Source organism: Fodinibius salinus (genome assembly GCF_008124865.1).
Lineage (GTDB): Bacteria > Bacteroidota > Rhodothermia > Balneolales > Balneolaceae > Fodinibius > Fodinibius salinus.
On sequence record NZ_VNHY01000001.1, the window covers coordinates 519,043 to 749,728 of the forward strand.

225 protein-coding genes and 1 tRNA gene (2 of these 226 running past the window's edge) are annotated in these 230,686 nt (G+C 41.5%); 103 read left to right on the forward strand and 123 right to left on the reverse strand.

Annotated elements, in window-relative coordinates; genetic code table 11:
• Positions 1–124, reverse strand: partial view of a TonB-dependent receptor family protein gene (locus tag LX73_RS02295; RefSeq protein ID WP_148897850.1) — the start only. Its footprint begins 1,916 nt before the window's first position; 124 of the gene's 2,040 nt are visible here — the first part of the coding sequence; it begins with the start codon at positions 122–124; its stop codon lies off the left edge, out of view.
• A 176-nt stretch (positions 125–300) separates the two neighbouring features.
• Here LX73_RS02295 and LX73_RS02300 point away from each other — a divergent pair, with 176 nt between their 5' ends.
• Entirely contained in the window at positions 301–615 is a 315-nt protein-coding gene (locus LX73_RS02300; protein ID WP_148897851.1) for a DUF2752 domain-containing protein, read from the forward strand.
• Positions 616–619: 4 nt separating this feature from the next.
• Positions 620–964 carry a TM2 domain-containing protein gene (locus LX73_RS02305; RefSeq protein ID WP_148897852.1) on the forward strand — a complete coding sequence of 115 codons (345 nt, stop codon included), beginning with the start codon at positions 620–622 and terminating at the stop codon, positions 962–964.
• A 14-nt stretch (positions 965–978) separates the two neighbouring features.
• Here the strand turns inward: LX73_RS02305 and LX73_RS02310 are convergent, their stop codons facing one another.
• From LX73_RS02310 to LX73_RS02330, 5 genes are all read right to left on the reverse strand, one after another.
• Positions 979–1,824 (reverse strand): DUF5777 family beta-barrel protein, encoded by an 846-nt coding sequence (locus LX73_RS02310; RefSeq protein ID WP_148897853.1) that lies wholly within the window; start codon positions 1,822–1,824, stop codon positions 979–981.
• A 6-nt stretch (positions 1,825–1,830) separates the two neighbouring features.
• On the reverse strand, positions 1,831–2,394 hold the full coding sequence (locus LX73_RS02315; protein WP_148897854.1) for a YceI family protein: 564 nt from the start codon (positions 2,392–2,394) through the stop codon (positions 1,831–1,833).
• A 26-nt stretch (positions 2,395–2,420) separates the two neighbouring features.
• The gene (locus tag LX73_RS02320; RefSeq protein WP_148897855.1) at positions 2,421–2,900 is read right to left on the reverse strand and encodes a hypothetical protein; all 480 of its coding nucleotides are present in this window, start codon (positions 2,898–2,900) and stop codon (positions 2,421–2,423) included.
• An 80-nt stretch (positions 2,901–2,980) separates the two neighbouring features.
• Entirely contained in the window at positions 2,981–4,255 is a 1,275-nt protein-coding gene (locus LX73_RS02325; protein WP_148897856.1) for an outer membrane beta-barrel protein, read from the reverse strand.
• A gap of 9 nt (positions 4,256–4,264) precedes the next feature.
• Positions 4,265–4,789 (reverse strand): RNA polymerase sigma factor, encoded by a 525-nt coding sequence (locus tag LX73_RS02330; RefSeq protein ID WP_148897857.1) that lies wholly within the window; start codon positions 4,787–4,789, stop codon positions 4,265–4,267.
• Positions 4,790–4,994: 205 nt separating this feature from the next.
• On the opposite strand from LX73_RS02330, the gene LX73_RS02335 reads away from it, so the two are divergent.
• From LX73_RS02335 to mltG, 3 genes are all read left to right on the forward strand, one after another.
• Positions 4,995–6,398 (forward strand): BamA/TamA family outer membrane protein, encoded by a 1,404-nt coding sequence (locus LX73_RS02335; protein WP_148897858.1) that lies wholly within the window; start codon positions 4,995–4,997, stop codon positions 6,396–6,398.
• A 259-nt stretch (positions 6,399–6,657) separates the two neighbouring features.
• Positions 6,658–7,377, forward strand: a complete 720-nt coding sequence (locus tag LX73_RS02340) for a Bax inhibitor-1/YccA family protein (protein ID WP_148897859.1) — start codon at positions 6,658–6,660, stop codon at positions 7,375–7,377.
• A 14-nt stretch (positions 7,378–7,391) separates the two neighbouring features.
• A complete protein-coding gene (mltG, locus tag LX73_RS02345; RefSeq protein ID WP_148897860.1) occupies positions 7,392–8,450 on the forward strand; it encodes an endolytic transglycosylase MltG in 1,059 nt (352 codons plus the stop codon).
• Positions 8,451–8,454: 4 nt separating this feature from the next.
• Here mltG and LX73_RS02350 read toward each other — a convergent pair whose 3' ends face one another.
• The 9 genes from LX73_RS02350 to LX73_RS02390 all read right to left on the reverse strand — a co-directional run bounded on the left by LX73_RS02350 (position 8,455) and on the right by LX73_RS02390 (position 19,278).
• The gene (locus LX73_RS02350) at positions 8,455–10,218 is read right to left on the reverse strand and encodes an ABC transporter substrate-binding protein (protein WP_148897861.1); all 1,764 of its coding nucleotides are present in this window, start codon (positions 10,216–10,218) and stop codon (positions 8,455–8,457) included.
• 69 nt (positions 10,219–10,287) lie between these two features.
• Entirely contained in the window at positions 10,288–11,838 is a 1,551-nt protein-coding gene (guaA, locus tag LX73_RS02355; protein WP_148897862.1) for a glutamine-hydrolyzing GMP synthase, read from the reverse strand.
• Between the two features lie 56 nt (positions 11,839–11,894).
• On the reverse strand, positions 11,895–12,275 hold the full coding sequence (gene gcvH / locus LX73_RS02360; RefSeq protein ID WP_148897863.1) for a glycine cleavage system protein GcvH: 381 nt from the start codon (positions 12,273–12,275) through the stop codon (positions 11,895–11,897).
• Between the two features lie 15 nt (positions 12,276–12,290).
• The gene (accC, locus tag LX73_RS02365; RefSeq protein ID WP_148897864.1) at positions 12,291–13,634 is read right to left on the reverse strand and encodes an acetyl-CoA carboxylase biotin carboxylase subunit; all 1,344 of its coding nucleotides are present in this window, start codon (positions 13,632–13,634) and stop codon (positions 12,291–12,293) included.
• 14 nt (positions 13,635–13,648) lie between these two features.
• Complete coding sequence (gene accB, locus LX73_RS02370; RefSeq protein ID WP_148897865.1) at positions 13,649–14,149, reverse strand: acetyl-CoA carboxylase biotin carboxyl carrier protein; 501 nt, start codon at positions 14,147–14,149, stop codon at positions 13,649–13,651.
• A 9-nt stretch (positions 14,150–14,158) separates the two neighbouring features.
• Positions 14,159–14,734: an elongation factor P gene (efp, locus tag LX73_RS02375; RefSeq protein ID WP_148897866.1), complete on the reverse strand. Its 576-nt coding sequence runs from the start codon at positions 14,732–14,734 to the stop codon at positions 14,159–14,161.
• A gap of 68 nt (positions 14,735–14,802) precedes the next feature.
• Positions 14,803–16,179: a sodium-dependent transporter gene (locus LX73_RS02380; protein ID WP_148897867.1), complete on the reverse strand. Its 1,377-nt coding sequence runs from the start codon at positions 16,177–16,179 to the stop codon at positions 14,803–14,805.
• Between the two features lie 376 nt (positions 16,180–16,555).
• Entirely contained in the window at positions 16,556–18,583 is a 2,028-nt protein-coding gene (gene metG, locus LX73_RS02385) for a methionine--tRNA ligase (protein WP_148897868.1), read from the reverse strand.
• A 215-nt stretch (positions 18,584–18,798) separates the two neighbouring features.
• On the reverse strand, positions 18,799–19,278 hold the full coding sequence (locus tag LX73_RS02390) for a hypothetical protein (protein WP_148897869.1): 480 nt from the start codon (positions 19,276–19,278) through the stop codon (positions 18,799–18,801).
• 322 nt (positions 19,279–19,600) lie between these two features.
• Between LX73_RS02390 and LX73_RS02395 the strand changes: the two genes are divergently transcribed.
• Entirely contained in the window at positions 19,601–20,182 is a 582-nt protein-coding gene (locus LX73_RS02395) for a DUF6940 family protein (protein ID WP_148897870.1), read from the forward strand.
• Between the two features lie 110 nt (positions 20,183–20,292).
• Here LX73_RS02395 and LX73_RS02400 read toward each other — a convergent pair whose 3' ends face one another.
• Together LX73_RS02400 and LX73_RS02405 are read right to left on the reverse strand one after the other, a co-directional pair.
• Complete coding sequence (locus tag LX73_RS02400) at positions 20,293–21,141, reverse strand: LEA/WHy family protein (RefSeq protein ID WP_170245556.1); 849 nt, start codon at positions 21,139–21,141, stop codon at positions 20,293–20,295.
• Between the two features lie 101 nt (positions 21,142–21,242).
• A complete protein-coding gene (locus tag LX73_RS02405) occupies positions 21,243–21,770 on the reverse strand; it encodes an RNA methyltransferase (protein WP_148897872.1) in 528 nt (175 codons plus the stop codon).
• Positions 21,771–22,034: 264 nt separating this feature from the next.
• On the opposite strand from LX73_RS02405, the gene greA reads away from it, so the two are divergent.
• The 8 genes from greA (at position 22,035) to pta (ending at position 30,208) form a co-directional block, all read left to right on the forward strand.
• Positions 22,035–22,505: a transcription elongation factor GreA gene (gene greA / locus LX73_RS02410; protein WP_148897873.1), complete on the forward strand. Its 471-nt coding sequence runs from the start codon at positions 22,035–22,037 to the stop codon at positions 22,503–22,505.
• A gap of 4 nt (positions 22,506–22,509) precedes the next feature.
• Positions 22,510–23,862 carry a UDP-glucose dehydrogenase family protein gene (locus LX73_RS02415; protein ID WP_148897874.1) on the forward strand — a complete coding sequence of 451 codons (1,353 nt, stop codon included), beginning with the start codon at positions 22,510–22,512 and terminating at the stop codon, positions 23,860–23,862.
• A 94-nt stretch (positions 23,863–23,956) separates the two neighbouring features.
• Positions 23,957–24,910: a UDP-glucuronic acid decarboxylase family protein gene (locus LX73_RS02420; RefSeq protein ID WP_148897875.1), complete on the forward strand. Its 954-nt coding sequence runs from the start codon at positions 23,957–23,959 to the stop codon at positions 24,908–24,910.
• Complete coding sequence (locus LX73_RS02425) at positions 24,910–25,359, forward strand: NUDIX domain-containing protein (RefSeq protein WP_148897876.1); 450 nt, start codon at positions 24,910–24,912, stop codon at positions 25,357–25,359. Before LX73_RS02420 ends, LX73_RS02425 begins: the two co-directional genes overlap by 1 nt.
• Positions 25,341–26,585, forward strand: a complete 1,245-nt coding sequence (locus LX73_RS02430) for a BamA/TamA family outer membrane protein (protein ID WP_148897877.1) — start codon at positions 25,341–25,343, stop codon at positions 26,583–26,585. The genes LX73_RS02425 and LX73_RS02430 overlap by 19 nt, the downstream gene beginning before the upstream one ends.
• A 4-nt stretch (positions 26,586–26,589) precedes the next feature.
• Positions 26,590–28,341 (forward strand): caspase family protein, encoded by a 1,752-nt coding sequence (locus tag LX73_RS02435; protein ID WP_148897878.1) that lies wholly within the window; start codon positions 26,590–26,592, stop codon positions 28,339–28,341.
• Positions 28,342–28,344: 3 nt separating this feature from the next.
• Positions 28,345–29,205: an EamA family transporter gene (locus LX73_RS02440; protein WP_148897879.1), complete on the forward strand. Its 861-nt coding sequence runs from the start codon at positions 28,345–28,347 to the stop codon at positions 29,203–29,205.
• Between the two features lie 13 nt (positions 29,206–29,218).
• Positions 29,219–30,208, forward strand: a complete 990-nt coding sequence (gene pta / locus LX73_RS02445; protein ID WP_148897880.1) for a phosphate acetyltransferase — start codon at positions 29,219–29,221, stop codon at positions 30,206–30,208.
• A gap of 38 nt (positions 30,209–30,246) precedes the next feature.
• Here the strand turns inward: pta and LX73_RS12895 are convergent, their stop codons facing one another.
• Complete coding sequence (locus LX73_RS12895; RefSeq protein WP_170245557.1) at positions 30,247–30,405, reverse strand: hypothetical protein; 159 nt, start codon at positions 30,403–30,405, stop codon at positions 30,247–30,249.
• A gap of 424 nt (positions 30,406–30,829) precedes the next feature.
• Here LX73_RS12895 and sufB point away from each other — a divergent pair, with 424 nt between their 5' ends.
• The 13 genes from sufB to LX73_RS02510 all read left to right on the forward strand — a co-directional run bounded on the left by sufB (position 30,830) and on the right by LX73_RS02510 (position 43,098).
• Positions 30,830–32,278 carry a Fe-S cluster assembly protein SufB gene (gene sufB / locus LX73_RS02450; RefSeq protein ID WP_148897881.1) on the forward strand — a complete coding sequence of 483 codons (1,449 nt, stop codon included), beginning with the start codon at positions 30,830–30,832 and terminating at the stop codon, positions 32,276–32,278.
• A gap of 51 nt (positions 32,279–32,329) precedes the next feature.
• Positions 32,330–33,097 carry a Fe-S cluster assembly ATPase SufC gene (gene sufC / locus LX73_RS02455; protein WP_211359342.1) on the forward strand — a complete coding sequence of 256 codons (768 nt, stop codon included), beginning with the start codon at positions 32,330–32,332 and terminating at the stop codon, positions 33,095–33,097.
• A 31-nt stretch (positions 33,098–33,128) separates the two neighbouring features.
• Positions 33,129–34,463, forward strand: coding sequence for a Fe-S cluster assembly protein SufD (sufD, locus tag LX73_RS02460; RefSeq protein ID WP_170245558.1), 1,335 nt, complete (start codon positions 33,129–33,131; stop codon positions 34,461–34,463).
• Between the two features lie 4 nt (positions 34,464–34,467).
• Positions 34,468–35,718 carry a cysteine desulfurase gene (locus LX73_RS02465; RefSeq protein WP_148897884.1) on the forward strand — a complete coding sequence of 417 codons (1,251 nt, stop codon included), beginning with the start codon at positions 34,468–34,470 and terminating at the stop codon, positions 35,716–35,718.
• Positions 35,719–35,945: 227 nt separating this feature from the next.
• Positions 35,946–36,497, forward strand: coding sequence for a NifU family protein (locus LX73_RS02470; RefSeq protein ID WP_148897885.1), 552 nt, complete (start codon positions 35,946–35,948; stop codon positions 36,495–36,497).
• Between the two features lie 15 nt (positions 36,498–36,512).
• Positions 36,513–36,851, forward strand: coding sequence for a HesB/IscA family protein (locus LX73_RS02475; RefSeq protein ID WP_148897886.1), 339 nt, complete (start codon positions 36,513–36,515; stop codon positions 36,849–36,851).
• Between the two features lie 3 nt (positions 36,852–36,854).
• On the forward strand, positions 36,855–37,379 hold the full coding sequence (locus tag LX73_RS02480; protein ID WP_148897887.1) for a DUF2480 family protein: 525 nt from the start codon (positions 36,855–36,857) through the stop codon (positions 37,377–37,379).
• A 274-nt stretch (positions 37,380–37,653) separates the two neighbouring features.
• A complete protein-coding gene (locus LX73_RS02485; protein ID WP_148897888.1) occupies positions 37,654–38,394 on the forward strand; it encodes an SDR family NAD(P)-dependent oxidoreductase in 741 nt (246 codons plus the stop codon).
• Positions 38,395–38,507: 113 nt separating this feature from the next.
• Positions 38,508–39,539, forward strand: a complete 1,032-nt coding sequence (gene fni, locus LX73_RS02490) for a type 2 isopentenyl-diphosphate Delta-isomerase (RefSeq protein ID WP_148897889.1) — start codon at positions 38,508–38,510, stop codon at positions 39,537–39,539.
• A gap of 54 nt (positions 39,540–39,593) precedes the next feature.
• A complete protein-coding gene (locus tag LX73_RS02495; RefSeq protein WP_148897890.1) occupies positions 39,594–40,589 on the forward strand; it encodes a polyprenyl synthetase family protein in 996 nt (331 codons plus the stop codon).
• A gap of 12 nt (positions 40,590–40,601) precedes the next feature.
• Complete coding sequence (locus LX73_RS02500; protein ID WP_148897891.1) at positions 40,602–41,474, forward strand: outer membrane protein assembly factor BamD; 873 nt, start codon at positions 40,602–40,604, stop codon at positions 41,472–41,474.
• Entirely contained in the window at positions 41,474–42,073 is a 600-nt protein-coding gene (gene nadD / locus LX73_RS02505) for a nicotinate (nicotinamide) nucleotide adenylyltransferase (protein ID WP_148897892.1), read from the forward strand. Before LX73_RS02500 ends, nadD begins: the two co-directional genes overlap by 1 nt.
• A gap of 2 nt (positions 42,074–42,075) precedes the next feature.
• Positions 42,076–43,098, forward strand: coding sequence for a S66 peptidase family protein (locus tag LX73_RS02510; protein ID WP_148897893.1), 1,023 nt, complete (start codon positions 42,076–42,078; stop codon positions 43,096–43,098).
• Here the strand turns inward: LX73_RS02510 and LX73_RS02515 are convergent.
• The 6 genes from LX73_RS02515 to LX73_RS02540 are packed head-to-tail and all read right to left on the reverse strand — an operon-like array spanning position 43,095 to position 50,504.
• Positions 43,095–45,218: a hypothetical protein gene (locus tag LX73_RS02515; RefSeq protein ID WP_170245559.1), complete on the reverse strand. Its 2,124-nt coding sequence runs from the start codon at positions 45,216–45,218 to the stop codon at positions 43,095–43,097. The genes LX73_RS02510 and LX73_RS02515 overlap by 4 nt on opposite strands.
• Before the next feature lie 12 nt (positions 45,219–45,230).
• The gene (locus tag LX73_RS02520; protein WP_148897895.1) at positions 45,231–46,223 is read right to left on the reverse strand and encodes an AAA family ATPase; all 993 of its coding nucleotides are present in this window, start codon (positions 46,221–46,223) and stop codon (positions 45,231–45,233) included.
• 9 nt (positions 46,224–46,232) lie between these two features.
• Positions 46,233–47,612 carry a peptidylprolyl isomerase gene (locus LX73_RS02525; protein WP_148897896.1) on the reverse strand — a complete coding sequence of 460 codons (1,380 nt, stop codon included), beginning with the start codon at positions 47,610–47,612 and terminating at the stop codon, positions 46,233–46,235.
• Positions 47,605–48,528 carry a peptidyl-prolyl cis-trans isomerase gene (locus LX73_RS02530; RefSeq protein WP_148897897.1) on the reverse strand — a complete coding sequence of 308 codons (924 nt, stop codon included), beginning with the start codon at positions 48,526–48,528 and terminating at the stop codon, positions 47,605–47,607. The genes LX73_RS02525 and LX73_RS02530 overlap by 8 nt, the downstream gene beginning before the upstream one ends.
• 7 nt (positions 48,529–48,535) lie before the next feature.
• A complete protein-coding gene (locus LX73_RS02535) occupies positions 48,536–49,867 on the reverse strand; it encodes a NupC/NupG family nucleoside CNT transporter (RefSeq protein WP_148897898.1) in 1,332 nt (443 codons plus the stop codon).
• Entirely contained in the window at positions 49,860–50,504 is a 645-nt protein-coding gene (locus tag LX73_RS02540) for a thymidine kinase (RefSeq protein ID WP_148897899.1), read from the reverse strand. The genes LX73_RS02535 and LX73_RS02540 overlap by 8 nt, the downstream gene beginning before the upstream one ends.
• Before the next feature lie 589 nt (positions 50,505–51,093).
• On the opposite strand from LX73_RS02540, the gene der reads away from it, so the two are divergent.
• The 6 genes from der to LX73_RS02575 all read left to right on the forward strand — a co-directional run bounded on the left by der (position 51,094) and on the right by LX73_RS02575 (position 56,139).
• Entirely contained in the window at positions 51,094–52,401 is a 1,308-nt protein-coding gene (der, locus tag LX73_RS02550) for a ribosome biogenesis GTPase Der (protein ID WP_148897901.1), read from the forward strand.
• 87 nt (positions 52,402–52,488) lie between these two features.
• The gene (locus LX73_RS02555; protein WP_148897902.1) at positions 52,489–53,187 is read left to right on the forward strand and encodes a NuoI/complex I 23 kDa subunit family protein; all 699 of its coding nucleotides are present in this window, start codon (positions 52,489–52,491) and stop codon (positions 53,185–53,187) included.
• Between the two features lie 6 nt (positions 53,188–53,193).
• Entirely contained in the window at positions 53,194–53,760 is a 567-nt protein-coding gene (locus LX73_RS02560) for a hypothetical protein (protein ID WP_148897903.1), read from the forward strand.
• A gap of 8 nt (positions 53,761–53,768) precedes the next feature.
• Positions 53,769–54,416 carry a hypothetical protein gene (locus LX73_RS02565; protein WP_148897904.1) on the forward strand — a complete coding sequence of 216 codons (648 nt, stop codon included), beginning with the start codon at positions 53,769–53,771 and terminating at the stop codon, positions 54,414–54,416.
• A 3-nt stretch (positions 54,417–54,419) separates the two neighbouring features.
• On the forward strand, positions 54,420–54,890 hold the full coding sequence (locus LX73_RS02570) for a redoxin domain-containing protein (RefSeq protein ID WP_148897905.1): 471 nt from the start codon (positions 54,420–54,422) through the stop codon (positions 54,888–54,890).
• Positions 54,891–55,683: 793 nt separating this feature from the next.
• Positions 55,684–56,139, forward strand: coding sequence for a fasciclin domain-containing protein (locus LX73_RS02575; RefSeq protein ID WP_148897906.1), 456 nt, complete (start codon positions 55,684–55,686; stop codon positions 56,137–56,139).
• Position 56,140: 1 nt separating this feature from the next.
• On the opposite strand, the gene LX73_RS02580 is transcribed toward LX73_RS02575, so the two are convergent.
• The 10 genes from LX73_RS02580 to LX73_RS02625 all read right to left on the reverse strand — a co-directional run bounded on the left by LX73_RS02580 (position 56,141) and on the right by LX73_RS02625 (position 63,659).
• Complete coding sequence (locus tag LX73_RS02580; RefSeq protein ID WP_342782419.1) at positions 56,141–56,632, reverse strand: diacylglycerol/lipid kinase family protein; 492 nt, start codon at positions 56,630–56,632, stop codon at positions 56,141–56,143.
• 7 nt (positions 56,633–56,639) lie between these two features.
• Positions 56,640–57,008 (reverse strand): diacylglycerol/lipid kinase family protein, encoded by a 369-nt coding sequence (locus LX73_RS02585; RefSeq protein WP_148897908.1) that lies wholly within the window; start codon positions 57,006–57,008, stop codon positions 56,640–56,642.
• A complete protein-coding gene (locus LX73_RS02590) occupies positions 57,005–57,859 on the reverse strand; it encodes a M28 family peptidase (protein ID WP_148897909.1) in 855 nt (284 codons plus the stop codon). Before LX73_RS02590 ends, LX73_RS02585 begins: the two co-directional genes overlap by 4 nt.
• Before the next feature lie 3 nt (positions 57,860–57,862).
• The gene (locus LX73_RS02595; protein WP_148897910.1) at positions 57,863–58,216 is read right to left on the reverse strand and encodes a DUF952 domain-containing protein; all 354 of its coding nucleotides are present in this window, start codon (positions 58,214–58,216) and stop codon (positions 57,863–57,865) included.
• A 73-nt stretch (positions 58,217–58,289) separates the two neighbouring features.
• Positions 58,290–59,234, reverse strand: a complete 945-nt coding sequence (locus LX73_RS02600) for a succinylglutamate desuccinylase/aspartoacylase family protein (RefSeq protein WP_148897911.1) — start codon at positions 59,232–59,234, stop codon at positions 58,290–58,292.
• Positions 59,227–60,150, reverse strand: coding sequence for a 30S ribosomal protein S6--L-glutamate ligase (gene rimK / locus LX73_RS02605; RefSeq protein WP_148897912.1), 924 nt, complete (start codon positions 60,148–60,150; stop codon positions 59,227–59,229). The genes LX73_RS02600 and rimK overlap by 8 nt, the downstream gene beginning before the upstream one ends.
• Positions 60,151–60,158: 8 nt before the next feature.
• A complete protein-coding gene (locus LX73_RS02610; RefSeq protein WP_148897913.1) occupies positions 60,159–60,608 on the reverse strand; it encodes an ATP-dependent zinc protease family protein in 450 nt (149 codons plus the stop codon).
• A 424-nt stretch (positions 60,609–61,032) separates the two neighbouring features.
• The gene (locus LX73_RS02615; RefSeq protein ID WP_148897914.1) at positions 61,033–62,277 is read right to left on the reverse strand and encodes a hypothetical protein; all 1,245 of its coding nucleotides are present in this window, start codon (positions 62,275–62,277) and stop codon (positions 61,033–61,035) included.
• Positions 62,278–62,279: 2 nt separating this feature from the next.
• Positions 62,280–62,774 carry a hypothetical protein gene (locus LX73_RS02620; protein ID WP_211359343.1) on the reverse strand — a complete coding sequence of 165 codons (495 nt, stop codon included), beginning with the start codon at positions 62,772–62,774 and terminating at the stop codon, positions 62,280–62,282.
• Positions 62,775–63,113: 339 nt separating this feature from the next.
• Positions 63,114–63,659, reverse strand: a complete 546-nt coding sequence (locus LX73_RS02625) for an adenine phosphoribosyltransferase (RefSeq protein WP_148897915.1) — start codon at positions 63,657–63,659, stop codon at positions 63,114–63,116.
• A gap of 68 nt (positions 63,660–63,727) precedes the next feature.
• Between LX73_RS02625 and tadA the strand changes: the two genes are divergently transcribed.
• Positions 63,728–64,198: a tRNA adenosine(34) deaminase TadA gene (tadA, locus tag LX73_RS02630; RefSeq protein ID WP_148897916.1), complete on the forward strand. Its 471-nt coding sequence runs from the start codon at positions 63,728–63,730 to the stop codon at positions 64,196–64,198.
• 33 nt (positions 64,199–64,231) lie between these two features.
• Here the strand turns inward: tadA and LX73_RS02635 are convergent, their stop codons facing one another.
• Entirely contained in the window at positions 64,232–64,543 is a 312-nt protein-coding gene (locus tag LX73_RS02635; RefSeq protein WP_148897917.1) for a site-specific integrase, read from the reverse strand.
• A gap of 328 nt (positions 64,544–64,871) precedes the next feature.
• Positions 64,872–65,804, reverse strand: coding sequence for an integron integrase (locus tag LX73_RS02640; RefSeq protein ID WP_246138145.1), 933 nt, complete (start codon positions 65,802–65,804; stop codon positions 64,872–64,874).
• 273 nt (positions 65,805–66,077) lie between these two features.
• Here LX73_RS02640 and LX73_RS02645 point away from each other — a divergent pair, with 273 nt between their 5' ends.
• The 10 genes from LX73_RS02645 to LX73_RS02690 all read left to right on the forward strand — a co-directional run bounded on the left by LX73_RS02645 (position 66,078) and on the right by LX73_RS02690 (position 74,212).
• Positions 66,078–66,896: an HNH endonuclease gene (locus LX73_RS02645; protein ID WP_148897919.1), complete on the forward strand. Its 819-nt coding sequence runs from the start codon at positions 66,078–66,080 to the stop codon at positions 66,894–66,896.
• Between the two features lie 143 nt (positions 66,897–67,039).
• On the forward strand, positions 67,040–67,627 hold the full coding sequence (locus LX73_RS02650) for a hypothetical protein (protein WP_148897920.1): 588 nt from the start codon (positions 67,040–67,042) through the stop codon (positions 67,625–67,627).
• 150 nt (positions 67,628–67,777) lie between these two features.
• Positions 67,778–67,996 (forward strand): membrane protein insertion efficiency factor YidD, encoded by a 219-nt coding sequence (yidD, locus tag LX73_RS13250; RefSeq protein WP_425461084.1) that lies wholly within the window; start codon positions 67,778–67,780, stop codon positions 67,994–67,996.
• 15 nt (positions 67,997–68,011) lie between these two features.
• The gene (locus LX73_RS02660) at positions 68,012–68,206 is read left to right on the forward strand and encodes a DUF4177 domain-containing protein (protein WP_148897922.1); all 195 of its coding nucleotides are present in this window, start codon (positions 68,012–68,014) and stop codon (positions 68,204–68,206) included.
• 630 nt (positions 68,207–68,836) lie between these two features.
• Positions 68,837–69,277, forward strand: a complete 441-nt coding sequence (locus LX73_RS02665) for an MgtC/SapB family protein (protein ID WP_148897923.1) — start codon at positions 68,837–68,839, stop codon at positions 69,275–69,277.
• A gap of 363 nt (positions 69,278–69,640) precedes the next feature.
• Positions 69,641–70,063 carry a hypothetical protein gene (locus LX73_RS02670; protein ID WP_148897924.1) on the forward strand — a complete coding sequence of 141 codons (423 nt, stop codon included), beginning with the start codon at positions 69,641–69,643 and terminating at the stop codon, positions 70,061–70,063.
• A 239-nt stretch (positions 70,064–70,302) separates the two neighbouring features.
• On the forward strand, positions 70,303–71,202 hold the full coding sequence (gene deoC / locus LX73_RS02675; protein WP_211359344.1) for a deoxyribose-phosphate aldolase: 900 nt from the start codon (positions 70,303–70,305) through the stop codon (positions 71,200–71,202).
• Between the two features lie 18 nt (positions 71,203–71,220).
• Positions 71,221–72,744: an aldehyde dehydrogenase family protein gene (locus tag LX73_RS02680; RefSeq protein ID WP_148897926.1), complete on the forward strand. Its 1,524-nt coding sequence runs from the start codon at positions 71,221–71,223 to the stop codon at positions 72,742–72,744.
• Positions 72,745–72,768: 24 nt separating this feature from the next.
• On the forward strand, positions 72,769–73,635 hold the full coding sequence (locus LX73_RS02685) for an aldehyde dehydrogenase family protein (RefSeq protein WP_148897927.1): 867 nt from the start codon (positions 72,769–72,771) through the stop codon (positions 73,633–73,635).
• A complete protein-coding gene (locus LX73_RS02690) occupies positions 73,625–74,212 on the forward strand; it encodes an SPOR domain-containing protein (protein WP_148897928.1) in 588 nt (195 codons plus the stop codon). Before LX73_RS02685 ends, LX73_RS02690 begins: the two co-directional genes overlap by 11 nt.
• Positions 74,213–74,283: 71 nt before the next feature.
• Here the strand turns inward: LX73_RS02690 and ychF are convergent, their stop codons facing one another.
• From ychF to nusB, 3 genes are read right to left on the reverse strand one after another with little or no spacing between them, the layout of a single operon-like run.
• Positions 74,284–75,378 carry a redox-regulated ATPase YchF gene (gene ychF, locus LX73_RS02695; RefSeq protein ID WP_148897929.1) on the reverse strand — a complete coding sequence of 365 codons (1,095 nt, stop codon included), beginning with the start codon at positions 75,376–75,378 and terminating at the stop codon, positions 74,284–74,286.
• 36 nt (positions 75,379–75,414) lie between these two features.
• Positions 75,415–76,083 (reverse strand): metallophosphoesterase family protein, encoded by a 669-nt coding sequence (locus LX73_RS02700; RefSeq protein ID WP_211359345.1) that lies wholly within the window; start codon positions 76,081–76,083, stop codon positions 75,415–75,417.
• A gap of 18 nt (positions 76,084–76,101) precedes the next feature.
• A complete protein-coding gene (gene nusB / locus LX73_RS02705; RefSeq protein ID WP_148897930.1) occupies positions 76,102–76,566 on the reverse strand; it encodes a transcription antitermination factor NusB in 465 nt (154 codons plus the stop codon).
• A gap of 188 nt (positions 76,567–76,754) precedes the next feature.
• Here nusB and LX73_RS02710 point away from each other — a divergent pair.
• Positions 76,755–76,829: transfer RNA gene (locus LX73_RS02710), tRNA-Val, on the forward strand.
• Between the two features lie 28 nt (positions 76,830–76,857).
• Here LX73_RS02710 and LX73_RS02715 read toward each other — a convergent pair.
• From LX73_RS02715 to LX73_RS02740, 6 genes are all read right to left on the reverse strand, one after another.
• On the reverse strand, positions 76,858–77,895 hold the full coding sequence (locus LX73_RS02715; RefSeq protein ID WP_148897931.1) for a hypothetical protein: 1,038 nt from the start codon (positions 77,893–77,895) through the stop codon (positions 76,858–76,860).
• 96 nt (positions 77,896–77,991) lie between these two features.
• Positions 77,992–78,693, reverse strand: a complete 702-nt coding sequence (gene phoU, locus LX73_RS02720) for a phosphate signaling complex protein PhoU (RefSeq protein WP_148897932.1) — start codon at positions 78,691–78,693, stop codon at positions 77,992–77,994.
• Positions 78,694–78,727: 34 nt separating this feature from the next.
• Positions 78,728–79,552 carry a phosphate ABC transporter ATP-binding protein PstB gene (pstB, locus tag LX73_RS02725; RefSeq protein WP_148897933.1) on the reverse strand — a complete coding sequence of 275 codons (825 nt, stop codon included), beginning with the start codon at positions 79,550–79,552 and terminating at the stop codon, positions 78,728–78,730.
• A gap of 31 nt (positions 79,553–79,583) precedes the next feature.
• Positions 79,584–80,441: a phosphate ABC transporter permease PstA gene (gene pstA / locus LX73_RS02730; RefSeq protein ID WP_148897934.1), complete on the reverse strand. Its 858-nt coding sequence runs from the start codon at positions 80,439–80,441 to the stop codon at positions 79,584–79,586.
• Entirely contained in the window at positions 80,434–81,309 is an 876-nt protein-coding gene (gene pstC / locus LX73_RS02735) for a phosphate ABC transporter permease subunit PstC (RefSeq protein ID WP_148897935.1), read from the reverse strand. The genes pstA and pstC overlap by 8 nt, the downstream gene beginning before the upstream one ends.
• A 55-nt stretch (positions 81,310–81,364) precedes the next feature.
• On the reverse strand, positions 81,365–82,318 hold the full coding sequence (locus LX73_RS02740) for a PstS family phosphate ABC transporter substrate-binding protein (protein ID WP_148897936.1): 954 nt from the start codon (positions 82,316–82,318) through the stop codon (positions 81,365–81,367).
• 301 nt (positions 82,319–82,619) lie between these two features.
• Here LX73_RS02740 and LX73_RS02745 point away from each other — a divergent pair, with 301 nt between their 5' ends.
• A complete protein-coding gene (locus LX73_RS02745; protein WP_148897937.1) occupies positions 82,620–83,360 on the forward strand; it encodes an NYN domain-containing protein in 741 nt (246 codons plus the stop codon).
• Between the two features lie 46 nt (positions 83,361–83,406).
• Here the strand turns inward: LX73_RS02745 and LX73_RS02750 are convergent, their stop codons facing one another.
• The 3 genes from LX73_RS02750 to LX73_RS02760 are packed head-to-tail and all read right to left on the reverse strand — an operon-like array spanning position 83,407 to position 87,570.
• Positions 83,407–84,291 (reverse strand): cell division protein FtsX, encoded by an 885-nt coding sequence (locus LX73_RS02750; RefSeq protein ID WP_148897938.1) that lies wholly within the window; start codon positions 84,289–84,291, stop codon positions 83,407–83,409.
• A 13-nt stretch (positions 84,292–84,304) separates the two neighbouring features.
• A complete protein-coding gene (locus LX73_RS02755; RefSeq protein WP_148897939.1) occupies positions 84,305–86,287 on the reverse strand; it encodes a putative porin in 1,983 nt (660 codons plus the stop codon).
• Positions 86,284–87,570 carry a competence/damage-inducible protein A gene (locus tag LX73_RS02760; protein ID WP_148897940.1) on the reverse strand — a complete coding sequence of 429 codons (1,287 nt, stop codon included), beginning with the start codon at positions 87,568–87,570 and terminating at the stop codon, positions 86,284–86,286. Before LX73_RS02760 ends, LX73_RS02755 begins: the two co-directional genes overlap by 4 nt.
• A 126-nt stretch (positions 87,571–87,696) precedes the next feature.
• Between LX73_RS02760 and LX73_RS02765 the strand changes: the two genes are divergently transcribed.
• The 4 genes from LX73_RS02765 to miaB all read left to right on the forward strand — a co-directional run bounded on the left by LX73_RS02765 (position 87,697) and on the right by miaB (position 90,889).
• On the forward strand, positions 87,697–88,293 hold the full coding sequence (locus tag LX73_RS02765) for a CDP-alcohol phosphatidyltransferase family protein (RefSeq protein WP_246138146.1): 597 nt from the start codon (positions 87,697–87,699) through the stop codon (positions 88,291–88,293).
• On the forward strand, positions 88,280–88,753 hold the full coding sequence (locus LX73_RS02770; RefSeq protein ID WP_148897941.1) for a phosphatidylglycerophosphatase A family protein: 474 nt from the start codon (positions 88,280–88,282) through the stop codon (positions 88,751–88,753). The genes LX73_RS02765 and LX73_RS02770 overlap by 14 nt, the downstream gene beginning before the upstream one ends.
• Before the next feature lie 52 nt (positions 88,754–88,805).
• Positions 88,806–89,447: an orotate phosphoribosyltransferase gene (gene pyrE / locus LX73_RS02775; RefSeq protein ID WP_148897942.1), complete on the forward strand. Its 642-nt coding sequence runs from the start codon at positions 88,806–88,808 to the stop codon at positions 89,445–89,447.
• Between the two features lie 77 nt (positions 89,448–89,524).
• Positions 89,525–90,889: a tRNA (N6-isopentenyl adenosine(37)-C2)-methylthiotransferase MiaB gene (gene miaB / locus LX73_RS02780; protein WP_281289650.1), complete on the forward strand. Its 1,365-nt coding sequence runs from the start codon at positions 89,525–89,527 to the stop codon at positions 90,887–90,889.
• A gap of 94 nt (positions 90,890–90,983) precedes the next feature.
• On the opposite strand, the gene LX73_RS02785 is transcribed toward miaB, so the two are convergent.
• The 6 genes from LX73_RS02785 to LX73_RS02810 all read right to left on the reverse strand — a co-directional run bounded on the left by LX73_RS02785 (position 90,984) and on the right by LX73_RS02810 (position 95,438).
• Positions 90,984–91,814 carry a DUF4382 domain-containing protein gene (locus tag LX73_RS02785; protein WP_148897944.1) on the reverse strand — a complete coding sequence of 277 codons (831 nt, stop codon included), beginning with the start codon at positions 91,812–91,814 and terminating at the stop codon, positions 90,984–90,986.
• A gap of 170 nt (positions 91,815–91,984) precedes the next feature.
• Positions 91,985–92,920 (reverse strand): hypothetical protein, encoded by a 936-nt coding sequence (locus tag LX73_RS02790; RefSeq protein WP_211359346.1) that lies wholly within the window; start codon positions 92,918–92,920, stop codon positions 91,985–91,987.
• Entirely contained in the window at positions 92,913–93,137 is a 225-nt protein-coding gene (locus LX73_RS02795) for a glycogen-binding domain-containing protein (RefSeq protein WP_148897946.1), read from the reverse strand. The genes LX73_RS02790 and LX73_RS02795 overlap by 8 nt, the downstream gene beginning before the upstream one ends.
• A complete protein-coding gene (locus LX73_RS02800) occupies positions 93,125–94,165 on the reverse strand; it encodes a hypothetical protein (protein ID WP_148897947.1) in 1,041 nt (346 codons plus the stop codon). Before LX73_RS02800 ends, LX73_RS02795 begins: the two co-directional genes overlap by 13 nt.
• Positions 94,162–94,872 carry an early set domain-containing protein gene (locus LX73_RS02805; protein WP_148897948.1) on the reverse strand — a complete coding sequence of 237 codons (711 nt, stop codon included), beginning with the start codon at positions 94,870–94,872 and terminating at the stop codon, positions 94,162–94,164. Before LX73_RS02805 ends, LX73_RS02800 begins: the two co-directional genes overlap by 4 nt.
• A 5-nt stretch (positions 94,873–94,877) precedes the next feature.
• Positions 94,878–95,438: an RNA polymerase sigma factor gene (locus LX73_RS02810; RefSeq protein WP_148897949.1), complete on the reverse strand. Its 561-nt coding sequence runs from the start codon at positions 95,436–95,438 to the stop codon at positions 94,878–94,880.
• A 264-nt stretch (positions 95,439–95,702) separates the two neighbouring features.
• Between LX73_RS02810 and LX73_RS02815 the strand changes: the two genes are divergently transcribed.
• The 3 genes from LX73_RS02815 to LX73_RS02825 all read left to right on the forward strand — a co-directional run bounded on the left by LX73_RS02815 (position 95,703) and on the right by LX73_RS02825 (position 98,201).
• Positions 95,703–96,983, forward strand: a complete 1,281-nt coding sequence (locus LX73_RS02815; protein WP_148897950.1) for a sigma-54 interaction domain-containing protein — start codon at positions 95,703–95,705, stop codon at positions 96,981–96,983.
• Between the two features lies 1 nt (position 96,984).
• The gene (locus LX73_RS02820; RefSeq protein ID WP_246138147.1) at positions 96,985–97,488 is read left to right on the forward strand and encodes an LptE family protein; all 504 of its coding nucleotides are present in this window, start codon (positions 96,985–96,987) and stop codon (positions 97,486–97,488) included.
• A gap of 77 nt (positions 97,489–97,565) precedes the next feature.
• The gene (locus tag LX73_RS02825) at positions 97,566–98,201 is read left to right on the forward strand and encodes a tetratricopeptide repeat protein (protein ID WP_148897952.1); all 636 of its coding nucleotides are present in this window, start codon (positions 97,566–97,568) and stop codon (positions 98,199–98,201) included.
• 33 nt (positions 98,202–98,234) lie between these two features.
• Here the strand turns inward: LX73_RS02825 and LX73_RS02830 are convergent, their stop codons facing one another.
• The 13 genes from LX73_RS02830 to LX73_RS02890 all read right to left on the reverse strand — a co-directional run bounded on the left by LX73_RS02830 (position 98,235) and on the right by LX73_RS02890 (position 111,822).
• Entirely contained in the window at positions 98,235–98,870 is a 636-nt protein-coding gene (locus LX73_RS02830; RefSeq protein ID WP_148897953.1) for an MBL fold metallo-hydrolase, read from the reverse strand.
• Between the two features lie 247 nt (positions 98,871–99,117).
• Positions 99,118–99,330, reverse strand: a complete 213-nt coding sequence (gene rpmE / locus LX73_RS02835; protein ID WP_148897954.1) for a 50S ribosomal protein L31 — start codon at positions 99,328–99,330, stop codon at positions 99,118–99,120.
• A 74-nt stretch (positions 99,331–99,404) separates the two neighbouring features.
• The gene (locus LX73_RS02840; protein ID WP_148897955.1) at positions 99,405–100,904 is read right to left on the reverse strand and encodes a MoxR family ATPase; all 1,500 of its coding nucleotides are present in this window, start codon (positions 100,902–100,904) and stop codon (positions 99,405–99,407) included.
• 105 nt (positions 100,905–101,009) lie between these two features.
• The gene (gene pabB, locus LX73_RS02845; RefSeq protein ID WP_246138148.1) at positions 101,010–102,287 is read right to left on the reverse strand and encodes an aminodeoxychorismate synthase component I; all 1,278 of its coding nucleotides are present in this window, start codon (positions 102,285–102,287) and stop codon (positions 101,010–101,012) included.
• Between the two features lie 2 nt (positions 102,288–102,289).
• Entirely contained in the window at positions 102,290–103,165 is an 876-nt protein-coding gene (locus LX73_RS02850; RefSeq protein WP_148897957.1) for an aminotransferase class IV, read from the reverse strand.
• Positions 103,155–103,697, reverse strand: coding sequence for a TlpA family protein disulfide reductase (locus tag LX73_RS02855; protein WP_148897958.1), 543 nt, complete (start codon positions 103,695–103,697; stop codon positions 103,155–103,157). The genes LX73_RS02850 and LX73_RS02855 overlap by 11 nt, the downstream gene beginning before the upstream one ends.
• A 12-nt stretch (positions 103,698–103,709) precedes the next feature.
• Complete coding sequence (pfkA, locus tag LX73_RS02860) at positions 103,710–104,702, reverse strand: 6-phosphofructokinase (protein ID WP_246138149.1); 993 nt, start codon at positions 104,700–104,702, stop codon at positions 103,710–103,712.
• 71 nt (positions 104,703–104,773) lie between these two features.
• The gene (locus tag LX73_RS02865) at positions 104,774–105,565 is read right to left on the reverse strand and encodes a tetratricopeptide repeat protein (protein ID WP_148897959.1); all 792 of its coding nucleotides are present in this window, start codon (positions 105,563–105,565) and stop codon (positions 104,774–104,776) included.
• A gap of 11 nt (positions 105,566–105,576) precedes the next feature.
• Positions 105,577–106,230, reverse strand: a complete 654-nt coding sequence (locus LX73_RS02870; protein ID WP_148897960.1) for a hypothetical protein — start codon at positions 106,228–106,230, stop codon at positions 105,577–105,579.
• 2 nt (positions 106,231–106,232) lie between these two features.
• The gene (ispG, locus tag LX73_RS02875; RefSeq protein ID WP_148897961.1) at positions 106,233–107,489 is read right to left on the reverse strand and encodes a flavodoxin-dependent (E)-4-hydroxy-3-methylbut-2-enyl-diphosphate synthase; all 1,257 of its coding nucleotides are present in this window, start codon (positions 107,487–107,489) and stop codon (positions 106,233–106,235) included.
• Between the two features lie 8 nt (positions 107,490–107,497).
• Positions 107,498–108,364 (reverse strand): rhomboid family intramembrane serine protease, encoded by an 867-nt coding sequence (locus LX73_RS02880; protein ID WP_148897962.1) that lies wholly within the window; start codon positions 108,362–108,364, stop codon positions 107,498–107,500.
• A gap of 98 nt (positions 108,365–108,462) precedes the next feature.
• Positions 108,463–109,092, reverse strand: coding sequence for a rhomboid family intramembrane serine protease (locus LX73_RS02885; protein WP_246138150.1), 630 nt, complete (start codon positions 109,090–109,092; stop codon positions 108,463–108,465).
• A 546-nt stretch (positions 109,093–109,638) separates the two neighbouring features.
• Positions 109,639–111,822: a glutamine synthetase III family protein gene (locus LX73_RS02890; protein WP_148897963.1), complete on the reverse strand. Its 2,184-nt coding sequence runs from the start codon at positions 111,820–111,822 to the stop codon at positions 109,639–109,641.
• 283 nt (positions 111,823–112,105) lie between these two features.
• Here LX73_RS02890 and LX73_RS02895 point away from each other — a divergent pair, with 283 nt between their 5' ends.
• Genes LX73_RS02895 through LX73_RS02905 form a run of 3 tightly spaced genes read left to right on the forward strand, consistent with a single transcriptional unit; the run spans position 112,106 to position 115,579 of the window.
• On the forward strand, positions 112,106–113,002 hold the full coding sequence (locus tag LX73_RS02895; protein ID WP_148897964.1) for a 1,4-dihydroxy-2-naphthoate polyprenyltransferase: 897 nt from the start codon (positions 112,106–112,108) through the stop codon (positions 113,000–113,002).
• Positions 113,003–114,088 (forward strand): o-succinylbenzoate synthase, encoded by a 1,086-nt coding sequence (gene menC / locus LX73_RS02900; RefSeq protein ID WP_148897965.1) that lies wholly within the window; start codon positions 113,003–113,005, stop codon positions 114,086–114,088.
• Positions 114,089–114,103: 15 nt separating this feature from the next.
• Positions 114,104–115,579, forward strand: a complete 1,476-nt coding sequence (locus LX73_RS02905) for an AMP-binding protein (protein WP_148897966.1) — start codon at positions 114,104–114,106, stop codon at positions 115,577–115,579.
• A 21-nt stretch (positions 115,580–115,600) separates the two neighbouring features.
• Here the strand turns inward: LX73_RS02905 and purD are convergent, their stop codons facing one another.
• The 4 genes from purD to gatB all read right to left on the reverse strand — a co-directional run bounded on the left by purD (position 115,601) and on the right by gatB (position 120,591).
• A complete protein-coding gene (gene purD, locus LX73_RS02910; protein WP_148897967.1) occupies positions 115,601–116,881 on the reverse strand; it encodes a phosphoribosylamine--glycine ligase in 1,281 nt (426 codons plus the stop codon).
• Positions 116,882–116,962: 81 nt separating this feature from the next.
• Complete coding sequence (tpiA, locus tag LX73_RS02915) at positions 116,963–117,736, reverse strand: triose-phosphate isomerase (RefSeq protein ID WP_148897968.1); 774 nt, start codon at positions 117,734–117,736, stop codon at positions 116,963–116,965.
• On the reverse strand, positions 117,733–119,109 hold the full coding sequence (locus LX73_RS02920) for a TlpA family protein disulfide reductase (protein ID WP_148897969.1): 1,377 nt from the start codon (positions 119,107–119,109) through the stop codon (positions 117,733–117,735). The genes tpiA and LX73_RS02920 overlap by 4 nt, the downstream gene beginning before the upstream one ends.
• 36 nt (positions 119,110–119,145) lie before the next feature.
• Positions 119,146–120,591 carry an Asp-tRNA(Asn)/Glu-tRNA(Gln) amidotransferase subunit GatB gene (gene gatB, locus LX73_RS02925; protein ID WP_148897970.1) on the reverse strand — a complete coding sequence of 482 codons (1,446 nt, stop codon included), beginning with the start codon at positions 120,589–120,591 and terminating at the stop codon, positions 119,146–119,148.
• 220 nt (positions 120,592–120,811) lie between these two features.
• Here gatB and LX73_RS02930 point away from each other — a divergent pair, with 220 nt between their 5' ends.
• Entirely contained in the window at positions 120,812–121,354 is a 543-nt protein-coding gene (locus tag LX73_RS02930) for a hypothetical protein (RefSeq protein WP_148897971.1), read from the forward strand.
• Positions 121,355–121,478: 124 nt separating this feature from the next.
• On the opposite strand, the gene LX73_RS02935 is transcribed toward LX73_RS02930, so the two are convergent.
• The 3 genes from LX73_RS02935 to LX73_RS02945 all read right to left on the reverse strand — a co-directional run bounded on the left by LX73_RS02935 (position 121,479) and on the right by LX73_RS02945 (position 124,807).
• On the reverse strand, positions 121,479–122,534 hold the full coding sequence (locus tag LX73_RS02935; RefSeq protein ID WP_148897972.1) for an agmatine deiminase family protein: 1,056 nt from the start codon (positions 122,532–122,534) through the stop codon (positions 121,479–121,481).
• Positions 122,527–123,393, reverse strand: coding sequence for a carbon-nitrogen hydrolase (locus tag LX73_RS02940; RefSeq protein ID WP_148897973.1), 867 nt, complete (start codon positions 123,391–123,393; stop codon positions 122,527–122,529). Before LX73_RS02940 ends, LX73_RS02935 begins: the two co-directional genes overlap by 8 nt.
• A gap of 268 nt (positions 123,394–123,661) precedes the next feature.
• Positions 123,662–124,807, reverse strand: a complete 1,146-nt coding sequence (locus LX73_RS02945) for a TolB family protein (RefSeq protein ID WP_148897974.1) — start codon at positions 124,805–124,807, stop codon at positions 123,662–123,664.
• Between the two features lie 266 nt (positions 124,808–125,073).
• Between LX73_RS02945 and LX73_RS02950 the strand changes: the two genes are divergently transcribed.
• The 4 genes from LX73_RS02950 to pckA all read left to right on the forward strand — a co-directional run bounded on the left by LX73_RS02950 (position 125,074) and on the right by pckA (position 132,866).
• Positions 125,074–125,649, forward strand: coding sequence for an ECF-type sigma factor (locus LX73_RS02950; RefSeq protein ID WP_148897975.1), 576 nt, complete (start codon positions 125,074–125,076; stop codon positions 125,647–125,649).
• Positions 125,650–125,747: 98 nt separating this feature from the next.
• Positions 125,748–128,348 (forward strand): serine/threonine-protein kinase, encoded by a 2,601-nt coding sequence (locus tag LX73_RS02955; RefSeq protein WP_148897976.1) that lies wholly within the window; start codon positions 125,748–125,750, stop codon positions 128,346–128,348.
• Between the two features lie 26 nt (positions 128,349–128,374).
• A complete protein-coding gene (locus LX73_RS02960; protein WP_148897977.1) occupies positions 128,375–130,900 on the forward strand; it encodes a serine/threonine-protein kinase in 2,526 nt (841 codons plus the stop codon).
• 367 nt (positions 130,901–131,267) lie between these two features.
• Complete coding sequence (gene pckA, locus LX73_RS02965) at positions 131,268–132,866, forward strand: phosphoenolpyruvate carboxykinase (ATP) (RefSeq protein WP_148897978.1); 1,599 nt, start codon at positions 131,268–131,270, stop codon at positions 132,864–132,866.
• A gap of 62 nt (positions 132,867–132,928) precedes the next feature.
• On the opposite strand, the gene prfA is transcribed toward pckA, so the two are convergent.
• Positions 132,929–134,002: a peptide chain release factor 1 gene (prfA, locus tag LX73_RS02970; RefSeq protein ID WP_342782420.1), complete on the reverse strand. Its 1,074-nt coding sequence runs from the start codon at positions 134,000–134,002 to the stop codon at positions 132,929–132,931.
• Positions 134,003–134,206: 204 nt separating this feature from the next.
• On the opposite strand from prfA, the gene purK reads away from it, so the two are divergent.
• The 6 genes from purK (at position 134,207) to LX73_RS03000 (ending at position 139,806) form a co-directional block, all read left to right on the forward strand.
• Positions 134,207–135,373 carry a 5-(carboxyamino)imidazole ribonucleotide synthase gene (purK, locus tag LX73_RS02975; RefSeq protein WP_246138151.1) on the forward strand — a complete coding sequence of 389 codons (1,167 nt, stop codon included), beginning with the start codon at positions 134,207–134,209 and terminating at the stop codon, positions 135,371–135,373.
• A gap of 79 nt (positions 135,374–135,452) precedes the next feature.
• Entirely contained in the window at positions 135,453–135,947 is a 495-nt protein-coding gene (gene purE / locus LX73_RS02980; RefSeq protein ID WP_148897980.1) for a 5-(carboxyamino)imidazole ribonucleotide mutase, read from the forward strand.
• 17 nt (positions 135,948–135,964) lie between these two features.
• A complete protein-coding gene (locus LX73_RS02985) occupies positions 135,965–136,426 on the forward strand; it encodes a hypothetical protein (protein WP_148897981.1) in 462 nt (153 codons plus the stop codon).
• A gap of 512 nt (positions 136,427–136,938) precedes the next feature.
• A complete protein-coding gene (locus LX73_RS02990) occupies positions 136,939–137,322 on the forward strand; it encodes a TfoX/Sxy family protein (protein ID WP_170245562.1) in 384 nt (127 codons plus the stop codon).
• 78 nt (positions 137,323–137,400) lie between these two features.
• The gene (locus tag LX73_RS02995) at positions 137,401–138,633 is read left to right on the forward strand and encodes a dipeptidase (RefSeq protein WP_148897983.1); all 1,233 of its coding nucleotides are present in this window, start codon (positions 137,401–137,403) and stop codon (positions 138,631–138,633) included.
• 84 nt (positions 138,634–138,717) lie between these two features.
• A complete protein-coding gene (locus tag LX73_RS03000) occupies positions 138,718–139,806 on the forward strand; it encodes an alanine racemase (protein WP_148897984.1) in 1,089 nt (362 codons plus the stop codon).
• A 35-nt stretch (positions 139,807–139,841) separates the two neighbouring features.
• Here the strand turns inward: LX73_RS03000 and LX73_RS03005 are convergent, their stop codons facing one another.
• The 7 genes from LX73_RS03005 to LX73_RS03035 all read right to left on the reverse strand — a co-directional run bounded on the left by LX73_RS03005 (position 139,842) and on the right by LX73_RS03035 (position 149,897).
• The gene (locus tag LX73_RS03005) at positions 139,842–141,899 is read right to left on the reverse strand and encodes an SPOR domain-containing protein (RefSeq protein ID WP_170245564.1); all 2,058 of its coding nucleotides are present in this window, start codon (positions 141,897–141,899) and stop codon (positions 139,842–139,844) included.
• Position 141,900: 1 nt separating this feature from the next.
• A complete protein-coding gene (gene pilO, locus LX73_RS03010) occupies positions 141,901–142,776 on the reverse strand; it encodes a type 4a pilus biogenesis protein PilO (RefSeq protein WP_148897986.1) in 876 nt (291 codons plus the stop codon).
• Between the two features lie 22 nt (positions 142,777–142,798).
• Positions 142,799–144,487: a hypothetical protein gene (locus LX73_RS03015; protein WP_148897987.1), complete on the reverse strand. Its 1,689-nt coding sequence runs from the start codon at positions 144,485–144,487 to the stop codon at positions 142,799–142,801.
• Between the two features lie 18 nt (positions 144,488–144,505).
• On the reverse strand, positions 144,506–145,759 hold the full coding sequence (locus LX73_RS03020) for a type IV pilus twitching motility protein PilT (RefSeq protein ID WP_148897988.1): 1,254 nt from the start codon (positions 145,757–145,759) through the stop codon (positions 144,506–144,508).
• Positions 145,760–145,976: 217 nt separating this feature from the next.
• Complete coding sequence (locus tag LX73_RS03025) at positions 145,977–146,474, reverse strand: Crp/Fnr family transcriptional regulator (RefSeq protein WP_148897989.1); 498 nt, start codon at positions 146,472–146,474, stop codon at positions 145,977–145,979.
• 86 nt (positions 146,475–146,560) lie between these two features.
• Positions 146,561–148,339 carry a GspE/PulE family protein gene (locus tag LX73_RS03030; RefSeq protein ID WP_148897990.1) on the reverse strand — a complete coding sequence of 593 codons (1,779 nt, stop codon included), beginning with the start codon at positions 148,337–148,339 and terminating at the stop codon, positions 146,561–146,563.
• Between the two features lie 217 nt (positions 148,340–148,556).
• Entirely contained in the window at positions 148,557–149,897 is a 1,341-nt protein-coding gene (locus LX73_RS03035) for a type II secretion system F family protein (RefSeq protein ID WP_148897991.1), read from the reverse strand.
• A gap of 282 nt (positions 149,898–150,179) precedes the next feature.
• Here LX73_RS03035 and LX73_RS03040 point away from each other — a divergent pair, with 282 nt between their 5' ends.
• Together LX73_RS03040 and LX73_RS03045 are read left to right on the forward strand one after the other, a co-directional pair.
• Positions 150,180–150,698: a hypothetical protein gene (locus LX73_RS03040; RefSeq protein WP_211359347.1), complete on the forward strand. Its 519-nt coding sequence runs from the start codon at positions 150,180–150,182 to the stop codon at positions 150,696–150,698.
• A complete protein-coding gene (locus LX73_RS03045; protein WP_148897993.1) occupies positions 150,698–151,600 on the forward strand; it encodes a hypothetical protein in 903 nt (300 codons plus the stop codon). The genes LX73_RS03040 and LX73_RS03045 overlap by 1 nt, the downstream gene beginning before the upstream one ends.
• A 314-nt stretch (positions 151,601–151,914) precedes the next feature.
• Here the strand turns inward: LX73_RS03045 and LX73_RS03050 are convergent, their stop codons facing one another.
• Both LX73_RS03050 and LX73_RS03055 read right to left on the reverse strand, forming a co-directional pair.
• Entirely contained in the window at positions 151,915–153,429 is a 1,515-nt protein-coding gene (locus LX73_RS03050) for an O-antigen ligase family protein (RefSeq protein ID WP_148897994.1), read from the reverse strand.
• 85 nt (positions 153,430–153,514) lie between these two features.
• A complete protein-coding gene (locus LX73_RS03055) occupies positions 153,515–153,934 on the reverse strand; it encodes a hypothetical protein (protein ID WP_246138152.1) in 420 nt (139 codons plus the stop codon).
• Between the two features lie 955 nt (positions 153,935–154,889).
• On the opposite strand from LX73_RS03055, the gene LX73_RS03060 reads away from it, so the two are divergent.
• The 5 genes from LX73_RS03060 (at position 154,890) to LX73_RS12905 (ending at position 159,075) form a co-directional block, all read left to right on the forward strand.
• Positions 154,890–156,320: a carboxypeptidase regulatory-like domain-containing protein gene (locus LX73_RS03060; RefSeq protein WP_170245565.1), complete on the forward strand. Its 1,431-nt coding sequence runs from the start codon at positions 154,890–154,892 to the stop codon at positions 156,318–156,320.
• 394 nt (positions 156,321–156,714) lie between these two features.
• Positions 156,715–157,644: an acyl-CoA desaturase gene (locus LX73_RS03065; protein WP_148897997.1), complete on the forward strand. Its 930-nt coding sequence runs from the start codon at positions 156,715–156,717 to the stop codon at positions 157,642–157,644.
• A 96-nt stretch (positions 157,645–157,740) separates the two neighbouring features.
• On the forward strand, positions 157,741–158,340 hold the full coding sequence (locus LX73_RS03070; protein WP_148897998.1) for a hypothetical protein: 600 nt from the start codon (positions 157,741–157,743) through the stop codon (positions 158,338–158,340).
• Positions 158,341–158,505: 165 nt separating this feature from the next.
• Positions 158,506–158,730, forward strand: a complete 225-nt coding sequence (locus tag LX73_RS03075; RefSeq protein WP_148897999.1) for a translation initiation factor — start codon at positions 158,506–158,508, stop codon at positions 158,728–158,730.
• Between the two features lie 168 nt (positions 158,731–158,898).
• A complete protein-coding gene (locus LX73_RS12905; protein WP_170245566.1) occupies positions 158,899–159,075 on the forward strand; it encodes a hypothetical protein in 177 nt (58 codons plus the stop codon).
• A gap of 57 nt (positions 159,076–159,132) precedes the next feature.
• Here the strand turns inward: LX73_RS12905 and LX73_RS03080 are convergent, their stop codons facing one another.
• From LX73_RS03080 to nei, 3 genes are all read right to left on the reverse strand, one after another.
• The gene (locus LX73_RS03080) at positions 159,133–159,627 is read right to left on the reverse strand and encodes a putative metallopeptidase (protein WP_148898000.1); all 495 of its coding nucleotides are present in this window, start codon (positions 159,625–159,627) and stop codon (positions 159,133–159,135) included.
• Between the two features lie 263 nt (positions 159,628–159,890).
• Complete coding sequence (locus LX73_RS03085) at positions 159,891–160,340, reverse strand: DinB family protein (RefSeq protein WP_148898001.1); 450 nt, start codon at positions 160,338–160,340, stop codon at positions 159,891–159,893.
• A gap of 92 nt (positions 160,341–160,432) precedes the next feature.
• Complete coding sequence (gene nei, locus LX73_RS03090; protein ID WP_148898002.1) at positions 160,433–161,257, reverse strand: endonuclease VIII; 825 nt, start codon at positions 161,255–161,257, stop codon at positions 160,433–160,435.
• A 336-nt stretch (positions 161,258–161,593) separates the two neighbouring features.
• Here nei and LX73_RS03095 point away from each other — a divergent pair, with 336 nt between their 5' ends.
• Entirely contained in the window at positions 161,594–161,995 is a 402-nt protein-coding gene (locus tag LX73_RS03095; RefSeq protein WP_148898003.1) for a hypothetical protein, read from the forward strand.
• Positions 161,992–163,209 (forward strand): hypothetical protein, encoded by a 1,218-nt coding sequence (locus tag LX73_RS03100; RefSeq protein ID WP_148898004.1) that lies wholly within the window; start codon positions 161,992–161,994, stop codon positions 163,207–163,209. The genes LX73_RS03095 and LX73_RS03100 overlap by 4 nt, the downstream gene beginning before the upstream one ends.
• Before the next feature lie 97 nt (positions 163,210–163,306).
• Here the strand turns inward: LX73_RS03100 and LX73_RS03105 are convergent, their stop codons facing one another.
• A complete protein-coding gene (locus LX73_RS03105; RefSeq protein WP_148898005.1) occupies positions 163,307–164,068 on the reverse strand; it encodes a lysophospholipid acyltransferase family protein in 762 nt (253 codons plus the stop codon).
• A gap of 1 nt (position 164,069) precedes the next feature.
• Positions 164,070–165,620: a DEAD/DEAH box helicase gene (locus LX73_RS03110; protein WP_246138153.1), complete on the reverse strand. Its 1,551-nt coding sequence runs from the start codon at positions 165,618–165,620 to the stop codon at positions 164,070–164,072.
• Between the two features lie 172 nt (positions 165,621–165,792).
• On the opposite strand from LX73_RS03110, the gene bamJ reads away from it, so the two are divergent.
• On the forward strand, positions 165,793–166,533 hold the full coding sequence (gene bamJ / locus LX73_RS03115; RefSeq protein WP_148898006.1) for a BamJ family beta-barrel-assembly machinery protein: 741 nt from the start codon (positions 165,793–165,795) through the stop codon (positions 166,531–166,533).
• A 192-nt stretch (positions 166,534–166,725) separates the two neighbouring features.
• Here the strand turns inward: bamJ and LX73_RS03120 are convergent, their stop codons facing one another.
• The 4 genes from LX73_RS03120 to recC all read right to left on the reverse strand — a co-directional run bounded on the left by LX73_RS03120 (position 166,726) and on the right by recC (position 176,385).
• Positions 166,726–167,421, reverse strand: a complete 696-nt coding sequence (locus tag LX73_RS03120; RefSeq protein ID WP_148898007.1) for an inorganic pyrophosphatase — start codon at positions 167,419–167,421, stop codon at positions 166,726–166,728.
• Positions 167,422–167,704: 283 nt separating this feature from the next.
• Positions 167,705–169,570: an exodeoxyribonuclease V subunit alpha gene (gene recD / locus LX73_RS03125; protein ID WP_148898008.1), complete on the reverse strand. Its 1,866-nt coding sequence runs from the start codon at positions 169,568–169,570 to the stop codon at positions 167,705–167,707.
• Complete coding sequence (gene recB, locus LX73_RS03130) at positions 169,536–173,174, reverse strand: exodeoxyribonuclease V subunit beta (RefSeq protein WP_148898009.1); 3,639 nt, start codon at positions 173,172–173,174, stop codon at positions 169,536–169,538. Before recB ends, recD begins: the two co-directional genes overlap by 35 nt.
• A 1-nt stretch (position 173,175) precedes the next feature.
• Complete coding sequence (recC, locus tag LX73_RS03135) at positions 173,176–176,385, reverse strand: exodeoxyribonuclease V subunit gamma (protein WP_148898010.1); 3,210 nt, start codon at positions 176,383–176,385, stop codon at positions 173,176–173,178.
• A gap of 401 nt (positions 176,386–176,786) precedes the next feature.
• Between recC and LX73_RS03140 the strand changes: the two genes are divergently transcribed.
• The 8 genes from LX73_RS03140 (at position 176,787) to LX73_RS03175 (ending at position 182,758) form a co-directional block, all read left to right on the forward strand.
• Positions 176,787–177,191: a hypothetical protein gene (locus LX73_RS03140; RefSeq protein ID WP_148898011.1), complete on the forward strand. Its 405-nt coding sequence runs from the start codon at positions 176,787–176,789 to the stop codon at positions 177,189–177,191.
• Positions 177,192–177,369: 178 nt separating this feature from the next.
• Entirely contained in the window at positions 177,370–178,017 is a 648-nt protein-coding gene (locus LX73_RS03145; RefSeq protein WP_148898012.1) for a hypothetical protein, read from the forward strand.
• Between the two features lie 228 nt (positions 178,018–178,245).
• Complete coding sequence (locus LX73_RS03150; RefSeq protein ID WP_170245567.1) at positions 178,246–178,629, forward strand: ester cyclase; 384 nt, start codon at positions 178,246–178,248, stop codon at positions 178,627–178,629.
• A gap of 195 nt (positions 178,630–178,824) precedes the next feature.
• Positions 178,825–179,256 (forward strand): hypothetical protein, encoded by a 432-nt coding sequence (locus LX73_RS03155; protein ID WP_148898014.1) that lies wholly within the window; start codon positions 178,825–178,827, stop codon positions 179,254–179,256.
• Between the two features lie 134 nt (positions 179,257–179,390).
• Complete coding sequence (locus LX73_RS03160; protein ID WP_148898015.1) at positions 179,391–180,287, forward strand: peptidoglycan DD-metalloendopeptidase family protein; 897 nt, start codon at positions 179,391–179,393, stop codon at positions 180,285–180,287.
• A 429-nt stretch (positions 180,288–180,716) separates the two neighbouring features.
• The gene (locus LX73_RS03165; RefSeq protein WP_148898016.1) at positions 180,717–180,911 is read left to right on the forward strand and encodes a hypothetical protein; all 195 of its coding nucleotides are present in this window, start codon (positions 180,717–180,719) and stop codon (positions 180,909–180,911) included.
• A gap of 14 nt (positions 180,912–180,925) precedes the next feature.
• Positions 180,926–181,141 carry a hypothetical protein gene (locus tag LX73_RS03170; protein ID WP_148898017.1) on the forward strand — a complete coding sequence of 72 codons (216 nt, stop codon included), beginning with the start codon at positions 180,926–180,928 and terminating at the stop codon, positions 181,139–181,141.
• Positions 181,142–182,110: 969 nt separating this feature from the next.
• Positions 182,111–182,758 carry a hypothetical protein gene (locus tag LX73_RS03175; protein ID WP_148898018.1) on the forward strand — a complete coding sequence of 216 codons (648 nt, stop codon included), beginning with the start codon at positions 182,111–182,113 and terminating at the stop codon, positions 182,756–182,758.
• Between the two features lie 110 nt (positions 182,759–182,868).
• Here LX73_RS03175 and LX73_RS12910 read toward each other — a convergent pair whose 3' ends face one another.
• The 3 genes from LX73_RS12910 to LX73_RS03185 form a co-directional block, all read right to left on the reverse strand.
• Positions 182,869–183,042, reverse strand: a complete 174-nt coding sequence (locus LX73_RS12910) for a hypothetical protein (RefSeq protein ID WP_170245568.1) — start codon at positions 183,040–183,042, stop codon at positions 182,869–182,871.
• Between the two features lie 206 nt (positions 183,043–183,248).
• The gene (locus LX73_RS03180; RefSeq protein ID WP_148898019.1) at positions 183,249–184,313 is read right to left on the reverse strand and encodes a flavin monoamine oxidase family protein; all 1,065 of its coding nucleotides are present in this window, start codon (positions 184,311–184,313) and stop codon (positions 183,249–183,251) included.
• 337 nt (positions 184,314–184,650) lie between these two features.
• Positions 184,651–185,934, reverse strand: coding sequence for an APC family permease (locus LX73_RS03185; RefSeq protein ID WP_148898020.1), 1,284 nt, complete (start codon positions 185,932–185,934; stop codon positions 184,651–184,653).
• 201 nt (positions 185,935–186,135) lie between these two features.
• On the opposite strand from LX73_RS03185, the gene LX73_RS03190 reads away from it, so the two are divergent.
• Together LX73_RS03190 and LX73_RS03195 are read left to right on the forward strand one after the other, a co-directional pair.
• Positions 186,136–186,423 (forward strand): sll1863 family stress response protein, encoded by a 288-nt coding sequence (locus LX73_RS03190; protein WP_148898021.1) that lies wholly within the window; start codon positions 186,136–186,138, stop codon positions 186,421–186,423.
• A gap of 84 nt (positions 186,424–186,507) precedes the next feature.
• Entirely contained in the window at positions 186,508–187,533 is a 1,026-nt protein-coding gene (locus tag LX73_RS03195) for a porin (RefSeq protein ID WP_148898022.1), read from the forward strand.
• A gap of 230 nt (positions 187,534–187,763) precedes the next feature.
• Here the strand turns inward: LX73_RS03195 and LX73_RS03200 are convergent, their stop codons facing one another.
• Together LX73_RS03200 and LX73_RS03205 are read right to left on the reverse strand one after the other, a co-directional pair.
• On the reverse strand, positions 187,764–189,188 hold the full coding sequence (locus tag LX73_RS03200; RefSeq protein WP_211359348.1) for a M56 family metallopeptidase: 1,425 nt from the start codon (positions 189,186–189,188) through the stop codon (positions 187,764–187,766).
• Positions 189,189–189,199: 11 nt separating this feature from the next.
• Positions 189,200–189,571 carry a BlaI/MecI/CopY family transcriptional regulator gene (locus LX73_RS03205; protein ID WP_148898024.1) on the reverse strand — a complete coding sequence of 124 codons (372 nt, stop codon included), beginning with the start codon at positions 189,569–189,571 and terminating at the stop codon, positions 189,200–189,202.
• 520 nt (positions 189,572–190,091) lie between these two features.
• Here LX73_RS03205 and LX73_RS03210 point away from each other — a divergent pair.
• Together LX73_RS03210 and LX73_RS03215 are read left to right on the forward strand one after the other, a co-directional pair.
• Complete coding sequence (locus LX73_RS03210; RefSeq protein WP_281289661.1) at positions 190,092–190,577, forward strand: Crp/Fnr family transcriptional regulator; 486 nt, start codon at positions 190,092–190,094, stop codon at positions 190,575–190,577.
• Between the two features lie 81 nt (positions 190,578–190,658).
• Positions 190,659–191,216, forward strand: a complete 558-nt coding sequence (locus LX73_RS03215; RefSeq protein ID WP_148898026.1) for an NADPH-dependent FMN reductase — start codon at positions 190,659–190,661, stop codon at positions 191,214–191,216.
• 561 nt (positions 191,217–191,777) lie between these two features.
• Here LX73_RS03215 and LX73_RS03220 read toward each other — a convergent pair.
• Positions 191,778–194,117 (reverse strand): PAS domain S-box protein, encoded by a 2,340-nt coding sequence (locus LX73_RS03220; protein WP_148898027.1) that lies wholly within the window; start codon positions 194,115–194,117, stop codon positions 191,778–191,780.
• A gap of 361 nt (positions 194,118–194,478) precedes the next feature.
• Between LX73_RS03220 and LX73_RS03225 the strand changes: the two genes are divergently transcribed.
• The 4 genes from LX73_RS03225 to LX73_RS03245 all read left to right on the forward strand — a co-directional run bounded on the left by LX73_RS03225 (position 194,479) and on the right by LX73_RS03245 (position 197,534).
• A complete protein-coding gene (locus LX73_RS03225) occupies positions 194,479–195,261 on the forward strand; it encodes a hypothetical protein (RefSeq protein ID WP_148898028.1) in 783 nt (260 codons plus the stop codon).
• Between the two features lie 178 nt (positions 195,262–195,439).
• Positions 195,440–195,949, forward strand: coding sequence for a DinB family protein (locus LX73_RS03230; protein ID WP_148898029.1), 510 nt, complete (start codon positions 195,440–195,442; stop codon positions 195,947–195,949).
• 18 nt (positions 195,950–195,967) lie between these two features.
• The gene (locus tag LX73_RS03235) at positions 195,968–196,354 is read left to right on the forward strand and encodes a hypothetical protein (protein WP_148898030.1); all 387 of its coding nucleotides are present in this window, start codon (positions 195,968–195,970) and stop codon (positions 196,352–196,354) included.
• A gap of 727 nt (positions 196,355–197,081) precedes the next feature.
• Entirely contained in the window at positions 197,082–197,534 is a 453-nt protein-coding gene (locus LX73_RS03245; RefSeq protein WP_148898031.1) for an MBOAT family O-acyltransferase, read from the forward strand.
• Positions 197,535–197,556: 22 nt separating this feature from the next.
• Here the strand turns inward: LX73_RS03245 and LX73_RS03250 are convergent, their stop codons facing one another.
• The 4 genes from LX73_RS03250 to speD form a co-directional block, all read right to left on the reverse strand.
• Entirely contained in the window at positions 197,557–198,357 is an 801-nt protein-coding gene (locus tag LX73_RS03250; protein ID WP_148898032.1) for a DUF1499 domain-containing protein, read from the reverse strand.
• 114 nt (positions 198,358–198,471) lie between these two features.
• Complete coding sequence (gene speE / locus LX73_RS03255; RefSeq protein WP_148898033.1) at positions 198,472–199,320, reverse strand: polyamine aminopropyltransferase; 849 nt, start codon at positions 199,318–199,320, stop codon at positions 198,472–198,474.
• A 76-nt stretch (positions 199,321–199,396) separates the two neighbouring features.
• Entirely contained in the window at positions 199,397–199,891 is a 495-nt protein-coding gene (locus LX73_RS03260; RefSeq protein ID WP_211359349.1) for a pyruvoyl-dependent arginine decarboxylase, read from the reverse strand.
• 7 nt (positions 199,892–199,898) lie between these two features.
• Complete coding sequence (gene speD / locus LX73_RS03265; RefSeq protein WP_148898034.1) at positions 199,899–200,309, reverse strand: adenosylmethionine decarboxylase; 411 nt, start codon at positions 200,307–200,309, stop codon at positions 199,899–199,901.
• A 197-nt stretch (positions 200,310–200,506) separates the two neighbouring features.
• Here speD and LX73_RS03270 point away from each other — a divergent pair, with 197 nt between their 5' ends.
• Together LX73_RS03270 and LX73_RS03275 are read left to right on the forward strand one after the other, a co-directional pair.
• Positions 200,507–202,489, forward strand: a complete 1,983-nt coding sequence (locus LX73_RS03270) for an alpha-ketoacid dehydrogenase subunit alpha/beta (protein ID WP_148898035.1) — start codon at positions 200,507–200,509, stop codon at positions 202,487–202,489.
• Positions 202,490–202,558: 69 nt separating this feature from the next.
• A complete protein-coding gene (locus LX73_RS03275) occupies positions 202,559–203,977 on the forward strand; it encodes an NAD-dependent malic enzyme (protein ID WP_148898036.1) in 1,419 nt (472 codons plus the stop codon).
• Positions 203,978–204,028: 51 nt separating this feature from the next.
• Here the strand turns inward: LX73_RS03275 and LX73_RS03280 are convergent, their stop codons facing one another.
• The 9 genes from LX73_RS03280 to LX73_RS03320 form a co-directional block, all read right to left on the reverse strand.
• Positions 204,029–204,751 carry an SDR family NAD(P)-dependent oxidoreductase gene (locus tag LX73_RS03280; protein ID WP_148898037.1) on the reverse strand — a complete coding sequence of 241 codons (723 nt, stop codon included), beginning with the start codon at positions 204,749–204,751 and terminating at the stop codon, positions 204,029–204,031.
• A gap of 134 nt (positions 204,752–204,885) precedes the next feature.
• A complete protein-coding gene (locus LX73_RS03285; RefSeq protein WP_425461085.1) occupies positions 204,886–205,533 on the reverse strand; it encodes a 7-carboxy-7-deazaguanine synthase QueE in 648 nt (215 codons plus the stop codon).
• Between the two features lies 1 nt (position 205,534).
• Positions 205,535–205,924, reverse strand: a complete 390-nt coding sequence (locus LX73_RS03290) for a 6-pyruvoyl trahydropterin synthase family protein (RefSeq protein WP_148898039.1) — start codon at positions 205,922–205,924, stop codon at positions 205,535–205,537.
• 100 nt (positions 205,925–206,024) lie between these two features.
• Positions 206,025–206,651 carry a redoxin domain-containing protein gene (locus LX73_RS03295; RefSeq protein ID WP_148898040.1) on the reverse strand — a complete coding sequence of 209 codons (627 nt, stop codon included), beginning with the start codon at positions 206,649–206,651 and terminating at the stop codon, positions 206,025–206,027.
• Positions 206,652–206,659: 8 nt separating this feature from the next.
• A complete protein-coding gene (locus tag LX73_RS03300) occupies positions 206,660–207,178 on the reverse strand; it encodes a TlpA family protein disulfide reductase (protein WP_148898041.1) in 519 nt (172 codons plus the stop codon).
• A 7-nt stretch (positions 207,179–207,185) separates the two neighbouring features.
• A complete protein-coding gene (locus LX73_RS03305) occupies positions 207,186–207,503 on the reverse strand; it encodes an MGMT family protein (protein WP_148898042.1) in 318 nt (105 codons plus the stop codon).
• Entirely contained in the window at positions 207,496–208,371 is an 876-nt protein-coding gene (locus tag LX73_RS03310; protein WP_148898043.1) for a Rossmann-like and DUF2520 domain-containing protein, read from the reverse strand. Before LX73_RS03310 ends, LX73_RS03305 begins: the two co-directional genes overlap by 8 nt.
• Positions 208,372–208,386: 15 nt before the next feature.
• The gene (amrB, locus tag LX73_RS03315) at positions 208,387–209,148 is read right to left on the reverse strand and encodes an AmmeMemoRadiSam system protein B (protein ID WP_148898044.1); all 762 of its coding nucleotides are present in this window, start codon (positions 209,146–209,148) and stop codon (positions 208,387–208,389) included.
• Positions 209,149–209,171: 23 nt separating this feature from the next.
• The gene (locus LX73_RS03320) at positions 209,172–209,804 is read right to left on the reverse strand and encodes a 4'-phosphopantetheinyl transferase family protein (protein WP_148898045.1); all 633 of its coding nucleotides are present in this window, start codon (positions 209,802–209,804) and stop codon (positions 209,172–209,174) included.
• Positions 209,805–209,968: 164 nt separating this feature from the next.
• On the opposite strand from LX73_RS03320, the gene lysS reads away from it, so the two are divergent.
• Positions 209,969–211,501 carry a lysine--tRNA ligase gene (gene lysS, locus LX73_RS03325; RefSeq protein WP_148898046.1) on the forward strand — a complete coding sequence of 511 codons (1,533 nt, stop codon included), beginning with the start codon at positions 209,969–209,971 and terminating at the stop codon, positions 211,499–211,501.
• 96 nt (positions 211,502–211,597) lie between these two features.
• Positions 211,598–212,824 carry an ABC transporter permease gene (locus LX73_RS03330; protein ID WP_148898047.1) on the forward strand — a complete coding sequence of 409 codons (1,227 nt, stop codon included), beginning with the start codon at positions 211,598–211,600 and terminating at the stop codon, positions 212,822–212,824.
• Positions 212,825–212,913: 89 nt separating this feature from the next.
• On the opposite strand, the gene LX73_RS03335 is transcribed toward LX73_RS03330, so the two are convergent.
• The 3 genes from LX73_RS03335 to LX73_RS03345 form a co-directional block, all read right to left on the reverse strand.
• On the reverse strand, positions 212,914–214,047 hold the full coding sequence (locus LX73_RS03335) for a tRNA-queuosine alpha-mannosyltransferase domain-containing protein (RefSeq protein WP_148898048.1): 1,134 nt from the start codon (positions 214,045–214,047) through the stop codon (positions 212,914–212,916).
• Positions 214,048–214,274: 227 nt separating this feature from the next.
• Positions 214,275–216,131 (reverse strand): DNA mismatch repair endonuclease MutL, encoded by a 1,857-nt coding sequence (gene mutL, locus LX73_RS03340; RefSeq protein WP_148898049.1) that lies wholly within the window; start codon positions 216,129–216,131, stop codon positions 214,275–214,277.
• A 90-nt stretch (positions 216,132–216,221) separates the two neighbouring features.
• Complete coding sequence (locus LX73_RS03345; protein ID WP_246138155.1) at positions 216,222–216,422, reverse strand: hypothetical protein; 201 nt, start codon at positions 216,420–216,422, stop codon at positions 216,222–216,224.
• 209 nt (positions 216,423–216,631) lie between these two features.
• Here LX73_RS03345 and icd point away from each other — a divergent pair, with 209 nt between their 5' ends.
• Positions 216,632–217,879 carry an NADP-dependent isocitrate dehydrogenase gene (gene icd / locus LX73_RS03350; protein ID WP_148898050.1) on the forward strand — a complete coding sequence of 416 codons (1,248 nt, stop codon included), beginning with the start codon at positions 216,632–216,634 and terminating at the stop codon, positions 217,877–217,879.
• Positions 217,880–218,036: 157 nt separating this feature from the next.
• Here the strand turns inward: icd and LX73_RS03355 are convergent, their stop codons facing one another.
• The 6 genes from LX73_RS03355 to uvrC all read right to left on the reverse strand — a co-directional run bounded on the left by LX73_RS03355 (position 218,037) and on the right by uvrC (position 224,448).
• Positions 218,037–218,519, reverse strand: coding sequence for a hypothetical protein (locus LX73_RS03355; protein ID WP_211359350.1), 483 nt, complete (start codon positions 218,517–218,519; stop codon positions 218,037–218,039).
• A gap of 85 nt (positions 218,520–218,604) precedes the next feature.
• The gene (locus tag LX73_RS03360) at positions 218,605–220,131 is read right to left on the reverse strand and encodes a trypsin-like peptidase domain-containing protein (protein WP_148898052.1); all 1,527 of its coding nucleotides are present in this window, start codon (positions 220,129–220,131) and stop codon (positions 218,605–218,607) included.
• A gap of 2 nt (positions 220,132–220,133) precedes the next feature.
• Positions 220,134–220,871, reverse strand: coding sequence for a DNA repair protein RecO (gene recO, locus LX73_RS03365; protein WP_148898053.1), 738 nt, complete (start codon positions 220,869–220,871; stop codon positions 220,134–220,136).
• Positions 220,872–220,940: 69 nt separating this feature from the next.
• Positions 220,941–221,582 (reverse strand): hypothetical protein, encoded by a 642-nt coding sequence (locus tag LX73_RS03370; protein WP_148898054.1) that lies wholly within the window; start codon positions 221,580–221,582, stop codon positions 220,941–220,943.
• Positions 221,569–222,213 (reverse strand): RNA polymerase sigma factor, encoded by a 645-nt coding sequence (locus LX73_RS03375; RefSeq protein WP_148898055.1) that lies wholly within the window; start codon positions 222,211–222,213, stop codon positions 221,569–221,571. The genes LX73_RS03370 and LX73_RS03375 overlap by 14 nt, the downstream gene beginning before the upstream one ends.
• Before the next feature lie 366 nt (positions 222,214–222,579).
• The gene (gene uvrC, locus LX73_RS03380; RefSeq protein WP_148898056.1) at positions 222,580–224,448 is read right to left on the reverse strand and encodes an excinuclease ABC subunit UvrC; all 1,869 of its coding nucleotides are present in this window, start codon (positions 224,446–224,448) and stop codon (positions 222,580–222,582) included.
• Between the two features lie 170 nt (positions 224,449–224,618).
• Between uvrC and LX73_RS03385 the strand changes: the two genes are divergently transcribed.
• The 5 genes from LX73_RS03385 to LX73_RS03405 all read left to right on the forward strand — a co-directional run bounded on the left by LX73_RS03385 (position 224,619) and on the right by LX73_RS03405 (position 228,985).
• Complete coding sequence (locus LX73_RS03385; RefSeq protein ID WP_148898057.1) at positions 224,619–224,879, forward strand: hypothetical protein; 261 nt, start codon at positions 224,619–224,621, stop codon at positions 224,877–224,879.
• Positions 224,879–226,351, forward strand: a complete 1,473-nt coding sequence (locus LX73_RS03390) for a sodium:solute symporter family protein (RefSeq protein ID WP_148898058.1) — start codon at positions 224,879–224,881, stop codon at positions 226,349–226,351. Before LX73_RS03385 ends, LX73_RS03390 begins: the two co-directional genes overlap by 1 nt.
• Entirely contained in the window at positions 226,351–227,040 is a 690-nt protein-coding gene (locus LX73_RS03395; RefSeq protein WP_148898059.1) for an RluA family pseudouridine synthase, read from the forward strand. The genes LX73_RS03390 and LX73_RS03395 overlap by 1 nt, the downstream gene beginning before the upstream one ends.
• 29 nt (positions 227,041–227,069) lie before the next feature.
• The gene (locus tag LX73_RS03400; RefSeq protein WP_148898060.1) at positions 227,070–227,954 is read left to right on the forward strand and encodes a class I SAM-dependent methyltransferase; all 885 of its coding nucleotides are present in this window, start codon (positions 227,070–227,072) and stop codon (positions 227,952–227,954) included.
• 125 nt (positions 227,955–228,079) lie between these two features.
• Entirely contained in the window at positions 228,080–228,985 is a 906-nt protein-coding gene (locus LX73_RS03405) for a hypothetical protein (RefSeq protein WP_148898061.1), read from the forward strand.
• Position 228,986: 1 nt separating this feature from the next.
• Here the strand turns inward: LX73_RS03405 and LX73_RS03410 are convergent, their stop codons facing one another.
• Complete coding sequence (locus LX73_RS03410; protein ID WP_148898062.1) at positions 228,987–229,577, reverse strand: hypothetical protein; 591 nt, start codon at positions 229,575–229,577, stop codon at positions 228,987–228,989.
• 211 nt (positions 229,578–229,788) lie between these two features.
• Positions 229,789–230,686, reverse strand: partial view of a DNA recombination protein RmuC gene (locus LX73_RS03415; protein ID WP_148898063.1) — the 3' portion only. It continues 485 nt past the right edge of the window; the window shows 898 of its 1,383 coding nt (coding positions 486–1,383); its start codon lies off the right edge, out of view; its stop codon occupies positions 229,789–229,791.

Sequence of the window (230,686 nt, forward strand, 5' to 3'; positions counted from 1 at the left end):
GGGCTGTAACCTTTATGGGGTCCAGTTCAATTTCCAGGCTATCCTGACCACTGCAGATGTTCGTAATACAAAATATTGTTACGACTAAGAAGAATAGGTTATATCTAAAAGTTTTATAACTCAACAGTCCGGGGTTTTTATATTAAAATTAGTGTTAGCTACTATGGTGTGGTTCATTTTATGGACAAGTTTTTTAACATCAACAGCTATTGGCAAATTCCACCTTGCATCCCATAAATTATTTTTTCTTATTATTTTTTTGATTGCAACAATCAGTGGTTGGAATCGTATCAAACATATATGTTGAGCAAAAAAATACATTATCTTTTTAAAAATTATTTCGAAATTGCTGCTTTTTCAATGGGCCTGCTGTTATTAGTTCTGATGGATCCAGAAGCGGCAAATGGCCCCAGTCTTTGTCTTTTTGACCAGCTTGGAATAAAATTTTGTCCCGGTGATGGATTAGGACATGCTATTGCTTTTATTTTTGAAGGTGAATTCTATAAGTCATTTAATTCTAATGCTTTAGGTGGCCCAGCTATAGTTATTTTAGTTGGACGAATTGGTTATTTATTACATCAAAAGTTAATTGCTAATAAAACAATAAAGATATAGTACTATGGCCCAAATGATAGATTATCTACCTGAGTTAGAGGGAGACGAAGCAGCTTATATATCAAAGCTGATGGAATCAATGGATGAAGATAAAGCGCAAAAATTTACTCGGGTATATCGTGCCCGCCGTAAAGAGCCACAGATTGTTTTATTAACGACACTGGTAGGATTTGTGGCTGTTGCCGGTGTACATCGTTTTCTTCTTGGACAAATTGGAATGGGTATTCTCTATCTGTTTACCGGCGGATTATGTTTTATTGGTACTATCGTAGATTTAATCAACTACAAGAGTTTGGCCTTTGAATATAACCGCGATGTAGCACAAGAGGCTGTAACGTTAATAAAATAGCGCGTTTCAAAGGGTTACCAAAGGTCGAAGATACGGTTCACATTAAAGCCAAATCGAAAATCACCGGCCCAAAATTGTTCGCTATTACTGGCAAGTACGTATTGTTCTAAGTGCCATTCGGTAGAGGTGAAAAAGAGCTGGAATACATGTCCACCGGTTTCAATATTAAGTCCAAGCGTAAATGCATTTTGGGTTCCATTATTTTTGTTACCAATTACTGGAAAATACTCTACTATGAGGGAGTAGCGGTTAGATAGCCGGATTTCAGATCCCAGGCCCACTGAAAATAGGTTGTTATGTCCGCCTTGAGGAGCTCGGCTAAAGTAGCCATAGATAGGGGAGAGTTGCAGGCTTATGGAATCGTTTACCTTTCGGGCAAATATCGCGGAGACCATAGTGCTGATGTCATCTTCAATAGGCCGGTTATTTTCTTGTGTTATAACACCTAAATCCCCCTTCAGGGAAAGACTCAGAGGCATCGACCCGTCCGTTTTTTGTTGCAAAAGTGCCAGTTTGCTTCGCAGATCTACGACATTGAATTGCGATGATCGACCAATACCTACGGACCAGCGGTCTGTTAGACCAACGTCCATTCCCAATCGTACGTTTTGGACATTGTCAAAACCGAAAAAGTTACGAACGGTATTGCGGGTAGCAATACCGAAACTGTGCATAATGGTTACATTTAGATTTCCGGCTGCCAGCTGTCGTGTTGTGCCTTGGGCCATAAGGCCGGGTGTACTAAAGGTAGTTACCGGCTCAACAATGGTGGCTTTTTCTCGTTCCATTTGAGCTTGAACACAAAGGCTGGAAAGAGTGAAAAGAAGTATGAGAGATCCAATTTTAACAATTTTCTTCATGGTAGTTTAGTTTTCTTTTGGCAACAGTGCGTTTATTGAAATATTAATTTCTTCACTTACTCTATAAAAAAGGATACCCGGAGGACGAATATTGTAATCTTTCATATTAATTATCCATGAAGCCTTAACAGTTAATCCCTCGGCTGATTTTTGGAAAGTACCATCAATAGAAACTTTTTTAGATACGTTATGAAGAGTAAATTTCCCTTTTACTGTTACTTGTTGTTGGCTTGTAGTATCGGGATTAAAGTCGGAGATTAACTTGCCATAAAATTCGGCAAAAGGATATTTTTTAGCATTTAGTGTTTCAAGCATATCGTTATCGCGCTTGTCTATGCCGGTATCAAGGGTGTGAAGATCCAGATAAAAATCAACGGTAGAATCAGCTAGACTAATGCGTCCTACTAATTTATTTGAAGTACCTGTAAAAGAGTGGAGGGGTACTGAGGATTCAAATTCAACATGTCCTGATTCGGTTTTAAAGGACTGCGCCTCCGAAGCAATTGGGAGAAACAGAATTCCTATTGCTATTAAAAATATTAAAGTAATATGGCGATGCTTTATACTCATAGTATCGACTGGTATTTCAGTTATGTCTAGTTATTTTTCGCACCATTATCAATCCACGTTCGTATTTGATCAATGCGTTCATCCGACAAAAAATTACCACCTTGAGGCATTCGGGGTGGAATGTCGGGATTAGGCTCAATTTTGTCCACGAGTGGACTCCCTTCGGCATTGCCGGGTTGAATGATATCTTTTCCATACTCTGTTCCCCGGCTTTCTATCACATTTTGATAAGTGTCCAGCCGAACATTGTTCGTTCGCTGGTTTATGTGACAATTGCTGCCGCTACAGCTTTGCTGAAAAATTTGCTGTACATTAGTAAAAGTAGGTTCAGTTCCAATGGGATTTTCGTTTCCACCGCCATTTCCACTGCTGTCAGATCCTGTACTGCTACTACTGCAGGAGCCTAAGACTAATCCCAAAGCACAAATAAAAACAGGGAACCAGCTGGTTAATCGTAGAAATTTATTGTTAGTTGAAGCCAACGACCTTCTTGTTTCGATACTCATATCATCTGGTATTTAGATTGACATTAAAATATTCGGATGGAAATCATCAGCAGTTATTTGTTTCATGGGAATCGTTTCAGCTAATAAAAATGGTAATTAAGTGATATAAGACTACCAACAGAGTAGAGATTAACATTGGCACGGCCTACTTCTTTCAGCGGAATGTTAAGAAATGGCTCAGCACGCAGGCTAAAATTACGACTTATATCCAGCTCATATCCTACCGATAAACTGGCGTTGCTAAAAAGATGGGCAGTTCCCGTATTCCCTTGCCATTGCTGGGAATATCCTGTTTGGTTGGACTGGTAAGTAAACTGGTATTTTTCGTTAAGCATAATGTAGGATGAAATCCCTGCGCTGGCAAAAAGCCTGGAATCATCAAAATTCATAAAGCGATAGGTGACTTTCAGGGGAATGTCAATGAGAATACATTGAGCCGTGGTTTGGGAAGCCCGAATATTTGAACTGCCATAATTCTGAGAACCAAAGGAGTATTGCCGGCTATTAGTTTTATACCGTACGTTAGATCGTATAGCACCGATAGAGATAGCGAACTTTTTATTGATATTATAACTGGCTGTGATACCAAATTTAGAACCTAAACCGTGAAAGTTAGATGTTGATCCCACTGTGCTGAGATCAGGTCCGAGGACTAGGCTTATTGATGCTTTTGGAATTTCTGATTGTGCTGAAACGGCTTGTGTGCTAGTAAAATGATTGCCAGCTGCATTTGAAGCCAAAAGCACGGTTTCCGAAGAAGAACTAACAGGGGATATGGTTGCTTGATTTACCGAATGTAAGGTGTCTAATTTTGCCAGATCACAATTTTTGCACTTGAATTGTGACACTGTTAAGCGGTCGGTCGAGGTTTGGAAAAGGCCCGAAGAATTAGCAATGGCTGATTCTTCGGATTTTGTTTTAGATGAGTTTTCTGGTTTGTCAGCTGTTGTCAGATTTTGAGAACTATTGCTTGGTTGATCGTTTTCTAATTCTAGTTGTGGAGTGTCGTTGTCGGAAGTGGTGGTATTTGAATTTTCTTTTTTATCAGAAGTAGGGCCGTCATCAATAGGTAACTCTGTGGGCGATTCAGTAATTTCTTCCGATTGATCGAGCTGTTCATTGAGCGAATTATTCTGTTTGTAATTCTGATAAGTGAAGTAGCCCAAGGTTGAAAACACAATTAGAGCTACAGCGGCAGCAAGCCAGCGTTTTTTGCGCGCAGCTCTTTTACGATCGGCAGCATCAAGACGGTCAGCCAGGGCATTCCAGTCTTCTTCTCGGTAAGAGATGTTGTAGTCCCCAGCTTTTTGTTGAAAAAGCTGTTTTAGAGGGTCATTGTAGTTTTCTTCAGACATAATAGTGGACTAGGTCATATTTTTTTCTAGTATCGCCTGCAGATTTTGTTTTGCTTTGGAAAGGTTTGATTTTGAAGTTCCCTCAGCAATGTCGAGCATATCAGCAATTTCTTTGTGCTTGAATCCTTCAATTACATGTAGGTTAAAAACCGTACGATAAGCAGGCGATAAATGTTGAATCATCTCGATAATTTCATCATAGGCGATGCCGCTCAGCACTTGTTCGTCTTTACGGAGACCATTTTCTGAAAGATCAAGTACTTCCATTTCGCGGTGTTTTTTTGTTTTGTGGTAATGATTAATTGCTGTATTAATCACAATTCTGCGCAGCCAAGGTTTAAAAGGCTGGTTGGTGTCATATTCTTTGATGTTGGAAAACACTTTCATAAAGGCATCATTTAGGATTTCTGCTGCCTCATCACGTGATTCGGCATACCGCAGCGTAATGCTCATGCCATAAGCATAGAACATCTGATAAAGCTTTTTCTGACTTTTACGCTGTCGATTGCAACAGCCCTTAATAATTTCCTCCATCAAAAGGCGTATTTATAGTATCAATAAAAAAATTGATTGTCTGTCGCCAACCTTTATTTACCAATACAGTATTTTAGGGTGCAGGGTTGCCTATAAATTACTATTAATTTGATATAACAGAATATAAACTGATAGGGTGTAACCCTTGTTCATTTATTTGCGTATAGCGTATTGTAACTAAATCAAATAATATCACTATGAAAAAATGGTAAGATTTATAGCACTTCTCTGTTTTTGGATTGGATGTTATGGCTTGGCAGCTGCACAAACAGATGCGGATTCGACAAATCAGGATCCTTTTAAAAATGATCCGTTTTTTTCTAAAACCGTTTCATCTTTTTGGGATTCCGATTCTACCGCTTATGCCAATGATGACAGGTTTTTAGATTATGAACCTCGGGTGTTCTTTAATCATCTTAATGAAAATGGATTGGATGACAAGGGATTCTTTAATGCAGGTCCATACGGATCGTCAGCTTTATATTCAGTGTATCCGAATTTGCCGATGTTCCACTTTAACCGCGTAAACTCGCTGTTCTTGGGATACCGCAAAGACCGTATGCAGTGGTACAACTCGAATAGTTGGCTTGGTATTCCGTCGGTACAAATGCATGGACTCATTGGCTATTCGGTGGGGCAAAAAGAGTGGCAGTATAGTTTGGGACTAGAAAAGCTGTTTGGGCGTAAAAAGCATATTATGATCGGCGGCGAATATCACAACGCGACAGCTACCGATGATGAATGGCGGGTAGGGCTTAATGAAACGACTCTAACTGCTTTTAGTGCCGGCTATGACTACCTTGACTACTATAAGCAAACAGGATGGGGCGGTTATTTGGTAGTACGCACCGATCGCTATTTGGAAGGTGGCATTGCTTTTAGTGATGATCAATATAAGAGTTTGCAACGTCAGACAGACTGGGCGCTATTCGGTGCTGGTAACCGCTACCGGATAAATCCTGCAGTAGCAAAAAGTACAACTGGGTCCATTGATACGGTAAATATAGCCTCGCTGACGTTTTCGGGAACGTTTAATCCAAAGGAATTACTGTTAGGTAATAATTTTTCACTTTCTGCCCATGGTCTGGCAGAATTTAGTAATTCCAAACTGGGTGTTTCAGATTTTAATTATGCCAAATATACTGGTCAGTTTACTTCACATATCAATTTTAATCGGGGTACCATCTTCAAATATCGACTTCGGTATTCATCCATAACAGGTGATGCCCCACATTTAAAACGTCTTTATTTGGGAGGGATAGGTACACTCAGAGCACTGCCGTATAAATCAATGGGCGATGGTAATCAAATGTTGCTGAGCAATGTGGAACTACTATTTGGTAAACCAACGCCGAATCGTTCAAAATGGATTGATTTTGATGATCTGTATCTGAGCTTATTCCTCGATTCCGGCTGGGTTAATTACGAAAGTGGCTTGACCAATGCTGCAAATCCTTTTGCGGAGCTTCACAATTTTACAATTGCTGATTTAAGACACAATGCCGGAATCGGGGCAGGAACCAACTTTATTCGGTGCGAAGTGGCGTGGGATTTGAATCAACCCGATCGCGCGCCAGTTCTATGGTTTCGGTTTAATCCTACCTTCTGAAATGATCTCTGGTTCTTATTAGTCTAAAAGAGTCTGAGCCTATATTACTCATAAGAAAAGCTCTCAACCGGTCAAGGTTGAGAGCTTTTTAGGGCATTTGGAGCTAAGATAAGCATCCAAATTGTTGCTCTTCCACTTATTACTACGTCTTAAAAGCTGCAATGTTACACTAAATTAAGAGAAATTTTTTTGCCTGAATGTTGTTAATCCTATTGCTAAGACGGTATATTGATCTGCAAATTTCAATTGAACGAATATTATGGTTTCAGGAAATCCAACACTGACAGAAGAAACATTTAAACAAGGGACAACTACCGGGTCTGCTGAACAGAGAATGACCGTAGCCGGTACAATTAACAAGACAGTAGCTCTCTTTTTAATTTTGTTGTTGGGAGCTTCTATAAGCTGGTATGCTCCTTCCCAATTGTTGATGATAGGTGGGGCGATTGGTGGTTTTATAGTGGCTATGATTACTATCTTTAAAAAAGAATGGTCGCCCTTTACTGCTCCACTGTATGCCGGTCTCGAAGGATTATTCTTGGGAGCAGTATCTGTAACTTATGCCCAGGCATACGGAGGTATTGTTTTTAACGCAGTGTTGCTAACGTTGGGAGTATTTGCTGCAATGCTAACAGCCTATCGTTCAGGGCTTATTGAAGTCACAAAGCGTTTTCGTATGGGGGTCGTTGCAGCGACAGGCGGTATTGCATTAGTTTATTTTGCCAGCTTCATCCTGAGTTTTTTTGGCGTTAATGTGAGTTTAATCCATGGCAATGGATTTATGGGCATTGGCTTTAGCCTGATTATTGTTGGAGTAGCAGCCCTTAACTTAGTGTTGGATTTTGACATGATCGAGCAGGGCGCTGAGGCTAATGCCCCCAAATACTTTGAGTGGTACACCTCTTTTGGACTTATGATTACCCTTGTTTGGCTGTATCTGGAGCTATTGCGCCTGCTGGCCAAATTACAACGTCGATAACTGAATAACTTATTGTGAGTAGCCAATCTAATTCCCTTTTTACAAGTAATGAGCTTATTTTCGGGATACTTCTTTTTTTTCTGTCGGCTTTCTTGATTGCCGAATTGCGCTGGTCGCGACTACAAAATAGCTATGCCATACATACTGATTCGCCGGTACATTTATATTTGGATTCTCAAACAGATTTCAAAACACTGAGCCAGACGCTGGCCGATTCGGGACTGATCAATGATCAGGGCGAACTAAGATGGGCAGCTGATTTAATGGGGTGGAAGACGTTTCAGAAAGGACATTATTTAGTAGATCGCGGGTTTACGTATCAGGAATTTTTATCAAAGTTGGGCAGAGGTATTCAGGATCCGGTATCAGTGACCGTTTTACCCGGAAAATCGATGGGACAAATTATTGATAAGCTGGCAGAAGCACTCCAACCTGATTCGCTGGCATTTCATCATACATTTACTGATAGTGTTGTTTTAGCCAGGCATAACTTAAATGAGAAGGAGCTGATTGGACGATTATATCCCAATACATATTCGCTTTTTTGGACCTCTTCACCCGAAAAGGTATTGCAACGCATTCTGCGGGAATTTAACAAAGCAGTAGTCACCCAGCATGAGCAGCAAATAGACAGTCTCAATTATTCGCTTAATGAGATACTCACGCTAGCATCTATCGTAGAGTGGGAAGCCAAATCAGAGGAGGAAAAGGCAACCATCAGTGGACTTTACTGGAATAGGCTGGAGCGGGGCATGCGCCTGCAGGCAGACCCAACGGTTAACTATGCGCTGGGAGAACGACGCCGACTACTGTATGAGGATTATCAGATTGAACATCCCTATAATACCTATGTGATTCGGGGGTTGCCGCCGGGACCCATTACAAATCCCAGCTTAAACGCAATAAAGGCAACGATCTACCCGAAAGAACATGATTATCTCTATATGGTTGCTAGTCCTGATGGTACGCATGATTTTTCGGAGACATTCGAGGAGCACAAGCAAAAAAGTGAACGCTGGCGACGCTGGTTGCGCAAGCAGTACCGGATAAAAGAACAACAAAATTCGCAATAACTAGCTAGTCTTTCATAACCGGCTGAATGCCATCCCTTGTAATCACAAACACCTTAACCTCTTTATTTACATGGGAACCATCAAAAGAAATATTGTTTGCCAGTCCCTTATGCACGGGTTGATTTTGCAATGCATCTTTTAGCTGGGCAGGGTTACCTATTCGATTCAGTGTTTTTAAAACGAATGTAGCCGTATCATAACCAATCATCGCAAACCGGTTGGGGTCGGTATCAAACCGTTTAGTAAAGGTTTCTTGAAATTGCTTAACCTTAGGGCTTTTACTATTTACATAATAGCTTTCACTAAAATAAACTTTCCTGTTGCCAAGTTGTTCTTCAGGAATATTCATATTTCCCCATGCTGGGGAGCCCAATACAGGTAATTTGCTATTCATCGCTTGGAGATCGGCCAGCAGCAGTTCACCCAATGAGGAAGCTGCCTGACCCGTGAAAGGAGCATAAACACCATCCAGCTGGTGATATTGTGCACTGTCAATCTTTGCAGTGTCGGTGGTGAAATACTTGGTGTATTCCGTCAGTTCAAAGCCTTTTGATGCTAAATCTTCAACAAAAAAGTGAACAACGCGTGCTCCGCGGCGTTCTGCTTCATCTCGAAATGCATAGGAAGAAGCTTCGCCCCGCGAATTTCGTTCAGCCAGAACGGCCAGTGTATCCATATCTAGCTCCTCCACCGCATATTTTGCCATCCGTTTACCATGAGATACAAAAGTGGAGTTAGCCTGATATACATAGGGGTTACTGATACTCAGTGAATCTGAATTGGCAAGAGGCGGGAGCATAGGAATTTGATACTGTTCAGCTAACTCTGCCATTCGTTTAGCCGGTTCCGAAAAAAGGGGACCGAGCACAGCATCAACATTATATTTCCATGCCATATTGGTCATTTTGTGGGCAGCCGTATCTTTATGGGCTGCTGTATTTTGATACCGTATAAAAGCTTTTTTATCAGGATGTCGCTGGTTGAATTTTTCGGCAGCAAGGACAAATCCATAGTAAAGCCCCTGTGCTACCTGATATTCACGGGCGTCACTTTTGTAGGAGGGCAGGGCCGCGCCGATATTGTAGGTGATGCCGTCCGGGGTAGAGTTAATGCGATTACTAAATGTTTGTTCTACAGCATAGCTTACCGAGTCAGACAAAATCTTTTGCAAATCGCGCATAGCTTTGCTGGAAGTGTCGATTTTTATGTCCTCAAGTTGATCATAAAGTATCTTTGCAACAGGATAATCAACCTTGCCGATTGCACTAGCGGCCAAATCGTATTTAATCTGTGGGGATTCTACCTGTTGAAAGGCGTTCTTTCGCTGGTTCATCGTTAGAAATGATAGAATATCCTCATAAAATTGCAGTGCATCGGTTACCAGCTGTGTTTTACGCCGCTCATTATTAAATTTTTGCAGTCGGCTAAGTGCAGTTCCATAATTTCCTAGCTGAAAATCTGCGAGCGCCAGCTGGTATTGTGCTTCCAGATATAGTTCCTTTTTGGTGTCTTTAGTAAGCTGATTTAAATACGTTTTGGACGTCAGATATTTGCCCATTCCAAAATAGGATTTGCCCGCAAAGAGCATCCCTTTGTCCGTATTTAGATTACTAAAGATAGGGGCTGATTGCTCGTATTCCCCTTTTTGGTATAGTGACAATCCTTCTTCAAAAGATTGTGCCTGTACAGTGGATACTCCTAAAGAAAGCGAAAAGACGAGCAGTGTTATGACTTTTACTGTCAAAAAAGAGAATATAGAACGTTTCATAGAGCCAATAATGAATTACGAAAAGAGAGTTCAGTTATATTAACTAAAGATACCGCCAATTGTTCTGTATTATTCCCACTCAATAGTCGAAGGCGGTTTGGAACTTACATCATAAACTACGCGGTTTATGCCCGGCACCTCATTGATAATCCGGTTTGATACGTAACTCAAAAAGGGATGAGGCAGATGCGCCCAGTCGGCTGTCATACCATCTACGCTGGTGACTGCCCGTAGTGCTGCCGTGTACTCATAGGTACGCTCATCGCCCATAACACCTACACTTTGTACAGGGAGTAAGGCTACGAGTGCTTGCCAAACTTCATCATAGAGGTCTTGTTTGCGAAGCTCACTGATGAAGATATCATCGGCCTCACGTGCCATTTCCAATTTTTCTTCAGTAATATCAGAAATAACACGAATGCCTAAACCAGGACCGGGAAAGGGATGTCGGTTAATAAAATTATCAGGAATACCGAGTTCGCGTCCCACATTGCGGACTTCATCCTTGAAAAGTTCGCGAACTGGTTCAATAAGATCCAAGTTCATCTCTTCTGGAAGTCCTCCTACATTGTGATGTGATTTGATGGTAGCAGAAGGACCTTTAAAGGAGACGCTTTCGATGACATCGGGATAGAGCGTACCTTGCGCGAGATATTTAAAAGATTGATCGTGAGCAATGGCGTCGTCAAAAACATCAATAAACGTATTGCCAATAATGTTTCTTTTTTCTTCCGGATCAAAGACACCCGCTAGGTTTTTTAGAAACTTATCACTGGCATCAATACCTTTTACGGGCAGGTGAAGCTTATCTTCATAGACATTGAGTACCTTTTGGAATTCATTTTTACGCAGTAATCCGTTATCTACAAAAATACACTGTAGTTGGTCGCCAATAGCTTTGTGGATGAGCGTTGCAACTACAGTAGAATCTACGCCGCCACTGAGTCCACAAAGTACCCGATCACTGCCCACTTTTTGACGAATTTCCTGCACGGTGGATTCAATAAAGGATTGGGCGGTCCAGCTGCCTTCAAGCTCACATATATCAGATATAAAGTTTGTCAAGATCTGTTTCCCGTTAACAGTATGTACCACTTCGGGATGAAACTGTACGCCGTAGATATCTTTATCGGTGTGCCGAACAGCTGCCACCCGGGCATTGTCGGTATGGCCAATTACTTTATAGTTATCGGAAAGTTCTTTGATATGATCTGCATGACTCATCCATACGACAGATTCTTGCGGAAGATTTTTGAAAAGTCCGCTGTCATCATCAATGATAAGCTCAGAGCGGCCAAACTCGCGGCGGTCAGCTTTTTCTACACTGCCCGGAATTTCATCATGTGCCAAAAGTTGTAGTCCATAGCAGATTCCTAAGATTGGAACCTCCCAATCAAATATAGATCTGTTGAGGGCAGGGGCGTCTTCGTCATTTACGCTGCTGGGACCGCCTGAGAGGATAATGCCTTTTGGTGGATGGTCGGCAATATTTTGCAGGTTCGTATTACATGGATGGATTTCGCAATATACATTTTGTTCCCGAATGCGGCGAGCAATAAGTTGAGTGTATTGCGAACCGTAATCGAGAATCAAAACCCAGTTATCCGGTCGGTGTTGCATGAGAATAGTAGATTCTAAAAGAAAAAGGCACCCGTTTTGGATGCCCGACTGTTGGTTTAAGCTATGATTTCTTCGTATTCGTCCGAAGACATTAAATCGTCAAGTTGAGAGGCATCATCAATCGAAATTTTGGCCATCCAACCATCCCCATAGGGATCATCATTGACAAGCTCCGGCTCCATCTCTAGCTCTTCATTGATCGCTACAATTTCGCCGGAAATGGGTGCATATAGGTCAGAAACCGTTTTTACTGCTTCTACCGTACCAAACACCTCATCCTGATCAAATTCAAAACCTTCGGGTTCTATTTCTACAAACACGATATCGCCAAGCTCACCCTGGGCGAAATCGGTAACACCCACTGTAGCTGTGCCATCTTCATTATCTCTGATCCATTCGTGTTCTTTGGTATATTTTAAGTCAGTAGGATTACTCATAACTGATAGACAGTGTTATTCGGGATTAAAATTGAACTTTTCTAGATATTTGGTATTAAAGGTTCCGTTCTGAAAGTTTTCATCTTCCATTAGTTGTATATGGTAAGGAATAGTAGTAGTAACACCCTCGACGATAAACTCCTCAAGCGAACGTTTCATTCGCTTTATAGCCTCTTCACGAGTAGGAGCACTGACAATCAGCTTACCAATCATGGAGTCGTAATGCGGAGGAATGCGGTATCCTGAGTAAGCATGGGTGTCAATCCGAACACTGTGCCCACCGGGAAGATTAAACACCTTTATTTCGCCTGCAGATGGACGAAAATTATGGGCAGGATCTTCAGCGTTAATACGGCATTCTATGGCATGACCGCGCATCTTAAACTCTTTCTCTTCCAGCTTTTGGCCGTCAGCCACTTTAATTTGTTCAGCTACCAGATCATAATCAGTAATTTCTTCTGTAACCGGGTGCTCTACTTGTATGCGGGTATTCATTTCCATAAAGTAGAAGTTCTTGTCTTTATCGACGAGAAATTCTACGGTGCCGGCCCCTTCATAATCAACAGATTCAGCAGCATCTATAGCTGCTTGCCCCATTTCTTCACGTAGTTCTGGTGTCATAAGGGGAGAGGGGGATTCTTCCAGAATTTTTTGATGGCGACGTTGCAGTGAGCAATCACGCTCACCAAGGTGAATAACATTGCCGTGCTGATCTCCCAGAACCTGGATTTCCACATGATGGGGATCCTCTACAAATTTCTCGATATATACATCGGGATCATCAAAGGCTGTCTCTGCCTCCGTTTTGCACATGCTAAATGATTTCTGCAGATTTTCTTCTTCTTCGACGATACGCATTCCGCGTCCGCCGCCGCCCGAGGAAGCTTTAACAATTACGGGATATCCAATATCATCACAGATTTCCCGTGCTTCTTCATAGCTTTCAACAACACCATCACTGCCTGGTACCACAGGAACACCACTATCAATCATGGTTTCTTTGGCCATGGTTTTATTTCCCATCCGAGCAATACTATCGGCCGAGGGGCCAATAAATTTAATATCATGCTCGGAGCAGATACGCGAAAATTCGGCTTTTTCCGACAAAAATCCGTAGCCGGGATGTATAGCCTCCGCATTAGTAACCTCTGCAGCAGCTAACAAGTTAGGGATTTTGAGATAACTGTCTTTGCTTGGTGCAGGGCCAATACAGACAGCTTCGTCGGCAAATTTTACGTGGAGACTATTTTCGTCGGCCGTAGAGTATACGGCTACCGTATTAATCCCCATTTCTTTGCATGTACGAATGATTCGAAGAGCAATTTCGCCACGGTTGGCGATAAGAATTTTGTTAAACATGGATATCTGGTGATTTACCCGATGATAAATAGGGGTTGATCGTATTCAACCGGTTCAGCGTTATCAACAAGAATCTTTTTAATTTCTCCGGAATACTCCGACTCAATTTCATTCATAATCTTCATAGCCTCAACAATGCAGACTGTTTCTCCACTTTCAACATTGTCGCCAACTTGTACGAAGGCATCATCATCAGGCGACGGTGCCCGGTAGAAGGTACCTACAATAGGTGATTTAATGACGTCACCGGATACATCACCGCCGTCATCAGAATCATCAGATTCCGAACCGGAGTCCTGCTGCTGTTGTTGTGGAGCAGCTGCCGGTTGCGGCTGAGCCTGCTGCGGCTGTTGGGCTGGCATCTGATACTGCATAGGGACAGCCGGAGCCGAAGACTCTTTAATATCGGGTTTCTTTTTTACTTTAATTTTGAATTCTCCTTCTTCAATGGACACTTCATTGACTTCACTTTCGGCAATGAGATCCAGAAGATTTTCAATGACATCTAAATCCATGATATAAAATTAATTTGATGTTACGCGTTCGATATATTCTGAAGTACGGGTATCTACCTTAATTTCTTCGCCCTTGTCGATAAAAAGGGGCACTTGAATGGTGGCTCCCGATTCAAGGGTTGCGGGCTTATCGCCGCCTTGAGCGGTATCACCTTTAATACCGGGACGAGTGTCAGCCACTTTAGCTACTAACTGATCAGGTGGATGAGCGTACAGTACCTTGTCATTATCTACGTCAATAACAACGGTGCAAACTTGCCCTTCAGCAATAAATTCGGCTTTGTTGATACGCTCTTCTTCCACTGGAAATTGCTCATAGGTTTCCTGGTGCATAAAGTAGTACAAATTCCCCTCACGGTATAAAAACTGATAGGGTTGGTGTTCTACGCGGACTTCAATGACATCTTCGCCCGAGCGAAATTTCTTCTCAATATTTTTTTCGTTCACTACGCCTTTAAGTTTGGTACGTAAAAAGGCACCACCCTTACCGGGTTTTACGTGTTGGTAATCAACAATAGAGTAGAGGTCGTTTTCTACTTCTATCACCATCCCGGTTCGGAAATTCGAGGTCGAAACTTTTCCCATATCTAGTTCTAATTATTCTTCAAATTCAGTGAGACAAAAATACCATGTCGGATGAAGGATAACAAGCACTAAAATAGTTGTTCAATGTACGATATAAACCCTATTGCTTCTAACAGGTTATATAAAATTGCGAGAGGTGCTAGAAATTTAATGAAAATTGGCCATACTGCTTTAAAGATTGAGCTGTCCAGACCTGGATAACCATGTTCAAGTTCTTCAAGGGCATTTTTAACGGTCCATACATACCCAAGAAAATAACAAATAAGGAACCCCCCGAGTGGAAGCCCAACTTTACTAAAAATAAAGTCTATTGATCCTATTAATGAGATATCAAATGAGATAATAAGTGAAATAATCAATATGCCAGCTCCAATTGTTATAGCAGCTTTTTTACGCTTAACGTTGTATTCATCAATAACATAAGAGGTAGGTACTTCAAGTAACGAAATGGTAGAGGTTAAAGCCGCCATAGAAAGCAACAAGAAAAAGCTAACACCGAAGATAATACCAGCCGTAGTGTTTAAACTATGGAAGAGTGCAGGTAGTACTTGGAAAATAAGGTCAGAACTGGCTAATAGTTCTCCGGACTCACTGAAAATGTTGACGCCAAAGGATTCGGCCATATACATTGCCGGCATAATTAGTAGTCCGGCTAAGAATGCAATACCGACGTCGGCTAGGGTAACAAAAGCAGCTGCTTCAGGGACATTCTCTTTTTTACTTAGGTAGGACCCATAGGTGATAAGAGCTCCCATTCCCAAAGAAAGGGAAAAGAAAGCTTGTCCCATAGCACTAAAGATCAGGGGCGCAGAAATTTGAGAAAAATCGGGTTTTAGGTATTCTGCAAAGCCGGTAGCAGCTCCCGGTTGAAAAGCAACGTATCCTATCATAATCATCAAAATGCCGATAAGTACAGGCATCATAAATTTGGTTGCACGTTCAATACCATCACTTACACCGCCCAGAATGATAGATACCGTGGCACCCATAAATATGGTTGAAAAGATCCCATTTTTGACGCCATTTGAAACCTCAGCAAAATAAGTGGCCCAGCTATCTAGACCTGCAAAAAAGAATATCTCTTCAAAAACATAGCTGAAGGTCCAGCCGGCAACAACGGTATAGAAAGAGAGGATCATGACCCCACAGAGTACTCCCCAGAAACCAATAAGCGGATAAAATTTGTTGGAGCTTAATGCTTTGAAGGCCCCAACAGGATTGCGTTCTGTCTTACGCCCTATACTCAATTCTGCAACCATAACGGGAAACCCGATTGCAAAGCAGCAAATAAGATAGATAAGCAGAAAAGCTCCTCCACCATTAGAGGCTACCTCAGTTGGAAATCGCCAGATATTTCCAAGTCCAACAGCAGAGCCTGCAGCTGCCAGTACGAAGCCTATTCTCGAATTCCAATTACCCCGATCTGTCGTATCTGTTTGAGCCAATGTTGTTCACCGTTTTTTTGATTTTGTGTATTACACTGTCTTCAAATAATTTTGCCTTAAAATGTAATGCAAGAAGATGACTTACAAATCAAATTTTTGAAAAATCGATAATAGATAAATTATGGATTAACATCTATGGTCTTTTTTTGTTTGGGCTAAAAAAGGCCAAACAAATAACCCCAAGAATTGTGAAAGCGAAAAACTCCTGCTGAGACGTGTATCCTTGTAATTTTTTGTACTCTCAGGATTTCATTATGGGTTGAACCGATATAGAGTACCTACCCAACCTCAGTGGAATTGTGTGCCCTGAATTTTTAAATCCTACAACGGGATGTATGTAAAGGACATAGATCAATCATGTTGACTAAAAAGAATATTATGTTATAGGACTGCCGGGAGCAGCATCGGTTCCAACAAACTTTAGGGTACCATCGGATTCTTCGCCCATCAGAATCATGCCGTTACTTTCGACGCCCATTAGCTTTTTAGGCGCCAGATTTGCCACCACACATACCTTTTGGCCTACGATTTCCTCAGGATTAAAATCATTGGATATGCCCGAAACAATGGTGCGTTCTTCGAAACCAAGATCCACTTTAAGTTTAAGTAACTTATCTGCTTTTTCGATGGCTGAAGCTTCAATGATTTCACCCGCCCGAAGGTCCATTTTCATAAAATCATCGAATTCCATGTTCTCTTTCAATGGTTGATAGTCTATTTCTTTTTCGTTTTCTCTGGTTCGCTTCTTTAGCTTTTCAAGCTGCCTTTCTACTTCTTCATCCTCAATTTTTTCAAAAAGGATCGTCCCTTTGGTAATGGGGGCACCGCTGGAAAGAATAGGACCCGAGATATGAGCCCATCGCAATTTTTTATCAATATTCAGCTCATCGCGCAGTTCTGCCATCTTATTCGGAAGAATAGGATCGAACAGTACGCTGAGTGCTGCTGTAATCTGCAGGCAAACATGTAGTGTATTAGCACAAGTTTCGCGGTCGTCCTTCCGGGTATGCCACGGTTCCATCTCCGTAAAATACTTATTCCCGATGCGTGCCAAGTTCATCGTCTCAGTAATAGCTTTACGCATATTAAAAGACTCATAGGCATCGCTGATCTTCTGTTTTTGCAGCTCAATTTTGGCCAGCGTCTTGCGGTCCTTTTTGGTGGGACTATTCAACTGGGGTACCTTGCTGTCAAAATAGTTTTCGGTGAAAGAGGTGGTGCGATAGACAAAATTACCGAGGATATCTGCCAGTTCACTGTTTACCTTACTCTGAAAATCCTCCCACGAAAAGTCTGAATCTTTAGTTTCGGGCAGGATAGTACCCAGCACATACCGCAACAGGTCGGGATCAAAATCTTTGAGATACTCTTCCAGCCAGACAGCCCAGCCACGAGAAGTAGAAAGCTTCTTGCCCTCTAGATTTAGAAATTCATTGGCTGGCACATTCTTAGGCAGAGTATAATTACCGTGAGCCATCAGCGTAGCAGGAAACATAATGCAGTGAAAGACGATATTGTCTTTACCTATAAAATGTATAAGGTCGGTCTCTTCGTCCTGCCAGTATGCTTTCCACCGCTCGGGGTCGCCTTGTTCTTCAGCCCATTCTTTGGTAGCGGAGATATATCCTATGGGAGCATCAAACCAAACATACATTACTTTTCCGTCAGCATCGTCGAGAGGGACGGGTACGCCCCAGCTGAGGTCGCGCGTAACAGCACGGTCAGCCAGTCCGTCGTCGAGCCAGCTTTTAACTTGTCCTTTTACGTTCGGCTTCCAGTTTCTTCGGCTATCTAGCCATTGTTCCAAATCTTCCTGAAAATCGCCCAGCGGCAGGTACCAGTGAGTAGTTTCTCTGGTCTCGGGCGTATCGCCAGTGATGGCACTTTTGGGATCGATCAGATCGGTAGGGGAAAGTGACTTCCCGCAACTTTCACACTGGTCGCCATAGGCTTCATCATACTCACAATTAGGACAAGTGCCTTGTACATAACGGTCGGGCAAAAACATCTCAGCTTCGGGATCGTAGAGCTGTTCCTCGGTTTTCTGCACGAAGACATCATTTTCATAAAGTTTCATAAAAAACTCTTGTGATGTCTTGTGATGAACTTCCGAACTCGTACGTCCGTAGTAATCAAAATGAATGCCGAAGTCTTGGAATATCTGCTTGTTACGGTTGTGAAACTTATCTACAATATTCTGTGGAGAGATCCCTTCCTTTTCGGCGGCAATAGTAATGGGAACGCCGTGTTCATCTGATCCACAAATATGGATGATATCTTCGTCAGTCAGTCGTTTGTAACGGACATAAAGATCAGCGGGCAAATAGGCGCCTGCTAAATGGCCTAAGTGAATGGGGCCGTTGGCGTAAGGTAGTGCAGAAGTAACAAGCGTGCGGTTGGACATGTTTTACTTTTAGTGGAAATTTTGGATAAGAGTAAAAATAAGAGTATAAAGCTTAAAATCACAATTCAGTTGGAAAATAGGCAAGTTTGGTGAGTAGTTGACAGGGCAGGTGCTGAAATGCTAAATGTAAAATTTATGAGGCAAATAAGACTTACTCCAATGACCAGCAGTTAACCTATCACGGTTATTCTTTAGACAGTCATCACTGTTGTTCGTTATTCTTCTTCGTTGGCACGCTGCTTCGCCTTGCGTTTTTTGTAGTTAACCCATCGCACTCCAAAACGTTTTATATTAACTTCGTCACGAAACTTCTTAGCCTTCTCCATAACCTTCTCGTACTTTTCTTCATAACCTTCAGAGTCGGGTTTGCCAACATGAAACGTCTTGATTTTCTGGTTGCCTTCTTTGTCTTTATAACTGATACCCAATGATACCCTTCCATTGTTGGTTGTTCTATGGATACCGAGTTCGCCGGTAACACTGTTTTTATATTGGATTTTTTCGTCGGGATTTCGTGCCGTTTGTTTCCAATCGGCCAACCACTCATCACGAAATTCAATAGCAGCTTGTTTAGCCTCTTCCCAGCTGTCATAGTTACGGCGGCGGAACCGCTTGCTCACCTTGCGATGGTCGCGCTGGATACGTACCCAATAGCCGCGAAGGTTTTCATCATCAACTTTTGTGATATTCTTCATTTACATGTCCTTTAACTGTTAAACCTAAAGCTTTTCTCTCTTGTTTCTTCCAAAATAATAAAATTTATTATTTGATGTAATGTTAAAGTAATATCAGGCACATAGTTATTAGCACCCTCTGTGATCACAATTTTATGACTCGTAAAAGAGTTAGGTTGAGATCAAGAGAATACCAGAAACTAGTTTTCCTTGGTCTAAGTTACAGGCTTAAACAAAAGTTATACCGGCCGAATTCGTGGAAGTGCGGGAAAAGTAACCGAATTGAAAGTATTAACTTAAATTGGAACGGATTATTTTTGAAATGAAAGCGCTATAATTGATAATGTTTAAATTCCAGGATAAAATACTAGCTGAGGATAGATCCATAAAATATCATATAAACTATAAAGATAAGAGGGTTAGTTTTAGGCAATTTATAGATTTACTGCAAAGTGATAATGATTTTCGATCTTTCTTTATCGAATTGTTGTCCAATGTGCCGTTTGATGCCTACCACTGGGAGACACCACCGGTAACCAAGGCTACTACCGAACAGCCGTTTCAATTCGTAGTCACTAATAGTCCCGGCATAGACTTAGCGCCGGATGTAGGGCCTTTTGCACAGTACTTTGGTGAGGATGATCAGGTATCAATATTTGATAATCTTGGAGGTGATGCTAAGCTGATAGCTCCTGCTCCGACCCATCCAGAGAAAAACTATTCACATATTGGTGTTTTTACCGAACAAGCACCTCTGGAACAGCAGAAAACGTTGTGGCAGCGAGTAGGGCAGGTAACTGAAGCAGAGTTATCCGATCAGCCGATTTGGCTAAATACCGCGGGTGGGGGTGTGGCATGGTTGCATGTACGATTCGATTCTGCACCTAAATACTACCGGCATCGTCCTTATCGATATTTTAATTGAGGTTTTTATAAGACATTGATTTGCTCGAGAAGAAATTAACCATTCATTTTTTTGTTACCCAAAAACGAATCCGAAAGTACACTAGGATTCCTCTCGGGCAGCTTTTCCGATTATCTGCTAATTGGAATTTGGCCGGACTTATTGATCCCCAAATTTGAGTTACCCAGAAGTGAGTGGAGAGCCTTAAATTTTAGATTACCGTCCAATTTGTAATTCAGTGATTGATCCCCGGAGATAACACGGTAAGCCGACCTCCCAATTTGCCCGATATCCAATGAAATGGGGATATTAAGTTCGGTAATCCCATTTTGTCGAATTTGAGTATTTGCAAGCGCATCTCCTGAAGCCCATTGGCTGCCGTTGACTGCAAAATCATATTGTAGGACATCCACATTCATCCCAAAACCATTGGGATTATCAATTTGTAGTTTTAGACCAATATCGGCGCCGCTGAGACTTAGGCTGTTAACAGCTATATTCTCTACACTTAATTTGGGAAGTTTTAGCATCGGAATAGACCCTTGCTTTCCGACCGGGATCTCTGTTCGCCCCAGTGTCGGCATATCGAATGCCAAGTGACTTATAAAGCGGTATGATGATTCATCCTTTTGTGCTAGTCCCTTAATAGAACGATATAGTTCATTGAAGTTTACTGTTATCGGCACCTCAAACATGCTTACTCCGGAAGCTTCAATATTTATTCCTTCTTGCTGATCTCCCTGAATAAAGGAATTGCCGTTGATATCCAGATTGTAATCATAGCCTACCATTTGTAAAGAAACAGGATTGGGGTTATCAATCTTAATATTATAGGTAAGCTCAATTTCATTAAAATTGAAGCCGGTAACACGGACGTCATCAACAGACAACCGAGGTTTTTGGACATCGGCTAGTTCTTCAAGAGTTTGGCAGCTTGACAGGAAGAGAATAATAGCGATTAGAATAGCAGATTTTTTCATATTCATAATAATCAAGAGGAGTAAGAGATATATATTAGATCCAAATAGTATTGTGCAAAGTTTGCAAAGGATATAAAAAGATCTATCCACATTGGCCAATATTACCAGTATTTTTCCAAGAAAGCGTATAACGCTACACCTACTGTTACCGATACATTCAGCGAGTGTTTGTGTCCATACTGCGGTATTTCTATAAAATCATCAATATGGGAGAGCAGTTCTTCATCTACACCAGTGACTTCATTGCCAAAGACAAGACATATTTTTTGATCATTGGGCAGTTGATAATCAGGAAGAAGTATGCTTTCGGTGGTTTGTTCGAGTGCCAAAAGTTTATATCCTTCATTTTTGAGTGCGCCAACTTTTGAGGCAAGGTCCTTGATATATGTCCATTCCATATGTTTTTCAGCTCCGATAGCCGTCTTCGAAATTTCCGGTCGGGGTGGAGTAGGACTAAAACCGGACAGTAAAATACTATCAATGCCGAAAGCATCAGCACTGCGAAAAGCAGCGCCTACATTATGCATGCTGCGGACGTTATGCAGCCAAATTTTGGCTGAATCCATAGCTCCCGGTGTATCGCGTTCAAGATTTTGTTCAAGGATTTCTTTCGTGCTTAGTTTTTCCATAATGAGCTTTTTATAATTCAAAAATTCATTCAGTTGCCCTGAACGAGGTCGGTAAACTTATGGCGGTATGGGTTTAGTTCTATACTATACGCTTAACTCAATGTATATTTACAGAATAAGGGCCATAAAGTACCAAATTTAGATTTGGTATAAGAGTGTTAATCATGGTATTTTATTAGGCATGAAAATGAATTAAATGTCAGCTGTTAGCTGGCATTTACTTTTTGTGGATGGAAATATATTTCGAATAAAACCCTGATCGTCGTGGAAAAGAATTATTTATCCCGTGAAGGATTTGAAGAATTGGAGGAGGAGCTTGAAGATCTCAAGGGCCGCGGACGCCGAGAAATCGCTGAAGAGATTGCTGAGGCTCGTGCCAAGGGAGATTTAAGTGAAAATGCCGAATATGATGCGGCGAAAGAGGCGCAAGGCATGCTAGAAAAACGTATTGCTGAGCTTGAAAATGCCTTGGCCAACGCTCGTATTCTTGATGAGGAAGATGTCAATACAGACAAAGCCTACCTGCTTTCTACAATTACGATTTATAATCATAATGTAGATAAAGAGGTTAAATATACCCTTGTGTCTAAAGATGAAGCGGACTTTAAAGAAAATAAGATTTCGGTTGAATCGCCTATTGGTCAGGCTATTTTAGGCCAGGAAATAGGGGACGTAGTAGACGTTGAAGTACCAGCCGGAGAACTGAAGTTAGAAATCAAAAAAATTGAACGATAACTAAATGGATATAGCGGTTATAGGCACCGGATATGTGGGGCTGGTCAGTGGCACTTGCTTCGCCGATTCCGGCAATGATGTAACGTGTGTTGATATTGATGAAGACAAGGTGGCCCAGTTGCGCGACGGGCAGATCCCCATTTACGAGCCGGGCCTGGAGCCGATCTTCGCCCGCAGCATCCGCGAGGGACGGCTCCGCTTTACCACGGAGATCCAGCAGGCGGTAGGAGAGGCCGATATCGTGTTCTTGTGCTTGCCGACCCCGCCCGGCGGCGACGGGCAGGCCGACCTCTCGGCGGTCATGAGCGTGGCCGGACAGATAGGTCCGCTCCTCGAGGGGTATACTGTGGTTGTCAACAAGTCGACCGTGCCGGTCGGCACCGGCGACCGCCTCGAAGAGGCCATTGCCGAGAAAGCGAGCAGCGACCGCTTTGCTGTGGTCTCCAACCCCGAGTTCCTCCGCGAGGGGGCGGCCGTGGAAGACTTTATGAAGCCCGAACGCGTCGTTGTTGGCACCGACAGCGACCGGGCGGCCGAGACCATGACTACCCTGTACGAGCCGTTTGTACGCTCGGGGAATCCCATTATTACCATGGATCGCCGCAGCGCCGAGCTGACCAAATATGCTGCCAATGCGATGCTGGCCACCAAGATTACCTTTATGAACGAAATCGCCAACATCTGCGAGCGGGTGGGCGGCAACGTAGACAACATCCGCCGGGGGATCGGTACCGACTCCCGCATCGGCAAGCGCTTTTTGTTTGCCGGCATCGGCTACGGAGGCAGCTGTTTCCCCAAGGACGTCCAGGCGATCCACCATACAGCCGGCGAGCATGGCTACGATTTTAAGATTGTGGATGCGGTGATGAGCGTGAACAACAGCCAGAAGACCTCCATTGTCCGCAAAATGGAGCGGTACTACGGCACCGATGACTTCAGCGGCAAGACCTTTGGGATGTGGGGGTTGAGCTTCAAGCCCGAGACCGATGACATCCGCGAGGCTCCGGCGCTGTATATTGCCGAAGAGCTGGTAGGCCGAGGGGCCAAGCTCCTAGCCTATGATCCGGAAGCTATTGGTACCTTTAAGGAAGCGACCAGCCAGGTTGTCCTCGACAATACCACCTTTGTCCACAACCAGCAGGAAGCCCTGGACGACATAGATGCGCTCGTGATTTGTACCGAGTGGAACGAGTTTCGCCGGCCGACCGTCGACCGCTTCCAAGACCATATGAAGCAGCCGGTGATCTTTGACGGACGCAACCTGTATAACCTGGAACGAGCGGCCAAGGCAGGGATTACGTATATCAGTGTGGGACGTCCTGCGGTTGGAGTTGATGAAGAGCTTATTGAGAAATAGAATACTTGCTAATAGGAGTATAGATCTGACACCAGAACGTTCAACAGTAACGATTAATTTTTACAGTTTCTGTATTCTGAGTTTATAAATCTACATGAGCAAAAAGAAAAAACGTGTTCTCATCACTGGTGGCGCCGGATTTCTGGGTTCACATCTTTGTGATCGATATTTATCCGAAGGTTATGAAGTAATCTGCATGGATAACCTTTCCACCGGCAGTGCCGATAATATTGCGCATTTAACAGGTAACGATCATTTTAGTTTTGTCAAACATGATGTGACGAATTACATCCACGTAGGTGGTGATCTTGATCTGATTTTGCACTTTGCGTCTCCCGCATCGCCGATAGATTACCTGGAAATGCCCATCCAGACCTTAAAGGTGGGATCACTCGGTACTCACAAGGCACTGGGTTTAGCAAAAGCTAAAGACGCTCGCTTTCTGCTGGCCTCTACCAGCGAAGTGTATGGTGATCCCAAGACCCACCCACAGGCCGAAGACTACTGGGGGAATGTGAACCCCATCGGTCATCGCGGGGTCTATGACGAAGCCAAACGATTTGCCGAAGCCATGGCCATGGCTTATCACCGGTATCATGGTGTAGAAACGCGTATTGTACGAATTTTTAATACTTATGGTTCTCGGATGCGCATCCACGACGGACGCGCGCTGCCTACTTTCATGAGGCAGGCCCTGCGCGGGAATCCGTTGACCGTCTATGGAGACGGCTCGCAGACGCGTTCTTTTATGTATGTGGATGATCTGGTAGAAGGCGTTTGGCGATTATCCCAGAGTGACTATACCGAGCCGGTCAATATTGGTAACCCCCAAGAAATTAGTATCCTGGAATTTGCCAAAGAAATTATCGATCTGACTGGCTCTGACAGCAAAATAACTTTTGAAGAACTACCCAAAGACGATCCACAAGTACGTCAGCCGGATATCAGCCAGGCAAAAAAGGTACTGGAGTGGGAGCCCAAGTACGATAGAAGGGAAGGACTGTCAAAGACTTTTGATTACTTTAAGAAGAAATCGCTGCCTGAGTAATGAGTCGCCTTGTAGATGTGTATCCGTATAGCATAGAAAAAGATCAGATTCAGTTTTTGGTATTGAAGCGATCAGCCGATGTTCGCTATGCCGGACAATGGCGTATGGTTGGCGGTAAGGTAAAAGAAAATGAAGAAGCGACAGATGCTGCTATCCGTGAATTAAAGGAAGAGACGGGATTAAGTCCTGATATTTTTTGGACAATTCCCTCGATAAATCAGTTTTATGACCAACAGTCTGATACTATTCACCATATTCCCGCTTTTGGGGCGCAGGTTAATCACAGTGAACAACTTAGCCTGAATCACGAGCACCGCGAATGGCAATGGGTTTTGGAAGATGACGTTGAAGACTATATTAAATGGCCGGAACAACGCAGGTTGATGAATCTACTTGCGAACATTGTTACAGATAATGAAATACTGGACGCGTGGATAAACAAACAGTAGAAAGGTTTAAGCGACATACTATTATTTTTGCGGCTTTATTCGTTGCAGTACTGGCATGTAGTCTTAAGAAGGCACATGCCCAAGAAAAATCATACGAATTACTGCCTGCTCCTGATGTATGGTTCAATAGCACGGATGGAATTCGGATAGGTGGGCGTCTCCGTGGGCAGCAGGCCGGTACTTTTGGTGATGGTCCGCATCGGCTGAATATGGGGCTGTGGCTTGGGACGAAGATACCTGACCATCCCGTTTCGTACTATCTTTCTTACACCGAACCTATTGCCAAACTTTCTGATTATGGAAGCGAAGCAAGTATCAGGCTGGAAACGTCTTATCGCACAGGATTTCAACAGCACGGACTTTCTTTTAACAAGCGCTGGCAAAATGGTTTTAATGAAAAGAATTATAAAGAATTGTCTGTCGGTACTCGTGCAGAAGAACGATTTGATAACGAGTATCTACTTTATCCACAGCTTTGGCAGAATGATTGGTTGTATTTAGCTTCAATAGGTTACTTATCAACAAATGTAAATACGCTGGGGCGGCATCGCTTTTCGCTAAACCTGGATGTAAATATGGCGGGTAATTATGATCAGTTTGTGAGGGGAGAGGCTTCATACCAGCAGCAGGTTTCGCTTTCTTCAGCTTTTACGCTTACCGGCCGTATATATACCGGCATAGCATCGAATACGACCGCACCGCAGTACTTATTTTCTCGTTCTTTGAAATCTGCTCATAAGTGGATGAACAGTGGTTTGACCCGCGCAAGAGGTACTATTCCTCCGTCTTGGATAAGAGCAGGTAATATCCAGATTACCGGTGGACCAAACTTGCGGGGATATGTAAGCTCTGATATCAATGTACTGAACAACTCGGCAGCTCCGTTGATTACTTCCTTTTCTGCATTGAATTTGCAGTTGAAGTATCCCAACCCCATTGGTAATGCTATTGATTCCATTCCAGTAGTAGGTGGAGTGATGGATTTAGACTCTTATTTATTTTATGATGGCGGAACTTCACTCGGTATTACCGATGTCGAAGAGTCCAGACTGCTTTCTGATGCTGGATTGGGATTCACATTTTCCATCAATATTCCCGATTATCTCGGTAAGCCCCGCGGCATTAACATCCGATATGATCTGCCGTTGTGGGTTTCTAATCCTGGGAATGAAAATTCCTTTAAGTTTCGGCAGGTCATTGGCATTAGTACTGTAATTGAGCTGTAAATCAGTGAGGAAATTTTCCTACATATTGTTACTGGCGTTTTTTGCGGGTGGATTATGGAGCTGTACCAGCGGCCGTTGGATGGTCAAAGATCGTTCTGCTGTTGACACCACCGAGTACAAAGTGTTGGAGCAGAATCGATTTTTACAGCAGGCTGATTCTGTAAATCCCCAAAGCCCTACGTTGCAGCTTAATTTAATGTCTCGCACCAAATATCAGTATTCTCAACGGCTGCTGGCCGAGCGTCAAATTCAAGATTATAAGCTTCAGCCCGGTTTTATGGCCTTGGGATTAACAGGAGCCGCCTTGTCTTTTTATGGCGCCAACTCTTCGGCTTTCAGCAGTGGTAGATCAAGAGGCTATTCACTAACACTGAATGCTGTGGGGGTACTGTTGACGACAGCAAGTTTTCTAAACTTTAAGGCTGTTGGTGAGCCTCGACCTACCGGTGAAGAACGATACCTGCGCAATGTGGGCAACAGTATTCGCGTAGATACTGTACATATTCAATCAAAACCCAATGATAAGCCGTCTGTGACTATTCAATATGGTGATTTGACCATTTCAGAACAGCAGTTGACCATTAATAACGGCCAGCTAACTGTTCCACTGGCTGAACCGATTAATGAACTTAACCTAGAAGGGTCTGATCCCGGAACGGTCGGAGTATCTGTTGCTTTTGAAGATTCTACTTATTCTTATGAGTTCCCAATATCTGATGTACTGCAGCCGTACGCTAATGTCACTGCTCGGTTTTCGCCGCTAAGAAATACCTCCGATGATACGGCTGATAATATTGTGGCAGATTTGGTTGAGGGCAGTAAGCTGCAAATTAACAATACCAGTTTTGAAAATTGGTACCAGGTTTTATACGGTATTGCAGAGCATTATGTTGCCAAAGATGATGCCGAAATTGTTTGGCGTCCTTCCGATTTTAAGCAAGAAGAGCAGATCAAAACCGTTTCTCGTATTGCTTTCGGTGACGTAGATGTAGAGAGTAATATATCCATTTTAAGGGGAAATCATCCTAATGCCATTGGATTGATAATTACTAACGAAAATTATGCATCTGGTAACGAGCGAATGTATGCTCACCGTGATGGCCGCCTAATCAAAACCTATTTAAACAATGCTATTGGTTATTCCGAAGAGCAGATTTATGAACTCCAAGATTTCAGCAATCCTTCTGAAGTCAGCCATATTCTCTCTGAAATTCGTTTAGCTGCCAATGAAGAATCAGAACTGACGGTATATTTGAGTGGTTATGGTCAGATTTCTGAAGGCAAGAATTCTACTGTCAGCATGCTGGGAGTTAGCACAGATACCTCCAGTGTACAGTCTGCTGTCTCTTTCAGGCAAATCTTAGAACAAATAAATACCATAACTTCCGGACAGATACTCATTATTTCTGACCTTGATTTTAGTTCTTCCAGTCAATTAAAGAATTATAGTGCTGCCGAAAGGAATCGGCTGTTATCAGCTTCATCAGAAGTATTGTTGGATGCTAATCCCCAGTCAGCCGTACTTTTTTCTTCGCGTCTTAATCAGCCTTCGGCACTATATCAATCCGTTCAGGAAGACAAGAAACACCACATTTTCCCCTACTTCTTTACCAAAGCATTACAGCAGCGAAACACTACGTTGACAGATATCTACCAGTATTTGCAGCGAAATGTATCTTATACAACGCGTAAATTGCATGATCGTCCTCAAGATCCTCTGTTGTTGGGCAATACAACCATAGATTTACAGAATTAACAGATGGCATACCTCTTTATCATCCTCAGTTCTGTATGTTCGCTGACAATTGCACATTTGCTTAAGCTAACGGAAGTGAAAGAACTGCGAACGCTTAATACGTTAACGGTTAACTATATAGTTGCGGCTGTTTTTGCGCTGGTTGTAGATTTAAACGGTAGTGGAACGACAAATTTGGGTTCGCAAACCACCGTCTTGCTTATATTTTGTGGCTTAGTAGGCGCCTTTTTTATTAGCAACTTTGTTGTTTATGGTAAATCGGTGCACACTAACGGAGTGGGGATCACCATTGCTTCTATGCGTATGTCATTGCTCATTCCCGTGCTTATATCCGTCTTTTTCTACGTCGAATACCTAGACGGTGTAAGGCTGGCAGGTGTTGTGCTAGTCTTTGGAGCTATGGCACTGTTAGTCCCCAAAAAGAACAACAAGCTTAAAGTGGGGAGTATTAATGCCTCTTGGCTGCTGCTTATCATTTTTGTGCTGTCAGGTTTTGCGGATGCATCCCTGAAAATTTATCAAGAAGAGTTCAGCACTAACCTTAACGAACTTACTTTTATGGGGATGATTTTTGTAGGTGCATTTATCATCGGGCTCCTTATTTGCATATTTCGAGAAGGGCCAATTATTCGAAAAAAAGAAGCTATGCTGGGAGCCGTCATCGGAATTCCCAATTTATACTCTTCAATTTTCTTAATTTATGCGCTTGATGGCATAAGTGGATCTGTTGCCTATCCCATTGTGAACATTTTGAACGTACTTGGTGGTACATTCTTGGGATTGCTGGTCTGGAATGATAAAGTTTCATACAAACAATGGGCCGGTATCGCAGCCGCAATTATTGCAATCTTACTGTTGATATAGTGAAATTGATATAATGGAATCCATAATTGAAGATATTCGAAATCGTGCATCAGAGAAAGGAAAGACAATTGTGTTCCCGGAAACCGATGACCCGCGCATATTGCAGGCTGCATGTCATTTGGTAACCCAAGATATCTGTGATGTTATACTCATAGGTGATGAAAAAGAGGTTAATAAAAAAGCGAAGGAAGAAAAGGTTAAACTTCCGGCGGCAATACAATATCATTCCACCGCTGAGGTGACTGAAGAAATGGTAACACATTTGTACAACCGCAGAAAACATAAAGAAATATCTCGATATGAGGCAGAACAAAAACTGTCGCAAGATTCACTGTATTTTGGCGCCGCACTCGTAGCAGTAGGTGTTGCGGATGGTTGTGTAGCGGGATCGCTGGCTACCACGGGAGAGGTAATTCGAGCAGCTATCCATAATATAGGACTTAGAGAGGGAACAGATATTGTCTCGAGTACATTTTTGATGGCACTGAAAGATGGACAAGTGCTTACCTATGCAGATTGTGGCGTCGTTCCTTATCCAGATGAAAAGGAACTAGCTGATATTGCTATTGAGTCAGCTCGAACTCACCGATTGCTAATGCAGGAGGAGGCAACGGTAGCTATGCTCTCATTTTCGACCAAGGGTAGTGCGAAACATGAGAAAACGCAACTAGTGACTAATGCTTTGGAAAAGGTGCAAAAAAAAGCTCCCGAATTACAGATTGACGGGGAATTGCAGTTTGATGCAGCTTTTGTACCCGAAGTGGCAAAACGCAAAGCACCGGAATCCAATGTGGCAGGCAAAGCTAATACCTTTATTTTTCCCAACTTGGATGCGGGCAATATTGCCTATAAAATTACCGAACGTCTGGCTGGAGCATCAGCTACCGGACCAATACTGCAGGGCTTAGCCCATCCAATGATGGATCTTTCCCGCGGGTGTAGCTGGCAGGATATTGTGAATGCCAGCTGCGTAGCAATATTATTTGCAGGTCAAACATCTTGAGCCATATCGGCTTGTCCGGCCGTTATCCTAGCATTGCCTTAGCCAACTATTGCTCCATAAGTCAGATGCAAAATTAGGGTCATAATTACATACTTAGATCCAGATTCTAGATAAAAGGGAGCATCAGCAGCAAGTTGACCGGCATATCCCAATCCAAAGAATCCCCAACCAATAATGGGACTCAATACAATCATCATAAAACCCTACAGGCCAAGCGCCAGGTAAATCCCATGCTTCACCGAAACATTATTATCCAAGAAATAGATTGGTACTACAGACCCAAAAGCACCGTATCCAAAATCAATCAGTAATGGTAAAGGACTAATATTGAGGCCAAAATAATCAAAAACTATTTGTTAGATAGTCTCATTCTATTGGTTTTGTATGCATAATTCTGGCATTTTATAACTGAAAATAGAGGGGTGAACTAATAGTTTAATTTCATCGAATTAAGTTTAACTTGCTAGTAAGTTTGCTTATATTTTGTGCTCAGAAACAAAGCGGGCAGATCGACCAATTTAGAATTAGTCTGCTTTAAGCTATTTTGCAGAACGTATCTAGCAGAACTGATGTTGACTAAGCTAATTATTAAACACCACAAAATACGGTATAGATATAGTTATGAGTGAAACTGAAGCGCTTGAATCCATGGTAGGTGGTGAGTATAAGTATGGTTTTACCACTGATGTGGAATATGAAGATTTTCCTACTGGAATTAATGAGGATATTATCCGGGAAATATCTCGTCGCAAAGACGAGCCGGAGTGGGTACTGGAGTTCCGGCTTGAAGCTTTTGAAAAATGGAAGCAGATGGAAGAACCTGACTGGCCCAATGTTGAGTACGAAAAGCCCAATTTTGATGAAATCCAGTATTACTCTTCGCCTAAGAAAGAGAACGGAGAAAAGCCGGAAAGCCTGGATGATGTAGATCCACAAATTCTGGAAACGTATGAAAAACTGGGTATTCCACTGCAGGAGCAAAAACAGCTGCAGGGTGTTGCCGTTGATGCTGTTTTTGACAGTGAGTCTATTTTTACCACTTTTAAAGAAAAGCTAGCCGATGCGGGCGTTATTTTCTGTTCTATTTCTGAAGCTATTCAGGATCATCCTGAACTGGTGAAAGAGTATATGGGATCAGTCGTTCCCAAAGGTGATAACTTTTATGCAGCTCTGAATTCTGCAGTCTTTTCTGACGGATCGTTTGTTTACGTTCCGGAAGATACGGTATGTCCGATGGATCTTTCTACATACTTTCGTATCAACAATATGCAGTCGGGGCAGTTTGAGCGCACGCTCATTATCTGCGAAGATAACAGCCACGTAAGCTATTTGGAAGGCTGTACCGCACCGATGTATCAAGAAAATCAGTTGCATGCTGCTGTTGTTGAGCTTGTTGCTCTTGAAGATGCAGAAATTAAATATTCTACGATTCAGAACTGGTATTCCGGAGATGAACAAGGCCAGGGCGGTATCTTTAATTTCGTTACAAAGCGTGGACACTGCCGCGGTGATAACTCTAAAATATCTTGGACACAAGTAGAAACTGGTTCCGCTATTACCTGGAAATACCCCAGCGTGATAATGCAAGGAGATGGTTCTATAGGAGAGTTTTTCTCTGTGGCTGTAACGAATAATCGTCAACAGGCTGATACCGGTACTAAGATGATTCACGTGGGTGAAGACACAAAGAGTACCATTATTTCGAAAGGTATTTCGGCCGGTGAATCTGACAACAGTTATCGCGGGCAGGTAAAAATTAGTCCACGTGCCGAAAATGCGCAAAACTATTCGGTTTGTGATTCCATGCTTATCGGACAAACCTGTGGTGCGCACACCTTCCCCTATATCGAATCAGCCAATCCGACGGCCAAGGTAGAGCACGAGGCTTCTACTAGTCGAGTTGGCGAAGATCAGATCTTTTATCTGCAACAGCGCGGCATGGATGAAGATGACGCAATTTCGCTCATCGTTAATGGTTTTTGCAAGGAGGTATTGCAGGAGCTGCCGATGGAATTTGCTGTGGAGGCTGATAAACTGCTGGGCATTAAGCTTGAAGGCAGTGTCGGTTAATCATTCATTACATCATAAAATCTAAAAATAATATTAGAGGAATTTAGTAACGTGTTAGAAGTCAAAGATTTACATGTATGTGTGGAAGAGGATCCATCTGAAAAAATCCTCAAAGGCGTTAACTTGACAATTAATAAAGGTGAGATCCATGCGATCATGGGTCCCAACGGAAGCGGTAAGAGTACGCTCTCTAAAGTTGTTGCCGGTCATGAAGCTTATGAAGTGACACAAGGTGACATTCTTTTTGAAGGAGAGAGCATCTTGGAGCTTGACCCTGAAGAACGTGCTCACTTGGGCGTTTTTCTTGCTTTTCAGTATCCTGTTGAGGTTCCGGGTGTAACCAACAAAACGTTGTTGCGCCAGGCATATAATACTATTGCCCAAGAACAGGGCAGAGAAGAGCTGGATCCACTGCAGTTTGAAGATTATGCGAAGGAAAAGCTCGAACTGATTGACATGAAGCCTGAATTTCTGGAGCGTAGTATCAATGCTGGTTTTAGCGGTGGTGAGAAGAAGCGCAACGAAATTTTCCAAATGGCCGTACTCAATCCTAAGCTTTCATTCTTGGATGAAACTGACTCAGGACTCGATATTGATGCTTTAAAAACAGTAGCCAACGGTATCAATCAAATTGCTGATGAGGATAAAGCCATATGTATGGTTACACACTATCAGCGTATTTTAGATTATATCACACCTGATCACGTTCATGTGATGATTGATGGAAAGATTGCAAAATCCGGTGACAAAGAGCTGGCTGTGAAGCTCGAGGAGCAAGGATACGACTGGTTGATTGATACAGCAGCTGCATCTGTATAAAACAGTAAATTCAAAAATTTTATAGCAAATTGTGAAGCAACAAAAAGAGCGCACTTTTTTAAAAGATTTACTAAACTTTCAAGGTTCACTTAACGGGCAATCTAAACTTCTTGATAAGGTTCGCCTAAAAGGGGCAGAAGGGGTGCGAAACACCTCTTTTCCAACTAAAAAGCTAGAAGACTGGAAATTTATTAGTCTTCGGGATCTTTATCGGGATTCTTATGAGCTGGCTTCTAATTTAGAAGTAGAGGCTTCTGATATTAGCGAACACTATCTTCCAGAAAGTGAAGGGTCTCGACTTGTTTTTGTTAATGGGTCTTTTTCTGCAGAACATTCTTCTACGGATGCACTGCCGGATGAAGTCGTTATCGGAAATATTGCTCAGCTGGCTGCTGATGATAATGACCTTATTAAAGACCATCTGAATAAATATGTCGAGAATAATTTCGAGAATGATGTCTTTAGTTCATTCAATAGTGCATTTCTGAAGGATGGGGCTTTCATCTACGTGCCCGAAGATGTCACCGTTGAAGCACCAGTTCACCTTCTGTATGTACAGACTGATGCGGACGAAAACTATTTTACAACTTCTCGTAGCGTAGTTGTAGCTGATAAAAATTCCGAAATTACTATCGTTGAGGATCACATTGGTTTGGCAGATAACAAATATTTTAATCTGCCGGTAGTGGAAGTGAATCTGGAAGAAGATGCTTATGTGAAGCATACCAAGATACAACGCGACAGTCGTGAGGCTATCCATATTGCACGAACAGCGGCTTTTGTGGATCATCACGCCGATTATGAGTCTTATACTATTACCCTTGGAGCTAAGCTATCACGCAATGAACCTCGTATTTCTCAACGAGACGAAGAGGTTGAATTTACGGTTGATGGTCTTGTACTGATTGACGGAGAGCAGGTTTCGGATACTCATTCCGTCATGGATCACCGTTTTTCGCATGCCGAAAGCCATCAGCTGCACAAGTGCGTGATCAATGGGAAGGCACACTCGGTATTTAACGGTAAGATATTTGTCCGCCAAGACGCTCAGAAAATTGATTCTTTCCAGGAAAACCGAAACTTACTGCTTTCGCGCAAAGGATTAGTCAATACTAAACCTCAGCTCGAGATTTTTGCCGACGATGTGGTATGTACACATGGTGCCACTGTAGGACAGCTTGAAGAGGATGAGCTTTTCTATCTTAAAAGTCGCGGACTCAACGAGCAGCAGGCACGTGAACTTCTTATTTACGCTTTTGCACTCGAGACTATCGAAAATATTACGGTTGATTCTGTACAAGAACTACTCGTAGATGAAGTGCATAAGTTCACTGAACGACAGCTAGACTCCGAATTAACGGTTTAATGTTATGGCTAAAGTTGCAACCTCCACACCAGCTGAGAACGTTGATTTTGAAAGCGTTCGAGATGATTTTCCTGTACTTGATCAACAGGTAAAAGATAATCCGCTGGTATATTTGGATAATGCAGCTTCCAGCCAAATGCCGAGCTGTGTAGCTGACCGTATTGATGCCTATCATCGAAATGAACACGCCAACGTTCATCGCGGTATCCACACATTAAGCCAAAAGGCTACCGATGCTTATGAGTTGGCACGTAAAAAGATCCGGCATTTTATCAATGCTGAGCATGAAGATGAAATTATTTATACCACCGGCACTACTGATTCTATCAATCTGGTAGCTAACAGTTTCGGCGAACGTTTTATTGAGCAAGGTGCCGAAATCTTGGTTACCGAAATTGAACATCACGCTAATATTGTTCCTTGGCAGATGATTGCCGAACGATATGGAGCAAAGGTGCAAGTAGTTCCGGTTAATGATGATGGTGAGATCATTTGGGATGAGTACGTAGCTCTGCTCAATGAGAATACAGCTATTGTTGCCGTTGGACATGTTTCTAATGCTCTGGGCACCATTCATCCCGTAAAAAAGATGATTGAAGCAGCACATACTCAAGACATTCCGGTACTCGTAGATGGGGCGCAAGCCGTTCCACACAGTCCTGTTGATGTGCAGGGTTTGGATGCCGATTTTTATGCGTTTTCCTCTCACAAGATGTGTGGTCCCACTGGATTTGGTATTCTGTACGGCAAGAAAAAGTATCTTGAAGAAATGCCGCCGTATCGTGGGGGCGGAGACATGATCGATAAAGTTTCTTTTGAGGAAACAACCTATAATATTTCTCCGCATAAGTTTGAGGCAGGTACGCCCCCCATTGCTGCGGGAGTCGGTTTTGCCGAAGCTATTGATTATCTCAGCAATATCGGTATGCAAAATATTGCTCATCATGAACAAGAACTGCTTGAATATGGAACCGAGCAGCTGTTGTCTATTGATGGACTCCGTGTCATAGGAACATCCAAGAAAAAAGCATCGGTTATTTCCTTTGTTTTCGATGACATCCATGCTACTGATGTTGGTACTATTCTCGATGAACAGGGCATAGCTATCCGCACGGGCCATCACTGTGCTCAACCTACCATGCGGCGCTTTAATGTGCCTGCAACAGCTCGGGCCTCTATTTCTTTCTATAACAACAGGGAAGATATTGACCGTCTCGTTGCGGGGATTAAGAAAGCAAAATCAATTTTTGAATGACAATTTATACGAAAATTCTGAAAAGGTTGTGTCATCACAGGTTTAGTTCAGGATCAGTTGCTATAGCTAATTTTCACTTATGACATTGTGAAATAAGTTCAGAATCATATGATGTTATTTGTGAAATATTCGGAGTTTTATGCGACTTGAAACTGTTAATTGCAATAGATTATATTTATATTAGTTCTAAATAGTGAACATTTAATAAGCTATTAGCCTTTACCATTATGCCAAAGATCAAAGAAATAGAACGTACGCCTAATCCCGATGCTATGCGTTTTGTGTTGGGAGACCCACTTACAAATGGTGTCACTAAATCCTTTGAAAATGCTGATGAAGCCGAGAGCAATGAGTTGGCATCATCGCTTTTTGCTATAGACCACGTTATCAACGTTTATTTTGTAGATAAATATGTGACCGTAACGCAGGATGGTGATGCCGTTTGGTCTGAGCTGCTACGTCAGCTGGCTCCGCCTATCCGTGAAGCTTCTACTCAAACTGATTTGGAAGAGGATGAAGAGGTACATGCTACCAAGGAGGTGCAGGAAACTGACGATCCGCGTCTTAAGGAAATCAATAAGATGCTTGATGACCAGGTACGTCCTTATTTATTGGCTGACGGCGGTGGTTTGAAGATTCTTGGCCTCGATGGTGACCGACTTAAGGTTCACTACCAGGGCGCATGTGGAACTTGTCCCACCGCAACCAGTGGAACGCTCTATGCCATCGAAAGTATGGTTAAGCGTATTGATCCTGAAATTCAGGTAGTATCAGTATAAATTGAGTTACTCTTTATGTCCATTTCTATTACCGAACGAGCGGCGGATCAGATCAGAACCATCCGTGAAGAACAACATATTGCTGATGACGCCAAATTGCGCGTAGGAGTTGTCAGTGGCGGTTGTTCAGGGCTGACTTATGATCTGGAATTTGACGCTAATCCTTCCTCCGGTGACAATGAACAAAAAGAGTTTGAGGATAAGGGCATTCAGCTTATTTGCGATATGCGCAGTTTCTTGTATCTATCCGGTACTAAACTGGATTATACCGATGGATTAAACGGCGAAGGATTTCACTTTCATAATCCGAATGCAAACCGCACCTGTTCGTGCGGAGAATCATTTTCAATTTAGATTATGGCTACCGACACACAAGGCGAAATCGTCAACAAGGTCAAACAATCCGAAAAGCTTGTTACCATTGATCTTCAGGAGTACTTTGACTCCACACCCCGTACAGAGTTAGACCTTAAGCAATTTCTTTTTAAAGGGATGATTTTAAAGGAAGATGACTTCCGGGAGCAACTCGAAAATTTCGACTGGAGCCAGTTTGAGGGACAGTATGTAGGGGTTTATTGTTCGACAGATGCTATTATTTCTAAATGGGCTTATATGCTTGTTGGCCAACACCTTGCAACTCACGCTAAAGAAGTATTTAAAGGTAAGGTTGATGATATGCTGTATGAACTTTACCGTCGAAATTTGAAAGAGTTAAACTGGAGTTCATATCAGGACAAGTTTGTTATACTCAAGGGATGTTCCAGTAAAGAAAAGCCTGTACCTGAAGGTGTCTATCTGTATGCCACTCAACAATTACTTCCCTACGTTAAAAAGCTGATGTACGGTGAAGCTTGCTCGAATGTTCCTGTGTACAGGGGATAGATTCAATGATTTCTGGTCTGGTTGTTTTGCAATGAGAGCCACAGGCATTGGATTTATGGAATGACATCTAAGGAACTTCTTTAAATAATAACGTCAGTCACACTTACTGTAGCCTCTCCTCTTTTAATCATTTAGTTCGAAACTGATTGATATAATCAATAACTGGTTTAGCTTTTTTTATTGATTTCGTCCAGGAGGGTAAAATGGTTTAGATGATACAGAATGTCTTATTACATTCAGTTCGAATGATTTTTAGTATTTTATAAAAAATAATATGAATAAGAATACCTACGCATTAGTCACCGGGGCATCCCGCGGAATTGGAAAAAGTATTGCACAATTGTTGCTGGAACAGGGAGGGATAGTTATCGGTACAGCCCGGAGCTCAGCATTTCCAGACGAATTTGTTGAAAATCCTGATTTTGAGGGAATACATGTGGATTTAGCTAATCCCGATGCCATAAAATCTAAGCTAAAACCGATTTTCGATCGTGATACCGCTCCCAATGTGCTTATCAATAATGCCGGAATTTTTCTAGAGGCGGGATTTGATCTGGATGATGAATCCTGGCTTGATACCTTGGACCAAACCATGCAGGTAAATCTCCGTTCTGCAGCCTTACTTTCAAAATGGGCTCTCAATCGGTGGAAAGAAGAAGGCGGCGGTTATCTTATAAACGTATCTTCTCGTGCAGCTTATCGCGGTGATACGCAAGAATATTCGGCTTATGCGGCCTCAAAGGGGGCATTAGTGGCTTTTACAAAAAGTGTTGCCCGAGATTTTGGAGAGCACGGTGTCTCAGCTTATTCTATTGCGCCAGGATTCATCAAAACAGATATGGCTATGGGTTCTATCGATGTTTATGGTGAAGACTACCTTACGGAAGGTATGGCCTTTGACGAAATTACATCACCTGAAGAGGTGGGAGAGCTGGTAGCCTTCTTGGCATCCGGAAAAGTACCGCATATGACCGGGGCCACGTTTCATATCAACGGCGGAAGCTATATGATATGATAGTTACTTGTTATAGGTTATTTGTTAATTTGTGCTCATAAACTATAAAAGCATACCATCTTAAATGTTATGTAGGATTCATATGTACCAAATGACAATTAACCAGTAACTAAATGAGTATTAAGCAGCGCAAAAAAGATCATGTTGAGCTGACCACCTCCGGTAACATGAATTACCGTTTTTCAACCGGATTTGAGCAGTACCGTTTTATCCATGATGCATTGCCCGAAGTTAATTTAAAGGATATTTCTACGGAAGCTTCGCTGCTGGACAGGACCTTTGCCTTTCCGCTCTTTATCTCATCAATGACCGGCGGCTATACTGATGCCGGAGCGGTGAATGCCATCATTGCGGAATTTTGTGAGGAGTATAACCTGCCTTTTGGGGTAGGGAGCCAGCGCATTATGCTCGAAGATGAAGAAGCCGTTTCGTCGTTTTCAGTAGTCCGAGATAAAGCACCTTCTGCTTTTATTGCCGCTAATATCGGTGGTGCACAGCTTGCTAATGGATTATCCCAAAATAAACTTCACCTGTTGATAAGCTCTATAGAGGCTGATGGCGTTATTGTGCACTTGAATCCCCTGCAAGAGCTTATGCAGCCCGAGGGAGATCGCAAATTTAAAGGGATTGAAGAAGGTATAAATCAATTATGTAACGACAGTCCTGTGCCGGTTATCGTCAAAGAAACGGGAGCAGGGATATCGGCGGCGGTAGCAGAGCGATTATTAGATGCCGGTGCCAAGGTTATTGATGTAGCGGGAGCGGGCGGCACAAGCTGGGCAAAAGTAGAAAATGAACGCCTCTCAAATAAGAATCCAAAGAATGATTTTAACAACTGGGGGATACCCACGCTGGAGTGTGTCCACCAGGTTCAAGAGCTCAAAGGGAGCTATAATTTTGAACTCATTGCGTCAGGCGGAATCCGGTCCAGTCATCATATCGCCAAGTCGCTGTGCCTCGGCGCTGATTTTGCTGCGGCTGCCCAGCCGGTAATTAAGGCTGTGGATGATAATGGTTATGAGGGACTAGAAAATCTTTACCGAAAATGGCAGAAGCAGTTGGTTACTATTCTTATGCTACTGGGATGTGAACAACTTGACGATTTAGATCCAGGGCACCTGCAAATAACAACTAATAATCGGTAACATCTTGCGCTAAAATCCTTATATTTGGCCTTTTAGAAATTCAGTATTGTTAAGGTGGAAGCCACAAAACAACAGCAAGAACTTTCGAATCTTATAGATGATAAACTTGCGGAGCTTAATCTGCCGCAAGAGCCTTCGCTATTATACGATCCGGTGCGTTACACTCTGTCATTGGCCGGTAAACGAGTGCGTCCATATTTGACGCTGGTAGGATGTGGTGTATGCGGCGGTGATATTGAAGAAGCCATTCCCGCTGCACTTTCTATAGAATTACTCCATAATTTTACATTATTGCACGATGACATCATGGATCGTGCTCACACGCGACGCGGTGAACCCAGTGTTTATAAAAAATGGGACTCTAATACCGCTATTCTTTCTGGTGATGCGATGTATGCCAAAGCTTTCAAACAGCTGCAATATTATGGCAGGGAAGCGGACTATTCAAAACAAACATACAGCCTTATTTTAGATCTTTTTTTGGATAGTGCAGAAAGAGTTTGCGAAGGGCAGGCTTATGATCTGATGTTTGAGAAAGATTATGATGTATCCATCGACCAGTATTTGCAAATGATTGAAGGAAAGACTGCAGCACTGATAAGTGGTGCTTTTGCGATGGGCGGGGCAGTAGCCCGGGCCGATGAGAAGTGGATCAGAGAACTGCAGTTTATAGGCCGGAAGGTAGGTATAGCTTTTCAAATTCAGGATGATCTATTGGATGCTGTTGCTGATCCTAAAAAGTTTGGCAAGAAAAAGGGGGGAGATATCGTTGAAGGTAAGAAGACATACCTGACGCTCCTTGCCCTGCAGCGAAGCGAAGAACAGACAAACAGGAAGCTGGTTAAACTTCTGACATCCACAGAAAATTCCGAGGAGGAAATAGCAGAAGTAATATCTATCTTTGAATCATTGGATGTATTTTCAGATACAAAGAATGCTATTAAATATCACTATCAGGAAGCTATTGACCATCTCGATACTTTTGATAACTCACAGTACAAAAAAGGAATTACAGAATTTTTAAATCGTTTAATTTCCAGGAAATACTGAAATAAATTATTTATGATGATGAAAAAAATGGTAACGATTAGTAGTAGATTTTTACTTGCAGCAGTAGTTCTTGTTGCTGCGATATCATGTAAAAATGAAAATTTAATTCGGCGGGGTGATGATTTAGAAACAGCCTTTGATAAATCCATGAGGCTTTTTGAAAATGGAAAATACCGTGATGCAGCCGAAGGGTTTGAAACTGTATTAGAAATAGGCCGTGGAACTGATATAGGTCAGCAGGCACAGTATTATTTAGCGGAGTCATATTTTAAGGATAAACGATATTTACTTTCCGCTTCGGAGTTTGAACGGTATGTATCACTCTTTCCCCGTTCTGATAAACGAAAAGACGCTCAATTTAAAGAGGCGTTTTCATACTATAAGCTGAGTCCGCGGTATAAGTTAGATCAAAAATATACACGGAAGGCTATTGAAAAATTTCGATTATTTAATTCCAGGTACTCAGGAACGCCGGAAGCAGATAAAGCAGCGAATTATATTTCCGAGATGCGGGAAAAATTGGCCCGAAAACTCTATAACGCAGCTCAGCTTTATATGGTTACCGACAGCTATCAGGCAGCTCTTACCTACTATGATTTAACTATTGATAAATATCCCGAAACAATTTGGGCACAGCGATCACTGGTTGGCAAAATTAATGCCTATAACATCTATGCCGGACGTAGTGTGCAGTCGAAGAAGCAGGAGCGATACCAAAAAGCAGTAGATGCTTATGAAAAGTTTATCCAGCTCTTTCCAAATGGTGAATACCGCAGCAAGGCCGATGAATATGTAGATAAGGCCCGCGCAGCCTTGGCAAAGATTTCCAATTCTGACTCACAGGCTAAAAACTCAACGGCCAGTGTTGACAGCTCTTCTGAGTAATGTCACATTCGAGCGATAAAATAGGACTATTGGGCGGTAGTTTCGATCCCGTCCACAATGGTCACTTGGCTATTGCCCGCTCATTTTTAGCTTCTCCGTATATCACTGAACTGTGGGTACTGCTTACACCGCATCCGCCGCATAAAAGGGGGCAGTCACCGGCTTCGTATGAAGTTCGATTGAAAATGCTACAAGAAGCTTTTGCCGGATTTGACAGAGTGGAAGTAAGTGATATCGAAAGGCAGTTGCCCGATCCCTCATATACTGTCCGCACTCTTGAGTATCTTACCGACCGGTTTTCAGAGAAGTCATTTTTCCTTTGCCTGGGATCAGACTCGGCAAAGCACTTTACTGAATGGTATCAATGGCAAAGAATATTGTCTTATTGTGAGTTGTTGGTAGCTGCAAGACCATCAGCAAGAGATATTCAATTGAATCAGGAGATTGCGCAAAAGACGCATTTTATTGATCATCAATCCGTTTCAGTTTCCTCAACTGAAGTTCGAAGTAAAGCATCATCAGCACAAAATATTGCTGACCTTGTTCCTGCTTCGGTAGAAAAGATAATTGACCAACAAAATTTGTATAAAGTGGGCTAACTATGGAACGGAAAAAGTTTCTGAAACTACTTGGAGTCGGAGGTGTCGGATCTTTGGGTACGGCAGGTTTTTGGGAAACATCAGGAAAAACAATGAAACCTCCCAGATTAAACAAGGGGGATACCATTGGACTTATCAGTCCCGCAAGCCGACTGGATAACCTGGAAAGATATGATCAAATCGTTCAAAAAATTCAGCAAATGGGGTTTGCTGTTAAAGAAGGTTCCCACGCCCGCGATTCGTATGGTTATCTTGCAGGGCGGGATGCTGATCGTGCTGCTGACCTTAATGCGATGTTTGCCGATGAGCAAGTTAAAGCTATTATTCCATTCCGTGGAGGATGGGGATCCAATCGTATTTTGAACCACATCAATTTCGATTCTATCAAAAATAACCCTAAAATTTTGGTGGGCTTCAGTGATATTACCTCTCTACTGTTAGCCATTTATGCTAAAACAAATCTAATTACCTTTCACGGACCGGTCGGTAAATCTGACTGGACCGATTATACTACTGATCATTTTGATAATATGCTTACCGGGCAGCCGGGAAATACGCTAACTATCCCTCAAAATAAATCTTGCAGCGGTTGCACTCCTTTTATCCAGATAACCCCCGGGCGTGCAGAGGGACGTCTTCTGGGCGGAAATTTAAGCGTATTAACAGCAATGATGGGTTCAGATTATCTGCCTGAGTGGCAAGGAAATATTTTATTCCTTGAAGATGTAGGAGAAGATATTTACCGCATAGATCGGATGCTTACCGAATTAAAACTTGCTGGCATACTCGATCAGATTTCAGGCTTTGTATTTGGACAGTGTACCAACTGTAGTCGTTCTGATGAACAAAGCTTATCTCTACAACAAGTATTTAGTGACCATATCAAACCTTTGGGCATTCCAGCTTTTTCCGGAGCTCAATTTGGCCATGTTAGTGATATGATTACTCTGCCAATAGGATTAAAGGCCCAAATTGATGCCCGTGAAGGAACTATACGATGCCGGGAATCTGCAGTATCTATTTAGGGAAGTGACAAATATTTACGTAGCACCCACTCGGCCGACAGTAATAAAATGACAGTCAAGAACCAGCCAATATTGCGGTATAGATAATAAAATGAGGTCGAAATCTTCTCATTTTTATCTAGCAGTCCACGTTCATTCAGTGTATCCCAAAAGCCCGAAAGTGAATCATAAGGATGATATATTCCATCCGTTTGAGCAGCAATCTGTTGTAATACCCTATCATTACGAATGGTATTAATAAACTCTGCATTTGATTTAGCCACTGCAAATTCTCCTTTTTGGGTTGCTATCTGGCGGCTACCCTTTTTGGCCGTTGCTTCAAATGAAAATATCCCTTGCGGGAGAGAACCAATGTTTAGCTTATATCTGCCCGAACCGTTATTTTCCATCGAATAAAAACGAGGTTCTGTATCTTCAGAATCGACGGAGATATTTATATCAGCATCAGTTTCTACCTGTCCGCGTTCGTTGGTGAGGTATGCATTGATCACTACATCTTCGGAGCCGCTGAATGTCTTTTGTGCCGGTATTACTTCCAGTAATTCATTATCGGGGTCTGCGGCCGTCCAACTAACAGTATTGAGCAGCAAGTTTTCTGCAAACTGACGAATACCCGGATTGTCTTGTTGAGGTAATCGAAACCACCCGTATGCACCAATCAGTGCCAGTCGTCTGTTGCCGCGCTCCTCAACAGTCATAGCTGGCTTATCAGTATCTTGTCCCTGAAAATTACTGCTCAACAAAGTTGTAGCACCGGGAGCATGGTCAATATTTTGAATAGGGGCAAACAGTGATGGTAGACGGTCATAGCTAATGTCTGGAATCTCCATAATGGGATGAGAAATCCCTTGGCTACGAGGGGAGAGGCGTACTGAAGATGGCTCCCAGCTGCCGGAGACTACAACCGGGAGTGAAGTGATTTCCTCCTCAAAGCGTTCCGCGGAAAATAGTGGCGTCGTTGCTATAATTACCGGCACCTGCTGAGCTAAAGCAGATAGCTTGTTTTCTATATCCGTTGGAATGCCAGAACGCGGATATCCGTGAAAAACAAGCAAATCAACAGAATCTGAATTGGCAGTGAAATTTCCCTCTATAAAACGGTTGCCGCCCAGCCAGGTACGTTTTGTAAGGTCCGTGTTTTTATCCGACTCTAGAAGGGATCTCCAAAACCGAATATCGGGATGAACTTCAAAAGCAAGTGATAAAATTTGTTGGCGGGCATCTTGTACATCCACCGAAAATCGCTGCATGTTATTATTAGCCGTCCATTCATCCTGCTGTTTAGGTACATGAACAGTAAATTGCTGGAGTCCTTCGGTGTTTAACGGCAGTGCCAACGAAACTTCACGGTTACCGGTTGTCAATTCGGGAGTGATGGTTTTTTGGGACAAAACGTCCGTTCCACTCTGTAGTTGAACTTGAAATGGTTTACCTTTAAAGCCGTTATTTTTGATATTAACTGAGACAGACTGTTCGGTATTGAGGTAACCGGTAGATGGTGAGGAAACAGATTGAACAACAATATCCTTCTGAGACAAGGTATCTCCAATACCAACAGTATAAATTGGATTTTTCGATTCCTTAGCCTCAAAAACGGGATTTTCTCCCTTTGTATAGATGCCGTCACTGATGAGGATGGCAGCATCAGCGTTGGTTTCGGTGCTGTTTATAGTTCTAATGGCATCTGACAAATCTGTCTGTGAAGCATCATAGGTCAGACTGTCCAAATGGGTAGAGGTAGCCTCAATGCCGATTTTAAAAAAATGATAATCTACGGAAGATGAGTCCCTAAAATTGAGCGTGCTAAGTACTTTTTGATAGGTCTTTTTTCCTTCATACTTGTTTTTGTTGATATCAGTGCTGGCAGAATTATCGAGCACTACAAGAATATCAGCCCGTTCGGTGTAGGTGGATTCTGTTTTCAAAAAAGGATTCAAGAGTACCAGTAAAAGGATAAAGAATACTCCAGACCGCAATAGAATAAGTATATTCCGGTAAAAATCACCTATTGCAGTTATGTCTTTATATGACCACCAAGTCAGCAGTAGAGTGACGATTAAAATCAGTACATAACACCAAAGAGGCAGTGACGATTGGAATCCTTGAAATATGATATCCACAGTAATTGGTGCTTACATTTCATCCAACAGCTTATCGATAAGATCATCGGGCGCAAGGCCTTCGGCCTCCGCAGCATAGTTATTGACAATGCGGTGACGCAGCACCGGCTTAGCCAATGCTTTTATATCCTCAATGGTTACATTATACCGTCCCCGTGTAAGTGCACGTGCTTGGCCACCGAGTACAAGATATTGTGATGCGCGCGGACCGGCCCCCCAGCTCATATATTTATTAATAAAATCGGGAGCAAGCTCCGAATCCGGACGTGTTTTAGTTACCAGTTGTACTGCTGATGAGAGTACACCTTTGGGGACGGGTACTTCCCGAACCAGCTGCTGGAGTTCTACAATTTGTTCAGCGTTTAATACCGAATTGATGTCAGCCTCATCTAAATTTGTTGGCTGACGTACGATCTGCTTTTCTTCATCCAGAGTGGGGTAGTCAAGCCAGAGATTAAACATAAACCGGTCGAGCTGAGCTTCGGGCAGGGGATAGGTGCCTTCTTGCTCAATGGGATTTTGCGTAGCAAGTACAAAAAAAGGTTCGTCCAGCGGATAAGTAGTACCTGCAGCCGTTACATGAAATTCTTGCATACCTTCTAGCAGAGCCGCCTGTGTCTTGGGGGGCGTCCGATTGATTTCATCTGCCAGTACGATATTAGCAAAAACAGGACCTTTAACAAATTTAAAAGATTTTTCACCGGTTTTTCGATTATCCTGTATAACTTCGGTACCGGTAATATCCCCGGGCATAAGGTCTGGAGTAAACTGGATACGGCTAAAATCAAGATTCAGTGTTTGAGATACCGATCGTATAAGTAAGGTTTTTGCCAAGCCCGGCACACCAATAAGGATGCAGTGCCCCCTTGAAAAGAGACAAATTAACAACTTGTCTAAGATATCGTGCTGACCGACAATAACTTTCCCCACCTCGGTCCGTATTTTTTCGACCGAGGATTGAAAAAAGTCAACAGCTTCTACAGAATCGTCCGGGATGTCTCGCATAGGTGATAATTAAAGCATTTTATATTTTTCGGGAATCGAAATTTTATACTCTACAAACATTTCTTTTCGCAGCTCAGCCAACATCTTATCAACCATTTCTTGTTGTTTTTCTCGTAATGCAGCTTGTTTAATACGCGAATAATCCTGTTTGATATTTGCTGTATGCTCAGCAACACGTTCATTCAACTGAACAATTCGAAATGCACGTTTTGTGTTATTTTCATTGCCTAATTGAAACTTCTTAGGCTCAGAAATATCACCTTTTTCTTCAAGTAGCAGCACAATGCGATACAGGGCTGCTTCCAGACTTTCAAGTGGCATTAACCGCTGCCCGTTTTGGGGGTTTAAAATTCTACCGCCTTGTGCGGCCGTATTAGAATCATCGGAGTGCTTACGGGCCATTTCTGCAAAAGTAATCTCATCATTCGTTTGAATACTGTCTTTAATTTGCCGCAGCTTATCCTTAGCAGCCTGATCGTTATAGTTTTTGTCATCCACCGAAATCAGTATGTGATTAGTATCAATTTTATCACCTGAACGTTTATTAAGGCGGATTACGTGAAATCCAAACGAAGTTTCCACCACTTTTGAAATTTCACCGGGTTTCAGGGCAGTAGCTGCAGCCGAATATTCTGCAACTAAATCGTCAATAGATACCAGCGGAAGCTTACCGCCTTTTGAGGCAGAAGGTCCGTCACTGTACTTTTTGGCCATTTCTTCGATGGTTTTGCCATGGTTAAGTACCGAATCCCGTAATTGTGTGGCCAGTTGCCGAGCTTGTTTTTTGGCATTTGCCGAAGGAGGAGGAGTGGTGACAATTTGTGAAACCGCTACCTGCTCAGGAACGGTAGGCAGAGAATCCTGAGGGATATTTTCAAAATATTCACGAACTTCAGGACGTGTAATTTCGACGTTCTTCCGTTTTTTCTGCTGAAATCGTTGTACAACCATTTGTTCACGATAGTTTTCGCGCAGATCAGCTCTCAGCTGGACAATACTTTGTCCCATTCGTTGTTCCAGAGCCTCTTCACTGCCAAGCTGTTCAACAGATTGTTGAATCCTGCGGTCGATATTCTGATCAACCATTTCATCAGAAACAGTAACTGAATCGAGTTTGGCCTGATCAAGCATTAGTTTTTGATCCACAATATTCTGCAATACCGTGTACCAGATGTCTTCGCCGAAAGAAATTTGGCGATCTTGTTGCTTTTGCATCTGCATCATATACTGTTGTACCTGTTGATCAACCTCGGATTTGAGGATGATATGATCATTAACCACAGCGACAATGCGATCCAGATTTTTATTGGTCGGTTGTTGTGCCTTTAGAGAGGGAGAGATTAAAAAGAGTGCAATAACTAAAAAGAGTACAGTACGTGCGTTATTCATCAGTTGGATTACTTTCAAGGGTATCTTGTGGAATATTATTTTGATTAGGTTGACTAGGTAGAACGTTAAAAGACTCTACTTCATTATTCGATTTTGCCTTAAGATAAAGATTCTTGGCATAGGAACTGAAATTTCTGCGCTGCCTGTCCAATTGCATCCAGCCTTTAATTTTTTCAATCAGCCAATCTAGATCAGGCAGTTCACCCTTGGCTCGGCTGTCGGTGAGCTGAACAAAATGATAAACCCCGTTAACACGCTGGATAGGTGATATTTCATTATGACCAATGATCTTAAGATACCGATTCATAATATCGATATCACTCAGTGCCATAGAAATTGGTTGGTATTGATCGGCTTTTTCTATCGCAGCCTTGTCATTGATAGCATAATCCCGTGCCACTTCTGTCCATGAAATACCTCGTAAAAGATCGCGCTTAGCCGATCGAGCATCCTGGATTGTGCGAGCCTGCATGTGACGAAACTGTACAAACTCTTCATCCAGCACAAATTGTTTTTTATTAGCCTGGTAGAAGGTACGTGCTTCTTGATCAGTAATTCCAGATTTGTCTTCCTGTGATGCCAGTACATAATCACGAAGTGCCTCACGCAGAACCTCCTCTTTAGCTTTCTGGATTTTCTTACGGACTTCTTTTTTTTCTGCCAATCCCAGCCGCTGTGCTTCGTTTATCTGTACCTTTTGGTTAATCCATTCTTGCCTGTAGCGTTGCAGAGCTGCAACGCTGTCTTTTTCATAAACAAAATCCGGAATATTTGATTTTGCCTCGGCAACCGTAAGATATTCATTGCCAACACGTGCCAACGTTTTTTTGTCAACAGAAGAATTGGTTTGGGTGCAGGAGAAAGATAGAAGCCCCAGAACAATAGCGAAAAATAATGTAGTATAAGACTTTGGCATAATTAGTTTAAAATAACATACCTGCAATTGTAGCAGTCATCAAGTTAGCCAACGTACCTGCTAATACTGCTTTCAGACCAAATTGAGCCAGTTCTGATTTTCTGCTCGGAGCTAATCCACCGATGCCTCCAATTTGGATAGCGATTGATGAAAAATTGGCAAAGCCACAAAGGGCAAAGGTAGCCATACGTATCGTTTTAGGAGAAATTACGGAATTATTAACCATTTCGGAAAGCTGAGTATATGCTACAAATTCATTAAGCACAACTTTGGTACCGAGCAATGATCCCAGGTTAACGGCATCGCCCCAAGGTACACCGATAATCCATGCCAAGGGAGATATAGCCCATCCCAGTATCATTTCAATAGTCAATTTACTGCCAATAAGATCAGTTAAATGTGTAACATCACTAACCCATCCCAGTATACCATTTCCCATAGCAAGTAATGCAATGAATGCTAATAACATAGCACCAACATTGGCCGCAAGTTTTAGCCCTGTAGTTGCACCAGTGGCAGCAGCATCAATACCATTAGCGTCCGTACGTTCAACCTCCATTTTGACTTCTCCCTTGGTTACAGGGTCTCCATCCTCAGGATATAGTATTTTAGCAATAACAAGTGCGGCAGGGGCGGCCATCAGACTTGCACCCAGAAGCTGTTCAGCAAACATTAACCGGCCTACATCAAGAGCTACGTCTTGTGCTTCGGCAAAAGAATTACCAAGCATCTGTACATAAGCGGCCATTACTCCACCGGCTATCGTCGCCATCCCGCCAGTCATTACAGCTAATAACTCCGATTTTGTCATTTTTTTGATATATGGTTCAATAACAAGAGGAGCCTCTGTTTGGCCGACGAAAATATTTGATATTACTGACAGTGATTCAGCGCCGGATGTTCCCATCAATTTCTGCATGCCCCGAGCCATGTGCCTTACGATCCATTGTAGAATACCATAGTGGTATAAAATAGCAGTTAATGAGGCGAAGAAAATAATCGTTGGGAGTACCTGAAAAGCAAAAAAGTTACCAAGACTACCTTCCATGCCGGGACTTTTAGCCAGATCGCCAAATATAAATTTAGCTCCCTCAGTTGTATAATTTAAGACTACGACAAAAAAGGAAGATACCCAGCTAAAAAATTCTTTGGGCCAGCCCAATGGGGACCAATATTCGGCCATCTCTTGGCCTTTGAGGATGAATACAGCGAGGGCAAACTGAATCCCCAATCCTGTAGCTACAAGCCGCCAATTTACCTTTTTCCAATTTTTGCTGAATGCCAAGGCAATACCAATAATGGCCACCATCCCAAGCATCCCACGTAAAATATCAATCATCTATTTCCTGGTTCTTAGTTGGTTGTTCAATTTCTGACATTGGTGTTATCGGCTGACCACGCCGTTTGTCAACAGGAGGGCGGTAGCAATGGCGGGATCGCGGTTCGTAGGCATCTGTTTCGCCTACTAATACGCGGTCATCATTTTGAACAACACGCTGTGAGTAATGTGCCATCGTACCGCTTTCTGCGCAAACAGCATGTAGTTTGGTTACATATTCGGCAATAGCAAGCATCTGTGGCATGGGCTCAAAAGGTTTGCCTTCAAAATCCATATCCAGACCCGCCACGATAACACGTTTACCGTCGTTGGCCAGAGTGTTGGCTACATTCATCAGCTGCTGGTTAAAAAATTGAGCTTCATCAATACAGATGACCTCTGCTTCTCCAGTAAGCAGCACAATTTGATCGGCCGTATCTACCATTAGTCCCGGCAGTACATTTTGGTTATGAGATACAACATCCTCTTCATCATAACGATTGTCCACTTTGGGTTTGACTACGACCACACTTTGCCCCGCGATATGTGCACGTTTGGCCCGGCGGATCAATTCTTCTGTTTTACCGCTGAACATCCCACCGCAAATTACTTCAATCCATCCAACTTTTTGCGGAACTAGTGAAGGTTCGTTGAGCATAACCGTTAATTGTTAATATTTATAATACGCAAACTAAAGCATGGAATATATTTGTGTGAGCCTAGAAATAAAAAAGCTAAATTGGCTGGGGGGGGTAACCCGGAGTGAGAGAATATCTAGCAATTTTATCAGTAATATGGCAATCTGAAAGATGCATCGAAGCTGAGCTGATATCACTCTCCATTAGAACAGGTACTTCTGTTTGTAGCCACAAACATTAGTTATAAAAAATGATTTTACCTTGTCTGTAGCACGAAGGGGATACCACCTTTATCTATATTTCAGTCTCCTCCATAAGACTTTTCTGCCGGAACATATCTACAAACAACCAAATAATAGGGTAGGGCGGAAAAATGACCGAACAGAATAACTTAGTACTCTTTTTCTTTGATGGGGGAAGCTGAGAAATTCCTGCTATGCCTGCCATCCAGAAAATAAAACAAAGAAAAATAAACATGGCTACTAAAATAGATCCTATAAAACCAAAACTATTATAAAAAGAGTGAAGCATTGAGTTTTTGCTCTACTTTCAACTGTTAATTCCTTACTTTTGGTGCTTAATTGTAAACATATAAATAATTCCGATCATATGCTCCCTGTAGTTTCTATTGTAGGGCGGCCCAACGTGGGCAAGTCCACTATTTTTAATCGTCTTATTGGTAGCCGTAAGGCTATTGTTGATGACCAGTACGGCGTAACACGCGATCGCCACTATGGACAAGCTTTCTGGAATGGCCGGGAGTTTAATGTTATTGATACCGGCGGATACCAGCCTGATGAAACCGATGTAATCTGGGATGGCGTGAGGGAGCAGGTACATATCGCCATCAGAGAATCTGACCTTATTCTTTTTGTGGTAGATACCGAAGGCGGAATTACTAGCCTGGACCGCTCGGTGGCTCGCATGTTGCGTGAAGAAGACACCCCCGTTCTGCTTGTTGCCAACAAAGCTGACAATGAAGAGCGGGCAATGAATGCTACCGAGTTTTATGGGCTGGGATTCGAAGAATTATATCCCGTGTCAGCTATAAACGGCCGGGGTACCGGGGATCTGCTGGATAAAATGGTTACCCTCTTTCCCGAGGAAAAAGAAGAAGAAGAAAATAGTATTCCCAAATTAGCTATTGTGGGACGTCCCAATGTAGGTAAAAGCAGTTTTATTAATGCTTTACTTGATGATGATCGTTGCATTGTAACTGATATTCCGGGAACTACACGGGATTCCATCCACAGTAAATTAACCTATAATGACAAGGACTATATTCTTGTGGATACGGCCGGTCTCCGTAAAAAGGCGAATGTAGACGAAAATGTTGAGTTTTATAGCACAGTTCGTACCGAACGAGCACTCCAAAACTGTGATGTAGCCGTACTTATGCTCGATGCTATGCGCGGTTTTGAGAAGCAGGATCAACGTATATTAAAGAATGCCACCGAATATAATAAGGGTACTGTTATGGTGCTCAACAAGTGGGATTTAGTGCCCGAGAAAGACTCCAATATTCACCGTGAGTTTGAAGAATATGTGTATAGCCGGGTACCCCGAATGGAATATGTGCCTATTATATCAGCATCAGCCATTACCCGACAACGGATTCATAAAGTGCTCGAGGTAGCCGATCTGGTACTCAAAGAGCGTAAAAAATCTATATCTACGTCTGAGCTGAATGATTTTATATATGGAATCCTGAAAAAAAAGCCGCTGCCGGTAAGGGGAGAGGTACAGCTCAAAATAAAGTACTGCTCACAGGTTAAATCTAATCCGCCGGTTTTTAAGTTTTTTATGAATAGACCCGAAAAGCTGCCCACCAGCTACCATCGTTATATTGAAAACAGAATCCGGGAAGAGTATGGATTTATCGGTGTGCCGATAACATTAAGATTTGTTCAGAAATAACCAATTTAGTTTTGATGAGAATCATTGAATCAGTTATTTTTCCAGCGATATTATGTAGCACAATAAAAATCATGTAACGGTACACTCATGGCTGCACCACAAAATTTAGAACAACCTCGTGCCAATGCGCTCAATGAAGATTATGATCGTGAGCGCTCTCTTTCATTTCTAGAGAAGTTATATCTGCCTGAAATTTTTAAGGCGCTTTGGTATACTCTCAAACAGATGTTCCAACCGAGAGTTACCCTTCAATATCCCGAAGAAAAATGGGATCCGCCCTCGATATTCCGGGGTAGGCCTGTCTTGGTTGAAGACGACGGTAAAGAACGATGTGTAGCTTGCGGACTGTGTGCACGGGCGTGCCCACCGTTGGCCATTAGCATGCAGGCCAATGAAGATTCGGATGATCCCAAAGAGCGATATCCCAATTTTTTCGAAATCAATATGCTGCGATGTATTTATTGTGGATATTGTGAGGAAGTTTGTCCCGAAGAGGCCATCGTGATGAGCAAAGATTATGATATAGTTTTTGAATCCAGAGAAGAGGCCATTTATGATAAACAGCGCCTGCTGGTACCCAAAGAAGATTTAAAAGATCGTTTAGATTTTCTTAGAGAATATAAAAATCGGCAATTCGGGCAATTTTGGGATTTTCAGGAAGAAAATAACATTCATTCCGTTCGTGATCGCGACCGTGAGTTCAATTCCGGACTTTCACTCGTAGAGATGCTGGAACAACAGCAGCATAACGACAACGTAGAAGCAGAATCAGAATGGGTTCGATAGGAGATAATGACAGATCATAACGTTACGCAGGATGATCTTAATAATCTAATCGAAGATGTTACCTACCTCCAGGACGAGGCGGAGGCCATGCAATATGTGATTGATAGTGTACCTTATGATAAAAGTCCGCCGGAAGGGCGATCAATTGCTGAAATGTTACTGATTATTGATCACGCTCAGATTTCCTATTATCGACCGCTCATAGAAGAAGCCGTTGATAGCAATGACCCCGTCAATTTAGATAACGTTACCCATTTTCGGGATAGCTTTGAATATAATGAAGATGAAGACCTAGACATCCAAAAGGTATTACGGAAGCTTGCCAAACACCGAGCAGGGCTAGCGAATACCATAGATAATATTCCATTAATTGACTGGGAAACAGTAGTTTATAGGAATAACCAAGAAGTTACATTATTTAACTTTGTTCGAGAAATGATCCGCTTTGAGCGTACAACGCTTAACGATATTGCGGATCAAATTATGGTATTAAAAAAAGATCAACAGCATAAGCGGGAAATACAGAATCGACGAGAACAGCGCGAAAATCAGCATCATCCCCAAAATTCGTAATATTGTTTATGGTCTGGGCAACGTTGTTATTAGTATTGATAAGTGGATATGTTGCCTTTGAGCTCATTAAACTTAGAAAAACAAAAGGACGGCTTAAGTATTTGGGGCTTACCATTGCAGCTATCTTGCTGACTCTCATTCAGCTAAGTCTTTTTATCAATGGATTTACTGAATCTGAAACTTTCGCTAATATTACGTCTTTTATTACCGAATGGGGGCATATTACGTGCCTGGCCTTTGTGTTAAGCTCTTTAGCTGTATTTATCCGTGAGTCGAAACCGGTTTTTGCTCAATTTCCGCTTTTATATACCGCTCTACCGTTGTTAATTATAGTATCCTACCTGCTTGTGAAAGATACCTATGCGTTAAAAAACTGGTTACTTACCATTTACCAGGGAGGAGCCATTGCTGTTGCATTGCTGATGTACAGTGTGTATACCTACCGCAGATCAGAGTATTTGATGATCTTGTTAGGCGTGACCCTATTTTTAGCTGCTTATCTCTTTTTTTGGTTTAATCCTTTTGCCAAAGCAATTGAAGGTTGGCTATGGAAAATTCTTGTAGCGGCTGCACTTTGGTTAACGGTTACCGGATATGAAAAGACTGAAGCTATAGCGGATCAACTTAATCACTCGACACAGAATACAAACTTTTAGATAATGACTCTAGATTTAGACACCAAGGCACCCGATTTTACGTTAAAGAATACCGATGGGGAAGATGTGAGCCTTTCTGGTTTTCAGCCGGACTATAATGTAGTATTATTATTTTTCCCGTTAGCCTTTAGCAGTACTTGCACCGAAGAACTTTGTATCACGAGAGACAATATGAAGCTCTACAATTCTTTAGATGCCAAAGTATTAGGTATAAGTGTTGACAGCTTTTTCAGCTTAAAGCAGTTTAAAAAGACCCAAAACCTGAACTTTACGCTACTGAGTGATTTCAATAAAGAGGTATCAAGAAAATATGATGCGCTCTATGATAATTTCTTCGAAATGAAAGGTGTTTCAAAACGGGCATCTTTTGTTATCGACAGGGAAGGGAAAATACGTTATCAAGAAGTGTTAGAGGATGCTGGAAAACTTCCTGATTTTAAAAAGATTCAAGAAATGCTTAATAGTCTAGATTAATCTTTAGCTATTATAGATAATACCATTTTAGCATAACTACCCTTACTTTACATAATATAAATTATACGACAAATATGTTCATTTATATATAATGCCGGCAATTTTACGAATATTATATACACTCCTAATGAAACTATTGGTTGTCACCCAACTATATATATTTAGCTGTTAGTTTCATTTCTTCTCTGTGTGGTTCAATCAAAAAGCAAGTTAGATCATAACCTTAAATATTTATAAACAAAATTAGCCTGGTATTTTATTTATTCATCAGCTGGGAGAAAATTCTGATATCCTTCCATTTAGGTCTACTGTTATTGCCAATAAAGTAGATATCTATTTTGTCTATTAGTTTGTTGGTAATCCCAAGATATTTCTACAATCCTCTCGGAAATACCGCTATTTAATACTCTTTTTTCAATACCTACTTCGATTCAGGCTGTTTTAACCTAAAAACACCGTTCTGACCGTTCTGAAGCATGTATACTTAAATTTGCCTTCTAAGCGGTTTAAATATATACCGGAACATCCAAGGTAGGCTATTTTAGTTAATTATTACTAATTTTGTCATCATCAGTGATAATTATTGAAATATCGAAGAAAAATTTGGGATAGATGGCAATTCTTGAATCGAAATTAGTTGAAAGATTCAGAATATGCTTTCATTTAAATAGAGAACTCAACCTCTAACAATTCGTTAATTTGAATCTCTTTAAAAAGATATTATTATAAGAGAAATACTTTCGAGAGTCGATTGCGTTGAGTTTATAAATATTTAATCACGATAAGAGGGATTATGATTACTGCTATGAGCCGAAATACTATCCGGTTACTTTTTTGTACTGCATTTTTGTGCAGCGTACACACCGGAAATGCCCAAACGGTTGTTGAAAAAATGAAGTCCCAAAAGCAGCTCAGTCATTTTGTGCAGGCAGTGGAAGGAACAGAACTGGATGAACGACTAAACAAAAAAGGTCCTTTTACCCTTTTTGCTCCTTCTAATAAAGCTTTTGATGCTCTTTCTGGCAGCGAACAATACAGAAGCCAACTTCTTTTAAATCATGTTTTTACCGGGATGGCTACGGAGCGAAGCCTGAAAGCAATGGACAACGTTACTTTTTTAAGCGGAAAGACCGTTTCTATTGCAGAGCAAAAAAACGAGCAGTTATCTGTTGGTTCTTATACCTTGGTAAAAACCAATATTATGGCTGATAACGGAGTGATTCATATCATAAGCGGAGTTCTGCAATAAGTTACAAGTTGCATATTATTGGTAACTTATTGTCATGCATGCAGATAGAAAAATTATTAGTATCAGTTTTTATTATTTCTCCATCGGCATGAACCTCTACTCGGTTTTCAATTTTTAGATCTAGGTTACTTAATTTCGTTGTATCCAGATAGGGTATCCAGCTAATCTTTTTGAAGATAAAAAATGGTAGTAAAAAAGGTAAAAGCCATCTATTGACGGGACGAATTTGAACCAGGTCAAGCTGCCCATCAGTAACGGAGGCATTGGGAGCAATCCAAAATTTACCGCCCTCTACCCTTCCATTTGCCAGTGTTAGCATCATAAGTTTATGCTTGTCCTCATAATCAATTTTAACAAAGAAAGGCTGTCGGTAAATATTGGCTTTTAACGCTGACCACATATAATTCCATGTGCTAAAGGTGGTGTTTGGCATTTCATGAACGTACCGATTGGCCAGTCCGTCAAATCCAAATCCCAGCGTATTCAGGAATATGAAATCGTTACCAACCTACATCAATCTCTTGCAGATCACCGCAAAAAATTAACTCAAAAGCATCCTCAATCGCTGTAGGAATTTTGAGGGTCTTGCACAGATCATTTCCGTTGCCCATGGGGATGATTCCCATAGCAGCTTCAATCTCAATAACGGCTTTTGCCACTTCGCGTACCGTACCGTCACCACCGCAAGCCACAAAAACATCAAAATTTGTGGACAAACGTTGAATAAGGTCACTAATATGCTCTTCAGATTCAGAAGTAAAAAATTCGCAACCCGATTTTTCAGCTATTTTTTGCTTGAGGACACTGAACTTAGCATGTGATTTGCCATATCCGGCAGCAGGATTGTATATGAATGCGAAGTGTTTCAAGAACGAGAGTTTGAAAAATAAGTTTTCAACATTTCCAGTGTACGTTCTATATCATCGATAAACACGCGCTCTCCTCTTTGGTGATAAGGATAAATGGAAGGTTCTAGCGCAACTGACACCACCGGATCAGTTGTTTCTTGATTGAAGACCTCCCCGTAATGCAAATAGTCGTTGGTATTATTATCGAGCTTCACTTTGGGATTGGCGGCTATGAATTTTGCTATAAACTTTTCGGTAGCTTCTATCAAAGCTTCTGAAGGAGTTAAATCATTTAACTCCCAATGTTTAGAATAGAGCGCAATGCCGGATTCTCCCTCAAAAAGCGGTGTAGTATCAAGAGTAATAATCTGCTGAGGTACCCAATTTTCGGCTATACACTGTTTAGCAATACGCCGCGCACCCATGCCGTGTTTGTACCCTTCTCCATTGTTGCGCAGCAATTCGGGATGTTCTTTAAGTCCCTTACTCTCTTCCATCTCCGATAAAAAGAATAGTAAATTGGGAGCATCATCCAGGTCAATCTTTTCAGCAATTGCAAGCATCATCCCAAGTCCGGCGCAATCGTCCATAGCCCCTTCAATATATTCATCCGTGACTTCTACCGGCAGCGTATCGGGATAATCTTTGCCATAATGATTGATTTTGTCCAGATGTGCAGCTAATGCTATAGTAGGTTGCTCTTGGCGATTACCGATACGAAAAATTAAGTTATTCCCTTTTACCTCTTGTTCTTGTGCTTCCGGAATTTCCTTAAAGACTGAGCAAATATAAGGATGCAGTCGTTCTTCGTAGCTACTGAATGAGGGAATTTCAGCTGTTTTTATGATGTGGTGAATAGCGCGGTCAATCATGGATCAAGAGTTTGAAGAAAATGCGATATCAAAGGTCCCATCCTGCTCTGCAGAGACGATAATTTCATCAATTACGGCATTAGTATTCAACGGACCGTAAATATGTGGATACTCTTCACCGCTGTCCTTATGCTCTTCGTATTTAATTTCTTCGCCCAGTGATGACACATCAATAATAAGCAGTAATATTTGGTCATGATCTTTGAATAAGCGATTAGCGGTATCATTTATTTGATGGCCACTGGAACAGTGGATAAACCCTTCGCTATCAAGGGATTCAGGCTCATAGTTGCCATCTGATTTATGTTCGTCCCATTCTTCTTCAGTAGTAATATGAAATAACAGATCGTCGCGCATATAAGAGTTTTATTTGAGTGTTTATTTCTCATTGCAAAGCACAGCAATGAGGAGTATATGTAATTTTGGTGAATTATTTATAGGCCAGATGCAAGAGAGCATCGCCCTTATGAACCACGGGTGCATAATTGAGTCCTATGACGCGTCCATCACGTGGACAATCAGACCTAAAACGTTCATTGCCATAGGGATCAGTAATGTGCCCCAATACCTGTCGCTTTGAAACTTTATCGCCCAAGTTGATTTTAGGTTTAAAAAGTCCCGCATACTTTGCCCGCACCCAGGTTGTTTTGTGATAGAGTTCAGTTTCATGTTCCGCTTCGGGTGCTTCTTCTTTAATCCCAAGGTGTTGCATCAGCCTTATCGTACCATTAATGCCCTGTTCAATACCAAATTCATCAAAACGGGTGGACTCCCCTGTTTCAAAGACAATAATATTTTTGTCCTTTTTATGGGCGGCCTTGCGAAATGATTTATCTATGGGAGAAGAGTTTACCACAAATGGCGGAGCAAAGGCTTTAGCCAGTTCTTTATTACGATCTACATCGAGATCGCAGCGAATTTGTGGATAATTAGCCCGTGCAGCGCCACCGGTATGGAAGTCAATCCCTACATCAATTTCGGGAATAATCTTATTCATTAACGTATGAGCAAGCAATCGGGCCAGCGAACCGCCCTTTACGCCGGGAAAACTGCGGTTTATATCCTTGCCGTCGGGCAGGCCGCGTACATTTTGGATAAACCCATAAACATTAACCAGCGGTAGTGCAATTACGCTGCCTTTGTCGGGACGTAAAATACCCTCATAGACCATACGGCGGATAATTTCAATACCATTTAGTTCATCACCGTGGAGTCCGCCAGTAAGTAAAAGCACAGGTCCATCCTCTTCGGCCCGATAGACGTGTACCGGCAAGTCAATATTGGTATAGGTAGGTAATCGGGCAATATTCAACTGAATTTCTTGCTCCTCTCCCAGCCCGATAGAATGATTGTTAATAGTTATTGTATCAGGCATTACGTGTGAGATTGTCTCGTTCTGGAGGATTTTCCTTTATTTCAGCGGCCTTGCGTTCAACAAAAGAGATAATGCGGCCGGCAATATTTTTGCCTGTCGCTGTTTCAATGCCTTCGAGTCCCGGCGATGAGTTAACCTCAAGGACCAGCGGGCCGCGTTGCGACTGTAACATATCTACGCCCGCAACGGATAATCCCATCGCCCGGGCGGCAATAAGTGCTGCCCGCCGTTCTTCTTCAGTAAGCTTAATAAGCTCGCCACTGCCTCCGCGGTGAATGTTTGAGCGAAATTCGCCCTCTACGCCCTTGCGCTTCATAGCGCCCACCACTTTACCATCCACAACAAAAGCACGGATATCTTCGCCTTTAGCCTCTTCAATAAACTCCTGCACAATTACCCTGGCCTTCATGCTGTGGAAAGCCTGAATCATTGACTCTGCTGCTTTAAATGTAGGAGCCAATACAACGCCAACGCCCTGAGTTCCTTCCAGCAGCTTCACAATCAGCGGCGGACCGCCTACCGAATCAATAATTTTTCGAACCTCAGTAGAATAGTTGGTAAATACTGTTTTGGGCATTCCCACCCCTGCACGGGCCATAATTTGCAAGCTGCGCAGCTTATCTCGTGAGCGCACCAGTGCTTGCGATTCCACAGCCGTAAAAACATTCATCATCTCAAACTGCCGGACAACAGCTGAACCATAAAAGGTTACTGAAGCACCGATTCGTGGAATTACGGCATCTACACCCGTTACTTTGGTTCCTCGATAATAGATACAAGGATTGTCTTTTTCGCTTACAATATCACATTTAAGGTGATCTAAAACCGTAGCCTCATGGCCTGCTTTTTTAATCGCCTCGGTAAGCCGGGAAGTTGAGTATAATTTTGAATTTCGCGAAAGGACAACAATATGCATGAATTTTGTTACTTGTGATTTTTTGTTGACAAATGTTTTTGGGATACATCAACCAGAAAGCGGCTGTTGAGTAATTTTCGTCCCAGCAGTACCGGGTAACGCATTTCCGATCGGTCGGTAAGCGAAAATCGAGCGGTAAACGTTACATCAAAAATACGAATATTTGTTTGTATCACATACCGTTCTTCTGTAGATCCGTTAGAACTCTTAACGGTTTTTTTACGGTGTATAGGGAGTTTAAAAAGCTTATCCTCATAAATTTCGTGAGATGGGTCAAGCAGGTGAAAGGTAACGAGTTCTTCCCCGTTCTCTTCAATGCGCTTTATATGGTGGCAGTGTAAGCTTGAAGTATAAGCTCCGGTATCTATCTTGGCTTCGATCTCTGACAATCCCCAATCCGGAAAGTCGATGTGTTCGAGCCGTCCTATGACTTTTAACTTATTCTTGCCTTGCGCCATATGTAATCATCAGTTCATGTATCATGAAATATACTTAAGTATATAAGTTTTTAAGCTTTCTATCATCTTAGAGCAGATTTAAATTACTGATAACTTATGGCCGAAATTTTTGGGGTTAGCGTAACAATATATTACTGGTTAATATACCAATTCGCATTGAATATTTAGCCCTGGAATGGGAAATATCTGTCTTCTGCAACAGAGCTCCAGAGGGAGATAAGAGCAAAATCCAAAGTAGGGATATTGTTTCTTATGGATTTCTGTTACCGACCGACATGAAGGCGATAAAAAGTTACGTCGGAGGCTTAAAGAACAGCATTATTGTTATCCAAAGATAACTTCCATAGAGGAAATAAATTCAAAAAAATATCCCGGCTTTAACACCGGGATATTACTAGATTGATAATAATTTGACTGATCAATCCTACTGCTTAGTCTTCTTTTCTCGCACCAGCATCACGCCGAGTGCAACAGCCAAGAGAACCGAACCGCCCAGCAAGTAAACCAACAGGTTGTTATTAGCGCGATCCTGGTTAAGTTCTGCCCATTGTGTAACCTTACCGTTGATGGTCTGCATTTCGGCGTTTGTCAGTATTCCTGAAGCAACAATCGTATCCGACCATTCGAGCTTTAGCTTGTCCCAGAATTGTTCAAATGCTTTATATTGTTGATACAGTTCTTCGCTGGGATCTTTTTTAGTTTGAGCAATATGATTATTCAAATAGCCTGAAAGCGACTTATAGAATCCGGTGGGTGTTTCAAAGTCACTAACAGCTATATCTTTTTGCTGAAAGTAGCTATTGAGGGAAGAGAACATTTGCGCCTGCAATACCTCATCCCATCGTTGTATGTTTTCATCCACCTTGTTAGCCAGCTGATCGGCGTTTTCCCCCTCGTACACGTCAGTTATTTGGTCGCCCAGCTGACTCCACATCTGTTCAAACTTGTACTGCACTTCGGCCATGCGCATATAATCGTTAACCTCAAGATTAGCTGCCTGCGTTTGCAGAATGTCCAGATGCTGATCAGAAACATTGGCCATCATTTCGAGAGCATTTTCGCCAGTGTTAATACGCTTCTTCTTTGCGGGACTTTCCATAATGCTATCCGCCACTGCAGCATTCAGCCGTTTTTGCGCTGCGGTCATCGAATCGATAAATGAAAGCAATAGCTTATCCCGCTTTTCAAGGTTGTTTTTATACTGCTGCAGAGTTCGCGATAGTTGCCGTTCATTAGCTGACGATTTGTTAAGTACAGTTTTCAAGGAATCTGTACGCCGGTTTAAGTCAGTAATATTTTTTTCGTAACTAGCGAGCTTGCCCTGGAGATTTTGCAGGTTAGCATTTAGGTCTTTAATAGTTGCAAGCTGTTTTCTGCCCTTCAACGCCGACTTTTTAAGCTCTTCCATTTTTTGCTGGTAGGTATCCGGATACAATGCCTTGTTAAGCAGCTCGGCATGTTCGCTATATTTTTGATCAAACTGTTTGATCGACGTAACCATGGAGTCTACCTGTGCCGGGGATGAAGCCTGCCGGAGTTGTTGTTCATATTCTTCATATTGATCTTTAAACTCCTGCTGGATTTGGTAGTCAGATTGTATTTCCTGGGCCGAAACACCCAACGACATGACAGAAAATAATACCGTGAAAAGTGATATACGAAATAACATAATTACTCCCCTTCGTTTTTAGCGATTTGCGATTGCACTTGCGTGATGCTTTCGGGCTGCACCTTCCAATGTTCATCGGTTTCCAGATTTACGAGCTGAATATATTCTCCCCGCTGATTAAATGCCGGACGGCTGACCCCCTTTTCCGAGACAGAAAGCTTCTTTTTAAGTTTTAACGATCCTTTCTGAGCCTCCATTACATACACATTTTTGTAATTAGGAGCTGTGATATAATAGAATCCCTTTTGGCCTCGGATGTATCGCACTTGTTCGGTCGTTACCGAAGACGTATCCCGGGTTTCGGCATACTGCAGCGGTTTAATATTAAACGACAAACCGTGCTTAGCATCTTTGACAACGCCCTCCTCATCAGGCTTAAGCACCGATTCAATAGATTGAGAATAGTCAACCTTGCTGATAACCATCGACTGTTTGCATCCCATAAACAGAAGTGCCATCAGCAGTAAAGTGGAAGTAGTGGTAAGAATGGATTTCATAATTCCGTGATAGCTATATTTTAATTCCATTTCAATTATTCATAGTCGGTATCACGGAATTTTGTTCCCACTTATTTTTATCTCATACAAAAAATATTTATTGGTTATGTTAGTCTCGATCCTACAGTTAACAATGGCAACCAACGTTAAAAAAATGACAGAAGGCTTGGCAAAATTCTAGCTTTTCATCTTGAATTCAGTTCAGGACTTGGTTTAAACGCCAACAACTGCATATGAGATTCTGAAACAAGTTCAGAATGACAAGATGGAAATAGTTTTACAAAGTCCTCTGAAAGATTATAGAGTCGCTGAATAAGATTTTTATCCTAACCTTTGGAGCTAATCCAATGAAAGGAGTACTTCTGTTTGGGCATCATTATTTAACTTTTTGAGGCCCTCTAAAGCGGCCAGTTCAATAATAAAAGAATAGCCGACGACCTTACCGCCGAGTTCTTCAACCAGTTGTGTTGCCGCCTTTGCAGATCCGCCGGTGGCAATGAGATCATCATGGATAAGGATTCGCGCACCATCAGAAAAAGCATCTTTATGTATTTCCAGCTGATCCTCCCCGTACTCAAGCTGATACGTTACTGATATTGTTTCAGCAGGCAGCTTGCCCGGTTTTCGGATGGGAACAAAGCCGGCATGCAGGTTCTCCGCTAATTGCGTTCCAAACAAAAAGCCACGGGACTCTAAACCGATTACAAAATCAATATCCTTACGCCAAAACGGACGAGCCAACACCCGTGATGTAAGTTCCAGCGTGTCCGCATTTTGTAACAGCGGAGTAATATCTTTGAACTGAATACCCGGCTTGGGGAAATCCGGTATTTTACGAATGTTATCTTTCAGCAAGGTGATTATTTGTTGTTTTACCTCATCCATTTGCACTATTTTCTGTTTATATTAGCGATTTGAATCTAGATAATAGTAACCTGTTAAAGCAAATAAAAATGAGTTCCAGTATTACCGGCACCAAAAAGCATCTGCGATTTATGCAGCAGGCTTTTTTGTTAGCCGAACAAGCCTATGATGAAGAAGAGATTCCCGTAGGTGCTGTCATCGTCAAAGACAATCACATCATTGGCAAAGGATACAATCAATCCGAGCGGCTGGCCGATGCTACCGCCCATGCCGAGATGTTGGCTATATCCGCGGCCTGCTCTACCCTTGAGGAAAAGTACCTGCAGGACTGTACGCTTTATGTGACTTTAGAGCCCTGCCCTATGTGCGCCGGTGCGCTGGTGTGGTCTAAAATTGATACCGTGGTTTATGGTGCTCAGGATGCAAATGCCGGAAGCTGTGGGAGTGCTTTTAACCTTTCAACAAATGATAAGTTAAATCACCAAATTAATGTTATACAAGGAATTATGGAGGATGATTGTGAACATTTATTGCAGTCTTTTTTTGAAGTGCGTAGATGAGCAGTAGGTAATAACACAGCCCGATGAGAGACCCTAGATTACGCTTGGTTTATCAGCTCGCTTAAAATTATTTAGCTTTTCTAACGGTTGCTGCAGAACGTGCTCATATAAGAAGAGTATGCTGCAGAGCGCCTGATTTTGTGTAGATGCAGCCACCGATTGCTCATGAGCCAGGTAATTTAGATAAGCGACTACCTCCTCCTCTCCCATCTCTTTCGGATGTGTTAAGTCGTGATATTTAGCAAACCGTACCACCCATTTGGTATATGCTTGCTCGGTTTGGTAGCTATAATTTCTGCGTCGGATTTCCGTGCGGATTTTACTGAGCAGCGTAGATTTCGACATGATATCTCTCCATAATATTTAGTCTGTTTATCAGTAAGACCGCTAAAGAGTTGAAACCTTACACTTAAATATTAAATCATCAAGATGATATCCTTACCTGTGCTAATATTTTATAGCCTTAACAGCATATAACCAGCCAATATCTCGCTCGGTCTTCCCGTTTTTGACTTGCCGGCACCAACTCGTTAACTGGAATTAACGTTTGTTTGCGCGCTCCTTACCTATAGGATCTCATAAGAAATTATTTTTAAAGACGCTTTGTACATAAGATTTGCAAAACTCATCGGATAAATTCCTTACAGAATTGTTGGATTAGCAATAGCTTATTTTAACTATCAATAGGAGATTGTACCACGCTCCCTTTGTTTTTAATAACATGCGTGTACATCATAGTCGTTTTAACGTTTTTGTGCCCTAACAGCTCTTGTACCGTTCGGATATCATAGCCATTTTCCAGCAAGTGGGTTGCAAAACTGTGTCGCAACGTATGACAAGTAGCATGTTTTTCAATTTTAGCCAACCGAACAGCCTTTTTAACCGCGCGCTGTATTGTAGTATTTGAGATATGATGTCGATGGACCAACCCAGACCGTGGGTCCTTTGCCCTCCTTGGCGACGGGAACAAGTATTGCCATTTAAGTTCTCGATCTGCTCCTTTGAACTTTTGTGCCAATGCCTTAGGAAGTAGTGTTCGGCCGAATCCCTTTTTACAATCCTTCTTATGCAGTATAGTAACTTTTTGCCGCTGCTCTTTAAGTCTCTTTTTACAAACTTGTGGCATAATGGTAATACGATCTTTCTTACCCTTTCCAGACCGTATCTGTATTTGATTATAGTCAAAATCAAGATCCATATACCGCAACCGCAGACATTCAGAAATTCTTAATCCTGCCCCATATAAGAGTTCAACAATAAGCTTTTTAACACCGTCAATATGATCCAGGAGTTTTTGGACCTCTTTTGGCGTTAAGACAACCGGTAACTTTTTAGGCTTTTTAGCCCGCTCTAAGCTGTCCAATTCCTTCAATGGCTCATTGAGTACATGTTTATATAAAAAAAGGAGTGCACATAGTGCTTGGTTTTGTGTAGAAGCTGCTACTGTCCGTTCATTAGCCAAATAATTTAGATAGGTGACCACTTCATCTTCTGCAAGCTCAGTTGGGTGCGTCAATTCATAGTATTTTATAAAACGTACTACCCATTTTGTGTATGCCTTTTCTGTGCGATAGCTGTAATTCCGTCTCCTGATTTCTTTGCGCATTTTATTTAACAACGCTGATTGGCCCATAAACTCTCCTCCATAATAGGTTATTTATAAGTATGACCCTCGAATGTGGCAAAACTTACAAAAGAATGTTATGTCAACATGTTATTGCACACCTCTGCATCATAATATGCCCCTATAATATTCGATTTTGCCCTTAACAGCCTTTTATACAACTTACGATCGTTGAACAATAATATTATTATGCAATCACCTAGTTGCGATAATCATAGGTTAGGCATTTTGCTCTAATTTTAAATTTCTATTCACATGAATTGGATTTTTCAAGGTAATCCGAAGCGTTTTGACATCGATGATTATTTAAGTCGATATTCCTTTATTTACTGGACTGCAAATCAGTTAACTGATCAAATGCAACTTGGCGATCAAATTTTCATCTGGAGAGCTGGTAATCAATCAGGAGCAATTGCAAAAGGCGAAATATCAGAGTTACCTAAAGAAAGATCTGAAATTAAGAACAAAGAAGCTCTTGGTCATGATTTATGGACGGATCAAGAAGATGAACCTTCAACAACAAAAGTTGGAATTAAGGTTTTTGAAGCTCGTTTAACACCTGAAGAAGGCATGATTTTACGAAGTGAAATTAAAGATCATCCGAAATTTTCTTCTGCTCACATAATTACAGCTCCACAAGGAACAGTATTTAACCTCCAAAAAAGTGAATTTAACTTCTTGAATTCACTTTGGAATTTTGAAAATTCAGAAGTAGAAGGATCTGCTAAAAATTTATCTGTTTATGAAGGTGCAAAATCACTTCATAAACATTACAAGAGAGAGCGCAATCAAAAAATCATTGATGAAAAGAAAAGTCAGTTCAAGAAAGATAACGGAACTGTATTTTGTGAAGTTTGCTCTTTTAACTTTAAGGAGAAATATCCTAATGAACTTGCAGAAGACTTCATTGAAGTTCATCACCTAAATCCAATAAGTGATAGAAAAGAAGAAGTAAAAACAACGTTAGATGATCTCATCCTTATTTGTGCAAATTGTCATCGAATGGTTCATCGAACTCAAGATGCCAAGAGAAACCTTAAAAAATTAAAAGCCCATTTTACGCAAAATGTCTAACCCGCGCATTAAGCGGACACGCCTCGCCAGGGCTTGCCAGGTTCTGGCTTTTTAGCTCACCGTTCGTTATTTAATAAATCAATATTCATTTGCGTGCAGCTTATGCGCAATATCGTTAGCCAACTAAACTCTCAATCTTCTTTATGACTCTTTCTCTTCTTCTAAACATTGCTACTACAATTGCAGTAATAATCGGAGCATATGTAGCATTGAGAGGATTAGGAGAATGGAAAAAACAATTGAAAGGAAATACGGAATACGATCTAGCTAGAAGAACGTTGATCAAGACTTTTAAGGTTAGAGATGCTTTTCTACAAGTCAGGAATCCATTTATGAGTTTAAAAAAAGAAGAAGGAGAAGAAGATTTAGTAAAAGCAGAACAACGTGAGTTTCAGAAAAGACTGGATAAGCTACACTCTCAGTGGTCTGAACTATATGTAGAAATACTTGAAACTGAGGCAATTTATGGGCGTGAAACTAAAAACATCTTTCAATCATTAATTGATTGTAAAAAAGAACTCGAATCAGATATTTGGATGTATTTTTGGCTGAAAGGAGCTTACGCTGGACCTGGCGCAACAGTTGATGACAATCCTGAGAGAGTTGAAGCAAATAGGAGAAAAGTATTTCAACAATCTAAAGACCCTGAAAAGGATGAGATTACAAAAGAATTAAACAGTGCAGTTTCTAAAATCGAAGAATTCTTTAGACCTAAATTAAAAATGAAATAGTAAGTTGGCTAACCCGCGCATTAAGTGGGACGCCCCTCTGCTGGTTTCGATTGGTCAGTGTCTATAGTACATTTTAAACCAAATTCAACGCTGTTTTGCACGCCCCTTATGCGCAATGTCGTTAGAGTGCTTCGATCAATTTCTGAAAATATGCTAAATACGTTGGCAATTTTATTCATTAAACTCTATCAAGCTAGACCCAAGAGACGTTCGTTCGGAGTTTGCAAATTTGAACCAACTTGCTCGGAATATTCGAAACAATGTTTCAAACGATTTTCTTTTTGGAAAGCTATCAAACTTGCGAGAGATAGATTACATCGATGTAATGCTAATCTCCCAAAAGAAATAGATCATCCACCTAAATCTTAATTAATTCATTTATTTATGAGACGATACAAAATAGTCCCATTTTCAACTGGTTGTTTTACTGGCAATCTTGACCATAACCAGATGGAACAAGTTATTAATCAAGCCGCTGAAAAAGGATGGGAATTGGAAAGAACTATTCATGAAACAAGATCAATTGCAATTATTTTCAGCAAAGAAACTCACTTCTTAATCTTTTCAAGAGAAGCATAATCAGCACTCTAACCCGCGCATTAAGTGGAACGTGCCTCGCCGTCGGCTGCCGGTTTTTATTTTGTCAGTTCCGTAGTACATTTTAAAACAAATTCAGCGTCATTTTGCACGCCCCTTATGCGCAAGGTCGTTATATGGCTTGCTTCACAAACTAAATCCTTAAAATATTATGAGCTCAAAAAATTCAGTGAATAAAAAATTTTCTTCTTGGTTTTCAGTAGGGTGCATGTTTGAAACCCTGGGTATCTTAGAAAATCCTATACTTTCATCGGTTTTCGGGATAGAGATTCCTAAATACCTTCCCATTATTTTTATTGTTATTGGTATAGCTTGTATTGTAATTTCTATGAAGTATCTAAAGTAAATTTAAGCACAGAGATGCATTTAAATTAGTTAGTTAACTTAAAATGAGGTTAGCCCATATAACCCGCGCATTAACTCGGACGTGGCTCGCCTATCCTTTGCTCCTCTTGGTTTTAAGTCTCTTATTTGGTTAGTTGTTCATTCAACATTAATCCGTGCGCCCGTTACGCGTAATGTCGTTAGGTAGATCGATTTTATAATTGCCAGAAATCTATCTGCTTTTATTAATTACTCTGTTTCACCATAACCAAAAAATGTTACCTCTTTATGATGCCAAATATCTTATCGGGATATGAATTAGTATTCCTTATCGATGTCGTCTTATCTCTCCTGGCGGGTTTTAGTATTGGAGCTGAACGAGAATCCAGAGGCAAGGATGCAGGTATAAGTACCCACAGCCTGGTCATTACCGGTGCTATGCTTTTTACTTTTTTATCGATGAGAGTAGATCCTTCCTCACAATCCCGTATAGCAGCACAAGTTGTAACGGGCATTGGCTTTTTGGGTGCCGGATTAATACTCAAAGAAGGTGCGACAGTAAAAAATCTAACCACGGCAGCCAGTATATGGTTCGCGGGAGCAATCGGCATGAGCTTTGGGTTTGGATATCACGTTATTGGAATCATTGCCACTGTTATTTCAGGTATTATTCCCAGGCTAGCTCACCTTAGCAGAAGAAATCAAAGACCGAAAGAAAATAAAGATTGAGCCTTAACTTACAGTCTACTTTTATTGTAATCCATTCCAACTAGTTCTTTATCTGAAAACAAATCTAAAGATAAAACCTATTTATATTTTTCTATTTGAACTCTACAGCTACCTAACCCGCGCATTAAGTGGGACGTGCCTCCCGTTGGCTGCCGGTTTCGATTTTGTCAGTTTCCGTAGTACATTTTAAAATAAATTTAACGCTATTTTGCACGCACCTTATGCGCTAGGTCGTTGGGGCAAGTGAACCCTAAGAAATATTCGACCTCCAGATAAAAGATAAAGTGTAACTTTTAATTCTGAATTTCGAATAATTATCTTACTCATCATAAGTCATAAGTAAAAAACTAGAAATATTTTGCTATGGAGCAACAAAATGAGTCTGACCAACAAACAATTTTTAATACTAAACTATTAATGATTTCCAGTTCCATTTTCTTAGGATTGCTGGGCATCATGGCTTCTTTTCTTTCTCAGGAGGTTCTTGAATATTATGGGCATTCAGCTAATGGGATGGGACTGATCTTAATGAACATCACGGGAGCCCTATACTTAGGATTTGCAGTTCTCAATTGGATGGCACGGGGCAATATTATTGGAGGTATTTATAGCCGACCTGTTGCCATTGGAAACTTTCTTCATTTCTTCTTTGTGGCGATCGCACTTCTAAAATTTCTTATCACTAAGCCCATCACTTCAGAAATCTTAACAGGTGCAATCATATATTCGATCTTTGCCGTATGCTTTGGCTACATTCTTTTTGCTAAGGGTGAATCTTGTAGTTGAGAATATAGAACTTATTCTAATCCGTACATGAACCTGGCACTCGCCCCTCTCCTGCCAACTTGTAGCTAATTAAGACTGTATACACGTTAAACAATAAAATTTTCCATTTGTGTTTGCCTCCTACTGTATTTTTTGCAATAGAATCGATGGGGAATGACAACGAAGAGTTGGGGGAAGTTAAATCTTATTATTAACTTTACAGAGTGTTTTTTAACTATCTTAAATAAACAAGAAGCATTTTGGATACCTTAGATTTAGGTCAGGTTAAAGCTGTTGACCAAGTGGGTGTTGAAGAGCGTGTAGCCCGCCTCAATAGCCGAAGTATTAAAAAAGAGTCAAAGATTCAGGCACTTACTCTGGCTTTGAGCATGGTGGATTTGACCACTTTAGCCGGCATGGATACCCCCGGAAAGGTGACTCAACTTTGCCAAAAAGCCAAAGAACCGCATGCGGAGTTGCCGGAGCTACCTTCTGTAGCTGCAGTTTGTGTTTATCCCAACATGGTGAAAGTTGCCCAAAAGGCACTTCGTGGTACCGATATAAACATCGCCAGTGTCTCTACCTCCTTCCCCAGCGGCATGAATACCCTGGAAGCCAAAATTGAGGAAACCCAAAAAGTAGTAAGAGACGGGGCCGATGAGGTAGATATGGTAATATCGCGGGGAGAGTTTTTAAAAGGCAACTATGAATACGTATATGATGAAATTGTGGCTATCAAAGAAGCATGCGGAGAAGCTCATTTGAAAGTCATTTTAGAAACCGGCGAACTGCAGACCTACGAAAATGTCCGCAAGGCAAGCAAGTTGGCCATGCAGGCTGGGGCTGACTTCATCAAAACGTCGACAGGAAAGATGAGTCCTGCAGCCACCCAACCGGTGACCTTAGTAATGCTGGAAGCCATTCGCGACTACTATTACAATACCGACCGCATGGTGGGGATGAAACCCGCCGGCGGAATCCGCAAAGCCAAACAGGCTATACAATACCTTATACTTGTAAAAGAAACACTGGGTTCGCAGTGGCTTACACCTGATTATTTTCGATTTGGAGCAAGTTCATTAGTCAACGACTTGTTAATGCAGATCGTTAAGCAGAAGACGGGCGTATATCAGAGTCCGGATTATTTTTCTAATGATTAATTATAGATTTTGACAGTTATGGATGACGAAAAACAAACTGCTGATGCCGAAACGGTGGAAAAAGGGTTTAAACCTTCATCGCCCAACAGTAAGCTCGATTTTAATGGATTCTGGGAATATGATGATGCTCCACAAAGTACCGATTCTGTCGATATAGAAGAACAGTATAATTTATTTATAGACGGAGAATTTGTAAGTCCTACTAAGGGAAGATATTTCGAATCTATAAATCCCGCTACTGAACAGTCATTAACATCCTTTGCTGAAGCAACCAAACAGGATGTGGATAATGCTGTTGAGGCAGCGCGTAAAGCCTTTGAAGGAAGCTGGTCAACCATATCAGCCAAAGAGCGTGGTAAATATATATTTCGCCTTGCTCGCTTAATTAAAGAACGGGCTCGTGAATTTGCCATCCTTGAATCGATGGACGGTGGTAAGCCTATTAGAGAATCTCGTGATGTGGATGTACCGTTAGCTGCTGCGCATTTTTTCTACTATGCCGGCTGGGCTGATAAACTGGAATATGCCTTCCCTGCCCGCAAGGCTGAGCCTTTAGGTGTGGCAGGACAGATTATTCCCTGGAACTTTCCACTGCTGATGCTGGCATGGAAAATTGCTCCTGCCCTTGCTACAGGCAATACTGTGGTGCTCAAGCCTGCCGAGTCTACTTCTTTGACAGCCTTAAAGTTTGCTGAACTCTGTAGGGACGCCGGACTGCCGGATGGGGTTGTTAACATTGTGACCGGTGCCGGACAAACAGGTTCGCAAATCGTCAATCACGATGACATCGATAAAATTGCGTTTACCGGATCTACAAAAGTCGGAAAGATTATCAAAAAATCACTGGCCGGAACGGATACCAAATATACATTAGAACTTGGCGGTAAGGGACCCAACATTATTTTTGAGGATGCCCCTATTGACCAAGCTGTGGAAGGCATTATTAATGCGATATTCTTTAACCAGGGGCATGTTTGCTGTGCCGGTTCCCGCCTGTTTGTACAGGAAGGTATTGCCGATGAAGTTATACAAAAACTCCGCGACCGCATGGAGACACTTATTGTCGGGGATCCACTGGATAAAAATACAGATATTGGTGCTATTAACTCTGAACAGCAATACAATAAAATAAATGAATATCTGGAGGTTGGCGTTAATGAAGGGGCTGACATGTATCAGAACTCTTGTGAGCTACCCGAAAAAGGATACTACTGCCGCCCTACCCTGTTTACGAATGTCAGCCAATCCAACAAAATTGTGCAGGAAGAAATTTTCGGTCCTGTACTCACTATCCAAACATTCCGGACGGTTGAAGAGGGAATCGAAAAAGCTAACAATACGCCTTATGGATTGGCCGGTGGCGTATGGACTGACAAAGGATCCAAGATATTTAATGTGAGCAGTAATATTCGCAATGGCATTGTCTGGGCTAATACGTACAATAAGTTTGATCCCACTTCTCCCTTTGGAGGATATAAAGAAAGCGGTGAAGGCCGCGAAGGTGGGTTGCACGGACTGTATCCATACGTAAAATTAAAATAGAACACAGATTACACAGGTACTATTATGTCTGATCGAGTTGAAGTGTTAAAAACGTATAAAACATATATTGGCGGCAATTTTCCTCGTACAGAATCGGGGCGCCATTACGAAGTTTATGACGGGGATGGAGAAATACTGGCAAATGCTTGCCAGTGTTCCCGCAAAGATGTCCGTGATGCTGTTGTAGAGGCGCGTAATGCTTTTGAAGATTGGAATGGTCGTTCAGCCTATAACCGGGGACAAATTTTATATCGTATTGCAGAAATGCTGGAAATGCGTAAAGCCCAATTTGTTGATGAGCTGGAGACCGTTGGCTATAAAACAAAAAAAGCCGAAGCCGAGGTAAATGCATCTATCGACCGACTCATCTACTATGCCGGATGGTCGGATAAGTACCAACAAGTATTTGGCAGCATTAATCCGGTGGCCAGCAACCACTTTAACTTTTCGATGCCCGAACCGATGGGTGTTGTCAATATCTGGGCGCCAGAAGAACGACCGCTATTAGGATTAATTTCAGTAATGGCTCCTGTTATTGTAGGTGGGAATACGTGTGTTATTCTTGCGTCCGAAAAATATCCTCTTTCTGCCGTCAGTTTTGCCGAAGTTTTGCATTCTTCTGATGTACCAGGCGGCGTAGTTAATATTTTAACCGGTTACCGCGATGAGTTACTGGAACATATGACTACTCACATGGATGTTAATGCGTTTTTCTACACGGATGAAATTGAACAAGAAAAACGGAAACAAATTGATGAGCATGGCACTTTAAATCTTAAGCGGATTCGATATACGCCCATAACCGATTGGCAAAGCGAAGAAGCAGAATCCCCTTATTTTATTACTGACTTTCAAGAAACAAAAACCACTTGGCACCCTGTTGGACTTTAAAAACTTTATGATTGATTTTCGTTATTTAGCTGTCCTTTTCATCATCATTACTATTGGTTTTATAGCCGGTTGTTCTACCACTAAACAACCCCAATCATCGGAGGTATCACCAAAAACTACTACAGATAGCACCGCAGAGACCGGAAGCATATCAGAACTTCAACAACTACTTAACAACAATCGGAGTAGTTTAAGTGACGTTTATTTGTCTCAAAAGCATGATATGCCTAAACAATTTACCCAGAAGGCAAGCGAATCTTCGGTAAACAAAAATCCATTTAATGGTTTCCGTGTTCAGATCCTGTCGAGTAGAGATGTCGAAGTAGCTGATTCTTTGGCTGCTTCATTTCGGGCGTGGGCAGACACAACTATAAACGGCTATAATCCCAGAACATATGTATCATTTAATCAGCCTTATTTTAAGGTTCGCATTGGCGACTTTCAGGTCAGAGATAAGGCCAATACGTTTTCCAAACTAATCAAAGAGCACTATCCTAAATCGTGGGTAGTACATGATCGTATCAACCCATCAGATGTCCCCGCGGATACTGCAAGAATAACTACTGAGCAAGAATAATTTTGGTGTTTGCAGCATACATTCCGGATTCAGCTTTCAACTGCCAGTAAATATACTGATGATAAAAGGTATTATACATTAAATCGGAAGAGCATCACATCACCATCTTGCACTACATAGTCTTTCCCCTCTTGACGCATTTCCCCGGCATTTTTGACTGCTTTTTCTGATCCCAACTCTTCATAGGTTTCAAAACTTACCGTCTCAGCGCGTATAAAACCGTGCTCAAAATCGCTATGTATGACTCCTGCTGCCTCGGGAGCCTTTGCGCCTCTACGAACCGTCCATGCCCGAGTCTCCTTTGGGCCAGTAGTAAAATAAGTAATAAGCCCCAGCTCTTTATATGCCGCCCTGATAAGTCTCTGCAGGCCGCCACTTTCAACATCCATTTCTTCCAAAAAGGCTTGTTTTTCCTCTTCTTCCAGTTCCGCAATTTCTTCTTCAATTTTGGCGCAAAAGGTAACTACTTCGTCATCAAAACGGTCGGCAATTTGCTGAACCTCCTCCACCCATTCATTACCCGAATTAATATCGTCTTCTGAAACATTGCATGCATACAGCACGGGTTTGTCAGACAATAGAAAAAGCTCACGATATGCTTTTTGTTCTTCTTCATCCGCATCAAAAGTACGGGCGGCGTTACCATTTGCGAGATGTTCCTGCAGCTGTTCTACAATTTCCAGCTTTTTAAGTGTCTCTTTTTCTCCACTTTTTGCTTCTTTTTGAAGGCTTTCGAGTCTTTTCTCAACGGATTCAAGGTCCTTCAGGATTAGTTCATCTTCAATAATGTGAACATCTCGGGTAGGGTTTACGTCCCCTTCCACATGTACTACATTTTCATCATCAAAGCAGCGTACTACGTGGACAATCAGATCAACTTCACGAATGTGTGACAAGAAAGCATTGCCCTTTCCTTTACCTTCGGAGGCTCCCTTTACCAGTCCGGCGATATCAACAAATTCTACACTTGTAGGAATTTTTTCATCAGAACCCACAATGTCATACAAACGGTCGAGCCGTTCATCAGGTACGGGTACGACTCCAATATTGGGATCGATAGTACAAAAAGGGAAATTCGCAGAATCAGCGCCTGCATCACTAAGTGCATTAAATAAAGTGGACTTACCAACATTAGGAAGTCCTACAATTCCACAACGTAAACTCATGTATTACAAATAATTAAAAATGTTAAAAAATCTGTTTTATTGGTCTAGGCACACCTGATCTATAAACTCCACTTCGGGAAGCTTTACGGCAGTTAATTTCCCATAACCCATTCGATCATACACACAACCGGTATCTATACCGATCATATTATCTCGAACCAGCGGATGCGGCCTGGGCGTATGTCCAAAGACTACCGTTTTTTCCCAAGGGTTTTCAATAGCATTCAAATGTGAACGTTCCCAGAGAAATTCCTTCATTTCTTTGGGATCTTGAAGGCTTTCGGAAATAGTTTTTGCGGGTGAAAGTCCGGCGTGTACAAAAAAGTAATCATCAGTATTGTAGTACATCTCCGTTTCTTCATAAAAGCGATAATGCTGATCAGGAAGAGGCTTAATAGTCTCTTGAATTCCATACGAATCAAGTGTAGTGCGGCCGCCATTCATCATCCATAGCGACCTTTTATCTTTTTCATAGGCATCCAGCAACATTTGCTCATGATTACCTCTCAGGAACACACAGTTAGCCTGTTCTTGAAAATCAAGAAGCAAGTCTATCACCTTCTTGGAATCGGGTCCACGATCAATATAATCCCCGATAAAAATGATTTGACGATCTTCATAAGGAGCTAACTTCTCCAATAACGATTTAACGGACTTATAACAACCGTGGATGTCACCAATGGCTATAAATTTTTGTTTACTCACTTGTTTATTTAACTATAGCTATTTATTGAGAGAAGTTTCTATGAGGCCGCGTCCTTTCTTAACGATTCGCCCATCTTCATTTAATTGCTTAAGAGCAGAATCTAAAATTCCATTCACAAAGTTACTTGATTTCTTTGTGGAATACTTTTTTGCTAGTTCAATGGCCTCATTCATTGATACCTTAGTAGGAATTTGTTCAAAAAAGAGAAATTCGGTAATGGCCATTCGTATTACCTGCCGATCTATGGCATTTAAACGCTCAATACGCCAATTATTGATATGAGATTTTATTATCTCATCCACATCAGGTTTGTTATTCACGGCCTTAAGAAACAGTCGTTCAGCGAACTTAAAGGTTTTCTTATCGTCCGTAATTCTAGGTTTGATAACCGATTGTATAATATTTTTCCACTTTCCATTGCCGAATTCGTCGGCATAAAGAGCTTGCAATACTGCTTCCCTTGCCTGTCTGCGCTGAGCCATTGGTAATTTTCTTTTACTTTTAAGTCTTTAAAAATACAAAACCTCCCCAAGAGCTGAAAGTATTAAGGGAGTGATTTACAAAACTCTCTTACTTATTCAGTAACAAAGAATATTAAAATATTTAGTTGCGATATAGGCATAAAGATGGCTATATTTGCCAACCGAAAGCAATACCCCAATTGCTAATTGGGTGCTTAGCTCAGCTGGTTTAGAGCGCATGCCCGACACGCATGAGGTCGCTGGTTCGAATCCAGCAGCACCCACTCCCCTTTCTTCTCTACATCAGATGTGCTAAAACTCAAAGAAGAATGTTAGCCGAGGAACTAGATCAGTTTCTGAGGATAACCCGGAGGCATCTTCATTATAGACAATAGTCTCTAAATTGGGCATCAGATGTACTTGCTCATTAAGAGAAAAGTCGAATCCACCAATTATTATTGTAGGTTCTCCTCTTTCAGCAAATGGAATGTAAGAATTACTGCTACCCCCTATGTACCGGCCAAAAAGGTGATCTGCCCGCAAATATCCTTTTATATTTTCCTCAAGACGAAAATGGCTAAACAGCGATACTAGATCGACTGTTGTTTCACTTATATTGTCCAAAGGTTCAAGGTCTTGTACAGCTGCAAGAGCACCAATGGTAAATGGTTCTGAGCGGTACCCGGCAAATAGTTGGCTTGTATATGAATCTAATCCGTTTGTTCGGTTATTCCAGTCGGCATAGCCTTCAACTACAATGTGGTCGTTAATATAATAACCGACGGACAGCATCAGCTTTTTGCCCTTATCAATATCGGGCTTGTTACTGTTGCCATTTCCTGCAAAAAAATGATACTTAATCTTTTTTGAATCACCGATTCTACCTGTAAAAGAAACACCGAAATCACGAGAGTTTCCAAAGTCAAACAAATCCAACGGTGATTTTTCAATTGACCGATAGCCCCATACATCTTCAACCAGTCCCCATGTAGGTGTTGAGGAAATACCACCCAGTATAGCATGGTCCTCCCCCTGCCATTTTAAATAAGCATCTTTTACAGTGGGTTCCATCTCTATATCAGACTGGAAATCCCCGGAAGAACTCATTTCCAGCCGGACCCGACTCGAAAATGATTCACCCAGCTGATGTTCATAGGTCAAATAGATACGACGAAACCAAAACCCGTTTTTATTCTGAATATTACTGTCATTATTCTTCGCCATCCAATAGTAATCTCCAAAGACAGTACCGCTGAGGGTTCCATTTTGCCCTAAAGACTCTTGAGCATGGGATGTGAGTGTACAACAAATACATAGCAATGCTGTACATAATAAACCAATGTGTTTCATACCAATAAATGTGTTATGTGCTGATCATTAGTTAAAAATGCCGGCCATTGACAGCGGTTTGGTTTTTGCCAAACATGTGCAATCTATGGTGCTAAACTACTCCTCTTCTTCACCAGAATCTGAATTATTTTTTGACTTCATCTTCTGATGTTTTAGCACCTTTGCTTCGATATAAAAAATAAGTTCTTCGGCAATATTCTTCGTGAGATCCCCAACCCGTTCTAACTTACGGATAATTGAAAACAGGTAAAGGTAGTTCTTTGTCTCTTTTACATCCTTCTTGATCAATTCCGAGGTAACCTCTGAGACTTCTCGGTTTATTTCATTTAGGGTACGGTCAAGTTTGAACACCCGGCGTGCCAGCTCAGTATCTTCGGTAATAAACGCATTAAAAGCATTGGTCATCATTTGGACAGATGTTTTGTACATTTCCTCCAAACGCATTGTCTCAACGGTTTTCTCATCGATACTGCCCCCAAAATCAATGATGTATTTTGCGATACTGTTTGCATGATCCCCTACTCGTTCAAGATCAGAGTTAATTTTAAAGGCAGCCATCACAAACCGCAGGTCAACGGCTACAGGGTTATGCAAGGCCAACAGATTTTCACAGTCGCGATCGATAGTGAGTTCCAGACTGTCAACCCGCTTTTCGTTGGCCATAATCTCGTGGGCCAGTTCCTCGTCAAAATTATCAAGTGCTTTCTTTCCTTTTTCAAGCTGATTTTTAACCAAAAACATCAGTTCCAGGATGTTATCTTTTAACAGCTTAATTTCGGTATCTAGGTGTTGTGACATTGGTATTCAGTTTTAATGTAGTTTGCAGCTCCTTTTAGCCAAACCGCCCTGTAATGTAATTTTGTGTGCGGTCTTTTTCAGGATTAGTAAAAATTTTCTGTGTGTCACCGTACTCAATAAGCGATCCCATGTATAAAAAGGCGGTATTATCACTTACCCGCCCGGCCTGCTGCATATTATGCGTAACGATGACAATTGTATAATCTGATTTAAGCTCATGAACCAAATCCTCAATTTTACCCGATGAAATGGGATCGAGTGCCGAGGTAGGCTCATCCATAAGTAATACTGATGGCTTTACTGCCAAAGCGCGAGCTATACATAGCCGTTGCTGTTGCCCTCCGGAAAGGGCTGTTGCCTGTTTATCCAAGTTGTCTTTAATCTCTTCAAATAAGGTAGCTTGCTTTAACGATTCAACAACACGCTCTTCGATATAATCTTCATCGCTTATACCTTGAATACGAAGTCCGTAGGCAACATTTTCATAAATGGATTTTGGAAACGGATTAGGTTTTTGAAATACCATTCCAACTGTTTTGCGAAGCTCTTCAACCTTTATAGATGGATCATAAATATCTTTGCCCTCCATATAGATATCTCCATTCATACTAAATCCATCAATGTAATCATTCATCCGGTTAAAAAGGCGCAAAAAAGTTGATTTTCCGCAACCGGATGGACCAATAAAAGCCGTAATCGAGTTGCCTACAATATTTAGGCTGACATTTTTTATGGCTTGGAAATCATCGTAAAATACATCAATATTTTCTGCCCGGAGCTTATATTCCTGATCATCAGAATGCAGCTTAGGCTTTGTTTCCACATTCGTCGCTTTAGGACTCTGTGACTCTGCTTCCATGGTTTTTATTACCTAGTTATTGAAAATAAAATTACCAATTCATTTTGCTTTGCCAGCGATTGCGCAAATAAACTGCAATGCCATTCATGGCAAATGTAATTACTAATAGTACAATAATTGCTGCTGCAGCATTAATAACAAACTCATGCTGGGGACGTGTAACCCAGTTAAATATTTGGATGGGGAGCACTGTAAATTCATCCAGTGGTCCCTGCGGAGCGAATGGTACATATGCAAGCGCCCCTACAACAATAAGCGGTGCCGTCTCTCCTACTGCTCGAGACAAAGCCAATATAACACCTGTAAGTATTCCACCAAACGAAGCCGGTAATATCTGGTTCCATATTGTTTGCCATTTTGTGGCTCCCAATGCATTAGATGCATCACGAATAGAACTGGGAACCGCGCGGATGGACTCTCGTGTAGAAACAATAATAATTGGTAGAATTAATAGTGCGAGGGTCAGTGATCCCGCTAATATACTGTTTCCCATTTTCATGATGCGCACAAATGCCTCAAGCCCCAACAATCCATAAATTACAGATGGCACTCCGGCCAGGTTTGCAATGTTGATCTCTAAAAAACTATTCAACCACGTATCTTTCCCATATTCCTCAAGATAGATACCGGCACCCACGCCAAGCGGAAAAGAAATAAGAGTTGTCAAGCCCAACACCCAGAGCGTGCCAATCCAGGCAGTATAAATACCAGATTGATCAGCAAAGCGAGACGGAAGAGCCATCAAAAAATCCCATCCCAATCGATTTATTCCCTGGTAAAGAATAAATCCGATAAAAATAGCTAAAATTAATACACAGGCAATGGTTGTACCCATCCCTATATACCGAAATGCTTTGTCTTTTAGCCTGCTTGATTCGGTACTATTCATATTTTTGCTGATACCTTGATTTAATCCAATAGCTGATGTTATTCAGTATAAAAGTAAAAACAAACAGGGTTATACCTGCTGCAAAAATTGTTTGATAAGCAGTGGATCCATGCGGCACATCTCCCATACTTATCTGTACAATATAGGCCGTAATCGTTTCTATAGGTACAGTAGGATCGAGCGTAAAGCGAGGCTGATGTCCGGCCGCAATAGCCACAATCATTGTTTCGCCCACTGCCCGCGAAATTGCTAAAATTGCTGACACGATAATCCCCGAAGAAGCAGCCGGAACCATTACCCGAAAAGCCGTCTGGAATTTTGTAGATCCCATGCCAAACGACGCCTGTCGGAGTGAGTCGGGAACAGAACTCAATGCATCTTCACTAAGCGAAGAAACAAACGGAATAATCATTATTCCCATTACAATTCCCGGCGAAAGAGCATTGAAGCCAGATAGACCAGGGATAAAAGTTTTTAGAAAAGGCGTCACAATCATCAGAGCAAAGAAACCATAGACTACCGTTGGCACAACAGCTAAAATTTCAAGTAGTGGCTTTAAAACCTTGCGAACCGATTCGCGCGCATATTCATTAAGATATACGGCGATGATTAATCCTATCGGCAAAGCCACGGCAATGGCGATCATCGTTGTTAAGGCAGTTCCGGCCAACAATGGCAAAATGCCATAGCTTTTTTGGGTAAAAAGTGGTGTCCACTCGGTAGACGTAAGAAACTCAATAATGGAAACTTCCTGAAAGAAGCTGACAGCCTCAATGGTTAATATCAAAATAATACCGACGGTCGTAAGCACGGTAATAAGTGCACAGGCCGCCAGTATCTTTTCAATAATTTTTTCTTTTACCTTCATAAGTGCTGCTTAAAGTAAAAATACTGCTGCCAATTTATGACAGCAGTAACAATTATTATTCGGCTGTAGTAGTATCAGATTGAGAATAGAAAGCTTTGAATTTTTCTTTTTGTGCCTGGTAAGCAGAATCAGGCATGGGGACATAACCAATCTGCTTTGCAAGCTTGCCGGCATTGCTAAGATAAAAGTTTACAAAATCTTGTACTGGTTTACGCTTTGCGGCTTCTTTGTTTACATAAATAAACAAAGGACGAGACAACGGAGAGTAGGTATCGTTGGATACCGTTTTCATACTGGGTTTTACCTTTTTGCCGTTCTCATTTTCAATAGGTACAAGTTTGAGCTTATCCATATTTTCTTCATAGAATGCGAGCCCAAAGAAACCTAATGCACTTTGATCAGTACTTACTCCCTGTACAAGTACGTTATCATCCTCACTAGCGGTAAAATCTCCTCGACTAGATCCGCTCTCACCCACAATGGCCTCAGTAAAATAATCATAAGTACCAGATGCTACACCGGGACCAAACAAATGTAGTTCTTTATCAGGCCACTCTTCTCTAACGTCACTCCAATGGGTGACTTTCCCCTGTGAAGAAGGACGCCATATTTTTTTCAGTTCCTCGACTGTCAGATAATCAACCCAATCATTTTCAGGATTAGCAACAACGGCCAACCCATCAAAAGCAACGGAAAGCCTAACGTAATCAATACCGTTTTCTTTGGCTGTTTCAGTTTCACTGGCACTTATTGCTCTTGATGCATCATTAATATCTGTTTCGCCCCGCAAGAATTTTTTAAATCCACCACCGGTCCCTGAAAATCCAACGGTTACTCGTGTGTTGGGAGCTTCACTACGATATTCTTCGGCAACGGCTTCCGTTATCGGATAAACCGTGCTGGACCCATCAATTTTAATCTCTTTAGAAGGTCCTGATGGACCACAAGAAGTGAATAAAAATCCACTGAGAATCAATAAAAACGCAAAGGCTTTGTTTATTATATTCATTAATCTATTGGTTATGAATTGTGAGTATTGATGCACTGATTTTTAAGCAAATAAAGTAGCTGAAAAAATGCAGACTTTTGTTAACTCTATATTAAGATTTTCTACAGTGATCTGTTGGAATCGATATTTCCAGCCTCTGATGAGGTACATCAACTATTGGAAAAGATATTCTTGTGCGCCGAATGATCCCATATCCCACAGTTGCTACTTGGTGTTTGTTCGTTTTGACTGTACCTTGCCTAATACTCCGAGCACTAATTGATCTGGCAATAAAAAATATTGGATTTACTTTTTCAAACCCATGGATACAAATAAAACACAAAAGTTAGCAGTTCTCATTGATGCGGATAATGCCCAACCGGCTATTGTTGAAGGACTGTTGGCAGAAATTGCAAAATACGGTACCGCTAATGTAAAACGTATCTACGGCGACTGGACATCCACAAAACTGCGTGGATGGAAAGAACACCTACTACAGCATTCCATACAGCCTATTCAACAATTCGGGTACACCACTGGTAAAAACGCTACCGACAGCGCTATGATTATTGATGCTATGGATCTGCTTTATACTCACAATTTTGACGGCTTTTGCCTGGTTTCGAGCGACAGTGATTTCACAAAGCTGGCTGCTCGCATTCGCGAATCGGGACTTATCGTCTATGGATTTGGGGAACAAAAAACTCCAGATCCATTTGTAGCAGCTTGTGATAAATTTATCTACACAGAGGTATTGCGCAGTGAAGAAGCGTCCGTTGACGAGTCTTTTAATCGTATGAGCACCAATGAATTAAAACAGGATACCAAGCTGGTAAAACTCGTTCGCAATGCTATTGAAGCTTCTTCTGATGAAAGCGGATGGGCTCACCTGGGACAAGTAGGCAGTTATATTGCTAAACAATCCCCGGAATTTGATCCTCGGAATTACGGCTATAAGAAACTGGGAGAACTCGTTGATGCAATACAACTTTTCGAAATTGAAGAACGCTCTACCGGAGAAGGACAATCGAAGGCTATTTACGTTAAAGACGGACGTAAATAGCTTTAAATATCAAACAACCACTCCCCGATCAACTTCGGTGCCCAATCTATTCTGAAATAGAAGTCTTTTTAATAAATCGGCGGGCTGCCCACTGACTTCCCCAGAAGCCCATAATTATTGCCAGCAATACCATAGCTCCGCACAAATAATACCACCGTCCATAGGGCCATTCCAAAACTCCAAACTGTGGAATATATACCGGTAACAGATACTGGAATGTAACGTATGTCACTCCTACAGCGGCAATACCTGCAATAAATCCCTGTATCACTCCCTCAACAACAAACGGGCGACGAATAAATGAATTAGTCGCCCCAACTAATTTCATGGCTTTGATAAGCCCTCGCTTGGCATAAATGGTTAGTCGTATGGTATTGAAAACGAGTACCAAAGCAGTAAGTAAAATTAACAGTGCCAATCCACCGCCTACCAAAGCAACGGTACGAAACCTGTTTTCCAACAGCTGTAAGAGCTGCTGGTTGAATCGTACATCATCTACCCCACGGTAATCCTTGATCTCCGAAACCAATGAATCAACCGTTGTAATTTTTGTATCAGGATTTATATCTAACCGGAAAGAGGCAGGCAGAAATTTTAGATCAGCCAGTGAGCTCCCCCCCGACCCAAACTCCTTCTCAAAAATGGCAGCCGCACTGTCTTTGGATATATAGTTTACTTGCTCAATAAGATTATTATCAACCAGTTTACTTTCGAGCTGGTCTTTTGTTCGCTGATCCAGATCAAGTAAAAATACTTCTACATCAATACTTTTTTTTAAGGTCTGCCCCACTTCGTAGGCGTTGTATGAGATCCGTGCTAAAACCCCCAGTAAAAGAATAGCGATAAAGAGCGAAAAGATGGAGGTAAATGAAGCCAGTTTAGCTCGTTGAAAACTATAAAACCCTTCTTTAAAGACATATTTTAAGCTCATGGTTCACCAATCATTAATTTCTAAAAAGAGCGCGGACGCCAAAAATAAACCTCCGGCTAGACATCGGATATTGTGCAGTTTCAAAGTAGCCGAGTTGACTAACATCATCAAATACATTTTCCCAGCTTAATTCAAAAATGATAGAACGAACGCGGGCCGAAATATCAATATCAACATTCGTAAAAAACGGCAGCCGCTGATCGTTACTTACCGGTTGCCAGATGTTAAGCTGGGGCTGGTAATGGTCGGCCTGGTAACGAAAAGGAGAAATCATTCCAGAAGCGCCCACTTTAACATATGTTGCCCGATCAAACATATATCCTTTCCAATAAGCACTCCCCTTCAGCCAAACTCGTTTGGCTGGATCCATAGCAATAGAAGTCTTCGAATTGAGCAAGCTATTGGTAAATCGATGGAGGTTTACCGATCCGTCAAATTCAAAATGCGTAGGGTCCCACTCGAAAAACACTGCAGCCGATTGGGACGCATAATTCGAAATATTTACAAATGAGCTATCAACAATAGCAAGGCCATCAATAATATCTTTATGTTGAGCTCTCAAGCCCACTTTTGCACTCGGTCCTAATGAAAGCGAAGCCATGGCATGACCCTCCTGTATTTTTTCTTCTTTTAAGGATGGGTTCCCCTGATACGAGGCCGAATTCCAATACAGCTGCTGTATAGTCGGCATCACCGTTCCACTGGATACGCCAGGAGTAATCGTAAGCGGACCAACGGAAATATCGGAACTCATATTAACGCGGTAAGATTGGAAGCCATCACTCCGGTATTTAAAATTTACTCCCCCCTTAAAATCAATAATTGGTGTGAAGTCGAGCGTAACTCTCCCCTCAGTATCCAACAGTGACCAATCATCAGCCGGCAGACTTCCATTGACTTTCGTCTGATTAAAAAATTGCTGGTAATTAGCCGATGCTTGTAATGATAATCCACCGATCCGCCACCATTTTTTGCCCATAATACCTGCCGATTTTACGGCATAGCTCGTTGAATCAGTAGAGCTGTTAAGCGAGCGAGCGTTCTTCTTATAGTAGATACCGGCATGTAGATTGTCGGTCACTTCGGTAGAGTCGGCACTACGCTGATAATACGTTAGTGCAAGTGTATTTGCTTGTTCTTGCGACTTTGCTGATGGTTCGTTTGCAACAGCAGTAAAGCGGTCAAAGGGAAAAAGCCGTAGATCCTGGGTGCTATATCCAAAAGGACGACCGACATCAAAATTATTATTGACAAAATTGAGTTTGAGATACTGGTTTTCACTTAAATGGTGGCTCACTTTCGCAAAAATTTGTCGGCCCGTTACCTCAGAGTTGGGATATTCACCTCCTGTTCGCCGATCCCAGTAGCTAAGCTGCACATTGGTACGTCGAGAAAGGTTATGGCTGACTTCAAACTTTAAATTACGGTGCGAAAACTTGCTTTCACTATAAATAAGTCTTGATAGCGGTTTACTAAGATAATACTGTTTTAAGTAATAGGTAGAACGATATTGCGTTCCTAAATCCTGGTTATAAAAAGCCCCAATTTTATGTTCTGGAATCCGCTCCCAGTTCACTGCACCAGAAACGGGATCGTTCATTGGAATACCCTCCCAGTACAACTGCTGATGACGCGGTTCATGGGCAAAACGTTGTACGGCATTACTCCTGAGGCTTGTCCCCATTCGGTAAGGTATAACACCCGGATCGCGACTAAGTTTGTAGGTCCAGTCAGGCCAACTTTGCCAGCGAAGCGTGCTGTCAGTCTCTGCAAGATAGCTTGCCAGCGGAGCATGAAATTCCCACGGCCTCACTTTAAATGATTCTTTGGTTGTGTCGTTACCGGTACTTAAATCCCCATCAGAAAAACCTACAGGCTGTAGTACAGTACTATCAATATTGGTGGAATCAAGGTCGGTGGAATTAACTTGTGCTACTGTAGAAGAACTCAGACCTACACAAAAAATAAGAATGAATATGATTCGCTGTATCTTCAAGCCGAATGTTTTTTGAGTCCGTAGGGCATTTCTGAAATATCAAGTATGCTGCGTCGTATAGTCTCTAGTGCGACAGCTGCACTGCGTTCTTTATTAATCAGTCGTTTATTTGTAAATAACGCTTGCAGCGCAAAATGTTGGTTTTGGGCCCAAAAACCAATCCATATTGTCCCCACTGGTTTTTCTTTTGAACCTCCACCGGGACCTGCAATGCCGGTTGTTGAAATACCAATATCAGCATTTAGCTCTTGAGCTGCTCCTTTTGCCATTTTCAGTGCTACTTCTTTGCTAACGGCTCCGTTTGTTTCAATTACTTCTTTACTGACTCCCAGCTCTTTTATTTTTACTGCGTTTGCATAAGCAGTAACACTTCCTACGAAATAATCACTACTTCCCGGAATGTCGGTAACGGCATTCGCAATATAACCTCCGGTACAGCTCTCTGCCGCAGCCATTGTCAACTTTTGGTTCTGCAACACCTTCCCCACTTCGGCAGAGAGGCTACAATCTTTACCTTCGCCAATAATAAAGGTACCGGCTTTATCCCTAATATGATCTAACACAGGATTTAACCGCTCATTAATTTTATCCTGGGAGCGTCCATACCCACTAACACGGATACGTGCACCTTGTGGACTCGGCAAATATGCCACTTCTACATTATCATTTAAAAGGGATGATAAATCGCCAATGACTTCGTCACTGAGTGTACTTTCTCCAATACCGGCAGTGGTCAAGTAATGTGAAAACCGATACCTGCGATCGCCGGATATGGAATTAATTTTAGGTAGTAACTTATTGTTGGTCAGATGCTTCATTTCGAAAGGGACGCCAGGCAAGACACCTAAGGCCGCCTGCTCTCCGTTGTACCACAATCCCGGTGCCGTACCCTGAGTATTAAACAATACCTCACAACACTCAGGTACTTCTGCCTGATGGTAATTCGATTTACTGAAAGGAATGCCTCGTTTTTCAAAAATATTTTTTATAAATGACAAAATATCTTGATCCACAACCAGTTCACATCCCAAAAGTTCAGCAATAGCTTTTTTAGTGATATCATCGTGGGTGGGGCCAAGTCCGCCGGTTGTGATCACTAAATCTGCTTGCTGAAGTGCTGTCTGCAATACTGACTTCATAGTATTCAGTTCATCACGAATGGTGTGTACCTGTGTCACATCCACGCCGGACTCCGTCAACCGTTGCCCCAGCCAACTGGCGTTGGTATTAACGGTATCCCCGATAAGCAGTTCGTTTCCGATACTTATAATGTGACATTCCATTTTACGAAGCAGTGATTGTAGCTAAAAATTGAAGACAAAAATAATCAATCTTTCCCAGCTTTTCGAAGCACTTTATTTTACGGCAAAAAAGATTTAATTCTATGTTACAATTACTATCTTTGACACGTGCGACAATTACCCAACATATTAAGTTCCATTCGCATTGTTTTAGCTCCCATTTTTCTGATGCTCTATGTGCAAGATGAGGTGGTGTGGCGTGCCCTAAGTGTGGGCATCTTTGCCGTTGCTGTGGTAACTGATTTTTTTGACGGATATATTGCCCGTCTTTATCAAGCACAGACTGAATATGGTGTATTCCTCGATCCTCTGGCCGACAAGTTCCTCACTTTTGCAGGTTTTATCTGTTTACCCTTTATTGATGCAAGCCAATTTCCATGGTGGGCCGTAGGCGTCATCGTCTTGCGGGATGTGATTGTAACCGGCATGCGTATTTTAGCAGACTATCGAAATATCACTATGGATACGCGTCTTACTGCCAAAGCTAAAACGATGGGACAGATGTTTTTTCTGTATTTAGCTTTGCTCGTTGGAGTGTTTATTGAAACAGATGTTTGGCTGAGTTCATATTGTATCTGGCTTATGCAAACCGGTATCATGGAGTGGCTGATGATGCTGATTGTCGTACTTACCGTGTACTCAGGATTTGAATATATTTATATTAACAAAAACCTTTTTTCTTATCACAAAGATGCCAAAACTTAAACCTATACTGGGCAGTTTTTTTTACGCAGGATTTCTTCCCAATGCACCGGGAACATGGGGTAGCCTTTTTGCTCTTGTTCCAATTTACTTTATCGGCACATACACCCCTTGGTACGGAATGGTTTTGTTTACCATCCTTTGTTCTTTTTTAACTGTTTGGGTATCGGAAGAATGCGAACGAACTTGGGGCGGCGACCCCTCTCCACTGGTGATGGATGAATTTGCCGGACAAGGCATGGGTTTTATTGCCATCTCGTTTACAGGTACCTTGAGCTATGATCTGGCACTACTGTTTACCGGATTTATCTTCTTTCGCTTTTTTGATATTCAAAAACCACTCGGCGTTGATAAGCTACAGCAATTTCCGGGTGGCTGGGGTATCTTGGTTGATGATCTGTTAGCAGGTTTTTATGCCTTTTTGTGTCTCAAAGGAATTATTTTAACGCTTCAAGTAATTTAATTGATATACGTAAATACAGTTAGTAACTATCTGGAAGTAAGATTTTTTATTTATGATTATTGATGAACAGTTTGCCCGAGAACTAGCACTTGATCTCCTTAATATTAACGCTGTTGTTTTGCGTCCTAACGATCCGTTTACGTGGTCTTCGGGCTGGAACTCTCCTATTTATTGTGATAACCGCCTGACAATGCGGTATCCTAAAATACGCAAGAAAATTTCCCAAAAATTTGTGTCCTTCATTGAAGATAAATTTGCTGATATTGACGTAATTACCGGTACTGCAACAGCTGGCATTCCACATGCTGCATGGGTGGCTGAAAATATGGACAAGCCCATGGCATACGTCCGTGCCAAGGCCAAAGCCTATGGAATGGGAAATCAAATTGAAGGTGGTATCCAAAAAGGGGAAACAACCGTTGTGCTGGAAGATCTTATTTCTACCGGTGGTTCTGCCATCTCAGTTTTTGAGGCGCTAGAGTTTATTGGAACAGAAATTGAAGCTGTAATAAGCATATTTACCTACGGTTTTGATAAGTCAACGAATCGTTTTGATAATGCTGGTGTACCTCTTTATACCCTTACCGACTATGCTACACTTATTGATGTAGCAAGCAAAAATGATTTCGTAGATGAAAGCCACCTCAAGACATTGGCCGAATGGCGCAAGAAACCTGAAGTATGGCCTAAGTAATTTTGCTATCTTTCATAAATAGCTAATCTCTTCTTATATTTACAGACGCAATTAATCAGCAATAAATCCTATCCACATTGGATCAACGCAACTTTTATATAGAAACATACGGCTGTCAGATGAACGTATCTGACACAGAGATCGTCAATTCCATTTTGATGGAAGAAGGCATGGAGCCGGTTAATGAACCCGAAGACGCTGAAGTTATTTTTGTTAACACCTGCTCTATTCGCGAAAATGCCGAAGAACGTGTTTGGAATCGCTTGAAAGAGTTTAAGGCACTTAAACGAAAAAGAGATGGCGACATGACCGTAGGCGTGCTGGGATGTATGGCCGAGCGGATTCGCGACCAAATTATGGAAAAGGAAGAACTTGTAGATTTGGTTGTTGGTCCTGATGCCTATCGCGATCTGCCGAAACTGTTAGCTGATGTGGGTGACGGACAAAAAGCGGTAAATACCCTACTTTCTCTCGAAGAAACATATGCCGACATTAAACCCGTGCGGCGCAATGATAATGGAGTTAGTGCTTTTGTAACCATTATGCGCGGTTGTGACAACATGTGTGCCTTTTGCGTGGTGCCCTTTACCCGCGGCCGTGAACGCAGCCGCGATGCGGAAAGCATCATTGATGAATTACAGCAACTCAGTGATCAGGGATACAAAGAAGTGACCCTGCTGGGACAAAATGTAAATTCCTATGACGACGGGGATAACTCTTTCGCTGACTTAATGTATAAAGCCAGCCAGGTCAATCCGGAAATGCGCATCCGGTTTTCTTCTCCCCATCCCAAGGATTTTCCGGAAGAATTGTTGGAAATTATCAGCGAGCAGCCAAATCTTTGTAACTATATTCACATCCCCGCCCAATCCGGAAATAATGACGTGCTCGAACGCATGCGACGTCCCTATACCCGAGAACAGTATCTCGATCTAGTTGAAAAGATGCGTGATATTATTCCGGGCGTCACCTTATCAACGGATATTATTGCCGGCTTTTGTGACGAAACTGAAGAGGAACATGAAGATACACTCTCACTGATGGCGAAGGTACGGTACGATCTGGCTTATATGTTTGCCTACTCCGAGCGTGGTCGAACACTCGCGCAGCGCAAACACGAGGACAATGTACCCGAAGATGTAAAAAAGCGTCGCCTCTCAGAAATTATTGAACAACAAATGGATATACAGGAAGAACTTAACCAAAAAGAAATTGGACGCCGGCATCTGGTCTTAGTCGAAGGAACCAGCAAACGATCTGATGAACAACTTTGTGGCCGTACCGATACCAATAAAATGGTTGTTTTTGATCGACAAGATCATATTGAAAAAGGAGATTATGTGGAAGTCACTATTACGGATTGTACTTCTGCTACACTGATGGGTGACGTCATCAAAAAAAGCAGTATTCAAGAGTTTGAGCAAGAAGCTATTGCTGTTTAGGCCAATCTATTCTTCTTTTGAATTCTTACTATAAATAAAAAGGCCCGTACCAAAATCAATTGGATACGGGCCGAGGGGACAGGAACAACCTTAATTATTGAAGATCTATTGGGTCAATATCATTTGTCTTTCCCGCGGTTACACTAACACTATTTACGGTCTTCGATTGGAAATTATTATTTCTTGGTTCAACAGAAACATCATAGCTCCCCTCTTCTAAACCAATAAGCTTGAAATCTCCGCTGGAAGTATCTGCTAAGGTGGTAGATAAAGTATCATTCCCCGCAAGTGCATAAACTACAGGTTCTGCATCAGCAGGATTCACGGTACCTGCTATATTTCCGGTAATCGCTTTTTCTTTTGCCTCGATGACTGGTTGTAAAAGATATTTAGCAGTATTTACCGCCTGACCTGCTTCTACAACAGAACGGCTGGCATCAAAGTCTAAGAGTAACACATACTCAATGTCGGGTTTAATTTCTGCATTAACATTAAGCTTTACTCCAGTTTGAGGACCACCTGGAACCTTCATTTCGTACGGTTTTCCGTCCACTACAACACTGTGACCGCTATCACCAAGAATAAGTCGAATTTGACTGTATGTGCCTGCCTCTAATTCAGTAGTACCAATTACCTCTGTGGCACCATTTACAAGCTCCAAAAGGTCATATGTTTTTTGTGGCTTATTTAATGTAATCCAGCCCGATCCATTTTGTGACTGTACCTCAACACTTTCAATATTGACATTGACAGCATCAGCAGAATCAATGGGTGCATCTGTCATTTCAACAGTCATAGTTCCAGCTCCCCCATTAGACCCAGTACCACATCCCGCTAATAGGAATGAAAATAATAGAAAAAGTACAAATGATATGTCGGATATCGATATATTCTGTAATTCTTTTTTTAACATAATGGCGTTCATTGAGATTAAAAATGTTTACTCGGAGAATATTTTCCCATTTCTGTCCATGGGACGAGTGAGTTGAAGGATCGTTACATTTTAATCTCTCTTTCTATAATTCCCGCAATTAAAAAAGGACTGCCAATTTTGACAGTCCACTTAAGCGGTTTTCAAAATATCGTATAAATATTTTATCCGGTGCCATTTCCATTACCGCCACTATTATTTTTGCCCTTATTTTCCGGCTTATTTTCAAGCCCTTTGGGTACATTACCCGGAGGGCCACCGCCTATATTTCCATTGAATAGGTTTTCTAGAATCTTCTTGGCTGGGATTCCGCCTTTCATTTGTTGAGATACCCGATTTACAACAGATGCCGCTGGCAACTGACTGCGCTGTTGTCCCATTTGTAATGCTGAAGGAAGTTTTTGCAACTCATCAGCATTAAATCCTCGTTTTAATGCATTTGCAATAAAAGTTCTAGAGGCTTTGGGGGCAGATTTTGTGGTTGGTAAATCTGAAAAAATACCCATTGCAACTACGATATTAGTGGAATTAGTTTTATCAAGTATTGACTTTGACTCTATCTGAGACAACATTGCATTAACCGTTTCCGTAGATATACCCTGAGCAAATGAACTGGAAACAGATCGAACCATTTCTGTTCTGAATTGATCTTGTGACATTCCACTGCCCGACTTGTTAACAATTTGCTGTACGTGCTTCTGTTTGATCCAGGGATCTACAACCTGAGCTGATTTTGTCATATTTTCTTGCATCTGGCTAATTGCAGGCACAATACGTCCGCCGGGTATCCCTTTAGACAGACCTTCAAGAGCCTTTTCTAAAGCCATTTCTGCTGGTAATTTTTTTTCAGACATTGCTAAAGCCGTTTCTAAAATCTGCCCGATATACTGGTCACTAACCCCGCGTGATTGCGCACGTTTTTGAAGTGTAGCTATTTTTGCTTGGTTAATACCTGCCTTTTTCGCTTCTTCAACAAGTACAGACACATCCTTTTCCTGAGCATTTATTTCACTTGCTGCAAGTAATAACAGGAAACAACTGACAAGTGAGATCAAAATTTGTTTAGACAATTTCATAATCATTTCCTCAAATTTATTCAATCAATAACATTGCGTTTTCACTGCCAAAACCATCGTCAACAGTGTAAGTATCATTTGAAAATTGAAGCCACTTTTCTGAATCTCCCTGTACCTCAAGTACTTTGTATTCATAAGCACCAACTGAAAGCAACAATTGGGTGACATAAATATTGTCAGACTGTTTGGTAAGAGGTATTCCCGTCTTGTCCCAGTTGTTAAAACCACCTACCAAGTACAATCGTCCATCCCAGAATACTCAATACGTACTTGCTGTTCCCCCATATTCTTATCCCATACGGGCGTTATTGTACCTTGACTTGTGTTAAGGGTAGGTTCAAAACTGAATCGTACGCCTCCCGAGACCTGATAATCATTTATAGAGGCATTTACAGTCTCATACTTTAGCGCTTTCACTCCTGTGAAAAGAGTAAATCTTTCATTCAGTGGAATATTGCCATTCAATCCTAAACGGTAAATTCGATCTGTATTGGTTACTGTGGAAGCAGTATTCTGCCCCCCACCGACAGGTGGGAAATTGCCACCTCCGCCTGTATTTGATGTGGTCTGATCAAACTGATACTGCTGTATACCACCATTAAGTGATATGGAAGTACCATTTCTAAGATGATACGCTATAGAAACTTTGCTATTAAATCCCTGAGTAATATCAGGTAGATTATTTAACGTACCGGACAATCCTGCTGTGATTTGCCACTGATAATTAGGCCACGTTTCAAACTCTAAATTATATATGTTAAACTGATCATTGCTTTGTGCTACTCCCTGGTAATTACGATACATTCTAAAATTAGGGCCCATCTTTAGCCGGAATAACGTAAAGGAAGAAACAAACCAGGTAGCTTTAGGTTGAGCCCAAAATAATGTGCGGTCGTAATTACTTGAAAGATGGCTTACTCCACCCTCAAGGCCTAAACTAATACTATTAGAAAGCCGATAGTTATAGTCAACTAATCCTAAAGCTCCTTTCCAGTGCCCAAATTGAGTTTCAAAAAGAGGCTCATACAAGACTCCGCCGGTTAGCGATATGGAATGATTGTTCCGGTGCCAAAAAGTTTGGCCCAAGAGCGAAGTGAAATTATATGTTGACTCTACAGAGGTATTCCACTCGGACAAAAAGGGATTTAAATACTGATTAGTCGAATAACCGACCCGCGTATCCAGTGATACCACTGTTTGCCAATGTTGGCTATAGCAAACAGTAGATCCTGATATCAATAGAATTATGACTAATAAATAGATCCTCATAAATACACGACTGCATTTTTATTTCCAAAGCCATCTTCGTGTTGTACCGTTGCCAACGGATCGGTAACCCATTTATCGCCGTTTTTAACAAACATGTAATTGTGCTTACCACGCGACATTGAAACAAGTCCTGTCCAAATAGTCTTTCCATTTATCACCTGTTTCGACATTTCTATTGGCTCCCAATCACTAAAATCACCTGCTACAGCAATGGATTTTGCCTCTTCATCTACATACATAAACCGCATCATTACCTTTTCTCTGTCAGAAGAGACCTGTTGCACTGATTTACCAACTTGTGAGTTGTTTGTTGCAATTACCGGCTGGTTTGAATCAAATGTACCTGATAAAAAGAATGAGTATGAGAAAGCAGCCAAAACCAATAGTGCAATTGAAAACGCATATACCGGTCGTAAAGATATTTGCTGCGGCACCCATAAGTATTGAAAGTATTTGCGGAGTCTTTCAGAAATAGATACATGTTCTTCTGTTTGTTCTGCCCCAACCTGGTGCATAACCTGATCGGTAAACCCTTCAGGCACAGATGTATTGTTATTACCGACAAACTTATCTTCCAGTTGATGTTCAAAACGTAACATACTGCGCAGATGCTCATCATCTGCTATTGTGTGTAATGCCTCTTTCTCCTCTTCCGAAGAAAGCTCATTATCCAGATATTTCCGGAGTAATTGATCTTTTTCATTCATAACATTTAACCGTTTTGTTCTACAAAATCTTTTAGCTGTTTTTTAGCCCTGTAAACCCGCACCTTCAATGCACTTACAGAAGTTCCCAAGCGTTGTGACATCGCTTGATATGTCATATCTGACTCATATTTCATCAAAAAAGCCTTTGAATATTTATCATTTATTTCATCTAAGCCTTTTTTAATCAGGTTATTCCATTCTGCATTTTCTATGGCTGCATCTGCTGCCTCATGTTGATCCATTTTTTGATGCAAAACATGATCATCAACTTCGTTAAAGTTCTTATTCTGTCGGCGAATATTTTTTGCATAATCTTTACAATGATTCATTGCTATCATATATAGCCATGAGGAGAACTTCGAATCCCCTTTAAAAGAAGACAATCGCTCATAAGTTTTAACAAAAATTTGCTGAGCTAGCTCTTCTGTATCTGCATCAGACTTCACAAAACGATTAACTACACTAAAAACCATTGGTGCATAACGATCTACCAACACTTCATAATGATGACTCTCACCATCTAAAATATCCTGTACTAACTGAATTTCTTCTTCCTGTCGGTCCATTCCTTAACTTTATATGATACTAAGCTGGAAGATATAATATACTATTCAGTATTACAGACTTAGAACATCAGGCATATAATATGACGAACGAAATTTAGAATCGTTACTTTTTAATTTGTCTATCAGAGTGTTTAACTACCAAAATCTCTAATTCATACCTTATCACATCTTTTAACCAACAATATATTTATGTATCTAAACGAGTAATTCTTACCTTTAGGGTTAGGTAAAATAAAGGTATTTTCAGAAGAAGCTGTTTATTCTATGGACCGCGAAGCATTTCAAGAACGATTTGGACTTATCGGTGATTCTGCTGCACTAAAGCAGGTCATTGATAAAGTTATACAGGTTGCCGATACCGATATTACCATCTTGTTGCAAGGTGAAAGTGGCGTCGGTAAAGATGTAACGGCTAAAGCCATCCACAATGTAAGTCACCGCAAACACAACGAGCTGGTAATTGTTAACTGTGGTGCTATACCCGAAGGTATTATTGAGAGTGAACTTTTTGGGCATGAAAAGGGATCATTTACCGGTGCACATGAAACACGCGAAGGATATTTTGAGAAAGCCAACGGTGGCACTATTTTTCTCGATGAGATTGGTGATATGCCTGCTAATGTGCAGGTAAAACTGCTCAGAGTATTAGAAACTGGTGAGTATTTTCGCGTAGGATCTAGCAAGGTGAGAACTACCGATGTACGTGTAATTGCTGCTACGAATAAAGATTTGTGGGAACTTGTCCAAGAAGATTCTTTTCGCGAGGATTTATACTATCGCCTTGATACGGTCAAAGTAAAACTTCCTCCACTTCGGGAGCGTCCTGATGATATTATTCCTATTTTTCGAAAATTTGTTACCGAATTTTCTGCTGAGTATGATTCTGTATTTAAAGGTTTTTCCGATGATGCTAAAGAACTATTACAGTCATACCGCTGGCCGGGGAATGTTCGGGAGTTGCGAAACGTGGCTGAGCAGCTTGTAGTACTCGAAAAATCTCAATTTGTTGATACGGAAAAACTCAAAAAGTATTTGAAGGGACGCCAACATACCGGTGAGGCGGATAATCTACCTGTGCTTGCCGAACAGAAAAGTTCATCAAATGGGGCATTCGGAGATGATGACCAGCAGCTCATTTATCGTGCCCTGGTCGGACTCAGAAATGATATTGGCGATCTCAAAGAGATGCTAGCTAACTTTTTATATTCTACAATTTCACAAAAAAATATTAAAGCCCTGCCACAAAATATCCAAGATGAAGTAAATGAGACGGAAATGTCGAGCATGGATATTGACGTAGGAGATGCCGATGAAAATATTGGTGTACAATCATATACCGAAGCAGATATTTCGAAAGAGACTGAGGAAAATGAGTTTTCTTCATTTTTCAACAGCGGCGATATCCCTTCTATTGAAAAAACCGAGCAGTTTTTGATTGAACAAGCTCTCAATAAATATGAAGGCAATCGCCGAAAAGCATCAGAAGCATTAGGCATCAGTGAACGGACTCTTTACCGTAAGTTAGATCAATATGGACTGCAATAGATTGCAATCATTGATAGTCCTCCTGTTCATCAGTGTGGCACTTTCGGGCTGTTTTAAATACAGTTTTACCGGTACATCAATTCCAGAGGACGTCAATTCGATTTATATTCCTTTTTTTGCTGATCAGTCTTCGGGGGGAGTTAGCAATTTAAGCAATCGGCTTAATGAAGCTCTGGTTGATCGATTTATTAATCAAACAAAGCTGCAGCTGGCCAATAATCGCAACGGTGCTGATGCTGTGTTGGAGGGATCCATCAGAACCTATGCTAATCAAGCATTTAGCCTTACCGGCGAACAACAGACTAGTCGTAATGAAGTTACCATCAGAGTGCAAGCTACATTTCAATACACTGATAAAGAGCAAGCCGAATGGTCTTCATCATTTAGTGGAGCCGCTACCTATGACACCAATGAAGATCCTATCAAAGGAGAATCAAATGCAGCAGATGAAGCTTTGGCACAAGTGGCAAACAACATGTTTAATGACGCAGTAAGCGGATGGTAATTGCGATTTACTGGTTGACTGAATCGGCCGGCTGGTTATATTAAAATAATTGTTGCTCTAAAAAATAGCGTTACATAATGGCTGAACTACCTTTTGAAATACCTGAATCGCTCGCTTCTTATGCCGAACATTTCGAAAATAACCCGGTAAAAGCGACTAAGCGACTGGAGAAACAACTACAAAAAAGAGGTCCCGATGCCGTGGGACATTTTTTACTGGCATGGTTCTATCATCAACGGGGACGTAAGGATCAAGCCGTTGACGAAGCTCTTAAAGCTAAAATATTTGCTCCAGGCAGTCCTTTTTTCAAAAAATTGCATTATTATTATTCCCATCCTCAAACATTTGATGCCTGGACACCCGAATCTTCAGCATCTCCCAATAAACAAAAAGAGTCACCTACTCAACACGGACCTGTTTTAAATCTCGATAATCTTATCCAAAAACTATCGGCCGTTGAGTCTGAACGACTTACACCCAATGGTGATGCAGATAAAGTACCCTTAGATGGTAAATCTTCTGGCTCATCAGAAAATATTGATAATCTTGTCTCTGAAACACTTGCAGAAATTCATGTTGAACAGGGAAAGTTCGAGACAGCGATTAAGATGTATAAACAACTTAAAAAGACAAATACAGATAAAGAGGAGCAGTTCGAAAAAAAGATAAGACAGCTAGAGAAACAAAAAGAAGCGAAGAATCAAGAAGAGTAACTCATCTTAATAGCACAACGGTGATCAAAACCACTATGATTGTACAAAGGGATTGGATTGCTTTTCATGCCCAATTGTAGTTGCTGGTCCGTGTCCCGGATAAACTGTTGTATCATCAGGAAGAACGTACAGCTGATTCTGAATAGATTGTTTTAACATATTGAGATCACCCTTGTATAGATCAGTACGTCCGATTCCCTCTTTAAAGATAGTATCTCCAGCAATAAGTATTTCATCTTCACTGCCATATAGTGATACGTGATCAGGCGCATGACCCGGAGTATATCGTATATCAAAACAAAAGTTACCTATCTCCCATTTGGATGTTATAGGCAATTTTTGAGGTTCAAAGTCAAATGGCTCTGCCTGCAATCCAAACATTGAAGCCTGAGAAGAAAAGTTATTCCACAGCCAGTGATCTTCATCAGAAAGGAAAACAGGTATTTCGTTGTCACTTAACACCTTGTCGATTCCAAGCACATGATCAACATGAGCATGGGTTAACACGATAGCAGAAAGAGTTGCTCCACTGCTTTTTATCTTTGTTTTCACCGCTTGGTATTCCTGTTGATGAGCAAATCCCGGGTCAACAATCAGAGCCTCCTCCCCCTGAATCAGTAAATAGGTATTCTCGGCAAAAGGACCTACAGTAAATGAATGAATTTGCATAAGAGAGACATTGAATTACAGAAACACTGAGCACAAAAAGACTACAAGTGAAAAGCTTTACAAAATATTGGATAACCAGCAGTCATTGTAAATGATAACACAGTAATCTCATATAAAACTCAATCATAAGATTACTTTACTCCATTCGTAATGATCGGGGAGAAATTTATAAAGCCTTTATTATTGAATAATAAAAAAGGATGCACTCCTGAAACGAAATGCATCCTAAAATTCAATAATATGGTACCTAATCTTGACCGTAACGCTCTTTAAAGCGATCAATACGACCAGCCTTCTTCTGGTAGTTCATATTGCCCGTATAGAATGGGTGATTTTTAGAATCAACTTCGCTGTGAAATGTACCATCTTCGGTATCAATAGTACTACGCGTTTTAAACTCGGTGCCATCACTCATGACAACCGTAATTTCATTATAGTCCGGATGAATTCCTTCTTTCATGGGATAAATTGATTATTTGGTTTCAACAATTCGATCGAAAATATAACTATTTTTCCATGTATTTGCAATAACTGTCATTCCGTAAAATCTTCTAAATTATCAAAGTCATCCATCGAACCAAGTACACTTCCCAGCATATCGGAATACGAACGCTGGTTGTCCAAATCCTCTTTGCCAAGCATAGAATGTTGATGCAGTGCCTCAATGATAAAATCCATCACTGCGGGGTCTTGAGCTGTGGGAATCTCCAAATATTTTTGAGCAATAGTTTCCAACTCAGGAATCTGCTGTAGCTTTTTCTGATACTGTTTTTGGTCAAGACTGTCAGCCAGTTCAAGGCTATTTCCATTGGCAAACCAATTTAAAACAGGCTCATACAAACTCCCTCCCTCCTGTTTTTTCTGTTCTTCAGGGTCTGGAAAATAGTTTTCGAAAATAGTTTTGATAGCCTTACCAATAATATGCTTGGCTACATTTGTTACCCCTTCCTGTTCGCCTTCATACACAAGTTCAAGCTTACCGGTCAGTGCCGGAACGATGTGGAATACATCCGTTATACGTGCCACAGTTGTCGACTCACCATTGAGAATAGCTCTTCGCTCAGCTGCAGAAATCAGCTGCTCCATCGCCGTAATCGTCATACGTGTCGAAACACCGCTTTTCTGATCAATATATTCTGAATCCCGCGCCACGAAAACAATCTGCTCTAACAATTCTTTATAAATGCGGGGGATGACTACCTCAATATCTTCACCACGGCTTATCCATGCCTCTTGCTCAGTAATTTCCATCGCAATATCCATCTTCTTGGGATAGTGCGTTAATATTTGAGAATCAATCCGATCTTTTAAAGGGGTAATAATATTTCCGCGGTTGGTATAATCTTCAGGATTGGCAGAAAATACCATCAAAATGTCCATAGGAATGCGGATATTGAATCCACGAATCTGAATATCACGCTCCTGCATAATATTGAGCAGCGCAACCTGAATGCGCGGCTGCAGGTCGGGTAGCTCGTTAATACCAAAGATACCCCGGTTGGTACGCGGTACTAAGCCAAAATTGATTACATTCTCATCAGCCAGGTGCAACTTCTCAGAGGCTGCTTTAATGGGATCAATATCACCGATAAGATCTGCCACAGCTGTATCGGGTGTGGCCAGCTTTTCACCGTACCGTTCGCTTCGGTGAAGCCAACGGATGGGGGTCTCATCTCCCTGTTTATCGACCAGTTCACGTGCCTGTTTGGAAACCGGATGCAGCGGATCGTCATTAATTTGAGACCCTTCAACTATTGGCACATATTCATCCAAAAAAGTAACAAGCTGACGGAGTATCTTAGTTTTAGCTTGCCCGCGCAGTCCCAGCAGTATAAAATCATGCTTGGCCAACAGTGCATGTTGCAGCTGTGGTATCACTGAATGGTCATACCCTTTAATATTCGGAAACAATGGTTCACCGGACTGTATCTTGGCGATTAAATTGCTTCGGATTTCCTCCTTAACCGACTGAGGTTGCCATGATGATTTTTTAAGCTCACCAAGTGTAGATACCGATTTATGAAGCTGCGACATGGTAATATTTTGTTTGTGATTAACATGTAAATAAACCAACAACTATCGTTAATCATTCATATCTAAATAAAAGCTTTTCCTAATTACCTTATATGCTTGGACAAATTACGGAGTGGTAGTCTTTTTTATTTCACTAAGTGCACGGGCCTTCACTATGGTCTCGTCCCATTCTTTTTGGGGATCCGAATCACTGGTAATAGCCCCACCTACTGAGTAGTAAAGCTTATCACCTTTTACAATAGCCGTCCGAATAACCACATTAAAATCAAAGTTTCCTGCGGGATTGATATAGCCAATGGCTCCGGAATATATACCCCGCCGGTAGTTTTCAAGCTCTTCAATAATTTGCATAGACCTTAATTTTGGAGCTCCAGTCATCGACCCCATGGGGAAACAAGACTCCAAAATGGTAATAGCATCTTCACAATCGGTTTGCGCCTCAATAGTTGATACCATTTGGTGCACTGTTTCAAAAGATTGGATCTCAAAAAGATTTGCTACCGATACTGAACCCGGACGAGCAATTTTGCTCAAATCATTCCGAACCAAATCTACAATCATCACATTCTCAGCCTGTTCCTTTTGTGATGTAACAAGCTGCTCCCTAAGCATCTGATCTTCTTCCTTCGTTACACCTCTAGGTGATGTCCCTTTGATAGGCTGAGAAAAAATATGATCATCTTCTTTTCGTATAAATCGTTCCGGAGACTGGCAACAAATGCTAAGATCGTCGGTTTGTAGGTAACTCCCGAAAGGTACTGCTCCAGCTTCTTTCATTTTGCTATATAGTGATAGCGATGATCCACCAAAACATCCCTGCAACTGGTGAGAAATATTGACCTCATAACAGTTGCCTTTGGCAATATGGAACTTCGCATCCTTTATTCTTGATATATATTCACTTTTACTGACTTGAGGCTCTAAATCCCCAATTTGGCAATTGCCCGCAGAGTTGGGATCTATGTCTTTTAGCTCCTCCTCACTTATTGAGCCGCGTAATACTTCAATCTGATTAGTTTGATGATTTACTGATAACAATAAATCAGGAACCATAAAAAAAAGATCCGGGGCCTGTACATCATCAGCATTGGTAGAACTAATATCCTCAAGATGATTTTTTAAGTCATATCCAAAGTAGCCGAACATCCAGTCATCATACTTTTCTCGAAAATCCCGTAATGCTTGCCACGGATTGCCTTCCCACTGCTTACTTTGCCCTTCTGTCGAAATCTTAATCTGGTCGTCTCGTGCTTTAATAACCGCTTTAGGCTGTGCTGCTAAATATGATTTTTGAGCCCAAGAGTGACTTTTTAACTGAGATTCCAGTAACACGACAGGACCATGATTAGAAAAATAATGCGTTAACCGACTAATGTCCGTCACAATTAGTACAAAGGTTTTAAATTTTTATTAACCAAGTCATGAAAACGATCTTTTAGCTCTGCAAGTAACGGATCATCTATATTATAGGTTTCATCATTAATTTTTTGCACAGCGACAATTTCGCGTACTGAGTTACATACCCAAACAGCCTCGGCATCAGCAAGATGGTCAATGTTATAGGTATCTTCTTCAAGATTCCATTTTCCATGCCGCCGAATGATATCCATCACAATAGCTCGCGTTATACCAGGCAGTAGCTCGCATTCTTTTGAAGGGGTAAATATCGTTGAACCCTTTCGCCAAAAAATATTAGCAATAGTTGTTTCCGAAACATATCCCGAAAGTGTTTCCATAAGCGCATCATCAGCTCCCTTGCGGGATGCCTGCTGAGCAGCCAGAATATAGTTTATTCCATTGGTAAATTTATACTTTGAAGGCAATGATTGTGATGGTATTCTTTTAGTTTCAACAGTTGCTAATTCTATAGGCTTAAAGCCTGCAGGACAAGAAGATGCAGATATCATAAAATGAGATTTTTCAATATCATCCGGATGGTATCCGCGTGCTCCTTCCCTCCAAACCTGCAGGCGTATTACAGCATCCTTTCCAGCTAAGTCATTCTGTTCTTTAAGTGTTTGGATGTAATCTGAAATTTGACCTGTTCGTACCGCCTCAGGATGTTTGATATCCAGCTCGTCAAGCCCACCACGCAACCGTTCTAAATGTTTTTTAAGAAAAAGTACTTTATCTCCATATGTTCTAAAAGTTTCGAAAACCCCATCACCATACATAAGTCCCCGAGACTGAGCCCCGGCCAGTGGAGAGCCGGCAGGCTTAATATCACCATCAAAGCAAATTAAATTGCTATTATCTTCCATCTGAGATTATTGTTTTTAAACTATCATATTGGCCTTTATCACTATATCCCATAAAAATACTTTCAAGCTGCCCTTTTGGGTTATACACCAGCTGAGCAGGTAACCCGGGAATTTGAAACTCAGAAAATTGTTTTGATCCCGCTACAAAGTTAAAGGGAAACTGATTTTCTTGTATATAATTAATTGCTTCGTCCTTTTGCAACCCTACCGCAGCAGCAATTACCGCAATGCTATCAGAATACTGTTGTTTAACCTTGGCAAGTTGGCGATGAGATCTGAGTGATGCCTTCGACCAATTTCCCCAAAAATCAACAACAACAAATTTGCCTTTAAAATCGGATATCCGCAAGCTATCGTCAGTCTGTACCTTATTCCAGGTGACTATGCGCAAAGAATCCTGCTCAAACATACGCTCCTGAAATGCTTTGTGTTCACTACTGCGGTTGCTAAGCGTAAAAAAGACAATTAATCCAGCAGCAATTACAAAACAGATCGCCAAAAAAGTATTAAAGTATTTAGGATCGAGCTTCATAATATGATGTTGTTAAATTGAAATAATATCAGCAATACGGAGCAGTGCGTCATCCATCTCTGGCTTACGCTCTGTCGCTTTCTTAAAATCGGTAAATGTAACCGACCTGTTCCGCACGCCTACCATCACGTTACGACGACCATTCATTAACGCTTCAACCGATCTTACGCCCAACCTACTGGCCAGTACGCGATCTGCAGTATTAGGACGACCACCCCGTTGCACATGTCCTAATATAGTAACTTTTGTTTCATAACGATCACCAAAACGTTGCTGTACCTCGTCTTCCAACTCAAAAACACTTTTACTTTCCCCTTCGGCTACGATCACCAACCGAGAGCTTTTTTTACGCTGTGAGGTGCGTTCCAATGATTGGAAAAGCTTATCCACATCCCGATCTATCTCGGGTATCAATACCTCCTCAGCACCGGCACCGATACCCGAATACACGGCTATAAATCCGGCATCACGGCCCATTACCTCAATAAAAAACAGTCGGTTATGCGAAGTAGCAGTATCTCTTATTTTATCTACAGCCTCAACAACGGTATTAACGGCCGTATCAAACCCAACTGTAAAATCAGTACCAAAAATATCATTGTCGATTGTACCGGGAATTCCTACAATAGAAAAGTCATACCGTTCTCCAAACTCCAATGCACCTGAGAATGTGCCATCGCCCCCAATAACAACTAACGCATCGAGATCATGTTTTTGTACATTCTTCCAGGCTTTCTCCATACCTTGATCTGTCCTAAAATCAGCACTTCGGGCCGATTTCAATACCGTTCCTCCCTGATGAATAATATGCTTGACCGATCCGGCCTCCATTTTTTCAAACTTGTCATCGATAAAACCTTGGTATCCCTGATAAATTCCATATGGTGTAATGTCATAATACACACACGAACGTACCACTGCTCGGATCGCTGCATTCATACCGGGTGCATCCCCACCGGATGTTAGTACACCAATTTTATCAGGATTTTTTTCTTGCTTAGCCAATGAATTGATGTCTTGTTTTCAGATTATTGAAAATAAAAATATAGTAAAATATTGGTCTTCCTGCAGGTAGACTACTGCAAATTATTGATGAGTGAATGACACTCATCCTTTAAAAACTTATCCTCGGCTCTTTGTACGGGTAGCTCCAGAGCACGCTGACAGCTAGCAATTGCTTCTTTCTCCCAGCCCAGCTTGTTATAAACAGCTGCTAAATGCCGATGATACAAAATAAATTGGCCGTCATGCTGAATAGCTTTTCGAATATAATGGGCAGCTTTTTTATTACTGGGATCTCCAGGGATACCGCCAAAAAGAGTGTTAGCTGCTGTACGTTCGAGCCAGCTGAGATTAGCTGCCTTGTAATGCCAACGTCCCAATGCATGCCACGCTCCTGCATTAGTACTGTCATATTTGATAGCCTGTTCAGCATAGTGTTTAATTTTTCGAGAAACAGCTATACGCTCTTTTACTCCCGCGGTCAATGCCTTTCGTCCCAAAGCTACAGCCATCACAAAGTTTGATTGCGTGTGGGTTGAGTCAACTTCAAGAGCACGTTTGGCAAATTCTAGAGCATTATCAAAATACTTTCTTTTTTTGTCTTTGTCATTAAACTGGTTACTAATACGTGCATATAAAAAGCTGGACCGCCACAAGGCAGTAAAATTTTGAGGGTCACCTTCTAGGACGTTTTGATAAATCTGTAATGCCTCCTCATCTTCATAGGCATTATATAGTGAATCTGCCCGATTCATCTGTTGGCTCAAATTATCCTGTGCCGAGACCGAAACACTAATCAAAAAAAAGAAAAGAGCTAGGGAAACACCGGATTTGTATACTTTTTTTTCTGTCTTTATAGATATCATATAACCTAATATTATTGTTCAATAATGTTACCACCCGTTGTAATTATGTAACGAGCGGATTGACTGTCCTGCTGACGGATTGGATAAGTTTGATCCTGGTCAATTTGAGAGCTGATTAATACCTTCCCATTGATAGATTTAACAGATATAGAAGTTGTAATTTTACGGGATAAGTTATTCTCAAAAACGCCCACACTGCGAAAATTTTGTAGCCTTCCATCATTATATGTCACTGCCAACAGCCGCTTATTTTTGTAAGCCGATAGATCTCTCACCATAATCCAACGGATGAATAAACCGGAGTGCTTTGTAAAACCAACAATTTCTATAGTATAATCTGATTTAGATAATACCTCTAACCATTTGCACTGAATAGGATTATAAGAATTACTTAAGGTATTACTATTGGTATTAAATAGAACAGGAAGTTTTAGCTCACGGATTTTTGGGCATTGGGATATCAGCTGTAATGAAGATCGCAAACTATTGGTTGCAACTTGAAAATTCTTTTCCTCTTCTAAATCAGCACTAAACCTTTGATATTGCTTTGAGTCTAGATATTGGCTGTTTACCGGTTCGGTCTCACTGCTACAAGATATACCCCCCATCAACCAAATAACAGACAAGAATAATAAAACATGTTCTGTGGGGTCTGAATGCGACACGCTCAAGTAGACTGATGAGCTGTTTGCTGCTTTTCTTCGCCATTTGATGAGCCGTAATTATTCACAACATAATCATCGAGAATATTCCGGAATTCTTCTCCAATGTTATCACCCCGCAACGTTTTGTAATGCTCACCATCCATATATACTGGTGCTTTGGGCTCTTCGAATGTTCCAGGCAATGAAATACCAATATCAGCATTTCGAGACTCACCGGGACCGTTTACGACACAACCCATAACAGCAACGTTCATTTCCTCTACACCGGGATATACATCGCGCCAAATGGGCATCATTTCACGAAGGTACTCCTGTATCTCTTCAGCAAGCTCTTGAAAGTAGGTACTTTCCGTTCGTCCGCATCCCGGACAAGCAGTAACTTGAGGCACAAAATTTCTGATGCCCAGCGACTGTAACACTTGTTGACAAATACGTACCTCTTCGGCACGGTCACCGCCCGGCTTTGGCGTTAGTGATACGCGAATGGTATCGCCAATACCCTGTTGCAATAACACCGATAGTGCTGCTGTACTAGCGACTGTCCCCTTCATCCCCATACCAGCCTCGGTGAGGCCTACATGTAGCGGGTAATCCAACATTTTGGCAATACGTTCATAAACGTGTACTACATCCTGCACATGCGACATTTTACAGCTAATGATAATTTTGTTCGATGCCAGTCCTACATTTTCGGCTAGCTCGGCCGACCGACGCGCACTTTCGACCATCGTATCGAGCATCACCTGTTTCGATGACTTTGGATTCTCGAGCTCATTATTGGCATCCATCTTTTGAGCTAATAATTTTTGATCTAAAGATCCCCAGTTAACGCCAATGCGTACTGGTTTATCGTGTTTAATGGCCTGCTCTACAATAGTACAAAAGTTTTCGTCGCGCGTTTTGGTACCGGTATTACCGGGATTAATGCGAAACTTTGAAAGGGCTTTAGCTGCTTCGGGATAGTCAACAAGCAGTTTGTGGCCGTTGTAATGGAAATCTCCGACAATGGGTACGTTTACATCATCTTCGAGTAATTGTTCTTTAATGTGAGGTACCGCCTGGGCGGCTTCATCATTATTAACGGTAATGCGCACAATTTCGGAGCCTGCTCGATGCAGATGTTTAATCTGATCAACAGTTGCTTCCACATTAGAAGTAGTAGTATTAGTCATTGATTGCACCACTACCGGTGCGCCGCCCCCTACCGGCACGTCGCCAACCATTACTTGTATTGAATCTCGTCGTTTAATGTCAGCCATAATATACGCTAATTTTTCTTGCTCAATTCAAAGAGTTTTTGTTTTTCGGCATCGGTCAGTCCGTCGTATCCCTTTTCGGATATCTTTTCAAGAATTTCATCCAGTTCTGACTGCTCGTCTTCATCAATAATTTCAACGTCGGAGACCGAATACATATTCTTATTTCTTGGTTTGGAAGATTGTTCCTGTACCATGCCCTTTAGCCGGTACCAAAGCTGCTCAACGGGCAAAATCCAGCTGCTTAAGTCTGTGCCCTGCCGGTGCCACTTGATCATTAAATAACCAATCCCGGCACCCGCCAAATGTACAATACGGGCGGTACTGTCTGCAGATCCCAACAACAAAGCATCAATGGCAATAAGTCCTGCTACCACATACCGCGCCTGGATGGGAGGCAAGAGAATCAACATAATAGGCATCTTGGGATAAAGCATTGCAAAAGAAACCATGATGCCATAAACAGCACCGGATGCTCCTATTACGGGATTAAATCCTAAAATTGGAGCCGCAATAATATAGAGCAGCGCCCCGCCCAATCCGGCTGCAAAATATATGACGGTAAAAGTGCGCGGCCCGAGTCGTTCTTCGACAGAGCGTCCCATCCACCAAAGCCAAAGCATATTAAAAATCAGGTGGAAGGCACTGCCGTGCAAAAACATATAGGTAAAAGCCCGCCAAGGCTGAAATAGCGCAATTTGCCAGTCGGGAAAGAACGCAAAATTATTGATAACCGCTTTAGCATAATCGGGACCAAAAATTCCCGCAATAACCTGCAGGACATAGATCCCGACATTGAGAGTAATAAGCGTACGGATAGCAACGGGCAAACCGCGGTATCCTCGTTTTAATGATGCTCCAAAAGAATCGTCATACATAAAAATCTTCTATCGTCTATTATGAAACAATAAAAACTGCTTAGGTATATTTAGTTAACAATTATCCAGCTATAATTAGTTTCTGATTATTACCGTCTTTATTGGTACGAGTCTTGGCTCTTTAACCCCCAGTATTTGATGAGGATAAATCCTACCAACATACCACCCAAGTGTGCAAAATGGGCTACATTAGAATTCGTACGACTTATGCCACTTACGAATTCGATTACTCCAAAAATAGCAACAAAATATTTGGCTTTCATGGGTATAGGTGGGAATAACAGCATAATACGCCGATTGGGAAACATCATCCCAAAAGCCAATAAAATACCATAGACAGCTCCAGATGCACCCAGCATGGGAGCTTGGCCTCCACTGATAAACATATGTAACAAGGCAGCTCCAATGCCGGTCAGTAAATAGTAAATAGTAAAACGTCTGGTACCCCAAATATTTTCTATGGACTGGCCAAACATCCAAAGAGCAAACAAATTGAAGAAAATATGTCCAAATCCGGCGTGCAAAAACATGTAGCTTACCAACTGCCAAACATGAAATTCTCCTGAACCAATAGGATAAAGCATACCAAAATGCTGGATATAAGTGCCGATATTGGGCGTCCACATGGCTATAAAAACCAGCACATTAATGATAAGTAAATGCTTTACTGCAGGAGGAAAAATAGAAAGTTCAGTATTGGGGCTGTATTGCTTGTTTTGGTAATTCAAAAATGAAGGGTATTAGTTTCTATTTTCATTCATCGGAATATACGGTTCCTAACTATGAATTCGAACAATGGTCTAACTGTTGATACTCATTATTATGTTTTAACAGAGTGAGTATCTGCCCATTGTCAGAGCTGTTTTTATGTACGAAAAAGAACGGTTCAAGTTTTAAAAACTTCATAGTTAAAAACAAAAGACACACAGGATATATAAAAACAAAAAGGCTTTTGCGCATACATTATTCCAAATCTTGCAAAACCATCTCAATTATAAAACCGGCTTCGCACGCCAAGTGGCTTAAGTGTTGCTATCCCATATGCAGAAGAAGGCTACACTTGCAATGATCTTAGGCTTTGGGAAAACCTCAAGTAATTGACTTATTTACTTGCTGTGTCTCGTCATATAAACATAAGTTAACGTTGCAAGCGATTGCAAGTACCAGGTTTATCCCTTTCTCATCCAAAACTTAAATTACCACGGTATAGCCCAAATAAAAAATGCCACCACGACTAATCGTGATGGCATTTAGATGATAAAATACAATAACTGCTATTTTACAAACAGCATTTCTCGATAAACAGGTAACGGCCAATAATCGTCAGCTACATGACGCTCCAGAAAATCAACCGCATCACGTATTTTCGTCATAGCGGGAATTACATTTTCCTTCACATGTTTTGCGTTATCAATAATAGAATCACCGTTTGACTCCAATACCGCTTCTCGAAGTTCTTCGAGAGCTTCGTTCAGCTCATTCAAGGTTGTATTAACCTTTTTGAGCATTGCTTTGGATCCCTCATCATCGAGACCTAATTTTTCGATACGCTCTACATTTTCAGCAAGCTCATTCATATAACGAACAGCAGCGGGATAAATCATCGTCTTCGCCATCGACTCAGTAGTATCTGCTTCAATATTGAGCGTTGTAAGATATTGTTCGGCCCAAATTTCCTGCCTAGAATACACCTCAGCTTCCGAAAGCACATTGTGCTTTTCGAAGAGCTCAATATTTTTATCATCCGTAAGCTTTGGCAATGCATCAATAGTGGTAGGCAAGTTAAGTAGCCCACGTTCTTCAGCCTCCTCTTCCCATTCATCTGAATAACCGTCACCATTAAAAATGATATCTTTCGACTCGGAAAGAGAATCTCGAATAACAGCTCCGAGAGCCTCTTCGAGAGAATCACTGTCGTCAACATTATCCTCAAGTTCAGTACAAAGCTCGTCAATAGCATCTGCCACAATCGTATTAAGCACTACGATGGGAAATGAAATTGACTGACTGGATCCTACGGCACGAAATTCAAACTTATTGCCGGTAAAAGCAAAGGGAGATGTTCGATTTCGGTCTCCCGCATGCTTCGGCAACGATGGCAACACCGGAGATCCGAGCCCCATAAGTCCGCCTTGTTTTGACTCTTTGGCTCCCCCATTAAGCAATTGTTCAATAACATCTTCAAGCTGATCACCGATATAAGTCGATATAATAGCCGGTGGAGCTTCATTGCCACCTAATCGATGGTCATTAGCGGCATGTGCAATACTGATACGCAACAGGTCCTGATTTTCATAAACCGCTTTAAGAATAGCCGTAAAGAAAAAGAGGAACTGCATATTATCATGCGGGTTATCACCAGGTTCCAGCAAGTTCATTCCCTCACTGGTACTAATTGACCAGTTGAGGTGCTTACCGCTACCGTTAAGCCCATCAAACGGCTTTTCATGGAGCATGCATTCCAGTCCATAATTACGAGCAACACGTTTTAGCGTAATCATCATCAATTGCTGATGGTCGGCCGCAATATTACAGTTTTCAAAGATCGGTGCTATTTCATACTGGCTCGGAGCAACCTCGTTATGTCGCGTTTTAACAGGGATGCCCAACTTATACAGCTCTTGTTCAGCCTCCAGCATAAAAGACAATACGCGCTCGGGTATAGAACCAAAGTAGTGATCATCCAGTTCTTGTCCTCGCGGTGGTTTAGCCCCAACCAACGTACGTCCCGAGGTCATCAGATCCGGCCGGCGATAATAAAACTCCTGATCAATTAGAAAATACTCTTGCTCACATCCTACCGTAGAAGTAGCACGTTTAGTCTCTACATCAAAAATTTCCAGTGCCCGTTTAACTTGCTTATTTAACGCTTCATTGGAGCGCAATATCGGAGTTTTGTGGTCAAGCGCTTCGCCCGTCCATGATGCAAAAGCTGTTGGAATACAGAGGTATGATCCGTTTTCATTCTCCATGATAAAAGCCGGAGATGTAGGATCCCAAGCCGTATAACCACGTGCTTCAAACGTCTGTCGCAATCCTCCGTTAGGAAAGCTGGAGGCATCGGGTTCACCCTGAATTAAATCTTTACCAGAAAACTCTGTAATAGCTCCACCGCCCTGATTGGGAGTGATAAAACTGTCATGCTTTTCGGCCGTAAGTCCGGTCAGCGGTTGGAACCAATGCGTAAAATGGGTAGCACCTTTATCCATCGCCCAATCCTTCATAGCCACCGCAACAGCATCTGCCACATCCGGATTCAGCTCCTCTCCCTCCTCAATTGTTTTTTCTAAGTCTTTCCATATTCTTTTGGGTAGCTGTTCTTTAAGGTCATCTTGCTGAAAGGTATTTTCGCCAAATATTTCAGTTACATTCATCGCATCAAATGTATCCCCATTTTTATTGTGGGACCAGTTTCGAGCTGCAGCCAACGTATCGTATCTTCTGATTGTTTTACTCATTGAAATAAAATTCGATAGTAAAGTTTAAATGCAATTTTAATTACCCTTAAAATAGGTTAGAATAAACTTCAGCACAAATAAATTAGGCATAAACTTGTCAACAAGTTATTTATAAAGAATTATTAGTTACAATAATTTATTTTTTTAACTAAAAGAGTATTTTTTGTGGTGATGGGTTAAATTATTTTGCTACTATATGCATCTACATTGTTTTTTTAAGCGGGTAATTAATTACTATAATTAGAGGCAAAACTTATCCACATTGTTAATACCAATATTTTAGATGGACAAGCTTTCAAAACTAAAAATTTGGGTTCATGCCGCACGTCCCCAAACGCTGGCCGCAGCATTTGTTCCAGTTTGTGTAGGATCGTCACTAGCCTTTCATGACGGACAGTTTAATAGTACCGCGACAATTGTTGCTTTAATTTGTGCATTTCTTATTCAAATAGGTACTAATTTTGCTAACGATTATTTCGACTTTAAAAAGGGAGCGGATACCGATGAACGACTAGGGTTTGAGCGGGCCACCGCCAAAGGCTATGTAAGTACCGAAGCCATGCGCAATGCTACGGCTATTACAATGGGTATTGCATTTATACTGGGATTATATCTGGTGTGGATTGCCGGGTGGGAAATCCTATGTCTGGGTATTCTCTCTATTATCTTTGGATTACTTTATACAGGCGGCCCTTTCCCTTTGGGATACAATGGATTAGGTGATTTGTTTGTATTTGTTTTTTTTGGGATTGTAGCCGTAATGGGAACCTACTATGTAAATGCACTACAATGGAGTGTAGCTGCATTTTGGGCCTCCCTGGCAGTGGGAGCATTATGTATAAATATACTGGTGGTAAATAATCTGCGAGATATAGAGCAAGATCGGCTTGCGGGCAAAAATACGCTAGGTGTTATCTTCGGTGAACAAATACTCCGCTGGGAATACTCATTGATGATACTGTTGGCATTAGTTATTCCCCTGTATTTTTTCTTTCAGCTTAAATACGATTATTCCATTTTTATTCCTTACTTCAGTCTTCCTTTTGCAGGAATATTATTAAACACAATATGGACGGAATCTGACAAACGAAAGCTGAACAAGACATTGGAACATACCGCTCAATATATGACGCTTTATGCTGTTTTATTTAGCGGTGGAATTTTAGCCGATTTACTGTAAATGCTTAAAGCATTTAAATATAACATTCCTTTTACGAGTCAGCTGGAAACCAGCAATAAAACGTATAGCCATCGGCGCGGACTTATTCTTGAGCTCCGTATTAATGAATGCTCCTATTATGCCGAAGCCGCTCCCCTGCCCGGCTTTTCTTCTGAATTGGTCGATGATATTCTTCGTCAAATATCTCAACAGCATCAACAGATACAGGCGGCCTTTAATTATCACTATCCGACTGACAAATTAAACCATCTATATCAGGATCAAGATATTTTTCCGGCACTGGCTTTTGCATTGGATACTTTAGCCTGTCAAATAGAAAACGAGCACCAAGAACAATCGCTCTCTGCTTATCTTTTTGATGATTGCCAACCGGAACTTCCCGTTAACGCTCTCGGAACACTCAACGGCAAAAATGACATCCAAAAAATAAAAACTATAGCTAAGCAGGGATATAAAACGGTAAAGTTTAAAATTGGAACTGATTTTGATCATGAATTTCAGGCTTTGCAAAAAATTCGATCTTCCTTTCCTGCACTTAATATCCGACTGGATGCTAACCGTGCCTGGGAACTAGAAGAAGCCGTCAATAACTGCAAACAGCTTGAGTCACTGGATATTGAATATTGCGAAGAACCCCTTAAAGAAGTATCTGTAAGTGGTTTTAAAAAGCTCACTAAAAATACCAACTTACCGTTGGCAATTGACGAATCGGTAACTACCATCCCTTTTTGGCATAAGTTATTGCCAACTACATCTTTTGTGGTAGTAAAACCAATGGTTATAGGCCAATTTGCAACTATTTTTGATATTTATAAACAAGTAAAGTACCATCAAAATGAGCTGATTTTTACCAGTAGTCTAGAATTAATTATCGGACGAATTATGACAGCCATATTAGCGATGGGACTAGGTTCACAGACCCACGCACATGGTTTGGGAACTGCAAAATTATTGGCAGATGATCTACAATCTAATAGTTATATTACTAATGGAATATTTTCACTGCCTAAGGAAGGAATGGCTATAAACATCAACACTGAAAAACTGGAAGGTTTTTCAACATATAACTTTAACAACGGCAAATAACGCAAAAAAGCAACAATGTCATCTTTTAATACTCCCCGCGATGATGATCTCTTCCTGGGATCTAACCAGGGATTACATTCGTATGGGGATTTGAATCAATTTCAGGACTTTTTTCTACAATTTCTCTTTGATTTTGATCACAATTTTGAAAAACCGGTGGGTTTTCTTTCCGAATCTTCAGATTCTCTGATCTTTGGTATTGCCGCCTGCTGGAGACTAGGAATCCCTTTTGTTTGCTTTAGCGACAAAGCTTCATCCAGCGAGCTTCAGCAACAAGTCGAGATGATAGATCCCGGTCTCATATTTGTAGATGATGAACGTAACAATATGATAGATCATCCTAATAAGATCGACATCTATCAATTAAACCTGGAGCGTGCCCTAAACATCGAAACCAAACTTAGCTATCAAGCTAAAAACTTTGATGCTTCGACAGAGCCCCAAGAAATTTTCGGCTATTTCTTTACTTCAGGCACTTCTGGCAAACCCAAAATTGTTCCGCTTAAACGTCGACAAATGATTGTGGCAGCCCATTCCTCCGCTGAAAATTTCAGACCGCGGATGAATCATTTTTGGCTACTCTGTCTGCCACTTAACCACATTGGCGGTATTTCAATTATTTTGCGATCACTGCTATACGGTTCAGGAATTTTTAGGATGAAAAGCTTTAAACCAGACCGGGTGATAAAGTTTTTATCAGAAAACAAGCTCTTTCACGCGGCATCCTTAGTTCCTACTATGCTCAAAAAGTTAATAGAACAAAAGGGATTTTATACACATAATCAGTTTAAAGCTATCCTGCTGGGAGGTGGGCCCATCGATCCCGAATTGGTTAAAGCATGTAACCGCCGGGGGATTCCACTGGTTCCCAGTTACGGTATGACTGAAACTTGTGCTCAAATTGCCGCCAATCCAATTTTAAAACCCAGCGGCACTTATAGTCCTATGCGCAGTGTCGGTAAAGTTTTTCATGGAAATGAAATTGAGATCAGGGATGATTCTAACAACGTGTTAGGACTAAATACATCAGGAACAATATGGCTTAGAGGTCCACAGGTGTTTGACGGGTATCTCAATGAAGATGAGCATGACAGCGAAGAAATTGATTATGCCGGTTGGTTTAATACCGGTGATTATGGCTACGTAAATAATCGTGGACAGCTGTTTATTAAATCACGGCGCTCAGACTTGATCATCACCGGCGGCGAAAATGTGTCCCCTTTTGAGGTTGAATCAACGCTTACATCGCTTGATGAAATTTCCGAAGCTGCTGTTATTGGACTAAATGATGAAAAATGGGGAGAGAAAGTGGCTGCAGTTGTTGTTCCCGATATTGAGTTGTCTATCAGCTCCCAAGAAATACAAGATAAGCTCAAATCACGAATTTCGAGCTTTAAGATCCCAAAAACTATTGTCCAATCTGATTCACTGCCACGAACACAAACGGGCAAACTACAGCGCAGTAAACTAAAAAGGCTTTTCACTTCTTAGTTTCTCAGCTAACCTACATACTTAGTGATCAAAATACACGAGTCCCTTGGCTCCAATATCTGATCGGAAATATTTGTTTTCGAAGGATATTTTTTCAACTTCTTCGTACGTATTATTAATAGCCTGCTTCAACGATTCGCCCTGCCCCACAACACTTAATACTCGTCCGCCATCAGTATATATCTTGTCATTTTGGGATTTTGTTCCTGCATGAAAAACTAAAGCATCCGATACATCATCAATGCCTGTAATTTCTTTTCCTTTTTCATACTCAACCGGATAACCGTCAGATGCCAATACTACACAGCAACGATACAGGTCATCTATACGAACTTCCTTCTGATCTAAACTCTCCGTTGCGGCAGCGTAAATGAGCTCTAAAAAGTCAGACTCGAGCGAAGGTAAAATAGCTTGGCACTCCGGATCACCAAGACGGCAGTTAAATTCTACTACCTTTGGCCCATCATCGGTAATCATTAATCCACAATACAAAATACCTTTATAGGGATTATCATCCAGCAGCATCGCAGAAATAGTGGGTAATATAATTTCTTTCTCAACGCGCTGCAGCATTTTGTTCCCAATTACCGGCGTTGGGCAATACGCTCCCATCCCGCCGGTATTGAGGCCGGTATCTCCATCTCCAATTCGCTTGTGATCTTGGGCATAATGCAAAATTTTGGCCGTCTGACCATCCGAAATCACAAAAACTGACGCCTCCTGTCCTTCCATGAATTCTTCTACAACAAGCGTTTGAGCAGCATCTTCGAACTTTTCATTCTCTTTAAGCTCATCAAGACGTTTAACAACTTCCTCTTCAGTCTCACAAATAAATACTCCCTTTCCTCCGGCTAGTCCGTCAGCTTTTAAAACTACGGGATACTCATCTTTAGCTTTGATAACTTGTAATGCTTGATCAAACTGGCTTCGCGTGTAGGTCTCAAATTCAGCCGTAGGAATACGATTTTGCTTCATAAATTCGTTGGCAAACTTCTTGCTACCTTCGAGTTGGGCAGCATACTTCGAAGGACCAAACACAGGATGTCCATTCTCTTCCAAAAAATCTACAATGCCATTCACAAGTGGCTTTTCGGGCCCCACTACTGTTAGGTCAACCGACTTTTCTTGTATAAAGTCTCGAATCTGCTGAAAATCAGAAAAAGACAGATCCACATTAGTACCTACTTCGCCCGTACCAGGATTGCCGGGTGCAATATAAAGATTATTCAGCTTGCTGGATTCAGCGATACTCCACGCCATGGCATGTTCGCGACCGCCGCTTCCAAGTAACAGTACATTCATAGAAAAAATCTAACTTTTAATGTTACACCCCCTGTCCGCCAGTTGGCATCCTCCTATCAAAAGGAGGTTTTGAGGGTGAATTTATTTATATAGTGTTTCTGCGATTTGAATAATATCAGTAAAACTATCAGCTTTAAGAGAAGCACCGCCTATCAGTCCGCCGTCAACGTCAGACTGTTTGAGTAGTTCTTCGGCATTATGCGGCTTCATACTTCCACCATACACAATTTGAACTTGGTCTGCAGCATCTTCGTCAAAAAGATCAGCCAATACAGACCGGATCATTTCGTGCATTTCTTGAGCTTGTTCAGGCGTAGCAGATTCGCCGGTACCTATAGCCCAAATAGGTTCATAAGCAATAACTAAATTTGTAGCACCCCCATCTTCAACATCAACCAGCGCAGCTTGAACCTGCTTACGAACATTCAGCTCCTGCTTGTCAGCCTTACGCTGTTTTAATGATTCTCCCACGCAAATCACAGGTCTAAGACCACCATCAAGCGCTTTTAATACCTTAGCATTTACCGTTGTATCACTTTCCCCAAAATACTGACGGCGTTCGGAATGTCCCAGGATAACATATGCGCACCCCACCTCATTAAGCATGGTCGTGCTCACTTCGCCAGTAAACGATCCATTATCCTCATAGAACACATTTTGAGCACCCAACGCAATACCGGTTATATCTTGTAGCTCGTCGGCCGCTGCCGTCAATGAGATGGCCGGAGGACATACCAGTCCATCTACGCCATCAGGCATAGCCCCCTGTTGTTCTTTGATTCCCTTTAAAAGTTCCCGGGTTTCAGCGGGACCGCAATTCATTTTCCAGTTACCGGCAATTAAAAAGTTTCTCATGATGTTGGTGAACCTTCGTTGTTATTGTTTGTTACCGTTTGAATATCCTGAATGACATCTTGGTATTCCCTACCTACGTATTTTCGGATAATCATACCATCTCTGTCAACAAGAAAACGCGTAGGTATCAATTGAATATTAAATTTATCAACAAGACTATCTTTATCAAAGGCAGCTGCATCAGCAACCGGCCAGGGTTTCATTCGCTCATCAAAAAAGGCATTTACCGTAATTTGGCTCTGATCCAACGGTATAGTCACAACTTGAAATCCATAATTTTTATAAATGCTGTGAATAGCAACCGTGCGATCAAACTGCTGCTGATACAATTTATTAGACAGCCGCGTAATTTCTAAAATATAGGGTTTACCTATCAGAGAATCGCTGCTAATTTTTCTGCCGTTCTGTGTAAATTTAAAAGATGGAATCCTTTGTCCAGGTGCTAAATAATTCAGGTCGTAATTTATACTTTCAACCCAATCTTGAGAATACTGATCCTTGGAAAACGTGTTCTTAAAATCTGTTAATGCCTTTCGGGCGTCCTCAACCCGAGCACTATCATACAATAGCTTTATACGCTCCATACTTATTTGCATTCGCCGGTCAATATCAGAAGTATTCTTAATAAGGGTATCCAGATAGGCCAATGCCGAATCAATTCCACGATTATTGGCAATGCTATTGCTCCCCATCTTGGCAGCAAAGTAGCTGAATATATCCTGATCATCTACCGACCGCAGCCGACGCATCATTTTTTTGTGATCAAAGTCTTCTAGAATGCGAATCGATTCCTGTCCTGCCAAAATGGACCCCAGCGTACCTCGACGGTCATTATATACCTGCCAATAAAGATTGCTCCATTTGTTAAGCTCACGACGCAAGCTATCTCCTTCAATTAAACCAGCATTGGCATATTCTCTTACGCGTTGAAAGTTTTTATTCAGCCGCTGATAGCTATTCATCGCTTCGCGTTCACGAGAACTAATAGAAAACGACTCATTTAACGTGGGCAAAATACCTTCCACAGAAATGGTATCTCCATCAGCCAATATGATCCCCGTTCGGCCAATATTTCTATTATATCGGCTGATGATAGCCTGATATTGCCTGCGTTCAGGAAATGAGACTGTTCCAGAAAATGCACCAGAAGAATCAGTTAAAGCATGGAAAAGTGTATCTGCATCAGCATTGGCAGAATCTTTTTTTATAATCGTAAAACCTATTTTTGAGTAATCATTTGATTTCTGAACAGAATCAGCTACTGAAAATTCACCAGAAATAATCGCTTTATTTTTTTCTGGGCTAGAGCTGCATCCCCAGCTATAACAAACAATTACAGATATAAATAGAAACTGTATAGTTCTTTTTATCATACCCTATGAACAATAATGTTAATACTGAAACCCTTTTTAATCATCCAGTCGTTCGGTAATCATTTCGCGTACAAGACCAGGGTTAGCTTTACCCTCCGATCGCTGCATCACCTGTCCAATAAAAAAGCCAATCAAACCATCTTTACCATCTTTGTAACGCTGCACTTCATCGGGATGTTCTTCAATCACATCATCAATAATAGGTTCGATAAAGCTTTTAGCTGAAACCTGAATCAAGTTCATTTCTTTAGCCAGTGTTTCAGCCTCTTTATCCTCTTCCAGCATAGCATCAAAAATCTCGGTCATTGCCGAAGAGTTTATCTTATCCTCCTCGCGAAGCTCTACCAAGCCGGCCAGCCGCTCTTCTGATACGGGAAACTCTTTAATACCAATACTGCGATCGTTTAATACCCGTAGCACTTCTGATAAAATCAGGTTTGCTGCCGCCTTGGGGCTATCAACATGAGAAATCACCGCTTCATAATAGTCAGCCAAGTATCTATTTTCAGTAAGCGTCTGTGCATCGTCGCTGCTCATGTCAAATTCATCTATAAACCGCTGCTTGCGAACGTCCGGCATTTCCGGCAGTCCACTCTTGATCTGCTCTAGCATTTCATCAGTTACTACCACAGGTGGTATATCCGGCTCCGGGAAATAACGATAATCGTGTGCCTCCTCTTTGGTCCGCATAATGCGGGTCTGCATCTTGTTGGCATCCCACAGTAAGGTCTGCTGCTGTACCGTGCCACCGGACTCAATCAGGTTAACCTGACGCTCAATTTCATACGAAATAGCACGTTCTACATTACGAAATGAATTCATATTTTTAAGTTCTGTACGCGTACCGAACTCTTCTTGCCCCTTCGGACGAACCGAAACATTCGCATCGCAGCGTAGGCTTCCCTCTTCCATATTGCCATCACAAATTTCGAGATACTGCACAATCTGCTTGATGCGCTTTAAATACTCATATGCCTGCTTTGGCGTACGGATATCAGGTTCTGACACAATCTCAATAAGTGGAACGCCCGCACGATTTAAGTCAATTAGCGTATGATAAGGATCTTGATCGTGAATTGACTTGCCGGCATCTTCTTCCATATGGATACGTGTGATGCCTATGTCTTTTTCTTCATCATCAACTGTTATCGTAATACCGCCATCATGACAAATGGGCGTTTTGTACTGCGAAATTTGGTATCCTTTAGGCAGATCAGGATAGAAATAATTTTTACGAGCAAAAATTGATTTACGAGCAATATCACAGTTAGTAGCCAACCCCATCTTAATGATATAACGAACTAGATTTTCGTTTAAAACGGGCAATGTTCCGGGATGGCCTAAACATAACGGGCTAACCTGTGTATTCGGCGATCCTCCAAATTCTGTTGATACCGGTGCAAAAGCTTTACTTTCCGTTAACAGTTGAGCATGAACTTCTAGCCCGATTACTGCTTCATAATTATCTTCAATGCTGCTCATGTATAATATTCGCTAAAGTTTAGTTTTTAATCATAAATGCAATAAGATCCCGAACTGTTTCAGGATCTCATTAAAACCATCAAGGTTATATGATATATTCTTTTCAAAATCCCTATTTAAAATTGCATAATCCTGTAAACCTTTCGTTTGCCAAAGATATTAAAGCTGCAGGACTTTTATTAACTGAATTTTCGGAGCTACAAAAATAAAATAAATAACATTGACCGACAGAGAACTTCATATAATAGAAGAACAGGCACAGCTTTTTTGGGCCCTGCTGGTTTTTGTTTGTACCTGTGGCGGCACTTACTTATTGGCAGGCACGTTTATTTTTCGAAGCTGGAATTTCTTTAATCTAGACCAGTTGGGTGCTATAGTACTTTTTTTAATTAGCTTTTGGGGTATTTACAAAATCACCGAGCCCCGATATCGCTTTACTATTTACGCTAAAAAAGGCACACTGATTATAGAAATTATGAAAGGTTCTCTTGATATAGATACTGTTCATATACCTATTGATGAGATTGTAGAACTTAAATTCTCACCCCACCGGCGGCGCAAAGAAAATGAGGCAAGCTATGATTACTCAACTTCCTTCCATTTGATGTACCGAACAGTTAATTCTAACAACTTTAAAAAAGTTATTGATGTTGAATCAGGGTCCATCACCCTTAAAGTAAAAGATATTGCCAAGCTGATGCGCTATATTCATGAACGTAATCCCGACATAACAGTGCCCGAATCGCAGCAGTATTTTTTGTGACCAATTAGTGGAATTAAGTAATTGGCTGTTCAAAAGACAACCAGCAGGGTCTAATAAGCACTTTATAAGTAAAGAAAGCCGTTCCAATATTGTCCGGTAACACTAGCAAACTTCAATTTGGGAACTAACTAAGCCCATACCACGGCTGCGTTATACAATGGATAGCGCCCTGCCCCCATACCAGATCGCTGCATTGAATACCAACAACCTCTCTATCGGGGAAATTCCGATCCATTAAACTTATTGCCTGTTGGTCAGCCGGATCGTCATATACCGGCATCAAAACCACTCCATTGGCAATATAAAAATTAGCATAGCTAGCCGGGACATGCTCCGAGCCGTCCACAGTGGTACCTTTTATACGAGTTTGGGGCAATGGTAACGTCTCAATTTGAAAGGAATTACCCTCTTGGTCAGTGCTCTTATATAAAATCTCCAGATTTCTTTGAAGGACATCATAATTCACATCTTCCGGGTCATCAACCGTCATTGCCAAAATAGTATCCTTATTCAGAAACCGCGCCAGATCATCAATGTGCCCGTCTGTATCATCCCCTGCCAACCCTTCTTTAAGCCAAATTATTTTTTGAATACCCAGATAATCTTTCAGTCGCTGTTCGACTTCTTTTCTAGAGAGATCCGGATTTCGATTGGGATTCAATAATACTGATTCGGTTGTTAGCAACATACCGTGTCCATTTGTCTCAATAGCTCCACCCTCAAGAACCATTTGAGGCTCAAATCGCGGAATATCATAATAATCAGCAATATAAGCAGGAAGATTGTTATCGGCATCAAATGGTGGATATTTTCCACCCCAGGCATTGTATTCCCAATCCGTTATGGCAATTTCTTGTCTCTCACTGTTATCCTTTAAAACAAAAATCGGTCCACAATCCCGCGCCCAAACGTCATTAATGGGATATTCATGGATAGTTACCTGTGAAAAATCAATCGAACGATTCTCCATTAAGCTGCGAGCATGCCCTAGTGCCTGTTCTTCAATAAAGAGATGAATGCGCTCAAAGCGGTGTAAAATTTCAATAATATTCAGATAAACCTGTTCAACACGTTGCAGACGCTTTCCCGGCCAGGTATTGCGATTACTTGGCCAGTGAAGCTGGGTTCCTACATGCGGATGCCACTCCGGAGGCATCTTATATTTTCGATGATCAGTCATCAAAACGTTTCAAGATTGGCTTATAGGTATCGATGCGTCGATCTCGGAAGAAGGGCCAAATTTGCCGCTGCTCCTCAATCTTGCCTAAATCAATGTCTGTAATAAGAATTTCTTCTTTGGTTCCCGCCTCCGCCTGTATTTGGCCAAAGGGTGCCGACACAAAGGAATGTCCCCAAAAACTAATATCACCTTCCTGCCCTACCCGGTTGATACTAGCCACATAACAACCGTTGGCAATAGCATGACTTTGCTGCATAGTCTGCCAGGCATTTAAAAACTCCTGTTCTTTTTTTCGGTTTTCATCCGGCAATGTACCAATAGCTGTGGGATAGACCAGTAGCTCCGCGCCTTTTAGTGCTGTAATACGAGCGGCCTCCGGATACCATTGGTCCCAGCAAATAAGTGGGCCAATCTTGGCATATCGCGTATCAAATACCCGGTAGGCATCATCACCGGGCGTAAAATAATATTTTTCATAAAAACCCGGATCATCGGGAATATGTTTTTTGCGATAGGTCCCCTTCAGCGTGCCGTCTGCATCGATAACCACTAATGAATTGTGATATATGCCCGGGGCTCGCTTTTCAAAAAAGGGCGCAAGAATGACAATCTCCAGTTCTTTTGATAACGCACAAAGTTGTTTAGTCATTGACCCAGGAATGGGTTGGGCCCAACCAAAATACTGCTCATCAATTTCTTGGCAAAAATAAGTCGTATTGAACAACTCCTGCAACAGGATAATCTGTGTTCCTTGTTGAGCAGCTTTTCTTATTTTATCAGCTGCTTTAGAAATATTTGCTTCTTTATTTTCTGAACAGCTGTGCTGTATTAATCCAAGCTTAACCTTGTTTGCCGGCATAATCTACTGTATCCATTTACTCTATTCTGGTATTGATTTCCAAAAATACAGAATTAACGGGGCAAATCATTTTAGAAGTAGAAAAAGGTAATCCAATTTTAAGATCCCCAGAAGGCATCGAAGAATCCAAAGAGTAAATAAATGAGCTATAACAGAGTTGCATTCCTGACTTATTCAATCCGATAGTGTTTTTTGATAAAAAAAACCTGCCGGTTATTCGCCGGCAGGCATCACCATAATTATGCTATGGTTTTCTCTCTATTTACATTTATTGTACTGGGCTCCAAAAAGGTACCTTATCATTTGAAGAAGAGCTGTTAGTAATGTTTGTAGGCTGCCCACCGCCATCTGAATCGATAACATAGATTTCATAACCACCCTGTGACATATTTCTTTCATACACAATTTTCGAGTCATCCGGTGACCATGAAGGGTTAAAAAGGTTGCGGGATCCATCATATACCAGTTGTTCATCCGAACCGTCAGCATTTATGGTATAAATATCTTCACCACGACTAAAAACTAACTTTTGTCCGTCATGCGACCATTGTGCCCCCCCAACATTTGAACTCTGAGATGTTAATTGTCTAAGACCTGTTCCGTCGGTATTCATTGTGTAGAGATTAAAACTACTACCTGGCCTACTCCGAAAAACAACTTTATCACTATTTGGTGACCAGTCTGGAGAATCATCTCCATAGGTATTATCAGTAAGTTGATTAATATTTGATCCATCTGCATCGGTGATATAAAGTTCATAGTCACCATCTCGGTCACTACTGAAAGCAATTTGTGACTCGTCGGGTGACCAGCTACCCAAACCTATATTAACATCCGAAATTAGCTTTTGCTGTTCACTGCCATCAGCATTCATTCTGAATAAGCCATCTTGTGAGAAATCGGTATATAGTATTTGGGTTCCGTCTGAGGAGATATCTCCAATGTAATGGTTGCCCACATTCGTTAACTGCCTTACATCACTACCATCTTCATTCATCACAAAAATATATGGGTAGGAATCTCGATCACTTAGAAAAACGATTTCATTCCTTAGTTGTGCCTCGCATTCAAGATCAAAAGTAGTAGAAGTGGTATCTCCGGCCGTCACCGACACATTCTTCGGATTATCACCGGTTATGGTGCAATTGCTAGTTAAGCCGGATAATTCTACATCAACACTTCCTTCAGAAAGATCAGTAAGAATGGTGGTATCATTAGGGTCAATACTGGAACTTGCATTTGCAGCAGCCACCGTAAAACCGTCGCCGTCTATATCATCACCGGTGGTACTAGTGGTTACTTCCACAGCACCGGTAGTGAGTTCCGGCGGAGGTTCGGATCCAGTACTGTCACCGCCACCGCAGGAAACTAACAAAAAGCTTAAAACAAGAGATAGTAACGTTGATTTATACATAATAAGGGAAGTTTATTAAAGGTTGTCTGACACTAGACTACACAAGTCAAAAGAAAATTAATTCAGGAAAAGCCCGTATCGGAATTCACTCCGGTACGGACAGGTCATCTTTAATAGTGTTTTTTCTCGCTATTTATTGAATTCAAGACGTCAATTGATTATATATTTGATGATTGTTTATAATTAGAAAATTTTAGGGTCTTCTTTACTAGTAAATACGCAATCACATATTAAATCAGGTCATTTTTTATATATTTTTTTGACGCATGGATAAACAAGGAGTAACAAAGCTATTAGTACGTCTTAAGGAGGGCGAACAGGAGGTTTATGACCAACTATATCCGCTGATTTATGAAGAATTGCGGGATATTGCCTATGCACATATGAGCCGGCAGTCAGCAGATCATACCCTTTCGAAAACAGAGTTGGTACATGAAACCTACTTGAAACTAATTAATCAGTCACAAATAGACTTTACTGATAAAAGCCATTTTTTAGCAATTGCATCTCGCTGCATGCGGCAAATTCTTGTGGATTATGCTCGCAAAAAACACGCAAAAAAACGTGGCGGTAAAAAACAAGATATTACCTACATTGATGAAATTTTTGAAAAACAGGATAAAAAAGCACAAGAGCTTATTAATATAGATAATGCGCTAGACCAGCTGGAAGAGCTCAATGAGCGGCTAAGTAAAGTAGTTGAAATGCGGTTTTTTGGAGAAATGACGATCGAACAAACAGCTAAAGCCCTGGATATATCAGAGAGTACCGTAAAACGAGACTGGATGAAGGCCCGCGGATGGCTTTATAAAAAACTGAAAGAGCGATTTGATATACAATAAAATGAGCTATTTCTGCTCATAAATACGTATATAAGATCTAGATATTTATTCTGGGCTATAGTATTAATTATTTCCCTATCGAATAACTACCGTATATTATGAGCGATATAAATTGGCATAAAGTAGAAACGATTGTTGATCAAGCTCTGGAACTACCTGAAGATAAACGGAAAACATTTGTTCAACAAAAATGTAAGGGAAATCCTAAACTTAAGGGAGAGGTTACACAACTCTTGGAGTCTATTTTTGATTCGGAGGGATGGCTCGACAATCCAGCAAAGTATAAAAATGAGTTCTATAGTGAAGTAGCTGATAATATCGAATCCCTGTCTCCTGATCGTTCTTTAATCGGTCAAAAAGTAGGTGGCTTTACTATTACAAAAGAGCTGGGTACCGGTGGAATGGGATCAGTATACCTGGCCCAACGTACTGAAGAAGAGTATGATCACCAAGTGGCAATCAAGATTATTCGGGATAGCCGGGCAACCCCCTCAAATCTACAACGATTTAAAAGAGAGCAAAAAATTCTGGCTGAACTGAATCATCCCGGAATTGCCCGATTTTTTGATGGTGGTATTACTGAAAATGGTACTCCCTATATTATTATGGAATATGTGGAAGGAGTGCCTGTAGATGAATATTGTAAGCAAAATAATTGTACCATTGGGCAAAAAATTAATCTTTTTAAACAGGTGCTTCAGGCCGTACGCCATGCACATGAGAACTTAGTTATTCACCGAGATTTGAAGCCCGGTAACATTTTAGTGGATAATAATGGAACCGTAAAAATACTGGATTTTGGTATTTCTAAGCTTCTCGAAGATGATGAGGATCTCCAGCTCACCCAAACCGGCAACCGTATGCTAACTCCCCGCTACGCGGCCCCCGAACAAATTAAAGAAACTAATATTACCACAGCTACGGATCTCTATACACTGGGAGTTATTTTATATGAATTACTGACTAACTCAACACCATTTGATTTAGAGAATACATCCTTACATAAGATTGAAAAACAAATCCTGCACAAAGAACCGGTTTCCCCTAGCCGTACGGTCAATGACAAGGGAATCCAAAAGAAGCTACGCGGCGATCTGGATGCTATTATACTCAAAGCTATACGAAAAGAGCCGGGCCAACGATATCGTGTAGCCAATGAATTTTTAGAGGATCTGGACCGTTACCAAACGGGCGTGCCCGTCTCTGCCCGGGAGGGTTCCTTCCGTTACCGCACCTACAAGTTTATTAACCGACATAAGAAAGGGATCGTTACTGCAGCCGGTGTATTAGTTTTTATCATAGGGTTGAGTGGATTTTATGGCTGGCGAATTACGCAAGAGCGCGACCAAGCGCAGTTTGAAGCAAAACGGGCTGAAGAGATTACCAACTTCTTAGTTTCCACACTGGAGTTAAATAATCCTAGCGAAAATTCAGGTGATGACATCACTATTAATGATGCATTAAATCGTGGTATTGACTATCTGCAGAAGCAAGATATGTCAGCCTTAAACCGTGCAACGATCCTTGGGACTATTGGATCTATTCAAATTAAAAATGGTGATATTGATCAAGCGGAAAAGAGTTTAGAAAAAGCAATAACGTTTGTAACTGATTCACTTGAAAAACAAACTCCTAAAACATTATTGATCGGTAGCATTTATGCTGAATGGAACAAGTTGGTAGGAAATATGGAAAAGGCTGAGCAATATTTCCAGTTAAGCGATTCGCTGTATCAAAAAAACAATCTTCAAAATTCACCTAGTTTTTTGGAGCATCAGCTGAATTACAGTGATTTCTTGTTGGAAGTTGGCAAATATCAAAAAGCACTTACTATATTATCTGGATTAGATAATATTTTCGAGAAATTTGAACAGGATGATGAATCGACCGTTGACTTCTTGGCGGACATGTATAACAACCGAGGTCGGGCGTACAAGAATTTAGGTAAAAATCAAAAAGCACTGCGAAATCTGGAGCAAGCTCTGGAAATCAAACGGCAAATTTATGATGAAGACAATCCTAAAATTGCCAAGCTTTATCACAATACAGGGGTTGTGTACGCTACCATAGCAGACTATCCCAAAGCAATGGAAATGGCTAAAAAAGCGTATGAGATACGGCTAAATGTTTTTAACCCAACCCATCGGCTTGTAGGGTCTACGTTACAATTGTTGGGGAATATTGCAATAGGACTTGGCAATTATGATCAGGCCTATAACTATATTAAAGAATCAGTTACTATCACCAAAAAGCAACACGGTCCTAATCATTTTAGGTATGCCCTGGCCCTGCGTGAATATGCAAAAGTATTTAGTCAAACCGGAAAGTTTGATTCTGCTCTGCAGCAAATCCAAAAAGCTGAAGAAATTATAAAAGACAACTATAGTTCCGGGCATCCTTACTATGGTTTTGTAATGAATACCTACGGTGATATCTATTATAAGACTGGAAATTATGATAAAGCCATGACTTACGGTGACAAAACCATCGCTGTTTTTTCAGCTAGTCTTGGTCCCTCACATCCCAATTTAGGGCGCGCATATGCTAACCAGGGCAAATATGCTCTTCACGTTCAACAATTGGAACTTGCAGATTCGCTCTTAACAAAATCGGTATCCATACTAGAGCAGCATTTTGATAATAGCAATCCTTATCTAAAAGAAGCAGACTCTTTGTTAAAAATATCCCAAAAAAGATAAATTGGGGTTGATATGACCTCCTGATTATGAGTGATAACAATTGGCAGAAAGTAGAAACGATTGTTGACCAAGCTCTGGAACTACCTGAAGGTAAACGGGAAACATTTGTTCAAGAGAGATGCGAGGGAAACCCTAAGCTCAAAGGCGAAGTTACCCAACTGCTGGAATCCATTTTTGATTCCGAAGGCTGGTTAGAAAATCCAAAAGAATACAAACAAGATTTTTATTACGAGATTGCAGATGACATTGAAGAGCTTGCCCCCGACCATTCGCTGATTGGCCAGCAGGTGGGATCTTATACCATAAAAAAGAAAATTGGCGAAGGCGGAATGGGAACCATCTATCAAGCCGAACGATCCGGCGATGATTTTGCCCACCAGGTGGCTATCAAAATTATCCGCAGCAGCAAAGCCAGCAGGCAAAATGTCCAGCGTTTCCGACGTGAACAGCACATTCTGGCGGGATTACATCATCCTAATATTGCCCAACTGTTTGACGGTGGGGTAACCCACGATGGTACTCCCTATATTATTATGGAATATGTAGACGGTATTCCTATTGACAAGTATTGTAAAACCAACGACTGTACCCTGGAACATAAAATCGAGCTGTTCAAAGCGGTCTTGCAGGCGGTGCGTTATGCTCACGAAAACCTGGTGGTTCACCGGGACCTAAAACCCGGAAACATTCTCGTAGATAATAACGGGAATATTAAAATTCTAGATTTTGGCATCTCGAAGCTACTTAAAGACGATGAAAGCCTGGAACTCACCCAAACCGGGACACGCCTGCTTACGCCTCGGTATGCGGCTCCCGAGCAGGTACGGCAAGAAAATATTACCACGGCTACTGATATGTATGCTCTGGGCGTTATCCTATATGAGTTGCTATCAGGAGCATATCCGTTTGACTTTACAGAACTTTCACAATACGAAATGGAGCAGGCTATCGTAGAAAAAGAGCCGCCCAAGCCCAGCTCAAAAATATCGGATGCCCCTACCCTACAGAAAAGACTTAACAGCGATCTTGATGCCATTGCCCTAAAAGCACTGCGCAAAGAGCCGGATCGACGCTACCGGGTGGCCAACGAGTTGTTAGAAGATCTTGACAATTACCAACGTGGCATCCCCGTTTCTGCCCGGGAGGATTCATTTCGATACCGAAGCGGTAAGTTTATCCGCCGTCACAAACAAGGGTTGGCTGCGGCTGTGGGAGTAGTTGTACTCATTGTTGGGCTGGTTGGATTTTATACCTGGCGAATTGCAAAAGAACGGGATCAGGCGCATCTTGAGGCCCAAAAAGCAGAAGAGGTTTCTAATTTCCTATTGAACCTTTTTGAAGCAAACAATCCTTCCATGAATGAGGGCCAAGAACTTACTGCGGAAAAACTACTTGAACGCGGCCTAAACAGATCCCAAAAAATGCAAAACGATTATGTCCGTGCAGATATGCTTGAAGTAATTGGAGAAGCATACGGAAAGCTTGGCTTCCAGCATAAGTCCGAAAATATAATTGATCGTTCGATCAAAATACATCAATCTTTATATGATAAATCAAGCCTGGAAATTGCTTCTATACTTTATAAGCGTGGAGTTGCAGAAAACCTAAACCACGATATTGCGCTACCCTACTTTAAAAAATCGTTTAAGATTTATAAGTCTAAACCTTCTGAAAGAGTTTTAGAACGGGCAGCAGTGGCGAGAGAACTCGCAGTTTCTTATCGCCATGCAGGCAAACTTGATTCCGCAGAATTTTTTGCGCGAAAATCACTTAAATTAAACCGGCTACACGACAAAAATGAGGGTAGCGAATCAATTTTAAATTCCAAAACTACCTTAGCATATGTGCTGCGTAAAAGAAACAAACTAGATAAAGCTAAAAAATTATATCTCGAAGTAATTTCAAAAAGAAAGTCAGAAACTTCTAAGCCATCTCTTTCACTTGCCACAAATTATAATAATCTGGCATTCATTTTCAGGGATGAGAAGAACTATGATCGGGCGGGCCAGTATCTCAGTAAATCATTAAATATAACTGAACGTATTCTGGGGTCCGGCCATGAAAATACGTTAATGGTGCGTAGCAACTTAGCACAAATACATAACTATGCTGGAGATACTAAAGAGACAGAAAAATTATACAGAGATAATGTAAGATATGCAGAAAAATATTATCCCTCGGGTCATTGGAAGATAGGATCGAAATACGGAACACTTGCATTCCTTTTAACCAAAGAAGGTCGATATAAAGAAGCAGAACCCTTGTTTCGAAAAAGTGCCCGCATCTACAAAAACAGTTTGGGGAAAAAACACATATGGACAGCCTCAGAATATAGTAGGTTATCTATTAATCTTTTCTTGCAAGATAAGGATGAGGAAGCTAAGAAAATGTTTAGTAATTACTACCCTTTCCTTGAAAAAAAAGCGCCTGACTTCCGCAAATTAAATATTAATCAAATTAAAGATCTAATTACACTTTGCAAGATAGATACAACCAAGCTGTCTGAAGAAATTTCCAGCTATAAAAAGCTAATAGATATAGCACAGAAATAACCTACACTTTTAAGTGACTTTCTCCTGCTTAATTTAAATTTAGCAATGCTCAATTTTTTGAAGTTTCTAACCAGTTTGGTGAAACTAATATTCTCTTTTCTTAAGCAATCATAGCTTAAAAGAGGAAATGCCTTATCTCTTTCAATCTTTTAAGCTAAACTCCTTATTTTTTAGTGAGAATTTGAACACTTTGTAAAGTATTTTATACATCTAAATTTAATTTTCTTAAAGCTTTCATAAAAAAATCCCTAACCCATTTTTCATGATAATTTTTCTTATGTTTAATGCCTCTAGAAAATAGTACAGTATTATTTGTGTTTAACTTTCAAAATTTAAAACGACAAAGACTTTTAAAATAATTTTTTCCATGAGCACCCCCTCACAACCTAAGAGCAACATCGGACTTGATTATCTCGGATTAGAAAATAACGATAAGGCCATCTGGAACCTCAATCCACCGCAACTTTATGAAGAAGCCATCGAAAATGGTGAAGCGGTCTTAACCAATGATTACGCCTTGCGTGTACTGACCGGCAAATACACCGGTCGCTCTCCAAAAGACAAGTTTCTTGTAGATCAACCCTCAATCCACGATGATATTGACTGGGGAGAAATTAACCAACCGACCTCTGAGGAAGTATTTGAAAATTTATTTGATAAAGTAACTGATTACCTGTCAGACAAAAAGTTATATGTCAAGGATTGTCATGCCGGGGCGGATGAAAAATATCAGCTGAATGTGCGGGTAGTAAGCGAAGCCGCTTATCACGGACTCTTTGCCCACAATATGTTCGTACGTCCCTCAAAAGACGAACTAAAAGAACACAATCCAGACTTTACTGTTCTGGCCGCGCCCAACTTTAAAGCCGATCCCAAAGAAGACGGTACACGGAGCGAAGCCTTTGTACTCGTTAACTTTGACAAAGAGATTATCCTTATCGGCGGTACGCTGTACTCCGGCGAAGTTAAAAAGGGAATTTTTGGTGTAATGAACTATCTGTTGCCCAAACAAGATGTAATGGCCATGCACTGTTCAGCCAATATGAGTGAAGACGGTGACACAGCCGTATTTTTTGGACTGTCGGGCACAGGTAAGACAACCCTTTCTTCTGATCAGGATCGCATTCTTATTGGTGATGACGAACACGGTTGGAGTGAAGATGGAGTCTTCAATATCGAAGGTGGCTGTTATGCCAAAACCATTAACCTTTCTCAAGAAGGTGAACCACTTATTTATGCTACTACTAAAATGCCGGGCACTATACTTGAAAATGTAGTACTTGATGAAGATCGGAATCCTGATTTTGATGATACCAGCTATACTCAAAATACACGCTGCTCCTACCCCATTGACTATATCCCCAATGCCAGTGAAACCAGTACAGGCGGACATCCCAACAATGTAATTTTCCTAACCTGCGATGCTTTTGGGGTACTTCCTCCTATATCAAAACTTACGCCCGAACAAGCTATGTACCACTTCATCAGCGGATATACGGCCAAGGTTGCGGGTACGGAACGTGGTGTAACAGAACCCCAGGCTACATTTTCAGCTTGTTTTGGCGCTCCTTTTATGCCATTGCACCCTACAGTTTACGCCGAGTTGCTGGCGGACAAAATTCGAAAACATAATTCAGACGTGTGGTTACTTAATACTGGATGGACAGGCGGGCCTCACGGTGTGGGTCACCGTATGAATCTGCCCCATACCAGACAGATGCTCAGCGAAGCTCTGAATGGTAATCTTGAAGACACTACATACAGTGTAGATCCTTTCTTTGGAATGGCCATTCCAGAAGAGGTCGATGGAGTACCTAATGATATACTCATTCCACGAAACACCTGGGATGATAAAGAGGAATATGATAAAAAAGCCAAGCACCTGGCACAGATGTTTGCCGAAAACTTTGAACAGTTCGAAGACATGGCGAGCGAAGAACTAATTAAAGCTGGCCCTAAAGTTTAAACAACAGGCAGTAGCAGTATGCAGCTTAGATAATCGCTGCTTACTGCTTTCTGCCAATTAATTTACTGCTCCATCACGGCATTTAGCTTATCCAAATTGTCCTGCACCCGCAGCGCTTCTATTACTTCTCCGATCTCTCCCTTCATAATATCTTCGAGGTTATAGAGCGTCAGATTTATGCGATGATCCGTAAGGCGGCTTTGAGGAAAATTATACGTCCGTATTTTCGCACTGCGATCACCTGTTGAAATCTGGCTATTCCGTTCTGCTTCACGTTCTTTGCGCTGCTTTTCTTCTTCTTTCTCATAAAGCTTAGAGCGAAGCATCTTCATGGCTTTACTTTTATTCTTATGCTGTGATCGCTCCTGCTGACACTCTACCACTACCCCGGATGGCTCATGTGTTATACGAACAGCTGAGTCCGTTTTATTAACGTGCTGTCCACCAGCTCCACTGGCACGAAAAGTATCAACACGCAGGTCGGCAGTTTTAACTTCAATATCTACTTCTTCGGCTTCGGGCAAAACAGCTACCGTGGCAGCAGAAGTGTGCACCCGTCCTTTTGTTTCAGTCTCTGGCACTCGCTGCACCCGGTGAACGCCGCTCTCATACTTCATTTTAGCATATACATCATCTCCTTCGAGCCCAAAGTTAAGCTCTTTGTATCCGCCCTTTTCGGATTGGCTAAGGCTCAACAAATTTAATTTCCATCCTTTATTATCCGCATATCGTCGGTACATATCGAAAAGATCTCCGGCAAAAATAGCAGCTTCATCTCCGCCTGCTCCTGCCCGTAACTCTACGATAACATTCTTGGAGTCATCAGGATCTTTGGGGATAAGCTTGAACTTAATATCTTCTTCAATCCCTTCAAGTTTAGGCTCTAGTTCTTCATTTTCAGATCTAGCCATTTCAATGATATCAGCATTTTCTGCTTCTTCTATAAGCTCTTTGTTGCCGGCAATATCTTTTTTTGTTTTTTTCCACTGATCATATAAATCAACTAACTCTTTTAAATCACTGTGTTCTTTGGTCAACTCAGTGTATCGATCGGGGTCATCATATACCGACGGATCGCTCATAGCCGTCGTCACTTCTTCAAAACGCTCTTTGACCTGTTCAAGTTTTGCCTGAATATCCATTAGTACTTTTTTACCTACTGAAAATGCCCGTTAAATATCACACTTAAAATACGATTCTTTTGGACAAGAGTTAAAATTGGAAATAAGACGTATTACTGTTTTATATTCTAAATAAAATGATGGAGAACAATTTTTAATATTTAATTCTTCATTCCGTATCATTGATGATAATTATTCACAACAAAACTCTTGTATCCATTGACTAATAAAAAAAATCCACTTTCTGCAAATTATAGACTTGGTTTTTTAGGCGCTGGCCAACTGGCACGCATGTCGGGTCTACAAGCTTTTCGGTATGGTATACAACTCGGTGTCTTTTCTGATCGCGATGAACATGAACCTGTCGAATCTATGACACCACATTCACATACGGGATCCTTTGAATCTGCAGAAGACTTGATAACTTTTGCAGAAACTTGTGGGGTGCTAACACTTGAAAACGAATTTATCAGCTCCGAAATACTCAAACAAGCACAGGAAAAGAGCAACACTCCTATATATCCATCCCCAGCTACTTTTGCACTCATAGAAAACAAACTGATTGAAAAACAAACGTTTGAAGATGCCGGAATACCAGTTACGCCTTATACCCTGATCCAAAACGACCGGCAACTTACAGAATTCGGAAATAAACACGGTTGGCCATTTTTATTAAAATCCTCAAAAGGCGGCTATGACGGCTATGGAAACGAAACCGTACATGATCTAAAAGAAGCATTAGAGGCTTTTGGTAGTTTGGGCGGAAACGAAGGACATAATATTATTGCCGAAGCCTTTGTTGACTTTACCCATGAGCTAGCTGTTCAGGTTGCTCGAAATGAAACCGGTCATGAGGTTTATCCTTGTTGTGAAACCGTACAGCAGGATCATATTTGTGTTGGTGTTAAGTCACCTGCTCCTGTTGAGAAATCCATCAGAAAAAAAGCGAAAGAATTAGCCCTCAAAGCGACCGAGACTATTGACGGTAAGGGCATCTTTGCCTATGAATTCTTCTTAAAACCTGATGGTGAACTGTTACTTAATGAATCAGCACCTCGTCCTCATAATTCAGGTCACTATACTATTGAGGGCTGCGTGACTTCCCAGTTCGAGAATCACGTTCGTGCCGTTTTGGGATTACCTCTGGGCTCAGCTGCACTTCGCAAACCGGCAGTAGCAATGATCAATCTGTTGGGAACCGACCAACGAGATGCACAAGTTGAAGATACTGAACAAGCACTGGCAGAAAACGACGGACATCTCCACATTTATGGCAAACTCGACAGCAGAGTAGGTCGTAAAATGGCGCACTATACGCTCCTGGGAAATGATTTAGAAGAAACTTATGGCGAGGCAGAAGAACTGACAGAAAAAATCCGAATTTAAATAATCATCCTAAAACACGTATTTCACTCAGAGTTTCCGCTCTGAGCCAAGTGATGAAGTGATAACAAAATCAATTATTATGAGTAGTCAACAATCTCCTTTAGTCAGCGTAATTATGGGCAGCGACAGTGACTGGCCTACGATGGAAGCCGCTTGCGATATCCTTGACAAATTTAATGTGCCCTATGAAAAAAAGGTAGTCTCTGCTCATCGCACTCCCGATCTGATGGCACAGTATGGCAAGGAAGCACGGCAGCGCGGCATACAAGTTATTATTGCAGGTGCAGGTGGAGCAGCCCACCTTCCCGGTATGACAGCTGCTCATACGACATTACCCGTAATAGGAGTACCCGTTAAAACGAGCACCCTAAGCGGATTAGACAGTCTGTATTCTATTGTTCAAATGCCACCGGGCGTACCAGTAGCTACCGTAGCAATCGGCAAAGCAGGAAATGCCGCACTGTTGGCCATTCGCATGCTAAGCATGGAGAACCTAGAACTTTCTCAAAAATTGGCAGAATATCATGACCAGATGGCCGAAGAATCCCGCGCCAAGACCAAGAATCTTACTTAGCAAAAAGAACATATGCTATGGCTGTTTTTGAACAGGATTTCTTAATGAGACAGGTGCAGTATCTTACGCAACTGCTACAGCAAATTATTTTCAAAAAGAATAATAATAAACAGTCAGAGGCAATCCGAGAAATTGAAAATGCTTTCCAGCGGCTAACAAAAGAGCAACCCCAAAAACTAAACGAGCTTAGTCTGGAAGAGACTATTGCCCTTTTCAGGCATCAAGGCGACTTTAAGTCTGATCTGGCGTTGGCCGTAGCAGATTTATTGATCGAAGAAGCCCAAATGCTAAGTGACAAAAACTATAGCAGATCGCAAAAAGCATATCAACAGGCGCTATTGTTATTTAAGAAAACACAGAACACAGCCTCATCTGCCATCCCTGTAAATATGGAAGAGAAAATTTCAGTAGCAGAAAATAACATAACAAATTCTGAACAGCTGAATCTTATTGACCAATTGACAGATGAAGATGGCTAACTGAATTGAACAAGAAATAACACCTCCCGAAGAAGTTATTTATACAACGGGTCATCACTGGGTAATGCTTTACCAGCCTTTTTCGGTTTTTATTATGCTTATCTTTAGCTGGTGGTTTTTAATCCCGGCCATCTTATGGTCAATATACAGGCTTTATAAATTCAGTTCTTATCAGCTTATTGTGACCAATAAACGATTCATCCCAAAAAAGGGATTCTATTATATTCAAACAGAAGAATGGCCCCTTAACAAAATAGGTAATGTCCTTTGTAATCAACTACTTGGAGATAATGTATGGAATAGAGGAAAAATAATATTGACAGGACATAAAATAACAAGTAAAAAGTTTGGTAATATTTGGAATGCAAAAAAATTAAGAGATGCCATGCACAGTCAGCTGCCGACTAAATAACCTTTTCAATATAAAATGAAAACTATATAATAATTGGTTACTTTTTTGTCAGATTAATCCTTAGCACGAAAAATATCCATTATAAAAACATATAACCACTTTGGCTACATATAACCAACGGCTTGAGGATCTCCTGGATCATCATCTTATCGACAACGAAGAGCTCGAGAAAAAGAAAAAACTCGGCGGTGTGGGATACACCATTAACGGCAATATGTGTCTGGGTATATACAATGATCTTCTTGTTGCCCGGGTCGGAACTCACTTAGCCACCACTTTAACAGAAAAACCGGGTATTACTCCATATCTGCCCGAGGATGATAATTTTGATGAATTTATTTCTGTTGAGGATACGATCTATAGTCACTCAAAAGCTCTTCAAAAATTTATTGATGAAAGCATCTCTTACACCAAACAACTGCCGCCCAAAGAACACGACCAAGAAGAGCTGGATTTATCTGATTTTCCTGACAGCAATATCTAACATAAAGTATTTCATCGTTTTCAAGTCACTTAGAATATAAAGAGCATCACTTTTAATTTTAATTAAACAATTATACCGATGAGACGATTAAAATACATTAGCACTTTTTTTATTGCACTCTTTCTGCTGTGGGGTTGCAGCTCATCCAAGACAGAAAATTATCAGCAGCAAGCTCAACAACTGGCCCAAAAATATATTATTGTTGACGGGCATATTGACGTGCCCTATCGACTTAAAAGCAACTGGGAAGATGTATCCGAAGAAGCACCCGGCGGAGATTTTGACTATCCGCGAGCCAAACAAGGAGGACTCAATGCGCCCTTTATGTCTATCTATATCCCCGTCAAGTATCAAAAAACCGGCGGTGCAAAAGCTGTAGCAGACAGCCTGATAGATCTTGTAAAAGGCATCGCTTCCGACAATCCCGAAAAGTTTGCCATTGCTACTTCACCTAAAGAAATTAAGCAACAATTTAAGGACAGCCTTATCTCCTTACCCATGGGAATGGAAAATGGTGCGCCCATTGGCAACAACCTGGAGAATATATCTTATTTCTATGAGCGGGGAATTCGCTACATCACTCTTGCACATGCGAAGGACAATCAAATAAGCGATTCCTCATACGATACTACTGATAATACACATAACGGACTGAGCGAGTTCGGGAGAGATGTTATTAAGAAAATGAACCGCGTAGGTATGATGGTCGATGTTTCTCATATTACCGATCAAGCCTTTTTGGATGTTATGGAAACAACAAAATCACCAGTTGTAGCAACACACTCTTCTAGTCGTCGTTTTACTCCGGGATTTGAACGGAATATGAGTGATACCCTTGTAAAACGACTTGCTGCAAACGAAGGTGTTATCATGATTAATTTCGGTTCTACCTTCCTCGACAGTGCGTCAAGCAATAGTATGGACCGTGTACAAAAAGAAATACAACAAAAGATAAAAGAACGTGGTTGGAAAGCTGACAGCAAAAAGGCAAAAGAGTTTAGACAGAAATACTTCCAGGATAACTTTAAGTTTAGCTCTGTTGGTAAAGTCGCTGACCATATTGACCATGTAGTGGATCTAGTTGGTATTGAGCATGTCGGATTAGGCTCAGACTATGATGGTGTAGGCCCTACCCTGCCAACCGGCTTAAAAGATGTTTCTGCATATCCCAATCTTTTTGCTGAACTGCTAAAACGAGGATATAGCAACGAAGATATTCAAAAAATTGCATCCGGAAATATCTTAAGAGTCTGGAACCGAGTCGATGAGATAGCCGATAGCCTTGACTCAAATAATTCAACAACCCAATAATTTTCTTACTCATTTGTAACTTAACCTCAAACAGCCTGGTAGCTTTTATCAGGCTGTTTTTATTTCTAACAATTACCCATCATTATGCTATCTAAACCCACATTAATTTTGGACAGCGATATATGTAAGCAAAATATAGCGCGAATGGCTGAAAAAGCTGATCAAAATGATATGCAGTTTAAGCCGCATATGAAAACCCATCAGTGCGCAGAAGTTGGGGAATGGATGAAAGACTGTGGCGTAGAAGCCATTACTGTTTCATCGGTAAAAATGGCACATTACTTTGCTAAAAATAATTGGGATAAAATTACCATAGCAATGCCTGCGCACCCAGATCAAATATCAACTATTGATGATCTTGCAGAAGAGCAGGCGATCACCCTGCTGGTTAATCATCCAAAAATTGCAAGAGAGATAGACAAAAAATTATCCCATGATATACAGGTTTTTATAGAATTTGACAGCGGTGCTCACAGAACCGGCTTAACAATCGATCAAAAAGCAGAAATTGAAACCTTAATAAAAACATTGGACTCATGTACTAAACTTCGATGGAAAGGTTTTTATTCTCATCCCGGTCATTCTTATGACGCTCATTCATCAAAACAAGTAAAAGCAATACACCAAGAAGTACTAAAACAGTGTGAAAAGCTGCGTAATGCTTTCGAACCAACTGACCGAAAAATAGAAATTTGCATAGGTGACACTCCCTGCTGCTCTGTGGGCTCAGAGTTTAAGGCAATTGATGCCATCAGCCCCGGCAATTTTGTATTCTATGATCTTATGCAATACCAGATAGGCAGCTGTGAAATCTCTAATATTGCAGTAGCTATGCAATGTCCCATTATAGACAACTATCCCGAACGTTCAGAAATCGTTATTCACGGTGGCGCTATCCACTTTTCAAAAGAGACACTCTTAAGTGAAGGGATATCTCATTACGGTATGCTTGCAGAAACAACGAACGACGGTCACCACTGGAAAATTAAGGAACCAGTGTCATATCTTAAAAAGCTATCCCAAGAACATGGTGTTATTCATTGTTCAACAACTGATCAATATAATATTGGAGATCGTCTCACCATATTACCTGTTCATTCTTGTCTTAGCGCCCACCTAATGGGGCAGTTTCGCTTAAACAAACAGATGAATCATTATATCAATCAGATGTAAACTATTTGATTCTTAGGTAATCTATAACCCCAACATTATTTTGTGGAGTATAACCAAGCCTCAGTATTTTCCTCCTCCTGTATTCTTGTAAGAGCCTCTTTAGCTTTCTGGAGATCATCAAATTGATCATAGGAGACAAGGAATAACTCTTCGTCAGGCTTTTCAAAAATCATCGCATTATAACCTTTCGAGTTAATACTATCCTTGAAAATACTGGCATTTTCCATCTGAGAAAAAGATCCCGCGATAATATAATGTGTTTGCGATGATACCACCTCTTGTGTTTGCTGTGTAACAGTGGTATCCGTCTCCACTCCTTGAGTATCTGTGGTGTCAGCATCTATTTGCTGTTTGTTATCCACTATTTGATTTTCTTGCTCTTGGTTTAATGAGTCTTCTTTAGATTCATTCGACACCTTCTCTTCTTCATTGTTTCCATCAACTGCAGCACCAAGGTTCAATGGTACTTCCTGGGGTTGCACTTCAGGGTCCTCAACAGTCGGGGATTCTTCCCTATTCTCTTCCTGCTGATCCATTTCTTGCTCTTCCTCGTTCTGGTCAGCAGATGTATCAACAGAGTCTTCTTTCTGTTCAATCTTCATTTCCTCTTTCTGTGACTTTTCTTCTTCCATTTCCGGCTCGGGAGGAGAACTATCTGTTGTATCATCCTGCCGTTCTGACTCATCAAGATCTTCAAAATCATTTTCTGCATCAGACTCAAGAGCTTTTTCGCTTTCCTTAATTTCGTCACGCATACGGTTGCGCTCGTCACGGAGAGTCTCATACATGGTATTAAATTCATCCTTATCCATGCGTTGGGGAATACGCGGTTCCAAAGAAGCTTTGAGCAAGATAACAAGTTCCCGAGCTTGGGTATCCTTTGAATTATATCCAAACAGATAACGCAGCCCAAAAAACCATGGTGGAAGATCTTTAAGAATAGGAACGCCCCGTCGCACTTCACTTTTTTCGGTACTATACAATCCAGCTATAACCGTAGTTTCTCCGTCCAATAACAGCGACTGAGTTTCAGCTTCCTGTTTGTTAATAATAGTACTTACCGGATCTGGCTGAGCCGTTGAACGCTCGGCACTAATATCCAGATGAATAAAAGTAGTATCTTGTTGCTTAATTACATTGGGTGTTACCTCAAGAATTGTACCCACACTAAAGAATTCTTCTACTACATTACCGGCAATATCACGCTGCTTAATGGAAAAGTCCTGCCCTACCTGAATACGTCCGTCTTCTCCATCCTGTACTTTGACAGTAGGCGATGCTAAAATTTCACCAAGATTATCAGCTTCAAATGCACTGAACAAAGCCTGCACTTCAATACCTGAGCTCCCTATTTCTCCAAAATTAACAAGAGAGTTAAATACGTTTTGAGATACACTCTGAGCTCCTTTTGAGTTTACCTGTACAAATGGACCATTTGCATTAAACTGAGAATTCGGAACTTGCGGAGGGCCTTGTTGTCCACCTCCACCACCTCCACTTTGGCCGCCTCCGCCGCCTTGTCCACCACCGCCACCACCGACAACGGCGTTAGGTACATTCTCCGAAATAGTGGACCAGTCAACCCCAATTTCTTGCAGTGCCCGACGATTACCTTCAAAAAATACGGCATTGATGCGAACCTCATAGGTATCGGTAGTTGCAAGAACTTCTCCTTCTTCGCCACTGCTACCAGATGTTGATGTTTGTGGTGTCCCTTTTTCTTCTTGTTGAGATGCGATAGTCACTATTTCGTAAATATCTTTATCTTCCTTAAGCACCAAATCATTGGCACGCAGAATAAGCTTTAATGCATCAAACCAGTGCATAGCCGGTACGGAGATACCAATATTACCCTCTGTACCAGATTTATCGAGCACAATTTTATCACGAAAATTTTGGGCAAAATCATTTATTACATCAACTGCTCGCTTAAATGATGTAGTACGATCAAAGGTAACAACCTCCTCAGGATTAGTATATTCTCTAAATTCAGAAGGTAGCTGATCTCTGTTTTGCCCCAGTACCCCTGCGGAGATAATGAAAAGAAAAAAGAATAAGAACGCTAAGAAATTACTGTATTTATAAAAACTCATATCAATTACCGCTTTGTTTTTCATCATCTTTATTAATCTGCAGAGTCACCTGCTCAACTATACCACCCTTATTGAGGTTAAAAGTTGCCGTTCCTTCATTAACATCAATGGATGTGAGAGTACCTAAATAAACTTCTTCGCCTTTAGATAATTTTTTCATAACACCGTTTTGGTCAAGCACAAAGACCTGATCACCGCTAATAGCCAATAATTTACTTTGTTCAATGTTAACCAAGTTGTTTTTGTTGCCCTTTACTGACCGAATTAACGGGAAAAACGGATTGTAAACTGATCCAAGTAAATTGTTTTCAATCGCCAAGTTCGGCTCACCCAATAGTTTAACCCGGTCATAAAAACTACTAATCTTAAAATTAAAGTTAACCTTTCCGTATGACTCTAATTCATTTATAGGGTTAATACTAATGCCGGTAATTTTATTTAACGGCTTACTTAACTCAAGTTGCCGAATAAAATTAACAAAATTGCGGTAATATCCTTGTCCTGAGATACTCATATTCATTACCCCATACTGGCCATGGGTGGTAGAATCATCAAAACTAAACGTAAAATCAGTATAGGCTGATCCTACACTTACGGAATTTAAAAAATCATACACAATATCTTCATTACTGTCACCATACAGTGCTTTATTATAATTGTTGAAAAAGGATTTTGCCTTTTCAAATTGCTTCTGCAATGCTGGAAAAGCATCAGCAATCTGTTGCTTTTTGTCAAGCTCCTGTTGGGTCTCTTCCACCTTTTCTTCCAACTCCTCTATTTTAGGCAGCTGATAAAAATAAATATAGCTCCAGCCTGCCCCAATAAAAGCAATAAGGACAATCAGTAAAATAAGTGTATTTCGAACACCGTACGACATAAATGCTGTCTATATTAAAATATTAATTTTCACTTTCTATCAATTCTTTCACTTCTTTAGGGGTAGATGGTGAATATATTGAATCTGACGGAGCAAAAGAACTTATCAATATCGAAAAACTGTATACATCTTGCTCGCGCAATGTCTCATTATTTACATTCATCAGCGTAGCCTCATCAAAAATATTGACAATTCTAGTTATACGTTCTCTATATAGACTATATCCTTGGATAAAGGCCCCACCTGAAGATTCCTCGGCAAATGATGTAATCCAAGTATTAGAGATATCCTCCAATCCTTCATTAACAATCTGCAGCTTCTGTGACCACTCTTGGCTACCTTGGGTCAACGTATCTAACATTACCAACTTTCCTTTCAAAGTGGCTAGATCCTGTTCCATCTGTTTTGACCGATCAACAATAGGATTTAGCTCTTCAATCCTATCATTCATCTCAGTAAGATCATCAGACAGAGATTCAATCTGTTCTACATTTTGCGTATAAAAATAATTAAATGTAATGGGCATCAAGAAGATCAAAAACAAAATAAGCATACCGTGCCACTGCAGCTTGAAAATCTTTTGTCGGTCAGCAACATATTGTGGCAACAGTGATATATCAGGAAAATCCTCTTCATATACCCCGCTTGCAGCAAATGCGGAACCAATAGCAGTCGTAAAGAAAGGTATTGTAGAAGGATCCACATTTTCAGACTCATAAAAAGAGTCCTTAAAAGTAAGATTTTCTACCGGGATGTCCGGGAAATTTTCACTAAAAAAGTCAACGGGTTCTTCCCCTCTGGGATTATTTGCCAAAATAATCCGGTCCAAGCTTGGAACTTCTCCCGTATCAAGCTGGAATAAAATTTTACTGAATACAGTATTCAGAAATGAATCTTGGTTTGTCCCTTCATTGATAATTGGAGAAACCAGCCATACCTCTTCCCCCTGCATAAAAACAACACGACAACGTTTTTCACTAAACTGGATAATCCCTGTTACTTCATCGGGGTCCAATTCATAGTTAACACGTACAAGACCAACCAAGCTAATTTCATCAGGGACTACACTATTGACAGCAATTTTACCGCTGTAAAGCTCCCTTACATTATTTATCAGCTGTAACGTTTCGGATTCATTATCAATAGAGGCTAGCAAAAGAGAACCATCTTCACGAACTTCATACGAATACTGATCAGAAGATTTGGGTTCTCCGTAAATAGAAGCCAGCTTTTCTTCCAGATCTTCAACAAGATCCTTTTCCTTGACTTCATTAAAATCAGTATCTCTAATAATCTGAAAAATCGTGTTACCAGACGGTACATTTAATCCCAAATGTACCTTTTTCTGGTTAAAACCGGATAAAATATCATACATCAACAATTCATTGGACTGAGGAGTATCTGCCTCATCAACCATATCGGTTGTATCCTCATCCACGGTCCCAAAATCTTCGAGATCTATTTCCTCTTCATCCTCTTCCTCATCTTCTTCATCCAGCCCAAATATGGAATCAGCTTCAGACTCAGCCTCATCGAAGCTTCCTTCTTCACTAACCGCTGCCGATTCGGTTGATCCGGCTCCAATCTTTTCAACCAGAGAAAATTGATCAAGTTTGATTAGTTTTAGCGAACTACCACTTGCGCGAACCCGAGCTACACGAATGGTTTCGCCTTCGATCGCTAAGCCTATGTAATCCTTTTTTCCAAACATTCGCTAACGGTATCGGTATTAATATTCTGTTTCAGCTATCAGTTGCTTAACACGCTTTTTATTATTGGCATTATTAATAGCCACTTCCTTCGAAATTTTCCCTTCTGTATAAAGGCGCTTAAGATCCTGTTCCATTGTATTCATACCCTTTTTACTGCCCTCCATCAACATCTGGTAAATTTCACCAATGTTATTATTACGGATAGCAGCCTTTACAGAACTGGTGACTATCAGCACCTCTTTTGCTAAGATACGTCTTCCGTCAAGACTGGGGACCAATTTTTGACTGATTACACAAGTTAAAACATCTGCGAGACGCGCACGTACACGATTTTGTTCTTTTACTGGCACCTCACCCAATATACGTTCTATGCTTTCCATCGCAGAGCTGGTGTGCAGCGTTCCAAAAGTCTTGTGCCCCGAGTCAGTCACTTCAAGTGCTGTCATGATTGTTTCAGGATCGCGAAGCTCACCAACAACAATGATATCGGGATCTTGGCGTAGTGCCTGTATAGCCCCATCTTTAAATGATTTCACATCCCGACCCACTTCACGATGTCGAATGACTGATTTCTTGGGTTTATGTACAAGCTCAACCGGAGAAGCAATAATAACTACATGGGCATTCACTGTCCTGTTATTGGCATCAATAACAGTATCCAGGGTTGATGATTTTCCTGAACCGGTAATACCCGTTACAAGTGTAAGGCCATACTTTAAATATTTCAGGCTTAGCGCTTTAGCAACTTCCGGATGTAAATTTAAATCTTTAAAAGGGCGAATCTCATTATCGATCTTTCGCATATTTAAAGCCAGATGCTCCATATCAAAATACATATCGGCACGAAATCGCTTAGCTGCCGATATATCATTTGTAGCATCACTAATAGAATAAGAGAAGTCTAGATTGCCCTCTTCCAGTAACCGTTCACGTTGAGAAGGCAAAATAAGATTATGCAACAAGAAATTTGTTTCAGTAAGCGTAAATTCCGGAGCATTTTCGTCGGGCGATTTTTCACCGTGAATACGGTACCATACTTTCTCGTCGCAGCCCGGCCCTCCTATATCTATGTCTGAAGCCTCATTGTCATCCATTTTATACAACAGGTCATCAACCACTTCTTGAAGCTCATTACGGACTGACTCTGACTGGCCTTCTATGAGTTCACCAATATTCCGGTGCCGTTCAACTCCTTTGGAGCTGCTCGGTAATTGTTTCGCCAGCGGCGTAACAATTTCTTTAACTCTATTCTTTTTTACCCCTACTTCCATAAAAGTGTGTTACAACTGTATCAATAAAATAATTTAACTAAAGACTTTATGACCTTGTGTTACAAGCATTATAAGTAATTAATTGCTATTAATCGACACCTATATAGTCTTTATACCATCCCCAAAAACATTAATTATTATTAATATTTCAAAAATAACTTTTTTTAATCGGCTTTCTAAGATTCAAATACTTTATATAGCCGGATAAATAGCTATTTCACCAGTTTGTATCATCTAACAGGCGCTTTTTAAGCTGCAAAAGCTGGATATTCATGTTATTGATCTTATTCTGTTGAATCTCAATAATATTCCGTGTAAATATATTAAACAGTTTTTCCGGTTTCTTTCGGAAAAAATTTAGAGCATCATAACGCTCAAACTTCAACAGTTTAGTATCTCCTTCTGCAACAACTTTAGCCATTCTGTTATTTTTGCTAAAAAGAAAGGACTCTCCTAAAAAATCTCCCTCTTCGAGCTTGGCCAACTGTATATTGTCTTTCCAGATTGTTACTTCTCCATCTGCGATTAGAAAAGCAGAATTTACATATTCCGACTCATTTACGACAATATCATCCTGGACAAACTTCTCAAGTTTACCCAGTTTCAAAAACTCCATAATATCTTCATAATGGAAATTTCGAAGCAACATAGGCGGCTCTTTTAAAAATTGCCGAATATATTCCGGCGCTGCTTCTTTTTGATCTTCGTTAGACATAACTTTTCTCCAAATTTATATCTGTGTTAAACCCCGTAAATTGATCAACAAGCTATACTATTAATAAATTTACAAATTAAATACCATCAATCTTCTATTGTAATTGCTGCAATTTCTTCTATGGTCGTCAATCCGTTCTTAATACGTTCTCTCCCCGATGCTCTAAGGCTCAACATCCCTTGGTCTATAGCATGCTGTTTAATAGCAACCTCATCAATTTCATCACCGGATTCAAGAATCATCTTACGAATTTCCTTATCAAAATATAGGGCTTCCATAATAGCTGTACGCCCGCTATAACCATTGGAACATTCATCACAACCAACAGCCCGATAAAAGGTATTATTTTCAATTTCTTCTTCTTCAAAACCAATACTTTTTGCCGCTTGAGGATGAGGCTCGAATTCTTCTTTACATTCTTCACACAGCGTACGCACTAGCCGCTGAGCCATAATCAAATTCACGGCATTAGCAATTAAAAACGTTTCAACACCCATCTTATATAGTCGTGAAATAGCACTGGGTGCATCGTTGGTGTGCAGCGTCGAGAAAGTCAAGTGACCGGTATTTGCCAGTTTGATGGCAATTTCTGCTGTTTTAAGATCCCGAATCTCACCAACCAATACAATATCGGGGTCATGACGCAAAATACCGCGCATAGCATTATCAAATGTCATGTGATCACTAATTTTTAACTGCCTGGCCCCTTCAATCATATACTCCACCGGTTCCTCGACGGTTAGTACGTTTACCGAAGGATCAATTACATAGTACAAGGCGGCAACAAGCGTCGTTGACTTACCACTGCCGGTAGGACCAGTGACAATAACAATGCCCGAAGGTTTTTCAATCGCCTTCACAAAGTCATCTTTTGCTTTTTCCTGGAGCCCCAGAACATTGAGATCGGTAATCACTTCCCGGTCATCAAGGATACGGATTACAATAGACTCAAACTTGCGATCAAACTGTTCTCCCACCATCGGCATAATAGATACTCGATACCGAATATTATGGCCATCAACTGCACGCTGGATAAATCCATCCTGGGATGCGTCACGCTCAAAACGATCCACATCACGGGTTTTATCTTTCACAACGGCCGATATCGCCTCCGGCTTTACATTATTTTGCTGGTGCCAAAGTTCCAATTTCCCGTCAATACGAAAACGGATATCCGTAGAAGCACTACCACAGGGTACAATATGAATATCACTAACTCCCTTGCGGACTCCCTCAACCAAGAAACCCTCAACGAGAGAATTGAGCATACTCTGGTTGATCTCGGCATCTATCTCCTCTTCATCAATTTCTTCAGCTTCATCTTCTTCCTGAAGATCCGGCTCTTCGTGCTCAATCTCTTCGAGCAGATCTAAGAACTCATTCTTTTGTTCATAAACCTGTGTAAGAATCTGCTCTACTAGCTCATAGCGGCAATAGACAATCTCGTGCTGGGTAAAATTTAGTTTACCTACAATCTTGGAGAGCGTAGGATCAGAGGGATCAGCCGCTGCAATAGTTAAAGAAGTCCGGTTTTTCTGCAGAGGAACTGCTTTTTGATGTACCAGTTCATCTACAACTTCTGAAGGGAGATCATCAATATTAGATTTTATCTGGGCCAGAATTTCATCTTCAATTGTTTCTTGGCCTTCCAACACCTCTTCAAAAGCATAAATCGATGCAATCTCTTTCATGACCCGATTACGATCTATACCGAGATCCTGATAAAGAATTTGCCCCAACCGCCTGTTAGAAGAGTCAGGTTCTTGACGCAGGATAGCAAGTGCTTCCTGGAGTTGATCTTGTGTAATAACCTCTCGGCTTACCAAAAGATCACCAATATGTCTACGTGTATTTACTTGTGACATTTATCGATTTATGCTACACAGTTCTTCGTTACAGTGATTGTTTAATATACATGTTACAAACTGGAATGTAAGAAAAACTTAATCATCCATTTGCTAATAATTGAAACTATTCTTAACAAATAGCCATGATAACGCATTCCGGCAAATCGCATTTATTACTGAAACCAAACACTAATTGTACAACTACTTAGTTTTATAATCTCTTTTCACCTATATATTACATTCCGGTTTTGGGTTGAATCAAGGCTGACTCGGCAGATACAATAGTAATGGCAATAAGGGCTATACATATAAATATGTTAACACCCAAGCTAATCATATCTACCAGCGTATCCATCTTATAGGTGGTTTGCGTTTCGTAATACTGAGCCAGCTGGTTGGCATTTTCTTTAAGTGCACCAGACTCAGCTCCCAACTTAAACCTGCTAATGGCCGTATCCGTAAATACACCAGTTGCTTCAAGAGATTCAATAAGTCCTGCTCCCTCTTTGAGCATCATTTTTATAGCCACTTCCTTAATCTGTTTCTCCATATATTTATTACGGCATGCCTCGGCTGCTACTTTGATCACTTCAATATTTTGCCCTGATCCACTGTACAAAGTATAGAAAACACGAGAAAAAATTTCGATACTTGTCTTATGCATTAAATCGCCTATAACCGGCACATTAATAATGTGTTTATCCCGCCAAAGCTGTCCTTCGGGTACCTGAAACAGGTAATACCATGCCGCAGCTATAGGGGTAATAAATGACAGCGTCAGTATTATCCAGTTTGACTGCAGCCAATAGCTGAGTTCAAGCGTTGCAGCGGTCATAGGTGGCAGTTCAATATTCATCTCTACGAAAAGTTCAGCTGTAGCTGGAAAAATATAACCAACATAAAACAGGATTACCCCAATAGTTGCCAGTACGGTAATGGATGGCATCAATAACGAACGACGCAAGTTTTTCTTAAACTCGGCGTCGCGCTCCATAAATTTGGCGGTACTTTCAAACACCTGCGCCATATTACCACTCGTGGAAGCAACACTAAGCATATATGAGGCAAATTCTCCAAATACATCCTCGTGTTTGCCGTAAACCTCGTCCCCTTCTTTACCATCCTTTAAATCTTTTTGGATAGTGCTGATAACCTCACGCATCCGCTTATTCTGGGTATCTTCATGAAGAAGCTCTAGGATCTCATCAAAACTAAGCTGCTGATTAAGCAGGTCAGCACAAAGACGAATAAACGTTACAACCTCTTGCTGTGGCACGCCCCCCTTCCAGTTGAACCACTTTTTCTTAATGCTAATAACCTTATAGTCCAGCTTGACAAGTGCGCGTTCTACTTCTTCCTTAGAATACGCTTCTTGCTCTCCGGTAACTGGTTCTTTCGCTCCGCGCTGTACTTTATACTTAAAGGTCTTTTTCTCATCAATGGATTTTACCTTAAATCCATTTTTGCGTGACAGTTTTTCGACACGATTTTTTGCTTCTTTTTTACTGGTTGCCTCAAACTCTGTTTTGATTTTCTTGCCCTGGGCCGAAACTGCTCTAAGTCTAAACTCTGCCATAACAAAAGAATTTATATAATATATTCTGCAGGAAGTTAGGTGCTATATAGGATAAAATAACTTTGTCAGAAAAAAAAGTATAACAGAAGCTCGTCAAAATTGATACTGCTTTTTCAAGATTTCACAATTGAAATGTTGTTTCCTACCCTCCGCAGCGGAGCTACAGAGAGATAAAGCATATTATCCTAAATACTAACGTTTGGGATAAGCTAAAAAAATCCGGTAGATTTCGACCAAATATTTAGCTACCCTTTTAAAAAGCTTAATTAACGATAATCAATTTTGATATATATAGAACTACTAATATATGTACTGCTTATCCTGCTCTTGTTATCCAATGATAAGGTTAAAACTCTGATCTCAAACACTAAGATTCTAACAAAGACAGCTGGCCTAATTGCTGTTGCAGGTATGATTTTTGCTCAACTTTACAACACACCTGATTACACGTACCCATTTGTGCAATGGGATATGTATTCCGGAAGCTACCCTGCACCCGCCTATTTAGAATATCGAATTGAATTAACAAACGACAATAACAGGCATTACCCGATTGACGAAGTTGCCTTTACTTCGCAAAAAGGCTTTATGGTAAAATTGGAAGACCTTATGGGCGGAGCAAAAAAACAGAATAATGCGCTCACCCAAACAGTGGAGGCGTTAATTAATATTTATGAATACAACCATCCAGATGATACTGTTAAACAATTTATGATTATCAGCAAGAGGGTTCAGCCCTCACAAGCTAAAGAAGATTTTTCTGTGGAGGCGACTAAAATATTTGAATATCAGGGTAACTGATGACTTATTATATTTTTGACAATGCTGATGGGCGTGATCTTGGGATTCTGCGTTTTACTGTTTTTGCTATTTGGCTGGTAATTGTTTTTTGTACTCCCTTAACTAATTATGCTTTACTTCCGCCAGAAATATTTGAGCCCTGGGGCGTCTTCAATATTATCTTCTCTGATCCAACAAGTCTAGTTACCCAGGTTACACTCTCTCACACTTTTCTTTTATCCCTTAAAATAATAATAATTATCGGATGTCTGCTTTGTATGGCAGGCATTCGTCCTTTTCGGTGGATAGCAATTCCTACTGTTGTATTACTATTGCTAGCAGAAGGTATTGTAAAGGGGTTTAACGGATATATAAATCATGCGGAGCTAATTCCCCTTTATACAGCGGCTATTGTCTCGGTTTCTCCGTCCTCTGACCAATTTACTATATTGTACAATCCGATTCAAAACAAGCTTAAAACCAATTATACTTTTCCAATTTTTGTGGCTGCCTTGGTTTTTCTTCTATCATATTCGTTTGTAGGAATAAACCGGTTTATGTCTGTTGGTCTGGAGATCTTTCAGACTGACGCACTGCGCAATTATCTATTTGTAAATAGCTTTGAGTATTCAAAATACGGGTTTGACCTAGGTTTACTGATAGCTAAAAATGATTGGCTGTTAACACTTTCTAATATCGGTTTCTTTGTTCTAACTGTTTTGGAGTGCCTTTCTCCGTTAGTTCTGATCAACAGGCATTTTTGTTATGGATGGGTAACGATTATGATATCATTTCATATCCTATCATTGCTGACGATGAATATCTTTTTCTGGGCAAATATAATGCTTATCATTCTGCTATTCATAATCATTCCCTGTCTTGATGGTGATAAAGCATTCAAGACAAAATTCTTATTCCATTAATATTATTTTCATCATTTACAGATATCGCAATATCCACATTTTGAGACTCCCCTCCCGAATTCTCGGGGGTCGGAATGACAATCGTTGTGTTATAGCAAGAACAAGCAGAGCGACATCATTCTAAAAGGAAGTCGAAGGACCTCCCTAGTGCGATTCGCATAGGATCTAAGGGAAAAACTCTTCTGCGCTTGCGGGCTGTTTCATGGGGATAGATTCGACTACCGCGCATCTGGCATTTTAAATCATCCTAAATAGCGTTACTGCTAGCTGCTCACTGCATTGAGCCATTCAACTTCCAGTATCAAAATTAACACTTACTGTTTTTCTGCTTCCGATTGTTTGGAATGCTTATTTTCTTGCTCCATCCCGCTGTAGTCAAAACCGATAATGCCCTGCATCCAGTAACGGGGTAATAGTCTATCCCGTTGTGTCTTTTTTAAATAGTAACTGTCCAATTCATGTCGATCAATTTGATTATTTAACGGCCAATAGCTTACGCTTGCAATAGATCCCAAAATTACGAACACAGTAATCCATTGATATACCGTTGGAGTACTTTTTGCGTCATATTCTTTTGGGTTTTCCGCAAAAAACACGCCCAGCGATGCCCCTACAACCAATACCAAAAGCATTTGACTAATTGGAGTAACCAAAATTCTGGTAAAAAAACCATGTACCAGAGCGGCTACCATTGACCACAAAAGCCCCAACTTTAACCATTTAGCCCGCAGCATATAATTTTGGTCGTTAATATTTTTGACAAGCTGCTTTCCAAAACTTTTTAAGCCATTTATAAAAAGTACAAACAACATTATAGCAACAGGGATGCCCCATTCATAGGCAAACTGTAAAAACCAGTTGTGCGGCGAACTTGCCATATTGGTTGGCATGTACACGGCATAATGCATAGGACCATAGCCTATAAACGGTGCATTAAAAATTTCTGGTAGCATTTGACCCCAGATAACTAGCCTATTACTGCTGTTAGCACGCATAACCGTTTGCTCGGTACCTCCTGCGAATAATTCAAAAAATAAAAAATACCCCAGTAGCGTACACACTACCAGTGACCCACAATAGCTAAAAAACTGTCTTTTTTCTTCCACAAAAAATGCCCAGATAACCACAGTGCCAACCACAACCCCAAGCATCACGCCGCGCGCCCCCGATGCAAAAACGAGCATGCCCCATCCTACTATAACGGCCGCCAGTCCCCATCTCAACCACTGTTTGGCGGAATAACGCCACGCATACCAACCCATACTAACCAATATGGGTATCGACCACGTTTGGGTATGGTTAAAGGTACGAATGCTTGAAAAACCAAATAAATCAATGGTGTGGTTATTGCTTGGCCACAACTTAAATTCGCCCAACTGGTACAATACATACGTGCCTGCTACCCGAGCCAAATAACATACCACAAATCCTATAACGCCAACAAGCACATAGCCCAATGCTTTAGAAGGATTTTCATAGGCTACGGCACCAATAGCAAAGATAGCAGTTAGCAGCAATAGATAATGCCCGTAATCCAGCAGGGCCCAATCTAAAAAGGTAGCCCTCATGCTTGCCACCAAGCCGAGAAGTATAATGCCTCCCAGTGCTATTCTGGTACTGCTTGTAAATTCATTAATGAAAGCAGTTAACCGGCACAGATTGCCGGGTAACAGCGAAATACCATTAACCAGCAAAAGCAGCCCCACCTGAAGCAGCCGCCGGTTATTAAGCGTATCATTAAGCCGGTAAGGTTCGTACTGCAAGGCCGGCAACAAAATTACATAGCAAATTAATGCCAGCAGTAATACGTCATCGAGTGACCATTTCATACCATAGTTCAAGTTCTTAAAACTAATAAAAAAGGCCTCTCCGAGTAATCGAAGAGACCTAAAATATTACAGAAGTTATAACAATTTATGAACTAGAGCTTGAGCATTCACTAGCTCCAGGTGCAGATGCACTTCCGTCTGCGGCATAATCACTTATTGCCGCATCGTCTGCACATACGGTAATTACAATATTCCCGCCGGCAGATGCAGGTTTCCCAGTTATGTCAAAGCTATTCTCACTGGTCGATGAGATGCTGTACGTTCCATTTTCATTAACACAATCAGTACCACTGATATCTCCTGTACAGCCTATGTCTCCGATACCAATCGCACTTCCATTCGTATTATCAAACGAGTTCGAACCGCCGCCCATCATGTCTGGCTTCATGTAGAAACCCTGAGCAGTTGACGCCATGCTGAGTAGGTCGTTGCGAACGGCATCGACATTAGCAGAATCAGCTGCACTACTAAATGTGTTAATCGCTACTACTGTAGCAATTCCCACAATAATCGTGACCAAAATTACAAGTAAGAGTTGTTGTTGTCCCATAATAGTTACCTATTTATTTGTGAATTGTTGTTATATTGTTTCGAGATTAATAAATCCGAAAACGGTTGTTAGGTTAAATTCTTGTTAGTGAACAGTGTTCTTTTTGTTCAGTTCTAATATTACAGCTGCCCTAATGAAATGCAAGACCACATTAACTTTTTTTAATCTTCTTACATTTAGGCGAAAATCGGTGTTTACAGACCATTAAAGCATTTACTTTTTTAACAATCGGCCTTAAAGACGCTTGCAACGGAGGATAACAGACAAAATTTAATTTACGATATGTAATTGGGGATATACAGTGGACAGAGCACCAGCAATTGGTGGGCGGATCACTTGTCGTCTCATACGCCGATCATAGCAATATTTACAAGCTGAGGCTATCTTTCAACAATATTAGCAACATCACTATCACTACTTGAGACTTTTGGCTGTTACCCGTTTTACGCAGCCTTGCGTAAAAGAGGACTTGAAGTGACAACATGGACTTTATGGGCGGGATCCTCTTCCCTATTTGCCCACTCCCCGAAGCAGAGCTACGGAGAGAGATAAAGATGAGTGAGGACCCTAGCTCTGGAATGAGAAATACCCAGCCTCAGCAGCGGAGTTATGGAAGGGAGAAAACAAAAATTTACAGTGGGAATTATTTCCATAGAATATTAGCGATATAATTCTTTACAACTCTTCTACTTACTGTAGTCGAACTCTGATGTTATTTTTTAGAATATCATCATTAAACAACTGCACGGTCATTCTCAAAAGTATGTAATTACAGTTGACAATACAGTATGTTACTGTTAATCTTATGGAAACATCTTTTAACAAAGGATGGTGTTGGTTTTTATTTACCAATATATATTCTATTATAGAAAAAATTATTAGACCTTTTACCCCCAACCATTTTCACATTATGAAGAATCGCTACTTTCTATTACTCATATTCGCTGTTGCGTTAATTACACAGGCTTGTAGTTCTGATAGCGGAACTATTGTAGCCGGACAGGTTATCGAGGCCGGTACCGGCAATGCTGTTGACGGTGCTATTGTTGAAATAACTGAGCCCGTTGATTTGCAGGAATCAACAACCACTGATTCTACCGGTAACTTTTCATTCAGCGTTAATGTGGATGAAACCGCAACAGTTACACTTGAGGTAAGTAAGCAAAATTTTGAAACCGCTACCCGAAATTTTAAACTCTCAAGCGGCAATGATGTTGATGATTTGGTTATTGAGTTGACAAGCAGCACTGCCGGCGATGGCGGAGATGACAGCGATGACACGATAGGTGGAGATTCCGGGCCTCCTGCCGCCCTTGAACTTACCAGTATCTCTAGTAGCAACATAGCGGTAAAAGGAACGGGAGGAGATGTTTCTGCCAAATTTACCTTTTCTGTGACAGATAGTGCTGGCCGGCCGGTAGACCAAGGGTATAATATCGATTTCTCTATTATAACTGGACCGGGCGGTGGCGAATATGTACAGCCGGCTACTGCAACAACAAGTTCACAGGGTACCGTCTCCTCGGTCATAAATGCCGGTACACAGTCCGGGGTTATTAAACTACAAGCTTCCGCCGGCTCCAATATCGCTTCTACCCCGGTGCTTGTTGCCGTAGGTAATGGGTTTCCACAAGGCGATAACTTCCGTATAGCCCCTACAAACATAAACTTTGAAGCATGGGGACTTTTAGCAAGCTCGCAAAATTCTGTTAAATCGAATTATGTAGCTGTCAGTTTGGGGGACAATCGCAATAACCCCGTCTTGCCCGGTACGGCTGTTGACTTTACAACTACCGCGGGTAACATTACTGCCTCAGCGGTAACAGATGAAAAAGGAGTAGCCATTGCTGAACTGATACCCGATGGCAGCCGGCCAGGCGCTGCCAGCTCACCCATACCGGTACACCCCCGGGGCATCGGCTGGGCCACTGTAACAGCACGTACCGTTGCTGAAAATGATAATTATGTAACCGTAGAAACGGATGTGCTATTTACGTCTTCGAGTAATATCAGTATAAACCTCTATGATCCGGGAACAACAACTCCTGCTACAATTAGTATTCCCAGCAATGGATCCCAATCATTTGACTTAGTTATAGAGGATGTGAACGGCTATCCTATTCCTGCCGGTTCTGAAATGGAGGTTACCTCAAGTACGGGAACGTCTAATACTTTTGGCACCCTCACCCAGGGGGATCACACCTCAGCTGGACAAGGTACCACCCGTTTTAGCTTTAGCGTTACTGACTCTGATGATCAAAATCCAACAGAACAGAATGCTTCGATAGATGTGACTATTACCTTCCCATCAGAAAATACAGCTACTCGTGGATTCCAATAAAAACTAGTACATATTTTTTCAATTACTGCCCTGCCGATATTCTCGGCAGGGTTTTTTTATTGGTGCCAATCTTATATTTGATAGCAGTTAACTGACAACTATCGACGCATACGGGGATCGGTCTGCTTAATCACAGCATACTGTTATTCTAACGGAGTATCACTAACCCTTGGTGTAGTTTTGGGAGTGAAGAAATCTCGAATGTGGATAATGACAGAATTTACAGACAGGCTCTGAAAAACTGCGTTGCTCGACCCGAGATAACACACCCCGGCCTATCAATGGGAGGTTTATCCAATTAATAACAATCCTTTCTATAAACCTGTTACAATTATTATATTTGCCTCTTTAATTTTACAGTTACAATAGTTGCAACAATCGAACTAACAGCACCATGGAAGCCCCCTATACACCAGAAGAATACGACGAAGAACTCGATAAAATTAACTGGGTCAGCGGTATTCCATTTTTTCTGCTTCACCTCTCCTGTCTGCTTGTCTTCTGGGTAGGTTTCAGCTGGGTAGCGCTCGCGACTCTCATCATCAGCTATACCGTGCGCATGTTTGGTATTACCGCAGGATTCCACCGCTACTTTTCGCACCGCACCTACAAGACGAGCCGATTATTCCAATTCCTCATGGCCTTCCTCGGAACTACCAGCGCACAGAAAGGTCCCCTGTGGTGGGCCGCCCACCATCGGCATCATCACAAATATGCCGACACTGAAAAGGATGTCCATTCTCCGGTAGAACGCAGCTTGTGGTGGTCGCATGTGGGGTGGATCCTCAGTAATCGTTTTAAGGATACTAATACCAAGATGGTAAAAGATTTAAAACAGTATCCCGAGCTTCAGTTTCTCAATAATTATCACCTAATCCCTCCTATTTTGCTTGCGGTCGCGATGTTTGGACTAGGCGCGTTACTCAATACGTTATTCCCCTCACTGAGCACTTCAGGGTTGCAAATACTGATATATGGATTTATCCTCAGCACCGTACTGCTCTATCACGGTACATTTACCGTCAACTCGCTGGCGCATGTTTTTGGCAAGCGACGGTTTGAAACGGATGATGACAGCCGAAACAACTGGTTTATCTCAGTCATCACACTTGGTGAGGGGTGGCATAATAACCATCATCGGTTTCCCTCCTCCGAACGGCAGGGCTTTTACTGGTGGGAGTTTGACTTTTCTCACTATGGACTTAAAGCACTCTCCTGGCTGCGTCTGGTATGGGATTTACGTGTACCTCCGAACCGCGTTTATGCTGATGGCCATGTTTTTAAGCGTCCGCCGGAAGTTATAGAACATCCCCAAGACCGGTGATATCATTGCTTAAAATAACAGCAGGTAGTTCTGGAAAACGACCGCTATTTCATATATTCACTTATTGACAAAATTAACGCTCTAGCTATTTTTGATATGGATATTGACACGCCCGAAAAAAAGTTCAAAAACATTTCTTACGATCACTCTTCCTTCGATGATCTGGTCGAATATCTTGTAAATCATAATAAAAGTGATATTCACCATCTGAGTCTCTTTTTGGGAGTGTACAGCCCCAATAAGAAAAAGGCCGTTGAAAAGCTTGGTGCAAAACTTGACCGGGATATTCAATACGTTGATACAGCAGATATTGTTTCTCGCATTGAATCTGAAACAATGGCCAATATTGACAACTTTTTCGAAGGTTTTACGCAGTCTGATCATATTCTTTACTTCAAAAACGCGAATAAACTATGTGGCGTATATGTGGGAAATTCGCATTCTCGCGTTAAATATGCCACGCCCGAAGAACGTTACTTTCTTCAAAAGGTACAAGCATTCAGTGGTCTCGTCATTTTAGATATCGAAGAATTCAGAGATGCTGACAAGACCTTGCGGCGGGCAGCAAAGTCGGTAGTGTCTTTTACCCTGCCCGACTCAAATTTCAAGCGGTTTTTCTGGCATCTCAAAAACTTTTCTGCCCACGGATGTGATTTAAAAACTACACGTCCGGATGCGTACGATGCTACTGCATAATCTTTCAAAACGTATAAGCATAAGGGCGCTAATTGTTGATGGGTTTCCCAGAGCATTTTTCTTTTTAAAAAAGAATCTGACCCTATCGAACATTTGAGATCGGCACCGAGTAACATAAAAGTTCAGGTGTTTCCAAATCTTTAATTTACATTTAACTAATTACTAATGGCTATTTCTGTAAAGTTAGATACCAGCGGACGACGCGGTAAAACAGTAACGATGATCAGTAATATTCAACACAATCCACAGGTTATTGAGGATCTTGAGAAGCAACTAAAACAAAAATGCGGAGCAGGCGGAACCAGTTATGCCAAAACCATTGAGATACAGGGCGACCATGTGGATAAGGTTCGCTCATACCTGCAGGATGAAGGATACAATGTGAAGTAATTCGTCACTGCTGCAACTTACAAATTTGAACCAGCAAAAATATCATTGCTCTTTTACCTGAATCTCCCGATCACTACTATTCCATAAGTTCGGGATGAGAGCCCCGTAGAGCTGAGCTTCAACGTTTCCTATAAAAGATTTTTAACCTACTAAACGCGTACCAACACTATGGATTTACAAATAAATGATGAAGAATACGAGGAAATTCTCAGTCAAATAGAAAGTGAAGACAGCCCCGTAGGTATTGATGCCGGCAAGACGCACGTTCTGATACTGGATAAACTTTTAAATATTGAACGTCGTCTCGAGGCCCTGGAAATGCAATTTTTTGAGGAAGAAGAATAAAAAAGGTGCAGTAATATACTGCACCCTCAAATTCTGGTCTATTTTCAATAAGTAATATTACAAGTTTACCTTGCTCTCTCGTTTGGGATCTAAATCATAAAGCGAAGAAACCGTAGCCTGCACAGTCTTATACCAGTCGTTGCCGTATTTGTCATTGATTTCATAAAAATCCGAGAAGTCCGGCTTCCGTATCTTCATCTTCCATTCTTGGTTTTTAGCTTTATAAACAGGGTCAACATGCATAAGCTGATGGAATAGTACCATTTCCCGCGTCTTTTGGTCCAGCATATCCCACATTTCTCCGGATATCTCAATCAAGTAATTATTGCCGGAATAATATTCCACTTCACGCGATGCTTTTTTACATTTGGCCGCTTTATATTTCGAGAGATTCGGATAAACCAAAAAGTAACCAATTTCAGCGGGACCAAAATCCAGACTTTCACGCTCAATCACTATGTCGGCAACCTTTTCTACTTCTGGGGATTCCATCAGCTGTTTATTACTGTGTGCAACAGTGTCGCCGGGCTTCAAAAAGTCGTTGTCTTTCATCAATCAAAAAACATTTTAGGGGTTAATTTTCACGAAACTAAAGGTATGATTATCACCGCTTTTTTTCACACGATAATTTCTTTTAAATAAAGAATTTCTGGGAATCGATAATCTCAGTGGCAAGACTGCAATGTATTTTACTAATTCCATTTTAATCTGAAGATCAAACCCTGAAATTCTCTTATATGGATTCCTAAATTAAACCTGTTTTATGCCTTCCATCAGGATATTCTCTTTATGCAATTCCCCCGCTTAGTCCAATTTTATCCTGCAGCGAGCATGCGATGTAAATAATTTAGCTGCCCGAGATGATAATTCAAATGCCCGTATAAATGAAGGAGAAACTTATGATTTGATGCTTCAAAAGGGATATCCACCGGAAAATCTTGCGTCAGCTGATTATCCTCAATAGCATTAAAAACAGCACTAAGTGTTTCTTTGAGCTGCTCTATATCACTGATTAACTTCTCTTTGGATCGATGAGTATCCGTAAACTCACGGTCGCGCTGACGCACGTAATCGGTCTGTCCTATGCCGTGGTTAATGTAGTGCTCTAAGTTATCAACAATATGTTGTGCCAACACTCCACAGCTGTTGGATATACCCTCGGGTGATTTCCATAATTGCTCATCCGATGTTGACTGCAAGTTATCAATCAGCCGGTCTAAGTCGCGTTTATAAAGTGAACGAAAATCTTGAGTAAGCGGATTCATAATGAGTCTTTTATTTTAGTTATCTGGATTTATTTTTGGATAAGGGAACCTCCCAGAGAAATATTGATCCATTCTTTCTTTTCTAAGGTCATTTAATCATTTATTTGACAACTGGGACAGTAGTATATTTTGCGCCCGCCTGTTTTTTCCTCTTCAATTACAGTGCCGCACTTGTGACATCGATCCCCTGTCCTGTTATACACAAAATGACGGTATTCGCTATACGCTGCATTTTCTCTTTTCAGTGCCTCTACAATTGACGCATCGTTAGTAATACCGCCTGTCTCATACGAGCGTTCCGATAATGTGATCGTTGCCTTAGCCAGCTCTTCTTTTTCTTCTCTACTGTATTCTCGCAGCTTCTGTCGAGGGTTTACACCGGCATAGAACATAATTTCACTCCGTAGGTAATTGCCGATACCACTCACAAAACCTTGGTCCAAGAGCAAGGTAGTCAACTTTCTGTTTTTGAATTCATCCGAAAAATACTGCTTTGCGATATCTTGTTTCGTGGTATTGGGATGTAGTACATCCGGTCCCAGCTTCTTGATATAACTGTGGTCTTCCACCTTGTTTCTGGGTAGTAATTCAACATCAGAAGCTGAGTACAAGTATGCCGAACCCTGTTTATTATGAATAGCTACCCGCAGTGAACGATTAGTCTCGGGTTGTTTGCCATCTTCAGGGATCATCCACTTGCCGTATAGCTGATTGTGACTATACATTACAATATCATCTTCAAAATAGGTAAGAATAGCTTTCGCCCTGGCCTCTACGTTCGTTATTTTCTGTCCTTTTAACTTTGGTTCGGAATCCTTTAATTCATCAAAAGCAAAATAAAAATCTGTAATTTTGCGGCCAGTTAAGGCTTTATTAAGGTTATCGGCTGTACGCCAGATTTCAGGTCCTTCAGGCATAGTATATTATTGGATTTGAATTTTTACCCAATGTACAAGAATACATTTACTGGTTAAAATTTATGATAAATTTATTCAACAAAAGGTCAATCTCCCTATATTCGTCTTTTACAAAGCTTGTCCCCAATTCTTCGGAGAGGGGCTTCCGGATATTCGCTCATAATGTTCAACAATTTAATAATTCGCTACATGAGCTTTGCCTTGCCTGTCCAGTATTCAACCGGAAGAAATCAACAAAAAAGACAGTTGACCCAGAGACCAAGAATTTGAGAATTTAAACCTATTTTTAATTAGTATATCAGTTTATAAGATTAATTTTACAACCGTTCAGCTATCATGATTCGATCCCTGCTTGCCATTGTGGCGGGATATTTTTCCATAACCCTGCTTAACAGTTTTGCTCATCTTATTGTGTCGGTCTATTTTAAAACAGAGCTTGTTTTGAGTGGTGTTTCACAATTGCCCAGTCTTCCATGGGTGATTGGATTTACCATACTGCAATTTGTTTGGGGACTATTCGGCGGACTGTTGGCAAGCACGCTGGCCCAAAAAAATATTTCTATAGCAATACTGGGGTTTATCCTGCTTATCGCAGTGATCGGCATGCTCAACTACTCTGTATTAAACCACCGAGAACCGCTTTGGCACCTCATTTCCTCACCGACTCTTACTATGGGCGGGATTTTTCTGGGATACAAATTACAACTAGATCAACAGCAAAAAAATACTCTGCAATGATATCTAAAAAAAATTTTATTTTTACCGTTTTAGCTTTATGCTTTTTAGCAGGCTGTTCCGGCTCATCTTCGGGCCCCATTCCGTTGGCCAATCCGGCTGGTGAATATAGTCAGTTCCCCTTTCTTTACAGTACAGATAATGCCCTTTATATGAGCTGGATTGAAGGGGAAAGCGCAGAAAAATCACTGCGCTATGCCCGTTATGCTGACGGCAACTGGAATGAACCTGTAACTATCGCCGCAGATTCGGGCTGGTTTGTAAATTGGGCCGATTTTCCATCAATTATCGCTAATGACAACGGTCCCATAGCTGCCCACTGGCTCAATAAAAAGACCGGCGGAACCTATGCCTATGACGTTAACATTGCGGTGCCACAACCGACAGGAGAATGGTCTTCAGCTATTACACCTCATCACGACAGTACAGCTACCGAGCACGGCTTCGTTTCCATGATTCCCTGGCACAATAACACCATTCTTGCCGTCTGGCTGGATGGCCGCCAAACAGCTGGTGCCTCCGGTAAAGAATTATATGATCTCAACAACGCAATGACTCTGCGGGCCGCTATCATATCGGAAGAAGGAACAGTAGAAAAAAGTTTTCTTATTGACAATTCGGTTTGTGACTGTTGCCAAACATCTCTGGTTAAAACAAGTGACGGTGCCCTGGTAGCTTACCGCAACCGGACAGACAACGAAATTCGAGATATCTATGTCAGCCGTTTTGACGATCAGAGCTGGTCGCAACCGAAAGTTATTTATGAGGATGATTGGAATATTGGTGCATGCCCCGTTAACGGTCCGGCCCTAGCTTCATCAGCATCAACAGTAGTAGCCGGCTGGCATACTGGTGCAAATGACAGTCCCTCTGTAAAACTCGCATCATCTACTGATGGCGGAAGATCCTTCAAAAATGTTAAAACTATTAATACCAATGAATCAGTCGGACGTGTTGATGCTGTAATACACAACGGTACGACCTATATTTCATGGATGGAACGTAAATCAGGAAAGACACAACTAAGGGTATCATCTCTCGATGATCAAAATAAAAAAGAAAAAACAATAACGGTTGATACTATCAAGGGGGCTCGTAAAAGTGGATTCCCGCAAATGGAAGTGATGAACAATCAGCTTTTCTTTGCATGGACAAAAGCTGACAGTACATCCCCAAAAATTACTACGAAACGCATTTTACTGCCGTTGGGTAAATAAGCAACTTCTCATGTTTCAAGCGTGAGCATTTATCATATTGCTACACAGAGGTTCATTAAAGGTTTTGGGGATAATCTACTATAGATATATCCATTTATTAGGTAGCTAAATTATCAAGCTCATCGGCAGGTTGATTTCTCCACTCCGCCAGCTGGTTAAGTATTTGCCCGCGCACCTCTTGGGACAGTGAACGCGCCTGGTTCTCCTCATATTTCTCCACAGAAACAGGTGGCAACACCCGCAGTTTTATATGCTTGGCAATGCCAAACTTCCAGCTCCTTTTGGGCAGGGTATTCTGCGTACCGTCAATAACAAGGGGCAAAACTGGGACATCTTCGCGGATAGCAAGTTTAAAAGCACCTCTGGTAAAAGCATTTAACTTCCCATTCCTGGATCGAGTTCCCTCGGGGAAAAACATCACTGAACACTGGCGATCCAAATAGTAAGATGCCTTATCCAATGTCCGCTCTTTTCGGTCTGTAGCCTGACGATCTACTGAAATATCACCGGCTAATTTCATCATCCATCCAACGACAGGCGTATCGAAAAGTATTTTCTTGGCTACCCATTTCATCTCCCACGGAAGGTTCGAAATAAGCGGTATATCAGCCTGCGACAAATGATTACAAACCACCACATACGGCCGGCGATCATCAATATTAACCTTGCCGGTTATTGATAATTGCCAGTTGGGATTAATCCGCGATATCGTCTTTCCCAACTTGCGAAAAAACTTACCCGTATAGTAATGGGCCGGATCGCGATCAAAAAGACGAATGACAGCCATCAGCGGCAGCCATATAAGAACTAATAAAGCTATGGCACACCAAATGAGCAGTGATTTCAGGGATTCCCACATCCTAGCCCCCTATTTTTGGGATATAACTTTTTATGACCCCCCAAATGCCTTTTGCCGGGCGCAGTGATCGCTTATTGCGCAACACAGCCTTTCCAATAACTTCCGGCTGAAAGATATCTTCATCATAGTCTCCCAGATGTTTACGCAGGGCCGCACGCTTCTTCTTTTGAATCTCTTTATTAACTTCTTCCTGGGATTCCTCAACCTCTTTCTTTTTTTCTTTCTCTTTCTTCTGTGATGATTTAGAATCCGGTTCTGGCTCCGGCTTGGGCATATCCTCTTTAGTCAAATGTGCCGGGCGGGGCTTACGAGTATGTTTTTTTGCCGTATCCGTTTGCTTCTGCTGTTTTTCCTCTGATTTCTGAGCTTTCTTTTTAGTGGCCGCTTTCTTCTTTTGAGATTTCTTAGGTGACCGACTACTCTTTTCTTGCTCTTTTCCTTTCTTGGAAGATAAGTCTTTGACAGTCAGCTGATCTCCCACCACATTCTTGATCGCATGGTAGTATTTTTTGTCATTATTACTTACGAAAGTGATTGCCGTACCCTTTTTATCATATCGACCCGTCCGACCAATACGATGGATATAATCTTCGGGATTGTTGGGGACATCAAAATTGACAATCAACGAGACGTCATCGATATCGATACCGCGCGAAAGAACATCCGTTGCTACCATCACCGGATGAGTACGATTTTTAAACTGCCGCAGTGCTTCATTTCGCTCCTTTTGATCCCTGTCGCCATGCATACTTACAGCATTGACGTTACGCTTTTTAAGCATCCTTTCAACCTGGTCAGTGCCCTTTTTGGTAGCACAAAATACGATAGCCGTTTCATATTTATCAGCATCAAAAAGCTGCTCAAAAAGTTTAATTTTCTTTTTGGGATGCACAAAGTAAATCTGCTGATCAACGCTGTCGGCCGGCTTTGACACTTCAAACTCTACTTCTACCGGATCAATCATCACTTGGTCAACAACTTGCTGTACCTCTTCGACCATTGTTGCCGAAAACAGCATGGTTTGTCGATCTTTGGGAAGTTGCTTCACAATCTTCATTACATCGGGTAAAAAGCCCATGTCCAACATGCGATCGGCCTCATCAAGCACCAGGTAGTCAAGGTGACTAAAGTCGATGTTGAGCACATTCATTTGGTCGATAAGACGTCCGGGGGTGGCAACAATAATATCAACGCCCGCCCGAATAGCTTTGACCTGTGTGCCATAATCACTGCCTCCGGTGACCGTAGCCGAACTAACACCGGTATGGTATCCTAATGCAAAAATTTGTTCTTCGATTTGCTGGGCCAGCTCACGTGTCGGAGACAATATTAAAGCCCGGGTGTGATCCTGTTCATTGTTGGCAATCTCTTGCAATAACGGAATTACAAATGCTCCCGTTTTGCCGGTACCCGTCTGGGCAGCACCGATAACATCTTTGCCTTTGAATATGAGTGGGATACATGCCTCTTGTATGGGTGTAGGCTCTTCGTATTTCAAGTCCCGAAGGCCCATCATCAGTTTATCACTGAGATCGAAGTTTTTGAAGGTCAAAAGTATATTCTGCTTTTATTCGTAATTGTGATGTGATACTGATACTAAACCAGCGCTAAAGATATGATTTTATTATGAATTCACTTAATGTTTGATGTAAATTTTTTAACGGTGAAAAATTTAAATAACTTCGGTGTCTAATCAAGAATCCAAAATTTATCAACGTAATTCAATGAAATTAACAAATACTTCTATTTGCCTACTTTTTGTGAGTGCATTGTTATTAATGGGATGCAACTCCAACAAGGTATCCAGTGATGCTAAATTATCTACAAATATTGATAGTGTAAGCTACAGCATAGGATATCAAATCGGCTCACGATCACTTCAAAAACAGGGAATGACCGATGTGAATCCTGCCTTGATAGCTTCCGGAATTAAAGCTGCCTTTGAGGATGGTAATGGACAGCTTTCTGACAGCACAATGCAGGTCGTTATGCGTAATTATCAGATGAAAGCCCAACGTCGTGCTCAACAAGAAAAGATGGAAAAGGGTAAAGAATATGCTAAAAAAGGAGAGGAATTCCTCGCTAAAAATAAGAAGAAAGAAGGTGTAAAAACCACTGACAGTGGATTGCAGTATAAAGTACTTAAAGAAGGGTCCGGTGTTTCTCCCGACACAACTGATAAAGTAAAGGTTGATTACAAAGGTACTCTTATTGACGGCACTACATTCGACAGTTCCTATGAACGTGGAAAACCTGTTACCTTTCCCTTAAATCGTGTTATTCCCGGATGGTCAGAAGGACTACAACAAATGAAGGAAGGAGCAAAATATAAGCTCTGGATTCCCGGTGAACTTGGTTATGGATTAAATCCACCGCCCAAAAGTTCTATTGCGCCAAACCAAACGCTCATTTTTGAAGTGGAACTCCTTGAGGTCAATCCTGAAGGCTCCGGTTCTTCGAACTAGTTTTTAGCATCTAGACTTTTAAACCTGACAGGCTTTGAAACCTGTCAGGTTTTTTATTTTAGAACCTTTTCTCAAAATACGGTGAGTAAGATAAACCGATCTCAGCGCAGAAGCGATTATGTGATATATGTTATGTAAGATCTCCCTTTAATGATTTTAAACAATCAATAAATCTTCTTTCGGAAAAAGCTCTTATTCCAACCCTGAACCAATCATTTCGAAGAGGTCTTTTTTGTCCATATCAAAATGGGTGTTATAATCTTCAATACTTCTGTTAACCACTTCTTTAGCCTCCTTTTGCCCATAGATATGGGTAATCTCGATTTCACGTTCCTCGTCGCTGAACGGACGTTCTTTATAGGTTAAAAAATAATGCGACAACCGTTCAATGATATGCTTGGGTACCTCTTGGATATCTGTCATCTCTCCGAAGGAAGCGTCGCCTTTCATCACGGCAATAATTTTGTCATCAGCCTCATCCCCATCGATCAATCGAAAACCTCCCACCGGAATGGCATCAAGAATTAAATTACCATGCGGAATATTACGCTCGGTAATCACACAAATATCCAGCGGATCTTGATCTCCCCCGATATGCTCACGTCCGGTTTTTGTGGAACAATACTCTCCTACGCTTTCAGCGCAAAGCGTTTGTGGTACAAAGCCGTATGGCAAGGGACAAATATTTGAAAAACGCTGCGGCCGATCGACCTTCAAAAAACCACTTTCTTTATCCAGCTCATACTTCATAGTATCTCCCGGTACTAGTTCTATAAATACTTTAATTACATCAGGTGATTGGTCCCCAATGTCAATTCCGTGCCAGGGATGTGGTTTTGAAAATAGTTTTGTTAAGCGTAAGAAGCGACGAATCTGATCTCGATCCATAGTTTTTTTATATAAGTTCGGGATTATTAATGCCTAAAATAAGAAAAATGCTTTGAGGTGGGAACCGTAAAAAAATAAAAGGAGCCGGGATCAACCGGCTCCTTTTTGTACGTTGGCTTTTCGGGGTACAAATCAATGGTCACTTTAGAAAAGTAACCAGGGATCAGTATGTTCAATATTTGTTACTGGGGAGATATAATATTGTTCCGATTTTTTTGAAATTTCTTTCTAAGGTTTAGTAACGAACTGCAAAGAATATTATTGAGTGCCAATCGGGGTAAAATTACGTCCACAGATGATCCCGAAGTCCCGATGAGCGACGTAATTGTGTATTAATGCTGTATTGCAGAACCGATTGCTGACCCAAGATAGAAATAGATGTGCGAGCGCGGGTAATGGCAGTGTAAATGAGCTCTCTGCTAAGTACTTTTGATCGATGATTGGGCAAAACCAACAGTACCTCATCAAATTCTGATCCCTGACTTTTATGCACGGTAAGCGCATATGCCATGCTGTGGTCGGGTAAACGTCCCGGGACAACAGATCGAACCGAATCCTCATGACGAAAGTAGATCTTCAAGTCGCCGGCTTCATCCCGCAGACAAATGCCTGTATCTCCATTACGCAGGTCTAGCGTATAGTCGTTCACATCCACAATCACCGGTTTACCTACATACCAGCGATCATATTTGGGGATAAGCCCCTGCCGCTGCAAAAGTTGTTCAGCAAGCTGGTTTAAATATTCAATGCCCCACGGACCCCGGCGATGGGCCGCCAGCATTTGGAAATCCCCAAAATAATCAAGCGCTTGTTCCGGAGAATCACTCTCAATAATCTTTTGGATATACCCCGTCAATTTCTGCTCCAACACCGAATCCAGCGCATCCTGATCCTCAATGGATACCAGCGAAGCACCCTCATAGTCATTTGAAGAGAGAACATTTATGGCCGATTCGGAAGCTCCCCTGTTCACACTTGCTGCCAACTGTGCGATGCCGCTGTCCTCATCAAAGCGATAGCTTTTAGTAAGTAAAGTGATATTGTCAATAAGCGACTTTGGATCAGCTGCAATATTCTCTTGTGGAATATCAAGCGAAATCTCAGCCAGCCAGTTCGCCATCCCCTGCGACACGTTGTTCATATCGAGATCACAAATATCACCGAGTACCGAACCGGCCTCCACCGAAGCCAACTGATCTTTATCTCCCAATAATATTACCTTTGTATCCTCAAGCAAAGCAACCATCAGTTTACTCATCAACGCCTGGTCAACCATTGAAGCCTCGTCAACAATCACCACATCATAGGGTACGGGATTTTCTTTATTATGCTTAAATACAGAGGTGTGCCTGCGTGCACCCAGCAGCTGATGTAAAGTTATGGCCTTATCAGGAATAGCAGCTCGGATATCATCCGCAATATTCAGCTCATTTTTTGCAGAAAGGATGGAATTCTTGAGCCGGGCAGCCGCTTTTCCGGTAGGTGCAGCCAGCGCAATATTAAGTGAGGCTTCCCGCTTTGAAGCTTGCTCTAACAACAGCGCCAAAATACGTACTACCGTGGAAGTCTTGCCCGTACCCGGTCCGCCGGATATAACCGAAAATTTCTTCTTTACTGCAGTAGCAGCGGCAATTTTTTGCCAGTCCGGATGTTCGGAAGTATCTTCAAAAAGGCGTTCTAATCCATCTTGCAGCAGCTCGAGGCTGATATCTTCCGTATCCTGTTCACCTCTTTTGACCAGCTGTTCTGCCAGGCGATTTTCGTACTGCCAAAGCTTGTGAAAATACAGCCGCCCGGCCTCATCCAGAATCAAAGGTTTAAAATCTCCCGGATTCCCGACGATAGGAGAATTTCTGAGCTCGTGCAGCCATGAATCCAGATCGGGAACAGGTATGGAATGATCTTCATCCGTTTCATTAAAAAGACTTTCCGAGGCATACTGCTCCAGCGGCAGACACACATCCCCTCGTCCATACAAGTGACTTGTCAGACACACCGCAAGCAATGCATCGTCGGAAATATCCTCGTACTCCTCAGCAAATAGGCGGCAAATCTCAACATCAATATCCCGGATGATGTCCTTTTCTCGAAGAGTGGATAAGTCGTTCATTAATTTACGCATCCTCTCCTCCGGTTTTAATGTATTCATCTAACTCCTTAATCCTTTTGTAATCAGGACGGTCAAAAAAGATACCTTCATTGCCCTTTTTATTCATTCCGCGAAGGAATAAATAAAAAGCACCTCCAAAATGATCTTCATATGAATAGTCATCCTGCTTATGTTTCTTCAAAAAGCGATGCAGCGCAATAGAATAAACATGATACTGTAAATCGTAAGAAGCCTCCTGCATCTCATGGATCAGATGCGGTTGTTCATAATCTGCAATACAGTCACCCAAATAATTCGTCTTGTAATCCAGTAAATAATATCGGCCGCCAAACTTAAAAGTGAGATCTATAAATCCTTTCAAAAATCCGGCGTCTGCCCTTCCCTCTTCTGAACCTGCTGAATAATCATCTCGAATAATAGAAAGCAACTTTCGGGTTTTTATATGCTCATTTTGGTAATAAAACTCCATTTCCGCATTCAAATTGTCAGTACCCAACTCTGACAGTGTGAGTCCCTCTATAGCAGGGTGTAACGATTTATGGACAACCACTTCGAGCATCTTTTGTACCACCGTACTCCACTGCTGATCGATACCATAGGTAGATAAGCTTTCATCAATAACCTTGTCGGCATCATCGAGATCTGTAAAGTCTATATTCTCAAAAATATGGTGAATACAGGTGCCGGGTTGCGGTCCCTTTGGAAAAGTAAACATCGTTTTGGGATCGTCCTCGGCAGCCACCTCAACCATATCGGGCTGATCCAAAAACTGGTCATAATCCGGCATTTCCGGATCTTCATTCATCCAGCTGGTAAGCGAAGAAAAACTGGACACGCCGTAGCTGACCTCCAGCGGCGGCGACCGATCAAAGTCCCGCGACTCTAAATTTGCTGCTTTATTACCCATAGACGATAAATCCAGCTGACCAGCATCTTCAGGTCTCTCAGGCACTCGTTTTAACGTAAAGAAATCACCATGCTCATCGCAAAGCGTACCGATGGCTTCATGGAAATCGTCGCGCGACCAGTCCCCGGCCTCCCCGTAATTCACTTTATCCATAAGTTGCGACTCGGCCAGCTTGGGATCCTGAAGCAAATAGCCCAGCGATGAAAGTTGAGAATCCGACGCAAACTGCCACGTCAGATACAGGCATTGCTGAGCCCGGGTCATAGCTACGTAGGCCAGCCGCAGACTTTCGGCCTGTTGTTCCCGGTAATTATAAAATCTCTGCTCTTCCCGATCGTCTCCCTTTTCACCGTATAAATCCAGGTAAGCCGTATCATTATCATCCGGTCGGTGATAAACCATTGGATTAGTTTCTCTTGTAATATGAGGACCGTGCCACAAAAACGGGCAAAATACAATGGGATATTGCAATCCCTTACTTTTGTGCATCGTTACAATTTTAACAAGCTCCTCATCGCTTTCCAGCCGCAGCTGCTCTTCATCCTGCTTACTGCTGCTATTTTCCTGCCGCTTTCGGGCCAGCCATTGCAGCAGACTCCGGGCCCCTTCTTTATGATTCCGGGATTCCTCCTGCAGCAATTCGCCCAGATGTAACAGGTTTGTAAGACGCCGTTCGCCATTGGAATAGTCAATGATATGTTCCGCCATGTTCAGCTCGGCCATCAACGATCGAAACATGGGCGCAAATCCCTGGTGTTGCCACTGCCGGTGCCATTCTCCAAACTGATCGAGCACATCGATCCACTGCTGCTGCTCTTCTTCGATCTCAAGCAATTGATTAGCGGTATAGCCGGAGAGCGGCAGTGAAAGTGCAGTCTTTACTAACGTTTCGTTGGATGGTTCGGCCACAGCCTTCAATAGTTGTCCCAGCTGCTTTGCCTCATCGCTCTCAAACACACTTTGGTCACTGTGGCGCACGCTTTTGATATCCAACTCCTGAAGAGCATCATTGACCAGGTCGGCCTGTTTATGCTTACGCACCAACACCGCAATATCTTTGGCCTCCACCGGCTCTCCACCGATGGTAATCTGCCGGTTTCTGCCCCCTTCCAGCAATCGAGCGATCTCACGGGCGGTATCTTTGGCCGCCTGCTTACGCGCTTCTTTTTTGTTAAGCTTATCCTGTCCCGGCTCAGAAAGTCGGCGAAAACGGATAGCGGGACGCTCCTGGCCGTACTCCAACAAAGAATCATACCTTTCCTCATCCCAGCCCGGTTCCACCTTGTTATATTCAATCTCATTTTCTATTAAAAAGGGATTCTCGTGTCCGCCCCAAAAGGCATTTACCCCTTTAAGCAGATTAGGAACCGATCGAAAGTTGCGATCTAGTTTAAAGCGATTTTCTTCAGGAGCATCTTTCCGCGCCTTGATATAAGAATACACATCCGCCCCGCGAAAGCTGTAAATCGATTGTTTGGGATCGCCGATCATAAACAAAGCACCTTCATCCGCATCCCGATAAATCCGCCGAAAAATATCATACTGATTGGGATCAGTATCCTGAAACTCATCTACCATAGCGATGGGATACTTGTCACGCATTTTCTGCGCCAGCTGCTGGCCTCGTTGCTCATCCAACAGCGCATTACGCAATCTCAGCAATAAATCATCATACGACAGTACCTGCTGCTCTTCTTTCTTTTGATTGAGTTCACTGCGGAGGTAAGTGAGAAGCTCTTTTTTAAACGATACATCAAAATCAGAAAGTCGATGAGCAATCTGCTGATATTCATCAGCCAATTTAAAAAATAAGTGTTGAGGTGGCTGGGTGCTCTTCTCTCGTGCAGCTTTCTTCAAGCTGTTGTCAATACGGCTCTGTGTAAAACGGTCGAACTGGTCAAATATTTCGACCGTAGCCGTATCAGACTGAAAGATCACATCCATCTTAGAAAACCAATTTTCAAGCCAGCTCGAGCGATAATTACTCATTTCATCTCTGCCAAGCAGTGCCCGTATATCCGCTCGCTGCTCACTCCAAAGTTCTCTCATCTTGGTATGAAGCTCCTGAAGCTCTCGAAGCTGAGCATCTACATGTTCCAATTGGATATCCTCCGGCAAGATATGCAGATAGGGCTTACCAATATAATTTTCCAGCTCACCGGCCAGTGAGTCCGGCCCTATGCCCTTGTCGTCCAATAATTTAAGCAGCGGGTGTTTTTCGGGATTTTCTGTGGCCTCAGCCATCCACCTGCGCCAGTAGTCATCAACAGCTTCCTGCACCAGCTCAGTATCTTCGCCAATCATCTCGGCGTCGTACATTGCCCTGCTTTCAAAAGCCCGCTCTTGGAGCGACTGGTAGCAAAAACCGTGAATGGTATAAATGGCAGCCTCATCAAAATTGCGGACAGCCTGTTCCAGTTTTTTAATGGCAGCGCTGCTGTCCGTCACCTTTTGAAGGAGCTCGGTAAGAAACTGGTCGTGTTTGTCATCACCGGTTACTTCTGCTGCCCGAAGAATAGAAATAGATTTCCGTATCCGCCGCAAAAGCCCATCTTTGAGCTCCTTGGTGGCCGCTTCGGTATAGGTTACTACTAAAATTTTATTAACGGGCATATCTAGCTCAATAATCGCGCGGATGTAAAGCGACATGATATTATACGTCTTGCCGGTTCCCGCACTGGCTTCTACCAGGTTTATGCCCGAGAAATCAATATCAAAAGGTTCAAGTACATCCATATCAGGACTCCCCTCGCTTTAGTGCCTCAAAATACGGTTCCCAAAATCCACAGCTTATTGCTCTAAAGTCAGAGTCTTCAAGCGGCTCCCGGCCATCGGTAACCAACTTATTACTGGGATCCTCTTTTTCCCCCGTATAATTATACCCGCTCTCCCACTTCTTTTGCGCCCGACTGACGGCCGCTTCCTCGTCTTTTTCATCCTGCAATATCGATTCAGCGTAGGCATAAGAGGATTTACAGTAGAAATCAAGCGGACACTGCATCCCCTGCCAAAACCAATCCAGCAAATCAGACAGTATGGCGTTGGGATCTTCAACTGGCGCCAGAGTTTGTTGCTGCAGAGCAGTGTCCTCCCAGTTCAACATCAGGCTCTTTCCCGAATGCCCGTCCGGTTTAACCCGCTGAAACAACAAGTGCCGAATCCAGAAATCGACCTTATCTTTGGGGCGCGCCTTACCAAAACGGTACTGTAATTTTAGTTGGGGAAAAACATCCCCGAGTACTCCTGTTATTCGAAATCCGTTGACCTGAATATCAACCTCGCAATCCGGCAGCTGCTGCCGGTTCAATTGCTGCTGAATAGCGTTTCCAAACTCTCGAGCCTCCGAAGCTTTCTGCTGATACACTTGCTTGCCGCTCCATCCCTCGGGGAGCCAATCCCGAGACTGCATGACCTTCTCATAGCTTTCCAGCGGCTGCTCTTTCAAAAACTGCTCCAGCAATGCCTGCTCTACGCGATACTTATCAAGCCGTTCCAGAGCAAACAGTTCCCGATCTTCGGTGAGTACCTCCTCCTCATCTAGATAAATCCCCAACCGGTTTCGCAGCAAAAATTTAGCCGGATGCTGAAAGAAAGAAATCAAATTACCTATCGACAGCTTTTTCCAATCATCGTCCGGTTCCGGCAGCTCACCATCTATAAACGACTTAGATTCTCCACGATTCCCCACTAACCGCTGACCAATTTTTTGCTGTGATTGTGAATAAGAAAACAGCTGACCATCCATAAAATACCTCGGACTAAAGGCCTGCAGGCGATGCTCAGTGACCATGTCGCCGGATGACAATCCGTAGGAGTCTTCCAGGTAGTCCAGGAATTCAGCAAGAATGACCGAAGGCGGAAAATCGGCATCCTGGCGATTGCTCTGCCCTACATAACTAAAATACAGGATGCTGCGGGCAGAAATCAGGTTCTCCAGGAACAGGTATCGATCTTCTTCGGCCTGCACCGGATCTCCGGGCTGCGGATCCAAATGCATAAGATCAAACTCAATGGGGATGTTGGATCGAGGAAAAGCATCTTCATTCATCCCAATTATACCAATCATCTCAAAAGGGATACTCCGCATCGGCTTAAGCGAACTAAAGGTCACCCCGCGCCCCAGACGGCCACCGCCTGTCGTCTGCTCCTGGAGCTGTTCCTGCAGCCACAGCCGGACAACCTGAAAGGGAACACGGCCGTCAAATGCCGCTAAGTCAGCTTGCTCAGTTAACGTATTCAAGGCCTCCCGAATCTTCGAAATTTCCCAATAATAATCCCGGTTATCGGGGAGAAACCGGTCCGGTATTTTCGTCAATTCTTCCTTCCACCGAGATATTGATTTCTCCTTTCCAACCAAATCATTAATCTGAAATAAAGCCTGCATAAATCGCGAAAAGCGTCCGGCCAGGGCCGCATCATCAGAAGTTTCAATCTCCTCGTATGGAAAAATATCGTCAAATAAATGCTCCTCATCAGAATTCATAGTATAGCCCAGCAACATGCGCTGGAGTCCCGATTTCCAGGTAAAATGATCACTTTCCGGCAAATTCATCTGTTGCTTAAAGTTCCCGTCGATGCCCCAGCGAATTCTGTTATCCTCAACCCATTTCTCCAGTCGATTCAAATCATCATCACTAAAACCAAACACCTCACGAACAGGAACAGCATCCAACAGGTCAAACACATCCGTAATCTTGAATCGGCTACCGCACAACTCAAGAATCTTCAACAATGACTGGGTCGCCGGACGATCACCCTGAATGCCGCGATCGGCAATGCTATACGGAATTCCCGGCTGTCCCTCATCCGGTGCCTCAAATACCGCCTCAATCATTGGTGCATAGGTCTCTATATCCGGCGTCATAATAAGAATATCATCCGGATTGAGCCCGGGATTTTCATCCAGCACGGCCAGCAGCTGATCGTAGAGCACTTCCACTTCGCGCATGGGACTGTGGCAGGAATGCACCCGGATAGACGTATCCATGGGCGGCCCATCCGGCTCCGAATCCGAAGGCCGTTTATCTCGTACTAGATCCGACTGAACCTCATTAAAGACCGAAGAATTATCAGTATGATCCGTATTTTCGACCGACCGGTACTCAATCTCCGCCCGGGCAGGAAACAGCGACATAAAGGTGGTGCCCTGTTTGCCCAGCGACTGCAGCAATGGATTCCGAAAATTATCGCAGTCTTTGACACCGGGATCTATATTCAACTGATAAAAATCAACCGGAATAAGATCCGAGAGCTCGGTAAGAATGCGAACAGATACCTGCGGCAATGAAGATACCCCAAATACCGAAATGCGTTCAGGAAGGGGGTCTGTATCCAATTCCCGGCTCCTAATCTGATCCAATAATTTTTGCTGCAATCGAGCCCGGTGGATTTTATCTTCGTCATGCGATTTTTTCCAGTGATCGAAGAGCCGGTTCCACAGCTGCATCTGCCACCGTTCAGCCGGCCAGTCAGTTTTCAGCTCCTCTTTTTCCCATTGGCCAATCATTTCGGGACGATAAATGAGGTACTGGTCAAAAACATCCGCAATTTTTTCGCTGAGCTTCCAGCTGCGCAACACCTGTTGTTGTGGGTTCTCATCCCGTATATAATGCCGCAGGTTATCGAACTCATCCAGGAAAGTATCATCCTGGAAAAGTGTCATTAGTGTCCACGTCATGGGTCCCCGATCGGATGGCAAAGTCTGGGGAATATCATCGTCCATAAGACGAATAAGGCTCCAGATGCGCTCAGAGGGAAACTCAAACTTTAGGTTGGCAGATATCCCCTGCCGGCGGGCCATATGCAGCGACAGCCACTGCCCGATGCCGTGGTTCTGCACCACAAAAATTTCCGGCTCCAGCAGATTTTCCCGGGCATTATCATCCAGCTCTTCAAGCAATTGATCTGCTAGATCTTCTAATTTTGTGCTGTGATAAACGTTAAGCATTCAGCCTCACTCGATATGACATCCGTCGATTTCTAAGTGATATCAAAAACCGAAAAAAGCGCGTTAAAGTAAACCCCGGGTTGGGTATTTGTTCATAGTTATTAGGTACTTGTTATTGGTTATTCGTTATTTGTTGCGAGGGATCTTTATTCATAGCAATTATTGTTTGGGCGGTATCAACGATGAATGTGTCTCATAGGCAGGCCGTCATGTTATGTCAACATGTTATAGCACATGGCTGCACCATAATATGCCCCTATAATATTCGATTTTGCCCTTAACAGCCTTTTATACAACTTACGATCGTTGAACAATAATATTATTATGCAATCACCTAGTTGCGATAATCATAGGTTAGCCGTACTTCAACTTAATTTTAATCTAAATCGGGGTAAGTAGTTATGAAAAGAATAATTTCTTTGTGCGCTTTTTTAATTTTATTATCTGGCTGTGCAAGTGATTTCTATACTAACCTTCAGAATGAATCCGAAGGTGAAGAATATGGGAACTTAGCAGTCAAATTATCGGAACCTGTAAATGGTGTAAATGTGACTATTGACGGAGAGTTAATCGCAAGAGATAAAAATACTGAGTACATAAAAGTAGATAATGTACCTGTAGGTGAACGTTCCGTTAATGTTGATGCTACCAGTTCGGATTTAAAAAGTAACATAAATTTAGAGGAAACTGTTAACATTCAAACAAATGAAACGGAGACTTTGTTGGTACAAGTTCCACCTAAAAGTACAGGCTATTGGATTTATATGAGTCTAGCGTTACTGCCAACATTAATAATTGTTTACTAATCTCAGAAAAGTACGCCTAACCCGCGCATTAAGTGGGACGTGCCTCGCCGTTGGCTGTCAGTTTCGATTTGGTCAGTTTCCGTAGTACATTTTAAAACTAATTCAAGGCTGTTTTGCACGCCCCTTATGCGCAAGGTCGTTATACCACCAAATAGTCATTTTGAATAAAAAAATCATCATGTCTATTCTAAACAGAAAATACTGGAGAATACTTGAGCAATGGAGCCCTATCCTTTTTTATTTTGCAGGAATTATTTTTCTACTAAGCTCACTGCAAAATTTTATTGGTCCGATTCCTTACCTATCATTTTTGGGTTATATTCCTATTGGTAGTATTCTATCATTAATTGGTGTACTCAGTTTGTACCCAAATCTTTCAAAGAAAGCACCAAACTTGGCACGTGCTGGTTTTTTATTTTTGGTAGTTTCTGTAATTACTATCGTAAGTATTTCTATAATAAGCCCTTTGCTAAAACTTAATCCAGATCAATCTGTCATTCCAGATTTTATATTGCCTTTCTTTACTTATGGGCAGCTTACTACAGTTTTTCTCACTTATCTTTTATTTGGAGTTGCAGTATTTAAGTCAAGTTACTACACTCAAATTCTTGGATACTTATTGTTGCTACCTGCTTTATTAGTAGCTGGTGAGTTGCTAATCTTAAATCAACAAGCTCAAGGGAAAATTATTAAATGGTTTTTCATCACAGCGCTAAGTATACAGGCTTTGGATTCTTTGGGAATCGGGTATGTAATTTATAAACAAAGTGAAGCTGCACATACTAAAATTGATAGCGTTTATTCAAGAATAAAAGAGATGGTATAACCCGCGCATTAACGCGGATGCACCTCGCCTACTCTGCCCGTTTTGTTTTCTGAATGCCAACTAGTAAACTGTAATCGAATTTAAACTGTTCCGTGCGCCGGTTAAGCGCAAGGTCGTTATACTGCTTGATTTAAATTCAGCCCATTAATTACAATTTTAATCAAAAGTAAATTTTTTGAGGTTTTGTTTATGAATGTTCAACAAATCAAAGAACTATCATCGAGTTACATGAAAATTTGGAATGCTGGAGAGGAAAATTTGCTCAATGAATTTGCTGCTGATGATTTAATAGTTAACTACACACATTTTGAAAATACATATACCAGCATTTCTGAATACAAATCAATGCTACAACAAACCCATGAATTTTTTCCCGATTTAGAAATTACATTAGAAGAAATAATTCCAAGTGAAAATGGACATGGTGCCACAATACATTGGGAATACAATGGAACTCATAAAAATGGCAACTTATTTGGCGTTGACTCATCAGGAAAGAAAGTAACTGTACAGGGAATGACGTTGCTTAAATTTCAAAATGGAAAGGTTGTAGAAGAAAAAGGAATAGTAGATAATTTAAGCTTGATGATGCAATTAGGAGCAATAGGTTAAAAAAATGTTGCTTCAATTAATAGTTAATCGCAGTATAACCCGCGCATTATGTGGGACGTGCCTCGCCATCGTTTGGCGATTTCGATTTAGTCAGTTTACGTAGTACATTTTAAAATAAATTTAACGCGACTTTGCACGCCCCTTATGCGCAATGTCGTTAGGCGTAAATAGAGTACAACTAAAAATTAAGGACATATGTTCTTTGAATCTGACTTTCACGAAATATTTATTCCAGCATTTTTTGCAGTAGTATTATGCATGGTTGGTTATTATTACTGGCAGGGACAAAGAAAAAATGAATTAGAACAAGCAATCTCACTGCTTAAAGTCAATACTTTTGCTGTGGGTCTTTTAGCGATATTGCTATGGTTTTTGCTTCCTTCCACTCCCTCACTTAGTAGTTTTGGGTTCCCAGAAACAGTAAAAGAAATAGAATCTAAAGAACAGTTGCTCAACTATTTGCAGGAGTACAATCAAGCTATCGTTCGTATCACTCAAGTAGTATATTGGTTCATTTTTATTATTGTTTGGTGGTTTTTGGCTGCTGTCTATTCTGTTACAAAAGTACTTAACAACCAACAAGGCAAAGAATATTTTAAAACCGTAAAAGAGAAATTTTCCGCCTAACCCGCGCATTAAGTGGGACGTGCCTCGCCTATCCTGCCCGTTTTCATTTCTTTCTGCCAAATAGTAAACTGTAACCAAATTTACTCTGGCCTGTGCGCCGGTTATGCGCAAAGTCGTTATACAGAGTTAAGTTTATGAGCAATTTAAGTCTTTTAACAACGCAACTAATACTTCCTCTTCTCTTCATTTTATGGCTCTGGGGCCGCAGGCATTCAAGTCGGACCCATTGGGTACTGCAAGTTCTTGCCACTACATCGGTAGTATCTTTTTCTCTTGTTGTAGGAGCACAAGCTTGGACGAGTATTTACATAGGTAGCCTTTGGTTAATCTTGCTAATTGTTGCTTTTTTAAAATCATTTTTTAGGCTGTCTGAAAACTGGAAGGCCTTCAAATTAGGCGAAGGGTGGGAAGAAAAAATTTTTACAGTCACAAATATTTTAATTTGCATAATCTTTTTACCGTTGAACATCTATGCCTTTACAGGTTATTTCTCAGTTTCAGAATCGGTAGATTTAGGTTTCCCATTAAGAAACGGAGTTTATATTGTAGGTCACGGAGGTAGTAATCCATTAATCAACTATCATAATACAAATAATAGACAGCGGTATGCTCTTGATATCTCCAAGATCAATGCCTACGGAACTCGAGCTAAGGGCCTTTATCCCAAACAACTTAAATCGTATGCCGTTTATGGAGACACCGTTTATAGTCCATGTAAGGGAAAAATACAAAAAACGGTTTCCAATTTGGCAGACTATACGCCCCCAAAGCGTAATAAAGAGCATCCTGCTGGGAATCATGTTATTATTAAATGCGATGAAGTTCGCATTTTCTTAGCGCATTTGATGCAAAGAAGTATTGTTGTAGATAGCGGAAATGTGATCAATCAGGATGTTCCAATCGGACGTGTAGGAAATTCGGGAAACACATCAGAGCCTCATTTGCATATTCACGCCGTCCAAAACGAAAAAGGCATCCCCATTACTTTCAATGGCCGGTTTCTGGTTAGAAATAGTCTTATATGGAGGTAATCTTATAGAAACTCTTATAACCCGCGCATTAAGTTGGACGCACTTACCCTCCCTTGCTCTTTTTGATTTCTATGGTACAAATAGGAAACTAGAAATTGGCTTTCTTTTTATTCGCAACTCATACATCAGATCGTTAGATAGCTAAGTTGACAACCAGTAATAATAAAACGAACGTTCTATTTATTAAAAACAGCTCCCATTCTGATGTCACTAATATTCTATAAGTAAAGATAGAATCTAGGCTTGATGGAAAGTTCAGTTAAAAAAGTATAAAACCGTTACATCAGCATTGGCAATTCCATTTTTTCTGTGGACGATGGCCTTCACATTTACCGGCTTTATTCTATCGCAAGCAGATTCACCCATAACAGTGCCCTATGAGGTTGCTTGGTTTGCTCAGTTCAGTCTACTGTCACGGCTATCTTACTGGTGTGGACCAAGAAAGGTACAAGTAGCGGCAAAGAGCTAATAAGCCGGCTGATGCGCTGGCGTATTAATCCAACATGGTACGCCGTTGTGCTTTTTACGGCTCCCACTTTGGCTACTTTGGTCTTGTTGTTTAATTATATGTTAGGATTTGAAACCACAGAATGGGCTATACTCGGTTCATGGGCAGAACTGTGACAGCATATTGGGATATGCAAATTCAGGGACCGGAGGGCCCACTTCAGGTAATTGATAGTTATACACAGGTAAGCTCTTCGAAGATCACAGTAATTATAATCGTCGCATTTGCCATCGTAGCAGACGGCTTACCTGAGGAACCGGGATGGAGAGGATATGACTACCTAAAATCCAAGAACCCCATACTCCACTTGCCACGGGTAATCATCGCCCTATATGCGGCACTCTGACATATTGCTTTTCTGTCAATGGTAAGGAACACATTGTAGAGTCCATCGCTGAAAAAAGCCGCAGTTCAACTCAGTTCTTTTTAAGGATGTTCAACACTCCCATTCAAGAGAAAAAGTCTTACAGAAAATATTGCGAATATCTCTCAAACCTTTTGCTGAAGCAACAAAAAAAAGACCAATTAACAATGAAAATTCGCCTGTAGAGTGAAACCCAAGAATCCGAAAAAATACGTGGGATTCTCAAAGAGAATTATGCCAACATCCAAAAGAAAATCATGGGCTTCCTTGAAGAACACGCACCCAAGAACAAAGAGGAACAGAACGTTCCGTTGAAGAATCAGCCCGAATTATTATTGCCACTTACCAAGACCTGGTCTTGCAGATGATCCTGAATGAGAACGTAAGTCCAGCGAATTTCATGGGCTATTTGGCGTATTTATTTACAAATCACGATTCATTAAGAAAAATACTGTAACAATGCTTTATCCCAATTAGTATAATTTCAAAACAACTTACCAACAAATAATCTAACTGACATGAAATATTTAATATTTCTGTTTTCTCACTAATGTTTCACACTCCTAATCTCACACGATGGCACCATTAAAAATACAGCCTTAAACTATATTGAAGACTGTATACGGGAAATGTGGAGTGGATGGACGAAGCATCCACCCCAAAATCGCAAAACGATTAGTGGGTCAAAGTCCAAAGAATGGCAACTGGGTGGTCTCTGAGCAAGATGCCTAAACACTAATAAAGTATACTGAAAAAGGTGCTGGTACTCGAGTTCCAGAAAATAACCGACCAAAAGACTATCTGGAAAAGTAACTGATTGTACCTTACGAAGGTGGGGAAAATAGCCCGAGAATTTGTTTTACAAAATTGGTTGGCGGACATCAAAGCCTTGACTGTTGATGAAGACTGGAGCGGGCCAAAGTTTGTTAATCGCAAGAAAGACCGAAATTGATGAATTCTTTTATACAGAAAATTAAAAATAAGATATGGACACAGCTTCTCATCATTTATACGCGATACCTCATTGGCGGGGCTTTTGTCTTTGCCAGTATAATCAAGGTAAAAGGCAAACGGTTTACAACAGAAAGTGGGGCTGAGTATTCTATTGATACGGCTTGGCATTTATTTGAAACGATGTATCAGTCGGGACTATATTGGCAATTCTTGGGTATTAGTCAATTGGTCGCCGGCTTCCTGCTTATGACACAGCGTTACTCAAAGCTGGGAGCACTGCTGTTTTTACCAATTATCGGCAATATATTTGTGATCACACTCTCCTATTATTTTGCTTATACACCGGTTTTAACCGGCATGATGCTTGTTGCCAATTTGATGCTCGTCGCATGGGATTGGAATGAACTGAAGGTACTTTTTAACCGAACCCCAGTGATGAGTTCCGATAATAGACTTGAAAATAAACCTGTGTGGGAATGGACTGGTTTGGCGCTTTTTATATTTACGGCCATCTACCACGTAATTAACAATGGGCATGATATCAAATTCTGGAGTCTCATCTGTATCCTCATAGGATTGGTTGGTTTAGGAATCGGACTCTGGAAACACAAGATAAATGCCGACTCCATCTCTTTAGGCAAATAGTCTTTCCTGTTATTATCACACAAAACGAAACATGGGAAAGTGAAGATGCCTTTCTCAATTATTGCGTGCTCTATATTTTCTGTTTCCGCCACTGTCCTTATCCCCCGATATCAGTTGTTAGAGCACTTGGCCACCGACTTTACGGGGCCGTCAAAGCTGCCAAAGAGATCTTGCAACAATCGGCAGCTGGTGGGTAGGTTGGCCTCCCTAATTACTTTTACGTAGCCATTAATTGCTACATTTACCATACCATTAGTATGAAGAGCGATTCCTCTGTAAGTCATGAGGTCTTCCTTGGATCAGTTATAGTTGATTATCGCTAATCTAAGTGCCCCCCGAATGCTCAGGCTTTTTAGAAAGATCTCGCGCATTAACACAGCAAGTCACGCCATCTGCTTGCCTCCCTTTCATTTATTAGCTAATCTATCATTTTCAAATTAATTCGAGATTCTTGCGTCTGCCCCTTATGCCAAGGTCGTTAGTCCATCACTTATAAGCTGGAAAGAGATTGTTTAAGTTGACGGACAGCACGGTGAGCACTTTCAACCACGCCATCCATATAACCTGGAAATTCTGTTGCGGTTTCTGATCCTGCAATGAGTAACCGTTTATCAAGAAAAGCTTTTTGGAATATGGCGTGACCGTTGTGTTGATGTGGTACAATAGGTTGTTCGTAATTGCTGTAGGAAAAGGGCTCTTTTTGCCAAACCAATTCCCGATATGATTGGTAGCTGTCAACCTTCCCGCCGTAGAATCGGCGGAGTTGTTCAATGACTAATTGCTTTCGCTCTTCACGAGATACAGCTTGATAATCATTATTCATAAATCCCTTTAAGGCGTATTGGTTATCAGTTGAGTGATCATACATTTCACTAACAGGGCCCACATTGCTAAAGATCGTCCCGCTTGAATCTGTATTTCGCCAAAAAGGTTCATCAAAGGTGAGAGCGACTTTGATGGATTCCGCCATCCAGGTATGTGTTTGGGAGGCAATATGCGTAAGCTCCTCAGGTAGAGAAGGAGAAAAATCAACATTATCGACCAAAAGTTTAGGTGGGAGTGTGCTAATTGCGACATCAGCCTTGAAAAGGTCATTTTCTGTCTCAATTACTAACTTTGTATCGGTTTGCCGAATGGTTTGTACCGCTTGGTCTATATGAATTTGTCTTTGGTCAAGCCCCTCTTCCAATGTTTGGATTACGTTGTCCGTTCCACCTGCAATTCGGTAACTCGGTTCTTCGTTTGGTGGTAAATCAACAAGCTGTGGCGGTGAAACTGACATAGGCTCGTAGTATCCTTTGTCTCCCATATATTGCTGGTAAATATCGATACCTAGATCATCTAATAAATCCAGTAAATGACGATGCTTTTTCCCCAGCCAAGTAGCTCCCATCTCTATGGGAGGTTCATCATCTGATCTCAATGTATATATACGTCCCCCCAGCCGATTTCTTGCTTCTATAATTTGAGGTCTTAATCCTTCTTTTTGGAGTAAATAAGCGATGAGCAGACCAGAAAAGCCGCCTCCGATAATGACAATATTAGAAGTTTTCATAACAGTGTTAAGTGACGAGCATTAAAGAGAATGAAAGGTATAGATTCGGAGGTGTTGGCACAAACCTGGCCGTGAATGGCTAACCCGAACATTAAGCGGCCAGGGCTTGCCACTTTCTGGCTTTTCCCTTTTCGTTCGTTATTCACCAGCTCAACATTCATTCACGTGCCCACTTATACGCAAGGTCGTTAGGTGTTTAACGTACGTTTTGAGCAATTGGACTATTTAAGAAGAAATAGAAATAGGTACAATTGTCTTTTATCAGAGATCTTTATTTCAGCAGTCAAGTTAGAAGGATATTAATCTAAAATGCTACCAACAAAACTCAGAAAGAGCCTTAGTTATTTGCTCCTTTATAGCCGGAATGCAACCAGATATAAGCCTCTCTTAACAGTAACAGAGCGGTAGAAATGCCTATCACTACATAAAGAGTTGTCGGCTCGGAACTGTAAATGTCATAGATCAAAATACTCATTGCGAAGGCACAACCCAGAGATCCTGATATTGGAAGAAATCGTTTCCATCCTTCAAATACCTCGTATTTGTAACCCATAAAATTAACAATGGAAAACACGAAGAGAAATACCAGGCTCGAAAAGGCGGTTATCTGTTCGAGATTCCCATAAAATTGTACTACGATCGCCAGTACTGCTATAAGCAGGGCGAAATATACCGGCATCCCCGCTCGCTTCAGGTCAGTCAGTTGATCAGGAAGTTGCCCGTCATCGGCGATTCGCTTGGCTAGTCTTGAGATGGCAAAGATGGTAGCCAATATTGCAGATGCTGTTGAGAAGACAGCCGCAACCAAAACGATTATAATGCCTGTCTGTCCCAATACGGGCTTGGCCAGCATCGCCAAAGCCGTCTCTTTGTGCTCGGCAATAATGCTGGGGGTCAATGAACCCGTAATAACAAATGCTATTAACATATAGATACATATAACGGCCGTAATTGAAATGATAATAGCTCTCGGGAGATTAGTTTTGTGATTTTCTATGGTATTATAGTCATATGTCAACAATTGAAATCCTTCATAGGCTACAAAAACCAGTGCTCCAGCCTGTATGATATTACCGACACCTTGATTGACAATGGGATAGATCTTATCCGGGTGGACTGTCATAAATCCAATACCAATCAAACCGGCCAGGATGACTATCTTGGTGTAAACGAGAAGGTCTTCCGAGATTCCCGACTCCCGGACACCCGATAAATTAAGAATAGTTATGAATATTACTACGGTGCTACCCAACCAGAAGTTCGGACCGGAACCAAAGCCCAAAAGGCGACCAGCATAGGACCCGAAAGTGTAGGCATACAGGCTAATTGTAAATACATAACCTAATATTAAAAACCAGCTAATTGTCCCGGCAAAACGGAAACTGGTAATATGTTCCATAAAAATGAAACTCCCGCCCGCCTCATCAAATTTGATCGTAAGCTTGCCGTAAACGAGACCCGTAATCAAGGCCAATATTCCTCCAATCCCCAGACTGATGAATGCTGCATTCCCGGAAGTCATCATAGCCTCTCCCAGTACGGCAAAAATACCTCCGCCGACCATCCCACCAATGGCCATTCCACAAGCGTCAAATAGTGACAGCTTATCTTTAGAGGGCATTTTAAATTGTCATGTTAAATTAATTTGTAATAATTGACGGAAAAAAATATTTCAACAAGAAAGACAAACGCAAAAAAACCTGATCCGAAAAATATGGAACTAATACCGCAGGTGAATAGTTTACGCCGATAGGTAAATTTCAGAAAATGGCGGTATTGAAAAAATCTGAATTACATTAATAAAAAATTTTAGAGGATAAATATGAGTAACAGAGACAAATATATTGACAAGCTTACAGAAAAACTTAAAGAATGGGATGCCGAACTTGATAAGCTTGAAGCCAAGGCTGACCAGTCCAAAGGTGAAGTAGAAGACGATATCAAAAAACAGATTAACGAGCTCAAGAAAAAAAGAAAAGAAGTTTCAAAGCAGTTAGATTCTGTAAAGGATGCATCTGATGATGCCTGGGAAGACTTAAAAGATGGATTAGACGAAAGCTGGGATGCTCTGTCATCGGCTTTTGAGAAAGCTAAATCTCGGTTCAACTGAGATAATTATAATTTTATTTATAGAATATAATGAACCAGGCGTTATTGCCCGGTTTTTTGTTAATCCAAAAATCGAATACAGATTATGAAAAGATACGCTACAACAATTATTACATTAATTTTTCTATTAATCGGGTCTTATAGTGTTAAAGCGCAATCATTTGATGATGAACCACTATATGACAAGCTTAAAAAGAATTTCCAGAAGGAGTACTTTAGTGTTGGATCTTTAGTACAGTTTGTAGGAGACTTTCAACCGGAACGTAATATGGGTGGAAATAATGGTTTTTCAATTGCCAACCTGCGATTAAACGTTTCGGGGGATCTGGATAATGGGTTTGGTTACCTGGTACAAACCAAATTTGACACATCACCTACCATACTCGATGCAAAAGCTTATTGGAAGTACTCTGAAGGATTTCAGATAGATGCTGGTTTATTCAAGTCTCCATTCAGTTACGAATTGCTAACCGGTGCCGCTGCCATTGATTTTGTTAACCGTTCCAGGGTGGTTAGCAGTCTCGCTCCTTCACGCCAAATAGGAGTACAGGTAAGTGGCTGGTTACTGCCCAATACCATTCACTACGCTGCCGGTGCTTTTAACGGGAACGGATTTGGGGGGAATTCCAATGATAATAATAATTTTCTCTATTCCGGAAGGTTGGAATACCATATGCAATCATCCCCCAATAATAACCTGGTTCTAGGTGTCAACGGAGCGATAAGCGAAGATGATAATATTTCGCTAAGTGGAATTACTAATAATTTTGATGGTACTCGCTCTCTGGGTGGTGCAGATGCCCGGTGGACTATTAATAAGTTTATGGTGAGCAGTGAATTTATCTACAGTAGCTTGGAAACCACTAATAGTGATTTTAATCCTTTTGGTTTTCATGCAACAGCAGGTTATATGGCCGGCTCAAAAACCCAGATTTTGCTTCGTTGGGATCAGTTTGATGCTGACGGCACTGGTCCGGATACGGAATCCGTTATCGCAGGCTTAAATATTTGGCCAACTCAGGTTTCTGAAATTCAGTTCAACTATATTTTGCCAACCAATGAAAGCATAGAGTTTTCGCAGATACTCATCAATTTCCAGATAGGATTCTAAAATGAAGTAGGTATTGATTCTTTTTTCTATCTGCTGCTCCTATTCTTGGGTGGTAACTCCGAAATCGTTGGCCAAGATTCTGAAAAAGAACCCTGTATTTTAAACCGGGAGGAAACTACTGGCGACTGGGGCACTTTAGGTGCCCCGGTCAACAGTTATGGCAAATCGTACTGAGCATTAATGTTATTTCTGGCAGGCTTCAATCTAATCGGGTGGTTTTCACATCTTTGTTATTTTATTGTTTCAATCACTTCCCCATCCTCATACCGCTCTTGCTTGATGATATTTCCATCTTTGTCATATTCAGTCATCAGCCCCTGGTATACCTGGTCACCAGTGTAAGAAACTTCAACTGAAAGTTGTCCATTATCATGCCACAAGCGAATATGACCCATTCCGTCTTCACTTTTGGTAGGAAAAATATCTTTATATACTAAGGTATCATTGACATACATTTCCTGCATTTTAGGGAAGTTCTGATATAAACCATTCTTTATTCGATAAGTATCCCCATCTTCATATTGGACAGAACCGGTATTTATCCCGTCTTCGAAATACATTTCCATATGTAGACTGTCATTTTCGGTGTAATAAATCTTTTGGGTTCCCGTGAAAGGCTCTCCGGAAGAAGTATAATGAGTGGCAATAGGCTTCCCAAGCTCTTCAGAGCGGTTGCTATCAAAATGTAGTTCCACATCACTGTAGGTTGTCTGAGAATGCTGTGCAGTGTCTTCTCGCTCCTTACTGCAAAATGTAAACGTGAGCAAGGCCAGGATGGGCACCAGCACTGCAGTCTTTGAACCGAACCGGAAGCGTGAATACGATCGAAACATCATTTGCAGCCGCTTTTTGGTGAGTGAGAAGTTGATACTACTGGTTAGGTTCAGAGATTTATTTCCAGCGCAGGCACGGATCAGCATATTTTGATAGTCACTTGGCGATGAAATCTTACTCACTATGGATTCATCCGCTATAAACTCATGGTTTAATTGAATAGCACGTTTGTATAAATACATGAATGGATTAAACCAAAAAATAACTTTCAAAAACTCGACAAATAGAACATCCAAAGTATGGAACTGGCGCACATGCGTCAGTTCATGATCCAGGATTTTAGGTCCAATCTCTCCATTTTCAAATTGTTCTTTTCCAAGGAAAATAAACCTGAAAAATGACTGTGGGGTGATGGACTTATCCAGTAAGACCAAAGTGGCAGCACCTGTTTTTTGGTGATTTCCAACCTTTATTTTATGCCGGATTTCTAATAATCCTCCTGCAAACCGGATCAAAAGAAATAGAGTGACCAATCCATATAAACCAAACAATATATCTGTAGCACTTATAGCTCCTCCTGTTTCTGCAGGTGTAGCTGGAGCTGTTTCAGTGTTGGTTAAGGGAGCAGGCTCAGAGACTATTGCTGATTCAACTGAATTGCTTATTGCCTCAGCAGGGACATTAACAGCTTGTTCCATTTGCTGCATCTTGATTCCGGCAATGTCCTGTTCGGGGTAAATTTCAAAAGTAGTCAATGGTGCCGTAAGCCCGAAGAGTAAAGAAAAAAGTAAAAAGAACCGGTTAAAGTAGTGCGTTTTTTCATTTTCTAACAATAGCTTATAAATCCCGAAAAGTAACCCAAGCAGTAGCGTAGATTTCACTAAATAGATGATCATTGGTTTTTCCTCTCTATTTCTTTTTCAACAATAGTTTTTAATTCTTCCAATTCCTCCTCAGAAAGCTCGGTTTCTGACGTAAAGAAAGAGGCAAACTGGGCGGCTGAATTATTAAAAAACTTCTTGATGAGCCCGTTTACATGTTTCGAAAAATAATCTGATTTCTCAACCAGCGGATAATATTGCCGCGATCGCCCCATCTGTTCATAATCCACAAAACCTTTCTTAGTCATCCGTTTGAGCAGAGTTGCTACCGTTGAAGGAGCAGGCTTGGGCTCAGGGTATAACTCTAGCAGGTCTTTCATGAACGCTTTTTCCAGTTTCCACAAATACTGCATCAGTTCTTCTTCTTTTTGAGAAAGATCCATATACTTCTACATGTTTAGAATTGTTTCTACAAATGTAGAAATTGAAACAGAATTTTCAAAACGGATTGCGATCCCCTATATAAATTTAATTTTACCTACCAAAGACTTTTAAAAAAATTTCTTATTACACTTTCAGCATTTTTTCTGCTGATCTCTTAATCGTAACAAAAAAGAGTTCGATATACTTTAATATCCTTCGCATTGGTAAACCGACAGCGGTCGGGATAAGCAGTGCCTTTCGATCGATTGCCCGTTTTGCATTGCTCCATTTCTGTAGTACATTTTGTTGCTAATTTAACATGCGGCTGCACGCCGGTTAAGTGGTACACCTACGTAGCTTTAACTTCGGTCTCTTACACTCCATAACTTCAGCGACGGGACGCATAGTGGGTCGCATAGTACTTTATACTTCAATTTAAATACTAAAGCTATAGAGAAACTGATAAACCATATCGAAGAGACTGTTTCACTCGATAATTCTGACCGCTCTTTAATTCAGAAGCATTTTAAAAGTAAAGAACTGAAAAAAGACGAGATCCTTTTGTTCAAAGGAGACGTCTCCAGACACATGCGATTCATAGCAGACGGGTGTTTGAAATGCTATCATATTGACGAAGATGGCAATGAACAAATATTGCAGTTTGGTATTGAGGGGTGGTGGATTAATGATTTATATAGCTATCTGACCCAAACACCGGCTAAATACTTTGTTCAAGCTATTGAAGACAGTTGTGTTCTTCAGATTAAGCGACATTCCTTGGAGGAACTTTACAAACAAATTCCTACCATTGAACGATTTTTCCGAATTAAAATTCAAAATGCCTATGTCGCCTTGCTGGATCGTACCATTCATAATATGAGTAAACCTGCCAAACAGCGGTATCTCGATTTCCGCACCTCTTACCCCAACATTGAACAGCGGGTACCGCAGTATATGGTAGCATCCTATTTGGGTATTACACCAGAGTTTCTAAGTTCTATCCGTAATGAAATAACAAATTCGTAATTTCTTAAGATACCTTAAGTCCTTTCTCTCTGCCTCTTTACATGTTAGTGCTGTAATAAAGTCCAATCAAAAACCAGCACTATGAATAATCACATTATCGCATTTGCGGGAAGTAACAGTTCAAACTCGATTAATGCGCAACTAACAAAAGCAGCAATCAATAACATATCCATAGAGGATGTAAATTATGTTGATCTCAGAAATATGGACATCCCAATGTATCGAAAGGAATTAGAAAACCAACAAGGTATTCCACAGCCCATTAAGAATTTATATCAGAAAATGACAAAAGCGGAAGGGTTTATCGTGGCTTCCCCTGAACATAACGGTCTGTTACCTGCTTTCTTTAAAAATATAATTGATTGGCTGACTCGTATAGATCAAGAAATATTCATGAATAAACCAGTACTCTTGCTAAGTGCCTCTCCAGGAGATAACGGTGGAGCAACTAATCTATCAATACTCTCAGATCTTATGCCATTTTGGGGCGCTGAAGTAGTAGATACGTATTCACTTGGTAAGTATAACGAACATTTCGACAATGAATCTCAATCTATTGTCAATCAAAAAGAACTAAAGAAGTTATCAACTGTCATTGAACATTTCGAAGAAGTGATAACAAAACCTTTAGCACATTAACGTTGAACTCTACCGCCCATTAAGTGGCTCCCAAAAGGTTGGAACAGGCAGCGCCTCGTAGCCACCCCTACGTGCAAGAATTCGGGGCGCAGGCCACTGTTATCTTATTTTGAGGATCTTCTTTTGTGTTGTTGATTCAACGCTAAACCGTGTGCCCATTAATCTACAAGGTCGTTAGGGGTACAAAGATCACCCAGTGCAAGTCTGAAGTGGCAGCTGTGTCCAATCTGGTCAAAGTTTTCAGTTTACTTATTCTCTACGCCGTTGAAATAATCCATCCATATGCTGGTAGTTGATAACATCACTTCTCGTCAGTCCTTTTAATATGCAAACTGCCAGTCATTGAAAAAGCTGCTGCAATTTTAACAGTAAATCCGGTTCGATTAGTGGTCCGGACAAAGAAAATTTAACAAAACTTGAAAAGAAACTTTTAAACAAAGAGTAATTGTCAGAATAAAATTTCAACTAGCTAGGTGCATCAATATTTAATCGACACTGTAAGATCACCATTTGCTGTTGAACTAACTTATTTTATAGCTTTATTAACTATGTGCTAGACACTCAATGCCTCGGAATTCGCATTGTAAACGTTGACCCAACATCTAATGTACTCTCGATAATAATCTCACCTTCTTGTAATTCAACTAAATGGTGACAAAGTTTAAGACCAATTCCACTCCCCTTTTCACCTTTTGTACCGCGTGTGTTTGGATGTTCTGAACTAAAAAGCTTTTCCTGTGTTTCCTCAGTCATTCCGGCCCCTTCGTCTTGCACAGATATTTCCCAATGGTCGTTACTACATGAACAGGTTATTTGTATTTCATCACCGGCAGAAGAAAATTTAATTGCGTTGCTTATAAAATTACGGATAACTGTTTTGACCATTTGTTCATCCGTTTCTACAAGCAATTCCTCATTCCCGCAGTCATAGGTAAGATCAATACCTTTTTTCTCAGCGGTGGGACCTAATAATTCTTTTATATCATTTACTGTTTCATGAACGGAGATCTCTTCAATGGTCAGCTCAAAACCTTCTGTTTGAAACTGTGCCCAACGAGATAAATCTTCAAGCATTCCTCCCATTTGTATAGCGGACCGATTAATATGGGAAAGATATTGCTTCAGCTCTGGATCTATATCAACATTTTCAAGATCTGACAAAATAACTTCAGAAAACCCGATAATACTGGTTAACGGCGTTTTTAAATCATGCCCGAGAACCGAGTAAATTTTGTTGGTTGTCTCATTTAGCTTTTCAAGAGCCTGATTTCGCTCTCGAAGGGCCTCTTCCATCTCTTTCCGTTTTGTAAGGTCCTTAAAAACGCCATAAACTTTATAAACGTTGCCTTCTTCATCTTGTTCGACCTTGCCAATAGCTCTTATCCACTTCCGATTACCCTTGGCAGTAATAATAGGTAGCTCCATGTCATACCCTATTCCTTCTTCAACAGCTCTTGTTACAGCTTCTTGAATCTGATGCCGGGAACCAGGAGAATAAAAATCTATTGCTTCTTCTATATCAATTTCTTTACTCACAGGTAATTCATGAATCCGATATACCTCATCGGTCCAGTATAGATGATCATTATTAACATCGTATTCCCAGCCTCCTACTTCGGCCAATTTATTTGTTTCTTGTAGTAAGAGCTCCAACTTTTTTCGGTCCGTAATATCTCGTGACCCGGTACGCAGTTTGACAACCTCTCCTTGTTGGTTTGTTATCGGCTCTGTTGAAGTTTCAAACCAGATATATGTCCCATCCTTTCGTTTTATCCGGTATTGTATACTGGTGATTTTTTGATTTGATTTAGCTAGGCTATGAGATTGTGCTTCAACCTTTTCTAAATCATCCGGATGAAAAAGGGTATATGGGTTTACGCCAATTAATTCATCCGGCGTATATCCAAGAATATCAGTCACTGAAGGGGACACATATTCATAGGTCCCATCCGGCTTATGCAAGCAAACCAAATCTGCTGAGTGTTCAGAAATAAGCCGAAATTTTTCCCGGCTTTCACGAAGCTTGGTTTCCGTCTTCTTTCGCTCTATCATGGCACTCAACCACTCAGCAAATAAACGAAGCATATCTTTATCAGCCTTGGTAAATGGCTCCGTTCTTGGACTTGTGGATGAAAAGTTTATTGTGCCAAACCGATTGCCGTTAGCAGATAGTGGAATTCCAATATAAGATTCCAGCTCAAACTGCTCATAACACGGATGACCTTCATAAGCAGACTCTGTCATGTGTTCGATACCGACAACGCCATCAGCATTATACGTTATATCACAATAGGTGTTTGCAAGATCAAATTGTATACCTTTTTCCAAATCACTGTCCTGCGGATAGAAATATTCAATCGTATAATCATTACCGGATATGCGACTAATAATTCCGACCTCAAGGTTTAAAACCTTGGTCATCTTTTTTAACGATTCTTCAATTGCTTCCTCAATGGTTTCATGAGTCCCGGTCGTTATTTCGACCAGCAGTTGAAGCCGTTCCGAAAGCTTTTGGAGCTCATGTTTTCTTTTTTTCTGAGTAGTAAGATCCCGGGTAATGCCCAAATAGCCGATCGTGTTACCTTCATCACCCTTTACAACACTTCCGACCGTTTCTGCAGGAAAGACCGTTCCATCTTTGCGCTTATAATCTAATTCATATATAACTGAATTAATATCAGAGGTGGGATTATATTTGGTTTGTCCTGTTTGTTTGAAATCCTCTTCTGAAGCATATAGCATTTTTGTTTTTTGGCCGATTACCTCCTGCTCACTAAAACCAAAAATGGTTTCGAAAGTACTATTTACCGAACGGATATTTCGCTCTTTATCTGCTATAACTATAGCATCCGGGATAGAGTTAAAAACCGATTGCAAAAAATTGGAATCAATATTACTCATATAAAATTCAGCCCTTGGAAGATATTACTATATGTTTAAAGGATAATAACGAATCTAAAATTAAAAACGGACTTATTAAAAAATAGTTACTACGGTTACTAATTTAGGGGCTTATAACAAACATAAAGATGCAATTATCATATCATTTTGTTCATTTTAATATTTTCTGCACTCATCTGAAAACCGGTATCATAACTATCGCATTAGCACGTCAAGGTCTGCCCCTTTTGGCTTTTTAGCTTTCCATTCGTTATTTAACAACTCAACATAATTCGTGCCGTCCTTATGTAAACGATATAGTAAGCCGTAAAGTCGTTACAGAGCTGAATTTATGATTAAGTCGTTTAAGTTTTTTTAAAAAATGAAACGCATTCATCTATTTGAATTTGAAGATTTTGCTTGGTTCCCAGACTGGTTGCGTAGATGCATCATGCGATTGATCGCAGTTATGCACGATTTACTCGGAACAAGTCATAAAATTGCTAAATTAATTGCCAACCCACTTCGAGACTCTTATTCATCAACTATTCTGGATCTATGTTCGGGAAGCGGGGGACCAATGCCTGAAGTTCTTCAGATTCTTCATGATAAATATGATATGCACAACATCAGTTTAACGTTAACAGACCTTTATCCCGACCTTAAAAGAGCAGATGTTCTGAATAGTCAAGACGCAAATAATATCACCTATCTGACAAGCCCCACTAATGCTACTCAAATTGATGGCGAAATGAGCGGATTCAGAACGATGATTGGAAGCTTTCATCATATGAAACCAACAGAAGCAAGAAAGATATTAGCATCCGTTCAAAATAACGGCCTGCCTATCTTTATCTTTGAAGTTAGCGATAATAGCACACCTATTGGGCTTTGGTGGATCGTATTTCCTATTAACTTTATCATGACTTTTTTTATTACTCCTATGGTAAGGCCCATGACTTGGCAACAACTTATTTTTACCTACATTATTCCTATTGTCCCAATCTGTTTTGGATGGGATGGAGCCGTTTCAAATGCAAGAACATATACTCTCAATGATTTAGACGAACTGTTAAGTGACATCGAATCTCATAATTATAAGTGGGAAAAAGGGACCATTGAAGGAAAAACCAGTCAGATTTATTTACTCGGTCTCCCAAATTGAACACTATGTTATCACTCGCACTCTATAATCCGCCTTATCAAGATATGCCCTGCATCAACTGCCCGTTTTGCATTGCTCAATTTCTGTAGTACATTTTTTTATCAACGCTGGGCTGCACACTCGTTAAACGCAATATTATTAGGCGTAAGCAATCATCAAATTATAAATTCAAATAGCAATGACTGTTCAGGATTTAGAAACTTTTTACGACTATAACTATTGGGCAAATAAAAAAATATTGCCCACGATTTCCCAGCTCACAACTGAAGAATTTACCCAGCCTGTTGCTGGAGGATACGGTTCTATCAGAAATACAATGGTTCATCTGCTTAGCACCGAGTGGGGCTGGCTTAGTCGTTGTGGTGGCCACCCGCGTGGGGCAAGCCTTAAAGCTGAGGATTACCCCACAGTTGAACCACTGCTTAAAGACTGGAAAAAAGTTGAACGTTATATGCGCGAATTTTTGTCTCAATTAGAAGATGAGGAGCTAAATCATACGATTGAATATCGTGGTGAAGGCGACAAAAAACGTGCAATGCCTTTGGGAGAATTACTTCACCATTCGATTATTCATGGAGCCCACCATCGAGGACAGGTTGCTATATTACTGCGGGAACTCGGATATGCCCCGGGGAGTTTTGATATTCTTTTTTATTATGCAGAAAAACACGGTGTCCCGGCATGGTAACCATTTTTAAACTCTAATATGAAACATCCACTGACCTTTTATATAATTTGTCTTTTGGCTGTTTCTTGTCAAGAAGAAGTGCCTGTTAAAGGATTCTATACCGGAGGATGGGAATGGAGTCAATTTGAACCTTGTAACAATTTAGACGAACAGTGGTGGGTAACTGGGGATACCGTATTTTTTAACAAATATGATTCATTAGTAAAGGCGAAGGGAGATAACAGCAACCTTGGTCCTTATGTCTATTTAGAAGTTCAAGGAACCAAGAGTCAGGAAGGGACTTATGGTCATCTAGGCGAATATATCAGAGAGTTTGAAATCACACGAGTTGATTCCATTGAATATCAAAAAGAAATACAAATGGGAAATCAGAAGATTAAAGAAAAGTTTTGTACAGAAATGTAGCGGTTCTATAACCAGCACTTCAAACGGACAAGCCGCGCCAAATCTTGCCCCCATCCTATTTTTTAGCTAACCTTTCGGTAGTAATCAATTTCAAAACATTGGCGTACCCCATGTACGCAAGGTTGTTATATGGCTTATTTTTTGCTCAATCCTCAAACGTCTGAAAATTATGAAAACAATATTCGATCAAGCAACAAGGGATGAATTAATCAATAGAATCAATTCTCTTAATAAAAATAGTGAGGCACAATGGGGTAAAATGAATATTAAACAGATGATAAGACATTGTATATAATGTGGGACGAAGTGACATTAGGCAAGAGAACGGTCAAACAACTATTCTTGAGCAGATTATTTGGCAAGATGATTCTAAAAGGATTTGTAAAAGATGATAGCCCACTGAAACGATATTTACCTGCAGTTGATGGAATTAAAGTAAAATAAACTATTTACAATGATTTCAATTCCGAAAAAAAAGAAGTGGATTTCCTTAATTAAAAAATATCCACGATTATCAGATCACGACTTTGAACTACCATTTTCGGAAAAGTAACAAAAGAGCAAGCCGGCTATTTAGCTTATAAACACCCAGATCATCATCTAAGGCAGTTTAATGTATGAATCAGTAATAACGCCATATAACCGGAGTGTTAACCGTAGATACCGATCCATAGGCGCAGTGTAAGATCGTTACACGGTCCAACATATCACATTCATCTACTTTAAAATGACAACATCAAAGCCAACATATAGAGAATATGAAGAGCGAAGGCTTGGACATTCAGTTAATCAGTTAGCTGGTATCGCGTCCATGTTTCGACGCTCTTTCGGCTCGTCAACATTTGCTGGTTTTTGGCGTTATTGGAATCCCTTTTTCAGCTATTACCTTTATTATTATTGCTACAAACCATTAGCAAAGTTCTTGCCTCGCTCTTTGGTAGTTGTATGTACATTTATTGTGAGTGGAGCCATTCATGATCTTTTTGCAAGTATCATACTGCTCGATGGGTACATACTTTTTTCACCGGTCTTTGCTTTTTGGGGATTGTTAGTTGTTATTGAAGAAGCCTTTGCCATAACCTTTTCATGGGCTCACTTTTGGGTTCGTGTTAGTATCTATGCTTTTATAATCATTGGAACTATCACAATGGGGTTGAAAATCCGCTCACTGTTAGCATAGAGCAAGCGCCATATAAGCAATTTCACTGGTTAGTAACGGACTTCAGATAATTCCGAATGCGCTGGGCGTTAACGCCGATATCCCCTTTTCCGATGCGGGATACTGAACGGATATCAATTTTAGTCTTGTTTTGAGTCTTTGCTGTATCCACGCGAATTACAATATCATCTTTAAATCCAAACCAAGGAAGTTTATCAACAGCTTCAATTCGTCCTGCTGATTTATCTGAGGTCACGACCTGCTCCCAGGGCATCCGTTTTGCTGCTGCCAGCGCACGAGCATAGGCATCATCATATCCCATATCCAAATAGAGTGGCTGAATATCCGGATAATGCTCTCGCTGGATATCGGCCTTCTCCTGATCACCATAGGTAGTATCGTTGGGAGCATCGGCCCGCAGCGGAACAATCGCTTCAAATGTAGGCGGATGTTCGATATCGGTACTGATATCGTGGATAGGCGGATACTTCTGCACTTCATTAAGCCAGTATATGGCCGTTCCCATCACCGACAATCCAAGTAAAAAACCGATCAAAGCTACAACAACTCCTCTTTTTTGGGGATTCCTCCACTTCAAGAATCCAAAGAAGAATCCCAGCGAAAAGCCCATCAGTCCCAGCATCGTGCTCAGCGGCATGATCCACGTAAAGGCGGTGCCCAGCTCCCACCAGCTCCACTGATATCCATAGCCCGTGCCCACGAAAAACAAGGCCGATATTACGCCAAACATCAGGCTGGCAAGTGCCCACCTCGATATTCTTACTTTAGCTGTAGCACCGGAGCTTGATAACAAATTGTTGATATACTCAATGGTGTTTAACATAAATGGAAAATAAAATTATGATCAATATTTTTGTTGGAATCTTAAAAGTGATCTCATATCAAGTATAGAACTGCCTTGGCACCCAAAGAAATATAGCCGTAATTTTTAGCACTCTCATATAATATCCGCTACAAAATTCGGGAGTGCAAAACAGCTTTGATGGATATCCTCATTATAGTAATTTAGCTTGCTTCCAAAAGTTGGGAGCCCCTGCTCTACCCTTTGCATGGCTTGTTGGCTAAGTGGATTGGCACCTTTGCTGGCAAAAGCAAACGACCACATGCCCGCAGGATAAAGCGGAATATAAGCCAGATATATTTTTGAGACCTCATAGATATCATCCAGTGCAGCAAACACTTGCTTCATGCTTTTATGATAATCCTGAACCCATGGACTTTCGGTCTGGGCAGTCAGCACACCATTATCTTTCAATCCGTCATAGCATGCCTGCATAAAATCTGTTTTAAACAACCCTTCAGCCGGACCCAAGGGATCTGAACCGTCAATAATAATCACATCGTAGGGATCCTCGATATTTTTAACAAATTCGATGCCGTCTTCAATCAGAACATTTAGCTTGGGGTTTCCCCAGTCTCCCACATCCGGCAAAAACTCTTTTGATGTACGAATCACCACCTCATCAATTTCAACCATATCTACCTGCTGTACTGATTGGTGACGCATTACTTCACGAGCCGTGCCGCCGTCTCCTCCCCCTACAATAAGCACCTGCTCGGGATGGGGATGCGAAAAAAGTGCCACATGAGTCAGCATCTCATGATAGACAAACTCATCCTTTTCTGAGAGCATGACCATCCCGTCTATCGCCATCATCCTTCCCCAGGTATCAGTTTCTAATATCTCCACCTTTTGATATGGAGTCTGCTCAGAAAAAAGTACCTTCTGCACACCAACTGTTAGGCCTGTTCGACCATTGTAAAACTCATTGAAGGTCAAGGACATGTACTTTCTATTTTGAAATTAGATATTGATAATAGACAACGAGTGATGAAAATATATAAATGTCACTTTTTGCTCGTCACTCATACCACAACACCACACCTGCAAAGGCAGAAGCACACTCTTTAACTTTGTGATCAATCCCAATCGATTTAATTTCTTTCAGCTCTCGATTTCGGGATTCAAAAGCATTGACGACCATTTGTCGAGCCTTCTGCTCCACCGTAAGCAGCTCATCCTCATCCTCAAACTCCATAATGACACCCGGCGCCTCATCATCTTCGGGGATGCCCACCGCTACCGCCGAAGCAATGACTGTGCCGGGTCTCTTCGAATCAATGGCAGCATATGCCAGCGGCAAGAATCCACCGGCCGGTAAATCCAAATCTGCAATGTCATGCTGTTGCGCATCGGGAGGCAATATACTGCTCATGCGCATCAGATTAGTATCGCCTACACCGGCATTAAGCAGTGCATTATCAAACGCATTGAGCGGCGTCTGTCCTTCAGATGATCCTCTGACTAAACTATAAATGTTGGCCGTAGGAGCCATTAAATTCGAAACGTCAATCATTATACTGCTAGTTTTTTGATGCTGAGTGACGGGGATCAAAAAGCTGCTTTTTACCGGCATTAACATTCAACACACCACGTTCAATTTCTTCTTCTGAGATATGCTGAGCCTCAAATTCCTTTTCAAGGGAATCTCGAATAGCTTCTGCATTAATGGTATTGCCACAGGTAAAAATATCAACGGCAGCATAGTCATATTCAGGCCAACTGTGGATTGACACATGTGATTCGGCGATCACGATCACGCCGCTTACCCCGTGAGGACTAAATTTATGAAAATCATGCGAAATAATGGTTGCTCCCGAGGCACGCGTAGCCTCCAGCATAGTCGTTTTAATAAAATCTGTGTCATTAATTTTATCGGAAGCACAATCATAAAGCTCAACCAAAATTTGTCGTCCAAGTGCTTCTGTTGCCATAATTAGAAACTGTCAATTTGAATGAGTAAATAAATACTTATCGAAAGAACCTGCTCAAATTATGATACATCTGATATCTGTTAACCGTTCGTTACGATTAAAAATAAACCATAAATTTAGTTGCAATTATTCTACAACTCTAAGATGTTTGGCATAATTATCGCACGGCAAACTTACATAATTATCAGCACTTTTAAATGATCGAACCGCAAAAAGAAATTACTGCTCAACAGGCACGCTCATTATATAAAGACCTTCTGCTTCCCCGCCGTATTGAGGAGCGAATGCTCAAATTATTGCGTCAAAATAAAATAAGTAAATGGTTTTCCGGTATGGGACAGGAAGCCATCTCGGTAGGGGTATCTTCTGCTCTCCATGAGGAGGACTACCTGCTGCCCATGCACCGTAACCTGGGACTTTTTACAACCCGCGGCGTAGATTTGTACCGACTTTTTTGTCAGTGGCTGGGTAAAGCCGATGGCTATACGGGTGGACGAGATCGCTCATTTCACTTTGGGGTACCTGAAAAACGCATTGTGGGAATGATTTCCCATCTGGCTGCCACTATGCCCATTGCTGATGGACTAGCCTTATCCTCGAATCTGCGTGATAATAACTTTGTAGCCTGCAGTTTCTGTGGCGATGGGGCTACCAGTGAAGGTGAATTTCATGAAGCACTAAACCTTGCTGCCGTATGGGAATTGCCGGTCATTTTCATGATCGAAAACAACGGTTATGGCCTATCTACTCCTACTAACGAGCAATATGCCTGTGACAATTTAGTTGATCGTGCCCAAGGCTACGGTTTGGAAGGCATGAAAATTGACGGTAACGATATTTTTACGGTGATGGATGCGGTGACCACAGCTAAAGAGAATGCCCTTGAAGGCAAGCCTACGCTTATAGAAGCTAAAACTTTTCGGATGCGCGGCCATGAAGAGGCTTCAGGAACTTTCTATGTCCCCGATGAAAAGTTCGAAAAATGGGCTGAAAAAGATCCCATCGACCGGATGGCCCGATGGCTCAAAGAAAAACAGTTTGTGTCCGGGGATAATGAATTAAGTACTATCCAAGACGAGGTTGATGAACGTTTTCTGCCCAAACTCGACCGTGCTCTAGAAGCCAATGAGCCCGTTTTTGATCTACAAACTGAAACTAATCGCTTATTTACTTCTTTTGATTTACCCGATTCCTCTCCCGCTGAACAATCATCTGAAAAACGTTTTGTAGATGCCATTCAATTTTCGCTACAGCAGGCATTTGAGGAAGATGATGACTTTATCATGATGGGGCAGGATATCGCAGAATACGGCGGTGTATTTAAGGTCACTGAAGGATTTATAGATCAATTTGGTAAAGATCGCATCCGCAATACCCCCATCATTGAAGCAGGCGCGCTGGGCTGCGGTATCGGTTTGGCTTTAGAAGGATTTAAACCGGTGGTGGAAATGCAGTTTGCCGATTTTATCTCCTGCGGATTTAACCAGATCATCAACAACATTTCGAAAGCGCAATACCGCTGGATGCCGCCGCTAAATCTTACAATTCGGGCTCCCCATGGCGCAGGCGTTGGCGCTGGCCCATTTCATTCACAATCCCCCGAAGGTTGGTTTATGCAACATCCGGGACTCAAAATTGTGGTTCCCTCCACGGTAAAAGATGCACAGAACCTAGTATACAGTGCCCTGTATGATCCCAATCCCGTGCTTATCTTTGAGCATAAAAAACTGTATAGAAGTATTCGTGAGGTAACGCCCGACTCGTGTACACCCGAAAAAATTGGAAGGGCGAAAACCTACCGTCAGGGTTCTGATGCTTCTATTATCACTTATGGAATGGGGGTTCACTGGGCGCAGGAAGTTGCAGATGAATATGCAAAGAATGGAATAGAAATTGAGATTATAGATTTGCGCTGTCTGGCACCACTTGATCTTGATACGGTTAAACAATCAGTGGCTAAAACTAATAAGGTACTGCTCTTGCAAGAGCCTTCTACAACGCTTGGACCCATGAGCGAGCTTTCCTCCCTCATCACTGAAAAATGCTTTGAGCATCTCGATGCGCCCGTATTGCGTTGCTCATCGCTGGATATTCCGGTGCCGTTTAGTCCTAAGCTGGAGAAGCACTACCTGGCCGATGCGCGGCTGAAGGAAACGTTACAACGATTATTATTGTATTAGCCAAAAATGTACCAGAATTGAAAATATTTTTTATTGCAAAAACACAATTTTAAGTAAAGAGGAGTATTGATGAGTGACGTTCAACCTAGTGTCAGCTATAGTTTCACCATGCGTTTGTACATCAAAAACAAACCGGGCATGCTGGCCAAAGTTTTAAAAGAAATTGCACAACAAAAAGGCGATCCGGGGGCTGTTGATGTCGTAGAAGTTGCCGGAGAATATAAGGTACGGGACCTTACTGTTAGCGCCCGCGATGAAGATCATTCCAAATCAATTGTTGAGGCCATCAAAAAAATTGACGGCGTCAAGGTTCGGAATGTATCCGATCGTGTGTTCCTACTTCATCTCGGAGGTAAAATCCATATTCAAAACAAGGTTCCGGTGGACACACGGGACTCCCTATCTATGGCTTATACCCCTGGTGTGGGACGAGTTTGCCAAGCCATCGCCGAAAACAAGGAAAAGGTTCATAACCTTACCATAAAAGACAATTCGGTGGCTATCGTCAGTGACGGCTCGGCCGTTCTGGGGCTAGGAAACATCGGTCCCGAAGCTGCCATGCCTGTGATGGAAGGTAAAGCAATGTTATTCAAGGAATTCGGTAAAGTGGACGCCTATCCTATCTGCCTTGATACCCAGGATGTGGATGAAATTGTCAAGGCCGTAAAATGGATGTCGCCCGGTTATGGAGGGATTAACCTAGAAGATATCAGCGCTCCCCGTTGTTTTGAAGTCGAAGATAAACTAAAAAAGGAATTGGATATCCCCGTCTTTCATGACGATCAGCATGGGACGGCTGTTGTTACGCTGGCAGCGACCATTAATGCCCTTAAAGTTGTAGACAAAGAAATGTCCAATCTACGCGTAGTAATTGTGGGAGCTGGGGCTGCCGGAGTTGCTATCACCAAAATCCTGCTTGAAGCCGGAGTAAAAGAAATTCTATGCTGCGATAGCACGGGTATCATAAACAAAGATCGTCTGAAAAATCTGAATTCCAGCAAGGCATGGCTGGCACAGAATACCAATCAGAATAATAAAACAGGATCTGTAACAGATGCCGCTTCAGATGCCGATCTCCTCGTCGGCGTAAGTGGACCCGGAACAGTACCTAAAGAAGCCATTGAAAAAATGGCTGAGGATCCCATCGTATTTGCCATGGCCAATCCCGAACCTGAAATCAGGCCGGAAGAGATCCATTCTATTGCTCGAATTATTGCGACAGGAAGAAGTGATTATCCCAATCAAATTAATAATGTACTGGCATTTCCAGGAATTTTTCGCGGGGCTCTGGATGCCCGTGCCTCTGATATTAATGAAGCCATGAAAAATGCGGCAGCCCATGCTATTGCCGAATGTATTGATGAAGAGGGACTCGGAGAGGAATATATTATTCCAAGTGTGTTTGATAACAGTGTAGTTAATAATGTCGCAAAAGCCGTGAAAGATGCTGCTTACGAAAGTGGTGTTGCACGTCGGCCTGAGCCATAAAGGACTTGACCTTGGCAGGATTCTAAAACCTAGGTAGTACTAGTTAAAATATTACATCGGCGGAACGCGCCCGTGTTGAGGTTTGACTAAGATTTCCTCCACGACCGTCCGCGGTGATAAAAGAATTAAATTTAAAATAATCTTGGCTACATCATCGGGATCGATCAACAGATCACGATCAATGAGTGAGCCTTCCCAGGAGGTCGATTGTGTTTGTCCCAAGTTGATGGCTGTAACACCAACTTTCGTTTCCATCAGTTCTTGACGCAGTGAACGCGTATATCCCAGCAGTGCATGTTTGGAAGCGGAATATGCCCCGCTGTCTTTAAGTCCCTCTGTTGCCCCAACCGAACAGATATTGATAATGAATGAATGAGACTTTTGTTTCAAATCATCCAAAAAACAATTGGTCATATTAACTGCTGAAAAAAGGTTTGCCTGAATCTGCTCGTTAAATTCTTGATGGCTGGTCTTTTCCAATGTCTTAAGCAAGTAAGAGCCCGCATTGTTAATAATAATTTTGGGGGTGGGAAATTCATCGGGCAACGTAATGCTTTTTGTGGATTTCGGGTCCGAGGCATCAAGCGGCAGTATAGTAATTTCATTATCCCCAATGTTACCACAGAGCGTTTTGGTGTCTTTTAAATCAGATTTAGTACGTGCCACCAAGACAAGTGCGTAATCAGTCTCACGTGCAAATGCCTGGGCAATACGTCTCCCGATGCCACGGCTGGCTCCGGTAATGATAACGGAATGTTTATGATCTGAAGTCACTTTGGTAATATTTTCTTATATAAAAATTGTGTTATGAATAACGACGCGGCAGCCCAAACGTAAAGAAAAGATCCCTGGCTCCTTCATTCTGCAGCAGAGCAGCGGAATGAGATTATAGCAAGATTATTTACCTACTACTCTACGCCCATAAATTTATGCGTTTGCAAGCTTATCCCCCACTCAGGATTGCTCTTGACGTAATCAATGATGAGTTCTACTGCTCCTTCTTTTTCCCACTCAGGCTGCAGCAGTAATTGCGTGCTGTCAGGACATTTAGCTGCATTTTTTTCGGCCCATTCCAGATCTTTGTTTGTGAGCACTACAACTTTAAGCTCATCTACATATCGAAAAATATCATCAGTGGGCTCTTTAAATCGTTTTGGGGAAAGCGTAATCCAATCCAGATAGCCGGAAACTGGTGATGACCCGCTGGTTTCAATATGCACATCCATGCCAGCTTGTTTAAGCTGATAAGTCAACGGGCCCAAGTCATGTAACAGTGGCTCTCCACCGGTAATGACCGCAAATTTTGCTCCGCTGTCTTTTGCTCCCTGCACAATATCAGCAACTGACTTCTTGGAATGCTTTTCCTCGTCCCAGCTTTCTTTCACATCGCACCACCAGCAATTGACATCGCAACCCGCTGTACGAATAAAATACGCCGGACGCCCACTGTGAGCTCCCTCCCCCTGTATGGTATAAAAATCCTCTACCAGCGGGTATTTTACCCCCTTCATCTCATCTTCGTCGATGAGGTTATCCATTTTGTTCTTTTCAAGCATGTTAAACATCGTCTTCGGTATATTCTACCCAACAGCTTTCTGTCTCCCAAACCGTAATTTTCAGTGACACATCATCGGGAATACGCCGGTTGGTTTCTTTATAGATAAACTCAGCAATGCGTTCTGCAGTTGGATTTACGGGTAACTCATCGTTGAGCACTGCGTGATCCAGCCCTCCTTTTTCGGACCCTTTTGACGCCCACTTAAGCTCGCGAAAATCGCACACCATATCATCGGTATCAAGATACTTGGATGGATGTAATGTATTGGATTTTGCTTCAACATGAACCTTATAAGAATGTCCGTGCATACGTCCGCACTTGCCCTCATATCCTTCAATCAGATGAGCAGCATCAAACTTAAACTTGGTATTGAGTATCCACTTAGGCATGTATAATCGTTAGTGATTTAAACAAAAAAGGTTTGCCAGTAAACTGGCAAACCATAAAATAGGCAAATAATAAGAGAATTAGGAATAATACACCCCTATTCTATCTGGGCCATTTGATGGTGCAGCCCAGTGATTTTGTAGCTTTAGGATCAATTTCTTTACCTGCTGCCAAATCCTTGATTGCATTTTTAAGATACGGCTGTTCTACTTGTTCGGCCGAAGCTGCATTATCATCTATAGCTCCTTTATAAACCAACTCCATATCTCCGTTAAACAAAAAGATATGTGGTGTATGACTAGCCCCGAAAGCTTGGGCAATCTTCGCATTTTTATCCAGTGCATAATAAAACTGGTATTCGCTTTTCTGCGCCCGCTGCTGCATATCTTGCATTGACTCTCCCTTATCGCGATACGACGCATTGGGATTCAAAGCCACAACACCTATGTCACGTTTTTCTGCAATATTTGCAATAGGATTATACCGATCTTCCCACTTGGCTACCCAGGGACAGGTATTGCAAGAAAAGTTTACCAACAATCCATTTTCTTTAGCCACCTCTTGCAGAGTCAAGGTTTCTCCCGAAACATCTTGAACCTCAACATCGGTAAGGGGAGCTGAATCTCCAAGAGCCAGCTCATCCTTCTTTACCTTTTCTTCAACAGGTAAAAAAGCATACAGGCATACAGCTAATAAAACAGGAATAACTAGTAGTAGATATTTCTTCATGATCTCAATTATTTTATTGCAGTTTTAACGTGTTTTTCAAAAGTCGAATATTCAGCACTTTGCTCCCAGCTGGCAACTACATTGCCCTCTTTGTCAACTACTTTACTAAACGGCAGTGCGCCGCTCCATTTAGAGGACAACGCCTCAATAAACGGCTGATCTTTCCCCGTTTTAAAATAAGTCGTCCAATCTACGTTTTGTTCCTTTAAAAAAGATAAAGCTTTTGATCGGTTTTCCTTAAAATCTGCCGAAATAAAGATCACCTTCAACTGTTCGGGATAGTTACGCTGTAATTCTACAATATGGGGGAATTCTTCGACGCATGGACCACACCAAGTAGCCCAAACATTGACAAGTACCGCTTTTTTGCCCTGATAAGAATCAACAATTTGTTGCAATTCATCAGCTGTTACATCTTTAAGGAGCGGATCATTGATTGTAATACCTGCATTTTGATCTGCAAAACCCGTTAGCAAAATTAGCACTGTTAATATAAAAGTACCAAAAATTGTTTTGTTGGATATCATACAAAACTTAATTCAATTCCTCATTAGGATTCCATAAATGGGCTTCAATATCAACCTGAAAATCATCTATAAACGTTACTTGCTCCTGTTGTAAACGTTCTCGCATAGTATCACCAGGAAAATAGGCTTTACCCGTTAGTTCTCCATTCCTATTTACAACACGGTGAGCAGGGATTTCCGTTTCCGCCACCTTGTTGAGAGCATACCCAACCATTCGAGCACCAGATTTGATCCCTAAATATTGCGCAATAGCCCCATAGGTAGTAACGCATCCTGCCGGAATCTGCTTAACTACTTCATACACCCGCTCGTAATAATCATCCATAATTGTTAAACATTTTACGCAGTTTATTAGCCTTTGTTTCCTTTAAAGATCCCGATCGTTCGGCTAAGTTTACAGTGCGTTTCCCCATTGTGATATACAGATCAACAAGTTCAGAATGACCTTCCAATAGTTCAAGATGCTGTTTTACCGTCCCTATATCACCGCGTTGAATAGGTCCCGTGAGCGCACCCTCAAAAGAACCTTCGTCAATATTTTGAACTGCTGTTTGAATGAGTGGCATCAGTGCTTTCTTAGCTTGAATCTTAGACAGTCCACTGAGTGAGGCTGTTTGAACAGAAGCATCCAACAGCGCTGTCAAATAATTAGAGGCCAACACAGCCGCGGCATGTAGATCAGATTTTTGTTGGGGAGTAACTTCGAGTGTCTCAGCATCCAGCTTTTGGGCAACATCTTTTAACGCATTAAAGGCATCATTATCCCCCTGGAGACTAAAAGATATTCCTTCCAATCGGCCTTCCGCTGATTCGCCAGTAAAGGTTTGTAATGGATGAAAGGACGCTATTACTGCTCCTTTTTCTTTCAGTGGTTTCAATACCTCAGCGGATTGATTTCCTGAACAATGTACAATGATATGATTACTGAAATCACTTCCAAGTTCCGCTAACTGCTGGGCGGTATCTTCAATGGCTTGATCGGCAACCGTAAGAAAAACCAACTTACCGAGCTCATTTACTGAAGAAGGAAATGTAGAAACGATACTGATCTCAAATTTATTCGATAAACCTCGTGCTTTTTCGACCGTTCTATTAAATACACTTTTTATCGAAATGTCCTTGTCGTAAAATGCACGAACCAATGCACTACCCAATCGACCGGTTCCTATCACAGTTGTATCAGGCAGTGACATGAGAGGAAAGTTTATTTAATATCGGACCGTTTGTCGGTTGCTATAGGCAGTAAGCAGGCTTCCGGTATTACTCTCATCATTATTACTCAAAAAACTAAGATCCACCTGCCATTTATCAGCGACAATGATACCGGCAATAAAAGACGTGACTCCTTTAATCTTAGACTCTCCGCTATTCAAATAGTTCATTAGTCCAGATTGATTATCATCATTAAGTAATTCCATAACCTTTTGGAACTCTTGCTTGTAGTTGTTGTCCAGCTCACAGCAAAAGACAATCAGTGCATTGCGGGAGGCCAGCACCTCTTCGAGCACATAGGCCAACTCTTTTACAATGGCGGGACTGGGATCCGCAATCTGGACGCTAAGTGCTTTAAAATCATCCGAAAGAGTCTGTAAGAACATCAGCTGCTGAAATAAGCTAATATCTTTATCAAAGGCTTCATCATGAATAAAAAAGTCATCATCTTCATCACAAAATTCGTTGCGCATATAGTCATCAACGGGCACGCTGCCAACCGGCGTCTCGAAACGCATATTTGATGCCATCGGCAACTTTTTGTCTAACTTCTCATCGTGCGACTCTACTACAACCACGGTATCAATAGTTGACATTTCAACACGGCTGTAAATGGCACAGGCATCTTCAAAGTTGTCATCGTCGATGCGTTCGGGAGCAAAAAGTAACCGTACATGCTCTTTGGAATCTGCACTTTTTTTCTTGGCTTCAACAATCCCCCGCTGGATATCTGCGGGCTTATAAGAAGTAATATTCATACGAAATACTGATCCTTATCTAATTACTGGTAGTGCGCAACGGCCACCCAATTATTTTCTGATTGGAAACTACAAATTTTAGCCCTTTTGTCATTATTTAATTGCGCTTCAAAATGAGCACCGCTGGGCTGAATACAAACCTCATTCATATTCATCCGCAGTCCTTCTCCCCGCAACTTGATATAAGCTTCTTTAATAGTCCACAATTGTACCGTTGGTATCTCGTTAATTGCCTGTGATTCATTGGGATGAGATATTCTTTTACTTAGTTTTGACGGGACTTTTCGTTCTACGGGTTCTAAATCAATACCTATCGGTTTTGATACCGTTATGCCACAAAATACATGCTGCCGCGTATGAGCAATACTTACAAAATATTGTTCGTCCCCACATACAGCGAATGGCTGGCCGAGTTCATCTTTCCTGATCTGTATATCATCCTGCACGGGCAGTGATTGATGTGCCATCTTTTTAAGCAGCAGTCTGGACGTAACAAACTCACGCTGCCGCCTCACATTCGTTTGTTCTTTCAATTCTTCACGTTCATATCCTGAAAGCTGTTCCAGATCTTCGGTTGAAAGCTCTGTAATAGTTGTCCATGCAAAACAACCCTTAAACGATAAAAATTGCTGTATATGAGAAGAAATATCATTCATCGAGATCAATATTAAATGCAATATAATTCCTGAAAATGATGAATTATATCATATTGTGAAACAATTTCTCGAGCTTCAGAAAAAAGTCACAATTTTGCGTTGAATTATTTATTTTTACCGACTTAATAATTCTTACCCAATAGAATAAAATATCATTTTCTCTCATGAGCAACACTGAATCCTCGGCAAGTGAGCAACATGAAATACGTCTCGAAAAGTTACAGGAACTTCGTGATTTAGGATATCAACCCTATCCGCATAATTTTGAAGTAACTCATCACAGTAAATATATACTCGATCATCCGAAACTTATTAAAGAAGATGATCAGGATGAAGAGGACGTTGAGCAAGTGTCGGTAGCAGGACGCGTGATGACACGGCGAATCATGGGTGGATCTACATTCTTTAACCTGCAGGATTCAGAAGGAGAAATACAGGTATATATTCGCCGTGACGATGTAGGAGAGGAAGAATATAACACGGTCTTTAAGAAACTTACTGACATCGGCGACTTCGTGGGTATTAAGGGGCATGTGTTTAAAACAGGAACCGGCGAAACGACGGTATATGCCAAAGAGTTTCATATGCTCAGCAAGACCTTGCGCCCTATTCCCGTTCCCAAAGAGGTAGAAGAAGACGGCGAAACCAAAGTCTATGATGCATTTTCAGATAAGGAACAACGTTATCGGCAACGGTATTTGGATCTTGTCGTTAATCCCGAGGTGCGCAATACTTTTCAGCAACGCAGTGAAATGGTACAAGCCATGCGCAACTATATGAACGATGAAGGGTATCTTGAGGTTGAAACACCCATTCTGCAACCGGTATATGGTGGTGCTTCGGCCGAGCCTTTTGTTACTCACCATAATGCGCTGGATATGAAACTGTATCTGCGTATCGCCAACGAACTTTATCTCAAACGACTTATCGTTGGCGGATATGACGGCGTCTATGAGTTTTCTAAGGATTTTCGAAATGAGGGGCTCTCCCGTTTCCATAATCCGGAGTTTACCCAGGTTGAGCTATACGTAGCGTATAAGGATTACAACTGGATGATGGAATTTGTGGAACAACTAATCGAACATGTAGCCAAAGAACTACATGGATCGACGGAAGTAGAAGTCGGCGAAAATACTATTGATTTTGCAAGTCCCTGGCCGCGTATTCCTATGTTCGAAGCTATTGAAGACGAAACAGGTAAAGACTTATATGGCAAAGATATTGATGAACTCAAAGAGGCCGCCCAAGATTTAGATATTGAGCTGGAAGACAGTTTCGGCAAGGGTAAAATTATTGATGAAATTTTTGGTGAGTATGTCGAACCAAACCTTATCCAACCTACATTTATCACGGACTATCCCATTGAAATGAGTCCACTAGCCAAGAAACACCGCGAGAAAGAAGGACTTGTTGAACGGTTTGAGTGTATCTGCAACGGCAAAGAAATTGCCAATGCCTTTTCGGAGCTTAATGATCCGGTTGATCAGCGCGAGCGCTTTGAAGAACAGGCACGCCTGCGAGCTGATGGCAATGAAGAAGCAATGACTATTGATGAGGACTTTCTGCAGGCGCTGGAGTACGGCATGCCTCCTACGGCCGGACTCGGTATCGGCATTGACCGACTGGCGATGATTATGACTAACTCGGATTCTATTCGGGATGTACTGTTCTTCCCTCAAATGAAACCGGAAAAATAGTTTTTTGGTTCATAGTTGATGATTATTTGGATGAAAATGATTAGCTAGAAAAATTCATCAATCATTAACAAGCACCAGTAACAAATAACTAACAACATGAACTTCGAATGGTATTTAGCCAAACGGTATTTTAAGGGTAAGCGGAGGGGGTCTCGTTTTTTATCCTTCATTAAAACCATGGCCATTACCGGTGTTGCCGTAGGATCGGCGGGGCTACTGATTGCCCTCTCAGTTGTTCACGGTTTTAAATCCGTTATCGATAATAAAGTGCTTGGCTTTGCTCCTCATGTTACCGTTTCTACCTTCAACGGGACTCCCATTGCAGAAGCCGACACACTTCTTGAAGATATTAATAAGCATCTTGAAATAGCCCGGGCACAGCCTGTTGTACAACAACAAACCATGATACAGTCCTCCTCTGATGTGACTGGTGCCATGTTCAAAGGCGTGGCCCAAAGCGGTGATGTAACGGATATAAGGAATTATATCCATAAAGGAGCATATGACCTTTCTACTGATAGTAGTGGTCTGCCGGGGATGGTATTGGGGGCTGACCTTGCCAAAAGCTTGGGAGTCAACATTAACTCAGTTATCACAGCCTATACTATTGAAGGACTGCCCAGTCCGCTGAACTCTCCTAATATCAAGCAATTTCGGTTGGCAGGCATTTACAAAACTGGTGTCAGCCAGTTTGATAATATCCTCGCGCTCGTCGATCGCCCTCATGCACAACAACTTTTTGACTTGCCTGAATCTACTGTTTCGCAAATCGAAATACGACTAAAGGACCAGTCAAAAATTAAAACATTCGGGCAAACACTACATGATGACCTGGGTTATCCCTACTTTACAGAAACAATATATAATCGTTATGGAAGCATCTTCGCCTGGGTAAATCTGCAAGAGGAAACTATTCCCTTCGTCATCAGCGTAATGATTATCGTTGCCGCTTTTAATCTTATTGGTACCGTGCTAATGATGGTACTGGAGCGCACACGTGATATTGGCATCCTAAAAACGATGGGCGCTAGCGACAAAAGTATACGTGGCATATTTTTGCTAGAGGGAGTTTTTGTAGCTGTATTGGGGCTGGCCATTGGCATCGCACTCTCCCTTATTTTTGCCTGGCTGCAATCCACTTATCAAATAATACCTCTTTCGCAGGAAAACTATTACATGGCTTACGCCCCTGTTGAACCACATATGCTCGATTTCTTTCTTGTAACCGGCGTAACACTGCTGCTCTGTGCCCTTGCCTCGTGGCTCCCTGCCCGCATCGCTTCTAAGACAGATCCGCTTAAAATTATCGCCTACGGACGGTAAGTCATTCATTTTTCAGCAAATCACCACATCTCTACCTGCTGCTTATGCCTCCATCCGTTCCCACTGCTCTACTGGGGAAACAGATTAAACTACGACAACGCTGACTTGATCTCTATATCCCTACACTCCTCAAACATGGCATCAAAAGCTTCAATACGATTCGACCAATCTAGATGTTTGTTGATATTTTGCAGCGAATCGTTGGGAAGTGGTTTTGTTTCATTAGTCAGCAGATCTTTAAGGTAATGGAACAGGTCATCTTCGGTATCATACAACACCGGTGCATGAAGCAAGGGTTTGTGCTGGTTTTCAGGAATTAACTCCGGATAATGTAATCGGTTGGGTACCAACGGGTGACAACCACAGTATATAGCCTCCATGATGGCCACACAGAAAAACTCATAAGTAGCTGTCGATACTACAATATCACCGCTATGTAGTAGTCGGCTGTAATTTTCTTTGTTTTCCACATAACCAAAATGCGTAATATGTTGCCCGTATCGCTCCCACGCCTTTTCAAACTCTTCAGGCTTCTCGTGTTGCGTATCACCGGCCAAAATAAGATCAAAAGTAAGATCAATATCATTAAGCCGGTTGAGTACACGAAAGAACATGGCAGGATTACGATCGAACTGCCAGCGTTGATTCCACACAATAACTGGATTATCATTGGACTGCTGCTGGTCAGGCAGCTCATCAAAACGATGCAAATCCAGTCCCGGATACAGCACGATGCTTTTTTGGGCAATTTTATCCACCGGATAGTAATGCTTGTCATCGGGATGATGTTGTAAAAATTCAGGAAGGGCTTCCAAAAAATCATCACGATGAAAATTAGAGGAAAAAATCAGGCGATCAGCCGAGAGCATACTCAAATAGTTAAGGTAGCAATAGGTTAAATCACGCTCCTCCCCTTCAGGCATAGGCTGCGTAAACTGATTTTCGTGCATATACATCACTTTGGGCACATCGGCAAAGCGGGGGTTCGTCAGCGATAGAAAAGCAGGCAGGTTTGTCATACTGCTCACCAGCAACAGATCAATATCATCGGGAATTTCTTGCGTCATACCAGCCAGCGCCACAGAATTGCCGTGCATCTGCCATTTCTTGCCCTTATAGCTCAGGTTTACAGGAATAATATTATGCTGGGAATGTCTTTCTAACCCCTGTAAAAAAGCTTTGTGTGATCCGCTGTAAAATGGCTCTACCGCCAGAATATTCATACTTTCGATTACTAACTATTCACTTGTTAAACATCATTAGTTATTTAATCTTCCAAGTCTTTCGTTTTAGAAGAGATTCTTAAAGCCAATCTTCTTTTATTAAAGTACCCTTTCTTGCCTGCCCCGAGTATTCGGCGGGAGTATCTTGGTTTTACCAAAGTCTATAAGTAGTATCTACGTAATAATTTTACCTTCTGTTAATTTTAACTGAGAATCCTTCTAAGTAATTAACGAAATTTCGCTTCAATATCTTCAAGAGGGATATACTCTAACGTGGGTTTGTCCAGTGGATCTTTATAAGGCTCATCACAGGCAAAAAGCTGATCAAGCAAATTTTCCATCTCCATATCCGTAAGCTTTTTCCCTTTGGGTATTGCCGTTTTAGCTGCAAAAGCAATAGCTAACTTTTTACGCTCATCGAGTTCTACCTTGCCTTCCAATTCGTGATACTGCTGCAGCATAGCTTTTAATACCGACTGTTCATTACCAATATCGATATCTGCCGGTACTCCACTAACCATCGCAGTATTTCCACTCATTAACTGCACATTAAATCCCATACGCTGAATGATGGGATGAAGTTCTTTAAGCAGTGAAAATCTGGAAGCAGAAAAATCAACAGTTTGTGCAAACAACAGCTGTTGCGTACTTGGGATGGCGGCCTCGGTAGCGCTGAGAGCCTTTTCATAGATAATACGCTTGTGGGCCGCATGCTGATCGATCATACACAATCCCGACCGTGTCTGTGTCAAAATATAGCGATCGTGCAGTTGCCAAAAACCTCGGTTTTGAATTTGCTGTGGACGACCCTCAGTTTCCTGATCAGATTTTGAAGATTCTTTTTGGGATTGGCCGCCAACGTTACTGTAAAGTTGCTGAGAAAAATCACTCTGATCACGGTTCGATGAATCCCCGGATCGATCATAATTAATACGGGACGGAAACTTTACCGGTTTATCTTTGTTGGACTGTCTGTTCTTGTGTCCTCCAAAATTAAAGTTTGATGAAAACCCACGCGATGCCGGTGATGCGCTATCCTGCTCTTCTTGATCCGACACATCAGGTACCATAAACTCCTCGTTGAGCCTTCTCTTCACCACTGATTTAGTCAGCTTAATAATACTTTGCTCATCCTCGAATTTTACCTCTTCTTTAGCGGGGTGAACATTCACATCAACCTGCTTGGGATCTACTTCTAAAAAGATGGCATAAAAAGGATAGTCCTTGTCGCCCGTCCATGTATCATAGATATCCAAAATAATGTAGGTCAAATAACGGTGCTGAATAGGACGACCATTCACAAACAAAAACTGCTCTCCGCGGCTGCGTTTTGTCAGCTTGGGATCAGCCAAAATACCATGCACTGTCAGGTAGCTGGTTTCTTCCCTAAAACTGATAAGACTGGCTTTGTAGCTCTTGCCAAACATAGCCGTAATACGATCTTTCATAGACTGCTCTTTGGGCAGGTCGTAGATAATATCACCATCAGCTTCAAGTTTAAATCCCAAATCAGGATTTGCCAATGCTGCTTGCTGCACCGTCTTTAGGATATGCCGAAATTCCGTAGCATCCGTTTTTAGAAACTGGCGTCGTGCCCTGACGTTGTAAAACAAATTTCGTACCGCTACCGAAGTCCCGTCTTCAACAGCTGCCGGCTCAAAGGATTTTTCTTCGCCGCCCCAAATCTCATACTTGTATCCCATATCGGCATCGGGACGTTTGGTCTTAAGTGTAACTTGTGAGACGGATGCAATAGATGCCATTGCTTCACCCCGAAAGCCCAGCGTTCGCACGCGAAAAAGATCATCCATATCCTTAATCTTCGAAGTTGCATGTTGTTCAAAGCAAAGCGTGATATCCTCCTTGCCCATTCCGCAACCATTATCAACTACTTGTATAAGCGTTCGTCCTGCATTTTGGATGATAATCTTCAGCTCATCTGCACCAGCATCAATAGCGTTATCTAACAATTCTTTAACCACCGAACTGGGACGCTGAATGACCTCACCGGCAGCAATTTTATTTGAAATTTCCGGGGGAAGCGGCTGAATGATAGAATCTGATGAATCTGTTTCCTGGGTCAAGTTAAGAAGTGTAGGTTTTTACAAGATTGGAGTTAGTACAAATACCTGTGCCACATATTCTGTAAATCAGAAAATAGGCCGTCGAAAGTGCTATAATATATACATGATATACACAACAAGCGCCAGCCCCAAAGCATACAACATCACCGAACGCCCCTGATGATACCTCTTATGGTTTCGCTTGATGCTAATACGCTGTTTTCGCCGCTCCTCTTCCTTGGGATCATAATGCTGAAACTGATAATTAAATTTCCGCGGTTCTGGGCGATGCCCAAACATTGGCTTGATCATAACAGCTTCCGTTTTAGGAGTCGAAGTTTATCTCAAAAGAAATATAATCAGAAAATCATTCAAATTTTAGCTGCTTATTAAATTTCTTTTCTCTCATCGATCCAAAGAAAATCATGTGGATTCAACCCGCTCAATTCCAAGCATGCACCTCCTTCATTTTTTTACTATACTTTAAGACAAATTAAATTCAAATATATTGCTGAAACTCCATGAGTTACGATAAAATTACGCCTCCCGAAAACGGGACCAAAATTACAGTAAATGCTGACGGCTCTTTGAATGTCAGTGATAATCCCATTATCCCTTTCATCCAAGGTGATGGTATTGGTATTGATATCACGCCCACAATGCGCAATGTGCTGGACAGTGCTATTGAAAAAGCCTACGACGGTAAAAAGAAAATTGAATGGTTCGAAATTTATGCCGGAGAAAAAGCCGTTGATTTTTATGGCGAAGGCCAATGGCTGCCCGAGGATACACTAAATGCTATTGAGGATTATAAAGTAGCAATTAAAGGTCCATTAACAACTCCTGTAGGTGGCGGCATTCGCTCATTGAATGTAGCTATCCGACAGCAAAAAGATCTGTTTGCCTGTGTCCGTCCCGTTAAATATTACAACGGAACACCCAGTCCGGTAAAACATCCGGAAAAAACGGATATGGTAATCTTCCGCGAAAATACTGAAGATATTTATGCCGGTATTGAATATCAGACAGGTACCCCGGAAAATGATAAGCTTAAAAACTTTTTGATTGATGATATGGGTGTTGATCAGATACGATTCCCTGACACCACCTCCCTGGGTATAAAACCTATTTCTGAAGAAGGCACTAAGCGCCTGGTTCGATCAGCCATTAATTATGCTATCGAAGAAGGACGCGACAGTGTCACGCTGGTCCATAAAGGAAACATCATGAAATTTACTGAAGGCAGCTTTAAGGACTGGGGTTATGAAGTAGCTCGCGAAGAGTTTGATGCCGAAGTAATTGGCGAAGGCCCTTGGTGCAAACTGCCAAATGGTATAGTAGTCAAAGATGCTATCGCAGATGCCTTCTTGCAGCAGATCTTAACGCGTCCTGATGAATATGACGTAATTGCTACGATGAATCTCAACGGCGATTATGTTTCTGATGCGCTGGCTGCTTGCGTAGGTGGTATAGGTATTGCCCCGGGAGCAAACATCAACTATAATACCGGTCTCGCTGTTTTTGAAGCAACGCACGGTACCGCTCCAAAATATACCGGTCAGGATAAGGTTAACCCTGGATCATTAATTCTTTCGGCCGTAATTATGCTCAACTATATGGGCTGGACTGAAGCTGCCGACCTTATTGAAAAAGGTATTGAAGCTTCGATCACTAAAAAACGAGTGACCTACGATTTTGAGCGGCTGATGGATGATGCAACACTTCTGAAGTGCTCAGAATTTGGCGAAGAAATTATAAAGAATATGTAACTTCGCTTTTATATTTCTTTTAATTGACAGACCCGCAAAGTGTTATAAACTTTGCGGGTTTTGTTTTGCTTAAAACCACTGCCCCCCTTCTGGCAACAGACTCTAATAAATATAGATCACCTATTCGGAAGGTAAAACACTACAGTAAAGAAATATTCTAAAAATTTTGAAAAGCTTTGGAAGTCTTCATAGCCTTCCATGCTTTATCGTAACCCGACAATCGCTTATCAATCCTCTCTATTAACTCCTCCTTCGACACAGATACTTGTACAAATCCGCGATAGCTCTCTTGCCCCTCAACAGAAATAACTTCTTCTTTTTGTTTTTCTAAAAGATATGGAACCGCTTTATCTGCTTTACGCAACGCAATCAAAAAATGGGAAGAATCCAGTCCCGATTCTGATCCCTGCTCAACCAAGGCCTCAGAACGAATATCTTCCAGTCTATCAGATACTGAAGATTGTAATTCCGATCCTGCTCTATCCATAGCCTTATCTATAACAGAAGCTGAATCACCGCTAATAGCCGCGCCGTAGACTAAGAAATTGTTTTCAGTACTTTCAACTAACTTATTACTGTTATACCACGAGGGATAGCTGGATGCCTTTATTTTTTCTGCATTTTCTCCCTTCGATGCCATATTTGCCGTCGAAGAACATGACACAATGAAAATTGATAAAACAAAACTCAAAAACGTAATTAGCGTGCGGCGCATATAAAAATATTTAAGGTTGAAAAGTAACTGTTTTTTGACGGCCGTTTCTTGTTTCTACCGTAAACGATACCAATTCATTCTTTTGTGTTATTTCTCCCAAAATATCCTGTAAAGATTCCAAATCTTCAACTTTTTGATTCTGAACCTTCAGGATTCGAAACCCCTCTCGTAAACCTGTATCTGCAATGGGCGATCCTGAGCGAATATCACTTATAATTAAATTGAATATGGAACTTCCGGGAGCACTGCGAACAGCCATCACGCGAAATCCCATTTCAAAAGTAGCAAACTGTACGGCCTGTTTTTGTTCCGCACCATTCCCTTGTTCGGGTTCCTCTTGCCGGCTGTAACTGGCAAGCTCTTCTGTGGATTCAAGCATCCCCAATTCTACATTTTGAGTAAATACCTTTCCATCACGATATATCTGTAACTCCACAATATCTCCCGGATGTTTGACGGCTACTTTTTGCTGCAGCTGATTCGATTCGCTTACCTTTTCCCCGTCAATACTAAGAACTACATCATCAGCCTGTAATTGTGCTTTTTCAGCAGCTCCATTAGGAGAAACCCCCGTAATTTGAACCCCCCTAATTTCATCCATTTGCAACTCTTTTGCCGTAGCAGCATTTACGCTGCGTATGGTAACGCCAAGCAATGCACGCCGTACCTTTCCGTATTCTATTAAATCTTCGGCGACTTTAGCTGCTAAATTCGATGGTACAGCAAATCCATACCCTTGGTAATTTCCACTTTGGGATGCGATAGCCGTATTTACGCCAATTAATTCACCACCGGTATTGACCAATGCCCCACCACTGTTCCCTTTGTTAATAGCGGCATCAGTTTGGATAAAACTTTCTACGCGCATACGGTCATTGATAATCTGTACATCTCTGCTGAGTGCACTTACAATTCCTGCCGTTACGGTAGAGCGTAAGCGAAACGGGTTGCCGATTGCCAGCACCCATTCTCCCACATCTACCTTATCAGAATTACCGATTGTAACAACAGGGAGATTTTTTGCGCCTATTTTTAGCACAGCTAAATCAGTGGTAGGGTCCTGCCCTACAATACGTCCCTTGAAGGTACGCTTGTCATTCAGAGTAACCTCAATTTGATCATCAACAGCACCGTCAATAACGTGATTGTTTGTTAAAATATAACCATCGCTGCTGATAATTACTCCAGACCCAACGGTTTGAGCACGCTTTGGAATCATATCTCCCCAAAAACCGTCCTCATCGTTATGAATTTCATCATCGGGCATCCGCCGGCCAGAAAACGGCACAGAAGCTTCGATATAAACTACTGTGGGCTTCACCCGCTCAGAAATTTGTTTAAACAAAAACCGGTCATCTATTTTCGCCAGCTGCTCATCCGAAAAAATGGGTCGATCGCTGTGTTTTACCTCAGTTACATCTACCTCGGCCTGATCATTAACACTATTTTGCTGCTGATAATAGGCCATCAGGGTGCCAATAATAATCCCGATAAGAACTAACAGTATGCCGGTTAAATACCGATCTCGTTTCTTCATAATTACTCCTGCAATATTTGTTCAAAGACCGCGTCAGATTTTCGATTCTTTAATCCCTCAACATGGTACTTCAAATACCGGTCCAAATGATCAATCAAGTTTTTTAGTTCCCCCAGTTCAAAATGTAAATCAAATAATACTGAACTTTTAGCATGTAATGCTATATTAATATAACGATATTGAGTATCGGTAAGTTTATATGAATATGAAGATATATTAGAATCCGTAACCAATCCCGATTCTATATTCAAATAATGCGGTCCTTTTGCTGATTGTTGTGCATTTAACTGAAGTCCAATACCTGTAAGGGCAGCCAGTCGAATTTGTATATAGGGGAACAATTGTGGCGGATGAATATCAGCCGTATTAAGCCACTGTAACATGTTTTTGGTAAAGTCAAAGAGCGGAACGTTCACCTCATTTTCGTGTAGAAGCTGACTGATTAGCTCAACGGCCGATGTCATTGTTGCCATCTTTTCAAAATCAATGCGGAGATTTTTATTCTTGAGAAGATAGCTGGCTTCCGACAATATCTGTACCGACCGGGACGCCTTAAAGTAGTACACGACTTCCAGTATATTTCCCACCTCTATCAATCCCGAAAATTTACTTTTCGGTTTTTTGGCACCATGAGCTATAAGCGCGATTTTGCCATGCTCTTTGGTGAACATGGTCACTATTTTGCTGGATTCCTGGTAATCAACCGATCGGAAAATTACAGCTTCGGTATGGGCAATCATTCTTAATCCATTATAAAGTTAACATCCGGATAAAGAAGTATAGAAGCTTTAGAAGTCGAAAACCAACAATTAATTCCCCGATCCGGTGAGCTGTAGATTATTCACGCGATTGGTGCCACCGGGTGGGTTCTTTACAGGCTTCAATTTTTGAGTAGCATTTTTGATGATAGCCTGAAAATTGGCATTAGAACCGGAGACCTGTTCTTGAAATCGTAGAATGTCATTGCGATCTACCCATGGCGAGACATCCGATTCTGCAGAAACTGTCTTATTTTGTGCCGATACATCACTCGACTCTTCCATTGAAGCAGCTGCAAGATTGGAGGAGGTCTGAGAAACAGCAGTGTTCGCAGACGATACCTCAGAACGGCTTTGAACTTCGGTTTCGGCCCCCACATATAACCACATGCCACCAGCCGTAATCGTTAACGCCACCGTAGCGGCAACAGCGTATTTAAGTACAGGGTTATACTGGCTGGATCGCCGGTTTTTTTCTGCCTGCTCAGCAGCCTTTTCCATAATAGAATCGGTAACATCCGATGGCGGTTCAACTTGTGGCAGTTTGTCAAGCTTTTGAAGAGTCTGCCGCATACTTTCTACTTCAATGAGCAGATCTTCATCAGACATCATTGCCCGTTCCATCAGTAGTTCTTCCGAAGGATCCATTTCCTTCATCAGATACCGAATACAATCGTTGTCACTTTGCTGCATAATTTTGTTCTTCTTTCTCTTTTTCTTTTTCAAAAAGTTTTCGAAGATTTATTAACGCATATCGCATGCGTCCTAGTGCAGTATTAATTGAAACATCGGTTAATTCTGCAATTTCTTTGAACGGCATCTCATAATAGTGGCGCAGCATTACAACTTGCCGCTGTTCTTTTGAAAGCTCACCAATATGTTTCATGAGGCTACTTTTTGCTTCGTCTCTTTCAATCTGTTCCTGAGCATCTATATGATCTTCATCAGGTAGCCGATCAAAGTAATCATCCTTTGAATCTTCGTCATAGCCTCCATTAACGTCCGCAAATCGTTTTTGTTTCCTTATATAATCAATTGTTGCATTATGAGCGATACGCATAACCCAGGCAATCCATTTACCCTGCTCATTATACGTATCGTCCATCTTGGTGATCACCTTTGTAAAAGTCTCCTGAAAAATATCGTCAGCCTTGCCGGCACCACCCACCATACTGTAAATATATGAGTATATCTTGTTCTGATGACGGTTCATGAGCTCACTAAAAGCCTGTTCATCTCCATTCTGACGATAAAAACGAACCAGATCCTTATCTTCCAGTTGCTTGTACTTCTTGCTGATATGTTTTGACTGTTCGAACTTCATAATGACCTCGTTGCTGAATTAAGAAGTTTTAGCCGGGCAATACAACTTATAACCTATTGATTGCATTGCAGTGACATCATCTTACTGTTCAGAACTATTGTTACGTATTAACTATTCCTTGCTTTACGTAGTAAACAGTTATTTACGCCACTTTTCAACTAAATATTCTAAAACCGACTGCGCTTTTAGTTAATAACTATCTGTATTGTACAAGGCGCACGCTGACTTGTCTATCACATGATAATGTTAGATAGTAAAAGTACAATTTCCATGCCATAGCTAAAGAATGTGACAAAATTAATGGTTTATGCCTTCAGAATTTCCTTTCTGCCGTCCCATCGTCAAACTGATAAAGTAATAAAGAGGTTATTCTTCTTCATCCTTATGGAAATAAGAAAACACCTTTTGACCAGTTTTATTTCCTATTTCATCTTGTAAATCATTTAACGACGTCTCCCTAACGCTACTTACCGATCCAAAAGTGCTTAACAACTGTTTTGCCGTTTTATCACCGATTCCAGAAATCTGCGTGAGTTCTGTTTGTATCGTTCGTTTTGAGCGTTTTTTTCGATGGAATTCTACAGCGAAACGATGTGCTTCATCCCGAACCTGTTGTAATAACTTCAGTGCTGATGACTTTTTGGGAATCATAATCGGCTTTGGCTTACCTGGCACAAAAACTTCTTCCAGTCGTTTTGCCAGTCCTACGATTTCACACTCTCCATAAAATCCAATCTCCTTGAGTGCTTCAACGGCACTGCTGAGCTGACCTTTACCGCCATCTACAACAATTAAATCCGGAATTTGCTGTTCTTCATCCATCACTCGTTTGTAACGACGGCTAAGTACCTCTTTCATTGATGCAAAATCGTCCGGACCCTCTACGGTTTTAATATGGAACCGTTTATATTCGCTCTTGCGGGTTCGTGCATCCACAAAGCACACCATTGAGGCTACAGGATCCGACCCTTGTAAGTTGGAATTATCAAAACACTCAATGCGTCTGGGCAACCGCTGCAGATTGAGCTGTTCTTTTAGTTCTTTTACGGAATGGGGAATCCGCTGCTTGGCAGCTTTTTCTTTTTCAAGTTTCCGTTCTCCCAGCAATAGCTTAGCGTTGGAAAGCGCCATTCGAATCATCTTGGCTTTTTCGCCGCGCTGTGGACGGTGCACCCGCACTTTCTTGCCGCGTTCTTGCTGCAGGTACTCACGCAACGGCTCGTCGTTTTTAAGTTCATCACTTACATAAACCTCATCGGGTATGATTCCTCTCCCGAGTTCTCGGGATCCTGTATAATAATCTTCTACAAATGACTGCAGCATCCCTCCTTTATCGAGATGGTCAATGTTTTTTAGAAAACGGTGAAATTTACTAATTAGCTTGCCTTCACGCACTTTAAACAAAACACCGCAGGCTTCCGAAATTTCCTCATCTACTTTTACGGCAAATAGATCCCGATCTACTTTTTTATCCGTTACCATCTTCATCTTGCGACTATATTTCTGAACGGCCTGTAGGCTATCCCGAATACGAGCAGCCTTTTCATAAGCCAACGCATCCGAAGCAATCGACATTTCATCTTTTAAGTCACTGATCAAAGCATCAGTCCGGCCATTAAGCATGCGTTCTACCTTATGAATGGTCGCCTGATATTCTTCAAGATCCCAGTCACCAGAGCAGCTTTCCAAGTAATCATCAAAGCAAGAGTGCCACTTGGGCGCGCCTTTTGTACGGTTCACATTTTTACGCGATACCGCACAGGTACACAACCCAAAGGCTTTACGAATAGTCTCGAGCATCCGCTTCATGTGTTTAACACTATCGTACGGTCCAAAATACTTACTGCCGTCGTTGATGACCGTTCTAGTGGGATATACGCGCGGACGATTGTCATTGGTCACACAAATATATGGGTACGTTTTGTCATCCCGATACATCACGTTATAGCGCGGCTGATGCTTTTTGATCAGATTATTTTCGAGGATAAGTGCTTCGGCCTCCGAATCAGTGACAATCACTTCCAGATCGTCAATTTTTTTGATCATCACACGGATGCGTCCATCATGTGCACCAGAATCCTGAAAGTAGGAGCGTACCCTGTTGCGTAATCGCTTGGCTTTGCCGATATACAGCAGTCGATCTTTACTGTCCTTAAACATATAAACCCCGGGTGAAAGCGGCAGATGGTCAACTTTTTCTTTGACATCAACTTGGGGACTATCCGAATTACTCATGGTAAATCTGGAAATGTTTCTGATCAATAATTCTAAACATTCCAAAGGTACTTATCCTTTGGCTGGAATGGAAACAATGTTGAAGCTAATTAAGTTGCAACATGATGATATCCTGTCCTCATAGTGCAAATGAATCGCACGTTGATAAGTACTAAAGAATTATTACATTAATGGGCAAATTTAAAGTGCGCTCATCCAATATGAGTACCCGCAAGAAAATCTTTCTGGCCTTATTGTTGATCATTCAACTAAGTATCATCTGGCCGGGCTTTGCCATATTTGATGGTATCTATCCCCTTATTCTCGGTCTCCCTCTCTCCTTCGCCTGGATTGTAGCTATGCTCCTTTCAGCTTTCTTTTTACTGCTCTGGTATTATCTCAGTGAACCAAAACATAAGCAACAATCCCAAACCAAAACCGATCACCGCTGATGGAGACCTGGGTCATTATACTTCTCATATGTGGACTATACCTGGCACTCACCCTTGCCATGGGTATTATTCCGGGGCTCAAAGTTTCCGAAAGCGTCAGCGGATATGTTGCCGGCGATCGGAGTATGAATCTGCTTATACTGTATTTTGTGATGGGCGCTTCTGTCTTCTCCTCCTTTGCTTTTCTGGGCGGACCGGGTTGGGCTTACTCTCGCGGTGCCGCTGCTTTCTATATCATTGCCTATGGCACTACTGGTATGATTCCCATTTACTTCTTCGGACCAAAAGTGCGGCGGCTGGGTAAAAAATTTGGCTTTGTCACTCAGGCCGAGATTTTGGAAGATCGCTTTAACAACAAATATTTATCAGTCCTGCTAGCAATCCTCAGCATCATTGTATTCATTCCTTATCTGACATTGCAAATGAAAGGAGCCGGATACGTCATAACCACCATCAGTGAAGGTGTTATTCCTCAATGGCTGGGAGCCGGCATCGCCTATCTCGTAGTACTGCTATATGTTTTTTATAGTGGCGTGATGGGCGTGGGATGGACGAATACCTTCCAGGGTATTTTTATGATGGTTATCGCCTGGTTTCTGGGGCTATATCTGCCCTACAAACTTTTTGGAGGTGTAGGTGAAATGTTTACCCAAATTGCTCAATCTGATATGTCGGCCATGTTAAAAGCTCCCGGACTTAACGCCGCCGGAGAACCCTGGAGCTGGTGGGGATACAGTTCGTCTGTGGTCGTTTCTGCCGTGGGACTTTCGGTATGGCCACACTTGTTTATGCGTTCCTTTGCTGCTGACAGTGACCGCACGATGAAACTTACTGCAGTACTGTACCCCACATTTCAACTATTTTTAATTCCCATTTTGATTATCGGGTTTACCGCCGTACTCGCTTATCCCGGTGTTACCCCGGCTGACAGTATTTTGCCCCACGTTTTAACCCAGCTTGAACTGCCCGTCACTATCATTGGACTGGTTTGTGCTGGAACGCTGGCTGCCTCAATGTCTTCAGGAGATGCTATTCTCCATTCCGCCGCCTCCATTGGAGTGCGGGATGGACTATCACACATATTGCCTGAACGACTGAAGACTGACAAAAAAGAACGGTATCACATCCGTATATTAGTAATCATCATCAGCGTAATTGCCTACTATTTTGCAGTCATCTCGGACGTGCCGATTGTAAATCTGCTACTTGGTTCCTATGGCGGGGTGGCACAAATATTTCCTCTTGTTTTCTGTATGTTTTACTGGCGCAGGGCTACGGGTTACGGTGCAGTTGCAGGACTTCTCGGCGGTATCATCATAACCATATTATTTCTGTTATATCCCGACTTGCGGCCCCTGCCAATGCACGAAGGCATATATGGATTAATAGTTAACATTGCGCTGATCGTTGGCGTCAGTCTTTCTACTGAACCGGAATCTCAAGAACGTATTGAGCAATATTTTAACGCATAATGAACGTAACACACACTAATCCCGAGCTACCAATTATCTTTGAGGATGACCATCTGCTTGTCATTGAAAAACCGGCGGGGGTTTTATCACAAGAAGACCATACTGGTGACCCTGATGTGCTAAACCTTTGTAAACAGCATCTTTCTCAATCAACAAAAAACCCATACGTGGGACTCGTACACCGGCTGGACCGTCCGGTGGGTGGACTTATGATATTAGCTAAAACATCTTCTTCGGCCAATGCCCTTTCGCAACAAATGCGCGACCGTACCATGCAAAAAACATACTGGGCCGTAACCCAAGGTCATCCGCCTCAAAATGGAATGCTTACCCATCATCTCAGCAAAAACAGGGATACCAATATTGTAACCGTGGTATCCGGCAATCAGAAAAAAGGCAAAGAAGCAATCCTTTCATTCGCTAAAATGGAAGAAGTCGGGAATCTGCATTTACTGTCGGTGCACCTACAAACGGGTCGACCACATCAAATTCGCGTGCAGCTGGCTCATGAGGACTATCCTATCTGGGGCGATTACAAATACGGGAAAAACCAGCCCGACGGGCGTGATATTGCACTGAGAGCAGTAGAGCTAATTTTTGAACATCCAACATTGGGACACGAACTACAATTTGAGCTAGCTCCACCCAATATCGAACCTTGGCAACATTTTTCAATTGCTCAATCATAAGAATATCGATCTTCTATTAAACAAATAAAATGAAAGCTGATCAGCTGAGCCAGACCGCTACTTTTATCGCCATTAAATTCTACGGGCTTACACGTATAGACGACTTCCAAACACTTTTTGATGCTTCAACCATCAAATTCTATGATAAGTTGGTTACTTCACTTCCCGCTCCACTTAGCTATTATCATTACTGGTTACAATTAGGATGGATTCGCAAACTGTATATTTGGTCAGAGGAGTTGCTACTGCCTGGCGACCTGTTGCATATCATGGGGCGAAAATGGATTATCGGGCATATTCTAGAAAATCTAGTTGATGAAGGATATGAACAAATTATTGTACTTGGGGCGGGTTTTGATCATTTGTCGCATAAATATATGCAACAAGATGTTTCGTGTATAGAACTGGATACCCCTCATATGGCCGAACTTAAGCGAAGATTTTTAGACGAATATTATCCCAATAGCCGACGGCCGAGAATTCTGGATGTTCATCTGCCCAATGATAACATTGACACCATTTTTTCTAATGAGCAACAGATCAATCCCCATAAAAAAACCATTATAGTAGCCGAAGGTTTTTTTGATTACCTGTCTTCTGAAACCGTCAGCCTTTTGTTACAACAGATCGGAAATTATTTTACCGCTCCTCCTAAACTTGTAGGTACTCATTTTGCACTGGATGAGCTTTCAGCCTTTCGGCGCACCGTATTTACCCGCAGTGTACAGATAGTAGGCGAAAAACTGAGTTTTAACACTTCAGTAACTGAATTCCGACAACTCTTGCAGGATAACAACTATCAAATTCAGCTGATGCAAGGGGCAAAAGATATTCGGCAAAGGATTGTGCAACATGTAGATACAGACTTACCAATACTGCCCGGATTTTATATTTTTAAAGCGCAAAAAAAATGAATCACCTAATATAGATCTATAAAAAATTATAGTCATTTGGAACACTCGGTATAACCACAATGTTGGGATAGCAGGATTACACATCCAAACACTACAGCGACCAGCACACAATCATTTTATAACTCATGAGCAAACACAATCTTACAAAAGTAGAAGCATTAAAACTTATCGTTCCCGTTGTGGACGGAGAAGCTACTGCTGATGAACGGCAGGCATTTATGGATTTTATTGCGGATCATCCAGATGTCCGTAATAAATATGAATCCATGAAAAATACGAAATCGCTGTTGTCTTCCCGGTGTCCATGCGAAACAGCTCCCGACTCTCTTAAAAAATTTGTAAATAAGGTGTGTAACAAATCGTCTGCTGAAAAGGAGACCGAGAACTCCATTTCTAACATGCCGGATCGCGATCCGAAACAACCTTCTTCAAAATCCTACTCCTCTTCTGATGGAAATCTCAAGAAACTTATTTTTGGCGTAGCTGCATCAGTGCTCTTCCTTATAGCAGGGTGGCAACTTTTCTCCTTTTTTAATTCTTCTCCCCAACAGCCCTCCTATAATATTGAAGAATATGCGTACCGTCATTTTAACAAGCACAACGGTAACTATGTAGAACCTACCATAAACACAGCAAGTTTAGGAAATGCAGAAATTACGCTGGCTGCGGATTATAATATGCCAATGACCATCCCTTCACTGAAAAATGCTTCGTTTAAGGGTATTGTATACAATGAGTTTGTACCCAATTTTAAAGCACCAATGCTGGAATATCATCTCCCCTCTGCGGATGAATATATCTATATTTTTGCTTTTAAAATTAAGCAGTTAAAAGCATTTAAAAAGCTCTTCAGAAATCAGGAAGCAGTAAATACCTGTGATAGGCCCAAAGATTTTCACGTAAGGGAAGTCGAAGGCAAGCATATTGTTTCATGGAAATGGAACAACGTATGGTATGCCGCTATATCAAACCACAATGGTGATAAATTGGCCTCCCTGGTAAAACCATTGCAATTTTCTTCTAGGAAGTAATTTACAGCTGAACCTTAGCGGTCAACATTGGCGCCACTTTGCGATTCACTGTTGTAGAGTTAAATCCCAGTGATATGGTGGACTGGTTATACTCTGTTACCGATTTTTGTACCGTGATAATATTGTAGGCGATACTTCCCAAGACGAGTAATTCACCGATTAAAATTTTAGTATCCGTCAGCGAAACTTCTTTATCATCAACAGTAAGCGCATCAGCAAAGTCATTTCCAAATATTTCGCGGGTCGCATCCACCATCAAAATAGCACCCGTTGTACGAGCCGCCAAACCAATAAATCCGCGGCGAAAATCTTTCGCATAAAAATTTCCCGTCGAAGGTCCCGCAACTAAGCCATATACTGCCAACATAGCTCCGGAGGTTTCCAGCGTATTATTTTCAGTAATCGCTACCGTGCCAATACCCGCCCCAAGCGAGCTAAAAGTATTAACCAAGGATATATTTCGAGCTTTAGAAACACTCTTTGTCGATCCTTCATCGGTATTGACAGAAATAGAACTGCCTTGGGCATACACTTGCGTTGTTAGAATTACAATGCAAAAAAGAAGACTGATAGATTGTAGAATATTTTTCATAAGGGCTGAATATGAAAAGCTTAACTGATAAATGAAAAGGTTAGTTTTCAACTATTATAAAAACAATAACAAATCATATTGTTGGATTACTTTAATTGTCGTTATGCTCTTCGCTGACAATGATTGCACCTATTTAAAATAATGAGAATCATGGCCGTGATTCTCATCTGTCATAAAACAGAGAAGAAATCTCACCGAATGAGGTATAATACTACCCCTCTTCCAGTCCTTCAGACTCCGCTCCATTCTGTTCCCCCAGCTGATGCGGATCACTTAAATCAGTCGGTAAACTTTTATTTGTATCGGCTCCCAACTCTTTCAACATTTCGGCCTGACGCACCAAGTTTCCACGTCCTTCAGAAAGTTGACCTAAAGCATCATCATAACTTTTTTGAGCCTGCTCAATACGATCGCCAATTTCTAATAAACTCCTTGTAAATACCTCAAACTTATCATAAAGCTGTCCGCCACGGTAAGCAATCTTCTGTGCATTTTTATTCTGATACTCTTGCTTCCAAACGCTGTCAATCGTGGCCAGAGTAGCCAACAGTGTCGAGGGACTCACAATCACAATATTTTGTTCAAAGGCCTCATAATAAAGGTTACTATCGTACTGCAGAGCCACCCCAAAAGCCGACTCAATCGGCACAAACATCAACACAAAATCAGGACTTTTACCACTGTAAAGCTGTTCATAATTTTTACTGCTAAGTTTCTTTACATGCGTTCGTAGTGAACTCACATGCTCTTTAAGGGCCTGCTCCCGCTCACCCTCATCATCGGCTGAACTCATCCGCTCGTAAGCCTTCAACGATACTTTGGAGTCAATCACGAGCCGCTTTTCATCAGGCAGATATACCACCACATCCGGCTGCAGGCGACGTCCTTCGTCGGTCGTATGACTTTCCTGTATTTCGTATTCTCGTTCTTCGGTAAGTCCCGATTTTTCGAGGATCCGCTGCAGGATCACCTCCCCCCAACTGCCCTGCGTCTTGGTATCTCCTTTCAGTGCCTTCGTCAAGTCCTTGGTCTCTTTAGCCATCTGTTGATTCATCTCTTTCAGATGTTCCAGGTGCTGCTTCAGCGAACTTCGTCCCTCTATATCTTCT

What these genes read in the sequence shown, in the direction of transcription:
- bamJ (WP_148898006.1), top strand. Translation starts at nt 165,793, where the DNA reads ATGAAATTAACAAATACTTCTATTTGCCTACTTTTTGTGAGTGCATTG.
- icd (WP_148898050.1), top strand. Translation starts at nt 216,632, where the DNA reads ATGAGTTACGATAAAATTACGCCTCCCGAAAACGGGACCAAAATTACA.
- LX73_RS02785 (WP_148897944.1), bottom strand. Translation starts at nt 91,814, where the DNA reads ATGAACGCCATTATGTTAAAAAAAGAATTACAGAATATATCGATATCC.
- LX73_RS02570 (WP_148897905.1), top strand. Translation starts at nt 54,420, where the DNA reads ATGACTCTAGATTTAGACACCAAGGCACCCGATTTTACGTTAAAGAAT.
- LX73_RS02395 (WP_148897870.1), top strand. Translation starts at nt 19,601, where the DNA reads ATGTTTAAATTCCAGGATAAAATACTAGCTGAGGATAGATCCATAAAA.
- pyrE (WP_148897942.1), top strand. Translation starts at nt 88,806, where the DNA reads ATGATTATTGATGAACAGTTTGCCCGAGAACTAGCACTTGATCTCCTT.
- LX73_RS02325 (WP_148897856.1), bottom strand. Translation starts at nt 4,255, where the DNA reads ATGTCTGAAGAAAACTACAATGACCCTCTAAAACAGCTTTTTCAACAA.
- LX73_RS02640 (WP_246138145.1), bottom strand. Translation starts at nt 65,804, where the DNA reads ATGCGCAAAGAAATCAGGAGACGGAATTACAGCTATCGCACAGAAAAG.
- LX73_RS03000 (WP_148897984.1), top strand. Translation starts at nt 138,718, where the DNA reads ATGCTATCTAAACCCACATTAATTTTGGACAGCGATATATGTAAGCAA.
- LX73_RS02950 (WP_148897975.1), top strand. Translation starts at nt 125,074, where the DNA reads ATGGATAAACAAGGAGTAACAAAGCTATTAGTACGTCTTAAGGAGGGC.
- LX73_RS02740 (WP_148897936.1), bottom strand. Translation starts at nt 82,318, where the DNA reads ATGAATATAATAAACAAAGCCTTTGCGTTTTTATTGATTCTCAGTGGA.
- LX73_RS02590 (WP_148897909.1), bottom strand. Translation starts at nt 57,859, where the DNA reads ATGATTGACCGCGCTATTCACCACATCATAAAAACAGCTGAAATTCCC.
- der (WP_148897901.1), top strand. Translation starts at nt 51,094, where the DNA reads ATGCTCCCTGTAGTTTCTATTGTAGGGCGGCCCAACGTGGGCAAGTCC.
- LX73_RS02935 (WP_148897972.1), bottom strand. Translation starts at nt 122,534, where the DNA reads ATGACTGATCATCGAAAATATAAGATGCCTCCGGAGTGGCATCCGCAT.
- LX73_RS03305 (WP_148898042.1), bottom strand. Translation starts at nt 207,503, where the DNA reads ATGGATGATTATTACGAGCGGGTGTATGAAGTAGTTAAGCAGATTCCG.
- LX73_RS03180 (WP_148898019.1), bottom strand. Translation starts at nt 184,313, where the DNA reads ATGAAAACTTCTAATATTGTCATTATCGGAGGCGGCTTTTCTGGTCTG.
- LX73_RS03320 (WP_148898045.1), bottom strand. Translation starts at nt 209,804, where the DNA reads ATGAATGATATTTCTTCTCATATACAGCAATTTTTATCGTTTAAGGGT.
- purE (WP_148897980.1), top strand. Translation starts at nt 135,453, where the DNA reads ATGAGTAGTCAACAATCTCCTTTAGTCAGCGTAATTATGGGCAGCGAC.
- LX73_RS02680 (WP_148897926.1), top strand. Translation starts at nt 71,221, where the DNA reads ATGGATGACGAAAAACAAACTGCTGATGCCGAAACGGTGGAAAAAGGG.
- LX73_RS03020 (WP_148897988.1), bottom strand. Translation starts at nt 145,759, where the DNA reads ATGGAAGTAGGGGTAAAAAAGAATAGAGTTAAAGAAATTGTTACGCCG.
- LX73_RS03100 (WP_148898004.1), top strand. Translation starts at nt 161,992, where the DNA reads ATGATATCTAAAAAAAATTTTATTTTTACCGTTTTAGCTTTATGCTTT.
- LX73_RS03330 (WP_148898047.1), top strand. Translation starts at nt 211,598, where the DNA reads ATGAACTTCGAATGGTATTTAGCCAAACGGTATTTTAAGGGTAAGCGG.
- LX73_RS03105 (WP_148898005.1), bottom strand. Translation starts at nt 164,068, where the DNA reads ATGTGGGAATCCCTGAAATCACTGCTCATTTGGTGTGCCATAGCTTTA.
- pstC (WP_148897935.1), bottom strand. Translation starts at nt 81,309, where the DNA reads ATGAAGGTAAAAGAAAAAATTATTGAAAAGATACTGGCGGCCTGTGCA.
- nadD (WP_148897892.1), top strand. Translation starts at nt 41,474, where the DNA reads ATGTCACATTCGAGCGATAAAATAGGACTATTGGGCGGTAGTTTCGAT.
- LX73_RS02565 (WP_148897904.1), top strand. Translation starts at nt 53,769, where the DNA reads ATGGTCTGGGCAACGTTGTTATTAGTATTGATAAGTGGATATGTTGCC.
- LX73_RS02540 (WP_148897899.1), bottom strand. Translation starts at nt 50,504, where the DNA reads ATGCTCAACGAACCTTCACTAGTTCCGCAAAAAGTTGGATGGATTGAA.
- LX73_RS03075 (WP_148897999.1), top strand. Translation starts at nt 158,506, where the DNA reads ATGGCTATTTCTGTAAAGTTAGATACCAGCGGACGACGCGGTAAAACA.
- LX73_RS12895 (WP_170245557.1), bottom strand. Translation starts at nt 30,405, where the DNA reads ATGATGATTGTATTGAGTCCCATTATTGGTTGGGGATTCTTTGGATTG.
- efp (WP_148897866.1), bottom strand. Translation starts at nt 14,734, where the DNA reads ATGGGAAAAGTTTCGACCTCGAATTTCCGAACCGGGATGGTGATAGAA.
- LX73_RS02510 (WP_148897893.1), top strand. Translation starts at nt 42,076, where the DNA reads ATGGAACGGAAAAAGTTTCTGAAACTACTTGGAGTCGGAGGTGTCGGA.
- LX73_RS03410 (WP_148898062.1), bottom strand. Translation starts at nt 229,577, where the DNA reads ATGAAAAATATTCTACAATCTATCAGTCTTCTTTTTTGCATTGTAATT.
- metG (WP_148897868.1), bottom strand. Translation starts at nt 18,583, where the DNA reads ATGTCCAACCGCACGCTTGTTACTTCTGCACTACCTTACGCCAACGGC.
- LX73_RS02825 (WP_148897952.1), top strand. Translation starts at nt 97,566, where the DNA reads ATGGCTGAACTACCTTTTGAAATACCTGAATCGCTCGCTTCTTATGCC.
- LX73_RS02520 (WP_148897895.1), bottom strand. Translation starts at nt 46,223, where the DNA reads ATGCGAGACATCCCGGACGATTCTGTAGAAGCTGTTGACTTTTTTCAA.
- pstB (WP_148897933.1), bottom strand. Translation starts at nt 79,552, where the DNA reads ATGGAAGCAGAGTCACAGAGTCCTAAAGCGACGAATGTGGAAACAAAG.
- accB (WP_148897865.1), bottom strand. Translation starts at nt 14,149, where the DNA reads ATGGATTTAGATGTCATTGAAAATCTTCTGGATCTCATTGCCGAAAGT.
- speE (WP_148898033.1), bottom strand. Translation starts at nt 199,320, where the DNA reads ATGTCCTTGACCTTCAATGAGTTTTACAATGGTCGAACAGGCCTAACA.
- LX73_RS02555 (WP_148897902.1), top strand. Translation starts at nt 52,489, where the DNA reads ATGGCTGCACCACAAAATTTAGAACAACCTCGTGCCAATGCGCTCAAT.
- LX73_RS02475 (WP_148897886.1), top strand. Translation starts at nt 36,513, where the DNA reads ATGTCCATTTCTATTACCGAACGAGCGGCGGATCAGATCAGAACCATC.
- LX73_RS02955 (WP_148897976.1), top strand. Translation starts at nt 125,748, where the DNA reads ATGAGCGATATAAATTGGCATAAAGTAGAAACGATTGTTGATCAAGCT.
- rpmE (WP_148897954.1), bottom strand. Translation starts at nt 99,330, where the DNA reads ATGAAAGAAGGAATTCATCCGGACTATAATGAAATTACGGTTGTCATG.
- purD (WP_148897967.1), bottom strand. Translation starts at nt 116,881, where the DNA reads ATGAATGTACTGTTACTTGGAAGCGGCGGTCGCGAACATGCCATGGCG.
- ychF (WP_148897929.1), bottom strand. Translation starts at nt 75,378, where the DNA reads ATGAGTTTACGTTGTGGAATTGTAGGACTTCCTAATGTTGGTAAGTCC.
- LX73_RS03190 (WP_148898021.1), top strand. Translation starts at nt 186,136, where the DNA reads ATGAGTAACAGAGACAAATATATTGACAAGCTTACAGAAAAACTTAAA.
- LX73_RS03370 (WP_148898054.1), bottom strand. Translation starts at nt 221,582, where the DNA reads ATGCAGCAAAGTGACAACGATTGTATTCGGTATCTGATGAAGGAAATG.
- phoU (WP_148897932.1), bottom strand. Translation starts at nt 78,693, where the DNA reads ATGTCACAACACCTAGATACCGAAATTAAGCTGTTAAAAGATAACATC.
- LX73_RS03385 (WP_148898057.1), top strand. Translation starts at nt 224,619, where the DNA reads ATGGGCAAATTTAAAGTGCGCTCATCCAATATGAGTACCCGCAAGAAA.
- LX73_RS03245 (WP_148898031.1), top strand. Translation starts at nt 197,082, where the DNA reads ATGACAACATCAAAGCCAACATATAGAGAATATGAAGAGCGAAGGCTT.
- LX73_RS02600 (WP_148897911.1), bottom strand. Translation starts at nt 59,234, where the DNA reads ATGCCTGATACAATAACTATTAACAATCATTCTATCGGGCTGGGAGAG.
- LX73_RS03295 (WP_148898040.1), bottom strand. Translation starts at nt 206,651, where the DNA reads ATGAAGAAATATCTACTACTAGTTATTCCTGTTTTATTAGCTGTATGC.
- LX73_RS02940 (WP_148897973.1), bottom strand. Translation starts at nt 123,393, where the DNA reads ATGCCGGCAAACAAGGTTAAGCTTGGATTAATACAGCACAGCTGTTCA.
- LX73_RS02340 (WP_148897859.1), top strand. Translation starts at nt 6,658, where the DNA reads ATGGTTTCAGGAAATCCAACACTGACAGAAGAAACATTTAAACAAGGG.
- LX73_RS02620 (WP_211359343.1), bottom strand. Translation starts at nt 62,774, where the DNA reads ATGAAATCCATTCTTACCACTACTTCCACTTTACTGCTGATGGCACTT.
- LX73_RS03175 (WP_148898018.1), top strand. Translation starts at nt 182,111, where the DNA reads ATGAATTCTTTTATACAGAAAATTAAAAATAAGATATGGACACAGCTT.
- LX73_RS02405 (WP_148897872.1), bottom strand. Translation starts at nt 21,770, where the DNA reads ATGGAAAAACTAAGCACGAAAGAAATCCTTGAACAAAATCTTGAACGC.
- gatB (WP_148897970.1), bottom strand. Translation starts at nt 120,591, where the DNA reads ATGAGCAGCATTGAAGATAATTATGAAGCAGTAATCGGGCTAGAAGTT.
- LX73_RS02485 (WP_148897888.1), top strand. Translation starts at nt 37,654, where the DNA reads ATGAATAAGAATACCTACGCATTAGTCACCGGGGCATCCCGCGGAATT.
- LX73_RS02470 (WP_148897885.1), top strand. Translation starts at nt 35,946, where the DNA reads ATGCCAAAGATCAAAGAAATAGAACGTACGCCTAATCCCGATGCTATG.
- pilO (WP_148897986.1), bottom strand. Translation starts at nt 142,776, where the DNA reads ATGTCGTACGGTGTTCGAAATACACTTATTTTACTGATTGTCCTTATT.
- LX73_RS02350 (WP_148897861.1), bottom strand. Translation starts at nt 10,218, where the DNA reads ATGAAACGTTCTATATTCTCTTTTTTGACAGTAAAAGTCATAACACTG.
- LX73_RS02480 (WP_148897887.1), top strand. Translation starts at nt 36,855, where the DNA reads ATGGCTACCGACACACAAGGCGAAATCGTCAACAAGGTCAAACAATCC.
- LX73_RS02595 (WP_148897910.1), bottom strand. Translation starts at nt 58,216, where the DNA reads ATGCGCGACGATCTGTTATTTCATATTACTACTGAAGAAGAATGGGAC.
- LX73_RS02745 (WP_148897937.1), top strand. Translation starts at nt 82,620, where the DNA reads ATGGATACAAATAAAACACAAAAGTTAGCAGTTCTCATTGATGCGGAT.
- menC (WP_148897965.1), top strand. Translation starts at nt 113,003, where the DNA reads ATGCTTAAAGCATTTAAATATAACATTCCTTTTACGAGTCAGCTGGAA.
- LX73_RS03395 (WP_148898059.1), top strand. Translation starts at nt 226,351, where the DNA reads ATGAACGTAACACACACTAATCCCGAGCTACCAATTATCTTTGAGGAT.
- LX73_RS03070 (WP_148897998.1), top strand. Translation starts at nt 157,741, where the DNA reads ATGGATATTGACACGCCCGAAAAAAAGTTCAAAAACATTTCTTACGAT.
- LX73_RS02995 (WP_148897983.1), top strand. Translation starts at nt 137,401, where the DNA reads ATGAGACGATTAAAATACATTAGCACTTTTTTTATTGCACTCTTTCTG.
- recB (WP_148898009.1), bottom strand. Translation starts at nt 173,174, where the DNA reads ATGGATGTACTTGAACCTTTTGATATTGATTTCTCGGGCATAAACCTG.
- LX73_RS02715 (WP_148897931.1), bottom strand. Translation starts at nt 77,895, where the DNA reads ATGAAACACATTGGTTTATTATGTACAGCATTGCTATGTATTTGTTGT.
- LX73_RS03390 (WP_148898058.1), top strand. Translation starts at nt 224,879, where the DNA reads ATGGAGACCTGGGTCATTATACTTCTCATATGTGGACTATACCTGGCA.
- recD (WP_148898008.1), bottom strand. Translation starts at nt 169,570, where the DNA reads ATGAATACATTAAAACCGGAGGAGAGGATGCGTAAATTAATGAACGAC.
- LX73_RS03195 (WP_148898022.1), top strand. Translation starts at nt 186,508, where the DNA reads ATGAAAAGATACGCTACAACAATTATTACATTAATTTTTCTATTAATC.
- LX73_RS03095 (WP_148898003.1), top strand. Translation starts at nt 161,594, where the DNA reads ATGATTCGATCCCTGCTTGCCATTGTGGCGGGATATTTTTCCATAACC.
- LX73_RS02945 (WP_148897974.1), bottom strand. Translation starts at nt 124,807, where the DNA reads ATGTATAAATCAACGTTACTATCTCTTGTTTTAAGCTTTTTGTTAGTT.
- accC (WP_148897864.1), bottom strand. Translation starts at nt 13,634, where the DNA reads ATGTTTAACAAAATTCTTATCGCCAACCGTGGCGAAATTGCTCTTCGA.
- LX73_RS02960 (WP_148897977.1), top strand. Translation starts at nt 128,375, where the DNA reads ATGAGTGATAACAATTGGCAGAAAGTAGAAACGATTGTTGACCAAGCT.
- LX73_RS02770 (WP_148897941.1), top strand. Translation starts at nt 88,280, where the DNA reads ATGCCAAAACTTAAACCTATACTGGGCAGTTTTTTTTACGCAGGATTT.
- LX73_RS02420 (WP_148897875.1), top strand. Translation starts at nt 23,957, where the DNA reads ATGAGCAAAAAGAAAAAACGTGTTCTCATCACTGGTGGCGCCGGATTT.
- LX73_RS03185 (WP_148898020.1), bottom strand. Translation starts at nt 185,934, where the DNA reads ATGCCCTCTAAAGATAAGCTGTCACTATTTGACGCTTGTGGAATGGCC.
- LX73_RS12910 (WP_170245568.1), bottom strand. Translation starts at nt 183,042, where the DNA reads ATGACTTACAGAGGAATCGCTCTTCATACTAATGGTATGGTAAATGTA.
- LX73_RS03170 (WP_148898017.1), top strand. Translation starts at nt 180,926, where the DNA reads ATGCAAATTCAGGGACCGGAGGGCCCACTTCAGGTAATTGATAGTTAT.
- LX73_RS03260 (WP_211359349.1), bottom strand. Translation starts at nt 199,891, where the DNA reads ATGATTGACGTTTCGAATTTAATGGCTCCTACGGCCAACATTTATAGT.
- LX73_RS02610 (WP_148897913.1), bottom strand. Translation starts at nt 60,608, where the DNA reads ATGGCGCAAGGCAAGAATAAGTTAAAAGTCATAGGACGGCTCGAACAC.
- ispG (WP_148897961.1), bottom strand. Translation starts at nt 107,489, where the DNA reads ATGGCTGACATTAAACGACGAGATTCAATACAAGTAATGGTTGGCGAC.
- guaA (WP_148897862.1), bottom strand. Translation starts at nt 11,838, where the DNA reads ATGCAACACCGACCGGATAACTGGGTTTTGATTCTCGATTACGGTTCG.
- LX73_RS02615 (WP_148897914.1), bottom strand. Translation starts at nt 62,277, where the DNA reads ATGTTATTTCGTATATCACTTTTCACGGTATTATTTTCTGTCATGTCG.
- LX73_RS02650 (WP_148897920.1), top strand. Translation starts at nt 67,040, where the DNA reads ATGACTCTTTCTCTTCTTCTAAACATTGCTACTACAATTGCAGTAATA.
- recC (WP_148898010.1), bottom strand. Translation starts at nt 176,385, where the DNA reads ATGCTTAACGTTTATCACAGCACAAAATTAGAAGATCTAGCAGATCAA.
- LX73_RS02750 (WP_148897938.1), bottom strand. Translation starts at nt 84,291, where the DNA reads ATGAGCTTAAAATATGTCTTTAAAGAAGGGTTTTATAGTTTTCAACGA.
- LX73_RS02665 (WP_148897923.1), top strand. Translation starts at nt 68,837, where the DNA reads ATGATGCCAAATATCTTATCGGGATATGAATTAGTATTCCTTATCGAT.
- LX73_RS03345 (WP_246138155.1), bottom strand. Translation starts at nt 216,422, where the DNA reads ATGATCAAGCCAATGTTTGGGCATCGCCCAGAACCGCGGAAATTTAAT.
- recO (WP_148898053.1), bottom strand. Translation starts at nt 220,871, where the DNA reads ATGATTGCCCATACCGAAGCTGTAATTTTCCGATCGGTTGATTACCAG.
- LX73_RS02400 (WP_170245556.1), bottom strand. Translation starts at nt 21,141, where the DNA reads ATGAAAAAATCTGCTATTCTAATCGCTATTATTCTCTTCCTGTCAAGC.
- LX73_RS02880 (WP_148897962.1), bottom strand. Translation starts at nt 108,364, where the DNA reads ATGTATGACGATTCTTTTGGAGCATCATTAAAACGAGGATACCGCGGT.
- LX73_RS03015 (WP_148897987.1), bottom strand. Translation starts at nt 144,487, where the DNA reads ATGTTTGGAAAAAAGGATTACATAGGCTTAGCGATCGAAGGCGAAACC.
- nei (WP_148898002.1), bottom strand. Translation starts at nt 161,257, where the DNA reads ATGCCTGAAGGACCTGAAATCTGGCGTACAGCCGATAACCTTAATAAA.
- tpiA (WP_148897968.1), bottom strand. Translation starts at nt 117,736, where the DNA reads ATGAGAAACTTTTTAATTGCCGGTAACTGGAAAATGAATTGCGGTCCC.
- LX73_RS03230 (WP_148898029.1), top strand. Translation starts at nt 195,440, where the DNA reads ATGACTGTTCAGGATTTAGAAACTTTTTACGACTATAACTATTGGGCA.
- LX73_RS03275 (WP_148898036.1), top strand. Translation starts at nt 202,559, where the DNA reads ATGAGTGACGTTCAACCTAGTGTCAGCTATAGTTTCACCATGCGTTTG.
- sufB (WP_148897881.1), top strand. Translation starts at nt 30,830, where the DNA reads ATGAGTGAAACTGAAGCGCTTGAATCCATGGTAGGTGGTGAGTATAAG.
- LX73_RS03080 (WP_148898000.1), bottom strand. Translation starts at nt 159,627, where the DNA reads ATGAAAGACAACGACTTTTTGAAGCCCGGCGACACTGTTGCACACAGT.
- LX73_RS02890 (WP_148897963.1), bottom strand. Translation starts at nt 111,822, where the DNA reads ATGAGTAAAACAATCAGAAGATACGATACGTTGGCTGCAGCTCGAAAC.
- LX73_RS02425 (WP_148897876.1), top strand. Translation starts at nt 24,910, where the DNA reads ATGAGTCGCCTTGTAGATGTGTATCCGTATAGCATAGAAAAAGATCAG.
- speD (WP_148898034.1), bottom strand. Translation starts at nt 200,309, where the DNA reads ATGGCAACAGAAGCACTTGGACGACAAATTTTGGTTGAGCTTTATGAT.
- LX73_RS02500 (WP_148897891.1), top strand. Translation starts at nt 40,602, where the DNA reads ATGATGATGAAAAAAATGGTAACGATTAGTAGTAGATTTTTACTTGCA.
- LX73_RS03060 (WP_170245565.1), top strand. Translation starts at nt 154,890, where the DNA reads ATGAAGAATCGCTACTTTCTATTACTCATATTCGCTGTTGCGTTAATT.
- LX73_RS02645 (WP_148897919.1), top strand. Translation starts at nt 66,078, where the DNA reads ATGAATTGGATTTTTCAAGGTAATCCGAAGCGTTTTGACATCGATGAT.
- LX73_RS02865 (WP_148897959.1), bottom strand. Translation starts at nt 105,565, where the DNA reads ATGATATCTATAAAGACAGAAAAAAAAGTATACAAATCCGGTGTTTCC.
- LX73_RS03285 (WP_425461085.1), bottom strand. Translation starts at nt 205,533, where the DNA reads ATGCTTGAAAAGAACAAAATGGATAACCTCATCGACGAAGATGAGATG.
- LX73_RS03300 (WP_148898041.1), bottom strand. Translation starts at nt 207,178, where the DNA reads ATGATATCCAACAAAACAATTTTTGGTACTTTTATATTAACAGTGCTA.
- amrB (WP_148898044.1), bottom strand. Translation starts at nt 209,148, where the DNA reads ATGAATATTACTTCTTATAAGCCCGCAGATATCCAGCGGGGGATTGTT.
- LX73_RS02670 (WP_148897924.1), top strand. Translation starts at nt 69,641, where the DNA reads ATGGAGCAACAAAATGAGTCTGACCAACAAACAATTTTTAATACTAAA.
- LX73_RS03120 (WP_148898007.1), bottom strand. Translation starts at nt 167,421, where the DNA reads ATGGATCGAGATCAGATTCGTCGCTTCTTACGCTTAACAAAACTATTT.
- LX73_RS02525 (WP_148897896.1), bottom strand. Translation starts at nt 47,612, where the DNA reads ATGAATAACGCACGTACTGTACTCTTTTTAGTTATTGCACTCTTTTTA.
- uvrC (WP_148898056.1), bottom strand. Translation starts at nt 224,448, where the DNA reads ATGAGTAATTCGGATAGTCCCCAAGTTGATGTCAAAGAAAAAGTTGAC.
- LX73_RS02320 (WP_148897855.1), bottom strand. Translation starts at nt 2,900, where the DNA reads ATGAGTATCGAAACAAGAAGGTCGTTGGCTTCAACTAACAATAAATTT.
- LX73_RS03215 (WP_148898026.1), top strand. Translation starts at nt 190,659, where the DNA reads ATGAATAATCACATTATCGCATTTGCGGGAAGTAACAGTTCAAACTCG.
- LX73_RS02330 (WP_148897857.1), bottom strand. Translation starts at nt 4,789, where the DNA reads ATGGAGGAAATTATTAAGGGCTGTTGCAATCGACAGCGTAAAAGTCAG.
- LX73_RS03235 (WP_148898030.1), top strand. Translation starts at nt 195,968, where the DNA reads ATGAAACATCCACTGACCTTTTATATAATTTGTCTTTTGGCTGTTTCT.
- LX73_RS02305 (WP_148897852.1), top strand. Translation starts at nt 620, where the DNA reads ATGGCCCAAATGATAGATTATCTACCTGAGTTAGAGGGAGACGAAGCA.
- LX73_RS03310 (WP_148898043.1), bottom strand. Translation starts at nt 208,371, where the DNA reads ATGTCACTGCCTGATACAACTGTGATAGGAACCGGTCGATTGGGTAGT.
- LX73_RS03025 (WP_148897989.1), bottom strand. Translation starts at nt 146,474, where the DNA reads ATGTCTAACGAAGATCAAAAAGAAGCAGCGCCGGAATATATTCGGCAA.
- LX73_RS03140 (WP_148898011.1), top strand. Translation starts at nt 176,787, where the DNA reads ATGAAAAGAATAATTTCTTTGTGCGCTTTTTTAATTTTATTATCTGGC.
- LX73_RS02465 (WP_148897884.1), top strand. Translation starts at nt 34,468, where the DNA reads ATGGCTAAAGTTGCAACCTCCACACCAGCTGAGAACGTTGATTTTGAA.
- LX73_RS12905 (WP_170245566.1), top strand. Translation starts at nt 158,899, where the DNA reads ATGGATTTACAAATAAATGATGAAGAATACGAGGAAATTCTCAGTCAA.
- LX73_RS02390 (WP_148897869.1), bottom strand. Translation starts at nt 19,278, where the DNA reads ATGAAGAATATCACAAAAGTTGATGATGAAAACCTTCGCGGCTATTGG.
- LX73_RS02850 (WP_148897957.1), bottom strand. Translation starts at nt 103,165, where the DNA reads ATGGAAGATAATAGCAATTTAATTTGCTTTGATGGTGATATTAAGCCT.
- LX73_RS03035 (WP_148897991.1), bottom strand. Translation starts at nt 149,897, where the DNA reads ATGGCAGAGTTTAGACTTAGAGCAGTTTCGGCCCAGGGCAAGAAAATC.
- LX73_RS02635 (WP_148897917.1), bottom strand. Translation starts at nt 64,543, where the DNA reads ATGTCGAAATCTACGCTGCTCAGTAAAATCCGCACGGAAATCCGACGC.
- LX73_RS02840 (WP_148897955.1), bottom strand. Translation starts at nt 100,904, where the DNA reads ATGTCGCAGCTTCATAAATCGGTATCTACACTTGGTGAGCTTAAAAAA.
- LX73_RS03225 (WP_148898028.1), top strand. Translation starts at nt 194,479, where the DNA reads ATGAAACGCATTCATCTATTTGAATTTGAAGATTTTGCTTGGTTCCCA.
- rimK (WP_148897912.1), bottom strand. Translation starts at nt 60,150, where the DNA reads ATGCATATTGTTGTCCTTTCGCGAAATTCAAAATTATACTCAACTTCC.
- LX73_RS03360 (WP_148898052.1), bottom strand. Translation starts at nt 220,131, where the DNA reads ATGAAGAAACGAGATCGGTATTTAACCGGCATACTGTTAGTTCTTATC.
- LX73_RS02530 (WP_148897897.1), bottom strand. Translation starts at nt 48,528, where the DNA reads ATGCCAAAGTCTTATACTACATTATTTTTCGCTATTGTTCTGGGGCTT.
- tadA (WP_148897916.1), top strand. Translation starts at nt 63,728, where the DNA reads ATGAGTTCCAGTATTACCGGCACCAAAAAGCATCTGCGATTTATGCAG.
- LX73_RS02815 (WP_148897950.1), top strand. Translation starts at nt 95,703, where the DNA reads ATGGACCGCGAAGCATTTCAAGAACGATTTGGACTTATCGGTGATTCT.
- LX73_RS02905 (WP_148897966.1), top strand. Translation starts at nt 114,104, where the DNA reads ATGTCATCTTTTAATACTCCCCGCGATGATGATCTCTTCCTGGGATCT.
- LX73_RS02920 (WP_148897969.1), bottom strand. Translation starts at nt 119,109, where the DNA reads ATGATAAAAAGAACTATACAGTTTCTATTTATATCTGTAATTGTTTGT.
- pstA (WP_148897934.1), bottom strand. Translation starts at nt 80,441, where the DNA reads ATGAATAGTACCGAATCAAGCAGGCTAAAAGACAAAGCATTTCGGTAT.
- LX73_RS03005 (WP_170245564.1), bottom strand. Translation starts at nt 141,899, where the DNA reads ATGAGTTTTTATAAATACAGTAATTTCTTAGCGTTCTTATTCTTTTTT.
- LX73_RS03375 (WP_148898055.1), bottom strand. Translation starts at nt 222,213, where the DNA reads ATGAAGTTCGAACAGTCAAAACATATCAGCAAGAAGTACAAGCAACTG.
- LX73_RS02335 (WP_148897858.1), top strand. Translation starts at nt 4,995, where the DNA reads ATGGTAAGATTTATAGCACTTCTCTGTTTTTGGATTGGATGTTATGGC.
- LX73_RS02800 (WP_148897947.1), bottom strand. Translation starts at nt 94,165, where the DNA reads ATGAGGATCTATTTATTAGTCATAATTCTATTGATATCAGGATCTACT.
- LX73_RS02760 (WP_148897940.1), bottom strand. Translation starts at nt 87,570, where the DNA reads ATGGAATGTCACATTATAAGTATCGGAAACGAACTGCTTATCGGGGAT.
- lysS (WP_148898046.1), top strand. Translation starts at nt 209,969, where the DNA reads ATGAGCAACACTGAATCCTCGGCAAGTGAGCAACATGAAATACGTCTC.
- nusB (WP_148897930.1), bottom strand. Translation starts at nt 76,566, where the DNA reads ATGGCTCAGCGCAGACAGGCAAGGGAAGCAGTATTGCAAGCTCTTTAT.
- LX73_RS03405 (WP_148898061.1), top strand. Translation starts at nt 228,080, where the DNA reads ATGAGCAAACACAATCTTACAAAAGTAGAAGCATTAAAACTTATCGTT.
- LX73_RS02415 (WP_148897874.1), top strand. Translation starts at nt 22,510, where the DNA reads ATGGATATAGCGGTTATAGGCACCGGATATGTGGGGCTGGTCAGTGGC.
- LX73_RS03220 (WP_148898027.1), bottom strand. Translation starts at nt 194,117, where the DNA reads ATGAGTAATATTGATTCCAATTTTTTGCAATCGGTTTTTAACTCTATC.
- LX73_RS02805 (WP_148897948.1), bottom strand. Translation starts at nt 94,872, where the DNA reads ATGAATGAAAAAGATCAATTACTCCGGAAATATCTGGATAATGAGCTT.
- LX73_RS03145 (WP_148898012.1), top strand. Translation starts at nt 177,370, where the DNA reads ATGTCTATTCTAAACAGAAAATACTGGAGAATACTTGAGCAATGGAGC.
- LX73_RS02625 (WP_148897915.1), bottom strand. Translation starts at nt 63,659, where the DNA reads ATGGATGAGGTAAAACAACAAATAATCACCTTGCTGAAAGATAACATT.
- LX73_RS02810 (WP_148897949.1), bottom strand. Translation starts at nt 95,438, where the DNA reads ATGGACCGACAGGAAGAAGAAATTCAGTTAGTACAGGATATTTTAGAT.
- LX73_RS02660 (WP_148897922.1), top strand. Translation starts at nt 68,012, where the DNA reads ATGAGACGATACAAAATAGTCCCATTTTCAACTGGTTGTTTTACTGGC.
- LX73_RS03155 (WP_148898014.1), top strand. Translation starts at nt 178,825, where the DNA reads ATGTTCTTTGAATCTGACTTTCACGAAATATTTATTCCAGCATTTTTT.
- gcvH (WP_148897863.1), bottom strand. Translation starts at nt 12,275, where the DNA reads ATGAGTAATCCTACTGACTTAAAATATACCAAAGAACACGAATGGATC.
- LX73_RS02315 (WP_148897854.1), bottom strand. Translation starts at nt 2,394, where the DNA reads ATGAGTATAAAGCATCGCCATATTACTTTAATATTTTTAATAGCAATA.
- LX73_RS03290 (WP_148898039.1), bottom strand. Translation starts at nt 205,924, where the DNA reads ATGCCTAAGTGGATACTCAATACCAAGTTTAAGTTTGATGCTGCTCAT.
- LX73_RS03205 (WP_148898024.1), bottom strand. Translation starts at nt 189,571, where the DNA reads ATGGATCTTTCTCAAAAAGAAGAAGAACTGATGCAGTATTTGTGGAAA.
- LX73_RS03355 (WP_211359350.1), bottom strand. Translation starts at nt 218,519, where the DNA reads ATGGCATCGAAGGGAGAAAATGCAGAAAAAATAAAGGCATCCAGCTAT.
- LX73_RS02830 (WP_148897953.1), bottom strand. Translation starts at nt 98,870, where the DNA reads ATGCAAATTCATTCATTTACTGTAGGTCCTTTTGCCGAGAATACCTAT.
- LX73_RS03065 (WP_148897997.1), top strand. Translation starts at nt 156,715, where the DNA reads ATGGAAGCCCCCTATACACCAGAAGAATACGACGAAGAACTCGATAAA.
- LX73_RS02855 (WP_148897958.1), bottom strand. Translation starts at nt 103,697, where the DNA reads ATGAAGCTCGATCCTAAATACTTTAATACTTTTTTGGCGATCTGTTTT.
- LX73_RS03160 (WP_148898015.1), top strand. Translation starts at nt 179,391, where the DNA reads ATGAGCAATTTAAGTCTTTTAACAACGCAACTAATACTTCCTCTTCTC.
- LX73_RS03030 (WP_148897990.1), bottom strand. Translation starts at nt 148,339, where the DNA reads ATGTCACAAGTAAATACACGTAGACATATTGGTGATCTTTTGGTAAGC.
- fni (WP_148897889.1), top strand. Translation starts at nt 38,508, where the DNA reads ATGAGTATTAAGCAGCGCAAAAAAGATCATGTTGAGCTGACCACCTCC.
- LX73_RS03270 (WP_148898035.1), top strand. Translation starts at nt 200,507, where the DNA reads ATGATCGAACCGCAAAAAGAAATTACTGCTCAACAGGCACGCTCATTA.
- LX73_RS02310 (WP_148897853.1), bottom strand. Translation starts at nt 1,824, where the DNA reads ATGAAGAAAATTGTTAAAATTGGATCTCTCATACTTCTTTTCACTCTT.
- LX73_RS02575 (WP_148897906.1), top strand. Translation starts at nt 55,684, where the DNA reads ATGATTACTGCTATGAGCCGAAATACTATCCGGTTACTTTTTTGTACT.
- LX73_RS03400 (WP_148898060.1), top strand. Translation starts at nt 227,070, where the DNA reads ATGAAAGCTGATCAGCTGAGCCAGACCGCTACTTTTATCGCCATTAAA.
- LX73_RS03250 (WP_148898032.1), bottom strand. Translation starts at nt 198,357, where the DNA reads ATGTTAAACACCATTGAGTATATCAACAATTTGTTATCAAGCTCCGGT.
- LX73_RS02440 (WP_148897879.1), top strand. Translation starts at nt 28,345, where the DNA reads ATGGCATACCTCTTTATCATCCTCAGTTCTGTATGTTCGCTGACAATT.
- pckA (WP_148897978.1), top strand. Translation starts at nt 131,268, where the DNA reads ATGAGCACCCCCTCACAACCTAAGAGCAACATCGGACTTGATTATCTC.
- LX73_RS02685 (WP_148897927.1), top strand. Translation starts at nt 72,769, where the DNA reads ATGTCTGATCGAGTTGAAGTGTTAAAAACGTATAAAACATATATTGGC.
- LX73_RS03050 (WP_148897994.1), bottom strand. Translation starts at nt 153,429, where the DNA reads ATGAAATGGTCACTCGATGACGTATTACTGCTGGCATTAATTTGCTAT.
- LX73_RS02895 (WP_148897964.1), top strand. Translation starts at nt 112,106, where the DNA reads ATGGACAAGCTTTCAAAACTAAAAATTTGGGTTCATGCCGCACGTCCC.
- yidD (WP_425461084.1), top strand. Translation starts at nt 67,778, where the DNA reads ATGCTAAATACGTTGGCAATTTTATTCATTAAACTCTATCAAGCTAGA.
- LX73_RS03335 (WP_148898048.1), bottom strand. Translation starts at nt 214,047, where the DNA reads ATGAATATTCTGGCGGTAGAGCCATTTTACAGCGGATCACACAAAGCT.
- LX73_RS03150 (WP_170245567.1), top strand. Translation starts at nt 178,246, where the DNA reads ATGAAAATTTGGAATGCTGGAGAGGAAAATTTGCTCAATGAATTTGCT.
- LX73_RS02560 (WP_148897903.1), top strand. Translation starts at nt 53,194, where the DNA reads ATGACAGATCATAACGTTACGCAGGATGATCTTAATAATCTAATCGAA.
- LX73_RS02985 (WP_148897981.1), top strand. Translation starts at nt 135,965, where the DNA reads ATGGCTGTTTTTGAACAGGATTTCTTAATGAGACAGGTGCAGTATCTT.
- pta (WP_148897880.1), top strand. Translation starts at nt 29,219, where the DNA reads ATGGAATCCATAATTGAAGATATTCGAAATCGTGCATCAGAGAAAGGA.
- LX73_RS03085 (WP_148898001.1), bottom strand. Translation starts at nt 160,340, where the DNA reads ATGAATCCGCTTACTCAAGATTTTCGTTCACTTTATAAACGCGACTTA.
- LX73_RS02300 (WP_148897851.1), top strand. Translation starts at nt 301, where the DNA reads ATGTTGAGCAAAAAAATACATTATCTTTTTAAAAATTATTTCGAAATT.
- LX73_RS02535 (WP_148897898.1), bottom strand. Translation starts at nt 49,867, where the DNA reads ATGATTGATATTTTACGTGGGATGCTTGGGATGGTGGCCATTATTGGT.
- LX73_RS03045 (WP_148897993.1), top strand. Translation starts at nt 150,698, where the DNA reads ATGACTTATTATATTTTTGACAATGCTGATGGGCGTGATCTTGGGATT.